This window comes from Halospina sp. K52047b (assembly GCF_008709855.1).
GTDB classification, from domain to species: domain Bacteria; phylum Pseudomonadota; class Gammaproteobacteria; order Pseudomonadales; family Oleiphilaceae; genus Halospina; species Halospina utahensis_B.
Genome location: NZ_VYJH01000006.1, coordinates 1 through 204,987, shown reverse-complemented (window position 1 = coordinate 204,987; position 204,987 = coordinate 1). Strand labels below are relative to the sequence as shown.

At 60.6% G+C, this 204,987-nt stretch carries 173 protein-coding genes, 4 tRNA genes, 1 other RNA gene and 5 pseudogenes; 135 read left to right on the top strand and 48 right to left on the bottom strand.

All coding sequences use genetic code 11. The features are described 5' to 3' along the window. From F3089_RS09810 to F3089_RS09800, 3 genes and pseudogenes are all read right to left on the bottom strand, one after another. Positions 1–831, bottom strand: a pseudogene (locus F3089_RS09810) (nucleotidyltransferase domain-containing protein); the annotation flags it as partial. A gap of 277 nt (positions 832–1,108) precedes the next feature. Continuing rightward, positions 1,109–1,795 carry a TSCPD domain-containing protein gene (locus tag F3089_RS09805; RefSeq protein WP_151440628.1) on the bottom strand — a complete coding sequence of 229 codons (687 nt, stop codon included), beginning with the start codon at positions 1,793–1,795 and terminating at the stop codon, positions 1,109–1,111. A 30-nt stretch (positions 1,796–1,825) separates the two neighbouring features. Then, positions 1,826–3,964 (bottom strand): adenosylcobalamin-dependent ribonucleoside-diphosphate reductase, encoded by a 2,139-nt coding sequence (locus F3089_RS09800; RefSeq protein ID WP_151440627.1) that lies wholly within the window; start codon positions 3,962–3,964, stop codon positions 1,826–1,828. Between the two features lie 449 nt (positions 3,965–4,413). Between F3089_RS09800 and F3089_RS09795 the strand changes: the two genes are divergently transcribed. Both F3089_RS09795 and F3089_RS09790 read left to right on the top strand, forming a co-directional pair. Then, positions 4,414–4,962, top strand: a complete 549-nt coding sequence (locus F3089_RS09795; RefSeq protein WP_151440626.1) for a hypothetical protein — start codon at positions 4,414–4,416, stop codon at positions 4,960–4,962. After that, complete coding sequence (locus F3089_RS09790) at positions 4,959–5,507, top strand: methylated-DNA--[protein]-cysteine S-methyltransferase (RefSeq protein ID WP_151440625.1); 549 nt, start codon at positions 4,959–4,961, stop codon at positions 5,505–5,507. Before F3089_RS09795 ends, F3089_RS09790 begins: the two co-directional genes overlap by 4 nt. A 4-nt stretch (positions 5,508–5,511) precedes the next feature. Here the strand turns inward: F3089_RS09790 and F3089_RS09785 are convergent, their stop codons facing one another. Continuing rightward, the gene (locus F3089_RS09785) at positions 5,512–5,886 is read right to left on the bottom strand and encodes a hypothetical protein (protein ID WP_151440624.1); all 375 of its coding nucleotides are present in this window, start codon (positions 5,884–5,886) and stop codon (positions 5,512–5,514) included. A 174-nt stretch (positions 5,887–6,060) separates the two neighbouring features. On the opposite strand from F3089_RS09785, the gene F3089_RS09780 reads away from it, so the two are divergent. The 3 genes from F3089_RS09780 to F3089_RS09770 all read left to right on the top strand — a co-directional run bounded on the left by F3089_RS09780 (position 6,061) and on the right by F3089_RS09770 (position 8,380). Beyond that, on the top strand, positions 6,061–6,348 hold the full coding sequence (locus tag F3089_RS09780) for a PilZ domain-containing protein (protein ID WP_151440623.1): 288 nt from the start codon (positions 6,061–6,063) through the stop codon (positions 6,346–6,348). Further along, a complete protein-coding gene (locus F3089_RS09775) occupies positions 6,345–6,929 on the top strand; it encodes a hypothetical protein (RefSeq protein ID WP_151440622.1) in 585 nt (194 codons plus the stop codon). Before F3089_RS09780 ends, F3089_RS09775 begins: the two co-directional genes overlap by 4 nt. A gap of 149 nt (positions 6,930–7,078) precedes the next feature. Next, the gene (locus tag F3089_RS09770) at positions 7,079–8,380 is read left to right on the top strand and encodes an HD-GYP domain-containing protein (protein WP_151440621.1); all 1,302 of its coding nucleotides are present in this window, start codon (positions 7,079–7,081) and stop codon (positions 8,378–8,380) included. Here F3089_RS09770 and F3089_RS09765 read toward each other — a convergent pair. Further along, positions 8,373–9,539, bottom strand: a complete 1,167-nt coding sequence (locus tag F3089_RS09765) for a hypothetical protein (protein WP_151440620.1) — start codon at positions 9,537–9,539, stop codon at positions 8,373–8,375. The two genes, F3089_RS09770 and F3089_RS09765, sit on opposite strands and share 8 nt — an antisense overlap. Before the next feature lie 151 nt (positions 9,540–9,690). Between F3089_RS09765 and F3089_RS09760 the strand changes: the two genes are divergently transcribed. From F3089_RS09760 to queF, 3 genes are read left to right on the top strand one after another with little or no spacing between them, the layout of a single operon-like run. After that, positions 9,691–10,635, top strand: a complete 945-nt coding sequence (locus F3089_RS09760; protein ID WP_151440619.1) for an ABC transporter ATP-binding protein — start codon at positions 9,691–9,693, stop codon at positions 10,633–10,635. Next, positions 10,632–11,405 carry an ABC transporter permease gene (locus F3089_RS09755; protein WP_151440618.1) on the top strand — a complete coding sequence of 258 codons (774 nt, stop codon included), beginning with the start codon at positions 10,632–10,634 and terminating at the stop codon, positions 11,403–11,405. Before F3089_RS09760 ends, F3089_RS09755 begins: the two co-directional genes overlap by 4 nt. Before the next feature lie 9 nt (positions 11,406–11,414). Continuing rightward, positions 11,415–12,233 carry an NADPH-dependent 7-cyano-7-deazaguanine reductase QueF gene (gene queF, locus F3089_RS09750; protein WP_151440617.1) on the top strand — a complete coding sequence of 273 codons (819 nt, stop codon included), beginning with the start codon at positions 11,415–11,417 and terminating at the stop codon, positions 12,231–12,233. 3 nt (positions 12,234–12,236) lie between these two features. Here the strand turns inward: queF and F3089_RS09745 are convergent, their stop codons facing one another. Next, positions 12,237–13,640, bottom strand: a complete 1,404-nt coding sequence (locus F3089_RS09745; RefSeq protein ID WP_225741728.1) for an adenylate/guanylate cyclase domain-containing protein — start codon at positions 13,638–13,640, stop codon at positions 12,237–12,239. 228 nt (positions 13,641–13,868) lie between these two features. Here F3089_RS09745 and flgB point away from each other — a divergent pair, with 228 nt between their 5' ends. The 12 genes from flgB (at position 13,869) to F3089_RS09685 (ending at position 26,005) form a co-directional block, all read left to right on the top strand. Then, the gene (gene flgB, locus F3089_RS09740) at positions 13,869–14,273 is read left to right on the top strand and encodes a flagellar basal body rod protein FlgB (protein ID WP_151440616.1); all 405 of its coding nucleotides are present in this window, start codon (positions 13,869–13,871) and stop codon (positions 14,271–14,273) included. Between the two features lie 3 nt (positions 14,274–14,276). Beyond that, the gene (flgC, locus tag F3089_RS09735) at positions 14,277–14,735 is read left to right on the top strand and encodes a flagellar basal body rod protein FlgC (RefSeq protein WP_151440615.1); all 459 of its coding nucleotides are present in this window, start codon (positions 14,277–14,279) and stop codon (positions 14,733–14,735) included. Positions 14,736–14,756: 21 nt separating this feature from the next. After that, positions 14,757–15,449 (top strand): flagellar hook assembly protein FlgD, encoded by a 693-nt coding sequence (locus tag F3089_RS09730; RefSeq protein WP_151440614.1) that lies wholly within the window; start codon positions 14,757–14,759, stop codon positions 15,447–15,449. A gap of 25 nt (positions 15,450–15,474) precedes the next feature. Further along, on the top strand, positions 15,475–17,421 hold the full coding sequence (locus F3089_RS09725) for a flagellar hook-basal body complex protein (protein WP_151440613.1): 1,947 nt from the start codon (positions 15,475–15,477) through the stop codon (positions 17,419–17,421). A 39-nt stretch (positions 17,422–17,460) separates the two neighbouring features. Then, positions 17,461–18,213 (top strand): flagellar basal-body rod protein FlgF, encoded by a 753-nt coding sequence (gene flgF / locus F3089_RS09720; RefSeq protein ID WP_151440612.1) that lies wholly within the window; start codon positions 17,461–17,463, stop codon positions 18,211–18,213. Between the two features lie 87 nt (positions 18,214–18,300). Further along, positions 18,301–19,086, top strand: a complete 786-nt coding sequence (gene flgG, locus F3089_RS09715; RefSeq protein ID WP_151440611.1) for a flagellar basal-body rod protein FlgG — start codon at positions 18,301–18,303, stop codon at positions 19,084–19,086. 25 nt (positions 19,087–19,111) lie between these two features. Further along, positions 19,112–19,798, top strand: a complete 687-nt coding sequence (gene flgH / locus F3089_RS09710) for a flagellar basal body L-ring protein FlgH (RefSeq protein ID WP_151440610.1) — start codon at positions 19,112–19,114, stop codon at positions 19,796–19,798. Positions 19,799–19,821: 23 nt separating this feature from the next. After that, complete coding sequence (locus F3089_RS09705) at positions 19,822–20,916, top strand: flagellar basal body P-ring protein FlgI (RefSeq protein ID WP_151440609.1); 1,095 nt, start codon at positions 19,822–19,824, stop codon at positions 20,914–20,916. Between the two features lie 10 nt (positions 20,917–20,926). Then, complete coding sequence (gene flgJ / locus F3089_RS09700) at positions 20,927–21,913, top strand: flagellar assembly peptidoglycan hydrolase FlgJ (protein WP_151440608.1); 987 nt, start codon at positions 20,927–20,929, stop codon at positions 21,911–21,913. Between the two features lie 6 nt (positions 21,914–21,919). Beyond that, positions 21,920–24,622: a flagellar hook-associated protein FlgK gene (gene flgK, locus F3089_RS09695; RefSeq protein WP_151440607.1), complete on the top strand. Its 2,703-nt coding sequence runs from the start codon at positions 21,920–21,922 to the stop codon at positions 24,620–24,622. A gap of 12 nt (positions 24,623–24,634) precedes the next feature. Continuing rightward, the gene (gene flgL / locus F3089_RS09690) at positions 24,635–25,855 is read left to right on the top strand and encodes a flagellar hook-associated protein FlgL (RefSeq protein ID WP_151440606.1); all 1,221 of its coding nucleotides are present in this window, start codon (positions 24,635–24,637) and stop codon (positions 25,853–25,855) included. Positions 25,856–25,919: 64 nt separating this feature from the next. Beyond that, positions 25,920–26,005, top strand: a tRNA-Leu gene (locus tag F3089_RS09685). Between the two features lie 18 nt (positions 26,006–26,023). On the opposite strand, the gene F3089_RS09680 is transcribed toward F3089_RS09685, so the two are convergent. Together F3089_RS09680 and F3089_RS09675 are read right to left on the bottom strand one after the other, a co-directional pair. Next, entirely contained in the window at positions 26,024–26,482 is a 459-nt protein-coding gene (locus F3089_RS09680) for an ATPase (protein ID WP_151440605.1), read from the bottom strand. A 16-nt stretch (positions 26,483–26,498) separates the two neighbouring features. Then, positions 26,499–27,842, bottom strand: a complete 1,344-nt coding sequence (locus tag F3089_RS09675) for an APC family permease (RefSeq protein ID WP_151440604.1) — start codon at positions 27,840–27,842, stop codon at positions 26,499–26,501. 170 nt (positions 27,843–28,012) lie between these two features. Here F3089_RS09675 and F3089_RS09670 point away from each other — a divergent pair, with 170 nt between their 5' ends. After that, complete coding sequence (locus F3089_RS09670) at positions 28,013–28,348, top strand: cation transporter (RefSeq protein WP_151440603.1); 336 nt, start codon at positions 28,013–28,015, stop codon at positions 28,346–28,348. Between the two features lie 56 nt (positions 28,349–28,404). Next, positions 28,405–28,851, top strand: a complete 447-nt coding sequence (locus F3089_RS09665) for a hypothetical protein (RefSeq protein WP_095618561.1) — start codon at positions 28,405–28,407, stop codon at positions 28,849–28,851. A 16-nt stretch (positions 28,852–28,867) separates the two neighbouring features. Here the strand turns inward: F3089_RS09665 and F3089_RS09660 are convergent, their stop codons facing one another. Beyond that, complete coding sequence (locus F3089_RS09660) at positions 28,868–30,130, bottom strand: ATP-grasp domain-containing protein (RefSeq protein ID WP_151440602.1); 1,263 nt, start codon at positions 30,128–30,130, stop codon at positions 28,868–28,870. Between the two features lie 218 nt (positions 30,131–30,348). On the opposite strand from F3089_RS09660, the gene F3089_RS09655 reads away from it, so the two are divergent. From F3089_RS09655 to F3089_RS09605, 11 genes and pseudogenes are all read left to right on the top strand, one after another. Further along, the gene (locus F3089_RS09655) at positions 30,349–30,711 is read left to right on the top strand and encodes an NADH-quinone oxidoreductase subunit A (protein WP_151440601.1); all 363 of its coding nucleotides are present in this window, start codon (positions 30,349–30,351) and stop codon (positions 30,709–30,711) included. After that, a pseudogene (locus F3089_RS16255) lies at positions 30,681–31,208 on the top strand (hypothetical protein); the annotation flags it as partial. The gene F3089_RS09655 and the pseudogene F3089_RS16255, both read left to right, overlap by 31 nt. 459 nt (positions 31,209–31,667) lie before the next feature. Then, positions 31,668–32,618 (top strand): Ni Fe-hydrogenase III large subunit, encoded by a 951-nt coding sequence (locus F3089_RS09645; protein ID WP_225741727.1) that lies wholly within the window; start codon positions 31,668–31,670, stop codon positions 32,616–32,618. After that, complete coding sequence (locus tag F3089_RS09640) at positions 32,615–33,511, top strand: complex I subunit 1/NuoH family protein (protein WP_151440599.1); 897 nt, start codon at positions 32,615–32,617, stop codon at positions 33,509–33,511. Before F3089_RS09645 ends, F3089_RS09640 begins: the two co-directional genes overlap by 4 nt. Next, positions 33,511–34,047, top strand: coding sequence for an NADH-quinone oxidoreductase subunit J family protein (locus F3089_RS09635; protein WP_151440598.1), 537 nt, complete (start codon positions 33,511–33,513; stop codon positions 34,045–34,047). The genes F3089_RS09640 and F3089_RS09635 overlap by 1 nt, the downstream gene beginning before the upstream one ends. Continuing rightward, positions 34,044–34,355, top strand: coding sequence for an NADH-quinone oxidoreductase subunit NuoK (gene nuoK, locus F3089_RS09630; protein WP_151440597.1), 312 nt, complete (start codon positions 34,044–34,046; stop codon positions 34,353–34,355). The genes F3089_RS09635 and nuoK overlap by 4 nt, the downstream gene beginning before the upstream one ends. Continuing rightward, positions 34,352–36,250, top strand: coding sequence for an NADH-quinone oxidoreductase subunit 5 family protein (locus tag F3089_RS09625; protein ID WP_151440596.1), 1,899 nt, complete (start codon positions 34,352–34,354; stop codon positions 36,248–36,250). The genes nuoK and F3089_RS09625 overlap by 4 nt, the downstream gene beginning before the upstream one ends. 15 nt (positions 36,251–36,265) lie before the next feature. After that, positions 36,266–37,735 (top strand): complex I subunit 4 family protein, encoded by a 1,470-nt coding sequence (locus F3089_RS09620; protein ID WP_151440595.1) that lies wholly within the window; start codon positions 36,266–36,268, stop codon positions 37,733–37,735. Next, the gene (locus F3089_RS09615; protein ID WP_151440594.1) at positions 37,735–39,099 is read left to right on the top strand and encodes an NADH-quinone oxidoreductase subunit N; all 1,365 of its coding nucleotides are present in this window, start codon (positions 37,735–37,737) and stop codon (positions 39,097–39,099) included. Before F3089_RS09620 ends, F3089_RS09615 begins: the two co-directional genes overlap by 1 nt. Before the next feature lie 137 nt (positions 39,100–39,236). Further along, positions 39,237–39,431 (top strand): DUF2933 domain-containing protein, encoded by a 195-nt coding sequence (locus tag F3089_RS09610; protein WP_151440593.1) that lies wholly within the window; start codon positions 39,237–39,239, stop codon positions 39,429–39,431. Between the two features lie 51 nt (positions 39,432–39,482). Continuing rightward, positions 39,483–40,388 carry a DMT family transporter gene (locus F3089_RS09605; protein ID WP_353623148.1) on the top strand — a complete coding sequence of 302 codons (906 nt, stop codon included), beginning with the start codon at positions 39,483–39,485 and terminating at the stop codon, positions 40,386–40,388. 77 nt (positions 40,389–40,465) lie between these two features. Here the strand turns inward: F3089_RS09605 and F3089_RS09600 are convergent, their stop codons facing one another. The 5 genes from F3089_RS09600 to F3089_RS09580 form a co-directional block, all read right to left on the bottom strand. Beyond that, a complete protein-coding gene (locus F3089_RS09600) occupies positions 40,466–41,539 on the bottom strand; it encodes a phospholipase D-like domain-containing protein (RefSeq protein WP_225741723.1) in 1,074 nt (357 codons plus the stop codon). A gap of 145 nt (positions 41,540–41,684) precedes the next feature. Next, positions 41,685–42,650 carry a DMT family transporter gene (locus F3089_RS09595; RefSeq protein WP_151440590.1) on the bottom strand — a complete coding sequence of 322 codons (966 nt, stop codon included), beginning with the start codon at positions 42,648–42,650 and terminating at the stop codon, positions 41,685–41,687. A 117-nt stretch (positions 42,651–42,767) separates the two neighbouring features. Next, entirely contained in the window at positions 42,768–43,043 is a 276-nt protein-coding gene (locus F3089_RS09590) for a DUF5676 family membrane protein (RefSeq protein WP_151440589.1), read from the bottom strand. Positions 43,044–43,248: 205 nt separating this feature from the next. After that, positions 43,249–44,163 carry a DMT family transporter gene (locus F3089_RS09585; protein WP_151440637.1) on the bottom strand — a complete coding sequence of 305 codons (915 nt, stop codon included), beginning with the start codon at positions 44,161–44,163 and terminating at the stop codon, positions 43,249–43,251. After that, positions 44,163–45,041 carry a cation diffusion facilitator family transporter gene (locus F3089_RS09580; protein ID WP_192497329.1) on the bottom strand — a complete coding sequence of 293 codons (879 nt, stop codon included), beginning with the start codon at positions 45,039–45,041 and terminating at the stop codon, positions 44,163–44,165. The genes F3089_RS09585 and F3089_RS09580 overlap by 1 nt, the downstream gene beginning before the upstream one ends. 293 nt (positions 45,042–45,334) lie before the next feature. On the opposite strand from F3089_RS09580, the gene F3089_RS09575 reads away from it, so the two are divergent. From F3089_RS09575 to F3089_RS09525, 11 genes are all read left to right on the top strand, one after another. Next, a complete protein-coding gene (locus F3089_RS09575; RefSeq protein ID WP_151440587.1) occupies positions 45,335–47,131 on the top strand; it encodes a copper resistance system multicopper oxidase in 1,797 nt (598 codons plus the stop codon). 23 nt (positions 47,132–47,154) lie between these two features. Further along, complete coding sequence (locus F3089_RS09570) at positions 47,155–47,928, top strand: copper resistance protein B (RefSeq protein WP_192497328.1); 774 nt, start codon at positions 47,155–47,157, stop codon at positions 47,926–47,928. A 9-nt stretch (positions 47,929–47,937) separates the two neighbouring features. Further along, positions 47,938–48,603 carry a response regulator gene (locus F3089_RS09565; RefSeq protein WP_151440585.1) on the top strand — a complete coding sequence of 222 codons (666 nt, stop codon included), beginning with the start codon at positions 47,938–47,940 and terminating at the stop codon, positions 48,601–48,603. Next, positions 48,590–49,930 carry an ATP-binding protein gene (locus F3089_RS09560; protein WP_151440584.1) on the top strand — a complete coding sequence of 447 codons (1,341 nt, stop codon included), beginning with the start codon at positions 48,590–48,592 and terminating at the stop codon, positions 49,928–49,930. The genes F3089_RS09565 and F3089_RS09560 overlap by 14 nt, the downstream gene beginning before the upstream one ends. 221 nt (positions 49,931–50,151) lie before the next feature. After that, complete coding sequence (locus F3089_RS09555) at positions 50,152–50,472, top strand: hypothetical protein (protein WP_151440583.1); 321 nt, start codon at positions 50,152–50,154, stop codon at positions 50,470–50,472. Between the two features lie 22 nt (positions 50,473–50,494). Further along, positions 50,495–51,094 carry a DUF2231 domain-containing protein gene (locus F3089_RS09550; RefSeq protein WP_192497327.1) on the top strand — a complete coding sequence of 200 codons (600 nt, stop codon included), beginning with the start codon at positions 50,495–50,497 and terminating at the stop codon, positions 51,092–51,094. A 526-nt stretch (positions 51,095–51,620) separates the two neighbouring features. Further along, positions 51,621–52,955 carry a TolC family protein gene (locus tag F3089_RS09545; RefSeq protein WP_151440581.1) on the top strand — a complete coding sequence of 445 codons (1,335 nt, stop codon included), beginning with the start codon at positions 51,621–51,623 and terminating at the stop codon, positions 52,953–52,955. Further along, on the top strand, positions 52,948–54,249 hold the full coding sequence (locus F3089_RS09540) for an efflux RND transporter periplasmic adaptor subunit (protein ID WP_151440580.1): 1,302 nt from the start codon (positions 52,948–52,950) through the stop codon (positions 54,247–54,249). The genes F3089_RS09545 and F3089_RS09540 overlap by 8 nt, the downstream gene beginning before the upstream one ends. Then, complete coding sequence (locus F3089_RS09535) at positions 54,242–57,364, top strand: efflux RND transporter permease subunit (protein WP_151440579.1); 3,123 nt, start codon at positions 54,242–54,244, stop codon at positions 57,362–57,364. The genes F3089_RS09540 and F3089_RS09535 overlap by 8 nt, the downstream gene beginning before the upstream one ends. Positions 57,365–57,574: 210 nt before the next feature. After that, positions 57,575–57,733: a hypothetical protein gene (locus tag F3089_RS09530; protein WP_353623147.1), complete on the top strand. Its 159-nt coding sequence runs from the start codon at positions 57,575–57,577 to the stop codon at positions 57,731–57,733. Positions 57,734–57,773: 40 nt separating this feature from the next. Continuing rightward, positions 57,774–60,119 carry a heavy metal translocating P-type ATPase gene (locus F3089_RS09525; protein ID WP_151440577.1) on the top strand — a complete coding sequence of 782 codons (2,346 nt, stop codon included), beginning with the start codon at positions 57,774–57,776 and terminating at the stop codon, positions 60,117–60,119. Positions 60,120–60,127: 8 nt separating this feature from the next. Here F3089_RS09525 and F3089_RS09520 read toward each other — a convergent pair whose 3' ends face one another. Then, the gene (locus F3089_RS09520) at positions 60,128–61,660 is read right to left on the bottom strand and encodes a BCCT family transporter (RefSeq protein ID WP_192497326.1); all 1,533 of its coding nucleotides are present in this window, start codon (positions 61,658–61,660) and stop codon (positions 60,128–60,130) included. Positions 61,661–61,824: 164 nt separating this feature from the next. Between F3089_RS09520 and F3089_RS09515 the strand changes: the two genes are divergently transcribed. From F3089_RS09515 to secF, 6 genes are all read left to right on the top strand, one after another. Further along, positions 61,825–62,826 carry an HDOD domain-containing protein gene (locus F3089_RS09515; RefSeq protein ID WP_151440575.1) on the top strand — a complete coding sequence of 334 codons (1,002 nt, stop codon included), beginning with the start codon at positions 61,825–61,827 and terminating at the stop codon, positions 62,824–62,826. Between the two features lie 155 nt (positions 62,827–62,981). Continuing rightward, on the top strand, positions 62,982–64,037 hold the full coding sequence (queA, locus tag F3089_RS09510) for a tRNA preQ1(34) S-adenosylmethionine ribosyltransferase-isomerase QueA (protein WP_151440574.1): 1,056 nt from the start codon (positions 62,982–62,984) through the stop codon (positions 64,035–64,037). Between the two features lie 14 nt (positions 64,038–64,051). Further along, positions 64,052–65,155, top strand: coding sequence for a tRNA guanosine(34) transglycosylase Tgt (tgt, locus tag F3089_RS09505; protein WP_151440636.1), 1,104 nt, complete (start codon positions 64,052–64,054; stop codon positions 65,153–65,155). Further along, positions 65,155–65,511 carry a preprotein translocase subunit YajC gene (gene yajC / locus F3089_RS09500; protein ID WP_151440635.1) on the top strand — a complete coding sequence of 119 codons (357 nt, stop codon included), beginning with the start codon at positions 65,155–65,157 and terminating at the stop codon, positions 65,509–65,511. Before tgt ends, yajC begins: the two co-directional genes overlap by 1 nt. A gap of 27 nt (positions 65,512–65,538) precedes the next feature. After that, positions 65,539–67,392, top strand: a complete 1,854-nt coding sequence (gene secD / locus F3089_RS09495) for a protein translocase subunit SecD (protein ID WP_151440573.1) — start codon at positions 65,539–65,541, stop codon at positions 67,390–67,392. Between the two features lie 10 nt (positions 67,393–67,402). Beyond that, positions 67,403–68,359, top strand: coding sequence for a protein translocase subunit SecF (secF, locus tag F3089_RS09490; protein ID WP_151440572.1), 957 nt, complete (start codon positions 67,403–67,405; stop codon positions 68,357–68,359). Between the two features lie 13 nt (positions 68,360–68,372). Here the strand turns inward: secF and F3089_RS09485 are convergent, their stop codons facing one another. Continuing rightward, a complete protein-coding gene (locus F3089_RS09485) occupies positions 68,373–69,176 on the bottom strand; it encodes an inositol monophosphatase family protein (protein WP_192497325.1) in 804 nt (267 codons plus the stop codon). A 184-nt stretch (positions 69,177–69,360) separates the two neighbouring features. Here F3089_RS09485 and trmJ point away from each other — a divergent pair, with 184 nt between their 5' ends. From trmJ to der, 13 genes are all read left to right on the top strand, one after another. After that, positions 69,361–70,155: a tRNA (cytosine(32)/uridine(32)-2'-O)-methyltransferase TrmJ gene (trmJ, locus tag F3089_RS09480; protein ID WP_151440570.1), complete on the top strand. Its 795-nt coding sequence runs from the start codon at positions 69,361–69,363 to the stop codon at positions 70,153–70,155. After that, positions 70,148–70,954, top strand: a complete 807-nt coding sequence (gene cysE / locus F3089_RS09475; RefSeq protein WP_151440569.1) for a serine O-acetyltransferase — start codon at positions 70,148–70,150, stop codon at positions 70,952–70,954. The genes trmJ and cysE overlap by 8 nt, the downstream gene beginning before the upstream one ends. 60 nt (positions 70,955–71,014) lie before the next feature. Next, entirely contained in the window at positions 71,015–71,500 is a 486-nt protein-coding gene (locus F3089_RS09470) for an Rrf2 family transcriptional regulator (protein WP_151440568.1), read from the top strand. Between the two features lie 41 nt (positions 71,501–71,541). Next, a complete protein-coding gene (locus tag F3089_RS09465) occupies positions 71,542–72,717 on the top strand; it encodes an aminotransferase class V-fold PLP-dependent enzyme (protein WP_151440567.1) in 1,176 nt (391 codons plus the stop codon). A 68-nt stretch (positions 72,718–72,785) separates the two neighbouring features. After that, the gene (ndk, locus tag F3089_RS09460; RefSeq protein ID WP_151440566.1) at positions 72,786–73,217 is read left to right on the top strand and encodes a nucleoside-diphosphate kinase; all 432 of its coding nucleotides are present in this window, start codon (positions 72,786–72,788) and stop codon (positions 73,215–73,217) included. A gap of 30 nt (positions 73,218–73,247) precedes the next feature. Next, complete coding sequence (rlmN, locus tag F3089_RS09455) at positions 73,248–74,375, top strand: dual-specificity RNA methyltransferase RlmN (RefSeq protein WP_151440565.1); 1,128 nt, start codon at positions 73,248–73,250, stop codon at positions 74,373–74,375. Positions 74,376–74,405: 30 nt separating this feature from the next. Then, on the top strand, positions 74,406–75,206 hold the full coding sequence (gene pilW, locus F3089_RS09450) for a type IV pilus biogenesis/stability protein PilW (protein ID WP_192497324.1): 801 nt from the start codon (positions 74,406–74,408) through the stop codon (positions 75,204–75,206). Further along, positions 75,199–76,149, top strand: a complete 951-nt coding sequence (locus F3089_RS09445) for a RodZ domain-containing protein (protein WP_151440563.1) — start codon at positions 75,199–75,201, stop codon at positions 76,147–76,149. Before pilW ends, F3089_RS09445 begins: the two co-directional genes overlap by 8 nt. Before the next feature lie 41 nt (positions 76,150–76,190). Continuing rightward, positions 76,191–77,309: a flavodoxin-dependent (E)-4-hydroxy-3-methylbut-2-enyl-diphosphate synthase gene (ispG, locus tag F3089_RS09440; protein ID WP_151440562.1), complete on the top strand. Its 1,119-nt coding sequence runs from the start codon at positions 76,191–76,193 to the stop codon at positions 77,307–77,309. A 66-nt stretch (positions 77,310–77,375) separates the two neighbouring features. Beyond that, entirely contained in the window at positions 77,376–78,647 is a 1,272-nt protein-coding gene (gene hisS / locus F3089_RS09435) for a histidine--tRNA ligase (protein ID WP_225741722.1), read from the top strand. Positions 78,648–78,651: 4 nt separating this feature from the next. Continuing rightward, on the top strand, positions 78,652–79,299 hold the full coding sequence (locus tag F3089_RS09430) for a YfgM family protein (protein WP_151440560.1): 648 nt from the start codon (positions 78,652–78,654) through the stop codon (positions 79,297–79,299). Then, on the top strand, positions 79,299–80,462 hold the full coding sequence (gene bamB, locus F3089_RS09425; protein ID WP_151440559.1) for an outer membrane protein assembly factor BamB: 1,164 nt from the start codon (positions 79,299–79,301) through the stop codon (positions 80,460–80,462). The genes F3089_RS09430 and bamB overlap by 1 nt, the downstream gene beginning before the upstream one ends. A 5-nt stretch (positions 80,463–80,467) precedes the next feature. Continuing rightward, the gene (der, locus tag F3089_RS09420; protein WP_151440558.1) at positions 80,468–81,895 is read left to right on the top strand and encodes a ribosome biogenesis GTPase Der; all 1,428 of its coding nucleotides are present in this window, start codon (positions 80,468–80,470) and stop codon (positions 81,893–81,895) included. 6 nt (positions 81,896–81,901) lie between these two features. Here the strand turns inward: der and pta are convergent, their stop codons facing one another. From pta to F3089_RS09390, 6 genes are all read right to left on the bottom strand, one after another. After that, positions 81,902–84,037, bottom strand: a complete 2,136-nt coding sequence (pta, locus tag F3089_RS09415; protein WP_151440557.1) for a phosphate acetyltransferase — start codon at positions 84,035–84,037, stop codon at positions 81,902–81,904. After that, complete coding sequence (locus tag F3089_RS09410; RefSeq protein WP_151440556.1) at positions 84,037–85,239, bottom strand: acetate/propionate family kinase; 1,203 nt, start codon at positions 85,237–85,239, stop codon at positions 84,037–84,039. Before F3089_RS09410 ends, pta begins: the two co-directional genes overlap by 1 nt. A gap of 9 nt (positions 85,240–85,248) precedes the next feature. Continuing rightward, positions 85,249–87,651 (bottom strand): bifunctional diguanylate cyclase/phosphodiesterase, encoded by a 2,403-nt coding sequence (locus tag F3089_RS09405; protein WP_151440555.1) that lies wholly within the window; start codon positions 87,649–87,651, stop codon positions 85,249–85,251. A gap of 143 nt (positions 87,652–87,794) precedes the next feature. Then, positions 87,795–87,869: transfer RNA gene (locus F3089_RS09400), tRNA-Glu, on the bottom strand. 52 nt (positions 87,870–87,921) lie between these two features. Next, complete coding sequence (locus F3089_RS09395) at positions 87,922–88,524, bottom strand: hypothetical protein (RefSeq protein WP_151440554.1); 603 nt, start codon at positions 88,522–88,524, stop codon at positions 87,922–87,924. Continuing rightward, positions 88,521–89,420 carry a TIGR01777 family oxidoreductase gene (locus F3089_RS09390; protein ID WP_151440553.1) on the bottom strand — a complete coding sequence of 300 codons (900 nt, stop codon included), beginning with the start codon at positions 89,418–89,420 and terminating at the stop codon, positions 88,521–88,523. Before F3089_RS09390 ends, F3089_RS09395 begins: the two co-directional genes overlap by 4 nt. A gap of 129 nt (positions 89,421–89,549) precedes the next feature. Here F3089_RS09390 and F3089_RS09385 point away from each other — a divergent pair, with 129 nt between their 5' ends. The 5 genes from F3089_RS09385 (at position 89,550) to F3089_RS09365 (ending at position 94,180) form a co-directional block, all read left to right on the top strand. After that, positions 89,550–90,152 carry a DUF924 family protein gene (locus tag F3089_RS09385; protein ID WP_151440552.1) on the top strand — a complete coding sequence of 201 codons (603 nt, stop codon included), beginning with the start codon at positions 89,550–89,552 and terminating at the stop codon, positions 90,150–90,152. Between the two features lie 167 nt (positions 90,153–90,319). Beyond that, positions 90,320–91,351, top strand: coding sequence for a thiosulfate ABC transporter substrate-binding protein CysP (cysP, locus tag F3089_RS09380; RefSeq protein ID WP_151440551.1), 1,032 nt, complete (start codon positions 90,320–90,322; stop codon positions 91,349–91,351). A 17-nt stretch (positions 91,352–91,368) separates the two neighbouring features. Beyond that, positions 91,369–92,244 (top strand): sulfate/thiosulfate ABC transporter permease CysT, encoded by an 876-nt coding sequence (gene cysT, locus F3089_RS09375; protein ID WP_151440550.1) that lies wholly within the window; start codon positions 91,369–91,371, stop codon positions 92,242–92,244. Beyond that, positions 92,241–93,077 (top strand): sulfate ABC transporter permease subunit CysW, encoded by an 837-nt coding sequence (cysW, locus tag F3089_RS09370; RefSeq protein WP_151440549.1) that lies wholly within the window; start codon positions 92,241–92,243, stop codon positions 93,075–93,077. The genes cysT and cysW overlap by 4 nt, the downstream gene beginning before the upstream one ends. Beyond that, positions 93,077–94,180 (top strand): sulfate/molybdate ABC transporter ATP-binding protein, encoded by a 1,104-nt coding sequence (locus tag F3089_RS09365; RefSeq protein WP_151440548.1) that lies wholly within the window; start codon positions 93,077–93,079, stop codon positions 94,178–94,180. Before cysW ends, F3089_RS09365 begins: the two co-directional genes overlap by 1 nt. Before the next feature lies 1 nt (position 94,181). Here F3089_RS09365 and F3089_RS09360 read toward each other — a convergent pair whose 3' ends face one another. From F3089_RS09360 to F3089_RS09350, 3 genes are all read right to left on the bottom strand, one after another. Further along, the gene (locus F3089_RS09360; RefSeq protein WP_151440547.1) at positions 94,182–94,514 is read right to left on the bottom strand and encodes a zinc-binding dehydrogenase; all 333 of its coding nucleotides are present in this window, start codon (positions 94,512–94,514) and stop codon (positions 94,182–94,184) included. 126 nt (positions 94,515–94,640) lie between these two features. Continuing rightward, entirely contained in the window at positions 94,641–96,023 is a 1,383-nt protein-coding gene (locus F3089_RS09355; protein WP_192497323.1) for a M48 family metallopeptidase, read from the bottom strand. Next, positions 96,001–97,098 (bottom strand): CHASE2 domain-containing protein, encoded by a 1,098-nt coding sequence (locus F3089_RS09350; protein WP_192497322.1) that lies wholly within the window; start codon positions 97,096–97,098, stop codon positions 96,001–96,003. Before F3089_RS09350 ends, F3089_RS09355 begins: the two co-directional genes overlap by 23 nt. 381 nt (positions 97,099–97,479) lie before the next feature. On the opposite strand from F3089_RS09350, the gene F3089_RS09345 reads away from it, so the two are divergent. From F3089_RS09345 to F3089_RS16250, 18 genes are all read left to right on the top strand, one after another. Then, on the top strand, positions 97,480–100,008 hold the full coding sequence (locus tag F3089_RS09345) for an SLBB domain-containing protein (RefSeq protein ID WP_151440544.1): 2,529 nt from the start codon (positions 97,480–97,482) through the stop codon (positions 100,006–100,008). A gap of 117 nt (positions 100,009–100,125) precedes the next feature. Then, complete coding sequence (locus F3089_RS09340; RefSeq protein ID WP_151440543.1) at positions 100,126–101,052, top strand: Wzz/FepE/Etk N-terminal domain-containing protein; 927 nt, start codon at positions 100,126–100,128, stop codon at positions 101,050–101,052. A gap of 236 nt (positions 101,053–101,288) precedes the next feature. Then, complete coding sequence (locus F3089_RS09335; protein WP_151440542.1) at positions 101,289–102,353, top strand: glycosyltransferase family 4 protein; 1,065 nt, start codon at positions 101,289–101,291, stop codon at positions 102,351–102,353. Positions 102,354–102,588: 235 nt separating this feature from the next. Continuing rightward, positions 102,589–103,581, top strand: a complete 993-nt coding sequence (locus tag F3089_RS09330; protein ID WP_151440541.1) for an IS30 family transposase — start codon at positions 102,589–102,591, stop codon at positions 103,579–103,581. 259 nt (positions 103,582–103,840) lie between these two features. After that, entirely contained in the window at positions 103,841–105,265 is a 1,425-nt protein-coding gene (locus F3089_RS09325; RefSeq protein WP_225741725.1) for a lipopolysaccharide biosynthesis protein, read from the top strand. Between the two features lie 44 nt (positions 105,266–105,309). After that, positions 105,310–106,026 carry a class I SAM-dependent methyltransferase gene (locus F3089_RS09320; RefSeq protein WP_151440539.1) on the top strand — a complete coding sequence of 239 codons (717 nt, stop codon included), beginning with the start codon at positions 105,310–105,312 and terminating at the stop codon, positions 106,024–106,026. Continuing rightward, positions 106,016–106,927, top strand: coding sequence for a hypothetical protein (locus F3089_RS09315; RefSeq protein WP_151440538.1), 912 nt, complete (start codon positions 106,016–106,018; stop codon positions 106,925–106,927). Before F3089_RS09320 ends, F3089_RS09315 begins: the two co-directional genes overlap by 11 nt. 779 nt (positions 106,928–107,706) lie before the next feature. Further along, positions 107,707–109,011, top strand: a complete 1,305-nt coding sequence (locus F3089_RS09310) for an O-antigen ligase family protein (protein ID WP_192497320.1) — start codon at positions 107,707–107,709, stop codon at positions 109,009–109,011. A gap of 787 nt (positions 109,012–109,798) precedes the next feature. After that, the gene (locus F3089_RS15870) at positions 109,799–110,470 is read left to right on the top strand and encodes a glycosyltransferase (RefSeq protein ID WP_192497319.1); all 672 of its coding nucleotides are present in this window, start codon (positions 109,799–109,801) and stop codon (positions 110,468–110,470) included. Then, on the top strand, positions 110,457–111,746 hold the full coding sequence (locus tag F3089_RS09300) for a glycosyltransferase (RefSeq protein ID WP_192497318.1): 1,290 nt from the start codon (positions 110,457–110,459) through the stop codon (positions 111,744–111,746). The genes F3089_RS15870 and F3089_RS09300 overlap by 14 nt, the downstream gene beginning before the upstream one ends. A gap of 659 nt (positions 111,747–112,405) precedes the next feature. Then, a complete protein-coding gene (locus F3089_RS09290) occupies positions 112,406–113,596 on the top strand; it encodes an NAD-dependent epimerase/dehydratase family protein (protein ID WP_151440534.1) in 1,191 nt (396 codons plus the stop codon). After that, positions 113,593–114,567 (top strand): NAD-dependent epimerase/dehydratase family protein, encoded by a 975-nt coding sequence (locus F3089_RS09285; protein ID WP_151440533.1) that lies wholly within the window; start codon positions 113,593–113,595, stop codon positions 114,565–114,567. Before F3089_RS09290 ends, F3089_RS09285 begins: the two co-directional genes overlap by 4 nt. 34 nt (positions 114,568–114,601) lie before the next feature. After that, positions 114,602–115,699: a polysaccharide biosynthesis protein gene (locus F3089_RS09280; protein ID WP_225741721.1), complete on the top strand. Its 1,098-nt coding sequence runs from the start codon at positions 114,602–114,604 to the stop codon at positions 115,697–115,699. A gap of 258 nt (positions 115,700–115,957) precedes the next feature. After that, entirely contained in the window at positions 115,958–117,067 is a 1,110-nt protein-coding gene (locus tag F3089_RS09275; protein ID WP_151440532.1) for a glycosyltransferase family 4 protein, read from the top strand. Between the two features lie 129 nt (positions 117,068–117,196). Further along, positions 117,197–118,285 carry a UDP-N-acetylglucosamine--undecaprenyl-phosphate N-acetylglucosaminephosphotransferase gene (gene wecA / locus F3089_RS09270; protein ID WP_151440531.1) on the top strand — a complete coding sequence of 363 codons (1,089 nt, stop codon included), beginning with the start codon at positions 117,197–117,199 and terminating at the stop codon, positions 118,283–118,285. A 102-nt stretch (positions 118,286–118,387) separates the two neighbouring features. Continuing rightward, the gene (locus F3089_RS09265; RefSeq protein WP_151440530.1) at positions 118,388–119,467 is read left to right on the top strand and encodes a helix-turn-helix domain-containing protein; all 1,080 of its coding nucleotides are present in this window, start codon (positions 118,388–118,390) and stop codon (positions 119,465–119,467) included. Continuing rightward, positions 119,448–119,642, top strand: a complete 195-nt coding sequence (locus F3089_RS16195; protein WP_353623146.1) for a PIN domain-containing protein — start codon at positions 119,448–119,450, stop codon at positions 119,640–119,642. Before F3089_RS09265 ends, F3089_RS16195 begins: the two co-directional genes overlap by 20 nt. Then, positions 119,636–119,851 carry a PIN domain-containing protein gene (locus F3089_RS16250; RefSeq protein WP_502707333.1) on the top strand — a complete coding sequence of 72 codons (216 nt, stop codon included), beginning with the start codon at positions 119,636–119,638 and terminating at the stop codon, positions 119,849–119,851. Before F3089_RS16195 ends, F3089_RS16250 begins: the two co-directional genes overlap by 7 nt. 106 nt (positions 119,852–119,957) lie before the next feature. Here F3089_RS16250 and fic read toward each other — a convergent pair whose 3' ends face one another. The 5 genes from fic to F3089_RS09235 form a co-directional block, all read right to left on the bottom strand. Beyond that, entirely contained in the window at positions 119,958–121,061 is a 1,104-nt protein-coding gene (gene fic / locus F3089_RS09255) for a protein adenylyltransferase Fic (protein ID WP_151440529.1), read from the bottom strand. Between the two features lie 206 nt (positions 121,062–121,267). Further along, on the bottom strand, positions 121,268–122,740 hold the full coding sequence (locus F3089_RS09250; protein ID WP_225741720.1) for a capsule assembly Wzi family protein: 1,473 nt from the start codon (positions 122,738–122,740) through the stop codon (positions 121,268–121,270). A gap of 48 nt (positions 122,741–122,788) precedes the next feature. Then, entirely contained in the window at positions 122,789–123,475 is a 687-nt protein-coding gene (locus F3089_RS09245) for an RNA ligase family protein (protein ID WP_151440528.1), read from the bottom strand. Next, entirely contained in the window at positions 123,472–124,002 is a 531-nt protein-coding gene (locus F3089_RS09240) for a hypothetical protein (RefSeq protein WP_151440527.1), read from the bottom strand. The genes F3089_RS09245 and F3089_RS09240 overlap by 4 nt, the downstream gene beginning before the upstream one ends. After that, positions 123,999–125,378 carry an AAA family ATPase gene (locus tag F3089_RS09235; RefSeq protein WP_151440526.1) on the bottom strand — a complete coding sequence of 460 codons (1,380 nt, stop codon included), beginning with the start codon at positions 125,376–125,378 and terminating at the stop codon, positions 123,999–124,001. Before F3089_RS09235 ends, F3089_RS09240 begins: the two co-directional genes overlap by 4 nt. A gap of 116 nt (positions 125,379–125,494) precedes the next feature. On the opposite strand from F3089_RS09235, the gene waaA reads away from it, so the two are divergent. Continuing rightward, positions 125,495–126,766, top strand: a complete 1,272-nt coding sequence (gene waaA, locus F3089_RS09230; RefSeq protein ID WP_151440525.1) for a lipid IV(A) 3-deoxy-D-manno-octulosonic acid transferase — start codon at positions 125,495–125,497, stop codon at positions 126,764–126,766. 75 nt (positions 126,767–126,841) lie between these two features. Next, a tRNA-Gly gene (locus F3089_RS09225) sits at positions 126,842–126,917 on the top strand. Between the two features lie 42 nt (positions 126,918–126,959). Here F3089_RS09225 and F3089_RS15865 read toward each other — a convergent pair. Continuing rightward, a complete protein-coding gene (locus tag F3089_RS15865) occupies positions 126,960–127,103 on the bottom strand; it encodes a hypothetical protein (protein ID WP_192497317.1) in 144 nt (47 codons plus the stop codon). A gap of 79 nt (positions 127,104–127,182) precedes the next feature. Between F3089_RS15865 and F3089_RS09220 the strand changes: the two are divergent. The 4 genes and pseudogenes from F3089_RS09220 to F3089_RS16235 form a co-directional block, all read left to right on the top strand. Continuing rightward, a pseudogene (locus F3089_RS09220) lies at positions 127,183–127,332 on the top strand (chemotaxis protein CheV); the annotation flags it as partial. Continuing rightward, a pseudogene (locus F3089_RS16245) lies at positions 127,329–128,207 on the top strand (ATP-binding cassette domain-containing protein); the annotation flags it as partial. The pseudogenes F3089_RS09220 and F3089_RS16245, both read left to right, overlap by 4 nt. Continuing rightward, positions 128,193–128,720 (top strand): annotated as a pseudogene (locus F3089_RS16240) (ATP-binding cassette domain-containing protein); the annotation flags it as partial. The pseudogenes F3089_RS16245 and F3089_RS16240, both read left to right, overlap by 15 nt. After that, the gene (locus F3089_RS16235) at positions 128,712–129,278 is read left to right on the top strand and encodes a hypothetical protein (protein ID WP_502707332.1); all 567 of its coding nucleotides are present in this window, start codon (positions 128,712–128,714) and stop codon (positions 129,276–129,278) included. The pseudogene F3089_RS16240 and the gene F3089_RS16235, both read left to right, overlap by 9 nt. Here the strand turns inward: F3089_RS16235 and F3089_RS09210 are convergent, their stop codons facing one another. Together F3089_RS09210 and F3089_RS09205 are read right to left on the bottom strand one after the other, a co-directional pair. Beyond that, entirely contained in the window at positions 129,279–129,713 is a 435-nt protein-coding gene (locus F3089_RS09210) for a universal stress protein (protein ID WP_151440524.1), read from the bottom strand. Between the two features lie 23 nt (positions 129,714–129,736). Then, positions 129,737–130,600 carry a hypothetical protein gene (locus F3089_RS09205; protein WP_151440523.1) on the bottom strand — a complete coding sequence of 288 codons (864 nt, stop codon included), beginning with the start codon at positions 130,598–130,600 and terminating at the stop codon, positions 129,737–129,739. A gap of 241 nt (positions 130,601–130,841) precedes the next feature. Here F3089_RS09205 and fadB point away from each other — a divergent pair, with 241 nt between their 5' ends. From fadB to topA, 3 genes are all read left to right on the top strand, one after another. After that, positions 130,842–132,989: a fatty acid oxidation complex subunit alpha FadB gene (gene fadB, locus F3089_RS09200; protein ID WP_151440522.1), complete on the top strand. Its 2,148-nt coding sequence runs from the start codon at positions 130,842–130,844 to the stop codon at positions 132,987–132,989. 32 nt (positions 132,990–133,021) lie between these two features. After that, positions 133,022–134,197 (top strand): acetyl-CoA C-acyltransferase FadA, encoded by a 1,176-nt coding sequence (fadA, locus tag F3089_RS09195; RefSeq protein WP_151440521.1) that lies wholly within the window; start codon positions 133,022–133,024, stop codon positions 134,195–134,197. 149 nt (positions 134,198–134,346) lie between these two features. Continuing rightward, complete coding sequence (topA, locus tag F3089_RS09190) at positions 134,347–137,040, top strand: type I DNA topoisomerase (protein ID WP_151440520.1); 2,694 nt, start codon at positions 134,347–134,349, stop codon at positions 137,038–137,040. A 109-nt stretch (positions 137,041–137,149) separates the two neighbouring features. Here the strand turns inward: topA and F3089_RS09185 are convergent, their stop codons facing one another. Then, complete coding sequence (locus F3089_RS09185) at positions 137,150–138,022, bottom strand: NAD(P)-dependent oxidoreductase (RefSeq protein ID WP_151440519.1); 873 nt, start codon at positions 138,020–138,022, stop codon at positions 137,150–137,152. Positions 138,023–138,089: 67 nt separating this feature from the next. Then, positions 138,090–139,364 carry a citrate synthase gene (gltA, locus tag F3089_RS09180; RefSeq protein WP_151440518.1) on the bottom strand — a complete coding sequence of 425 codons (1,275 nt, stop codon included), beginning with the start codon at positions 139,362–139,364 and terminating at the stop codon, positions 138,090–138,092. A gap of 387 nt (positions 139,365–139,751) precedes the next feature. On the opposite strand from gltA, the gene sdhC reads away from it, so the two are divergent. The 13 genes from sdhC (at position 139,752) to rluB (ending at position 154,551) form a co-directional block, all read left to right on the top strand. Continuing rightward, complete coding sequence (sdhC, locus tag F3089_RS09175) at positions 139,752–140,126, top strand: succinate dehydrogenase, cytochrome b556 subunit (RefSeq protein ID WP_151440517.1); 375 nt, start codon at positions 139,752–139,754, stop codon at positions 140,124–140,126. After that, the gene (gene sdhD, locus F3089_RS09170) at positions 140,120–140,467 is read left to right on the top strand and encodes a succinate dehydrogenase, hydrophobic membrane anchor protein (protein ID WP_151440516.1); all 348 of its coding nucleotides are present in this window, start codon (positions 140,120–140,122) and stop codon (positions 140,465–140,467) included. The genes sdhC and sdhD overlap by 7 nt, the downstream gene beginning before the upstream one ends. 3 nt (positions 140,468–140,470) lie before the next feature. Continuing rightward, positions 140,471–142,243: a succinate dehydrogenase flavoprotein subunit gene (gene sdhA / locus F3089_RS09165; RefSeq protein WP_095616667.1), complete on the top strand. Its 1,773-nt coding sequence runs from the start codon at positions 140,471–140,473 to the stop codon at positions 142,241–142,243. Between the two features lie 15 nt (positions 142,244–142,258). Then, complete coding sequence (locus tag F3089_RS09160) at positions 142,259–142,963, top strand: succinate dehydrogenase iron-sulfur subunit (protein WP_095616668.1); 705 nt, start codon at positions 142,259–142,261, stop codon at positions 142,961–142,963. Between the two features lie 167 nt (positions 142,964–143,130). Then, positions 143,131–145,968 (top strand): 2-oxoglutarate dehydrogenase E1 component, encoded by a 2,838-nt coding sequence (locus tag F3089_RS09155; RefSeq protein WP_151440515.1) that lies wholly within the window; start codon positions 143,131–143,133, stop codon positions 145,966–145,968. Between the two features lie 26 nt (positions 145,969–145,994). Then, a complete protein-coding gene (gene odhB / locus F3089_RS09150; protein WP_151440514.1) occupies positions 145,995–147,287 on the top strand; it encodes a 2-oxoglutarate dehydrogenase complex dihydrolipoyllysine-residue succinyltransferase in 1,293 nt (430 codons plus the stop codon). Positions 147,288–147,316: 29 nt separating this feature from the next. Further along, positions 147,317–148,759 (top strand): dihydrolipoyl dehydrogenase, encoded by a 1,443-nt coding sequence (gene lpdA, locus F3089_RS09145; protein WP_151440513.1) that lies wholly within the window; start codon positions 147,317–147,319, stop codon positions 148,757–148,759. Between the two features lie 34 nt (positions 148,760–148,793). Beyond that, on the top strand, positions 148,794–149,963 hold the full coding sequence (sucC, locus tag F3089_RS09140; RefSeq protein ID WP_095616672.1) for an ADP-forming succinate--CoA ligase subunit beta: 1,170 nt from the start codon (positions 148,794–148,796) through the stop codon (positions 149,961–149,963). Continuing rightward, positions 149,960–150,832 carry a succinate--CoA ligase subunit alpha gene (gene sucD, locus F3089_RS09135; RefSeq protein WP_151440512.1) on the top strand — a complete coding sequence of 291 codons (873 nt, stop codon included), beginning with the start codon at positions 149,960–149,962 and terminating at the stop codon, positions 150,830–150,832. Before sucC ends, sucD begins: the two co-directional genes overlap by 4 nt. Before the next feature lie 119 nt (positions 150,833–150,951). Continuing rightward, positions 150,952–152,169, top strand: a complete 1,218-nt coding sequence (locus F3089_RS09130) for a tryptophan--tRNA ligase (RefSeq protein WP_192497315.1) — start codon at positions 150,952–150,954, stop codon at positions 152,167–152,169. Next, positions 152,166–152,993 carry a segregation and condensation protein A gene (locus tag F3089_RS09125; RefSeq protein WP_151440511.1) on the top strand — a complete coding sequence of 276 codons (828 nt, stop codon included), beginning with the start codon at positions 152,166–152,168 and terminating at the stop codon, positions 152,991–152,993. Before F3089_RS09130 ends, F3089_RS09125 begins: the two co-directional genes overlap by 4 nt. Further along, entirely contained in the window at positions 152,993–153,625 is a 633-nt protein-coding gene (gene scpB / locus F3089_RS09120; RefSeq protein WP_151440510.1) for an SMC-Scp complex subunit ScpB, read from the top strand. The genes F3089_RS09125 and scpB overlap by 1 nt, the downstream gene beginning before the upstream one ends. Next, entirely contained in the window at positions 153,622–154,551 is a 930-nt protein-coding gene (gene rluB / locus F3089_RS09115) for a 23S rRNA pseudouridine(2605) synthase RluB (RefSeq protein WP_151440509.1), read from the top strand. The genes scpB and rluB overlap by 4 nt, the downstream gene beginning before the upstream one ends. On the opposite strand, the gene F3089_RS09110 is transcribed toward rluB, so the two are convergent. Beyond that, positions 154,541–155,500, bottom strand: coding sequence for a GGDEF domain-containing protein (locus tag F3089_RS09110; protein ID WP_151440508.1), 960 nt, complete (start codon positions 155,498–155,500; stop codon positions 154,541–154,543). The genes rluB and F3089_RS09110 overlap by 11 nt on opposite strands. Positions 155,501–155,726: 226 nt before the next feature. Here F3089_RS09110 and F3089_RS09105 point away from each other — a divergent pair, with 226 nt between their 5' ends. From F3089_RS09105 to F3089_RS09085, 5 genes are all read left to right on the top strand, one after another. Beyond that, positions 155,727–156,416 (top strand): GntR family transcriptional regulator, encoded by a 690-nt coding sequence (locus F3089_RS09105; protein WP_151440507.1) that lies wholly within the window; start codon positions 155,727–155,729, stop codon positions 156,414–156,416. A gap of 11 nt (positions 156,417–156,427) precedes the next feature. Next, on the top strand, positions 156,428–159,925 hold the full coding sequence (smc, locus tag F3089_RS09100) for a chromosome segregation protein SMC (RefSeq protein WP_151440506.1): 3,498 nt from the start codon (positions 156,428–156,430) through the stop codon (positions 159,923–159,925). Positions 159,926–160,042: 117 nt separating this feature from the next. Continuing rightward, entirely contained in the window at positions 160,043–161,131 is a 1,089-nt protein-coding gene (gene zipA, locus F3089_RS09095) for a cell division protein ZipA (protein WP_151440505.1), read from the top strand. 14 nt (positions 161,132–161,145) lie between these two features. Beyond that, the gene (ligA, locus tag F3089_RS09090) at positions 161,146–163,167 is read left to right on the top strand and encodes an NAD-dependent DNA ligase LigA (RefSeq protein WP_151440504.1); all 2,022 of its coding nucleotides are present in this window, start codon (positions 161,146–161,148) and stop codon (positions 163,165–163,167) included. A 126-nt stretch (positions 163,168–163,293) separates the two neighbouring features. Next, a complete protein-coding gene (locus F3089_RS09085) occupies positions 163,294–166,020 on the top strand; it encodes a hypothetical protein (protein ID WP_151440503.1) in 2,727 nt (908 codons plus the stop codon). Here the strand turns inward: F3089_RS09085 and F3089_RS09080 are convergent, their stop codons facing one another. Both F3089_RS09080 and mnmC1 read right to left on the bottom strand, forming a co-directional pair. After that, positions 166,021–166,647: a CBS domain-containing protein gene (locus F3089_RS09080; protein ID WP_151440502.1), complete on the bottom strand. Its 627-nt coding sequence runs from the start codon at positions 166,645–166,647 to the stop codon at positions 166,021–166,023. Positions 166,648–166,715: 68 nt separating this feature from the next. Continuing rightward, the gene (gene mnmC1, locus F3089_RS09075; protein ID WP_151440501.1) at positions 166,716–167,831 is read right to left on the bottom strand and encodes an FAD-dependent 5-carboxymethylaminomethyl-2-thiouridine(34) oxidoreductase MnmC1; all 1,116 of its coding nucleotides are present in this window, start codon (positions 167,829–167,831) and stop codon (positions 166,716–166,718) included. Between the two features lie 105 nt (positions 167,832–167,936). Here mnmC1 and F3089_RS09070 point away from each other — a divergent pair, with 105 nt between their 5' ends. Beyond that, positions 167,937–168,677, top strand: coding sequence for a cyclic di-GMP-binding domain-containing protein, MshE-related (locus F3089_RS09070; protein ID WP_151440500.1), 741 nt, complete (start codon positions 167,937–167,939; stop codon positions 168,675–168,677). A gap of 13 nt (positions 168,678–168,690) precedes the next feature. Here F3089_RS09070 and F3089_RS09065 read toward each other — a convergent pair whose 3' ends face one another. The 3 genes from F3089_RS09065 to flgA form a co-directional block, all read right to left on the bottom strand. Continuing rightward, positions 168,691–169,182: a flagella synthesis protein FlgN gene (locus F3089_RS09065; RefSeq protein WP_151440499.1), complete on the bottom strand. Its 492-nt coding sequence runs from the start codon at positions 169,180–169,182 to the stop codon at positions 168,691–168,693. Between the two features lie 6 nt (positions 169,183–169,188). Further along, positions 169,189–169,512 carry a flagellar biosynthesis anti-sigma factor FlgM gene (gene flgM / locus F3089_RS09060; protein ID WP_151440498.1) on the bottom strand — a complete coding sequence of 108 codons (324 nt, stop codon included), beginning with the start codon at positions 169,510–169,512 and terminating at the stop codon, positions 169,189–169,191. Positions 169,513–169,648: 136 nt separating this feature from the next. Continuing rightward, entirely contained in the window at positions 169,649–170,380 is a 732-nt protein-coding gene (gene flgA, locus F3089_RS09055; protein WP_225741724.1) for a flagellar basal body P-ring formation chaperone FlgA, read from the bottom strand. A gap of 165 nt (positions 170,381–170,545) precedes the next feature. On the opposite strand from flgA, the gene F3089_RS09050 reads away from it, so the two are divergent. From F3089_RS09050 to F3089_RS09040, 3 genes are all read left to right on the top strand, one after another. Then, positions 170,546–171,487: a chemotaxis protein CheV gene (locus F3089_RS09050; RefSeq protein ID WP_151440496.1), complete on the top strand. Its 942-nt coding sequence runs from the start codon at positions 170,546–170,548 to the stop codon at positions 171,485–171,487. A gap of 17 nt (positions 171,488–171,504) precedes the next feature. Beyond that, complete coding sequence (locus F3089_RS09045; protein WP_151440495.1) at positions 171,505–172,335, top strand: CheR family methyltransferase; 831 nt, start codon at positions 171,505–171,507, stop codon at positions 172,333–172,335. Between the two features lie 85 nt (positions 172,336–172,420). Next, positions 172,421–172,509: transfer RNA gene (locus F3089_RS09040), tRNA-Ser, on the top strand. 30 nt (positions 172,510–172,539) lie between these two features. Here F3089_RS09040 and F3089_RS09035 read toward each other — a convergent pair. Genes F3089_RS09035 through F3089_RS09025 form a run of 3 tightly spaced genes read right to left on the bottom strand, consistent with a single transcriptional unit; the run spans position 172,540 to position 175,828 of the window. Continuing rightward, the gene (locus tag F3089_RS09035) at positions 172,540–173,493 is read right to left on the bottom strand and encodes an alpha-L-glutamate ligase-like protein (RefSeq protein WP_151440494.1); all 954 of its coding nucleotides are present in this window, start codon (positions 173,491–173,493) and stop codon (positions 172,540–172,542) included. Next, a complete protein-coding gene (locus F3089_RS09030) occupies positions 173,493–175,016 on the bottom strand; it encodes an inactive transglutaminase family protein (protein ID WP_151440493.1) in 1,524 nt (507 codons plus the stop codon). The genes F3089_RS09035 and F3089_RS09030 overlap by 1 nt, the downstream gene beginning before the upstream one ends. Beyond that, positions 175,013–175,828, bottom strand: a complete 816-nt coding sequence (locus F3089_RS09025) for an ATP-dependent zinc protease family protein (protein WP_151440492.1) — start codon at positions 175,826–175,828, stop codon at positions 175,013–175,015. The genes F3089_RS09030 and F3089_RS09025 overlap by 4 nt, the downstream gene beginning before the upstream one ends. Before the next feature lie 164 nt (positions 175,829–175,992). Between F3089_RS09025 and ffs the strand changes: the two genes are divergently transcribed. The 13 genes from ffs to F3089_RS08960 all read left to right on the top strand — a co-directional run bounded on the left by ffs (position 175,993) and on the right by F3089_RS08960 (position 192,693). Then, positions 175,993–176,089: signal recognition particle sRNA small type (ffs, locus tag F3089_RS09020), an RNA gene on the top strand. Between the two features lie 108 nt (positions 176,090–176,197). Then, on the top strand, positions 176,198–177,970 hold the full coding sequence (gene dnaX / locus F3089_RS09015; protein ID WP_151440491.1) for a DNA polymerase III subunit gamma/tau: 1,773 nt from the start codon (positions 176,198–176,200) through the stop codon (positions 177,968–177,970). Further along, positions 177,967–178,290: a YbaB/EbfC family nucleoid-associated protein gene (locus F3089_RS09010; protein WP_151440490.1), complete on the top strand. Its 324-nt coding sequence runs from the start codon at positions 177,967–177,969 to the stop codon at positions 178,288–178,290. The genes dnaX and F3089_RS09010 overlap by 4 nt, the downstream gene beginning before the upstream one ends. A 12-nt stretch (positions 178,291–178,302) precedes the next feature. Beyond that, a complete protein-coding gene (gene recR / locus F3089_RS09005; protein WP_151440489.1) occupies positions 178,303–178,905 on the top strand; it encodes a recombination mediator RecR in 603 nt (200 codons plus the stop codon). Between the two features lie 11 nt (positions 178,906–178,916). After that, on the top strand, positions 178,917–180,053 hold the full coding sequence (locus F3089_RS09000; RefSeq protein ID WP_151440488.1) for a ribonuclease D: 1,137 nt from the start codon (positions 178,917–178,919) through the stop codon (positions 180,051–180,053). Beyond that, positions 180,046–180,306 carry a YcgL domain-containing protein gene (locus F3089_RS08995; protein ID WP_095616698.1) on the top strand — a complete coding sequence of 87 codons (261 nt, stop codon included), beginning with the start codon at positions 180,046–180,048 and terminating at the stop codon, positions 180,304–180,306. Before F3089_RS09000 ends, F3089_RS08995 begins: the two co-directional genes overlap by 8 nt. Before the next feature lie 10 nt (positions 180,307–180,316). Further along, on the top strand, positions 180,317–180,655 hold the full coding sequence (locus F3089_RS08990) for a hypothetical protein (protein ID WP_151440487.1): 339 nt from the start codon (positions 180,317–180,319) through the stop codon (positions 180,653–180,655). Positions 180,656–180,736: 81 nt separating this feature from the next. Beyond that, positions 180,737–183,271: a VWA domain-containing protein gene (locus F3089_RS08985; RefSeq protein ID WP_151440486.1), complete on the top strand. Its 2,535-nt coding sequence runs from the start codon at positions 180,737–180,739 to the stop codon at positions 183,269–183,271. A 160-nt stretch (positions 183,272–183,431) separates the two neighbouring features. Next, positions 183,432–184,274, top strand: a complete 843-nt coding sequence (locus F3089_RS08980; protein WP_077531241.1) for an AAA family ATPase — start codon at positions 183,432–183,434, stop codon at positions 184,272–184,274. Positions 184,275–184,315: 41 nt separating this feature from the next. Further along, positions 184,316–185,494, top strand: coding sequence for a vWA domain-containing protein (locus F3089_RS08975; protein ID WP_151440485.1), 1,179 nt, complete (start codon positions 184,316–184,318; stop codon positions 185,492–185,494). Positions 185,495–185,590: 96 nt separating this feature from the next. Beyond that, complete coding sequence (locus F3089_RS08970; RefSeq protein ID WP_151440484.1) at positions 185,591–187,255, top strand: AMP-binding protein; 1,665 nt, start codon at positions 185,591–185,593, stop codon at positions 187,253–187,255. A gap of 417 nt (positions 187,256–187,672) precedes the next feature. Beyond that, positions 187,673–191,476, top strand: coding sequence for an ATP-dependent RNA helicase HrpA (gene hrpA / locus F3089_RS08965; RefSeq protein ID WP_151440630.1), 3,804 nt, complete (start codon positions 187,673–187,675; stop codon positions 191,474–191,476). Between the two features lie 95 nt (positions 191,477–191,571). Next, entirely contained in the window at positions 191,572–192,693 is a 1,122-nt protein-coding gene (locus F3089_RS08960) for a beta-ketoacyl-ACP synthase III (protein ID WP_151440483.1), read from the top strand. 7 nt (positions 192,694–192,700) lie between these two features. Here the strand turns inward: F3089_RS08960 and F3089_RS08955 are convergent, their stop codons facing one another. Beyond that, positions 192,701–193,126, bottom strand: a complete 426-nt coding sequence (locus tag F3089_RS08955; protein WP_151440482.1) for an acyl-CoA thioesterase — start codon at positions 193,124–193,126, stop codon at positions 192,701–192,703. An 83-nt stretch (positions 193,127–193,209) separates the two neighbouring features. Here F3089_RS08955 and F3089_RS08950 point away from each other — a divergent pair, with 83 nt between their 5' ends. From F3089_RS08950 to dinG, 3 genes are all read left to right on the top strand, one after another. After that, the gene (locus F3089_RS08950) at positions 193,210–194,001 is read left to right on the top strand and encodes an MlaA family lipoprotein (RefSeq protein ID WP_202405698.1); all 792 of its coding nucleotides are present in this window, start codon (positions 193,210–193,212) and stop codon (positions 193,999–194,001) included. A 54-nt stretch (positions 194,002–194,055) separates the two neighbouring features. Continuing rightward, positions 194,056–195,519, top strand: a complete 1,464-nt coding sequence (locus F3089_RS08945) for a DUF3336 domain-containing protein (protein ID WP_151440481.1) — start codon at positions 194,056–194,058, stop codon at positions 195,517–195,519. A 67-nt stretch (positions 195,520–195,586) separates the two neighbouring features. Continuing rightward, complete coding sequence (gene dinG, locus F3089_RS08940) at positions 195,587–197,743, top strand: ATP-dependent DNA helicase DinG (protein WP_151440480.1); 2,157 nt, start codon at positions 195,587–195,589, stop codon at positions 197,741–197,743. An 8-nt stretch (positions 197,744–197,751) separates the two neighbouring features. Here dinG and F3089_RS08935 read toward each other — a convergent pair whose 3' ends face one another. Continuing rightward, positions 197,752–199,341: a BCCT family transporter gene (locus tag F3089_RS08935; RefSeq protein ID WP_151440479.1), complete on the bottom strand. Its 1,590-nt coding sequence runs from the start codon at positions 199,339–199,341 to the stop codon at positions 197,752–197,754. Positions 199,342–199,641: 300 nt separating this feature from the next. After that, complete coding sequence (locus F3089_RS08930; RefSeq protein ID WP_151440478.1) at positions 199,642–202,344, bottom strand: winged helix-turn-helix domain-containing protein; 2,703 nt, start codon at positions 202,342–202,344, stop codon at positions 199,642–199,644. Positions 202,345–202,507: 163 nt separating this feature from the next. On the opposite strand from F3089_RS08930, the gene cysB reads away from it, so the two are divergent. Further along, positions 202,508–203,482: an HTH-type transcriptional regulator CysB gene (cysB, locus tag F3089_RS08925; RefSeq protein ID WP_151440477.1), complete on the top strand. Its 975-nt coding sequence runs from the start codon at positions 202,508–202,510 to the stop codon at positions 203,480–203,482. Positions 203,483–203,489: 7 nt separating this feature from the next. Here the strand turns inward: cysB and F3089_RS08920 are convergent, their stop codons facing one another. Further along, positions 203,490–204,218, bottom strand: a complete 729-nt coding sequence (locus F3089_RS08920) for a phosphoadenylyl-sulfate reductase (RefSeq protein WP_192497314.1) — start codon at positions 204,216–204,218, stop codon at positions 203,490–203,492. 149 nt (positions 204,219–204,367) lie between these two features. Here F3089_RS08920 and thrH point away from each other — a divergent pair, with 149 nt between their 5' ends. Continuing rightward, positions 204,368–204,982, top strand: coding sequence for a bifunctional phosphoserine phosphatase/homoserine phosphotransferase ThrH (gene thrH / locus F3089_RS08915; protein ID WP_151440475.1), 615 nt, complete (start codon positions 204,368–204,370; stop codon positions 204,980–204,982). Positions 204,983–204,987 lie beyond the last annotated feature (5 nt).

Here is a 204,987-nt window from a genome sequence, read left to right as displayed (position 1 = left end):
ATTTAGCTCTTCCATCTCCGAAATAAAGTCATGGTTTGCTAAAAAGCGATCAATAAATGTGGATACTTGATTGCGTCGGAATTCAAGCTCCTCTTCTTTTCTGATCTCTATAGGGGGGACCTGTACCCCAAGCCTTGTTTTAACGAAATGATCGAACTCTACCGGGAACAATTTATAATCATTAACTTTCTGTCCCAGCAGACAGTTATCCTCAAAGGCTTCAACATGAAGCTTATAACCTAGCATTTCCCTATAAACATCCCATGGATAGGTAAAATTTCTTTTGTTCTTTTCTATTAGATTAACTATTCTTCGATTGTTTGGAAGAATCGTATCCAAGCACCTGCGACGCCATATTTTTAGCGTGTCTCCAGAGTCACCTTCTAGAGCATTTTGGGAGTAAGGACCATACTCTCGAAATATTGATTCATTTTGATCAAGCAGTTCGCTCACTTCGATCAAGAGCTCTCGTTCATCAGTCAACTTGGGGATGTCAAAAAATTGAGCAACCTTCTTCTCATGCTCAGATTTCCATTGCTGCATGGCCTCAACGCTGAATTCTTTCTCCAGTTCATCCACAATTTTGTGGCAGTCAAGGCATAGCATAATAAGGTTTGCGAGACCGTCTCGGTCTATTGTCTCGGCTAGTTCGTGATCACTTCTGGGGCCATTTGAGCCGTGGCCAATAATATGGGCGACATTGGCAAGGCTAACGCTGTTTTCGCCGACAGACGCAAACAGGAAACGATTACAATTTGGATTCTGGCAATACCCACCACAGCTCGCCCACAATTGTCTAGCGGCGTTAACGGGTATGGTTTTTCTGGTCATCTAATCTATCCCTGTTTTGGTCTATGCAGAATACGAATTGCGGCCTTCAGGCGCCCAACAGGTAATGATAGGAATTCTGCGTTATCGATATCCCTGAATTCGGTATAGCGCCGCTACAGGGTACGCTGCGCACTGTGTTTTTATCTTTTGAATCAGAGGCGTACCGCTCTAGCTTAGACGGCGATGTACTATCCTGAATTCCTGCTTACCCACATCCAATCACCCCCAACCAAAAAGCCCCCTGGGGCGCGAACCGCAGGGGGCTTGGTTTCCGGCGTTAGCCGCACTTACTTTCGCCGCAGGCAAGGCAGGTTTCGCACCCGTCCATCATCACCATGGCCTTGGTGTGGCATTTGCCGCAGACCGTGGCGTTGGGCGGGTAGCTGCCCTCGGCGTTGGTGGCTGGTTCGCCGTTGCTCTCGAAGGCGGCTTTCTTCTCGGCGATCATCCGCTGGGTGAGCTCGCTCATCTCTTCGGTCTCGATCAGGCCGATGGCCTTCATGTGCTTCTCGATCACGTAGCCGATCTCGGCCACCAGCGAGGGCATGAAGACGCCGCCTTTCTTGAAGTAGCCGCCGCTCGGGTCGTGCACGGAGCGCAGCTCTTCCACCAGGAAGGTCACGTCGCCGCCCTTGCGGAACACGGCGGAGAGCACGCGGGTGAGGGCGATCACCCACTGGAAGTGCTCCATGTTCTTGGAGTTGATGAACACCTCGTAGGGGCGGCGGGTCTCGTGGTCCGTGCCCTCGTTGAGGATGATGTCGTTGATGGTGATGTACATCGCGTGGTCATCGATCGGCGGCTTGATCTTGTAGGTGGTGCCGAGCAGGAACTCGGGCCGCTCGATGTGCTCGTTCATCACCAGCGGCTGGTTCTCGGTGGTGGCCTGCTGCGCCTCATTGGCGGCGTTCTCTTCCTTGAGAACGCGCTGGTCGACGATTTTCTTCTCGATTCGGACGGTCATTTTCTCGGGTCTCCGTAGTCTGGATTCGGTTCAGTACTTGCCGTAGGTACCTTCCTTGAGGGCATCGAAGAGGTTGGCGGCGTTGTGGAATTCGCCGTCGTATTCGATTTCCTCGTCGCCACTGACCTGGACGGTACTGCCATCCTCCAGCGTGAACTCGTATTGGGTGCCTTCAAGGTCCTTCTGCTTCACCAGCACGCCCTGGAAGGCCTCGGGGTTGAAGCGGAAGGTGGTGCAGCCCTTCAGCCCCTGCTCGTAGGCGTACATGTAGATGTCCTTGAAGTCCTCGTAGGCGAAGTCCGTGGGCACGTTCGCGGTCTTGGAGATGGAGGAGTCCACCCACTTCTGGGCCGCGCCCTGGATGTCCACGTGCTGCTTCGGGCTCACGTCGTCCGCCACGGTGAAGTAGCTCGGCAGCTGCTCCTCCGGGTTCTCGGAGTCGGGCATGGCCTTCTCGTTCACCAGCTCGCGGTAGGCGAGCAGTTCGAAGGAGAACACGTCCACTTTTTCCTTGGACTTGCGCCCCTCGCGGATCACGTTGCGCGAGTAGTGGTGCGAGAAGCTGGGCTCGATGCCGTTGCTGGCGTTGTTGGCCAGCGACAGCGAGATGGTGCCCGTGGGTGCAATGGAGGTGTGGTGCGTGAAGCGCACGCCTTTCTCGGCGATCTGCTGCACGACCTCCGGCTCCGCCTCGGCGATCTTCTGCATGTAGCGGCTGTAGCGCGCGTGCAGGATGCGCCCGGGCACCTTGTCGCCGGCGGTGTAGCCGTCTTCACGCATCTCGGGGCGCAGTTCGAGCATTTCCTCGGTCACTTCGAACTCGTCGTTCATGATCGGGGCGGGGCCTTTTTCTTCGGCGAGGCGGACGCCTTCGCGCCAGCCTTCCAGCGCCATCTCCTTGGTCACTTCCTCGGTGAAGGCGACGGAGTCCGCGGAGCCGTAGGGCATGCGCAGCATGGCGAGCGTGGAGCCCAGCCCCAGGATGCCCATGCCGTGGCGGCGCTTGTATTCGATCTCGTGGCGCTGCTTGTCCAGCGGCAGGCCGTTGAGCTCGACCACGTTGTCCAGCATGCGGGTGAAGATGCCCACGACCTTGCGGTACTTCTCGTAGTTGAAGCGCGCCTTCTCGGTGAAGGGGAACTCCACAAAGCGGGTCAGGTTGATCGAGCCCAGCAGGCAGCTGCCGTAGGGCGGCAGGGGCTGCTCACCGCAGGGGTTGGTGGCGCGGATGTTCTCGCAGAACCAGTTGTTGTTCATCCGGTTGACCTTGTCGATCAGGATGAAGCCAGGCTCGGCGTAGTCGTAGGTGGAGGACATGATCTTGTCCCAGATCGCGCGCGCCTTGAGCGTGCGGTAGATCCGGCAGGCGACATTGCCCTTGCCGTCGGTCACGTAGCCGTCCTTGACCGGGAAGTCACGGTAGACGAACTGTTCCGGGTCGTTCAGGTCCAGGCCTTCCTTCTCGGCTTCCTCGCTGGAGACGGGGAAGGAGAGTTGCCAGTCCGCGTCGTTCTTCACTGCCTCGATGAAGTCTTCGGTGATCAGCAGTGAGAGGTTGAACTGGCGCAGGCGGGCGTCTTCGCGCTTGGCTTCGATGAAGTCGATGATGTCCGGGTGGTGCACATCGAAGGTTGCCATCTGCGCGCCACGGCGCCCGCCCGCTGAGGAGACGGTGAAGCACATGCGGTCGAAGATATCCATGAAGGACAGGGGGCCGGAGGTGGTGGCGCCGGCGCCCGCCACATAGGCGCCCTTGGGCCGCAGGGTGGAGAACTCGTAGCCGATGCCGCAGCCGGCCTTGAGGGTGAGGCCCGCTTCGTGGTTCTTCACCAGGATGTTGTCCATGGAGTCATAGACGGTGCCGGAGACGGTGCAGTTGATGGTGGAGGTGGCCGGCTTGTGCGCTTCCGCGCCCGCGTTGGAGGTGATGCGCCCGGCCGGTATCGCGCCGTTGCGCAGGGCCCAGACGAAGTCTTCGTGCACGGCCTTGCGCTTCTTGGCGGTCTCCACGGAGGCCAGGGACTCCGCGACGCGCTTGTAGGTGTCCTCGATTTCACGGTCGACAGGCTCGCCGGCCTTGGTCTTGAGCTGGTACTTGCTGGCCCAGATGTCGACCGAGGTTTCCTGGAAGGGAATGTTGTTGGTCAGATCCTGAGTCTTGGCGTTCATGAGTGGCGTTGTCCCTGGTTGTTACTTGGATACCGGTTGCGCAATGCAACCACCATATCTTGTGTTTAGGTTTTGAGCAGCCCGTGGCTCAGCCGGACCCCGCGGAGAGGGTAAAGCGGGGAATCTTCCCGGCTGCAGGGCTTAACAGGAGAGCAGGCCGAGCCAATGCCTCTGGCCTGTTGACATGCACTGTCATTTTTGATTAACCCCCAATATATCGACTTTTTCTTGTTGTTGATGCCCGTATCTTGTGGTTTTGGCCTCTGGGGTGTCAAGTGAACATGGCGGCCAGATGGGGTGGGTGCGGCAGAATCCGCCCATGGCAGGGATTTAGGAAGGGGGCGGTCGCTGCGGTCCCAAAACTGTAGTATGCGATATACTAGATATAGTATTGGGTGAAGACTCCGGAGCAATGGGTTATCCTGCGGTTTTCGGAGATGGATGCCCTCATGCGGATCAGGCTTCTGCTATTGCTCGTTCTGGCCGCTGCTGCACTGCTTGCGGCCGGTTGCACAACCACGGACGTGGCGATGGAGCAGCAGGTTGCTCCCGAGCCAGTCACTGACGACAGACCCCTGCCGAGCTGGAACCGGTTGATGCGGGAGACGCTGCCGGTGGTGAAGACGGAACTGGCTGCCGAAGGCGATCGTTTCCGCCCGCGGGCGTTTGTGCTGTCCCGCCGCGGTGGGGTCCGGGGGGTGCATATTGATCCCGCTTCGGGGGCGGATGACACTGAGCGTATTGAGCTGATCTTCGAGAGTCTGAAAGCCATTCTGCGGGGAGACGACGTTGTGGCACTGGTGGTCTATGCCACCGGTAAGGGCGAGCTCCTCGACAGCCGCGACCGCAGCAACATGGTGGTGGCTCACCTTGAGCATTTTTCCGGCCGGGCATTGCTGCGGCGCCTGAGTTACCAGCGGGAAGGCGATGAACTGACTTTCGGGCCCGAGGATGTGAACCGCACCGACGCTCTGGTAATGGGGAAGGGGAACCAATGAATGTGATCTGGCTGCAGCGCCCGGAGCCCGCAGGGGATCTGGTGTATGGCGAGGTTGATTCGCCCTGGGGGCGGGTCTGGTCTCTGTGGCATGAGGATGCGCTGACCCAGCTTGCGTTTGTGGACAGCCCTTCTGATGTGGAAGCGCGTTTCCGCCGGGCGGCGAAGGTCTGGCGCCGGGAACCGGAACCAATACCGGAGGACGACGATCGGCTCTCCGGCCTCGCCGCCATCCTCCACGCCTGGCCCAACCAGGCGGCGGTCTCCATGCCGACGCTTGAGATGGTGGGGTCCGCGTTCCAGCAACGGGTCTGGCGTTATCTGTTGCGGCTCGACCCGGGGCAGTGCCTCACCTATGGCGAAGTCGCCCGTCACATCGGCCAGCCCGGGGCCGCCCGGGCGGTGGGCGCTGCGGTGGGCGCCAACCCGGTGCCTGTTCTGGTTCCATGCCATCGTGTGCTGCCGGCTTCCGGCGGAACCGGCAACTACGGCGGGGGTGAACGGCGCAAGCGGTGGCTGTTGAGCGGCGAGGGCGTGGGCCTGTGAAGGCCTACTGGGCGTTCTGCGGCGGCAGACGGTAGCGCATGCGCTTGCTGATGCCACGGAACGAAAGGTAGAGCAGGTAGATAAAGGCGAGTACCAGGGTCAGCGCGCCCAGTGCCAGCCCGCCTTCCCGCAGCAGCAGGTTGCTGTTCCCTTCCGAAACCAGGAGCGCAAACGCCCGAACCCCGTGGTGCTGGAGCAGATAGAACGTGATCCCGCCCCCGAGTATCGCGGAGATGAACTGGCTGAAGATGATCAGTAGCGAGGGAATGGTCGCTGCGTGACCGCAGTGGCCGCACTGGTAGCGGTCCGTGTACTCCGGCTCGTCTTCGTTCCGGATGGGATCCATAAGCCCCTGTCGGCAGTTCGTGCACACCAGCATGCGGCTTGGTCTCCGGCAGATTGCATGAGTGACTGACTGTATAGCCTTTCAGGCGCAACAGCACAACCCCGGTGGCTGCATCATCAGTACAAGCGGCACTAGCAGCTTTCAGGCTGCATGCATGGCGGAAGCTGCTATGCTTGCTCCGGACAGTATCAAGGGTGGACAGGGAGCATGCCTGAGCAGCGGCGTTACATCCGGACCAGCATGAGTGTACGCATCATGGTGCGCCACAGTGAGATTGGCGAGCATGTATTCACAATGCGTGATCTGTCCGACGGCGGTATCTTCGTTCTTGTGGATAATGAGCCTTTCCCCGGGATTGGCAGTGAGGTGGAGGTCCAGGTCCAGGGGTTGCCCGTACCCGCGCCTGTGCGCCGGATGCGGGTCGTGCGCGAGGCCAGTGATGGTTACGGCCTGGCGTTCATGGATACGCAGACCGAGCAGGGAGAAGGCCATTGAGAACTGTGACTGTGACAGGCGTTGTGCTGGTTCTGCTGCTGGCCATGGGCCTTTCAGGCTGTAGCACACAGCGGACCCACTATTCCGCCATGACCGCCGAAAACTCCGCTGGTGAGGAACGGCGTGTGCTGCTGAGATGGAAAACCGCACGCTACCCGGCCTGGCACTGGCGCCAGGACAGCGCCACACCGGTCACCGTGAAAACCCAGTGCAGCCGGCGCGAGTGGCAACTGCGCGATCCCGGAATGGATGGCGCCTGCTCGGAAGACGCGATTGCTGCCTGTGGTGACCCGCGGCTGGATGCCACGAACAGCGGTAAGCCGGTCGAGGCGGGGCAGGTGTGCATGCAGCTGACCGATGCTGACGGCAGCACGCGGGTACGGGATCTGGGTAGCCGCCTCGAGCTCCGCGTCAGCTGTTCCCCCCGCCAGACGGGTGTGGACATGGGAGACAAGGTGGTCAACGTTGACTATCTGCGCGCTTCCTCCGTGCCCTATACCTTCCGGGTGCGCACTGTACCCACCGGCAGCCTTACTCAACGGCCGCCGCAGCTGGGTGACCATGTCTGCGATGACGGTTGATCCTCCGCCGGGAAAACTCCTGTAACATTTCGCCGCATTTGCGGAACGAATCGTCACAGTCGGCGCGTTGCTTCTTCTTTCAATTTTGAAACAATGCAAAAAAGAAGAAGTAGAACGAAGAAGTCATATCGGGCGTCGAGGATGAATCCATGGGTGTACAGCGGCGAAAGATCTCCGTAAAGGAACTTGAAATCGGCATGTTCGTTGCGGATCTGGATCGGCCGTGGCATGAGACGCCGTTCCCCATCCAGGGGTTCTACATCCGCAACCAGAAGGAAGTGGATGAGCTGATCCGGCACTGCCGCCATGTTCACGTGGATGTCGCGGAAAAGCGCGAGAGTAGGGCTGCCGAGTCCACGGGTACCACGGCCCGCCGTGACGGTGGTGATGGCAAGGTGATCAAACTGCCAGCCGTCAAGGTGCGCAATCCCCACCATTACGAGACCACACGCCCGTTGCGCAAGGAAATCCGGAACGTTCAGCCGGTTCTGGATAACGTTGAAAAAGCCCTGGGTCGGGTTAATGAGATGCTGGCTGCCGGCCATAATGAGGTCGACGTTGAGGAGGTTTCCTCCGTTGCCCGCACGATGGCGGAGAGCGTGGCACGCAACCCCGATGCGCTGCTGTGGCTCAGTCGCGTCCAGAGCCGCGATGATTATACCTATCGTCATTCCCTCAACATCAGCATCTGGGCCCTTCTCCTGGGGCGCCAGCTTGGGTTGGATCCGGATGTGCTGCACAAGCTTTCAATGGGGGCGCTGCTTTCCCACATTGGTACAGCGCGTCTGCCCGAGGGCATGCAGATAGCCGAGAGTGAGCTGACCACCGAGCAGTGGCAGACCTACTCCCGCTATCCGGAGATTGGGGCCCGCCTTGCGGCGGCCTCCGGTCTGCCGCGTGTGGTGGTGAACGTGATCCGTTACCACCGGGAGCGCCATAACGGCACGGGTTTCCCGCAGCGGGCCAACGGTGAGCATATTCCCCTGCTGGCGAAGCTGGTAGGACTGGTGGATTACTATGAATACCTGATCGAGCCCAGGGAAAGGCGCAGCCAGCTGACGCCGGCCCAGGCGGTTTCGCGGCTCTTTGAATGCCGCAACAGCCAGTTCCAGGAGGATCTGGTTGAGCAGTTCATTCAGGCGGTGGGTGTCTACCCGACGGGCACGATCGTGGAGCTGGCGACCCGTGAGGTGGCCGTGGTGGTGTCACACACGCCGAAACGCCGCCTCTGGCCCAGCGTTATGGTGCTGACCGATACCGACAAGAAGCCCCTCCAGCAGGGCCACATCGTGGATCTGGCCAAACAGAATGAGGAGGCGGCGGACGCCAACGCCCGCATTGTGGACTGCAAACCCTTCGGTTACGGGGGCATTGATCCCTCGCAGTACGAGGTGACCGGCGCGGCGGCACGCCAGCGCGCCCGCTGGAGTCTCAAGGGGCTGTTCAGTTGACTTCCACCAGCAGGTTCTTGCGGACCCAGCGGTAGTTGTCGAACCCCGGGTAATCCACCTTGAAATTGACGAGTATCGTGCCGCTTTCCGCGGGCCTGCTGGTATTCCGGTAGAATTCCACTGTGCCTTCCTGACGATCCACGCTGTGGATCCCCCAGCCCGAGCCTTTTGCTTCCGCTTCAAGCCGTTTCAGTGAGAAGCCGGATGAACCGGTGCGTTTTATGGCCACTGTTCTGATGCTGCCGTCTGAAGGGCCAATGGTTAGGGTGCCGGGCTCCAGGTAGAAGGCGGTCGCCAGGTCGTTCCTGAAATCCAGCGTCTCCTGGGAAAGAAACTCAATGGTATTGCCGGTGGGGGCTCGATCCAGGGTACGGCGGGCATTGAGGATATTACGCCGTTCATCCTCCAGTTCTTCCACGCGGTCACCGGTCGCATTCTCGATCTCGGATTCAGTGGGCGGGGCTTCACAGAGCTCATCGCCCTCGGGAGCGAAGCAGATACTGTCCAGCAGGCGGTTGGCTGGTGACGGGTCGATCAGGTCACCCGTGTCATCCTCCCGGCTGTCCTCCGAGATGTTGTCAGGTCTTGAGAACGACTCCGTGGAGACACTGAAATCAATGCGGGGATTCCTGTCATCGGCCAGGTAGCTGTTCAGTTGATCGATGGTCCGCTGCGTGATTTCAAGCGTTTCCTCCGATGAGGCCGGACTGTCCTGTTCAGCCAGGGCGCTCAGCAAACGGGTGATGTTGATGGCGATCGCGTTATTCTCGGCCAGATCCTCCTCGATGCCGCGGTGGGTCTCCAGGCCTTCCCCATCGGTGCCGCCACTGTGCAGCTGCTTGCGGGCCTCCGCCGTGAAATCGATGGGCGTGAGGAAGGGGGCAGCAGGGACGTTTTCGGCGAGAACGAGGTTACCCAGCCGGAAGGTCAGTGTTTCGCCGGGGTGGTAACGGAATTCACCGTTCTCACCGGTAGTCCCGGACTGGCTGCGCGTTTCATAATGGATGTTTTCGACGCCCTCAGTGAAAAGGGTGCCCGTGCGCAGGTCGCCGTCCCCGTCGCCATCACTGCCGCCGCAGCCGGCAAGTGCCAACAGGCACCCCGTGGTGAGGAAAGCGGTTACCATCCGTACTGCGTTTCGCGGGGTCTGGGTGGTCATTGCTCGTCCATAGGCCCTGAACTGTTGCGTTTCGGCATTGTAGGAAGCTGCAGCCGATTCTGATCTGACACAGGTCGCAGATTGGGCAATGCCCTTGCATCAGGGCACGTGATCCCCATAATCAGCGACGTTGATTCGATAAGAGATCTCTATGGAATACGCACTGGATATTCGCGGATTGCGCAAGACCTTTCCCGGTGGCCTTGAGGCGCTGAAGGGGATTGATATGCAGGTCGAAGCTGGTGATTTCTTTGCCCTGCTGGGGCCGAACGGGGCCGGTAAATCCACCACGCTCGGTGTGCTTGCCTCACTGGTGCGCAAGACGGCCGGGCAGGTGCGGGTTTTCGATGCCGATCTGGATACCGATCCCGCCCGCCTCAAGACATGGCTCGGCTTTGTGCCCCAGGAGTTCAACTTCAATCAGTTCGAGAAAGTGGGCGACATCGTGCGCACCCAGGCCGGTTATTACGGTATGGCGCCGGCCCGAGCGGCGCTCAATGCCGAGCGTTACCTGCGTGAGCTGGGCCTGTGGGATAAGCGCAACTCACCGGCGCGTATGCTGTCGGGAGGCATGAAGCGCCGGCTGCTCATCGCCCGGGCGCTGGTGCATGAGCCCCGGGTGCTGATCCTGGACGAACCCACGGCGGGCGTGGACATTGAGCTGCGGCGTTCCATGTGGGGCTTTCTTGAGCGCATCAACCGCGAGGGGGTCACGATCATCCTGACCACTCACTATCTGGAGGAGGCGGAAGCGCTGTGCCGCAACATCGCGATCATCGACGGTGGCCGCATTCTTCAGCACACCTCCAAGCAGGCACTGCTGCAGCAGCTGAGCATGGAGCATTTCATTCTCGATATCCGCAACGATCCCGGAACCCTGCCGCAGCTGGAGGGCTACCACTGCTTCCGCAATGATGAGGGGGCACTGGTCGTCGAGGTTGAAAAGGAAGACGGGCTGAACGACGTCTTCCGCCAGCTCGGTGAACAGGGCTGGGAGGTGACCAGCATGCGCAACCGTTCCAACCGGCTGGAGGAGCTGTTCATGAGCCTGGTGGGGCGCTCGCTGCCGGCATCCGAAGAGGAGGAGAGCGCATGACGCCGTACCAGATCTGGATCGCCTTCATGACCATTGTCGTGCGCGAGGTGCGGCGCTTCACCCGCATCTGGCCGCAGACCCTGCTGCCGCCGGCGGTGACCATGACGCTGTACTTCGTGATCTTCGGCAACCTGATCGGAAGCCGCATCGGGCCCATGGAAGGCTATGACTACATGGAGTTCATTGTGCCGGGGCTGATCATGATGTCGGTGATCACCAGCTCCTACGCCAATGTGGTGTCCTCGTTCTTCAGCATGAAGTTCCAGCGCAGCATTGAGGAACTGCTGGTCTCGCCCACGCCCAACTGGGTGATCCTGACCGGCTACCTTGCGGGTGGCATGGCGCGCGGACTGATCGTGGGTTTCGTGGTCATGCTGGTGTCGCTGGCGTTCACCACCCTGGAGTTCTACAGCCCGGTCCTGGTGGTTACCACGGCGCTGCTCACCTCACTGGTGTTCTCTCTGGGCGGATTCATCAACGCGATGTTCGCCACCAAGTTCGATGACATCTCGATTGTGCCGACCTTTGTGCTGACGCCACTGACCTACCTTGGGGGCGTGTTCTATTCCATCAACCTGCTGGATCCGTTCTGGCAGGGGCTCTCCATGGCCAATCCCATTCTCTATATGGTGAACGCCTTCCGCTATGGTGTCCTGGGCGCCTCGGATGTGGGGCCGGTGTGGGCGATCGCCATGCTGGTGGTGTTTGCAGTGGTGCTGTTCACGGTGAGCCTGCGCCTGCTTGACCGGGGCAAGGGCATCCGCAGCTGAGGAGGCGACATGGAACTGGATGATGCACCACTGGGCCGGACCAGCGCCTACCCTGAGCACTATGATCCGGCGCTCCTGTATCCTGTGGCCCGGGCACAGGCACGGGAGTCCCTGGGGCTGGCTGACGGCTGGCCCTGGCAGGGCGAGGACCGCTGGCAGGCCTGGGAATTGAGCTGGCTGCGCCCGGACGGGGTGCCCCGGGTGGCCACCGCCGAGTTCCGGGTGCCCGCGGATTCGCCCAATCTGATCGAATCAAAGTCGCTCAAGCTGTATCTCAATGCCTTCAACAGCACAGTGTTCGAAGGCGTGGAGTCGGTGCGCACCACCATCGAGCGGGATCTGTCCGAAGCCGCGGGCGCTGCAGTGTCGGTGGTGCTGGGGGATGTGGACGCGGATGCCGGACTGGTGGCACGGCCGGAAGGGGCACACCTGATTGATGACGTGGAAGGTGTGATCATGCCCGCCGATGGCCCTCTGGCCTCACTGCGTTCGCTGGACGGCGACGTGGTCACCGAGAGCCTGTGTTCGCACCTGCTGCGCAGCCTCTGCCCGGTGACGGGCCAGCCGGACTGGGCCACGCTTGTGGTCCACTATACGGGGGCCCGCATGCGGCCGGAGGCGCTGCTGGGCTATGTCATCAGCTACCGTGAGGCACGGGATTTCCACGAGGCCTGTGTGGAGCGGATTTTCACGGATCTGAGGGATGCCCTGACGCCGGAGCGGCTGAGTGTGGGGGCGTTCTATACACGCCGTGGCGGGCTCGACATCAACCCCTGGCGCTCGACCCACCAGGGCGATGCGCCAGCACCAAGGTTGCTGCGCCAGTAGGCGCTATTCGTCACGCAGGCGTCGGGCCGCCCGGTCCAGCGCCTGTATGATGTGTTCGCGTTCACGCTCGTCGACTTTCTCGGAATCCAGATACATCGCGAAGCCGTCCCCCTCATGCTCCAGGAAGCTGCGCTGGTCGCCCACGTCCTGGCGGAAGTCGATCACCTGGTAGATGGGTACCGGCCGTGCGAACCCTTTTACGGTGATTTCGCCCTTGTCCCGGCACAGGATGCTGTCCTTGATCAGTGAGAAGGTCTCGTAGGAAACCAGGATCTCGCCCGGATCCGCCAGTTCCTCCAGACGGCTTGCCAGGTTCACTTCCTTGCCGATGATGGTGTAATCCATACGGTTGTCCGCGCCGAAGTTGCCGACGGTGCAGAACCCGGTGCTTATGCCCATCCGTATCTCCAGGGGCGTGCGGATGCCCTGGCTCTTCCATTTCTGGCGCAGCACCGTCATGTGCTTGCGCATCTCGATGGCCATCGAGACACAGGCCTGTGTGTCCTTCTTCGCGCCCTGGCTGGTGGGGTCGCCGAAGAAGATCATGATGCTGTCACCCACGAACTTGTCGATGGTGCCGCCGTACTTCAGCGCGATCTGGGACATCTCGGTGAAGTAGGTGTTGAGCAGCTCCGTCAGCCCTTCCGGTTCCATCTCCTCGGAAAGCTCGGTGAAACCCTGGATGTCGGAGAAGAAGACGGCCAGCTTCTTGCGCTGGGTTTCCAGCCGCACGTCGCGTTCACCGGTGAAGATGGACTGCCACACCTGTGGCGAGAGGTATTTGGCCAGCTTGTGGGATAGGGCGATGGACTGTTCACGCTGGTACTGGATCTGGGACTTGGCCGCCACCAGCGCGCGAGCCTGGAGATAGGTGTAGAAGGCCATGACGCATACATAGAGCGTGGTCACCACGCCGCTCACCACGGTGAGGGTGGGCGGAGCCCAGGGCTCGAAGCTGACGCCGGCAATCGGCAGTGACGTAGTCACCCCAACCGCCAGTGCGGCAACGTTCAGCGCCCAGGCTCTCAGCCCCCCGACAATGATGCCGCTGAAGCTGATCATCAGCAGCAGCATCAGCGAGGGGATGACGCTGAACTCGATATAGACCGTCAGGGAGCCGATCAGGAAGCCGTCGAGCAGCAGTATGCGCTCGCGGATCTGTGGCGTGCGCCTGGGGAATATCGCCCGGGACAGGAAGTAGAGAACGTGCGGCCAGATCAGAGCCAGCGGCACGAACCAGATCAGGTAGTCATGGAAGTGATCGAGAAACACCCCTGTGCCGAGAATGGCAGCACCGGCCATGTAGCCGAGCACCCGCGCATGGTAATCCGGCATGGGCGGGATGGCGTTCGGTTTCTGCTTGGGGTCCATGGCCGTCAGGCTCGAAGGCATGAGGGGTACGTTCATCATTGTCCAACGATCGCATCCATGTTGAGGGAACGTTACCAGCAAACTCCTGGGCTCACAATTGACCCCGAAGACAGCGGTTTCCGGCACTGGCACAGGTTTGCCGCTATGGCACCCGTATTTTTGCCGTTGCGGCGTTAATGCCTGAATACAAAGGAGTGTAGCACTTTGGCACCGCTATTGCTTAATACCGACAAAGCCCGATTACCCGGCAAAAAGGGGCCAGTCATGACCACGATCAGCTTTGACAACGCATTCGGCATTCACGATGACGCTCTGCGGTTGCGCTCCCAGCGCTCCGAAGTGCTCGCCAACAACCTCGCCAATGCCGATACGCCCGGCTACAAGGCGCGTGACATCGACTTCCAGGCGGCCCTTCAGCAGGCCCAGGGCCAGCAGGAAGGCCTGGCGATGACGGCCTCGGACTCCGGGCATATGACCGGCGAGGGTGGCGGTGGCGGCAATCCGGAGCTGATGTACCGCAACCCGATCCAGCCGTCGATCGATGGTAATACCGTGGATACCCAGACGGAGATGTCCAAGTACATGCGCAACTCCATGGAGTTCCAGTCCAGTTTCCAGTTCCTGAACAGCAGTATTAAGGGACTCAAAGACGCACTCGCGGGGCAGTAAACCATGTCACTCAATCAGGTCTTTGATATTGCCGGCTCTGCCATGTCGGCCCAGTCGATCCGGCTGAACACAACCTCCAGCAACCTGGCGAACGCCGAGACGGCCAGTTCCAGTACGGATGACGTTTACCGTGCGCGCAAGCCCGTTTTTTCCGCCATCCAGGCGGACATGATGGGCCAGGGCGGCGGCGTGCAGGACGCGGGTTTTTCGCGCAACGAACTGGAATCCGCCGGGGTTCAGGTGGATGCCATCGTGGAAAGCGATGTTGAGCTGGAGCAGCGTTATCAGCCGGATCATCCCAAGGCGGATGACAACGGCTATGTGTATTACCCGAACGTCAGCGTGGTGGAGGAGATGGCGGACATGATGTCGGCGTCGCGCTCCTTCCAGACCAACGTTGAGGTGATGAACACGGCCAAGAGCATGATGCAGCGCGTCATGACGCTGGGTCAGGGCCAGTAAGCGGGAACGGGGGTAGCGACGATGGACGGCGTTAACAGCTCAACCAATTCGGCTTCGGACATCCTCAAGGAGTACCGGAACCAGAATCAGGGCGGCAAGAGCGAGGGCGGCAACAACGCCTCGGATATGGGCCGCAATGAGTTCATGGATCTCATGATGGCCCAGATGCAGAACCAGAACCCACTGGACCCGCAGAAGAACGAGGATTTTGTGGCGCAGCTGGCCCAGTTCTCCTCCCTAGAGGAGATGCAGAGCCTGAATACCTCGGTTGAGGATGCCATGGGTCAGTTCCGCTCGACCCAGGCGCTGCAGGCCTCCGCCATGGTAGGGCAGCAGGTTCAGGTGGAGGGCAACATCGCCAACCTTGGCCCTGAGGGCGAGGTGAAAGGAGCGGTGGAAGTGCCTTCGGCTACCTCGAATCTGCGGGTCAACGTGTACAACCCTGCCGGGGAACTGGTTCGCCAGATGGACATGGGCCAGCAGGGCAGCGGCACAGTGGATTTCAGCTGGGACGGTGAGAATGGCGACGGTGACCTGATGGAGCCGGGCGATTACCGGGTCCAGGCGGAAGCCCAGTACGACGGCGAGACCCAGGAGCTGGCTACCCGGCTCAATGCGAATGTGGACAGCGTCAACCTGGAGAACGGGGGCGTGACGCTGAATCTGGCAGGGCGTGGCTCGGTGCCGCTTGACCAGGTCAAACAGATTAACTGATAACAAGTAATGGGCGAGGTTTACCATGGCGTTCAATATCGCACTCAGCGGACTCAATGCAGCCCAGACGGATCTGGACGTGAAAGGCAACAACATCGCCAACGCCAGCACCACGGGCTTCAAGCGTTCGCGGACGGAGTTTGGTGACCTCTACAGCTCCGGCCTTCAGAACCTGGGCGATACGTCCGCGGGTGACGGGGTCAGCGTTCAGAACACCCGGCAGCTTTTCCAGCAGGGCAACATCACCGCCACCAGTAATGGCCTGGACATGGCCATTGATGGGGAAGGGTTCTTCGTTCTGGAGGGCGCCAACGGTGAACGCCAGTTCTCGCGGGCCGGTCAGTTCGGTGTGGACCAGAACGGTTTTGTCACCAATAACCAGGGGGCCCGGGTTCAGGGGTTCCAGGCCAATGAAAGCGGGCAGGTTGGTGATGTTCGTGGCGATCTTGAGGTGAACACTGAGAACCTGGCGCCCAAGTCCACCACCAATGTTGCGGCGAATCTGAACCTGGACTCGAGGGAAACGGTTCTAAGGGTTGATCAAACCCTGATCGAAGCCAATGGTGACCAGATCAATGAGCTTTTCTCTGGAGCCATTGGCAATGCAGGATTTGATCAGACTGATTGGTCGATTACTGACCCGGAGGGAACAACGTCCACCTTCTCGACCGCGGACAACAACTCCGCAGCCGGCATTGCTGCGAGTTTTGCAAGTCAGTCAGGGGTAACAGCCACGGCCAGTTCCCAGGCGACGATTTCTGGGCTCTCCAATCCGGACTCCGCGGATACGCTGCGGTTCGCTCTGTCTGATGGGGGTGGCGGTTTCAACTATGACATTGGTGGAAGCTCCACACTTCAGGACATTGCTGATGGCATCAACGCCGATGGTTCGATTGACCTCAACGCGGCGATAAACGGTGGTGATCTGGAACTGACCGATAATGAAGGCCGGAATATTGAAGTTGAGTTGACAGGCGGAGGTAGCACTGAGCTGCAGCTTGATTCACAGGGGTCTAGTGGTCCGGAAACGCTCAGTGACACCAATACCGGTCCCTTTACGGTCGTCGGCAACCTCGAGTTCACGGTTCAGGATGGTTACGGCCTTTCAGCCAGTAATTCACAGATTCTGAGCGGCAGTGAAACCGGCACGTCTGACGTTCAGAACGCATTCGCTCCCAATGATCCGAATACGTACAACCATTCAACGTCCACAACGATTTACGACAGCCTGGGCAACCCTCATGAAATGACCCAGTACTTTGTTAAGCAGTCACAGGTAGGGAACCCGGATAATTCCTGGAAAAGTTATGTGGAAATTGACGGTGAACTGGTGGGTAACAGTGCCGAAAATCCGGGAGGAACTGAGGGATTTGATCTGGTGTTCCAGACCAACGGTAGTCTGGACACAGCTCAGTCCGATGAGGTTTTGATCAACGACTGGGAACCAAAAGACGAGAACGGTAACCCGAATGGTGCGGCAGGACCTGATGGCAGTGTCACAGAGCCTCCGCTGCCCCAGGGTAACGACAGCTCCAACTTCGTGCTTGATTACACCAACACCACTCAGGTCGGCTCCGGGTTTGCCGTCAATGACCTCCAGCAGAATGGCTTCGCAACCGGCCGGCTGACGGGCCTGGATGTGAGCGAAGAAGGCGTGATCCAGGCGCGTTTCAGCAATGGCGAGTCCGAGGCGCTGGGCCAGATCGCTCTGGCCAATTTCCGGAACAACGAAGGGCTTGCTCCGGTTGGGGATACCGCCTGGGTTGAAACCATCGACTCCGGCGATGCGGTGATCAGCCGCCCCAATACCGGTCCTCTGGGCGCAATCCAGTCCAGCTCCGTTGAGGAATCCAACGTCGATCTCTCCGAGCAGCTCGTGGGTCTGATTACCGCCCAGCGGAACTTCCAGGCCAACTCCAAGACCATTGAGACCTCGGACCAGATCACCCAGACCATCATCAATCTGCGGTAATTCCGCGGGTTGAGGACTGAATGAGCACAGGAGGGTTCCATGGACCGCTCGCTCTATATTTCGATGACCGGCGCCAAGCAGAACATGTACGCGCAGCAGGTCAACGCCAACAACCTGGCGAACGCGGACACTACCGGGTTCAAGCAGGACTTCGCCAATGCCCGCAGCATGCCGGTATACGGCGAGCATCATCCGTCCCGGGCCTATGCCATGACGGAGAACCCCGGGGCGGATCTGAGTCATGGCCCCATGAAGCAGACCGGTCGCTCCCTGGATATCGCCATCAAGGGTGACGGTTGGCTGGCGGTGGAGCCGGAACCGGGTGATGAGGCCTATACCCGTGCGGGAAGCCTTCAGGTTGATGCCAATGGCATCCTGCGTAACGGCGAAGGGCTGCCGGTCATGGGTAACGGAGGCCCGGTGGCCGTTCCGCCGGCGGATAAGATCGAGATCGGCTCGGATGGCACGCTTTCAGTCGTTCCAGCCGGGGCGCCCAGTGACCAGCTGGTGGAAGTGGACCGGCTCAAGCTGGTGGACCCGGGGGAGGACCAGGTCCAGAAGGGGGATGACGGTCTTTTCCGTCTTAAACCGGATGCCGACCAGCAGGGCCCCCTGCAGCCGGACGGCGATGTCCGGGTGGTCAGCGGGTTTCTGGAGGGCTCCAACGTCTCCGCCGTGGAATCCATGATCCAGAACCTGCAGCTTTCCCGCCAGTACGAGATGCAGGTCAAGGCCATGCAGACCGCCGACGAGAACAGCCAGAGCGTGGCACGCTTGTTGCAAGACCTCTGATGGAAACGTCATGGGTGACGGAAAAGCGGCAACCCGATGCCGCCCGCCCGGAAGGGCGCCTCACCCACGCGATCGGAGGACAGAACAATGCATCCAGCACTTTGGGTCAGCAAGACCGGCCTCGCCGCTCAGGACAAGCAGCTGAGCACCATCTCCAACAACCTGGCGAACGTCAATACCACCGGATTCAAGCGTGACCGGGCCAATTTCCAGGATCTGATGTACCAGACGGAGCGCCAGCCCGGCGGCCTGTCTTCCCAGAATACGGAATTGCCTTCCGGGCTGCAGCTGGGTACTGGTGTACGCGTTGCGGCCACCAGCAAGGAGCATACCCAGGGGGACATGAAGGTCACGGACCAGTCCCTGGACCTGGCCATTGACGGCGATGGCTTCTTCCAGGTGCTCAAGCCGGATGGTGAGATCGCCTACACCCGCAATGGTGAATTCCAGCTCAATTCCGAGGGCGATATTGTCACGCCCAACGGCAACCCGCTGGAACCCAACATCAACGTTCCCGAAGATGCCACTTCCGTGACCATCGGACGTGACGGCACTGTCAGCGCCAAGATTGCCAACGAGCCGGAACCGCAGCAGCTGGGCCAGATCGAGCTGGCGGATTTCGTGAACCCCCAGGGGCTTCAGGCCATAGGCAGCAACCTCTATCAGGAGACCGCGGCCAGCGGGGACCCGTTGATCGGGGAGGCCGGCATTGACGGCATCGGCACCATCGAGCAGGGCATGCTGGAGGGCTCCAATGTGGAGGTGGTCGAGGAAATGGTGAACATGATCACCACCCAGCGGGCCTACGAGATGAACTCCAAGGTCGTCTCCTCCTCGGATCAGATGCTCCAGTTCATTACCCAGAACCTGTAACGCCTCGGGTAGGGGGAGAACCGTTATGACCAAGCCGTCCATACTGCTCAAAAGGGCCGCGTTGCTGATCCTGATGGTGACGCTGGTGGGCTGCCAGGCGATGACCCGTGAGCGGGCCAAGCCAGGTGATCCCGCGTTCGCGCCGGTGGAGCCAGAGGCCATGATGGCGGATCAGCCGGTCAACGGCTCCATCTACCAGAATTCCCGCCGGCATAATCTGTTCAGCGACAGCAAGGCGCTCAATGTGGGGGATGTTGTGACCGTGCAGCTTCAGGAGTCCACGGCGGCATCCAAGACGTCCAATACCAGTATTACCAAGGACAGTGAGACGGATATTGAGGCGCCGTCGGTTCTGGGCCAGGACGGTCTGGGGATCGGGACCGATGTGAGCCAGGACCGGGAGTTTGACGGTGAGGCCGAGGCGGATCAGAGCAACCAGATCAGCGGCAGCATCACGGTTACTGTGGTGGAAGTGATGCCCAATGGTGTGTTGCGGGTGCGCGGCGAGAAATGGCTGGAGCTGACCCAGGGCAAGGAATACGTCCGGGTGTCTGGCTTGATCCGGCAGCAGGACATTGGTTCGGATAACCGTGTGAGTTCCCGCCGGATCGCGGATGCGCGCATCTCCTATGGTGGCACCGGCGACTTTGACCAGGCCAATCGCATGGGCTGGCTGACCCGCTTCTTCAACAGTGAATGGTGGCCGCTTTGAGGTTTCGTACAGGAGGGTTTGCCATGTGGAACCGGATTGCCGCGGTATTGATGCTGGCAGTGATGGTCGCCACACCGGTCCAGGCCGACCGGCTCAAGGACCTGACCTCGGTCAAGGGTGTGCGTGACAACCAGCTGGTCGGTTACGGCCTGGTGGTGGGACTTGATGGCAGCGGGGATGGTGCCCCGTTCACGAACCAGAGTCTGCGCAATATGATGGACCAGTTTGGCATCACCATTCCTCCTGGTGTTGACCCCGGTGCGGACAACGTTGCGGCCGTGATGGTTACGGCGAATCTGCAGCCCTTTGCCAGCCCCGGCCAGGAAATTGACGTTACCGTGTCTTCCGTGGGTGATGCTGACAGCCTGCGCGGCGGGACACTGCTGATGACGCCACTGCAGGGGGCGGACGGAAAGACCTATGCCATGGCCCAGGGAAGTCTCGTAGTCGGTGGCTTCGGTGCTCAAGGCCAGGACGGCTCCTCCATCTCCGTGAACGTACCGAGTGTTGGGCGTATTCCCCAGGGCGCAACCGTTGAGCGCAAGGTGCCCACCGCCTTCTCCGAGGGGGACACCATCACCCTGAATCTGCGCAATCCGGATTTCACCACCGCACGCCGGGTGGTTGAGGCGATCAACAACAAGCTGGGCTCGGAGACGGCTTATGCGAAGAATGCCTCGTCCGTGCGGGTGCGTGCACCAAGGGACGCGTCACAGCGGGTCAGTTTCCTGTCAATCCTTGAGAACATCGAGATTACGCCGGCGGAAGAGTCCGCGAAAGTGGTGATCAACTCGCGCACCGGCACCATCGTGGTCGGGGAGAACGTCAGGGTCAGCCCGGCGGCGGTCACCCATGGCAACCTGAGCGTGACCATTACCGAGAATCCGGAGGCTGTGGCTCCTGGTCTTTTCGGCGAGGGCGACCCTGTTGTGGTGCCGCAGACCGATGTGGCCATCGAGCAGGAGGAAGCTCGCATGTTCAAGTTCGGGCCAGCGGTCACCCTGAACGAGATTGTGCAGTCCGTGAATCAGGTGGGCGCGGCACCGGGCGACATCATGGCCGTGCTGGAAGCTCTGAAGCAGGCCGGCGCACTGCGCGCGGAACTGATCGTCATCTGAGGTTGAAACCATGATCCAGTCATCCCCGGGCGGTACCAGCGACGCGCACATCTATACCGACATGAGCGCCATGAGCGATCTCAAGCATATGGCCGGCACGGACCGGGACAAGGCGCTGGAGAAGGTCGCCAAACAGTTCGAGGCGCTGTTCCTGCAGCAGATGATGAAGTCCATGCGCTCCGCCAACGAGGTCTTCAGCGAGGGCAACTACCTGAACAGCCAGGAGACCGAGCAGTACCAGGACATGTTCGACAAGCAGCTGACCCTGAGCCTGACCCAGGAGCGCAGCATCGGCATCGCCGATCAGTTGGTGCGCCAGCTGGGCGGAGGAGAGCAGGGCGCTGACCGCCCGGACGCAAGGACGAGCATAACTGATTACAGCCGCCAGATGCCGGCTCCGGATCCGCAGCTGGCGGAGCGTGTGGACGAGGTCCGTCAGATGATGCCGGAAGAGGGTAATGCCAGCTCTGACTCTGCTGCGGGCAGCCGCAACGAGCTGCCGGAACAGTTTAAGGGGCCGGAGCACTTTGTTCAGGAGCTCAGCCCCATTGCCCGTGATGTCAGTGAGCAGACCGGTGTGCCGGCGCAGGTGATGATTGCGCAGGCCGCGCTGGAAACCGGCTGGGGGCGCAACATGATCGGTGGTGAGCAGGAACCCAGTCGCAACCTGTTCGGCATCAAGGCGGATGAGCGCTGGAACGGGGATAAGGTCGAGATCACCACCACCGAATACCGGGATGGGCTGCCGCTGAAGGAGAAGGCGGATTTCCGCGCCTACCCGGATTACGCCAGCAGCTTCGAGGACTACGCCAGCTTCCTGAACGAGAACCCGCGCTACCAGAAGGTACTGCAGCAGGCGGATGACCCGCAGGCCTTCGCCCAGGCGCTCCAGGATGCCGGTTACGCCACGGACCCGGCCTATGCCGACAAGATCCAGAACATCATGGAGCGGCCCACGCTGGGCGCCGTGATCGATGACGGGACGGAAGGGGAGTAAGCTGCCATGAGTCTGCTGAATACGGGCCTGACCGGGATCCTGTCCAACCAGAAGGCACTGGAGACCACCAGTAACAACATCACCAACGCCAATACGCCCGGCTACAGCCGGCAGCGGGCGGATTTCGTCTCCAATCCCTCCCAGGCTACGGGGAGTGGTTACATTGGACAGGGGGTTAACGTTGCCGACATACAGCGCCTCAACGATGAATTCATCAATACCCAGCTGCGTTCAGACACCACCCTTCACTCGGAACAGACCGCCCTGGTCGAGAACCTGAATGGCATGGACGATCTCCTGGGGAACGAGAAAACCGGTCTTAACCAGGCCCTGACCCAGTTCTTCGGCACCCTCCAGGATGCAGCAGAGAGCCCGGCCTCCAGCTCGCTGCGGGAGCAGGTGCTGAACCAGGCGGATAACCTGGTAGCACGGTTCAAGTCCGTGGACTCTCAACTGCGTTCACGGGAACAGACGGTGGATGATCGCATCTCCGCCAATTTGAGCGAGATCAATTCATTGGCCGACGGCATAGCGGAACTCAACGTCAAGATTGCCGAGTCGCCGGGTCGCGCCAGCGGGCGTGAAGCGAATGACCTTCTGGACAAGCGCGACGAGAAACTGCGCCAGCTTTCGGAGCTGGTGCAGGTCCAGACCAATGAGAACAACGACGGCACCGTTGATGTGAGCATCGGCAAGGGCCAGGGCATTGTCAGCAAGGGCAACAGCGCCACGCTGCGTCTGTCAGGCAGCACCGAGCAGGCGGGCCGTCGGGAAGTGCTGCTGGAGGGCGTTGGTCGCGATCGGGCCATCACCCATGAGATCACGGGTGGTGCCTTGGGTGGCAACCTGACCTTCCGGGACGAGATCCTGGAGCCGACCCTGAATGGGATCGGGCGGATCGCCATTGGGCTATCCGAGCGCATGAACGAGCAGCACCAGCTGGGCCAGGATCTTAATGGCAACCTGGGGGGCAACTTCTTTCGCGATATCAACTCGGAAAGCCTGGCCCGTGGGCGGATCACGCCCTCCGCTGAAACCGCCGAAAGCGGTAACCGGCAGGCCCGTGTAAACATCACCGACAGCAGCAAGCTGGATACCCGCTCCTACACACTGGAATTCACCGGCCCGGACGATCAGCAGTACCGCATCCGCGACGCCACCAGCGGGGAACTGGTGAAAACCGGCAGCATCAGTGACAGCCGGCCCTCGACCATCTCCATGGAAGGCTTTGAGATCGAACTGGAGTCCGGCGATTTCCAGCAGGGCGATGAGTTCACCATCCGGCCCACCTTCAACGGTGCGCGGGATATGGCGACAGAAATTGTCGCCGGAGAAGAGATTGCTCTGGCTGCTCCCATCCGCGCCGAAGCCAGCAGCGGCAACCAGGGAACCGGGCAGATCACCCAGGGCACCATGCTCGACATTCGTAACCCACAGACTGGCCGCCGCCTGGATGCTCTGGACGAGAACGGCAACCTTGATCCGCCCATGGAGATCCGGTTCCTCTCTGAGAACCGCTATGAGGTGGTAGACGTTTCTGACCCTGCCGATCCCAAGCCACTGGATCCGCCCATGAACAATGTGCGGTTTGAGCCGGGTAGGACGAACACCGTGTTCAGTGGGGATCCGGGTAATCGGACCTTAACGGCTTCAGGGCCAGCGGAAAATGGCCCTATCGCTGATCCTGATTCTGTTTACGGCGAGCAAAACATCACCATACGGACCCGCGATCCGGAAACAGGAGTAGTGTCAACCCAGCCACCAATCACTATCAATGAGAACGGTGATAAAGAATCAGCTCGCTCGATTGCCGACAAGCTCAATAACCAGCGTGGCGTAGAGGCGACGGCTTACACGGAAGCAACGCTGACTCCAGATCCTTCAAATCAGGGGAATAACCCTGATATCGAGGTTGCTCTTGTGGAAGGTGGGGATGTCAAAGACGTAACTCTGAATGTCAATGGACCGCTGACGGCGGATAGCCTTAACCAAGCTATTCAAGAGAACTCAGACTTCCAGTCGCTGGGGCTCTCGGTTACAAACGATGGAGACAGTGTGAAGCTGCGGTCGGACCGTGGTGAAGATATCCGCATCTCGCTCGACGCAACCAATGGCGCTGAGCTCGGTGTTGGGAAACCGAATCCCTATGGGGATGGGGGGACTACTGGATCGGAGACGCTCAGCGATGGTGAACAGGCAACCGTTGGCGGCTATGTGGATACCACGCTTGCCGATGGCGTGCGTCTAACGGCGACTGATAATCCATCTCCGGAGAATTTCTTTGATCCTGCTCCCAGCAGCGACCCGGCCTACAAAGGCTTCCAGTTCGAACTCAGCGGTAACCCAAAGGCCGGCGACAGCTTCCGCCTTGAAACCAACGAGGGTGGCACCTCGGATAACCGTAACGGCCTGGCGCTGGGCGACCTGAACGCCAAGAACTACCTCGATAACGGCAATTTCAGCTTCACGGACGCCTATGGTTCCGTGGTCGAGGATGTGGGCTCGCGCACCCAGACTGCCCAGGTGGACAAGGAAGCAGCGGGGACGCTCATGGAGCAGTCCCAGAAACAGTGGGAGGAGCAGTCCGGCGTTAATCTGGACGAAGAAGCCGGCAGGCTCATCCAGTTCCAGAACGCCTACAGCGCCTCATCGCAGGTGGTCTCGGTAGCCCGGGACCTGTTCAATACCCTGCTCGGCACCTTCAACTAAGGGAGGCGGATCATGCGTGTTTCCACCAGCCAGATCTTCAACCAGGGGATCCAGCAGTTCCAGAACCTTAACGCCCAGCAGGCGCGTACCCAGGAGCAGGTGGCCACTGGCAAGGAGGTGCTCAGCCCCTCTGATGACCCGGTGGCGTCCACCCGTATCGTTCAGCTCAAGGATGACCTGGCGCGCAGCGAGCAGTACCAGGATACTCTGGACATGACACAGACCCGGCTGGAACGGGAGGACGGGACGCTCTCCAGCTATACGGATGCGCTGGCGCGCACCCGCGAACTGATGGTCCAGGCGGGCAGTGGTTCTCTGAGTGAGTCGGATCGTGAGTCCATCGCCCAGGAGCTGCGGCAGGTGAAGGGGCAGATGGTCAGCCTGGCCAACACCCAGGGCCCGGAAGGCGAGTTCCTGTTTGCCGGTTTCCAGGGCGGGGAAAAGCCGTTTGGCGAGGATGTGTCCGGCAACATTGAGTACCGGGGCGATTCCGGCGAGCGTTCAGTGCAGATCGATGACGGGGTCACGATCAAGGTGAACGACAATGGCCGGGAGACGTTCGAGGCCATTCCCAGCGACCGGCCCACGTTCAATACCCGTGCGGCCCAGAATAACGAGGGCAGCGGCCGGATCAGCAGCGGCGTTGTAACCAACCGGGAGGAGTTCGAGCAATTCTACCCAGACGACCTGGTGGTTACTTTCGACGAGGTTAGCGGGAACACCGAATACACCGTCAAATCCCAGAGAACGGGTGAGGAGTTCATTTCGGGTGAGGATTATGTGAGCGGCAATCCCATCGAAGTGAATGGAATGCGGTTTGAGGTCAGCGGTGAGCCGAAAAAGGATGATAGCTTTACGGTGACCAGTGGCGACCAGCAGAGCATCTTCGGCACCATGGAGAAGATGATCGAGGGGCTTGAGACACACCCCAATACCCCGGAAGGGCGCGAAGCGCTTGAGGATACCATCGACCAGGGTCTGGCCAACCTGCAGAACGCCGAGGACCGGGCCACGGAAATCCAGGCCGGCGTGGGTACACGCCTGAATACCGTGGAAAGCACCAAAGAGTTCCTGAAGGACAGCGATCTTCTGGCTCAGGAGACTTTGTCAGACCTGGAAGATGTGGATTATGCCGAGGCCATCAGCCGTCTGACCCAGCAGAACTTCACGCTCCAGGCGGCCCAGCAGTCGTTCGCCCGGATCTCACGTCTGTCGCTGTTCGACGCTCTGTGATTGACGCGGCACTGGCCGCGCGTATAATCCGGCGGTCACTGCCCATTGCAGTGAGCCAGCCTGACCGGGAGTGGCGGAACTGGTAGACGCGCTCGACTCAAAATCGAGTGGCCTTGTGCCTTGTGGGTTCGAGTCCCACCTCCCGGACCATCTTCTGAAACACGCCTCTCACACGTCCTGCATGCGTCCGATTTCCCGGGCGATCCGCATGGCTTCGTGACGTTCCAGGTTCAGCAGGTTTTCCACCATTTCCCGGGCTTCCGGAATTTCGGCGCGATCCTGAAGGTTCTGGTAGAGATCGATGATCTGGTCGTGGAAGTCAAAGATCTTGCGGCAGATGTCATCGAACCCCATGTGGGTGTAGGGGAGATCACAGGTCCGGTGGGTTTCAATCGGCTTGTGGGACAGGAAGTCATAGATCCAGGTCTTCAGGGCTTTGGCGTCGCTTTCGCGCTCAAAGGCCGTGACCAGCTTCTCCAGCTCCGCCTCGTGGGTTGCCAGGTAGTCGAGCAGTATTCGAGCGCGTTCTTCCTGGTGCTCGCTCGCGCAGTGGGCCAGACAGGTGGCCATGTGGTGGTGGAGTGTGCGGGTCCAGTCGATAAGGTCCTTGAAGGTCTTGAGTTCCATGAAGGTTGCTCCTTGATCATGCCCCGTGATGGTGGTGGTCGTCATCCGGGGTAGCGGGGTTGTTGGCGAGGAAGACGCTTTCCACGAACAGAATGACCGCCATGGCCAGCGCTGCCACGCCAATGACAACAGGATCGGTGACAAGCTTCACCCAGATAAACCCACCCAGCACCAGGAGATCAAGCAGGATTGCCGTCACCAGGATGGCGCCATTGGCGCCGACCTCCTGCTTCAGGTACCTCAGCACACCCCAGTGAATGGCGATGTCCATGATCAGGTAGAAGATGATGCCCAGGGCGGCGATCCGCGTGAGGTCGAAGAAGGCGGTCAGGATCAGGCCCAGAACCACGGTGTAGACCAGGGTGTGCTTCTGGATGTCGCCGGGCATTCCGAAATGGCTGTGGGGAACCAGCTTCATCTGGGTCAGCATGGCCAGCATCCGCGAGACGGCAAAAATACTGGCGATGATGCCGCCGGCGGTGGCGGTCATGGCCAGGATGACGGTAAACCAGAGGCCGTAATCACCGAGCGCGGGCCGAGATGCGGCTGCCAGTGAGTAGTTGCGCGTTTCAATGATTTCGCCCAGGGACAGGTTGCTGGCTACCGCAAAGCCTACCAGTGTGTAGATCACCACGCAGAGGGCAATGGAGATGATGATGGCGCGGCCGACATTACGGTGCGGGTCATTCACCTCAGAGCCACTGTTGGTAATGGTGGTGAAGCCCTTGAAAGCGAGTATGCCCAGCGCGGTGGCACCGAGGAAGCCGGTGATCGTTGGCTCGGGTTCGGAGCGGGTGAAGTCAACCGCAATACTGTCGGCAATCGCCACACCGACCAGACCGAAGATAATGATCCCGACGATTTTCACGATGCCAATGAGCGAGGCCGTGCCCTCGATCAGGCGGTTGCCCGAGAGGTTGATCAGGAAGGCCACCAGCAGCAGGCCCACACCGAGCACCGGAACCAGTCGGCTCTGGTCACTGACATCAAACAGCTGGAGCGTGTAGGAGCCGAAGGTCCGGGCCAGAAAACTCTGGGCAATGACCATCGAGAAATACATCAGAAGCGCATGGAAGGCGGTCGGCAGAGTGTTCCCGTAGGCCTTGTGAAGGTACATGCCGATGCCGCCCGCCGAGGGGTAGGTATTGGACATCTTCACATAGGAATAGGCGCTGAAGGCCACGATCACGGCGGCTGACAGGAAGGCCAGGGGGAAAAGCGTGCCTGTCATCTCCGCCATCTGGCCGGTAAGTGCGAATATGCCGGCGCCGATCATGACGCCGGTTCCCAGCATCACGGCTCCCGGCAGCGTCAGGCTGTTTTCCGCGTAGCGCGGGGTTCGATCATCCTGTTCAGTCATGGTTTGTCCGTCTTTGTCCAGGTGAGCCGCGTTTTGGAGTCAGCCAAGCTTAACCCTGGAAACTGAATCAGAGCTGATTCGCCAGCGTCACAATTATCAGCCCTGATTCAGCTTCGCGTGCCATTATTATTGAAGTGGAGAAAGTTCACAAATTGCCAGGAGACTCGAGTATGGCTAAACCTCATCGGGCTATTGTCAACGAATGCTGCCTCGTGATCCGGCACCTGAAGCTGGACAATCTGGATCATGAAAAAGCGGAAGCCATCGGGCAGGCAATCGACCAGATCACAGGAATCGATATGGTCTCGCTGGACGACGACAGGTCCATCCTTAATGTTGCCTACGATGCCGGTAAGGTAAATATCGAGGACATCGAGACGGTAGTGCGCGAGTATGGGGCCGACATCGCGCAGGGATGGTGGACGCGGTTCAAGGAGAGCTGGTACCGGTTCAGCGACAGCAATGTCCGGGAAAACAAGGAACGCACTCCGTGGAGTTGCCACTGAAAGTGGGCCGTGTCAGGGTTTGAGCTCGCGAAAACAGGAACTTGGAGTCCCGACACATGAGGAACTGGTGCAGGTGGCTCTATTCTCCCGAGTTCAACGTTGTCCTGTTCGGCTTCCTGCTCAACTACCCATGGGAGTTCCTGCAGGTTCCTTTTTACCGGGACATGCCCCAGGCCGCGCACTGGGATGCCATTCTTTTCTGCTCCCGAGCTACCGCCGGGGATGCGCTGATCGCTCTGGTCAGCTTCTGGGGAGTTGCTCTTGTATCGCGGAACCGGCGCTGGATTGTGCAGGCCACTCCCTGGCAGGTCATTAAATTCTCGGCGTTTGCGGTGATGATTACCATCGGGCTTGAGTGGCACGCGACGGTGGTTGCCGAGCGCTGGGCCTATGCAGAACAGATGCCGGTGATTCCGGTTATAGGAACCGGGCTGCTGCCGCTCCTGCAGTGGATCGTCCTTCCGCCCCTGATTGTCTGGCTTGTGCACCGACAGATTCGTTGACCAGTACCCCTCCACCTTACACCTGAAAGACGGGTGCGAATCCACCTCCGGGGGTGCGGAAGTTGGTTGTCTGCCCCTTGTAGACGCGTGCGGCTGCAAGCAGCCGTTTTCCGGCGTACGTGTAGAGGCGGATGTCGACTTTTCTGCTCGTTATGGTGTCATCAATCCGGACGTTTCGTTCCCCGGCGGGAACCAGCTCCTGAGCGATGTAATCGTCCTCCAGAATGTTTTCAAATACGCGCCGGGTCATTTTGTCACCCCGGTAGACACCTTTGCTGCCGTGGCTTGCCACCGGCTTGAAGAACAGTTTGCGCCGAGCCTCCCACAACGCCGTTGCGTCTTCCCTGGAAACCAGTCGAGTTCTCGGAACAGCTTTCTCCAGATAGCGCGCATCCGCTTCATTCAGACCCCAGTCCCGCAGGCATTGGGGGGCTGACAGGAGGGTCAGGTTCCGCTTGTCGGCGAGCAGGGCGTGCACCCGGGGATTGGGTGTCACTACTGCCGCGCCGTCGAGATACGCCTGCCTCAACAGTGCGTGGGCAGGGGCTTCCAGGGCAAAATCCACCAGCCGGTTGTATACCATGTCGATGGGCTTCCCATCCGCTGTCAGCCTGCCATTGGTATACTCGAGCTCGGAGGGATCGAGGATCAATGTATCCAGTCCCCGATCCAGGAGCAGCCTTTGAGCGAGCTGAAACTCGGGAAACATGAACTGGCTTTTCGGGTCGTTATCCACGATGGCCAGGCGGCCGGGTGTTGAATCGCCACATTGCGTCTGCCATTCGTGTTTGAACATGGCGAACACCGCATCCTCGAAGCCGTCAAGGGCCGGATTGCTCGAGCCGCTCTGCTGGGATGGGTTGCAGCATTGATGCTGAGCCCGGGCAAGCTCAGCGTTCAGAAAGGCGCCCCCCGCATTGGTATTGATCTCGATCAACTGAGGGCCGTCGGGGCCCAGGTGAAAGTCATAGCCCATGAACGCCCCTATCGGTCCTGGATCGAAACCCGCAATGTTCGGTGCCCAGGACAGGACCTGTTCCTGATACCCCGGAAGTCCTGTAGCTGACTCGATAGCCTGGACGATTCGCTCCATCGTCGACATGTCAGCTTCCGGGACGAAAACTGCTGTGTTTGAGAAGAGGTGCTGAAGTTCGGGGATCCCTGACGATTCATGGTCAGCGTCCGGAAATTGATCCCGGAGACTTTTTTCGAGGGCTTTCTGGTCAAGAGTGATGCAGAAGCATTCCCGATTGAGCCGAGCTGCTTTGGTATTGGTCATACAGGAGGGGATCCCGATTCTGAGGTCGATTAACGTTAAAAAAAGCCAGTTCTGGTGGCAATTGTCAGCTCTGTTTCAGCCTCGCGTGTTGAAGTTTATGCAGTAGCATGCTTGCACGAGCGCACGACTCATTGGGCGGAAAAGTATCCTTGAAAGTTATGATTATTTCTGGTGTATAGCAAGGGAGGCACATGGTTGTGCGAGCTGGAGGATAATTGATGAGCGCTCTGGAGCAATACAGCCTGCTGCTGGCCCTGGCGGTCGGCATCGTGGGAACCGTAATCGGGCTGTACGGGCTTGCCCGCGCAATGGGCCTGACGCGCCGGGAGCAGGGCAAGGATGTGCCCGCGAGTTCCGGAGTGCTGTCACGGGATCCGGTATGGGGGCGCTATCACGCGCGGTACTACGGTTACGCGCTGCTGTTCCTGGCTTTCGACATGGAGATGGCTTTTATGTATCCGTGGGCTGTCGTGTACAAGGAAGTAGGGCTGGTTGCTTTGCTTGATATGGGCGTGTTCCTCGCCATCCTCTTTCTCGGCCTGCTCTACGGATGGAGCCAGGGGGCTCTGAGACGGCAATGACATCTGATTCACCACTGCCCCTTGTGGGCGCCCGCCAACAAAAGTGGCCCTCGCTACTGCAGAAGCTGATCTCATGGGCTCTGGCGCGCGACCTGAGCTGTCTGGTCGTCCCGGGACCGGAAGTGGCTCTGGCGCACGGTCTGGACGTGACCTCGGCAGGCATGCGCATCGCTGCTACGCCTCGGGATGCTGGTGTACTCCTGATTATCGGGGAGCTGCCACAGAAAATGGACGAAGCGGTGGCGGTGCTCTACGCGCAGATGCCCCGGCCGCGCGCCGTACTCGTGCTGGGCGGACCGGCACCGTCATCCTTACCTCACGCCGATGTTTCCGCGGGCCTCTCACAGGAGGAACTGACCGAAGCCGTTGGCCGGCTGCGGAGGGCGATGGCTGAAGGCGCTTTTGCAGCCTCCCCCGAGGACTTCGACGCCTCTGTCCTGCATGTCAGGATTGAGTACGTCTGCCCCATGCACCCGGAAGTTGTCCAGGACGAGCCGGGCAGCTGCCCGAAATGCGGCATGGACCTGGTGGCTCATGAGGCCGGGGATGACACGGGTACTGCGGAAGCCGGCGCAGGGCACGGCCACCACCATGATCACGAGCACCACGAGCACCACGAGCACCACGAGCACCACGAGCACCACGAGCACCACGAGCACCATGGGCATGATCACGAACATCAGCATGGGCATGATGACGAACAGCATCAGGACCATGGGCACGAACACTGCCATGATCATGAGTCCCAGGACCAGGACCAGGACCAGGACCAGGACCAGGACCAGGACCAGGACCAGGACCACCATAAACATCATCAGGACCATGAGCATCATCATGGCGGCGATCATGAACACCACCATGATCATGAACACCACCATGGTGAAGCCCAGGGGCAGTCAGAACATGACCATTCCGGTCACGATCATTCCGGCCACGATCATAGTGCTGGCGGGTTTATGTCCATGATCGAAGTGACCAAGGACCTGCCCCGCAGCGCCGACGGGCTGCAGATGGACTGGCTTGAGGTGCCGTTCGGTCCTGTTTTCCCCGGTCTGCCCGGTGGATTGAAGTTGACGTTCACGCTTGATGGTGACGGCGTGACGGCAGGGCAGGCGACCTCCCTGGTGGGCATGGCTACCGAAGGCGAAGACTTTGAAGAGGTGGAGGCTGGTACCTTCATCGAGCACCTGGCATCGGCAATGCCGCTGGCGCCGGTGAGCTATCGCCTCCTGGCCTGTCTTGCCATTGAGCAAGCCGCCGGTGTGAATGACGATCCGGCGACCACGCAGGCCCGGAACGGTGCACTTGAACGTGAACGCATCGCGAGCCATCTGGGCTGGCTGGCCCAGATGGGGCGTCAGTTCGGCTTCGCCTGGCTGACGAACCGTGCTTCGACCCTGCAACTGCAAGTCAGAGAAGCTAACCGGAACAGGCTTATTGAGCTGGCGCCGGCACTGCGGGCACTGGGTGCCCGTCTCGGTCGGACACCTTTGTTAAAGGCACGGCTGAAGGGTATCGGCGTACTGCCCACGGAATCTTCTGATCTGCGCGGCCCCGTGGCGCGTGCTGCCAACGAAGGCGGAGATGCCTGGGCCCGCCTGTGGCAACGCCTGGCCGAGATATCGTCGAGCCTCGACCTTATCAAGGGGGCCGGGGAGCCTGAGCTGCCATCCCTGCGCGACATTGGCGATGTGTCAGGAACCGGTGAAGCAACCGTTGATACTCCGCGCGGTGAGGCCAGGCTAAGCCTGAAGCTGGAACGCGGCCGGGTGACGTCATACAAGCTGGATACTGCCTGCAGCCACCATATCGAGCTGGTCGCGAAACTGGTCGAGGGCAGGGAACTGGGTGACGCACTGGTGACGGTCGGCTCACTGGACCTTTCGCCCTGGGAGGTGATCCCGTGACTGTCGCCATTGTTCTGCTCACGCTGCTTGGCAGCGCCTGGCTGCTCGCCGTGATCGAGGGCTGGACGGTAACTGGACGCCTGCGGCCGGCCGCACCTCTGCTCAGTGGCCTGGCGCACCTAGGTCGTGAATCCATTGTGCCGCGCTCCCCGGACCGGGTCTTTTTCGAGGCGGCGCCGGTGCTGCTGTTGGTTGTCGCGGTGCTTGGCGCGGCGGTCCTGCCGCTGGCGCCGGACCTGGTCATCGCGGATCTGGGCACCGGCGCGCTGTTTATCAATGCCGCTCTGGCCTATGTGCTGGTCGCGCTGATCATGGCGGGCTGGGGGCCAAACGGCGCCTACGCGATGATCGGCGGCTGGCGCTTTCTCGGTCAGCTTATTGCCTATTCCATGCTGATTGTCATGCCGATCACGGCCGTGGCCATGCGTGCGGAGTCCCTGGTGAACACCGAGATCGTTGGCTCCCAGGCTGCCTTGTGGAACATCGTCTACCAGCCGCTGGGATTCGTGCTGTTTTACATTGCCGCCATGGCGCTGGCGTTCCGCTCGCCATTTGATCTGCCCACCGCCGAGGGGGAGCTGGCGGGTGGCGTGGATGCCGAATACACCGGCGTGCGCCTGGCGGTACTGCGCCTGGCGCGCCTGACACTGGTGCTAACGCTGGCTGCCGCGACCACGGTCTTCTACCTGGGCGGCTGGCACGGGCCGCTGCTGCCGCCCTGGGCCTGGAGCCTGATCAAGACACTGGCCGTGGCCGTGTCGATGCTGTTGGCCGGTGGCTATCTGCCGCGCATTCGTGAGGCGGATCTGATGAGGTGGTGCTGGACGCTGGGGATTCCCCTGGCACTGCTCAATATTGTCATTGTCGGTTTGCTGATTCTGGTGGTGCCGTAATGGGTGCTCAGGCTTTTTTCCTTGCCGTTTTCGGGCTGGCTGCAGTTGGGTTCGGCGTGGCGGTGTTCCGCACCTCGTCCATGGTGCGTTCCGCGCTGGCGCTTTTGTTTTCGCAGACTGCCGTAGGCTTTATGTTCCTGGTTATGCAGACCGAGTTCCTGGGGGTGCTGCAGATCATGATGATGGCCACGGAGATGAGCATCATGGCCATCTTCATGGTGATGTTCATGATGGATCCCGGTGGGCTTGGCGGCATGGACATGACCCACCAGAAGCGCTTTTCAATTGGCGCCGGGGTGGTTGCCGCCGGCGCCGCAATCGCCGTTGCGCTGCTGGCCGACTGGGGGCCGGTGACGGTCCAGGCGCCGGACGCGGCCATGCAGACACGGGAACTGGGTCATGAGCTGCTTGGGCGCTCGATGCTGATTTTTGAAACCGCGGGCGTCACGATCCTGACCGCAATGATCGCGGCCACGGCGGTGGCGATCCCGGTGCAGAACCTGGCGAGTAAAGACGACAAGGAGGTTTCGGAATGACCGCAGTCCTGATCGTAGCGCTCGTCACCGGCGCCATCCTGTTCGGAATCGGTGTCTATGGCGCGCTATCCCAGACCAATCTGGTCATGATCATGATGGGTGTGGAACTCATCCTGGCCGGCGCGCTGGTGAACCTGGCTGCTTTCTGGCGTTTCCTGCATCCCGAGAGCTATTCCGGCCAGATGTTTGTGCTGGTGGTGATGACGGTGATGGCCGTGGAGATGGCGGTCGGCTTTGGTGTCGCGATTGCCCGCTTCCGGGCCAAGGGTTCGGTAGAGATGGAAGAAGCGGAGGACCTTAAAGGATGAGTGCCGTGCTGCTGCCGGTATTGCCGCCACTGCTCGCTACCCTGGCTGTATTGGTCCTGCGCCGGGGCGGAGCTGTTCTGGCCCTGGCCGGAGTAATGTCCAGCCTGGCGGGAAGTCTCTGGCTTCTGGCCCGGGTCGCCGACGGACAGGCTGAAACGCTGCTTCTGCCCGGTCTGCCGGACATGCCGCTGCGACTGGTTGCCGGGCCGCTGACCGCGCTGCTCACCGTAGCGGTGGCCACGGTGGGTACTTTCGTGCTGATTTACGCGGTCGGGTACATGAAACGGGAGTCCGGTCTGGCCCGTTTCTACGCCGTGATGTCCCTGTTCCTCGCCGCGATGCAGGCACTGGTACTGGCCGGCGACTGGGTCCTGCTGCTGGCGGCCTGGGAGCTGATCGGGCTGTGCAGCTACCTGCTGATCGGCTTCTGGTTCCAGCGACCCAAAGCCGCGAATGCCGCCGGCCGCGCCTTCCTCTATACCCGCAGCGCCGATCTTGGGTTGTATGTCGCGGTATTCATGCTGATCGGGTCGACAGGTACCAGCGAGATTGCCGCCTCCCTGGAGTCTGGTGGTAGCGCATCGACGGTTGCTGGGCTTTTGCTGCTGCTGGCGGCCATGGGCAAGTCGGCGCAGGTTCCCTTGCAGGACTGGCTCATGCGCGCCATGGCGGGTCCGACTCCGGTCTCGGCGCTGCTTCACTCGGCTACGCTGGTGGCGGCAGGCGCGATCCTGCTGATTCGTGCCTTCCCGCTGCTGACACCCGAGGCCCTGCTTGCCGTCGGAGTTGTCGGTGGCGTTACCACGGTGGCAGCCGGGGTGATTGCCCTTGCGGAAAGTGATCTTAAACGCCTGCTTGCGGCTTCGACCGCCAGTCAATACGGCCTGATGCTGATCGCGGTTGGCGCCGGGGTTCCGCTGGTGGCCCTCTTGCATTTGCTCGCCCATGCCGCCATCAAAAGCACCCTCTTTCTCGCTGCCGGCGACTTCCAGCATGCCCGTGAGGGGACCGGCTTTGACCGGCTGGAGGGCGTTGGCCGCGCGAGGCCCTGGGCCTTTGCCGGCTTTGCGTTGGCGGCGCTGGCACTGGCGGGCATCCCGCCGCTGAGTGGGTTTTTCTCCAAGGACGCGGTCATCGCCGCTGCCCTGTCCGCGCAGGGCGCGGCCTGGCTCGGCCCTCTGGCGCTGGCCGGCACGCTGCTGACCGGCACCTATATGGCCCGGGCCCTGCGCCTGCTGTGGCAAGGCTCCGGGAAAACCGGGGCTGTCGCCGGTAGTGCCTGGATGCGGGCGGGCATCTGGGGTTTGGTGATCCCGGCCGCTGCCCTTGGGCTGGCTTTTGGGCCCATCGAGGGAATTCTTGATCTGCCCACCCGGGAAGCTGAAGGCACTGGCGCCGTGCTGCTCGGACTGCTTGCCGCAGTGGTCGGCCTGGCGCTGGGCTGGCTTGTCTCGGCGCCCCGACTGCTTGGACCGGTTTATCCGTGGGCTCAACGGGGACTTGCCGTCGGCGGTGGGCTGACGGCCTGGGTAGGTCGGCCTGCAATGGCCATGGCCAGGGGGTGTGAACATTTGGAGGGCCGCCTGTATGCGGCCGTGCTTGGTGTCGGCCGTGGCGGTCTCATTATTGCCCGTGGGGGTGAGCGCCTTGAACAGTCCCTGTATCGGGCCGTGCTTGGCGTCGGTCATACGAACCTGGCTGTGGCTCACCTGGTGCGGGTCGGGGATGAGCGCCGTATTGATGGCCTGATCTTCGCCCTGGTGTCCGGGGTGCGCGCCCTGGGCGCGCGGGCGCGAACCCTGCAGAGCGGCCTGATCCACCACAGCCTGGCCATCAGCGCCGTAGCCACCGCTGTGACACTTGTCATCCTGTTTCTAGCTTCATTGAGTTTCTAGAGGGAACCCGTACTCATGCTACCACTCGTATCTCTTACCCTGTTCCTGCCTCTCGCCGGCGCCCTGTTGATTCTGTGTTTGCCGAAACCGGCGGCGCGGACGGTGCACGGCATAGCGATTGCCAGTGCCGCCCTGACCCTGGTCGGCGCTCTCGCCATGTGGCTGCAGGGTGTGAGTGGGGCTGGCTTTTCCCAGGTCGAAGAGCTGGAATGGATGCCGGCCATCGGCGCCGCCTACCGGGTCGGGGTTGATGGCATCAGCCTGCCGTTAGTGCTGCTGAGTGCCGTGCTGTTCCTGGTTTCGTTCATCTACGCGTCGTCGCTTCGCGATCGCCCGCGCGCCTACCTGGCCCTGGCCCTGCTTCTGGAGACCACGGCAATCGGAACCTTTACCGCCCTCGACGGGATTCTGTTTTATGTCTTCTTCGAAGTCTCACTGGTATCAATGTATTTCATGATCGCCGGGTGGGGGCATGAGGATCGGCAACGCGCGGCACTCATGTTCTTTATTTACACGCTGCTGGGCAGCCTGCCGTTGTTACTCGCCATCCTTGGGCTTTACCTGGGCAGCCCCGAGCCCAGCTTTGATATGCGAGCCTGGATTGCCAACCCACCACTGGAAGGGGCGGCTGCCATGTGGGCGCTGGTCGCCATGCTGATCACCTTCGCGGTCAAGATTCCTGCTGTGCCGCTGCACACCTGGCTGCCCGCCGCCCATGTTCAGGCGCCGACCGTCGGCAGCGTCATCCTGGCGGGCATCATGCTGAAGTTTGGCACTTACGGCCTCGTCCGCTTCGCCCTGCAGATGACCCCCGAGGCTTTCCACCAGGCGGGCCTGGTTGTGCTGGTCATTGGTGTCGTCAGCGCGCTTTACGGCGCCTTTGCCGCCCTGGCGCAAACGGATCTCAAGCGCCTGGTTGCCTATACCTCGGTCAACCACATGGGCTACGTGATCGTCGCTGTCGCCGCAGCCGCGCTGACTCTGGACCCCTCGGTGCGTGCTGTTGCTCTGGACGGCGCCGTGCTGCAGATGTTCAGTCACGGCCTGGTCACCGGCGCCCTGTTCCTGCTGGTGGGCATGATTCAGGATCGTGCCCATACCCGTGAAATGGGCGAGTTCGGGGGGCTGCTCAAAACGGTCCCGCTGCTTGGCTGGTCCTTTGCCCTGGCCGCTTTTGCGTCCCTGGGCCTGCCGGGGCTGGCGCACTTCCCCGCTGAATTCCAGATATTTCTCGCTACCCTGGGTACCGTTCCCGTCGCGGTGGTCGTGATTCTGGGAATTGCCATTATCGCCGGGACCTTTCTCAAGGCACTCCGTGAAACCTTTCTGGGTGAGCCCCGGGAGCGCTGGCATGCCATGCCGGATCTGAGTGGGCGGGAACTGCTTGCCGTGGCGCCGCTGCTGGTGCTCGCTGTCGCCACTGGTGTGGTGCCGTCCTGGGTGCTGGCCATCATTCACCGGACCACATCGGCGCTGGTGCTGTAATGGCTCGTGACCTCGCATTACTGATTCCGGAGATCGCCGTCCTGTTGACGGCGGTCGGCGCGCTGATTGCGGAAATGCTGCGTCGGCCCCGGGCGGCAATGGCCGTCGCCGTCATCGGTCTGCTCGTTGCCACGGGGCTGACCCTGCGCCTGGTAGGCACGGACACAACCGTTTTCGGCGGCAGCTTCCGGATCGATGGGCTCAGTGTCTGGGCCAAGCTTGTTCTGCTGCCCGCTACAGCCCTTTCCATACTGCTGGCACGTGTGGATGTAGCGGGCTCCGCGCGAGAGGGCACGGTCTACAGCCTGTTGTGCTTTGCCACCCTGGGCGCCCTGGCGCTGGCGGGGGCAGGGGACACCATGTTCCTGGTGCTGGGTACACTGCTGACCGGTCTAGCCACCTTTGCCCTGGTTGCCTATCCGGACACCGACCCGGCTACCGAAGCGGCAATGAAATTCTTCGTGTTCGCTTCGGTCACCACGGCGATCATGATTTTCGGCCTGACGTACTGGTTTGGCGCGTCCGGCTCCACGCTGCTTGCGGATCTTCCGGGCATGGACACCATGCCGATGGCCGTCATTCTCGGGTTCGTGGCTGTTGTTGTTGGCCTGGGCTACAAGGCATCGCTGGTTCCGTTTCATTTCTGGGCACCCGACGCCTACGAGGGGGCGCCCCTATCGATAGCAGCCTACCTGTCCGTGGTCCCAAAGGTTGGTGCGCTGTTCGCGTTAACGCAGGTGGTTCGTGCCATGCCCCCGGAAAGTGGCTGGACCGTCGTCATCGCGGGCCTGGCGGTGTTGAGCATGACCTATGGCTATCTCGCGGCGCTGGTGCAGGATAACGTCATCCGGCTGCTGGCCTATTCGTCGATTGCCCAGTCCGGCTATTTCCTTCTGGGCATTGTGGCGGTGGGCTCCAGTGAGCTTGCATTACCATCGCTCATTCTCTTCGCCGCTGCCTATGCGGCTATGAACCTCGGCGCTTTCGCCGTTGCCGCCGCAACCGGGCGCACTCTGAGCGATTTTGGCGGGCTGGGGCGCGCGCGGCCTTTGATGGGAATCGCAATGGTGATCTTCCTGCTGTCGCTGGTCGGCATTCCGCCACTGGCTGGCTTCGTCGGCAAGTTCCTGCTCTTTGCTGCCGCCATCGATGTCCAGCTCACCTGGCTGGCAGTGGTGGCGATCATTAACAGCGTGCTGGCGCTCGCGGTGTACCTGCGCATCATTGTGCCGATGTACAGGCCGGCCGAGACAGCGCCCTCTGCACCAGGCACATGGCCCGTCATCGTAGTGGTGATCACACTTTCCGCCACGCTGATCATTGGGCTGTTCGCCCAGTCCCTTCTTGGGCAGCCAATGGTGTAGGCGCCCCGAAGGAACTGCGGTAACACCCCCCAGTCCATTGTCGCAAATCCGGTGGGTTTCAGCCCTGTCTCAGCTTTGTGTGTTCAACTCACAAAGAGGTTACGCCTGACGAAAAATACCCCACTAAAGGAACGGTTATGGATGGGCGTTTGAAGGTTGCACTGGCGATATTTGCGGTTATTGCGCTGTTTTTCCTTTGGGGTGAGTACAAGGTTCATCTTCCTGGTGCCTTACCCTGGCTCATACTTCTGGCCTGCCCTCTAATACATCTATTCATGCATGGCGGACACGGTGGCCATGGCAACAACGAGGGAGATCAGCGAAATGACTGATGAGGTACCAGATCATCGTTCCAGGGCAGAAAGCGTGGGTTTGAGCAGTTGGTGAGCCAGTCACTATCAATACGTACAGTGGTGGGGATGGTGCTCGTCGCGTTTCTCTGGGCGATCTGTTTCCCCTTTATCGTCGTGGGCTTGCCAGACGCACCACCGCTGCTTTTTGCTGCTCTGCGGGCCTTCCTGGCGGGCACTTGTCTGATTCTCATCGCAATATATACAGGCGCTCGCGTCAACTATTCACCTCGGCAGTTACTGGTATTGGCGGTTATAGGGTTCAGTTATACCGGCATGGGACTTGGAGGTATGTTTCTGGGAGCTGGCAAGTTGGGGCCTGGTGTTGCGACAGTTCTGGCTAATGCACAACCCTTATTTGCGGCAGTTCTGGCGGTCTTTATGATCAACGAGGTTATCACCGGGCGTGTGTTTGCAGGGTTGCTCGTCGGCTTTGTCGGGGTCGTGGTGCTCGCCATGCCTGAAATGGACTTTGGTGGCTCCCGATTCATAGGAGCGCTCTATGTTCTTGGCGGTGCGATAGGAACAGCAGTAGGGAACGTCTTGCTGAAATATCAGGCAAGTGCTGATGACGTGTATTGGGCGATGGGTATTCAGCTTCTTATCGGGTCAGTCTTTCTGGCTATTGCGTCTGTGAGTTTTGGCGAGAGCGTTGATATTGACTGGACCTGGTCCTTCGCGACAGCGCTGTTTGTACTGGCCGTTCCAGCTACGGCGTTGATGGTCGTACTCTGGAATATTCTGCTGGCCAGTGCCCCTTTGAATCAACTCAATTCTTTCACCTTTCTGACCCCTGCGTTTGGCCTCCTTGTTGGCATACTTGCTTTTGATGAGACATTCAGCCTGGTCGAGATGGTTGGGATAGCGGTCACGATTGTCGGGTTGTTTATCGTTGTAAAAGCCCCTGAACCGATGCGATATGCGGGGCCGCCTTCCTGATTCACTGAAGCAGGGTTTGTTCAGGCACGACCCAGGAAAAGACAGAGTGTTCCATTTCTTATGTCCTCCTTTCAGGATTAGAGCCAACGGCGAGCTGCCCAGGCCAGGAGCGCAAGCAGCCGGTCAGTCAGGGGGAGTCGCAGGCCTGAGCTGGCGTCGAGTTCCTCAGCTTCTGCGAGATCTGTCTCGAATTGTCTTTCAAGGGCCGCTGCCAGTGAAGGTGCCCTCGCGCAAAGATTGAGCTCGTGGTTCAGGAACAGGCTGCGATAGTCCATGTTGGCGGTACCTATGCTGGCCCATTCGCTGTCGATGGTCAGGGTCTTGGCGTGCAGCAGGCGCGAACGATAGCCGAACACACGAATGCCCTTGCGCTGCAGGCGCGCCTGGATCCTTTGCGCGATCCAGCGTATGGGAGCAATGTCGCTCTTGAGCGGAACCAGTACGCGCACCGCCACGCCGCGCCGTGCAGCCTTTTCAAGAGCCTTGATGGTCCATTCGTCGGGAACGAGATAGGGAGTGGTCATTTCGATACGGTGCCTGGCGGAGCCAAACATGGAGGCGAAGACACAGTGCAGTCGGTGCTGGCAGTCGGGTGACTTGTTGGGCAGTACAACCGCGCTGGGCGGTTCCGCGTTGAGATCGCTGTGGAAAGGCTGGCCTTCCCAAAGCGCCTGGTAGGCATTTCGGGCCTGCCGGACCAGCGGGCCCGTCATGGCGACGTGAGTGTCGCGCCAGCGGCGTTCGCCGTATAGTTTCCTCGAGTTTTCCCGATGAATGTTGAAACCGCCGAGAAAGGCTTTTCGTCCATCCACGACCAGCAGTTTGCGGTGATTGCGCTGGTTGTATTGAAAAGGGCGTGACCAGTGCCAACGGTGGAACCAGCGCAGCTCAATGTCACTGGTACGCAGAAAATGGTCGAGCCTGCGTGACACCCAGAACAGCGAGCCGGCAGCATCAAGGTGGAGCCGAACCCGCACACCGGCTCGCGCCCGCGCAGCCAATGCCTCGGCGAATTGCCAGCCGATTTCGTCCTCGGCAAAGATATAGCTTTCCATGGCGACCTCATTCCGGGCCTCGGCGATAGCCCGGATCATGGCGTCGTACAATGGGTCGCCCTCGGTGAAGAGCTGGAACGGCTCATCGCCCGGCATCAGCACAGGTGTGCAGAGTCGACGCCGCTCAGGTTGTATTTTTTGGGAGCGCGCGGCCGGCCTTACGGTGGTCATGGGAGTGACAACCATTCAGATTGGATGCCCCATAGGGCATCCATTGGTACTGCGGCAGACACTGCGGGGGTCAGGAGGGCAGGGCACAGTTGCAGCTATCCACTGCGCGTTCTACCTGCTCCTGATCCGCCTCCTTGATGCGATGCGCCCAGGTTACAAGTCCGATACTTGTGAAGACCAACGCAAAACCCACCAAGTGAACGGGGTGGAACGCATCACCGAGCCAAAAATAGGAAAGTGTTAAAGCACTCGCAGGCATGGCACTCATGTAACCCGATGCTGTGCTTGCCGACACCTGGCTTAGCCCGCGGAACCAGATCAAAGTGCCGACCGCGAGCGGGCCCATGCCCCAGACGACCAGCCCGAGCCACTCGTTTGGAGAAGGCGTGGAGAAGTCAAAACTTGTGGCTTGATACAGTCCAGGGCCGGCGAACAGCAATGTCGCGACCCATACGATGAGCGGCAGGGCCACAGTGGGGCGCAGGTCCTTGATAAGCTGCTTGCCGAGTATCGAGTATAGTGTCTGGCTGGCCACGGCACAGAATACCAGCACGCTACCCACGATCAGAGCCCAGCCGGAAGACTGAATGGCCTGGCCCGATACGTTGATCACGAGCACGCCGGCGACGGCCAGGGCAACGGCAAGAGTCTTGCGCCATCCCATGCGGTCATGCATGAAAAGCACGGCCGCTGTGGCCATTGTGGCGGGGCTCAGGCTCATTACGACCGAGCCTACCACCCCGTTCACCTGTTGCATGCCGGTGAGCAGGAAGAACGTGAACGCAACGATCCCGATGCCGCCGATGATGACAATCTTGATCCAGTCTGAACCGGAGATCCGTGGCAGACGGTGCCGATAGACAACCAGGAAAGGCGTCAGAGCCAAGGCTGCTATTGTCAGGCGGAGAAATGGCCCAAGAAAAATTGGAAAGGCATCCGATACCACCTTGGCGGCAGGAGTGCCGGTGCCGAACAGCGCCATGCCAACAAAAAGCTGGGCGTAGGCTTTCAGTTGTTGTTTGAGCTTTCCGTCCAATTCGCAAACCCTTAGGGAAATGGAAGTTTTTGCACTATTGCAGAGGCGATCCCGTGGAATCGACCAAACGATTCGTGCCGCGGTCCGTATTGGTCACGTCCTGGCCCGGCCTGTCCTTCATTCACTTTTCGAGAACCAGCGGTACAACGGGACAAACACCACGGCCAGATACCAGCCGTAGAGATAAGCCTCTACCAGGCCAATGAAAAAGCCGGACCAGGTGAGCCATTCAAACCCGGGTAACAGCGGTGCCCATGCCTCATACATGCGCAGAGCCTCCGGAGCGAGCATGCCGAAGCCCACGCACAGTAGATAGGTGATCGCCAGCAGGAGTGAGAGGCTATTGCCCAAGGCGGCGATGCGTAATGATGTGGTGCTGTTTACGTGTTCCATATTCGCTATCCTCCTTTTCCAGAATCCGACAGCCGGATCCTCCAGCTAGCCGGGGTGAACCAGTTTGCGTTGTAACAGCCTTTTGGGCGCACTGCCTGGTGCGCCGAACGTTGGAAAACGCCTTTGGCCAATCGCCATTGGAGTCCGTGGCGAGTTGCCTGTGTTGTTGCCGTGAGCCGCCGCAGGGCCACGCCAGTGGGCGGATTCATGCACACTGACAGGGATGGACGGCTCGCTGGCCCATTCCGCGTGACATCTCCCGGGTCAGCCAGAAACCTGCTCCCAATAGTAACGCGCCACCATAGATCATGCCCTGCGCCGGCACTTCACTGAAGATCAGATAGCCCAGGGTCGTGGCCACTACGGGCGAGACGATGATGTCCACCAGCGCATAGGTATTGGCGTTCAGCGTTTTCAACACGATCGAGATACCGAAGTAGGCAAATCCTGTGGATACCACCCCCAGGCACAGAGCCCAGAGCATGATCGGCAGGTCCAATCCCAGCGATTCGTAATGGATGGACCCAGTGATATCACCGGGGCCGAACAGGACCAGAAAAGGCGACAGAATGACGGCGCCGGCCAGCATGGACCAGGCGATATCGTTGCCTGTTTCGCTTTTCCCCTCATAACGCATATAGGTCACCATGGCCGCATATACGGCGCCATCCGCCAGTGCCACCAGGTTGCCCAGTATGTGGCCGCCTTCCAGCGGTTTGGCCAGCACGATGCCAATGATGGCCAGGGCAAAGATCAGGATGTAGTTCCTTTTGGCCTTCTCGCCCAGAAACAGCCAGGAAAAGATAAAGGTGAAAAAAGGAGCAATACTCCAGAAAATCACCACGTTCGCGATGGGCGCGACGGTCATGGCGAAGTTGAAGACGCTGATCTGAAGCGCGATCAGCAGGCCGATGATCGCGGTGTCCTTCATGTTTCCCCTGGGAAAACGCAGGCGGGCGCCTGTCGCCAGGGGCATGGCCACCATCAGAAAGATGGCGGCGAATGTCAGCGCATAGAAGTTCAGTGTCTGGATCGGGATTCGGTCATCCGTAAGCTTCACGAAGACACCAATGGTTGCTTCGGAAAGCGTGATCACAAACAGTAGAAGCGCGGTTCTCATCATGAGTTCCGATGTCCGTCGATCCGGGTCACATCAATGTCTTCGGCACCCGATTCGTCCAGGCAGGCGGTTTCGACCTGAAGGGTGACGAAAAAGAATCCGAACTGGGATTTCAGGAGCTCGTGGGCCTCTTTGAGCACCGACTGTGAATCCGCTCCGTTGCTCGTGCGCAAATGCCCGGAGAATACATAGCGCCCACTGGTGAGTGCCCAGGCATGGACATGGTGTGCATTGCTAACGCCTTCGAGTTCTTCCAGTTTGCGAACCACTTGGGCGAGGCTGATATCCGCAGGGGTGCCCTCCATGAGCAGGTGCATAGCCTCCCCGAGGATGCCCCAGCTGGCCCAGAGCAGGACAAAGCCGAAGGCCATCCCAAGAAGCGGGTCAATCAACAGGAACCCGGTGAAATGAATGACCAGGGCGGCCACGATGATGATCAGACTGCCGACAAAGGTTTGGATGATGTGCCACAGAGCGCCCTTGACGTTTATGTCAGTACGGCTCTGCTTCCAGATGAGGCCAAGCGAGATGAACTCCGTCACCAGGCCACCCGCAGCAGCCCAGAGCATGGGGCCTGGTGGCAGCTCAATCGGGTCGGCCAGGCGGAATCCTCCCATGACGATCACAATCAGCGCCATGCCCAGCAGAAAGCCACCGTTCACCAGCGCCCCTATGATCTCCGCGCGGTACCAACCGAAACTCCGGTCTTCGTCCGAGGGACGGCGTGCCAGTCGGGCGGCCAGAATGGCTACCAGAACACCGCCCACCGCCGAGAAGGTATGAAAGGCGTCGGAAATAACGGCAACGGAACCGGTCCAGAGTCCGATTCCCATTTCCATGACAAAATAGATGCCGGTAAGCCAGGCCGAAATGGCCATGCCCCGCCCGCTGGTGGGCATGTGCCCTGCGTGGCCAGCGTGACCCGCATGATCTGCGCTCATATCCAATATCCTCTTCCGACGTCCTTCGATCATCAACGCAACCAGTTGTCATCGGGGGTACTGGTTGGCTGTAAGGTGTTGAGCGACTGTCGAGCCTAACGTCGGAAACTGAACTCACGCTGACAGGGATCGAAAAAAGCTCGTCAGTTTGATGTCAGCTTGGTGTGCAATGATGCCGACTTCAACATCAACAGCATGTTTCAGATTCAGGGGAATTTAGGGAGTTGATCATGACCAATCATCCGTATCCCAACCGGCGCTCACTCTCGCGCCGGGACATAATCAGGGCCGGGACTTCCATGGGCCTGATGGTCGGACTTGGCAGCCTGTTGCCTGGTTATGCCTTGGGCTTGACCGGCAACCAGGAGCTTACACGCCGAACCGAGGGCAATTCGGACATTTACGAGCTGACTATTGACCGCACCCCGCTGACGATCGACGGGCGCGCAAGTGCTCAGCCGATTACGGTCAATGGCTCGCTGCCCGCCCCATTGATCCGTCTTCGCGAGGGTCGTGAAGCGGTGCTTAGGGTAACCAATAAGCTTGATGAGCCCACCTCCATCCACTGGCACGGCATCCTGCTTCCCTTTGAAATGGATGGCGTGCCGGGGGTGAGCTTTGCGGGCATCGCGCCGGGCGAGACCTTCGAATACCGTTATCCGGTTCGCCAGAGTGGCACTTACTGGTATCACAGCCACTCCGGTCTCCAGGAACAGCTGGGGCATTACGGTCCCCTGATCGTGGATCCGGCGGAGCCCGAGCCATTCGAGTATGACCGTGAATACGTGATCGTCCTTTCTGACTGGACTTTCAATGATCCGTCGGAGGTCATGCGTAACCTCAAGGTGGCGGAAGGCTACTACAACTACAACCGGCGGACGGTGGCCGACTTCTTTGAGGATGTGGCCAATCTCGGCTGGAGTGGCGCCTGGGAGAAGGCCGGTATGTGGGGCCGCATGCGCATGACCCCGAGGGACATTCTGGATGTGACGGGCGCCGAGTACACTTACCTGATGAATGGCATGTCGCCGAATGACAACTGGACCGGCCTGTTTGAGCCGGGCGAGAAGGTGCGCCTGCGCGTGATCAATGCCTCGGCCATGTCCATCTTTGATGTGCGTATTCCCGGACTCCCGATGACGGTCGTAGAGGCTGATGGCCAGAAGGTAGAGCCGGTGGAGACCGATGAGTTCCGTATCGGTGTGGCTGAGACCTATGACGTTATCGTCGAGCCGCGGGACGAGGCCTATACCCTCTTTGCCCAGTCCCAGGATCGCTCAGGATTTACCCGTGGCACCCTGGCCGTGCGCGAGGGCATGGAAGCGCCCGTACCGGAGCTCTATCCGCGTACCGAGCGGGGCATGGCCGCCATGGGCATGTCGGGTCACGGTGATGGCGGAATGGATCATGGCTCCATGAACGGAATGGATGGTATGCACCAGGACGGTGGTCGTATGGACGGGGCCATGCACGGCAACGGCGGGGAGCCCCCGGTGGCGGATCGCCAGATCTCCCACGGCCCGGATAATCACGGCGCCGGTGCTGCCATGGTGGCAATGGACCCGAGGCCGAGACTGGATGACCCCGGCGTGGGCTTCGAGCATGTGGATCATCGGGTACTGACCTATGACCAGCTACGCGGCCTGCATGCCTGGCCGGATGAACGCGCTCCACAGCGCGAGGTGGAGCTGCACCTCACGGGGAACATGGAGCGTTACATGTGGTCCTTCGACGGGCAGAAATTCTCGGAGGTGGATGGCCCCATTCCATTCGGCTACGGCGAGCGTCTGCGCCTGATCCTGGTCAATGACACCATGATGGATCACCCCATCCATCTCCATGGCATGTGGATGGAACTGGAGACGGGCAATGACGGTTACCGGCCCCGCAAGCACACGCTGCTGGTTAAGCCGGGGGAGATGATCTCGGCACAGATTACGCCGCAACATAAAGGTGACTGGGCCTTCCACTGCCACCTGCTCTATCACATGAAAGCGGGTATGTTCCGCGTGGTGTCCGTTCAATGAGTGCTCAGAACAGGAGGAAAAACATGGCTGTTAAACATGGTTCCACGGCCCTGGTGATCCTGGGCCTGATGATGCCGGCCATCGGTGCGTTCGCTCAGGGCGTGGGTCCGCGGGCGCAATCGGACTGGTCGCTCCCCGTTCACGACGATGTTGCCTATGGTCAGCTTCTGATGGACCGTTTTGAATACCAGAACGGCGATGACGAGGATGTTTTCGCCTGGGAGGGCCAGGCCTGGTGGGGCGGTGACACCCACCGGCTGGTGGTCGACTCCGAGGGTGAGGCCCTGGTTTCGGGGGGCGATGGTGGTGAAGTGGAAAGCTTTGATGTCCAGTACGGCTATGGCTTCAGCGCTTACTGGCAGGCTAAGGCCGGGCTTGGCTACCAGAGCACCTTCGGACCGGGACCGGACAGAGACCGGGCTTCCGCCGTGGTCGGTTTCCAGGGACTGGCCCCTTACTGGTTTGAGGTGGACACGGGGCTTCGCGTCAGTGAGGATGGCGACGCAGTGGCCGAATTCGAGGGCGAGTACGATTGGCTGTTCACGCAGCGCCTGATTCTCCAGGGCCGCGCGGAAACCAGCTATGCCTTTGACGAGGTGCCGGAGTTCGGTGTCGGTGAAGGGCTCAATGGCCTCACCCTGGGACTGCGTCTTCGCTATGAACTGACCCGTGAATTCGCCCCTTACGTCGGCGTGCGGTGGCAGGATCAGTACGGTGATACGGCGGATCTGACCCGTGCGGAAGGCGAGGACACGGAGAAGACATCACTGGTGGCTGGTGTGCGTTGGTGGTTCTGAAGGAAGGCGATGAGACTGCTGCTGGTTGAAGATGACAGCCTGCTTGCCGACAGCCTGCAACGACAGCTGTCGGCGGCGGGCTTCAGTGTGGATGCTATTGCCACGGCATCGGGCGCGGCCCAGCTTGGCCGGCAGGAAGACTATCGCGTTGTGGTGCTGGATCTGGGCCTGCCGGACGGCAATGGCCTGGACGTGCTCAGGGAATGGCGCTCGCGCGGACTGACCATGCCGGTACTGATCCTCACCGCCCGAGGTGATTGGCAGGATAAGGTGAGTGGTCTCAAGGCGGGCGCCGACGATTACCTGGCCAAACCCTTTCAGAACGAGGAACTGCTGGCGCGCCTTGATGCGCTGATCCGTCGAAGCGAGGGACGGGTTGATTCAGTCCTCTCGGCCGGCAGATTCAGGCTGGATGAGAACCGCCAGTTCCTGGTGACGCCGGATGGGGAAGAACACGCACTGACGGGAACGGAATTCCGCCTGCTGCGGTGTCTGATGAGCCGGCCGGGCCAGCTGTTTTCCAAGGAAAAGCTTCTGGAACAGGTCTACAATTTGGATGAAAGTCCGAGCCATAACGCGATTGAGGCCTATGTCCGCCGGCTCCGTAAGCTGGCGGGCCAGGATGCCATTGTGACGCGTCGTGGCCAGGGATATATGTTCAATGCCGTGGATTGACCTCAACCGCTCCATCCGGCGCACGCTCCTGATCGTGCTGCTCCCCGCGGCCATCGCGCTGATGGGGGCCGCATGGATTATCCATGGAGCGCTTCTGGAGCGCATGGCGCGAAGCTTTGTGGAGGATCGCCTCAGGGAAGAGGCCAACTTTCTGGCACACCGCATCAATCAAGCAGATGGCCGTGTTGATGCACTGAGTACCGGCGATTATTTCGAGGAGGTTTTTCACCACGCCTTCGCTGTCCGCGTAGGATCCCGACGATACGTCAGTCTCGCCCCCTGGAGGCCACTGCTTTCCCCTCATCTCGATGAAAACCGGACAGGGTTTATCCGCCAGACCGCCTCCTCGGAGACGATTTCTGACTATCTCGCTTACCGTCAGACGGTCGATCTGGGGGATCGGGAAGGCATCATTGTCGTTGCTGAAGAACTCTCCCGCGTCAACGCGAGTCAGCGTGAACTGCATATCTGGACAGGCGCGGTTTCCGCAGTCCTGCTGGGTCTGCTTGTTCTGGTGATATGGGTGGCTATTCGTCTGTCCCTGGCCTCTGTTGCGACATTGAAGACGGCGTTGAAGGAATTGCAGCAGGGCACCCGGGAGCGTCTCGATATTGAGACGCCGGAGGAGTTCCGGCCGCTTGTGCGGCAGCTGAATCAACTTCTGGACACCCTTGATCAGCGTCTGATCCGTTCTCGAGAGGCGCTGGCCAACCTGTCCCACAGTATCAAGACGCCGATTACCGCAGTCCGGCAGGTACTTGAGGAGCGCGAACAGCACCTGGATTGGAGCATGCGACAGCAACTGGCCCGGCGCCTTTCGGAACTGGACGGGCAGCTTGAGACCGAAATGCGCCGCAGCCGGTTTGCCGGCGCCCAGGCCGGCAAAGGGGGAACCCCCGTCAGTCAGGCACGGGAGTTGATCTGGATGCTGGGTCAGCTCTATCCGGATAAGGACTTCGAACTCGAAACCGTCCTGGCTGACGAGCGCCAGTGGCCGGTCGAGGAATATGACCTGAACGAGGTGCTCGGCAGCCTACTGGATAACGCAGGGAAATGGGCAAAGGAGCGTGTAACGCTCTCGTTGCGGGAGGATGAAGCGGGGCTGGTCATTGAGGTTAGCGACGATGGTCCGGGGGTATCGCCGGATCGGGTACCGGCACTCGGGCAGCGTGGTCAGCGGCTGGATGAGCAGGCGCCCGGTCACGGTTTGGGGCTTGCCATTGTGCAGGATGTTATTCGTCGATATGGCGGCTGGATGGCGTTTGATGTCAGTGAGGCAGGAGGGCTTCTGGTTCGAGTCGAGTTGCCGGAACGGATTTCGTTGTAATGCTATTAACTGTTCACAGTAATCAGTTTCAGCTCAGTTTCATATGGTTAGATAAGGATTGTCGGGGTGAGATGTCTGATCCCGGTTTTGCAATCAATCAGAGAAAGAGAGGATTAGGGATGAGAAAGCTATTCGCTTTGATGCTTCTGACGGTCGTTGCTGTTAGTCCAGCAATCGCCGAACAGGGCCATACACATGACGGAGTCGAAAAGGATGGCCGGATGGGCCAGGGTCAGGGTTCCAGCATGGGTATGATGAGTGGTGAACACATGCCGGAGCGCATGCAGCGAATGCACGAGAAAATGCAGCAGGCGAGGGAGACGAAGGATCCCGAGAAACGTCGTGAACTCATGCAGGAACACATGAAGACGATGCGTGGCGCGATGCAGGAGATGCATGGTGGCATGGCACACCGGAAGGAAGGCGGTTCCAAGCAATCCGACATGCCCATGGAACAACGCATGCAGCGCATGGAACAGCACATGCAGATGATGCAGGGCATGATGCAACAGATGATGGAGCGTGAGTCGCTCGAGAAATAACACGCTTTAAAGGGATTGGATGATGATTGAGGTCGTACCCAACTGGCACCCGATATGGGTTCATTTTCCGATAGCGTTGCTCAGTATGGCCACGGCCTTTTTCCTGCTCGGCTTTGTTCTTCCGGACAGGGCAGGGGAGCGTGTAACGTCGGCGGCCCGCTGGAATCTGGGCCTGGGTGCCCTGTTGCTGATCCCAACCCTGGCGACGGGGTACCTGGCCTACAATTCCGTCGCCCATGATGGGGCGGGCCATGCGGCGATGCAGCGCCATATGACGGCAGCCTGGGTGGTTGCCGCCCTGGTCGCGGTTGCCGTCCTGGTCGCCTGGCTGGATCGATTCCGTGCCCGTGGGGCGGGAGTGATTCTTACCATTGCTCTGTTGCTCACCACGGTGGCGGTTGGGGTTACCGCATACCTCGGCGCGGAAAACGTGTACCGGCACGGTCTTGGTGTTGAGCGCCTTCCAGAGGGGGTGCAGGGCGAAGGATCGGGATCCTCTGATACGTCTGACAGTGGCCGAAGTGACGGTTCTGGACCTGATGGATCGGCACAGGATTCGGCGCAGGACGACAGTGAGGATACCGCACCTGAAGGCCACGGAGGGCATGATCATGCGCACTGAGCCAAGTTGGGAAAGTGATTGGGGCTCCCGCTCCGTGGGTGGTAACTCCCACCTATGAAACCTTACGGGCAATGCCTCTACATCTTCCTTATGGCCCTCATCGTACTGGCTCCTGCTGTTGGGGGAGCGGCGACGATGGGGGCTGTTTCAATGGGGGGCATGCAGTCTGACCTGCACCAGCAGATGGATTGTGGGGGCTCTGACACCCGGGACGAGCTTCGCGACGGCTCTTCAGCGCAGCCCGATTGCCATGAGATGCAGGACTCGGGCGAGTGTTGCATGAGCTGCGTGGCCTGTGCCCTGTCAATGACCTTCCCGCTTGCCCCTCAATCCAACCTCGTCGCCATTGAACGGTACTCCGTTAATCAGGTCCACGTTGACCTCGGTTCTGAACTCCGACCTCCCAAAGCACACTCCTTTTAATCGGTAGGGCCACCGCACGGATTGTCCGTGGGCACGGCAGACATCGGTTGTCGCCAGGGCTGACACAGGGTCAGGGCTGGCGCCCAGTGGAGTGACACCAATCATGAAAGTTCGATTATACCAGGCGCTAACGATAACCTTCCTCGTCTCGGTTTCGTTGGCTTCCCTCGCGGCCGCGGACGAAGGCCTGCCGTTGAAGGAAGCAATCAAAAAGGCACAGGGCGGTGACCCCTGGCTCGACGCCAGTAGAGACCGTGAAAGAGCCTATCAGGCTGAAAGCATATCGGCCGGCACCCTGCCTGATCCGCGAGTTTCCGTAACCGCGCGCAATCTGCCGGTGGATTCCTTCGATTTCAATCAGGAGGCCATGACGCAGTTCAGTGTCGGTGTCACGCAGATGTTCCCGCGGGGCGATACACTCGAGCTCAAGCGGCATGGAAAAAAACTGCAGGCTGATGAGCAGGCGATACAGCGCAGTGAGCGCCGCGCACGGGTCAGGCTGATTGTAAGCAGACTATGGCTGACCGCCTACGAGGCGCAGAACAGTATCGAATTGATTGAACGTGACCGGAATCTTTTCGAACAGCTGGTGGATGTTGCCGAATCCAACTATGGCTCGGCCCTGCGCCAGGCCAGGCAACAGGACGTGGTGCGGGCGCAGCTGGAGTTGACCCGGCTGGAAGACCGGTTAAGTACCCTCCGTCGTCGTGAGGCAGCCGCGCGGCGCCGATTAGGCGAGTGGATTGGACAGCAGGCCGCCGAACGCAGCCTGATTGGTGCGCTGCCGGAGTCTTCAGCGATATACCCGGGTCCTCAGGTGGTTCTGTCAAATGCATCGAATCGGGCGGTAACCGATACGCTGTTGAACCATCCAAAGATACGTGTATTGGATAAGCGCGTTTCTGTGGCCTCCAACGAAGCCGATCTGGCCCGCCAGAAATACTGGCCGGAATGGGGCGTAACCGCCAGCTACGGCTACCGCGATCGCGCCCCTGGTGGCGCCGACCGCGCCGACCTTTTCTCGGTGGGCGTGACCTTCGATCTTCCCATTTTCACCAGCAAACGTCAGGACTCGCAACTGAACGCCGCCATTGCCCGCAAGGGGGCGGTGAAAACCGACAAAACACTGCGGCTGCGCTCATTGAGAGCCAAGCTCGACACGGCCAGCGCTGAACTGAAACAGCTCAACCACCGCGTCGAACTCTACGGCCAACGCCTGCTGCCGCAGATGCAGGAGCAGGCCGAAGCGGCCCTCACCGCCTACAACAATGATGATGGCGATTTCGCCGAGGCGGTCCGGGCCCGCATCGACGAACTCAACGCCAAGATCGAAGCCCTTGCCATCGACGTGGCACGGGGAAAAGTCAGGGCCCAGATCAATTATCTGCTCAGTGGTGCCGAAGCATCACAAGTGGCGCAGGGAGGTCATCATGAATAAGTCATTTTCCATCATTGCATTGCTTGTCCTCGGTGGCGTTTTCGGCGCCGGTGGTTATGCCTGGTTCGGGGCGGGGGCGGCGAGCGATGACGACGCCCCGAATGCGGGCAAGGGTGAACCCCTCTACTGGGTAGCGCCCATGGACGCCAACTACAAGCGTGATAAACCCGGCAAGTCCCCCATGGGCATGGACCTGGTGCCGGTCTACGAGGAGGGGGAAGGCTCAGAGGCAAGCCCGGGGACCGTTAGAATCTCTCCGGATGTCGTCAACAACCTCGGGGTACGCACCGGCAAGGCGGAAAGAGGCCGTTTCCGTCGCGAAATCAATACGGTGGGCTATGTGCAGTACGACGAAGACCAGGCTGTGCATATCCATTCCAGGGTTGAGGGCTGGATCGAGCGGCTGATGGTCAAGGCGGAAGGTGACCCGGTAACCCGGGGTGCCCCCTTGTACGAGATTTACTCGCCGACCCTGGTTAACGCCCAGGAGGAATTCCTTTTGGCGTTGAAGCGGGGTAACGACAATATGGTTCAGGCTTCTGCCCGGCGCCTGCGCGCGCTGAACGTGCCGGAAGAAACGATCGAGACCATCCGCGATAAGCGCAGGGTGTTCCAGACCATCACCATCAATGCGCCGCAATCCGGCGTGGTTGATAACCTGAATGTGCGTGAGGGTTTCTTCATCCAGCCATCCAGAACCGTCATGTCCATCGGCGTCCTCGACGAGGTGTGGGTCGTGGGCGAGGTATTTCAAAGCGATGGCGCACGCATCGAGGTGGGCGATCCGGTCACCATGACCTCCAACTACCTTCCCGGCCAAAGCTGGGAGGGGCGCGTCGACTACATCTACCCGAGCCTGGACGAGACCACCAACACCCTGCGGTTTCGCACCCGGATAGATAACCCGGGGCAACGCCTGAAAGTCAATATGTTCGCGCAACTGGCCATCCACCAGCAGAGCGCGGAACAGACTCTCCTGATCCCCCGGGAGGCGCTGATCCGCACCGGTCATCAGAACCGCGCAGTCCTTGCGATGGGAGAAGGGCGATTCAAATCTGTTGAAGTCAAGTTGGGGCGTGTTGGCACTCACAAAGCGGAAATCCTGAACGGACTGAAGGCGGGCGATCGCATTGTAACCTCCGCGCAATTCCTGCTGGATTCCGAGTCCAGCAAGACCTCGGACTTCCAGCGGATGCATCACGGCCCTAAGGCGACTCCCGATCAGGGCAAGGGCAAGAGCGACGGTGCGATGAAGTCCATGGACCACTCGGAGAACGGGGGCGGACATGATTGAGTCGATTATCCGATGGTCCGTCTATAACCGTTTCCTGGTCCTGCTGGCGACCCTCTTGCTGGTTGCCGGGGGGCTGTTCTCCCTGAAAAACACCCCGGTGGATGCTCTGCCGGATCTGTCCGATGTCCAGGTCATCATCAAGACAAACTATGCAGGCCAGGCGCCGCAGGTGGTCGAGGATCAGGTCACGTACCCCCTGACCACCGCCATGCTGTCCGTGCCGGGCGCCAAGACCGTTCGTGGCTATTCGTTCTTTGGGGACTCGTACGTCTATGTGATCTTTGATGACGATACGGAGATGTACTGGGCCCGCTCCAGGGTCCTTGAGTACCTCAGCCAGGTGGCCCCGGAGTTGCCGGATGCCGCCAAACCGCAGTTGGGGCCGGATGCCACCGGCGTGGGCTGGGTCTACATGTATGCACTGGTGGATCGCAGTGGCGAGCATGACCTCAGCGACTTGCGCTCCCTGCAGGATTGGTTCCTCAAGTATGAACTGCAGACTGTCCCAGGCGTTTCGGAGGTGGCCACAGTTGGGGGCATGGTCAAGCAGTACCAGGTCGAGGTGGAGCCGGACAAACTGCGTGCCTACGACATACCGCTGCAACACGTACAGAACGCCATTCAGCAGGGCAACCAGGAAATCGGCGCCTCCGTGGTGGAAATGGCCGAGGCTGAATACATGGTTCGCGCCACCGGCTATATCCAGAGTGTGGGCGATCTGGCCAGCGTGCCACTGGGGATGAACGACAACGGGACGCCGGTCCGTCTCAGGGATATTGCCAATATTCGCGAAGGCCCACAGATGCGCCGTGGGGTGGCAGAGTTGAATGGCAATGGCGAGACGGTGGGCGGCATTGCGGTCATGCGCTACGGCGAAAACGCCCAGAAGACCATAGACGGCGTCAAGGCGAAGCTCAATCAGCTGGAAAAGGGGTTGCCCGAGGGGGTTGAGGTGGTGCCCGTCTACGACCGCTCGGGGTTGATCGAGCGTGCCGTCAACACGCTCTGGCATAAACTTGGCGAGGAGTTTCTCGTCGTCGCGCTGGTCTGCATGGTTTTCCTGTTCCATGTGCGCTCGTCACTGGTCGCAATCATCAGCTTACCAGTGGGCATCCTGACCGCGTTCATCGTCATGTATCTCCAGGGCATCAACGCAAACATCATGTCGCTGGGCGGCATTGCCATTGCCATTGGGGCCATGATCGATGGTGCCATTGTGATGATTGAGAACATGCACAAGCACATGGAGCGAACGCCGCTCACCCGGGAAAACCGATGGCGGGTCGTTGCTGATGCGGCCAGCGAAGTCGGTCCGGCGCTGTTCTTCAGCCTGCTGATCATCACCGTGAGCTTCATGCCGGTATTCACCCTGGAGGCCCAGGAGGGGCGCATGTTCGCGCCCCTGGCTTTCACCAAGACATACGCCATGGCCGCCTCCGCTGCCCTGGCGGTTACGCTGGTGCCGGTTCTCATGGGCTATTTCATCCGCGGCAGGGTTATGCCTGAGCACCGTAACCCGGTGAACCGGCTGTTGGTCGCCGGTTATATGCCTTTGCTGAAAACGGTGCTGCGCTATCCCAAAAGCACCATTCTCGCCACCCTGCTGGTAACCGTTGTCGGCTTCTGGCCGGTCAGCCAGATTGGCAGCGAGTTCATGCCACCGCTGGACGAGGGTGATTTCATGTACATGCCCACCACCCACCCGGGCATCTCGATCGGCAAGGCGCGGGAGCTGTTGCAGCAAACGAACAAACTCATCCGAACCATACCCGAAGTCGATACCGTCTTCGGTAAGGTGGGCCGCGCGGATACGGCGACAGATCCCGCCCCCCTGACCATGATTGAGACCTCTATCAGCCTCAAGCCCCGCTCAGAGTGGCGGCCTGGAATGACGAAAGAGAAACTCAAGGAGGCGTTGGACAATCGTGTTCAGGTTCCGGGGGTCACCAACGCCTGGGTTATGCCGATCTCGACACGGATTGATATGCTCGCGACGGGCATCAAGACGCCGGTGGGGATTAAGGTCTCGGGCCCGGAATTGTCGCAGATCCAGTCCATTGGCTCTGATCTGGAGACCATCCTGGAGGACGTCTCCGGCACGGAATCAGTCTATGCGGAACGGGTCGCCGGTGGACGTTATATCACCGCTGACATCCGCCGTGACGATGCGTCCCGTTACGGGCTCAATATCGACGACATCCAGCAGGTGGTGGCCACGGCCGTTGGCGGCCGCAACATCGGTGAGACCGTGGAGGGGCGGCAACGGTATCCGATCAATCTGCGTTACCCGCAGGACTACAGGAACACGCCGGAGCAGTTGGCGCAACTGCCGATTGTCACTCCAGCCGGTGAGCGTATCGCCCTTGGGGCCGTCGCCGATGTCCGTGTCGAGGATGGCCCGCCGGTCATCAAGACCGAGAATGCGCGCCTGAACGGATGGGTCTACGTTGATATTGCCGACGTGGACGTGGGCACCTATGTGAAGCGCGCGCAACAGGCAGTCCGCGAGGAACTGGACCTGCCTGCTGGCTATTCCATCAGCTGGTCCGGCCAATACGAGTACATGCAGAGAGCCAAGGCCAAGCTCACCTATGTTGTGCCCCTGACGCTCGTGCTCATTATGCTGCTGCTGTACCTGAGTTTTCAGCGCCTTCAGGAGGTGGTCATCATCATGGTCACGCTGCCCCTGGCGATGGTTGGAAGCTTCTGGCTGCTGTTTCTTCTGGGATATAACTTCTCGGTCGCCGTGGGCGTCGGTGTCATTGCCCTGGCCGGTGTGGCCGTGGAGATTGGCGTGATCATGCTCACGTACCTGAACCAGGCTCATGAACGCATGCTTGAACAATGCCGCGATCACGATGTCGCCCCTCGAGAAGAGACGCTGCGCCACGCCGTTCTCCATGGCGCCGGGCTCCGCGTGCGGCCGGTGATGATGACGGCTGCAGCTGTTATCGGTGGCCTGCTGCCCATTCTTTATGGAACGGGTACAGGGTCGGCAATAATGAGTCGTATAGCAGCACCCATGGTTGGCGGCATGCTCAGTGCGGTCGTGCTTACGTTACTGGTGCTGCCGGTGGTTTACTTCCTTTGGAAGAAACGTTCTCTCCGGGATTAAGAAGCAAGCAACGGGTCCGGGCCGGCATGGCCGGCCCGGAACAATTTAAAGCACCAACTTAGCTGCGGTTCAGCTGGTCGTGTTTAAATGGCTGCAGATCGAGAGCGATGATCGCATCACTCTGACACCATGTCTGAGTATACTTTTAAAAGGAGTACGAAAATGATGTATGGCGGTATGCACACAGGAGGAATAATTTGGATGCTCGTTGTGGGCATCATTCTTGTTGTCCCGTTCTGGAAGCTGACCACCCGGGCCGGTTATCCCGGCCCGCTGGCGCTGCTTATCCTGGTACCGCTGGTGAACCTGGCGTTCATCTATTTCCTGGCCTTTTCCAGTTGGCCGGAGTCAGGGGAAAAGCGTGGGTAAATGCGCTTAGGCTGCCATCGAAAGAATCCTGGGAGGGAAGATGACTTCACACGAATCCGGTCATGACCACGAGTGTGAGCACGATGCAGGCGTTAAGGATCCAGTCTGTGGGATGACCGTGGATCCGCACACGGCCGAACACCGCAGCCAGCACGCGGGGCGGACCTGGTATTTCTGTTCGGGGCGCTGTCAGTCGAAATTTGAAGCCAGCCCGGATCACTACCTTTCCGGTGAGGAAAAGGCTGCTGAATCGGTTCCGCCCGGAACCATGTACACCTGCCCGATGCACCCTGAGATCCGCCAGGAAGGGCCGGGTGACTGCCCGATCTGTGGCATGGCTCTGGAACCGGAGCAGGTGACGGCGGACACGGGGCCCTCGGAAGAACTCACGGACATGACCCGCCGGTTCTGGATCGGTGCGGTGCTGGCGCTTCCGGTGTTCCTGCTGGAAATGGGTGGTCACCTGATCGGCCTCAAGGGAATGATTGCCCCCCAGACCTCGAACTGGGTCCAGCTGGTGTTGGCCACGCCCGTAGTACTCTGGTGTGGGCTGCCGTTTTTCCAGAGGGGCTGGAAATCGGTGGTCAATCGCAGCCTCAATATGTTCACGCTCATTGCCATCGGTACGGGCGTCGCCTGGGTCTACAGCATTGTCGCGACGCTGGCGCCGTCGGTGTTCCCGGACGCCTTCCGTCAGCCTGGGGGCTCGGTCGCCGTCTATTTTGAAGCTGCGGCTGTCATCATCGTGCTGGTGTTGCTGGGGCAGGTGCTTGAACTCCGCGCCCGGGAGAAGACCTCCGGTGCCATCAAGGCATTGCTGGAGCTGGCACCGGCAACGGCACGCCGGCTGGACGATGAAGGGAACGAATCCGAGGTGTCGCTGGATCAGGTGCAGGTGGGCGAACGGCTCCGGGTCAAACCGGGCGATAAGGTGCCTCTGGACGGTGAAGTGCTGGAGGGCGGCTCCAGTGTGGATGAGTCCATGGTTACCGGCGAGCCCCTTGCTGTCAGCAAGGGCCAGGGTGACTCGGTGATTGGTGGCAGCATCAACGAGCAGGGCAGTTTCGTCATGCGTGCCGACCGCGTAGGGCAGGACACCATGCTGTCCCAAGTGGTCCAGATGGTGGCGAGTGCCCAGCGCAGTCGAGCGCCCATCCAGGGGCTGGCGGATCGGGTGGCGGCCTGGTTCGTGCCGGCCGTTATCGCCATTGCGGTGGCGGCCTTCGTGGTCTGGTCGCTGGTGGGACCGGAGCCGCCCATGGCGTTCGGCCTTCTGGCCGGGGTGAGCGTTCTGATCATCGCCTGCCCCTGTGCCCTGGGGCTGGCGACGCCCATGTCCATCATGGTCGGCGTCGGCCGGGGCGCCCAGAGCGGGGTCCTGATCCGGGATGCGGAATCCCTGGAGCGCCTGGAGAAGGTGGATACGGCCGTAGTGGACAAGACCGGCACCCTGACGGAAGGCAGACCCCAGGTTACCGGGCTGGTTCCGGCTGAAGGCGATACCGAGGAAACCCTGATGCGGTTTGCGGCCGCTCTGGAGAAGGGCAGTGAGCACCCCCTGGCCCGCGCCATACTTGAGAAGGCGCAATCCATGGAGTTGGATCTCCCGGAAGTGTCGGCGTTTGATTCGCCCAACGGCAAGGGGGTGACCGGCCTGGTTGAAGGGCAACGGGTCCTGCTTGGCAATCGGTTGCTGATGGAAGCCGAAGGAGTCTCACTGGACGCGTTCGAGGACGAGGCGGACCAGCTCCGGCGGGATGGTGCAACGGTTATCTTTGCGGCCGTTGATGGACGCGTCCGGGGGCTGGTGGCCATTTCGGATCCCGTGAAGGAAACGACGGAAGCCGCCATCCAGGCGTTGCAGAGCGACGGTATCCGGGTCGTGATGCTCACTGGTGATAACCGGACCTCGGCCGAGGCGGTGGCGAGGCGTCTGAATATCGACGAAGTGGAAGCCGAAGTGCTGCCAGAGGACAAGGGTCGGGTGGTGAAACGCCTGCAGGATGAAGGACGGGTTGTGGTTATGGCCGGCGATGGTGTTAACGACGCACCGGCACTGGCGACCGCCGATGTGGGTGTGGCCATGGATTCCGGCACGGATGTGGCCATCGAGAGTGCCGGGGTTACGCTGCTGCGTGGTGATCTCATGGGCATTGTCGAAGCGCGGCGGCTGTCGCGCGCGACCATGCGCAATATCCGGCAGAACCTTTTTTTTGCGTTTGTCTACAACTCGGCTGGTGTACCGATCGCAGCCGGTGTGCTCTATCCGTTCGCCGGGATTCTGCTGTCCCCCATCTTTGCGGCAGCGGCCATGTCCCTGTCGTCGGTCAGTGTGATCGCCAATGCGCTCAGGCTGAGGATTGTCCGGCTCTCAGAATCCCAGTGAACGCCGGCTTATGCGCGGTCCTCCCGGGAAGGTTCCCGGGGAATCCGCACATGCACCCGCTGGTGCTCGTAGGGCCGGCGCAGGGCGATCAGCAGGGCCGGAATGAACGCCAGCAGCAGAAGTCCAAACGGCAGGCCACTGGCGATAGTGGCCGACTGCAGGGCATTCAGTCCGCCGGCCCGGAGCAGCACCGCCGTAACCAGCCCGATGGCCGTCATCCAGAACAGGCGCTGCTGCCAGCTGGGGTCGCGGCCGTTCGAGGTCAGCGTGGCCACCACCAGCGATCCGGAATCCGCTGAGGTCACAAAGAAAACCAGAACCACGAGGATCGCGATGCCGATGGTGGCGGTACTCAGCGGCAGAAACTCCAGGAAGTTGTACAGGCTGGAGTTGGGTGCCTCCATTACTGTCTGCACAAAATCCGCGTTCTGGAACAGTTCCAGGTGCAGGGCATTGGCGCCGAACACCGTCATCCAGATGAAGTTGAAGAATGACGGAACCAGCAGTACACCCAGCAGATACTCCCTGATCGTCCGGCCCCGTGAGACACGCGCGATGAACATGCCGACGAAGGGCGACCAGGAGATCCACCAGCTCCAGTAGAACACTGTCCAGGAAGACTGCCAGTCCGTGCCCTGGTAGGTCTCATTCCAGGTCGACAGTGTCAGCAGATCGTTGAAGTAACCGCCAATGTGCTGCCCGAGCGCCTTGAGGACGAACACAGTCTCGCCGGTAACCAGGACAAACAGCATCAGGCCCCCGGCCAGAAGCAGGTTGATTTTGCTCAGTCGCCGCACGCCACTGCTGAGGCCGGTGAGTACCGAGACGAGCGCGACAGCACACACCACGCCAATGAGTAGCATCTGCAGCCAGAGCCCGGACTCATGGCCGGTGAGCTGGGCGATACCCGCGGCCGCCTGGCTGGTGCCGAGCCCCAGCGAGGTGCAGACGCCGAACACGGTACCGATCACTGCGGCGAAGTTGGCGAACCCCCCGATTCGCCGGGCGCGCTTGCGGCTGACCAGTTCCTTGAGTGGCGCTTCGAAGCACAATGGGTGATTGGCGTTGAAGTGGAAGTAACCCAGTGTCAGGCCGACCAGCGCATAGATGGCCCAGGGATGCAGCCCCCAGTGCAGGAAGGTGGTTTCCATGGCCAGTTGAGCGGTGTCCGCGTTGTTTCCAACAAAAGGGCCGAATGTATCGTAGTGCTGGAGTGGCTCCGAGACACTGTAGAACAGCAGCCCGATGCCCATGCCGGCGGCAAAGAGCATCCCGAACCAGTCCAGTCGGCTGAACTCCGGCCTGGCGTCTTTACCGCCAAGACGGATGTGCGCCAGGGGGCTGAAGATCAGGTAGACCGCGAACAGCAGCGCGGCATTCATGATCAGGATCAGCAGCCAGCCCGTGTTATGGGAGAACCAGTCCTGGAGCCCCGAGAACACGCTCCGGGCCAGCTCCTGCTGCAGGGTCGCAAACGCCAGCAGCGCGATGATGGCCGTGGCGGACACAATGAAGAGGCGGAAGCGGCGGAGTCGGTTCAAGAGTCGGTCTCCGTTGTCGGTCAGTAGCGCTGGCTGCGTATCCTAGCATCTGAGCTGTGCTGCGCGGGATCCGCCGGTCTGGTCTGGATGCTTATAAGCAGTGTCGTGCCACAGCTGGTACACTGCCGTGATAGGAAGCCCACCAGTATGGACAGGGGTGGTTCATGGAGCGGTTGATTCAGTCACTGCTGTCGTTCCTTTCGGGCAATGGCAGTAAGGGAAAAGCCCGGGGAGATACCAGTCGTCGGGAAGGTAATGATGAAATACAGGCTACTGAGGCGGATACCGCCGGGGAAGTGGCTCGGTTGCATGCGTGGCTGGTAGGGCGTTCCACAACCCCGGATTCCGGACCCACGGTTCCGGAACAGGCCATGCTGTCGGAGCTGAGGCTCCGGGTCCGTGAGCGGAGGCTGTCGCGGATTCCCCGCCAGCCCCGGGTCCTGCCGAAACTGATCCGCGCACTTGGCGATGAACGCCAGACCCACCGGGATATTGCCACCATCATTGAGGATGAGCCGGCACTGACCGATGAACTGCTGCGTGTGGTGAACCTCACCGCCACCAACAGTGGCCAGCGACCCATTGAATCGGTCGAACAGGCGGTTCTTCTTGTAGGGTTCGAGGGGGTGCGGCGGGCGATTTCAGAGGCGGTCATGCGCCCGGTCATGCAGGCAGCCTCCCGGGCTGAAGCCGGCTTTGCGCGTAATGTCTGGCAGTGGGGCCTGCTCTGCGCCAATGCCTGTGATCGCCTCGCGCATCAGAAGCCCGGGGGTGGTCCGGATCTGTTCATGCTCGGCCTTATCCCGGGGCTTGCCTATCTGACACTGTACCGGGAACTGGAATCCATCGCGGGAGCCCAGTCCGGTGATCACGCCGTCAGCGCGGGACTTCTTGTCAGCGTGCTTGAGGAGCAAAGGGGCGCCATGCTGGAGCGTCTGGTGTCGGCCTGGGAGTTGCCCGCCTCCTATCGCGACGAGCTCAGGGAGCTGCATGACTCGCCGCTGGGCCTGCAGGCCTCAACCCTGTCCCGGGGGATGGTTCTGGGCACCCATGAAACGCTCCGCCAGGCCGGGTGCGGGACACTGCTCCAGAAGGAGCTGGAGGCAGTGACCGGGCTGGATCAGCCCCGGCTGGAACATGTCCTGACCGATCTTCGGCGCGCCTAGCCTCGGGGGATCCAGCCCCAGAGGGCCCAGGGTGCCGGGGGTCAGGAACCTGCACCGAGTAGATCCTGTTGCCCAGCTGAAAGCCTGAGCTTCCCCACCGACCATGGCTCCGGTACCATTCGCGCCCAGAACTAACCGCTTGGACCCTCCGCGCGATGAAACGCTCCGATTTCCACTTTGAACTGCCTGATGAACTCATTGCCCGCTACCCGCTTGCCGAGCGTGAGGCCAGCCGGCTGCTGCGTCTGGATGGAACGGATGGGGCGGTCTCCCATCACGGCTTCCGGGAACTGCCGGATCTTCTGGAGCCCGGCGACCTGCTGGTGTTCAACGATACCCGCGTGATTCCGGCGCGGGTCTACGGGCAGAAGGCCTCTGGCGGAAAAGTGGAGATGCTGGTGGAACGGGTGCTGGATTCGGACCGGGCTCTGGTTCACCTGAAGGTATCGCGAACACCATCCCCCGGGGGTGAGATAACCCTGGATGGCGGGCACCGGGTCGTGGTGGACGAGCACACGCCGGAGGGGCTTTTCCGGGTGCATTTCCCGGATGCGGATGTGATGACGGTGCTGGAAGCCGTAGGGCATATGCCGCTGCCGCCCTACATCGACCGGCCGGACGAGATGACGGATGAGGAGCGCTATCAGACCGTCTTCGGCGAAAAGCCCGGGGCCGTGGCGGCCCCCACAGCCGGCCTGCATTTCACCGATGCCATCATGGATGAGCTCGCGGCCAGGGGCATCGAACGCACCTTCGTGACGCTCCATGTGGGCGCGGGCACTTTCCAGCCGGTGCGCAGCGAGGACATCCGTGAGCACCACATGCACCAGGAGTGGCTGTCCGTGGGGCAGGAGGCTGTGGATGCGGTGACGCGCACCCGGCAACGGGGTGGGCGTGTGGTTGCCGTGGGCACCACGGCGGTCCGGGCCCTGGAGTCCGCCTCGGGGGAGGGCCATCTCGCCCCGTTCGCCGGCGAGACGCGGATCTTCATCTACCCGGGTTACCGTTTCCGCAGCGTCGACGCCATGGTCACCAACTTCCACCTGCCGGAGTCGACCCTGATCATGCTGGTCAGTGCCTTTGCCGGGCGTGACAACGTGCTGGATGCCTATCAGGCGGCGATTGGCGAACGTTACCGCTTCTTCAGCTACGGCGATGCCATGCTGGTTTTCCCGCATTCCGAGGCGGTTGCACCGGAGGTTTCCGAATGAAGGGCAACTCTTTCATGGAGTTCGAACATCTGGCCAGTGACGGCACGGCGCGGCGCGGCAGGCTGACCTTTCCGCGTGGCACCGTTGAGACGCCCGCCTTCATGCCCGTGGGTACCTACGGCACGGTCAAGGGCATGCTGCCGCGGGACCTGGAGGCCACCGGTGCTCAGATCATTCTGGGCAACACCTTCCACCTTATGCTGCGCCCGGGGACCGAGGTGATCCAGGCGCATGGCGACCTGCATGATTTTGCCGGGTGGGAGCGCCCGATGCTCACGGACTCCGGCGGTTTCCAGGTATTCAGCCTCTCGGAGATGACCAAGACCACGGAAGCGGGCGTGACTTTCAAGTCGCCGATCAACGGCTCGCCGGTGGAGCTGACACCTGAGAAGTCGATGCAGGTGCAGCGGGCGCTGGGTTCGGATATCGTCATGATTTTCGACGAATGTACGCCTTACCCGGCGACGGAGGAAGAAGCCCGGCGCTCGATGAATCTGTCGCTCCGGTGGGCGGAGCGCAGCCGGGAGGCTCATGGTGACAGTCCTTCAGCGCTGTTCGGCATTGTACAGGGTGGGATGTATGAAAGTCTGCGCCGGGAGTCCCTGGAAGGACTGAAAAACATCGGGTTCGAGGGCTACGCCATAGGTGGGCTGTCCGTGGGTGAACCGCGCGGGGAGATGCACCGGATCCTGGAGGCACTGGAGCCGGCCATGCCCGCCGGTGCTCCGCGCTACCTGATGGGGGTTGGGCGCCCGGAAGACATCGTGGAGGCGGTCAGCCGTGGCGTGGATATGTTCGACTGCGTGATGCCCACGCGCAACGCACGCAACGGCCACCTGTTCACCCATGAGGGCGTGGTGCGCATCCGCAACGCCCGTCACCGGTATGATACCGGGCCGGTGGACCCGATGTGCGACTGCTACACATGCCGCCATTTCTCCCGGGGGTATCTGCATCATCTGGACCGCTGCGGGGAGATGCTGGGCGCCCAGCTCGCCTCCATCCACAACCTCCATTACTACCAGGCGCTTATGGCTGGATTGCGTGAGGCTATCCAAGCAGGTACATTGGCGACCTTCATTGACAGGTTCTATCAGTTACGCGGAGTAGCCCGATGATGTTCAGCGTTCGTTCGCTCATGGTTCTTCTGCTGGCCCTTATGCCGGCGGTCGCCGTTGCCGCGCCCCAGGCCGGGCCGGGTATGATTTCCCAGGTCGTCCTCTTCGGCGGCTTTATCCTGATCTTCTATTTCCTGATCTGGCGCCCCCAGTCCAAGCGTGCCAAGGAGCACAAGGCTCTGGTTGAAGGCCTCGACAAAGGTGATGAAGTGGTGACCGGTGGTGGTCTGGCAGGCCGGATCTCACGCCTGACCGACGACTACATGGTGGTGGAGATTGCCGACGGTGTTGAGGTGAAGGTCCAGCGCCAGTCTGTGACCCAGGCTCTGCCCAAGGGCACGCTCAAGGACATCTGATCTTCCGGTTCCGCACAAGGATCACCGATGCTTAACAAGTATCCTCTCTGGAAGAACCTGCTGGTATCGGCCGTGGTTCTTCTCGGTATCATTTACGCGCTTCCGAACCTGTTTCCGGACGATTACGCTGTCCAGATCAGTGGCTCAAGTGCCTCCGTCAGCGTTGACGAAACGCTGCTGGACAGGGCTCAGGAAGTCCTGGACGAGGCAGACATCGACTACCGGGATCCCTCGGTGGATGACGGCGCGGTCATGCTGCGTTTTGATTCCAGTGATGCGCAGCTGCGCGCCCGCTCCGAGCTCCAGGAGGCGCTCGGTTCCGAATACGTCGCTGCGCTGAGCCTGGCGGCAACCACGCCGGACTGGCTGCGATCCATCGGCGCGACGCCGATGAATCTGGGGCTGGATCTGCGCGGCGGTGTCCACTTCCTGATGCAGGTGGACATGGAGGCGGCAGTGGAACGTCGGCTGGATGTCTACGCCAGCGAGATCAAGCGCCAGCTGCGCGAGGAACGGATCCGCTACCGCGGTGGTGATGCCGAAGAGGGGCAGCTGGAATTTGTCTTCCCCAGCGAATCCGCGCGGGATGACGCCGCCTCGCTGGTGAGCTCGGAATACGATCAGTTCCGCAGCAATACCCGCTCCGACGGTGAGGATTATATCCTGGAGTTGACGCTCAACCAGCAGTCGGCATCGGAGATCCGGGACTACGCCCTCAACCAGAACCTGACCACGCTGCGCAACCGGGTGAACGAGCTGGGCGTGGCCGAGCCGCTGATCCAGCAGCAGGGCAGTGACCGGATCGTGGTGCAGCTTCCGGGTGTGCAGGACACTGCTGAAGCCAAGCGGGTTCTGGGCTCCACTGCCAATCTGGAATTCCGGCTTGAAGCACGCTCGGACGCCTCCTCCGCACGAACGGAAACCTTCCCGTTCCGCAACAATCCTAACCGCACGGCGGAGCTTGAGCGTGATGTCATCATCACCGGTGACAATGTGGCGGATGCTAACCAGTCGTTCGACGAGAACGGTCAGCCCCAGGTCAACATCACCCTGGACGGGCCCGGCGGCAGCATGATGCAGGATGTAACCCGGGATGCCGTGGGGCGCCAGCTGGGCGTGCTCTTCATTGAGCACAGCAGTGAGGAGGTTGAGCGTCAGGTGGATGGTAAGACGGTCACCGAGCGCGTACGTGAGACCGAGCGCAGCATCATCAGTCTGGCGACCATCCGCAGCACTCTGGGCAGCAACTTCCGGGTGACTGGCCTGGAGAATGTGGCGGAAGCCTCGGAGCTGGCGTTGCTGCTGCGCGCGGGTGCGCTGGCAGCGCCCATCTACTTCGTCGAAGAGCGCACCATCGGCCCGAGCCTGGGCCAGCAGAACATCGAGTCGGGCATCAACTCCGTGATCCTCGGTTTCGTCCTGGTCGCGCTGACGATGCTGGTGATCTACAAGGCCTTCGGGTTGCTTGCGAATGTCGCGCTGATGGTGAACCTGACGCTGCTCGTGGGCGCCATGTCAGTGCTCGGGGCAACGCTCACGCTGCCGGGTATCGCGGGCATTGTGCTGACGGTCGGCATGGCGGTGGACGCCAACGTGCTGATCTTCGAGCGCATCAAGGAGGAACTGCGGGAAGGGCTGCCAGTCCAGTCCGCCATCAACGCGGGCTTCAGCCGGGCTTTCGTGTCCATCTTTGATGCCAACGTCACCACCTTCCTGGTCGCCGGCATTCTGTTTGCCGTGGGGACCGGGCCGGTGAAAGGTTTTGCCGTTACCCTTCTGATCGGCATCCTGACATCCATGTTCACGGCCCTCATGGTCAGCCGCGCCATCGTCAATGCCACCATTGGCGGGCGCAGTGACCTCAAGGCACTGTCAATCTGAGGGTGATCGAATGAGTGAAAGCAGTAAACGTACTATCGACTTCATGGGCTTCCGGCGGGTCGCCGCCGCGCTCTCGATCATTCTCGTTCTGGGCTCGGCTGTCAGCCTCGGGCTCAAGGGGCTGGAGCTGGGCCTGGACTTCACCGGGGGCAGCCTGGTTGAGCTAGAGTACGCCGAGGCGCCGGCTCTTCCGGAGGTGCGCGGCCAGTTGGAATCCGCGGGCTTTGAGAATGCCATGGTGCAGAACTTTGGCTCGGATACTGCGGTCCTCATCCGGCTTCCGGCCGAGTTCGACGACTCCGTGGGGGATCAGGTGGTGTCCGCGCTCAGCCAGGGTGCGGAGCTGACCCTGGAGCGCTCCGAATACGTTGGCGGCCAGGTGGGCGAAGAGCTGCGAGAGCAGGGCGGCATCGCGCTGCTTCTGGCGTTCTTCGTGGTGCTGATCTATGTCGCCATGCGCTTCCAGCTCAAGTTTGGTTTCGCTTCCGTGGTGCCGCTGGTCCACGACGTTCTGATTGTGCTCGGGATCTTTTCGGTCTTCCAGCTCACCTTTGATCTGACGGTGCTGGCGGCCCTTCTGGCGGTGATCGGTTACTCGCTCAACGACACCATCATCGTGTCCGACCGTATCCGGGAGAATTTCCGTCGCATCCTCAAGGGCGGCCCTGAAGAGATCATCAATACCTCTCTCAATCAGGTGCTGCTGAGGACCATTGTCACGTCCGCTACCACACTGGTGGTGCTCCTGTCACTGCTGGTCTTTGGCGGCGAAATGATCCGGAACTTCGCGCTGGCCCTGTTCATCGGTGTTCTGGTGGGTACCTATTCGTCCATCTATGTGGCGGCGAACATGCTGGTGGCCCTGAACGTGAACCGGGATGATCTCTACGTGCCGAAAAAGGAAGGTGCGGAGGGGAGCCAGCCGGAAGAGGAGGAACCGCCGGACTGGCTCAAGCGCATGGAGTGAATGCGGGCGCCTTTCAGGCGCCTGTCATGCGCTGCCGGTAGGGCTGGGCCTGCTGCAGGATTTCCCGGAACAGCAGGTTGTTGGCAATCACCAGCTCGCCGGCCTTGCGGCCGAGGGGGTTGCCACGGAGGTCACCGCCCACAGCTCCGGCTTCCTGGCTGATGAGGCTGGCCATCACCTGCTCGTGTCGCTGGTCGGTGGCCAGAACGGCCGCGTCCAGATAACCACCCGCAACCCTTGCCATGTCCAGAACACTGCAGCCGTTGTAGTGCAGGTCCGCGCCCTCGCGCACCAGCGATCCCGCCACGTCCAGCCAGACGCCACTGTCCTCGCCACTGCTGCGGCGGTTGAACAGGTTGCAGCTGATCAGGGTCTGTGCGAGTTGCTGGGTGGCGCGGGCCCGGATGCGCTGGCTGTTGAGGACTGCTCCGTAGCCCCTGCTGAACGCGTACTCCTCGCCGGTAAGCGGGCACAGGATCACGAGGTTCTCGGGCCGGTCGTTGATCTTCTGGAGCAGGGCTGTTGCGAATTCCGGCAGCCCGCGCGCGAAATTGCGCTCCCCCAGGATGGGGAAAACGTGCCAGCTCTGGGCCCAGTCGCCCGCCTCCACATTGCCCGCGGGGGCAATCCAGTGGTCCTTGTAGGAACGGCGCAACAGTTCTTCGGTGCGTTCATGGATGCGGTGCTCAATGGCATGCACAGTGCGCACCACCGCCTCCGGCGCCTTGCTGTCGGCGTCCAGGCGGGCCTGCTGGTCCTTGAGGAAATCGCTGTTCTGCCTTGCCGCGCGCAAGGCCATCTTGATTGCTGGCTGCATCAGGTTACCAATGGGGTCCGATTCGGATGGGCGGCGAACTATACCAGAAAACGCCGGCCAAGACGATTGCCGGGCGGCGTCTGGCGTCAGGGAAACCCGCGAGCCGTCTGCCGCAGCTCTGTCGTGCATGCTAGTATGCGCCCATCATTGGTAACAGGCGCCCGCCCGGCGGGTGGAAAGCGGAATGTCGGACTATCCTTCCCTTGAAGGCCTCCGGGTGGTGCTGGTTGAACCTTCCCATCCGGGGAACATAGGTGCCGTGGCCCGGGCCATGAAGAACATGGGTGTCTCCGAGCTGGCCCTGGTGTCGCCGGTTTCCTTCCCGGATGAAAAGGCCAGCGCCAGGGCCTCCGGGGCGGATGATGTGCTGGCGAACGCCCGTGTTGTATCGGACCTTGGGGAGGCCGTTGCAGACTGTGTGGAAGTGATTGGTGCCAGTGCGCGCTCCCGTAGCGTGACCTGGCCGATTCTCAATCCGCGTGACTGCGGTAGCCGGGTGCTGGAGCAGCGCCTGCAGGGTCCTGTGGCCCTGGTTTTCGGCCGGGAGGATAATGGGCTTTCGAATGAGGAGCTCAGGCGCTGCCATTACCATGTGCAGGTGCCTGCGAATCCGGACTTCAGTTCCCTGAATCTGGCCATGGCGGTGCAGGTGATGCTCTATGAGGTGCGTATGCAGAGCCTGTTCGATGTGTCGGAGTCTCCAGCGCCGCAATGGCAGAGCACTCATAGCCCGGTCGATGACGGCTGGGATGAGCTGCCGGCCACCGCTGCGGACATGGAGCGCCTGCTGGCCCACCTGGAGCAGACGCTGACGACCACCGGTTTTCACGACCCGGAGCGTCCGCGACAATTGATGGTCAGGATGCGTCGGCTGTTCCAGCGGGCTCATCCTGACCGCATGGAAATGAACATTCTCAGGGGAATCCTGACCAGCGTTGATAAGCTGGCCCGTTCCCGGAACAGGGGCAATCATGTTTGACCATCTGCGCGAGGACATCCAGAGCGTCTTTCACCGTGATCCCGCGGCCCGTAATGCGTTCGAGGTGCTGACCAACTATCCCGGCCTGCATGCACTGCTTTTCCACCGGATGAATCATCGGCTCTGGCAGTGGGGCTTCAAGTGGCTGGCACGTACCATCTCCACCTTTGCCCGCTGGCTTACCGGGGTTGAGATCCACCCCGGGGCTACCATCGGCAGGCGCTTCTTTATTGATCACGGGATGGGGGTGGTCATCGGTGAGACGACGATCATTGGTGATGATGTCACCCTTTACCAGGGCGTGACCCTGGGGGGAACCAGCTGGAACCACGGTAAACGCCACCCGACCCTGGGGGATGGCGTGGTCGTGGGGGCTGGTGCCAAGATTCTGGGTCCCTTCACCATCGGCCGTCACGCCAAGGTGGGCTCAAACGCTGTGGTCACCAAGGAGGTCCCCGAGGAGGCGACAGTGGTGGGCATCCCCGGGCGTATCGTGACCAAGAAGGAAGAGCCCGAGGAGGGGCGCCGCAAGGCTATGGAGGAGAAGATCGGTTTCGATGCCTACGGGCTCAGCGAGGACATGCCGGATCCGATCGCCCGCTCTATTCGCAGCATGCTCGACCACATGCATGTGGTGGACGAGCGTATCGAATCCATGTGCAGGGCGCTGCAACAGATGGACAGCTATCGTGGTTCCACGGAAATGCCACCGCTGCCGCTTGACTTCGACTGTGGCGACGTGCCGGCTGAAGGTCGGGACAAGGCGGCTGACGAGGGTGAGTCGGGGGCAAATACTTGACTGTTTTACTTGGTTAATTGATAATCAAGGCCTATCTGTCAGCGCAACCGGATTCCGATCATGAAGCTGACCACCAAAGGGCGCTACGCTGTTACCGCGATGCTTGATCTGGCCATCCATTCCGGGAGTGGGCCGGTTTCCCTTGCGGACATCTCGCAGCGCCAGGGCATATCGCTGTCCTATCTCGAGCAGCTTTTCGCGAGATTGCGCCGCAGCCACCTGGTCACCAGTGTACGTGGGCCGGGAGGTGGTTACCGGCTGACGCAGGCGGAAGATGCGATATTCGTGGCGGATGTGGTGGACGCGGTCAATGAGTCGCTGGACACCACCCGTTGTAATCGTGCCGGCGACTGCCAGAATGGCGAGATGTGCCTGACCCATCACCTCTGGGCGGATCTCGGCGATGAGATCCATCGCTTTCTAAGCCGGATCAGTCTGGCGGAACTCCGGGATAAACCGGAGGTTCAGGCGGTGGCTCAGCGTCAGGATCAGCGCCAGCGCGAAACCGCGCTTATTGCGGGCGACACCCGCCACGCAAGTGCCTGAGCGGTTGCCGCGCGGACGGTTCCCAACAGCGAAACAATCCCATGACACAGACCATCTATCTTGACTATGCCGCCACCACGCCCGTTGACCCGCGTGTGGCGGAGACCCTTCAGCAGTACCTGACGCCGGACGGCATCTTCGGCAACCCGGCTTCCCGTTCCCATGCCGTGGGCTGGCAGGCCGAAGCAGCGGTTGAGCAGGCGCGCGCCCGGGTGGCTGGGCTTATCGGTGCGGACAGCCGGGAGATCGTCTGGACCTCGGGCGCCACCGAATCCGACAACCTGGCCATCAAGGGCGCGGCGCTGGCCAATCAGGCCAGGGGCGGCCATGTGGTGACGTCCATCATTGAGCACAAAGCGGTGGTGGACTGTTTCCAGTGGTTGGAGGAAAAGGGGTTTGAGGTCACCTGGCTGGAGCCGGATGAGTACGGCTGTATTGCAGCGGAGCAGGTCGAAGCGGCGCTCAGGGAAGACACCATCCTTGTGTCGCTGATGGCGGTGAATAACGAGCTGGGCAGCATCAACCCGATCGCGGCCATCGGGAGCCTGCTGCGTGATCGGGGTGTCCTGTTCCATGTGGACGCGGCCCAGGCGTCAGGCAAGATGGGTCTGGATGTCACCCGTATGCCGGTGGACCTGATGGCCCTGTCCGCGCACAAGGTCTACGGGCCCAAGGGTATTGGAGCGCTCTACGTGCGGCGGTCACCGGATGTCACCATCGAGGCTCAGATGCATGGTGGCGGTCATGAACGTGGTCTGCGGTCAGGAACCCTGGCAACCCATCAGATCGCGGCCATGGGTCATGCTTTCAGCCTGGCGCTTGAGGAGGGTGATGCCGAGGCGGAAAGGTTTGAAGCGCTGCGTGCGCGCTTCATTATGGGCCTCGAAGGGCTGGCGGGCGTCCAGGTGCATGGTCCGGAAACCGAGCGCGTTCCCGGCATCATCAATATCGGCTTTGAGGGCGTGGATGGCGAATCCCTGCTGCTGGCCCTGAGGGGTATTGCTGTCTCCTCTGGTTCGGCCTGCGCTTCAGCCACTACTGAGCCTTCCTATGTGCTTCAGGGTATCGGCCTTCCGCCGGAAAAGGCTCAGGGGTCGCTGCGTTTCTCCCTGGGGCGTTTCAGCACGGAAGCTGAAATCGACGCTGCCGCCGAACGCATCACAGAGGCGGTGCAGAGGCTGCGCGAACGCAGTGCCGCGCGGCGTGCGACGGTGTGACTTTACGCCTGAGGTGCGTATAATTCCGCCCGGATTCCACAGATTACTGATAACAGGAGTTTCATCCCATGGCTATTGAGCGCACCCTGTCGATCATCAAGCCGGATGCGGTATCCCGCAACCTGATCGGCGAAATTGAGAGCCGTTTCGAGAAAGCCGGTCTGCAGGTTGTGGCAGCCCGCATGATCCACATGACCCAGGAGCAGGCGGAGGGTTTCTACGCCGAGCACCGTGAGCGCTCGTTCTTTCCGGATCTGGTGGGCTTCATGACCTCCGGCCCGGTTATTGTCCAGGTACTGGAAGGCGAGAACGCCATTGCCCGGAACCGTGAACTGATGGGCGCGACCAACCCCAAGGAAGCGGAAGCAGGCACCATCCGGGCGGATTACGCCGATTCGATCGACGCCAACGCGGTTCACGGCTCTGATTCGCCGGAATCCGCCGAGCGCGAGATCGCCTATTTCTTCAACGACAGCGAGATCTGCCCGCGCACCCTGTAAGACCAGCGCGGACAGAGAAGGTATCCAAGCATGAGCAACACCGGCACCCAGAGTTCAGCTGAGAAGGTTAATCTTCTTGGCCTGCCGCGGCACAAGATGGAGCAGTTCTTCGTCGATATCGGCGAGAAGAAGTTCCGTGCCGGGCAGGTCATGAAGTGGATTCACCATTATGGGGTGGATGACTTCGAGGCCATGACCAACGTCAGCAAGACGCTCCGTGCACGACTGGCGGAGATCGCCGAGATCCGGGGGCCGGAGGTTCTTCTTGATGAAACCTCGAGCGACGGCACACGCAAGTGGGTCATGCGCATGGCCGAGGGCAACAGCATCGAGACGGTGCTGATTCCCGATGGCGAGCGCGGCACCCTGTGTGTCTCCTCCCAGGTCGGGTGCAGCCTTGACTGCAGTTTCTGTTCCACCGGCAAGCGTGGCTTCAACCGCAATCTCTCCGCGGCGGAGATCATCGGTCAGGTCTGGGCGGCGCTGCGAACCTTCATGCCCTTCGATCGCACGAAGGAGCGGCCCATCACCAATGTGGTCATGATGGGCATGGGTGAGCCGCTGCTGAATTTCGACAACGTTGTCGATGCCATGGACCTGATGATGGATGACTGGGCGTACGGCATTTCCAAACGCCGGGTGACCGTCAGCACTTCCGGGGTGATTCCGGCGCTGGAGAAACTGGGCGAGGTTTCCGATGTGTCACTTGCCATTTCGCTCCATGCCCCTAATGATGAGCTGCGGAACGAACTGGTGCCGCTGAATCGCAAGTACCCGATTGAACGTCTGCTTTCGGCGACGAAGCAGTACCTGTCGGGACTCGGGGATCGGCGCAGGGCAACCATCGAGTACACGCTGATTGAGGGCGTCAACGACCAGCCGGAGCATGCATCGCAGCTTGCGGATCTGCTGGTGGACGTGCCGTGCAAGGTCAACCTGATCCCGTTCAATCCCTTCCCCGAGAGCGATTACCGTCGCCCGAGCGGGAATGCGGTGAAGCGGTTTCAGGACATAATGAACCAGGCCGGCTATATTACAACGGTGCGTACAACACGCGGCGACGATATTGATGCCGCCTGCGGCCAGCTGGTCGGCCAGTTCGAGGACCGTACCCGCCGCAGTGAGCGTTATATTCCGGTTCACCAGGAGGTGGGCTGAAGGCAAACGATTCGGAGGATGACTGACTCCATGCCAGTGCGATCAAAGGCTGACGCGATGCGGATCACCGCGATTCTGATGCTTTGCATTGTCGCGGCGGGTTGTGTCTCGCAGCGGCAGGGAACCTTCGCCTCAGGCAATCCTGAGCAGGCGGAGGAGGATTACGTGCGTCTGGGGTTGGCCTATATCCAGAATGAGCGCTATGACCGGGCCCGCCAGCATCTGGATCGTGCGCTTGAGATCAATGATGAAAGCGCCCCCGCCATCGCCGCCAAAGCGTTGATCAATGAAAAGCAGGGTGAATACGACCTGGCCGAGCAGCGCTTCCGGCGGGCACTGGATCTGGAACCGGAGTATACCCGTGGCCGTTCCCATTTCGGGGTTTTCCTCTATAACCGTGGCCGGTATGAGGAGGCTCTGGAACAGTTCCGGAAGGCATCCGAGGATACCGATTACGACAGTCGCGCCGGGGTTTTTGTGAACCTGGCACGTACCGCGAGCCAGCTTGACCGCCATGATGAGGCGGCGGACGCCTATAAGCGCGCCATGAAGCTTCGGCGTGGCACTACGACAGCCCACATCGGTGCGGTGACGGCCCTGATCGATGCCGGGCGTTATGCGGAAGCCCGGCCCCTTTACCGTCGACTGACCATGCGCATCGAACGCTCCCGGGAGCTCTCCCATACGCCTGCGTCCCTGCTGGCGGGGATCCGGCTGGCAAGAGAGGCAGGCGAGGAGCGAAAGGCGTCCGGGCTGGTGGAGCAGTTGCGTGAGCGCTTCCCGGATTCCGAGGAATACCAGCAATACAGGACCATGGTCACCGATGAGTGAAGAGGGTAGCGCCGAGAACAGTAACGGGCCGACAACCCGGCTCGTGGGCGAACAGCTGCGAACCGCCCGCGAACACCACGGAATGGATCGGCAGGATGTCGCGGATCAGCTGCATCTGAGGCCATCGATCATCCAGGCCATTGAGGAAAGTGATTACGAGGCCATGCCCGCGGATCTTTTCCTCAAGGGGTATGTCCGGACCTATGCGCGTCTCACGGAACAGGACGGGGATGATCTGATTGCCCGCCTGGACCGGGAACTCGAACCGTACCGTGAGAGTCAGGAGGCGCAGAAGGAACCCAGCCCGACAGAAGTCATACGTCAGAAGAAGATTCGCAGGCGTCGTATCGGGGGCATGACCATCGCGGTTGTGGCAGTGCTGCTCCTTGGCTGGGTGGTCTACGAGTACGGACCCTGGGTGGTGGATTCTGCGGTGGAAGCGGCTGGTGAAGTGGAATTCGAAGTGCCGGATCCAGGTTCTGGTGCGGGGGCAGAGGCCGACTCCGAGCCCGAGCCTGAGCCTGCCACCGCAACGGATGAGGACGACACCACTGGCGCGGGGAGCTCCGAGGCTGGCGCGGATACCGAACCGGCATTCTCGACGCCTGTTGCCCAGGTTGATGACTCTGGTGGCGCGGCGTCCAACGGTGCAACACAGACGGCTACCGGCGAACAGCCGGGTGGCAGCCAGCCATCGCTGACCATTACGTTTGATGGTGCCTGCTGGGTCGAGGTGGTCAACGGCAACGGAGAGCGGGTTGTGGTCACCCTTGCCCAGGAAGGTGAGACAGTTGAATATGAGGGTCCCGTGCCCTTCGAAGTGCTGCTCGGCAACGTTGACGCGGTAGCCTCGGTGCGCTTTATGGGCGAAGCGGTGGAACTCGAACAGTACCCCGTCAATGCCGGGCGTACACAGTTTGTACTTGATACAGCCAATGGCTGAACCCCGCAGGGGCAGCCGCAGAGAATGGCAGGTTCAGAACGATGCTTAAGAACGAAGAGTCTCCCATCAAGCGCAGGCCATCCCGCCAGATCCATGTGGGGTCGGTTCCCGTGGGGGGCGATGCGCCCATAGCCGTTCAGAGCATGACCAATACCGATACCCTCGACGTTGAGGGCACGGTGGCGCAGATCCAGGGCCTGGAGGAAGCCGGTGCCGACATTGTCCGGGTATCGGTTCCGGACATGGATTCCGCTGAGGCCTTTGCTACGATCCGCGCTGCCGTGAATGTGCCGCTGGTGGCGGACATCCACTTCGACTACAAAATCGCGCTGCGTGTGGCGGAGCTGGGCGTGGACTGCCTGCGCATCAATCCCGGCAACATCGGGAAGGAAGAGCGGGTAAGGGCCGTTATCAACGCCGCCAAGGATCACGGCATCCCGATCCGTATCGGCGTCAACGCCGGCTCCCTGGAAAAGGATCTGCAGCGCAAGTACGGCGAGCCCACCTCCGAGGCGATGGTGGAATCCGCCATGCGCCACATTGAGATCCTCGACCGGTATGATTTCAAGGACTTCAAGGTCAGCCTCAAGGCCTCCGATGTGATCATGGCGGTCCAGGCCTATCGACTCATCGCGGATAAGATCGAGCAGCCCCTGCATCTGGGGATTACCGAGGCTGGCGGCCTGCGTTCCGGCGCTGTGAAATCGTCTGTGGGTCTGGGGATGCTGCTGGCGGAAGGGATCGGTGATACCATCCGCATCTCGCTGGCGGCGGACCCGGTAGAGGAGATCAAGGTTGGCTTTGATATCCTCAAGAGTCTGCGCCTGCGCACGCGCGGGATCAACTTCATCGCCTGCCCGAGTTGCTCGCGCCAGAACTTTGATGTGATCGGCACCATGAATGAGCTGGAATCCCGTCTGGAGGATGTGAACACCTCCATGGATGTGGCCGTGATTGGCTGCATCGTGAACGGGCCAGGTGAGGCAAAGGAAGCGGACATCGGCATCACCGGCGGTACCCCCCAGCACCTGATGTATCAGGACGGGGACAAGGATCGCAAGATCGACAAGGCCTCCCTGGTGGATGACCTGGAGCGCGAGATCCGTGAGCGGGCGGCGCGCAAGAAGGCGGAAGAAGACGCCATCATCGCCAAGGGCTGATCGCGGGCGGGCAACCACGCGACCGAACAGGGGAGAACCTTGGCCAGAATACAGGCAATTCGTGGAATGAATGACATACTGCCGGACCAGTCACCGGTCTGGCAGTATGTGGAGCGCACTCTGGGTGATGTGCTCAGCGCCTATGGGTATCGCGAGATCCGAATGCCCATCGTGGAGAAAACCGAGCTGTTCAGCCGGTCCATCGGCGAGGTCACTGACATCGTCGAAAAGGAGATGTACACCTTTGAGGACCGCAATGGCGACAGCCTGACCCTGAGACCAGAGGGGACCGCCGGCTGTGTCCGGGCAGCGGAGCAGCACGGTCTGCTGTTCAACCAGCAGCAGCGCCTCTGGTACACCGGCCCCATGTTCCGCCACGAGCGGCCCCAGAAGGGACGTTACCGCCAGTTCCACCAGATCGGCGTGGAAGCCTTCGGGATGGAAGGGCCGGATATTGACGCCGAGCTGCTTCTGATGACCGCCCGCATCTGGCGGGCACTGGGCCTGGCGGATCAGGTGCGCCTGGAGATCAACTCCCTGGGCACCGCTGAGGATCGGCAGCGCTACCGCGAGGCGCTCACCGCCTATCTTGAGGGCCATCGTGAGCGGCTGGACGACGACAGCCAGCGGCGTCTCGCCACAAACCCGTTACGGATTCTCGACTCGAAAGTGGCTGAAACCCAGCGCATCCTCGAGGACGCCCCGGTATTGGCCGACTATATCGGGGAAGAAAGCCGGGAGCATTTCCGGGTGCTGTGTGAGCGTCTGGATGCAGCCGGCCTTGCCTACAGCGTGAATTCCGGTCTGGTCCGGGGGCTGGACTACTATGGTAAAACCGTGTTCGAGTGGGTCACCGACGCGCTGGGGGCCCAGGGCACGGTCTGTGCCGGGGGCCGGTACGATGGTCTGGTGGAGCAGCTCGGTGGGCGCTCGACGCCCGCGATCGGGTTTGCCATGGGAATGGAACGGCTGATCCTGCTGCTCGAGACCGAAGGGCTGATCCCGGAATGGGTCAACGCCAATGCGGATATCTATGTCATGGGCATGGATGACAGCCTCTCCGGCCAGGCATTCGGCCTTGCGGAGCGCCTGCGGGATGCACTGCCGGCGCACCGGGTGGTCAGCCACTGCGGTGGTGGCGGTTTCAAGAGCCGTATGAAGAAAGCCGACGCCTCCGGTGCACAGCTGGCCGTGATCCTGGGTGCGGATGAAGCCGCGGCCGGTGAGGTCAGCGTGAAGAACCTGGCAAACACCGAGCAGCAGCGGATTGCGCAGTCCGAGCTGGTAGCCGCCTGTCAGGCCCACCTCGGTGACAAAGCGAACGAACAGGGAGAATAAGAAAGTGGCCGAAGAAGACGAACAGTGGGAAGCGTTCAAGCGCTGGTGGAAGCAGAACGGTTCCAGCGTGCTGATGGGCATTGCCATCGTGGTTCTGGGGATAGCCGGCTGGCAGTACTGGGAGGCGCGTGAAGCCTCGGCCCGCGCGGAGGCCCGCCAGGGTTTTGACAGCGTGATCAGCACACTGCAGTCGGATAAGGAGACTGAGGAGCGGCTTTCCACCATGGAGTACGCTCTGGACAATCTTAAGGACAGCCAGCCGGACAGCCCCTATACGGTGTTCTCTGCCATGGTTGCGGCCAGCGTCTATATGGAGGAATCCCGCGCGGAGGACGCTGTTGAGGAACTGGAATGGGCGCTGGAGCAGGCAGGGGGTCAACCGCTGCCGCGGGTGATCCGTCTGCGCCTGGCCAGGGCTCAGCTGGCCAGCGGCGAGGCTGAGGGCGCGATCGCGACACTGGAAGGCCTTGAGGATGCCGGGGAATTCGCTCCCCTGTTCCATGAACTCAGAGGCGATGCTCACCATGCTGCGGGGAATGAGGACGCGGCGCGTGAGGCCTATCAGGCAGCGCGCGAGTCGCATGGTGAGGATGTGAATGATCGCCTGCTTGAAATCAAGCTCAGTGACCTTGCCGTAATGGAGGAGGGTTGATGCGGGCACCTTCCGCAGCGTGGCGCTGCCTGACGACCTGCATTCTGGCCGGCGCGGTGCTTGCCGGGTGCAGCAGTTCCGAACCCCGGGAACAGCCAGCTCCCGTCCCCGGGGTCAGTGGCGACGCTGAGATCCGCGAGATCTGGAGCCGGCGTGTCGGGGAGGGAATGGACGGCCAGTACCTTTTCCTGTCCCCCGGGATTCACGAGGAAACGGTCTATGCCGCCACCCAGAACGGCTACATAACGGCCTATAACGCCCGCAACGGCCGTCGTGACTGGTGGGAAAAGCTGGATGAGCGCCTTCTTGGCGGTGTGGGCGTGGACGCGGATCATCTCTATGTCGTGACCCGCAATGGTGAGCTGATCGCTCTCTCCCATGAAGGGAAGGAGCAGTGGCGCACCTCGCTGCCCAACGAAGCCCTGGTGCCGCCGCAGAGTAACGGGCGCTATGTGGTCGTGCAGACCATCGACGGCGAGCTTCTGGCGTTCAGCCAGTCGAATGGCAACCGGCGCTGGCAGTACGACAGCAACATGCCGGTGCTCAGCTTCCGCGGCAATGCCACGCCCTGGATCGATGGCAGCCGTGTCATCGCCGGCTTTGACAACGGTCGGGTGGTGGCGCTGGATGTGAACAGTGGCGCCGTCCAATGGGAGCAGAGACTGGCTCAGCCGGCAGGCAGAACCGAGCTGGAGCGGTTGGTGGACGTGGATTCCTCGCCCCATGTGGTTGACGATACGGTCTATGTGAGCGCCTATCAGGGCAGTGTCACGGCACTTGAGCTGCGCTCCGGCGAGGAACGCTGGAGCCGTGAGCTGTCCAGTCTCGAGGCGCCCGCCGTCACGGAGGAGCAGGTTGTGGCTGCCGGTGCCGACGGGACCCTGGTGGGTTTTGAACGTGCTTCCCGCAGTGAACTCTGGCGCCACCGTGAGCTGGCCTGGCGTCAGCCGACGGCACCCGTGGCGCTCGGCAACCATGCCGTAGTCGGGGATTTCGAAGGCTATCTCTATGCGGTTGATGCCACCGACGGCACCATTGATAGCCGTGTTCTCGTGGACGACGAAGGCCTGCGTTCGGATCCCATCCGCTTCCGTGACCGTGTGATCGTGTTCGGTAACGGGGGCTGGCTGGCCTCCTACCACGTACGGGAAGGTGACCGCTGAAGTCCATGACGCCCGTAATCGCCGTTGTCGGCCGCCCCAATGTGGGCAAGTCCACGCTGTTCAACCAGCTTACACGCAGTCGGGATGCGCTGGTGGCCGACTTCTCGGGCCTGACCCGGGATCGCCAGTACGGCGAGGGCCGCCACCATGGGCACCGCTTCATCGCCATTGATACCGGTGGCCTTGCCGGTGACGACGAGGGCGTGGACCAGCTCATGGCGGACCAGGCCGAGGCGGCCATTGAGGAGGCCGACGAGGTCCTGCTGGTGGTCGATGGCCGTGCCGGGCTCACTCCCGGTGACGAGTACATCATCGACCGGCTCCGCCGGCAGGGCGTGGCGGCGCACCTGGTCGTCAACAAGACCGACGGCCAGGATGAGGATCAGGCCGCCGCCGAGTTCCATGGCCTTGGCTTTGATCCCCTCCATCGGATTTCCGCCGCCCATAACCGGGGCATCCGCCGTCTCCTGGACGATGTGCTTGGCGATGCCGAAGCCCTGGAAGAGGAGGCCGAAGAGGCGGAAGAGGACGGGCGCATCCAGGTTGGGATCATCGGCCGGCCGAACGTGGGCAAGTCCACGCTGGTCAATCGCATCCTCGGCGAGGATCGGGTTGTGGTCTATGACGAACCCGGCACCACACGGGACAGCATCCGGGTCCCCTTCAGCCGCCGGGATCGCGACTACACCCTGATCGATACCGCTGGTGTGCGCCGCCGGCGCCAGGTCAAGGAGAAGGTCGAGAAGTTCTCGGTGGTGAAAACACTCCAGTCCATCGAGCAAGCCCATGTGGTGATCGCGATGATCGATGCCCGTGAAGGACTCGTGGACCAGGACATGCACCTGATCGGCTTTGCCCTGGATGCCGGTCGTGCCGTGGTGGTGGCGGTCAACAAGTGGGATGGCATGGATCCCGAGGACCGACGCTGGCTGAAGGAGCACCTGAAGTGGCGGCTGGGTTTTCTGGACTACGCCCGGATGCACTTCATCTCGGCCCTGCACGGCACAGGTGTGGGGGATCTCTACGACTCCATCGATGCGGGCTACGACTCCGCCATGGCCAAGTGGTCCACCAATCATCTGACCCGCATTCTGCAGGATGCCGTTACCCAGCATCCGCCGCCCATTGTGCGGGGCCACCGCATCAAGCTGCGCTATGCCCACCAGGGTGGGTCCTGTCCGCCGCGGATCGTGGTCCACGGGACCCAGGCGGATGCCGTGCCCAGGGATTACCAGCGGTACCTGGAGAATACCTACCGTCGGGTTCTGAAGGTCGAGGCTACGCCCATCCGCTTTGAGTTCCGTGCGCCGGATAACCCCTTCGAGGGCCGCAAGAACACGCTCAACAAGCGCCAGAAGCAGAAGAAAGCGCGCCTGATGCAGCACGTCAAGAAGAACGAGAAGCAGAGCAAGCGCCGCAAGAAACGGGGCTGACGCGCTTCAGGCCAGCCCCTGATCCTCCACCTGTTTCGCCTGTATCGCCGTCAATGCGATGGTGAAGACGATGTCCTCCACCATGGCTCCCCGTGAGAGATCGTTCACCGGCTTACGCAGGCCCTGCAGCATGGGGCCGATACTCACCACGTTGGCGCTGCGCTGTACCGCCTTGTAGGTGGTGTTGCCGGTGTTCAGGTCCGGGAATACGAAGACGGTGGCGCGGCCCGCCACTGGGCTGTCCGGGGCCTTGCTGCGGGCGACACTTTCAATAGCGGCGGCGTCGTACTGCAGTGGGCCGTCGATCAGCAGTTCCGGGCGGCGCTCGCTGGCGAGGGTGGTGGCCTGACGCACCTTCTCCACATCATCCCCGCTGCCGGAACTGCCCGTGCTGTAGCTGATCATGGCCGCCCGGGGGGTGATCCCGAACGTTGTTGCGGAGTCGGCACTCTGGATGGCGATGTCCGCCAGCTCCTCAGCGTCGGGGTCCGGATTCACGGCACAGTCGCCGTAGACCCGCACCTGGTCGGGCAGGCACATGAAGAACACCGAGGAGACGATCCGCGCCGCCTGGTGGGTCTTGATCAGCTGCAGGGCAGGGCGGATGGTGTTGGCGGTTGTGTGCACCGCACCGGATACGAGCCCGTCCATCTCGTCCAGGGCCACCATCAGGGTGGCCAGCATCACGTTGTCCTCCAGCAGCGCGCGGGCCATGTCGGGCTTCATGCCCTTGTGCCGGCGCAGCTCGACCATGCTGTCCACATAGCTGTCACGGACCTCGTCCGGGTCGATGATGCGGATGCTGTCGGGCAGGGTGATGTCCCGGGAATGGGCCACTGAATGGATGTGGTCGGGCTTGCCCACCAGCACACATTCGGCAATGCCCTTTTCCTGGCAGCGCGCGGCGGCCTGCAGCGTTCTCGGTTCATCGCCCTCTGGCAGGATGATGCGCTTGCCGGCCTCGCGGGCACGACGGGTCAGAAGATAGCGGAACGCTGGTGGTGACAGACGGGGCTCACGGTCCACCGCCAACTGGTCGCGCAGCCACTCGGCATCGATGGCCTCGGCTGTTGTCTCCATGACCTTTTCAATGCGCTCGGTGTCATCCACGGGAACGGCAATACTCATGGACGCCAGGCAGTGGGTGGTGTGATAGGTATCCATGGTGGAGGTCATGATCGGCAGGCCGGTTTCCAGCGCCGAACGGCAGAAAGTCAGGGTCTGGTCACTGGGCCTGAGTCCGCCCGTCAGGACCATCCCTGCCAGGGGAATGCCTGAGAGTGCCGCCAGAGCGGCCGCGACGATGATGTCTTCACGGTCACCGGGGGTGACCAGCAGCGTGCCCGGCCTGAGTGTGTTCACCATGTTGGGAATGGTGCGGGAAGCGATGCTGACGCGGCGCACCCGGCGCTGGTCCATGTCGCCACCGTGCAGGCGGGCGGCGTCCAGTTCCCGGGCTATGTCGCTGACCCGGGGTTCCACCAGTTGCGGGCGCCAGGGAATGGCACCAATGAGTCTCAGGTGGCCGTCCCGGAGTGGCGGGCATTCGCTGGCCCAGTCGGGCACCGGATCCGGTTCCGTGTCGTCGGTGGCCAGCGGCAGTCTGTGACCGGTGGGCTCGCCCAGTCGGTTCAGGATGGCGCCAATCACCGGCGTCGATCCGGATTCAGAGAAGATGCGGCTGGTAAAGGTCAGGCGTTCGCCCAGTTCCCCGGGCCCACGTTCGCCCGGGGCGCTTACCAGGATCACCTGTGCGTCCAGGTTGCGGGCCATTTCCACATTCAGCCGCTGGGTGTAGCTCTCCTGGCTGTCCGGCACCAGCCCCTCAACGATCACTACGTCGCAGTCCTCGCAGGATTCGTGATAGCGGCTGACGATGTCCTCCATGAGTTCGCCGGAACGGCCCTGATTGATCCGTTCCTGGGCGTGGCGCAGGGACACCGGCGTGGAGGGCTCAAGGTTGGTGCGGGCACGGATGAAATGGACGGAGGCGTCGGAATCCTCGCCCATGGCGCTCTGGGCTACCGGTTTGAAGAAGCCCACGCGCAGCCCCAGGCGGTCCAGTGACCGCACCAGGCCCAGGCATACGGAAGTGAGCCCGGAGTGGAGGTCGGTCGGGGCAATGAACAGGTTCTGGGCCATCAGGCGCTCCTTTTCCCGGTGGTCAGGCGATGTGTGTCGAGGGCGATCATCTGTTCCTCGTCCGTGGGAATCACCAGTACCGGCGGCGTACCAGAAGCGTGGATGCCGGCGGCCTCAGCCGGCCCCGGGTGGCGATTGGATTCCTCATCCAGTGTCAGTCCGAAAATGCCGAGGTGTGCCAGTGTCCGTTGCCGCACCAGGGGGCTGTTTTCGCCGATGCCCCCGGTGAAGACCACCGCGTCCAGCCGTTCCAGTGAGGCCATCATGGCACCGATGTAGCGTGCCAGCCGGAAGCAGAAAACGTTGACGGCCAGATCGGCCTGTTCATGGCCGTCTTCGGCTGCCTCTGTGAGGGTTCGCATGTCGTGGCTGACGCCGGAAAGTCCGAGCAGACCACTCTCACGGTTGAGCATGTCGTGTATGGCCTCGGCGCCGTAACCTCGACGCAGCAGGAAGTCGAACAGGCCGGGATCAACGTCGCCGCTGCGGGTTCCCATGACCAGACCCTCCAGGGGCGTCAGGCCCATGCTGGTGTCCACGCTCAGGCCATCCCGGACAGCGGTGACACTGCAGCCATTGCCCAGGTGGGCCGAGATTATGGACGTGCGCTCAGGCGGCTGCTCCAGCCAGCCCGCGGCCTGTTGCAGGATCCAGCGGTGGCTGGTGCCGTGGAAACCGTAGCGGCGCACCCCGTGATCCCGGTAGAGGGCCCTTGGCAGGGCGTAATGATACGCCGCCTCCGGCAGTGACTGGTGGAAGGCGGTGTCGAACACAGCCACCTGGAGGCAGTCGGGATACAGGGCCTGCGTGGCGCGGATGCCGGCAAGATTGGCCGGATTGTGAAGCGGTGCGAGTGTGCTGCACGCATCAATGGCCGCGGTGACCTGATCGTCGATCAATGCCGAATCCGTGAAGGCCTCGCCGCCATGCACCACACGGTGGCCCACAGCGTCCGGTTCCCGGGTGAGCAGGCCCTGTCCATTCAGGCGTCCCAGGCAGGCCTCCAGCGCCTCATGGTGGCCGCTGCCGGTGGCGAGGGACTCACTGGCGCTCTGTGGTGCCTTCTGGTTCAGGGTTGGGTTGTCCGTTCCCAGCCGCTCCGCCAGGAAGGCGGCCAGGATGCGGTAGTCGGGCGCGGTTGCCAGTGTCAGTTTCAGAGACGAACTGCCGGCATTGATAATGAGCAGGTGCTGTTGATCCATGCCGGCATCCTAACCGTCCATGTGGTCGCTGCACCAGAGCAGGAACTCGCGCTCATTGAGCGGGTGGGTGAACAGGAAGCCCTGGGCGTAGTCGCAGCGTTCCGTACTGAGGAATTCCAGCTGGTCCTGGTATTCAACGCCTTCGGCGACCACCTTCAGCCCCAGGCTGTGGGCCATGTTGATGATGGCGCTCACCAGCGCGGTATCGTCGGAGTCACGGTTCAGGTCGCCCACGAAGGATTTGTCGATCTTGAGCGTATCGAAGGGGTAATTCTTGAGATAGCCCAGGGCGGAGTAACCGGTTCCGAAGTCATCCACCGACAGGCGCACCCCCATTTCGTCGAGGTCGCGGAGCACGCGGTCCGTTTCCAGGTTGTTGTCCAGGATCAGCCGCTCGGTGATCTCCAGTTCAAGATACTGGCCTTCCAGGCCGGTTTCCTGCAACGCGGCACTGACCGTTTCCACGAAATGCGGATCCCGGAACTGGCGGGGCGACACGTTCACCGCCATGATCACGGGGTCCCCCGTCTGCTTTTGCCAGCGGCTGACCGTCCGGCATGCCTCACGGATCACCCAGCGGCCGATGGTGATGATGAGCCCGGTTTCCTCGGCCAGCGGAATGAAACGGTCCGGGGGCACCATGCCGAGGGTGGGGTTATTCCAGCGCAACAGGGCCTCAGCGCCCATGATGCGGCTGTCCCCGAGCCGCAGTATGGGCTGGAAGCGCAGCTCGAATTCCTGCATTTCCAGTGCCCGCCGGAGCAGGCTCTCCGTCTGGAGTCGTTCCTGGGAGACTTCCTTCATCTCCGGCGCGAAGCGCTGGAAGGCGCTCTTGCCCCGGTTCTTGGCCTCGTACATCGCCGCATCCGCGTTCTGCAGCAGGTTGGTACTGTTCTCCCCGTCACCGGGATAGATGGCGATACCAATGCTGGTACTTACAAACACTTCCTGACCGGCGATATGGAACGGTGGCACGAAGGTCTGGAGGATACGTTCAGCTACCTGTTCAGTGGCCCCGGGGGAGGCCAGGGTGGGCAGGATGATCAGGAACTCGTCGCCACCGAGACGGGCAACGGTGCTGGTGCCGCGCAGACAGGCGGAGATCCGGCGCGAGGCCTCAATGAGCATGTTGTCGCCGGCATCGTGGCCCATGGTGTCATTGACGTGTTTGAAGTTGTCCAGGTCCAGGAACATGACGCCCACCATGGTCTGGTCACGCCGCGCCTGTGCCAGGGCCAGCTTGAGGCGGTCGAGCGCCAGCATCCGGTTGGGCAGGCCTGTGAGGATGTCGTAGTTGGCCTGGCGCAGGAGCTGCTGTTCGTAGCGTTTGCGGATGCTGATGTCCTCGCCGAGGATCAGGTAATGGGACGGGTGCTCGTCGGTATTGCGGATGGGGGTCACCACCACCTGTTCCCAGAAACGTTCGCCGTTGTCCCGCGTGCGCTGCATCTCGCCCTGCCAGACGCCTACCCGCTGGACCTGCAGGCGGACGTTGTTCCACAGCTCACGGTTTTCCTCCTCACTGAGGGTATCCGCGGTGAGGAAGGCCGGATGGTGGTCGATAACCTCCTCCATACGCAGGCCGGTGAGCTGCAGGAACTTGTTGTTGGCGTATTCAATCTGCCAGGCGCGGTCGCAGATGATCACCGATGACGGGCTCTGTTCCAGGGCCAGGGAGAGCTTGCGGATTTCCGCCTCGTCCGCTTTCTGGCGCTTTAGGTCCTCGCGCATGCGTTCGCGCATGCTGTTGATGGCTTCGGTGACATGGTCAAGCTCGTCCTGGCGCCGGGAGGGTCGGGAATGCCGGTCCAGTAACAGGGGTTCGTCCAGATTCTGCAGCGTGAAACGGCGAGCGTAGTTCGCCATGGTGGTGAGGTGGCGTGCCACAAAATAGTGGAAGATCCAAAGCAGGAGCAGTGACAGGAAAAAGGTGCGCAGCGACTGGGTGGCAAGGATGACACGAACGTTGCGCCTGAGGTTCGCCCAGGCCCCTTTGAGGCTGGCGGTGACGGTCACATGCCCGAGGTTTTCACCGTCATGATCGAGCTCGAATTCGTGGGTCGCCGTGCTGTTGTTCTCCGGAAGGCTCCCTGCGCGGATGACACCGTCAGGCTCCATTTCAACCTTTGCATGGGCAATGTCCGGCAGGCTGGTAATGCCTTCCAGCTGCACCTTGATCAGTTCCTGGTCGATGGCCCAGGCACTGCTCGCAAGGCTGTTGCGATAGCCTGTTTCGATTACGCTGAGACGCTGTTCGATGCTGGCGACATCCGAGCGATAGCTGACCCAGATCTGTACCGCCGCGGCAACCAGCGTGAAAATCGAGCTGCACAGCACGATCAGCCCCAACAGTCGCAGAGACAGGGGCGAACGGATAATGGGACTCCGGGACCAGGACAGGGGATTATGCATGGGGCGGCGGCTCGACTCCGGTTTGGTCGGGGTTGGGTTGCCGGACGTTAACACTATAGCAGTAAGGGCATGGGTCGTCGCCTGAGCCGGTTTGGCTGCGGACGGTGTGGCTGAGAAGGGAGTAACAAAAAGGAGGGAAAAAATGGCGTCCCGTAGGGGACTCGAACCCCTGTTACTGCCGTGAAAGGGCAGTGTCCTAACCACTAGACGAACGGGACGTGACGCCAATGCGTTACAGGAAGCGCACTTTAGGGAAGCCGGCGCGGGCTGTCAACCGTTATCTGAGTCGGATTGGGTAGCCGGGCCCCGCAGGCAGGCCTTGAAGGTTGTTCCGATCCCGCGTAGTACCGTTGCGGCATCCGTCTCCCGGTAGCGCTGGAACAGGGCCTCCGCGACCGGCTTGTGGCGGGGTGCAAGCTGCCCGCGCACCTCCTCCAGCGTGCCGCCCGCAAAGGCGGCCAGGGCGATTTCATAACGGATCTTGTTCTCACCGGCACAGCGGTAGAACAGGTCTTCCCGTGTTCCGGGCTCGGGCGCCCCGCGTGCCTCATGCACCTGGCGGGCGCAGCGGGCAAAGCGGGCATGGATGTTGGAGTAGGTGCCGGCCGGGCCGTCCTCATCCAGGGCCCTGTGCAGCCGGTCCATACGCCGGGCACCGGCATCGCTCAGACCGGGCAGGGTATCCCTCAGAATGGAAGGGGACAGGCCCTGCTCCATGAGCTGCACGGAGGTGATGTACTGGCTGGCGATCAGGCCACAGGCCTGATAGCTGGCTCCGTCGAAGGCCGTTCCGCTGTTCGCGCGCTCCGCAGTGGCCGGCAGGGCGAGGGCGACCAGCAGCCCCACCAGTATGAGCCGGCCCGCACGGGTCATCCCACGGCCTCGGTCAGCGCCTGTTCCACACTGGGATACTGGAACACGAACCCGGCTTCCAGCAGCCGCGCCGGCCGTGCTTTCTGGCCAGTAAGCAACAGGCGCGCCATCTCCCCGAGTGCCAGCCTGAGCGCCACCGGTGGTGCCGGAAGGCAGGCGGGGCGATTCAGGACCTGTGCCAGCGCCCGGGTGAACCCGGCATTGGTTACGGGTTCCGGCGCGGTCAGGTTGAAGGCGCCACTGAGCTCGGGCGAATCAAGCAGGTGGATCAGCCCCTGAACCATGTCCTGCCGGTGGATCCACGGCATGTACTGGCGGCCATTGCCAAGGCGCCCGCCCAGTCCAAGGCGGAACAGGGGCAGCATCTGCTGCAGGAAGCCACCGTCACGGCCGATGACAAGCCCGGTACGCGACAGACAGACCCGGGTATCACCGCCCAGGCGGGTGGCGGATGCTTCCCATGCAGCACAGAGGCGGTGAGTGAACTCGTTACGGGGTTCCGTGGCCTCGGTGACATCCGCTTCGCCCTGGTCCCCGTAGTAGCCCACGGCAGACCCTGAAATCATGGCTTCCGGGAGGGCAGCGCGGCGCTGCAGCTGTGCCACCAGCTCATCCGTAAAGGTGATGCGGCTGTCCCAGAGGGTCTGTTTGCGCTTCTGCGTCCAGCGTTTCTCGGCGATGCCTTCACCCGCGAGATTGATCACGGCATCAAGGGTTGGGATGGTCGGCACGTCGTCCAGGCTGTGTATCACCTGGACGCGGCCGCAAAGGCGCTGGACTTCGGCGTCATCGCGCCGGCTCAGTACCGTCAGGCTGCGGCCTTCGTAGTGGAGCTGATGGCAGAGAAGCTGGCCGATAAAGCCGGTGCCGCCGGTAATCAGGATGTGCTGGTTCATAGGGTTCTCCCGCTGGGTTCGATCCATGCTGAACCGGTCTCAATAGTGGCATCGGCAGGGGCGGCAGGCCAGGAAAAGGTTCACGATTCCCGCATAGCCGCGCCTGCTGTACGTTGATATCCTCCTGTTATGTTCGAATGGCCCTATATTCTGGATTTCTGGTTCGGTCCCCTGGATGACGAAGGGGTGCCCGGCAAAGCGTACCGTGAACAGTGGTTCACCGAGAGCCGGCGTTTCGACCGGGCCATGCGGCGGCGTTTCTCCTCCATGGTCCTGCTGGCTTCCGAGGAAGGGCTCGATCACTGGCGTAACGAGCCCGGTGGCGCCCTTGCCGAGATCCTGCTCCTGGATCAGTTCTCCCGCAACATCTACCGCCGTACCGCCATGGCGTTCCGTAATGACCCCCTCGCTCAGCGCCTGGCGCGTGAAGGCGTGGCGCAGGGGCGTGAACTGGCGCTTCCCGCAATCCAGCGGGCCTTCTTCTATATGCCCTACCAGCATGCCGAGAACCGTGAGATCCAGCGCGAGGGGCTTACCCTCTATGAGCAGCTGGAGAAAACCGCCTCGGGGCGCCTGCGGGATGTGCTGAGCGCGTTCCATCGCAGTGCGCGTGAACACGCGCAGATCGTCGAGCGTTTCGGGCGTTTCCCGCACCGCAACCAGGTACTGGGGCGCCGGAGCACGGCTGCCGAAGTGGCGTTCCTGGAAGAGGGCGCCACTTTTGGTCAGTAGGCGCCGCAGACGGCGCTATAACCGCCGGTTTCAATGACAATCAAAAATCGTCTATGCAGCCCATTGTTGATTGATGCGCTGTCACTTATTCTTAGCGCGCCGATTCAGGCTGCTCTATATACCTTTTGTGAATATCCTTTTCAGGACTAACCGGGAGTTTTCCGACGATGCCCAATGATTCCGTAGTGACCCTGAAGCCCCGTGTGGGATTCTGGTTCAGTGTGCTGGCGATGGCGCTTCTGCTGGCTGGTCCAGCCTCCGCTCAGGACCGGGAGCTCCTGAACTCCTCCTATGACATCGCCCGTGAACTCTTCGCTGAGTACAACAAGCTCTTTGCCGAGCACTGGGAAGAGAAAACCGGCGAGACGGTCAGCATCAAGCAGTCGCATTCCGGTTCGTCCAAGCAGGCCCGTTCGATTCTGCAGGGCATGGATGCGGATGTGGTGACCTACAATCAGGTCACCGACGTGAACATTCTCGCTGAGCGCGGCAATCTGATCCCGGAAGACTGGGCATCACGGCTGCCCAACAACAGCTCGCCCTACTACTCGACCATGGCGTTCGTGGTGCGCGAGGGGAATCCGAAGAACATTGAGAACTGGGATGATCTGGTGCGTGAGGACGTGGAACTGATCATGCCGAACCCCAAGACTTCCGGCAACGGCCGCTACTCCTATCTGGCCGCCCTGGGGTATGCCCAGAATGAATTCGGGGATGATCAGGAGCGGATCGATGGCTTCATGAGTGATCTTCTGGGCCATGTGAAGGTGTTTGACTCCGGTGGCCGCAGCGCCACCACCACTTTCGTCGAGCGTGGTCTGGGGGATGTGCTGATGACGTTCGAGTCCGAGGCAATGAACATCCCGGAGCTCAACCCGGAGGAGAACCTTCAGGTAGTGGTTCCCGAGGTGAGCTTCCTGGCCGAGTTCCCGGTTGCCTGGATCGATGAGAACATTGAGAAGAAGGGCAATGAGAAAGTCGCCAAAGCCTATCTGGAACATCTCTATTCCGAAGAGGCCCAGCGCATGCTTGCAGGCTTCAACTACCGGGTGCACAACGAGACCGTGAAAGAGGAAGTGGCGGATCAGTTCCCGGACGTGAAGCTGATGCCCATTCAGGAGATTGCCGGCGACTGGCAGAACGCCATGGAGACGCATTTCTCCAGTGGCGGCAAGCTGGATCAGCTTCAGCGCCGCTAGGAGTACCCGTCTGATCCATGGCTGACACCGACCAATCGGTACGTCCGCGGCGCGCGGGCGTGCCTGTTTCCAGACGTGTGCTGCCGGGGTTCGGCCTGAGCCTCGGCGTTACGCTGTTCTTCATCAGTCTTGTGCTGCTGCTGCCGATCTCCGGGCTGGTGATCCACACCGCGGGCATGGGCTGGGAGCAGTTCTGGTTTGTCGTGACCGACCCACGGGTGGTGGCCTCCTTCAAGGTCACTGTTCTGGCGGCACTTGCGGCCTCGCTGTTCAACTGCGTGTTTGGTCTGCTGATGGCCTGGGTGCTGGTGCGCTATGAGTTCCCGGGCAAGCGCCTTCTGGATGCCATCATGGACCTGCCGTTCGCTCTGCCGACGGCGGTGGCGGGTATTACCCTGGCGACCCTTTTCGCAGAGAGCGGCTGGTACGGGCGCGTCCTGGCGGAGTTCGGCATCGAGGTTGCCTACACGCCGCTGGGGATTGTGGTGGCCATGGCCTTTACCAGCGTGCCCTTTGTGGTCCGCACGGTTCAGCCGGTGCTGGAGGAACTGCCGCCTGAGGACGAGGAGGCGGCGGTCAGCCTGGGTGCCTCCGACTGGACCGTCTTCCGCCGCATTCTGTTCCCGGTGCTGTGGCCGGCGCTGGTGACCGGAGGTGGTCTGTCATTCGCGCGCAGCCTTGGCGAGTATGGCGCCGTTGTGTTCATTGCCGGCAACTCCCCCTATGTGAGCGAGGTGATCAGTCTGATGATCTTCGTGCGCCTTGAGGAATATGACTTCGCGGCGGCCAGCGCCATTGCGTCGGTTGTCATGGGCGTGTCGCTGCTGTTGCTGCTGGCCATCAACGTCTGGCAGGGGCGTTACCTGAAGCGTCTGCACGGAGGTCGGGGATGAGTGCGAAGCATCACCGCGTCGGTGATGGACCTGTGATTCGCCGGATCCTGATCGGGCTGGCCGTGGTCCTGACTGCCCTGTTTCTGTTCATGCCGCTGGTGGTGATCTTTACCCAGGCTCTCGCCCAGGGGTGGGCCGGCTACATTGGCAACATCCTGGATGAGTACACGCTTCATGCCATCGGTCTGACCCTGTTTGTGGCGCTGCTGACCGTGCCGCTGAATACCGTGTTCGGGGTGTTTCTGGCATGGCTGGTGACGCGCTTCAGCTTTCCCGGGCGCCGGCTGCTTGCAACCCTGATCGACATTCCCTTTGCGGTGTCGCCGGTGGTCGCCGGGCTGCTGTATCTGCTGCTTTACGGCAGCAACGGCTGGGCAGGGCAGTGGCTCGGGCAGTATGACGTAGAGCTGATGTTCGCCTGGCCCGGCATCGTGATGGTGACGGTTTTCGTGACCTGCCCCTTCGTAGCCCGGGAACTGATTCCCCTGATGCAGCAGCAGGGCCGGGATGAGGAGGAGGCTGCAGTGGTGCTGGGCGCCAGCGGCTGGCAGCTGTTCCAGCGTGTCACGCTGCCCAACATCCGCTGGGCGCTGCTCTACGGGGTGATTCTCACCAATGCCCGGGCCGTTGGTGAGTTTGGGGCAGTGTCTGTGGTTTCCGGCAGCATTCGTGGCGAGACCAACACGCTGCCATTGCACGTTGAGCTGCTGTACCAGGATTACAACATTGTGGGGGCATTCACCGCGGCTTCCCTGCTGGCTGGCATTGCACTGATCACGCTGGCCGTCAAAACCATTGTGGAATGGCGTCAGAGTCGGTCTGAGGAGTTCTGATGACGATCGAAATCGACGGGGTCAACAAGTCTTTCGGACAGTTCCAGGCGCTGCGCGACATCGACCTGGCGATTCCGGACGGTCAGCTCACGGCGCTGCTGGGGCCTTCGGGCTCCGGCAAGACCACGCTGCTGCGCAGCATTGCCGGGCTTGAGAACCCGGACCGCGGGCGCATCCTGTTCAGCGGCGAGGATGTGACAGGCCTGCATGTGCGTGAGCGGCGTGTTGGCTTCGTGTTCCAGCACTATGCGCTCTTCCGCCATATGACCGTATCCGAGAATGTGGCCTTCGGGCTGAAAGTGATGCCGCGCCGCGAGCGCCCTTCGAAACGGGAAATCCGCAGGCGGGTACGTGAGCTGCTGGAAATGGTCCAGCTCGATCACCTGGCCGGGCGCTATCCCGCCCAGCTCTCGGGTGGCCAGAAACAGCGTATTGCTTTGGCAAGGGCCATGGCCAAGCGCCCCGAGATCCTGCTGCTGGATGAGCCTTTTGGCGCCCTCGATGCGAAGGTCCGCAAGGAGCTCCGGCGGTGGCTGCGCTCGCTGCATGACGAGCTGCATTTCACCAGTGTGTTCGTCACCCATGACCAGGAGGAGGCGCTGGAGCTCTCCGACCAGGTCGTTGTGATGCGTCAGGGGAGGGTGGAGCAGGTGGATTCGCCGCTGGCGCTCTATTCGCAACCGGACAGCCGCTTTGTGTTCAATTTTCTGGGGCAGGTCAACGCGCTTTCCGGCGCGATCTCCGGGGGCGTGCTGCGTCAGGGAGAGGCCTGGGTGAGACTGCCCGAGAGCTGTGATGACGATGACGCTGAGCTCTACCTGCGCCCTCACGAAGTGAGGTTGACCCAGGAGCCGTCACGGGATGCCCATCTGCCATTCCGGATTGAGGCGATCAACGTCATCGGCGCCGAGGTGCGCGTCGAGCTCAGGCCGGATGGCTGGGAGTCCGAGGAACTCTGGGAAGTGGGCATCACCCACAGCGCGTTCAATGCCCGCCAGCCCAGGCGCGGCGACCGCTGCTACGCGGTGCCGGATGTGGGCCACCTGTTCTGCGATCACCTGAGTGAGCCGAAAACCCTGAGCTGGTATGAATCGGCCGGGTAGCTCACAGGTTCAGTACGATCTTGCCGACGTGTTGGGCGGAGGTCAGGTGGTTCAGGGCCTGCGTATACGCCATCCCGTCGAACTCACGGTCGATGACCGGTGTGACTGCGTTGTGCTCAATGGCGTTGCAGAGGTGCTCCAGTGTGCTGGTAGGCCCCGCCGCGATACCGCGCACCCTGGCGTGGGCCTGAAGGATCTGTAGCGGATTGATCTGCCCCTCTTTGCCGCCCACCTCGAGTATATGATCCACCCCATGGCCGGGCGCGGGGATGTCGCAGGTGTGGACTTCAAGGTTGTTCGTGCCGAATGATGACCCGAGGCGGATCTGTTTCATGGTGAGCCTTCTTTTTTCGCGACTGAATGGGACGGTTATACAGGTTGTGGTGCCGCCTGTATCGCGGATTGCTCAGAATTTTGAAGCAACGAGGGTAGGCCCCTCAGGGCGAGGGGCCCGGCAGGATTATCGACGCATGCACGCAGTCGTGATGGAAGGATCCATGAAGCAGCGTACTACCAGCCAGCCATGGGATATATCCGCCTCATCACGGGCCGCCAGCATCTGCGGCAGCAGTGTTCCGTCCACCTCGTCCGTCAGCGCCTCATCGGCAATGTCATAGGCCTGGAGGGCTTTCTCAGGGTTGTTGTCTTCGCGTTCGAGAGCCCCATAGATCACATAGTGATCAAGAAGCGCCTGGTTGCTTTGAATCATATGCGCGGCGGCGTTGCGGGCCCCTTCAGTCGCGTCATTGGTCAGACTGAGCTGCATCAAACTGTCGTAGATGAAGGCATCGCTCACGTGTTCCGCCTGCCTGAGTCGAGACACCAGTTCTTTCGTCTCATCCAGCTCGCCCTGGCGGCGTACCGCTTTGTTCATGATCTCAAAGCCCAGCTCATGCTCAGAAAGCCAAGCGGCCACATCGGGCGTTTCTTTCAGCTGTTGGTAGGGCGCTGCCTCAAATACGCCACGTTCCCGCTCCGGGAATTCCTCCATCAACAGGGTCCGGACCACACGCTCGCGCTCTGTGAATGAATAGTAGGCTTGGCCCCACTGGTTCTGGATATAGCCCCCAAGGTTGCTCACAGCAGCGTCCATATCGATTTTAAACGCAAACGCTTTGTCCTCTTCGTCGCCGGGTTTGAGAACCTCTTTGGCCACAAACTCCTTCTGATCGCCATAGTAGCGCCGCAGCTTGCTCAGCATAGTACGCAGCGCATCCGCGTTATAGCCAGACTCCGCCAGGGTGCGAGCGGCCTTGAGGTCGGCTTCCGTTTCCTGCTCCCGGGAGTAGGAAGGGAAGACCACGTTGTTGGAAGCCCAGCGGGCGCCAGCGGTCCCCAGATACAGCTCCATCGCGCTGCCAGCCCCACTGAACAGCGCCACCGTCTCACCCGCGCCCATCAGCGAGTCCGTGACTGAGGCGCTGAGGTCTGTTTCGTGATGCTTGCTGGTAAGGTGGCTGACCTCGTGGGCGATCAGGGCAGCAACCTCGTCCTCATTTTCCAGATGGTCGAAGGTCCCCACATGCCACACAAGAAGGCCATTCGGGAATACAGCGGCCTGCGGTGCCGGGTCGGATACCAGTGCCACACGGAAATCCAGTTCTTCCAGCTTCTTTTCACCGTAAAGTCGTTTCGCCACATCGTGGAGGTAGGCTTCCACCTCCTGTTGTTCCGCCCGGATCATATTGGTCTCGCGGAGCTTGATCCGGTCGTAGGCAGCCTGCTCCTCAGGCGAGCGCTGTTTCTCAAGGCCTAGCGACGCACAGCCGCCGAGCATCAGGGCACAGAGCGCAACAACGAACAGCCGGGCCAACCGGCCTTCATACTTTCCTGATAACGTCATTATTCTGGTTCTCCCTTGGCTGACGCAGGTAGTTGCTCCCATACGCCATCAGGTTGTCGAGCATCATGGCGTGCAGTGCCACGCCCGGGACCTGGCCCAGAACCGGCGTATCAACCCGATCGGGCAAGCCTTCAAACGACGTGCCGACGAGTACCAGCCTGTTCTCAAGGGCATCGCGCAGTGCCTGGCGTTCCCGTTCAGTGCCATCGTCAATGATATGGAAAATGGCCTGCAGTGGAATCGCCTGGTGGTAAAGGCAAGGGGCATCGCCCGTGCCCTTATCCTCCGGTATAACGCCGTTGAGGAGGCTTCTGTAAAAGAGCCGGAACGTAGCCATCACACCACCAGCGGCATTGGTGCAGAAGGTTTCCGGGGAAAACCCCTGGAGCTGCGCGGTCAGCCGCAACCGCGGTTCACTGCCCCAGCGCACGGAGAGCGGGTCCAAAGCGCTCTGCCGTTGCGTCCACTCAGCACTCTGAGTGCAGCCCAGAGCCCCGGCGTCCATGCAGGCATGCCGGTAGAGAGACAGTGCCGCCATAGGCTTATCCTCCTGGGTCAGAGGAATGCCGTCATAGCCACCCTGCCAGCCGGTGCCCACCAGCGAGGCGTTCGCTGCCAGCTTCTCCTGAAGTGGGGCTGAGTAGGGCGGTTGGCCCCCGGCAATGTAAAGGGGGCGGGTATTGGCGCTTCGCTCAAGGTAATTCAGAAGACTTGGCAGAGTGGGGTCCGTGGTTCGCTCGCGCTCAAACAGCACGTCCAGGAAGACGGCTTCTGGTTTAAAACCATCAATAGCCCTCAGCACCGTGCGCCAGTCGCTGTAGCGCAGGGGCCACTCGTTGGTCTGCAGGATCCCCAGACGATGCAGCTCCCGTACGTCCCGGCCATCGATGAGCACAAGGGTGATTGCCCCCTGGGCCTCAGACCGGTAGAACGGCGCTGTGATGCGGTAGATGACGTCCGCAGACGCCTTATCCGTGGCCGCACTCAGGCCGAAAGGGTCCGTGAACAGCGTTACGAGCCCCAGCACGCTGTAGAGCAGCCAGCGTGCCAGGAAAAGGGGGGCCGCTTTCAGCACGGCCCAGGCTCGTATTCCCATTCACCGGACATGGAGTCGTAATGAAGGGTGGACGTCGTCTGTCCCATGGATCGCTCCCTTGTAGACCGATGGTTTGTGATGCAGTTGAAAAGCTGCTTATCTGCCGTCGGGAAAGGGAGTCTAGTTACAGATCGGTAAGGATCAATGCGATGATGTTAAAACAGTGTCAAATCAGATGAACTTGTGTTCATTGCATCAGGGGCCCAAAATCCGCATTCCCAAAACCGTCGTGGCTGTTAGACTCCCTATCTGAAAATCGAATGCGCAACGGATGCGCCTCGGCACACCAGCAACTGGGGAATAACGCCCAGGGGCGGTAGCGTGCCTGGGCTCCCCAAACCAGAAGCCGTAACCCTCTTCATGACACGAACGCTGCAACGCCTCATACTCCTGTTCCTGCTTGGCTGTGCCCTTCCGGCCAGCGCCCAGTCCATTCCCGACAACCTTTCGCAATCCCAGATCGACCGCTTCATGTCGCTGCCGCAGGCGCAGCAGGAAGCACTGGCGGAGCAGTACGGGGTGGACATCAACAACCTGCGCCAGCAGGCCCGTGGCGACTCCCTGGAAGAGCCGGATGAACCGGTCGTTCGTCGCGTCAACCGCGAACCGGGCAGCAGCAACGGCCCTGGCCGCGAAACCGACGACCGGAATGGCGATGACTCAGAGAGTAGTGAGGGTGACGGGGAGCTTGAGCCCTACGGCTACGAGCTCTTCGAGGGCGCCCCCAGCACCTTCGCTCCCGTCACCGAGATCCCCATGCCCTCGGACTACACCATCGCCCCCGGCGACGTGGTCAGCCTCCAGCTCTACGGCAAGAAGAACGGCCAGTTCGAACTGCCCGTCAAGCGCAACGGCAACATCGACATCCCCGAGATCGGCCCGCACAACGTTGCCGGGCTGAGCTTCAGTGAGCTGCAGAGCAACCTCAAGAACCTCATCTCCGAGCGCTACATCGGCGTGCAGGCCAGCGTGAGCATGGGCGAGCTGCGCAGCATGCGCATCTTCGTGCTGGGCGAGGCGCGCACTCCCGGCGCCTACACCGTCAGCTCGCTCTCCACCATCACCAATGCCCTGTTCGTCTCCGGTGGCGTGAAGGAATCCGGTTCACTGCGCACCATCAAGCACAAGCGTGATGGCGAAGTGGTGGGCGAGCTGGACCTGTACGACCTGCTGCTCAACGGCAACACGGAAGACGACGCCCGCCTCAAGCCCGGCGACGTCATCTTCATTCCCCCGGTGGGCCCGCGCGTGGGCGTGAGCGGGGAAGTCTACCGCCCGGCGCTGTACGAGCTTGACGGCGAATCCAGCGTTCAGGGCGTGATCGACCTGGCCGGGGGCCTCACCCCCCAGGCCTACCCCCAGATCACGCGCATTGAGCGCACCAACGAGAACTTCCTGAGGGTGATCACGGAAGCCAACCTCACCAAGGCCAAGGGGCGGCAGAAAACCGTGGAGCCCGGCGACCGCATCGACGTGGCCTCCATCTCGGACATCACCGGCCAGTACGTGGAAGTGAAAGGCGCCGCCACCCGCACAGGGCGCTTTGCGTGGGTGCCGGGCATGCGCGTGTCCTCGCTGATCACCGGGCTGGACTCCTCGCTCATGCCCGTGGCCGACCAGCGCTACGCCGCCATCGTGCGCACGGACCCGGAGACCGACCAGGTCTCCGTGATCAACGTGCGCCTGCGCCAGGCCGTTGAGAACCCCGGCAGCGAGGCGGACGTGCAGCTGCAGGAAGAAGACCAGCTCCTGATTTTCTCGGATGCCGGGAAGGCTGAGGGTGGGGAAGAAGGCCGCGAGTACACCCGCGAGGATCTCTTCGCCCCCGTGCTCCGCCGCCTCAAGAGCCAGGCCGGGCCAGAGAGCCCGCAGCAGACCGTCACCATCTCCGGCCCCGTGCGCTACCCCGGTGAATACCCCATGCCCGCCTCCCACTCCGTGCGGGACGCCATCTGGGTCGCCGGCGGGCTCGAGGATTCCGCCTCCCTGCACGCCGCCGAGGTGGCCCGCTACGAGACCCCGGAGCAGGGCAGCACCGACACCCGCATTATCGACGTCAACCTTAAACCCATCATGAACGGCGAGGCGGATTTCCGCCTCCAGAGCCGGGACCGCCTGCTGGTCAAGCGCATTCCGGACTACGCCCGCACCCGCACCGTGAGCCTGGAAGGCGAGGTGCAGTACCCCGGCGACTACACCTTCCGCAAGGGCGAGTCCCTGGCCAGTGTGCTCAAGCGCGCCGGCGGCCTTACGGATAACGCCTTCCCCAGGGGCGCCGTCTTCACCCGGGAGAGCCTGAAAGAGCGCGAGGCCGAGCGCCTGCGCGACGCGGAAAAACGCCTCAAGGGCAACCTCCTGGGGCAGCAGCTGGAAGGAGAGGACTTCGGCCAGTCCCAGTCACAGGGCAATAACCAGGGCACCGTCCGGGACCTTCTGGACGACGTGCAGGACGCCGAACCCGTGGGCCGGATGGTCATCGACCTCCAGGCCGCGATCAATGGCACCAGCCACCAGCCCATCCGCCTGCAGGACGGCGACAGCCTTACGGTGCCTGAGCAGCCCCAGTCCGTCTCCGTGTTCGGCGAGGTGCAGTTCCCCACCAGCCACCTGCACAAGCCCGGCCTCAGTGCCCAGGAGTACATCGAACGCAGCGGCGGCCCGACCGCCCAGGCGGACGAGAGCCGCATGTACGTGGTCAAGGCGGACGGCTCCGTGGTCATGCCCAGCGAGAGCCACTGGTTCGGGGGCCGGGAGACGGAACTGCGCCCCGGCGACACCGTGGTCATGCCCATCGACGTGGACCGCATCAGCCAGCTCCAGCTCTGGACGGACGTGAGCCAGATTATCTATCAGATGTCGCTGGGTGCAGCCGCGGTGAATGGCCTTTAGGTAGGTCTTTCAGCAATGCTTGAGCTGTTTGCCGGTCAAGCATTGGTTCCATGCGCAGAGTCCTTGTCAAATAAAGGGCCCGTAACTGTTTGCCACTCTTAAGCTTTAATGACTGCAATGACTCAAAATCAGGAACAACCGCAGAATCCGGATGATCAAATCGATCTTCTGGACCTTTTTCTAGCGCTCTGGGCAGGAAAATGGCTCATTGTGACTATGACATTGGTTTTTGCCGTTGGCAGCGTTGCCTATGCGCTCTCGCTGCCTAACATATACACGGCCGAGGCACTGCTGTCGCCGGCCAATAGTGAGCAGTCCACTCAAGTACCTGCGCAGCTGGGGAGCCTGGCCAGCCTTGCCGGTGTCAATATCGGTGGCGGTTCCTCCAATGAGGCGGTGTTGGCGATGGAAGTGCTCAAATCCCGTGCCTTTATCTCGGATTTCATACGTCGCCATGACCTGGAAGTGCCACTTATGGCGACGGATGGTTGGAACTCCGAGGACGGGGAATGGGTGATAAATCCGGAGGTGTACAACGCCAAGACACAGACATGGTTGAAGGATGAAGAGGGGAAAAGCCTTGAGCCCACCGATTGGGACCTTGTGAAGGCGTTTCGGGGAAACCACTTCAGTCTCAGCCAGTCGAGCGAAAACGGCATGATTACCCTCAGCATCAAGAGCCAGTCTCCGAAAGCCGCACAGCAATGGGTAACGTGGTTGGTCGAGGATATCAATGAACACATACGTGAGCAGGATGTGCGAGAGGCTAATAAGCGAATTGATTATCTTCGCAATAAGCTTGAAGAAACCAGCATCACTGGCATGCAAAAGGTGTTTTACCAGCTTATTGAAAGTGAAACACGCACTGTGATGCTTGCCAGCGCCAGTGATGAGTATGTCTTTGAAACTATTGATCCTGCCGTCGTCCCGGAAGAAAAGAGTGAACCTGCACGAGCTTTGATTTGCGTTATCATAACGGTGCTAGGTGGCATGCTGGGAGTTTTCACCGTTTTAGCAAGAGCCTTCATGCACACGGGTAATTAAAAGTAGGTACAGAAACAAAGCTCATCGAATTTTTAATCAGTTTGTGGGGGCCTTGAGCGTCAATGATGATGCAGATTGCGCTCAAACATCGATTTCAGACTGTTCGAGAAGACGAGATCCTCCACGGTGTAAAATGGAATTGATTGAATGCGCTCAGACGCGGTAACAAACGGACAAATGTGGAGCTGGCATTGAGAGTTGCGCTAGTGGGATCCCAATATGCGGATCGCCGTAACATGGAGCATCTTGTATACCGTATTGGCGAGATTCTTGCCGAGTTCCACTCAGTTGAAGTAATTGGCCCACAGCGGGTTTCTTCTCGGATCGCGGAGAGGTTCCACTGCACCGCATGGGGCGAGCTCCACCCTGCACTGATCTGGAGATTGCTTTGTCGGGATCCCGTCACCAGACGTATCGTCCGTCTCGTCTTACACGGAAAGCATTCTAAACCGGATGTGCTGCTGGCACTCGGCAGCATTGGTGTTAACGGTCTCGCTGTAGCCATAGCTGGGCGTATTCTTGGTATACCGAGCGTCGTGCGCCTGACGAGCGACATCTTTAATGTCTACAAGACAAAGGTTGGGCTCCGGGCCAAGCTCAAGTTATTCCTGCAAAATAACTTGCTTGGGCGCCTTTCGATGAGACTAGCCGATCGAATCCTTTTGCTACACGAAGCCCAACGCTCCGGGTTAACCGCAATTGGACTTGATTCCAACCGGATGCAGGTAGTTCCACAGCCCGTATCGTTTGCTACTGACGGTGTCCAAAACGAGGCATCCATTCGAGAAGGACTAAATATCCACTCCAATGACCGGATAGTTCTTTCCACAATGCGGTTAGACACCGATAAGCACATCGACAAACTAGTTGAGGTTATCAACTGCGTATTGGAAAATTCTGCTGAAGCGAACTGCCACTTTGTGCTCGTTGGTGACGGACAGTGCCGTGACTATATCGCTGAAAAAATTCGCCACCATAGTAGACATGTCCATATGGTCGGCGAACAGCCAAGCACCCAGCTTCCCAACTATTATCGTGTCGCGGATATGTTTCTACACCTATCCAAAGGCGAAGGTCTTTCCAATTGTCTGTTGGAAGCCCTCTACTTCCAACTTCCTGTTGTTGCCACCGACTCGGGAACGATAACTCGCGGAATGATAAGTACGATCATCAATGACCCTCAGGATATTGCTAACGCGATCCTCCACAAGAAAATACCAACTGATTCTTTTCCCGAAACGTTAGATCCGGAAATAAATCGATCCGCTTGGCTAAAAGCTATTGATGCAATAGACTCTTAAAAATTCTCAAAGGATAAAATCCTACACTCAAGATAATTTTACTGTCCTTAAAAGATACATGACTAATTAGAACTGTCAGAACCTCAGAGCAGAGAAAGCAAGCACATTGCGGCCACTGAGCACTCGTATTTTCCTGAATTCAGATAATAACTGCAGCACTTTGGTGTAGCCGGGTAGAGGTAGGAGGGCCGCCGCCGGTACCCTCATCGCCTTTACCGACCAAAGTGAAGAGCAGATGGGATACCGACAACTGACCCAGCGTCAACGATACCAGATTGAAGCCGGTTTGCAGCACCAGTGCAGCCTTCGTTCGATAGCCCAGACGATTGGGTGCAGCAGTAGCACGGTCTCGCGGGAAATCCGACGCAACAGCGGTGCCAACGGCTACTGCCCGGAACAGGCTCAGGAGTTCTGCGCGGACCGACGCCAGCAGGCGCATAAGGCGAGCAAACGGGCGTGGTCTTTGATGATCTGGGTGAGCCGTCGCCTGCCGGAATACTGGAGTCCAGAGCAGATCATTGGCTTCATGCGCCGGGCGGGAAGCAGACTCATTTCCCATCAGTGGATCTATGAACTGATCTACCGGGACAAGGCAACTGGCGGCGATCTGTGGCGCTACTGTCGCCAGCCGGGGCGAAGGCGCTATAAGCGCCACCTGGCCAAACGTGCCGGGCTCGGGCGCATTCCCAATCGGGCTGGAATCGAGCAGCGTCCCAGCGATGTTGAGACTCGCGGAACACTTGGACATTGGGAAGGCGATACGGTGCTTCACGGGCATAAGCAATCAGGCCTTGTCACCCTGGTGGAGCGACGCAGCGGTTACCTTCTGGCGGAACGGCTCCCGCAGCTCAAAGCCAGGCCGACGGCCGAGGCGATCATCCGCCAGTTCCGCCCTATAAGAGGCGCTGTGCGCACGCTGACATTGGATAACGGATTTGAGTTCGCGGACCATGAAAGGATCTCTCAAACGCTCAGTGCCGGGACCTATTTCTGCGACCCATACCGCTCCAGTCAGCGGGGCACAAACGAGAATACAAATGGGCTGCTGCGCCAGTACTTCCCGAAGGGTACGAACTTCCGGAAGATCTCTGAGAAAGCGTTCCGGGCAACCGTCAAGCAACTGAATAACCGACCCAGGAAACGGCTCGGTTATCGCACACCGGCGGAAGTGTTCTGGGGTGAATACTCAGGAGCACTGGGTACGGGTGGTGCTGCAGTTATTAGTTGAATCCAGGTTTCTAAACATAAATTAACCAATGCAAGTCTTTGATTGGTGGGAATGTCAAAACTCGCACCCAAAGGAAAGCGATTTAATACTTGCCACGCTTCCAAGCTCAGGAACTCATTTACTCCGAACAATGCTTGCCCATGGAACGATAAAGCTACAAACGACCGGAAAACGTGGATACTATAAGACAGGAAGACCTTATATCTACCCTGCTTAACTTGTCTGAGCGTAAAACGTGATAGCACGCTATGCCGCCTCAATGGGATCTGCCGGTGCCGGCGGAATTCTAGCGATGATTACAAGCTTACTTCTTGGACGCCTGATGGGGCCGTCAGGGTTTGGGACAGTCGCTTTAAGTCAGGCTGTCGTCTTGTTTGCATTAGTGGTCGCTCAACTAGGCTTGGTAGCTACCGGGGCCCGTTATATCGCCGCAGCGATGGGCGAAGAGCACCTGGATGAATGTTGGCGTCTGGCAATATTTTTGTTCCTGGTGATGCTTGGCTCCTCCATTTTAATGAGCGTAGCCTTGTGGTACCTCTCACCCCTTATCGGTAGCCAGATGGCATCTGAGGGTATTGCAAGCGCTCTTTACCACTTTACACCATTCGGCCCTTTTATAGGCCTTCTTTACTGGAGCTCAATGGTATTAAAAGGGATGGGTTGGAACGTCGTGCAGGCGTTCTATGAGTCCTTCCTCCTACCGGCATCAACCTTGGCTCTAGCCGTTCCCAGCTGGTGTTACTATGAAAGCGTGGACGCCGTTATCCTCGCATATGGAGCAGCATACGCATCTACAGCCTTAATCTCAGCAGTGACAGCCAAATCCTGCCTCCCAGGCCAGGATAAAACTCGCAGTGCCAAGCCCGCTACTTCCCGTCGAGAACTGCTTTGGCAAAGCACGCCCCTCGCCCTTTCAGGTATTGGAAACAGACTGCTTCGAAGAGGCGATATTTTAGTTGTAGGAAGCATACTCGGGGATTCCGCAGCTGGGCTGTACAGAGCTGGCAATACGGTCGCGACTGTAGTTCGCCCGCTCCTCAGGGCAGCCAGCGCTTTCGCACTTCATCATCTTGCCCGCAGCCATGGAATGAAACGAAGTGGTTTTATGCGATCGCACTTCGGGCTAAACCTGCATATTAGTTTGCTGGTTACACTTCCAATCGCATTTGTTGCGATCATTATGGCCACGGAACTCCTCACCCTACTCTTCGGTCCGCAATATACCGATGCCGCTCCCGTTGTACAGATTCTCGCAGTTGCAGAGATCATAATGGTTGGGATCGGTCCTCTGCAGACAATGTATGGAGTTTATAAAGCAAACTGGATGCGCCTAACCATAACGCTCCTGGCAGCACCAACAGCAGTCTTAACATCCGCCGCGCTAGCCCCCCTCTTTGGCGTCGCTGGGGCGGCAGTAGGTTCTTTGATCGGGCTTATCATATTAGCCGTCGGTCTCCTAGTGTATGGATTACAAAAACTCCATATCGGTTCAATACTGGATAGCGTCCGCGTCAAAAATAGCTTTTTCTGCATTATTACGGCGTTTGGTATTGCCAATATCGAGATTGAAACCCTGGCATTAAAAGCCTGTATTGCCCTTGCTGGAGCTATAATCTGGGCGGCATCAGAGTATGCGCATTGCTGCAAGTGGGCCGATCAGCTAAGGAAAACAGACCATCGCTAAAAAAGCACCATCTAATACTGACTAAAACTCAAGAGCACACATATATGAACAAGGAAACCATACCCTCTAATACATTTAGCGACCTCAAATATAAATATGTATACCGCACCCCGGCGATTGAAGCCATCTGCGAAGACAAATCGGTGCTGAACCTCGGTTGCCTATGCCATTCAAACTGGGAGCAACAGATCCAAAACAGAACCTGGCTTCACGGAAACCTCTGTAATGTTGCCTCCTCAATTGTGGGAATCGATTACCTCACAGAGGACATTGGGCGTCTTCAAACCAAGTATGGCTATGAGGTCTTGTTAGGTGACGTAATGAACCTCGATAATGTAAATACCGATAAAACATTTGACGTTATCGTATGCGGAGAGCTCATCGAACATATAGAAAATCCAGGGCTAATGCTTTCTGGAATAAAACGCTTTTGCCACTCAAAATCCATTGTCGTCTTTACCACGCCAAACCCATGGTGGCTACGCCGCTGCAATCTCTTTTTTGCTCAGCGCGAACAATATAAATTAAACCCAGAGCATGTAATGTATTATTCATATTGGACACTAAAAGCATTAATGGAGAGAATGGGGTACCAAGAAACAATTTATGGTTACTATGGTGCCGAACTTGAACCCTATCAAGCAAGCAAGTTACGGCAACTATTTTCCAAAGCGCTAATCCATATCACACCTCAATCAATGCAGCGCGGACTATTTTTTGTAGCGACTCCAACCTTGAATAATACACAAGATGATGGATAAAGATATTTCAATCCGCAATCGCCCTCACATTATATTTGTACTTGGGGCGGGTGGATCCGGTTCGTCTCTATTAGCAGCATTACTCCATCAGCAGAATGGCATTTTTTCGGTTGGAGAGTTGTCCGCGCTCGATGTATACATCGCACTCGATCGAAAATGCTCCTGCGGAGAGCCAATCTCTGAATGCTCATTTTGGAAAAAGGTATATCTTGACTCGAACCTTCAAGCTTATGGAGCACCTTTAACGCCGAGCTTCGGAGAAAGCCAACTATTGATATACAGGCGCTCTGTTTTAAGAAAAGACCCTCTATTTCTTCCAGTTTCTAGAAAAAATCTTGATGTGTATAATCAAATACATGAGGTATCCGGGCAACAGGCAATTGTAGATGCTAGCAAGGACCTTGCCAGATTCTATTATCTATTAAGATCCGGGAGCGCACGAATTACCCCCATTCACCTGGTTCGAGACGGACGCTCCTATATCGTTTCCATGAGAGAGAGACAAAAGATGGGGCCCGTGCGTGCTACCGTACGGTGGGCAAGAAAGAATCTTCTAGCGCGGATCATCCTTCGGAAGACTGTCGGAAGAAATGGTTATCTTTTGATTGACTTCAATGAGTTTGTTCTGAATGCTGAGTCGAAAATTAACGAAATCGTCGAGCATGCGGGTTTAAATGTCTCAGAATACTCAGAAACAGAAATTACGATTCCTCATCATGGATTGGCCGGAACTGGCGTAAGAGAAGGCGTATTAATAAATAACTTGCAACCCAAAACGTTAGACAAAACTGTCATAAAAAACAAAAGGCTATCGCTCTATGAAAGGATAATATTTTTCATGCTTGGCGGCTATCTATTAAATCGCTTTTTTCAACCTAAAAATATTTCGCGTGATAAATGAGCTAAAATTACGCTGGTTTTCTCTTTGACCTTCGGAAACAGTTTTCTAGTCCAGCATTAAAATCCCACATTGTAAATGTTGACCTTTATTAAGGCGATGAAGTTATTCATTCTAGATTAGGCGGTTAAAAATCCTTTGATCTGAACCTGAATAAATCAGATAAGTGTTGGGGTTGCAAAAAAAACCACGCATTGAATTCTAACAGCGATAAAAAAAGACCTAAGGTGCTCGAAGGAAACTAAAGCTAAACAAAAATATAACTGTATTCTTATTAACAATAAAGAAAACGCTAGAACCAATACTTGATTCCGCCGACTGCAAACTGGATCCGTAAAGCCTTAAAAAATTGCAGACTCAAGCAGCTCTACTACTCCGAGATGGCGAAAGCCTAGGACCGGTTATTTAAGTGCATTGAATGAGCCACCTGGATATCTACGAATGGTTGGTTGGCGGCCGGCTATTGCGGAGGCGGTTTTGATGCCCTTCCACCCCGGACTAGCCTTTTTCTGGTCGCACCCCCACGACGATTACTGGCTAGCAGATTTGGCGGCCCTACGCGCTGGTTACCAGCTTCACCCATGCAGCTGAGATTGTAATTTACCTTTCATTTCAAAACTATAATGAATCGGTCCGATTCAACTGTCAGACGTTATGTTGGTCGCAAAATCTACCCTAGCTTTTGAGATTATTTTTTTTGTATCTTGAGCTGTGTTATATATTGGCCAATGTTATTTTGTTCTTTCGTATTAGTATAGCTCCCGAGGGCCATGATAACTCTTATGGAAAAATCGAATGGCTTGTCAAACTTTCGTAACTTGTACAAAATTTTAGCTTTTATTTGTGGGGTTCTTCTAGGTATCACTTCGCTAGGCCTCTCAATCGCCAATAATTATAGCGTTACGTGGTTGGTTTTTTGTGTACTAATATCGGCTTATTTTCCTTTAGTTTATATAAAAAAAGAGCGCCCAAAAATTTCTTACGGATTTTTTTCTGTATTTATTTGTTATTTTCTGTTTTGCCTCTGGGTTTTTGCTTTCCCTATTATTACAAATAGCTACTGGCCATTAAGCTTTCGAAGTCTTGTGGCAAACTTAATTTTTCTTCTGGTTGCATATCTAGTCATTAAAAATCTTAGAAATCAAAATGCCATCTTTTTTGGGTTTATTTTTGTTTGTGGAGTTGAGGCAGTCCTGACAATCCTAGACCATTTTGAGGTTAATACCTTAGTTGGAGGTTATTATTCATTTCGTTCAGCCGGGCTTTCAGGAAATCCCAATGTAACTGCATACATGCTTTCATTAGGTATTGTTGTTTTGATTGCTGTGCGCTCAACTTTGGATATAAAACCCACAAAAAACGCAATTTTTTTGTTCGTTGTCTCTTTGTTTGCTATTGGCATATTATTAACGTCATCCAGGTCGGGCTTGTTGGTCTTAGTAACACTTGTATTATTCTTTTTTAAGAATATCAAGTTATGGTTTTCAGTTATTTTTTTAACTTCTGGTGCCGCTCTATCAATAAATATTATGCCGCGTCCCCCCGAAACTTTTTTAAGACTTCAAGACTTTGTTCTGAACTTATTTTCATTAGCAGTCAGAAACGAAAGCCAGCTGACAATAGTTGGGATTGGCGCAAAATCTTTAAAGACGAGAATGGAAACGTCTTACGCGTCATTGCAAATTTTCTTGGACCACCCAATAACCGGGGTTGGCAGCCAAGCATTTCGCCCGATTTTGGTGAATGAGTACGGTGTCATTGCCGGTCCTCATAACGTGTATACGATGATTGCAGCGCAGTTCGGTGCAGTTGGGCTAATCACCTTTTTTTTCTTTATGGCTGGTCTTTTCAGTATAGCTTGGAAGAGCCGTAAAATAAGTTTGGCAAAAGGAATAAATACCTCGGGAAGCATGTCTATGTTGGCATTTTTAGTGAGCCTGTTATTTATAGGTATAGCTTGGAATTTCTTGCATAAAGAGCTTTTCTGGGTTTTTGTAATATTATTAATAACGTATTCTGAGTTTTTAACTAGATTGCCATCCAAGAAACCTGAAGTTGTTCGACAGACATCGCGCGTTTTGGGATAATGAAATTGTTTTAACTTTGTCGCGAATAAAATATTTAATTTTTGAGTTTCATGTTACTCTTCCTGGCGTGAGATCTGGGTTCGTCCCATGTTAGTTTGCGTTTTCATGTGGTCGATCGGACATTCTGGAAAATCGGCTCGGAATTATGCGAATATAATCATGGTGAGAATAGCGATTTAAGGATTTCGCAACTGTCCAATATTTATTAATAAATGTTCTGGCCTCAAGAGTTTTATTGTTTTTTTAAATATTTTCTCGGTGTCGTTGACTTCCTTATGCATTCAGATGGTCTTTCCTCACGTTATATCCGATTCCGGATCAATCATAGATGAATATTACGCTAATTAACCCTTTGCTAAATTATACTCGCGGAGGCGCTGAGGTTAACGACCTGAACCTGGGCAGGTCGCTACATGATCTTGGCCACAACGTTACGTACCTTATTTCTCTCAGGGGTGACGAAGCTGATAGCCAGCTGCCTGATTGGGCGAATGTATCAGGAGTTCAGCTATCTCGATTTAGCTGGAAACTATTTTCAAGGCGTAACGTTTTAGGAAAACTGTATCGTTTTCTTTTTTTTTATGAGTTCGCGAATCGCATTAACACAGAGGAACCAAAGTGCCTTGAGACCGCAGACCTAATTCTCCTTACGGGAAGGCCGAGCCTGGCTCGTGTCCGAAAAGTTTCGAACGCACCCGTTATTTATTCGGCTCGTGGCCGAATAGGTAACTTCAATGAGTGGTTCGCCAGGCGGGCAGACGGTTTAATCTTTTGGGGTGGATGCGAAATGGATAATCCATCACGATTTGCTTCAAGAGGCCCGTTCCTCAAGGTCGACCCAGGGGTAGACGAAACGGTTTTTTATCCTGGTACGTCCAATATGAACCTTGAACGTTCGTTGAGGTGTGGAGAGGCCGAAACCGCACATGTCGTTTTTGCTGGGAGGCTTGACCCGGTTAAAAGGGTTGAACACATCATTCGGGCTGTAGGTTCCGTGGTGAATCAGGGTTGGTCTGTATACCTTTCCATCGTGGGTGATGGTTCTGTTCGACCTGAGCTTGAACACTTGGCGGGAACGAATTTGCCTGGGCGCGTGACCTTCCATGGCCGCCAGGAACCCTCGGCTCTTGCGGATATACTTCGGGCGTCGGATGTTTTTATGCTTACCTCGCGCACGGAAAATCATCCTATTTGCATTAAGGAAGCGCTTGCGTGTGGCCTGGATGTGATTGCCTATGGGGTTGGTCGCGTTCCACAGCTCCTTGCCGGACAGAATAACAGCACTGTTGTACCAGTTGGTGACGAGGCAGCGCTCGCAGAGGCTTTACGTCAGCGCGTAGATAAAGGACGAATTCCTCCCGAACAACGAGTGGCCAGTAATGCGGTCACTTGGCGTGACGTGGCTGAGAAGATTGTTTCGTGGAGCGAAAAGGAGTTTAAGCACCGTGGACCAAGGTGATCCCAAGAGCGCGGGTAACGAGTATCCAGAGCGCGGGTTCCGCATTGTTTTTCTTTGTGACCAGACTGTTGATCTTCATTTTCCACCGCACTTCGGTCAAGTATATCTCTACCTTTTGCCAAAACTGGGTTGCGACGTTTCGCTCGGAGCGTTTTCAAGGAACCAGGAGTCAAGCGTGGCGCGGGAAGTGCTTGCCAGTGGCCGGGCGCGCTTATTTCGTAAGCGTGCAAACACCTTGTTTGGGCGCATCCTGCTAGCTTGCGCGACACCGTTTCTGGTCGGTCGTTGGTTTCGTAAAACCGGGCTCGCACACTCTGACATCATTGTTGTTCACAATGATCCGGTTCTTGCGTGGACAGCATGGTTCCTTACTCGCCGCACGGGTGCAGCGTTTGTCTACCGAATTACCCATCTGGTCCCTGAGAGCATTATTGCCTCTGGGGGATTGGGCCAACGTACTGTGGCTAAACTTGCCATGATCGCTCGTAACCTACTGCTGCGCCGCAGTGATGCCGTCATCCCGATGAGTAAGGCAATGGCAGATTATTTTGCTGATAAGGTTGGTCTCTCCGGCGATGCTATGAAACCTGTCGAGTCCATGGTCCGCGTCGACGAATTACCCACTGCCACTGAGCCACAATGCAGCGGGTCGTATGAGCGAGTGAAACAGGAGCTGGAGAGCCGTACCTGTACGCGGTGGCTGGTGTATATTGGCACTCTTGACCCCCAGCGTCGCCCATCGTTCCTGCTTGATACATTAGGGGAGCTAAGGCGCAATGATCCTTCGGTGGGGTTGCTCGTTCTGGGCGTCACGCGTTCCGCGTGGCAGCTCGACGTACTTCGGCGCTATGCTCGGGAACAAAAGTTGGAGGATTACGTTGTTTGGTCCGAACCGGTTCCGGATGATTGCCTTCCCGCGGTTCTAACGCTAACGGACATTGGTTTAAGCCCTTTGCCTATCGACGAGATCCTGCGGACCAACTCCCCAGTGAAAACGATGGACTACATCAGGGGCCACATTCCCGTCGTCGCCAGTGCGATTCCTGACAATCAGTACGTTCTTGAGGAGAGTGGCGGAGGCGTCATTGCGGAGTACAACCCCACCGCATTCGCTTCTGCTGCTTACAAACTGCTATCAGAAAGTAAAGAACAACGTGATGAGCGAGTAGCTCGTTCCGTAATATGGCTACGTGATAACCGGGATCTTAACGTAGCCGCAGAGAAGTTACTGGAAGTCTTTCAACTAGCCCTGAAACGTCGAGCATCTGAAGAATAATTCCTCAGCATCTGCTGTTGCTGACTTTGAACTCCTCCTGATACCTCTATAACTTCCGTCGTAGCACGATCCTTGCGTTGACCGAGGCAGGTATAGGGTGCTTTGTCTGGCCCCCGGGATGAGTTCAGTGCCAAACTTAGCGAGCTAGAGGCGGAGTATCAGTCCTTGCCAGTGGAGGGCAAGGGTGTTGTGCCAGTAGGTGAGGTTTGCAGTCTGAAAAATATCTGGCGCGTGGTACGCCGGTCGCCTCCGGTGTTTGTTTTCAATTTCATGGATGACACCCGCGAGGTGAGCGAATAGGAGTTGGCGGCCGCCTTTCAGCTGTCTTTTACTGCCAGACTTTTCGGCCTTTACCCGCGCCATTGCGGGTCAGGTTGATACCTTGTACGCGGAGGTGATCACGGCGAGCACCTATAAAGGCAGCTCGTGAGCAAGTTTGGCCAGACGATTGCCGGCACGCATGTGCTGGTACAGGGGACGTTTAAGGAGAACTGCCCGGACCTTCGCAAGACCCGCGATTGATGTGATCTGGGAGCTGGAGGACTCTGGCTGCAATGTTGATGTGGCCGATGCCTGGGCTGCTTGTTAGGTTTGAGGCCCAATATGGTCGTGCGCCCTAGAAAGGCAACAAAAGTCAGCAATAGACTATGGAGGTTTACTTGTCTCATATCGTTATTTTAGGCGGTGATGGCTACCTGGGCTGGCCAACCGCCATGCATTTTTCCAGCCGCGGCTACGACGTCACCGTCGTTGATAATTATTTCCGGCGCAATGCCTGTACGGAGCTGGATACGGGCATGCTTTACGCAGTGCCCACGCTTATTGAGCGCGCCAAGGTCTGGTACAAGAAGACGGGGCGTGAGATCAAGGTCGTGATCGGCGATCTTACCAGCCCTGAAAACATGCGCAGTCTTTTTGACGGACGGGTTCGATATCAGTGGGCGGTGAATCAACAGTTTACGGGGCTGCCGGACACGGTCGTGCATTACGCGGAACAGCCTTCCGCCCCTTACTCCCTAATGGATTACGAGCACGCGGACATCACCCTGATGAACAACCTCAGGGTCACCAACAATCTGCTCTGGGCGGTTCGTGATTTTGCGCGGGATACCCATATCATCAAGCTGGGCACCATGGGCGAGTACGGCACGCCGAACATCGATATCGAGGAGGGGTGGCTTGACGTTGAGCACAAGGGCCGCAAGGATACGTTCCTTTTCCCTCGCCAGGCCGGCAGCCTGTACCACACCACCAAGGTGATGGACACGGACCTGATCTGGTTTGCCGTGCGGATGTGGGATCTGCGGGTGACTGACCTGATGCAGGGGCCGGTTTATGGCTTTGAAACGGAAGAGTCGAATATTGATGATCGCCTGAAGACGATTTTCAATTACGACGAAATCTTCGGAACCATTGTTAACCGGTTCGTGACCCAGGCGGTCGTGGGTTATCCGCTGACAGTCTACGGTGGTGGTGGTCAGACACGCGGTTATCTCAACATCAAGGACACGCTCCAGTGCATTCAGAAAGCGGCAGAGACACCCGCCGGTAAACATGAACTCCGGATCTTCAACCAGATCATGGAAACGCTGAGCGTCAATGACATTGCGACCATCACTCAGCGGGTGGGCCAGCGGCGCGGTCACGAGGTCCCGATCGAGTCGATCACGAACCCGCGCAAGGAAGCTGAGGAGCACTATTACAATCCCACCTACCAGGGTCTCCAGAACATTGGTGTTGAGCCCCATTATTTGACGGATGACGTGATGGACCGCATGTTTGAGCTGGTAGAAACTTACAGGGATAACATCCGCAAGGACGTTATCTTTAAGGGAATCAAGTGGACATGAAGTGGCTGATTACCGGCGGATGTGGGTTCATCGGCACGGGCCTGATCCGTTTTCTGTTAGCGGAGGGAGGCCACGGGATTCGGGTTTTCGATAACCTCAGCACGGGTACTCGAGACGACCTTGGGCAGGTTGCGCCGTTTACGGAGGGCAGCGGTGCTGAAGCGCCTTTCCCGGAAGCGGGAGAGGTGGAACTCATTGTGGGTGACATCCTTGATGAGGCGGCGCTCTCCCAGGCGGCGGATAAGGCGGATGTGGTGGTTCATCTGGCCGCGAATACGGGCGTTGGCCCATCTGTGGAGGATCCCCGCCATGACTGCCTGACGAATGTCCTTGGAACCTTCAACGCGCTTGAGGCGGCACGGCACAACGGGGTGGGGCGTTTCGTGTTTGCCTCAAGCGGGGCTCCGGCAGGCGAGGTAGAGCCGCCCATCCATGAGGAGCTGCCACCACACCCGGTTGCACCCTATGGGGCGAGTAAGCTGGCGGGCGAAGGGTATTGCTCGGCGTACTTCCGAAGTTTTGGTGTTGAGACCGTCGCGCTTCGGTTCGGTAATGTGTATGGGCCTGGTTCCATACACAAGGGCAGTGTCGTGGCCAAGTTCATCAAGGAGGCGCTCAGCGGTGAGCGGCTCGAGATCTATGGCGATGGCTCCCAGACAAGGGATTTCATCTTCATTGATGACCTGGTCCGTGCGATACGGCTTGCGGCAGCGCAGCCGCATGTGGGCGGAGAAACCTTCCAGATTGCCACCAGCCAGGAGACCACGGTTGGGGAGATAGCCGCGCTGCTTGTAAGCCTTCTGGCGGCACATGGCGTGCGGGACGTGGAAGTCTTTAACGGTGAGAAACGCGTTGGCGATGTAATGCGGAATTACTCGGATACCCGGAAGGCCCGGGAGTGGCTTGGGTGGCAGCCCGAATATGGCCTTGAGCAGGGACTGGACCGAACCGTCCATTACTTTCTCTCTTGAGTACGGCACTGTCTTTCATTCTATGGAGTCTGCAATGAAGCAATTTTCAGGGAAGCGCGTTCTGGTGACAGGCGCATGTGGCACCGTTGGGTCTGAACTGATCAGACAGCTGCTCTCCAACGGTAACTACGACCCAGCCGAGGTGGTTGGCATTGATAATCAGGAAACCGCCCTTTTTTTCGAAGATCAGACGTATTTACATGACTCCCGGGCGCGCTTTTTCATTGCGGACATTCGGGACAGGGACGAACTCGCTCGCCGAATGCAGGGCATTGATGTGGTGTTTCACACGGCGGCGCTCAAGCACGTCGTGCTGTGTGAGCGCTCACCGGATCAGGCACTCCAGACGAATATCTCGGGGATTCAGAATGTGATCGCTGCATCCATCGAGGCCGGGGTGGAGAAAGTGATCTTCACGAGCTCGGATAAGGCGGTGAACCCAACCAATGTGATGGGCACCTCCAAGCTGATGGGCGAGCGGCTGATGACGGCTGCCAACAGCAGCAAGCGCAATGAATCCGCTCCGGTTTTTGCGTCAACCCGCTTTGGCAATGTGCTGGGTTCGAGCGGCTCCGTTATCCCCATTTTCCATAATCAGATCGCCAAGGGGGGGCCGGTTACCGTAACGGCAACCGAGATGACCCGGTTCATCATGAGCATTGAAGAAGCGGTTCGCCTGGTTCTGGATTCCGCGCTTCAGGCTCGTGGCGGTGAGGTGTTCATCACCAAGATGCCGGTGATCCGGATCTGGGATCTGGCGCTCGCGATGATTGATGAGCTGGCGACACGATATGGCTTTGAGCCGGATCAGATCGAGATTAACGTGATTGGCCCCAAGCCCGGCGAGAAGCTCTATGAGGAACTCATGAGCGAGGAAGAGACGCGTCGTTCCGTGGAGCTGAAAAATTACTTCTCGGTGCTGCCAGCTTTTCGCGGAATCTATCATGATATTGACTACTCCTATGACACCCTGGTCACGGAGGAAGTGGATAAGGCTTACGTCTCGTCGACTGAGCTAGCCAAAAGTGTTGAGGCAATCAAGGGTATTCTCTACGAGTACCAACTGCTTGAGGAGCCGGATGATGAGAGTGATACGCGGTATTGGCCTGGCGACAAGGAGTCGGTGGAGTGATCGTCACTTGTTGAATCTTTTTCGTGCGGGATCTTATCCGGGATATGCATGGCTCACGTAAAACTATGCGGTAAGTGTTATCTGGTGTTGACGCCCTATTGAAGATTTGTAGATCTGCCACAGGCTGGAATTATCCATTGACTATTCTGGGCTAATGGGCTTGCTGGCCGCGTTGGGCATGGGAGATTGGGAGGTATTATTAATCCGGTCTGCATTCGTTAAGCTGATTTTTCACTCTTGTGGAAGGCGCGCAACAACATGAGCTGCGGCTTAGTTCTGCTTACCTCTAATACCTCCTGGTACCTCTATAACTTTCGCCGCAGTACGATCCGCGCTTTGAACGAGGCGGGGTACCGGGTGCTGTGTCTGGCACCCCGGGATGAGTTCAGTGCCAGGCTTGCTGAGCTTGGCGCTGAGTATGAGCCTTTGCCTCTGGACGGTAAGGCCGTTGGGCCGGTGGGTGAGGTTCGCAGTCTGATGGCGATCCGGCGCGTGGTGCGTCGGTTCCAGCCGGTGTTCGTTTTCAATTTCACGGTCAAGATGAACATCTACGCCGGGCTGGTGTGTGCTTGGGCGGGTATTCCGTTTGCCAACAACATCTCCGGCCTCGGCACGGCCTTTATTCACGACAACTGGCTGTTCCGCCGGGTACGACAGGTGTACGGCATGGTGAACCGCAGGGCTGAGCGGCTGTTCTTCCAGAACAGTGAGGATCAGGCGGTTTTCCGGCGCTACGGCCTTATGGGCGATGTGCCGACCACGCTGCTTCCGGGCTCCGGTGTGGATCTGGCGCATTTTGAACAGGCGCCCATGTCGGAATCCGGGCCTCTGGCCTTTCTGCTTATAGGGCGTTTGCTGGGGGATAAGGGCATTCGCGAGTACGCGGATGCCTGCCGCCAGCTTAAGGGTGAAGGCGTTCCCGCCCGCTGCCTGTTGTTGGGGCAGCTTGGGGTCAGTAACCGCACGGCGATTGAGCGTGCGGAGGTCGAGGCCTGGGAGCGCGAGGGCATCCTGGAATACCTGGGCGAGACCGATGATGTGCGCCCCATTCTGCGTGAGGCGCATGTGCTGGTACTGCCTTCCTACCGCGAGGGTATGCCGCGGACGGTTCTGGAAGCCGCTGCTATGGGCCGCCCTGCCATCGTGACGGATGTGCCGGGTTGCCGGGAGGCCATTGAGCCGGGCGTGACCGGGTGGCTTTGTGAGGTGCGGGATTCGGCCTCACTGGCGGCGCGGATGCGTGAGTGTTGTGAGCGGCCTGCCTCGGAGCTTGCGGATTTCGGGGTGCTGGCGCGGGAGCGGATGGAGGCCCGGTTTTCGGAATCCATCGTTGTAAATGCTTACCTTGAATGTCTTGGCGTGTCATAGACGCCTGTCATCCGCGCTTAACCTCTTGCGGATAATCTACCGCTGGAGCAGAATCACTTCCTGCAATCATTACCAACCCTTCAGGCGTCGGTAAGGTTGCGCCAACCAGTTACCGGATGGAATTAGCCCATGGAGTATGCCGGGTCAACGGGCCTTTTGGCGGGTCTGATCGCGCTTGTGTCTCTCTTCCCCCTTCGCCCCTTCGCTCACCGCGCCGGGTTGCTGGACGTAGCGGACCACCGCAAGACGCACCGGGGGTCGGTGCCGTTGACCGGTGGCTTGAGTGTGTTCATCGGGCTCTTTGTGGCCTGGTGGATTGCGGCGCCCTATGCGGGGGGCTACGGGGTCTTCCTGCTGTGCTCGCTGCTGCTGGTGGTGATGGGCGCGGTGGACGATGCGCGCCACCTGCCGGCGACCTTCCGGTTGTGGTCCCAGGTGGCGCTGGGGGCGGTTCTGGTGCTGGGCTCCGGGGTTTGGCTGGACCAGTTCGGCAACCTCCTGGGCTTTGGGGTGATTGAGCTGGGCTGGTTCCTGGGGCCGGTGGTCACCATATGCGCGGTGATCGCGGCGACCAACATGTTCAACATGATCGACGGCATTGATGGGCTGGCGGGCAGTGTCTCCCTGGTGGCGTTGCTGGGCCTGCTGGTGCTGCTGGTACCGGCTCAGGGGTTCCACTCGGAGACCACGCTGGCGCTGGCGCTGCTTTTCGCGCTGGTGCCGTACTGGCTGGCCAACCTGCGGGTGCCGCCGTTCCGCTGCCGGGTGTTCATGGGGGATGCGGGCTCGCTGTTCATTGGGTTCTCGCTGGTGTGGCTCCTGATTAACAGCACCCAGCAGGGGGAGGCGGCCTTCCGCCCGGTAACGGCGCTGTGGCTGGTGGCGGTACCGCTGATGGACATGGTGGCGATCATGGTGCGCCGGGCGAAGAAGGGCGAGTCCGTGATGCGCCCGGACCGCGAGCACCTGCACCACATCTTCCTGCGCGCGGGCTTCACGGACCGCCAGGCGCTGGTGATCATTTCCGTTGTCGCGGTGCTGATGGCGGCCCTTGGTATTGCGGGGGAATGGCTGGCGGTGCCGGCCTGGATCATGTGCGCCGCGTTCGTGCTGCTGTTCATCGGGTATATGTGGGTGCTGGGGCACGTATGGCGGCTGCTGGTTCTGTTCCGCGCCTACCGCATCGCCGCCCTCCGGCGGGCGGCTCAGAAGCGGTAGCGCCACTCTGCCAGAATCCAACTTTTTGAAGCTCGATTTTGTCAACAAAATGGTTTACTTTTTCTGTATAATGCTAATAAAAGTAAACCAGAGGGCGCCATCATGATGGGGGAGCGCATTCATCAGGCGCGTCTCGCTGCTGGCCTTACGCTTGATGCGTTGGGTGAGAGGCTGGGCGTCACCAAGGCGGCAATCCAGAAGTATGAAAAGGGTAGGGCTACGCCCGATTCGGCAAAGCTGCTGGCGATTGCCAGGGCTTGTGGGGTGCGGACTGAGTATTTCTTCCGCAACCGCACGGTGTCGCTGGCTGACGTTGAGTTCCGCAGAAACAATGACTTTGGCGTAAAGCGGGCAGAGGCCGTTCAGATCCGCGTGGCGGAAATGGTGGAAAAGCGTATTGAACTGCTGAACGCTTTTCCCGAGTCCCCAATTGATGATTTCTCGGTGCCTCATTGCATTCCAGAGCGGATTGACGACATGGAGGCGGTCGAGGCGATCGCGGATGATGTTCGCCATGCCTGGGCGCTTGGCCGGAATCCGATTGGTGACCTGATCGATACCCTCGAGACGCTTGGCCTGCTCATACTGACTGTCGATGAGGCGCATCCTGCGTTTTCCGGCATGACGGCCACAGCGGTCGCTGGGGACGGGCATGAATTCCCGGTGATCGCGGTGTCTTCACGCTGGCCGGGCGATCGTCAGCGTTTCACGCTGGCACATGAGCTGGCACATGTGTTGTTTGCTGGGCGTATTGCGGATGGCCTTGACCCTGAGAAAGTCTGTGATCGTTTCGCGGGGGCCTTTCTGGCGCCTTGGGGGGCGGTCATACAGGAGCTTGGCGAGCAGCGTAAGCGCCTGGAGCCACGAGAGCTGTATCACCTGAAACATGAGTATGGCCTTTCCATGCGCGGTTGGGTAATTCGCGCCCTGCAATGCGGTGTTATCCAGCACGGTGCCTACCAGGCGTTGATGAAGCTGTTTTCGGCTCGTGGGTGGCAGAGGAGTGAGCCCGGAGAGTCGTTGGCGACAGAGACCCCCCAGGTCTTCGAGCAACTGGTTTACCGCGCGCTGGCGGAACAGTTGATGTCTGAGGCCAAAGCCGCTGAGCTGCTCGGCATCCCACGCATGCAGTTCTATCGTGAACGCTGGATGGAATCGCTGGATGCTGCTGCTGATCAGTGATGCCAACATCATCATTGACCTGGAGGCTGGGGAGATACTGCGGACGCTTTTCCAACTTCCGTACCGGTTTGCGATGCCGGATACCCTCTATGAGGAAGAGATCGTGGAGGGGAGCCCTTACTTAAGGGAAATGGGGTTGGAGACAATGGTCGTCAGGAGTCCTGCCCTCTGCTGACAGGAGACAGCAACCTCCGGGCGCTTGCAGCAAAAGAGGATGCCGAAGTACGTGGAACCCTGTGGGTTTTCGTGGAACTGATTGAGTTCGGCTTTTTGACTCACGATGAAGCACTGACCGCTCTGAATCGAATGAAGCAAAGAGGGCGGCGGCTCCCTTGGAAGGATGCCAGGCGCCATATTTCTGGCGCCACTTACAATGGGAGGTAGGCTCCATCCTGAACCTTGTTGGTTCGGCCCTGGAGCTAGAAGCGGTAGCGCCATTCGCCTGAGACCTGCCATTGGCTCGGTTCGGTGCCGTCCGTAAGTGCTACCGTTACTGAAAAGGGCTGTAGGTGTTGTCTGGGTTCAGCATGACGCTTATCAGTCTGGGGTTAAGGAACAGATTGTCCCTTCCCTCTGAGCGTTTTTCCAGTACGCCGATGCGGGTAAGCTCATTCAGGTATACGGAAGCCGTTTGCCGTTTCGCAATCCCTGCATCCACGAGGTTTTGGATCCGGCAGTAAGGCTGGGCGAACAGGGTTTGCACCAGTTCGTGGCTGTAGATTTTGGGAAGTTGGGACTGGATATGTTGGCGGGTTTGCTCAATCAGGGTCTGAACGGCGTCAATTTTGGCGATAGTCTGTTTTGCGGTTTCTTCAATGCCCTGGATCATGAACAATACCCAGGAGTGCCAGTCTCCATCCCGGGTCACGCCCAGTAACAGGCGATAGTAAACTTCCTTCCGGGCGAGGATATACTGGCTGTAGTAGAGCACCGGTGTTGGCAACAGCCCCTGATCAATCAGGTAGAGCAGGTTCAGAATACGCCCGGTGCGGCCATTGCCGTCTGTGAATGGGTGGATAGCCTCAAACTGGTAATGGGCAACGGCCATTTTGATGAGCGGGTCCGTGCCATCGTCATTATTCAGATAGCTTTCCCAGTTAGCGAGCAGATCACGCAGGCGTTGCTCATTGTCCGGCGGTGTATAGATGACCTGGCCGGTGGCTTCGTTGCCAAGCGCTGTGCCAGGTACTTGGCGGATGTTCATGCGCGTATTCTTGATGGTGCTGCAGAGTTCTACAGCCAGATTGGTGCACAGTGGTCTTTGCTGAAGCCGCTCCAGGCCCTCGCGTACCGCCGTTCGGTAGCGTAAAGCCTCCTTGGTTGCCGGGTCGGCCCGTTCTGGGGAGTCAGCGAACTGAAAGAGTCGATCCGTTGTGGTCACGATGTTTTCAATTTCTGAGCTGTCTTTCGCTTCCATCAGTGGTAACAGGTTAATCAATAGCCCCTGATGGGGCAGCAACTCGCTGGCTCTTGCTAACCCTGATAGTGCTGCATGGGCTGGAATGCAGGCTTTCAGTATTGATTTTGTTTCGAGCTCCTCCTGTGGAGGAAGTGGGGGAATATCGTTGAAAGGGTGTTCTGGTGACCAGCTCATGTCGATAATCGGCCTTTTTGATCGACATGGGCTGAGGACATGTCGATGAGATCGACATGTCTCTACCACGTGTCGATTTAGCGTGAAAATATAAACATATCACCTGTGGTTTGCTGAAGCGAGTAATGTGCCATACTTTGCGCTTGGGACTTACGGACCGCCAAGAGCTGGAGCATGTATGGCGGCAAGGCCCCGAGACCGGAGGCTCAGAAGCGGTAGCGCCACTCGCCTGAAACCTGCCATTGGCTCAGCTCGGTGCCGTCCCGGAGTCTGAGGGCCTCGTCCGTATACTGGGCTTCCACGTCGAGCCAGCCGCTCAGGATCTGGGTGCCGTAGCTCAGGGTGGCCTGGGTCAGGCTCTGGTCCGGGGCGCGGGTGAGGTAATCCACGCGGTTGTCCGGCACCTGGTTGCCGATGGCGCCGAACTGGTTGAGCTTGGCATGGGTGAGGCTGGCGCCGAACTGTGAGCCGCCGGGCAGGAAGTGCCAGCCGCCCAGGGTGGCGACTTCGGCATCGCCGCCCTGGCTGGCGGCCATGCTGCGCCCGCGATAGCGGTAGCCGGTCTGGTAGATGCTGTGCTCGTAGGTCACGCCCGGCAGGGGCTCGCCGAAGAGGTCATCGGTAATGGTGTTGGTGTACTCCAGGTACCATTGCTGTTCCCCGCCGGCGAGCGCCGAGGTGGCGTCCACCCCGAAGAGCCAGGATTTCTTGCCGGGCAGGCGCCCGGCCTCGTCCTCGCCCACCATCTGGGTGTACACGCCCAGGGTGGTGGTCTCGCTTGCCTGGAACCCGTAGCGGATGTCGATGGCGCCGAGCTGGTTGCCGGGGTCGTTGGCTTTGCCTTCCTGCCGGTTGTCCCTGCCCACCAGCGCGTCCCAGTAGGTGCCAGCGCCGCCGGGGCGGCCTTCGCCGTCGAGCTGCATAATGCGCGAGAAGCCGATGTCCAGGCCCTGGATGGGGCGCATTGTGAAGCGCATGCCGATCAGTCGCGCCTCGGGGATGGTGCGGGCGCTTTCCATCTCGCCGGCGAACAGGGTGAAGTCCCAGGGACCGATCCAGCTGAGCCATTCGTGTTGTGGCGCGTGCGCGTTGCGGCGGTTGAGCCAGATGGCGGGCAGGGGGCGGGCATTGTTGGAGAGGATCAGGCTGGATTGCCAGCCGGGGCCCCACCAGCGGTCCAGGTTGCCGGCGCCGATGACCCAGTTGCCGGCGGTGGCGGCGAGGTAGGAGCCGTCCATGCGCCAGTCCCTGTTATCCTGCGGGTTCTGGGTATGCGAGGGCGAGAGACCGGCGGCCCAGTGTTCACCCTGCCATTGCAGGGTTACGCCCAGCTGGCCGCTTTCATCCGGGCCAGTGCTGAAGCCACGCACCACACGCCGCTCTGTGGCGCCGCTCAGGGTTACGGTGCCGCGCAAGCCCTGCTGGGCCTGTTCCCGCCGCTCAAAGTCAAGGTAGGCGTGGGCGGTGCCGGTGGCGTCTTTCGGTGCCTCGCGGCGCTCTTCCAGGTTGTCCCACATCAGGGGCCAGGTGGAGGTGGTGCGGTTGAGGCTGCCGGTGTCCGCCAGTGCCTGGGCGGCGTAGCGCGCCCGGGCGTCTCCCGGGGCCAGCCAGGGCGCGGCCAGGGTGGGCGCGGGCAGGCTGACGACGGTGGCGAGCATCAGGAGCGGGGCAGTGCGCATACGGCATCATCCTTGGTACTGACGGAATAAAGGCCGGATAATAGCATGTCAGCCCTCATCACACAGGCGGTTCCACTCGATCGGGCGCGCACGCCAGTGTTCATCCATCGCCTGGGTGAAAGCAGGGTGGACCAGCTTGGCTCGGCGTGTGTTCAGGTTGCCCTGATCCTGTCGAATAATGACGCCCTCCAATGGCCCTTCCCGAAAGGCGCTTGAGGTCGTTTTTACAAGGCTTTCAAGTTGTCTCAGGGTGAAGCGATCTTCACTGATCAGGGGAACGGTGTACAGGCCCATCTGGCGGGCCAGCTCGTCACGCCGCTCACTGTTCCAGAATTGCCATACGTCCCGGTCAAAGACGTCGAATACCAGAAACCAGTCGGGTAGGGCTGTATAGTCAAGCGAGTGTCGGGCGGCGCACCATTCACCGAACAGGATCAGGTTGGTGGGCAGGTGGTGCTGAAAAATCGCCCAATGCCGCATCGTCCACTCATTGAGACGGGAGAACTGGTCCCGGTAGGGCGGCTCCAGAAACCCACCCCGGTTCTGGGCTCTTAACTGACCTTCCTCGCCCCATGACAGGCCGACATTGGCGCCGTCCAGCTTTTCCTCGACCCTCACAGTTTCTGCCAGTAATGAATCAGCTTCTGTGGGATCAAGAAGTTTATCGTTGCGTGGTGCGCCGTCGCCCAGCCAGGCGAGATGAGGTGTGTGGGGGTAACGCAGGAAATCGGTCATGGCTCAGGCAGGTGTGGTGGTGAGATGTTGAACTTGTTGCGGTAGTAGCGACAGACGTCATCCGGGCAGAGGAAATGAACCGTTACGCCCCCCTGAGAAAGCTGTTGCCACCAATCAAGCCATTTACAGTCCACTGCCTGTTTGATCACCGCGTTGCCGTCCGCTGCGGCTACGGCGACGAATTTCCGGTCCGGTGGATCGAAGTGGGGCTCCAGGTCTTTGTCCGGGAATTCCTCAAAACGATCCGGGCTGTTTTCCGTAAGCGCAACCTCCACCACCTGGCTTGCTGTGGCACGACGCTGCAGAAGCCACTTCAGGAACACTTGGCCGGGGCCCGGTTGGCCCTTGGTGGGGATGTTGTCCTGATACTCCCGGATGATCCGCCAGTCACTGTCAATGACGGCAATGCCCTGTGTTCGGATGGTTTCCAGCGTCTCGAGGCAGTTGATGGCGCAATCCTCGGAGGCATCCTCGTGATCCCCATTGGCGACCAGCAGTACATTCGTGTCGATCACGGCACGTGTCATGAGTTCCGTTCCTTCCGACGGCGCGCGGCAGCCAGGGCGCGCTGGTTGATGTCTTCCATTTCATCGCCGAAGAAGTCGTCGGGCCAGTTCTCGATGTCACCAAAGTCATTGAGTTCCAGTGGCTGAAGAGTGGCCCGACCGTTTTTGTTCTCCACGAAGTAGATCGCCACATCATTGGGGTCGAGCGTTTTCTCGGCTACGCGGCGTTGTAACCGGTTGAGAAAGTGCTCTGAATGACTTTCGATAATAAGTTGGGCATTCCGCTTTTTACCGTTTTCCCCTGCCTGGGTAGCACTGATGAATGCATCGGCAAGGTTGGCCTGAACCCGTGGATGGAGGTGAATTTCAGGTTGTTCCATCCAGAGGACGGACCCTGGTGGCGTATAGAAAGCCTGAACCAGTGCGGGCAGGACCTGGGAAATACCAAAACCCACATCGGTGAGTTTGACGCCGGGCGCGCCTTTCTGGATCTGGATGATGACCTCGTATTCCTTTCGGCCCTTGGCAATAGGCCGCACCTTGAATGTTTCAATGATTCCCAGATCCTTTAGCCAACCCGCGATGAACGCATCAAAACGCTGGCGTTTCATGTTTGGGGCTCGGTTGAGCATCCGCTCCTGCTGGCTGGCCGCGAGGATGGCGGGGATTGTGGATTCCCCCAGTGAGCCGACATCCGGTGGGGCATCACCGGACCAGGAATAGACCCGCTCCGGTGGACTGCGGAGTGGGCCGAGGTGGTAGAAGTTCTCCAGAAGCTGTTCGGTTTCCAGTACGAATTCCGCCAGGAAATCCGCGTTCTGGTAGCGGGAAAGGGTGCGATCCGAGAAGCGGTAGAACTTTTCCGGAGGCTCGATGGCCCACTTTCGACCCTGGGCACGCACCAGTCTTAGAGGCTCGCATTCCAGGTAGGGATCGTGTTTGCCCCTGCCATGGGATGCGTGCAGTTGCTTTTGGCCGCCCTTCCGGAGAGTGTAGGAAAATGACTGTGTTTCAGGTTGATTCGTCTGGCTGGCGCCAATCTCAGCCTTGAGAGCGAGTTCGTCGCCCGTATAACGCTCTGTGCGGTTTAGAGCGTTTTTGACGGTTAAAGGCTCCTGGCGCTTCCACTGTAATTCAAACCCCAAATGGGCATTGATGTCGTGGCCATGCAGGCAGTCGGCATAGGTACCGAGATCGACCAGCGAGTTTTCATCTCCAAGATGGAGAGAGCGCCGACGGTCTGGCAGCAGCATGGTCTGTTTCAGGGCCATGAGCAGGTGTCCAAGGCTGGATTTCCCGGAGCTATTGGCGCCAAAGAGAATGGTGAGTGGCGCCATGCGCATTGGGCCGGTGTCTTGCCATGCCTTGAAGTTTTGCAGCCTGAATTCCGTTAGCATGTCATGGCCCTCCAGCTGAATTGGGTTTCATGGTGCCTCATCCTTGGTACTGACGGAATAAAGGCCGGATAATAGCATGTTGGCGGTGCGGTGTAGGAATGGGAGTTAGCACAAGCATGGGACGTTGGCTGTATTCACTGTGCCTTTATCTGGCCCTGCCGGGGGTACTGGCGTTTCTGGGGTACCGGAGCCTGAGGGAGCCGGGTTACCGCGCGAAACTGCGCCAGCGCTTTGGGCATGTGGAACCGGATGGGAAGAACCCCATCTGGGTGCATGCAGTGTCCGTGGGCGAGGTGCTGGCGGCGGTGCCCATGGTGCGGCGGCTGATGGCGCAGTTCCCCGAGCAACCGGTGCTGATCACGACCATGACGCCCACCGGCGCGGACCGGGTGCGGGATGTGTTTGGCGACCAGGTGGCGCACCGGTACGTGCCCTACGATCTGCCGCACATGGTGAAGCGGTTCCTCTCGCGGGTGGCGCCGGCGATTCTGGTGATCATGGAGACGGAGGTCTGGCCGAATATGGTCTATGGCTGTTACCGGCGGGGCGTTCCGGTGGTTCTGGCCAATGCACGGCTTTCCGAGAATTCGGCGGCTGGCTATCGGCGCGTGGGGGCGCTGATCCGGCCGATCTTCCGCTCCATGGACTGGATTGCAGCCCAGTCCGAGGCGGATGCGCGCCGGTTCGAGCATCTGGGGGCGTGGCCGGCGTCGGTGACGGTAACCGGTTCCATCAAGTACGACCTGGCCATTGGCGACGAGGTACAGGCGGCCGCGGCCGCCCTGAAACAGCGCATGGGGGCGCAGCGGCCGGTGTGGATTGCGGCGAGCACCCATGAGGGCGAGGACGCACCGGTGCTGGCCGCCCACCGGCGGCTTCTGGAGCAGCACCCCGAGGCATTGCTGATCCTGGTCCCCCGGCACCCGGAGCGGTTTGAGGCGGTGGCGCGGCTGGTGCAGGAGCAGGGGTTCGACCTGGCTCGGCGCTCCGGCGGCGATGATCCGGCGGCCGCACAGGTCTATCTGGCGGACAGCATGGGTGAGCTCCTGATGCTGTTCGGGTGTGCGGATGTGGCGTTCATCGGCGGCTCCCTGATCGAGCGCGGGGGGCACAACCCGCTGGAGGCGGCGGCGTGGTCGTTGCCGGTGATCACGGGGCGGCAGGTATTCAACTTTATAAGCGTTTTTGACCACCTCGCGGGCAAGGAGGCGGTGAGGTTCGTTGCCGATGGGGATGAGCTGGCTCAGGCGCTGATGGCACTGCTCGAGGAGGCGCGGGTGCGCCATGAGGTTGGCCAGCGGGCCCGGGCGGTGGTGGATGCCAACCAGGGGGCTGTTGCGCGGTTGGTGGAGGGGGTGAGTGGACGGATGCCGCAAAGACTTTCTTGATGAACTATTGACGCTCGCCCGCGCATGAGTAAAATACACACCCGTTGTTGAGGGCAGCACAGCCCGAACCACAAGGCGGGAATAGCTCAGCTGGTAGAGCACCACCTTGCCAAGGTGGATGTCGCGAGTTCGAATCTCGTTTCCCGCTCCAGATTCCATGCAAAAGCCCGGCCCAGTGCCGGGCTTTTGCACTTCAGGTCCCTTCTCCCTGCTGCTCAGCTACCTGGGCGGAGAACTCCATGCCTTCCGGGAGACGGCGGGACTGCTTGATAATGTGGATCAGCGCATGCGCCTTGTCGGGCGCAACCGACTGGAACTGCTGCTGTTCCGGCTTCATGGGCGACATACCACCTCGCTGACCGAAGGCTTGGTGGTGGATGACTCCTCGGTGGCGCTGGATCAGGCTCGTGATACCATTGGCATTGCATACCTCGCTGAGCGGGGATTTCAACCAGGCCATGGTGGACCGGGTCGGCTGTGACGACTTTCTTTCCAAGTTCCGCCCGGACGAACTGGCGGAGCTTATCCAGAACTATCTGCGCAAGGTGTCCGATACCGATTCATGAGTACCGTTCTCACACTGGATTCCATCCAGCTCGCCTTTGGCATGCAACCCCTTCTGGACGGCGCGAATCTGCGCATTGAGCGTGGCGAACGCGTGGCGCTGCTCGGGCGCAACGGTGAAGGGAAATCCACACTGCTGCGCCTGGTGACCGGCGAGCTGGAGCCGGACGCCGGCCAGGTTGTCGTGCCCGAGGGCATGCGGGTGGCCGAGCTGCCCCAGGAACTGCCCGAGAAGCGGGATCTGACCGCCTACCAGGTGGTGGCCCAGGCATTTCCGGAGACAGGGCGGCTTCTGGAGCGGTTCAATGAGCTTTCCATGACCGCCAGCAACGAGGATGACCTGCAGCAGATGCAGCAGGTCCAGGAACGGCTCGAGGCACTGGATGGCTGGCTCTACGATCAACGCATCCGCACGGTCCTGGAGCAGTACCGGATCAACCCGGAGGCGCGGCTGGATACGCTCTCGGGCGGCTGGCAGCGCCGTGTGCTGCTGGCAAAGGCCATGGTTACCGATCCCGATCTGCTGCTGCTTGATGAGCCCACCAACCATCTGGATGTGCCCGCCATCCAGTGGCTTGAAGGCGCGCTGGCCCAGTTCCAGGGCGCGGTTCTGTTCGTGAGTCACGACCGTGCCTTCATCCGTGCCATGGCCACCCGTATCATCGAGCTGGACCGCGGGGCACTGACGTCATGGCCGGGGAACTATGACCAGTACCTGGACGCCAAGGATAAGGCACTGGCGGATGAAGAGCGCCAGCGTGCGGAGTTTGACCGCAAACTGGCTCAGGAGGAGCGCTGGATCCGTCAGGGGGTGAAGGCCCGCCGTACCCGTAACCAGGGCCGGGTGAAAGAGCTGGAGGCGATGCGGGCCGAGCGCCGCCAGCGCCGTGAACGCTCCGGTAAGGCGAAGATCGAGGTGGAGGATGCCGGTCGTTCCGGTAAGCTGATCGCCGAGGCCCAGCAGGCCGGCTTTGCCTGGAACTCGGAACAGCCGCTGATCCACAACCTGGATTTCATGCTGCTGCGGGGGGACAAGATCGGCGTGATCGGCGAGAACGGCTCGGGCAAGACAACGCTGCTCAAGCTCCTTCTCGGCGATCTCGAGCCCACCGAAGGCCAGATCCGCCGCGGCACGCGTCAGGAAGTGGCCTACTTCGACCAGCTGCGCGGCAAACTGGATCCGCAAAAGACCGCCTTCGAGAACCTCAGTGAGGGGCGTGAGACCGTTGAGGTGAATGGGCGCAGCCGTCATGTCATGGGCTATCTGCAGGATTTCCTGTTCACACCGGAGCGGGCACGCACCCAGGTGCGGATGCTGTCGGGTGGTGAGCGGGCGCGTCTGCTGCTGGCGAAGCTGTTCAGCCAGCCCGCCAATATCCTGGTGCTCGACGAGCCGACCAACGACCTGGACGTGGATACACTCGAGCTTCTCGAAGCCCAGCTGGTGGAGTTCAAGGGGACCGTGATCGTGATCAGCCACGACCGGGAATTCCTCGACCATGTCGCCGGGAGCGTACTGTTTCTGGACGGCCTTGGTGGTGTGCACGAGACCATTGGTGGCTTCAGTGACTGGCGCCGTGAGGGCGGTCAGTTCCCGGCGGAACAGCCGGCAGTATCCGGAAGTGGAAGCGGGCGCCGCAGCGACTCCGGTGCAGGGGGCAACCAGTCCTCGGGCAGTCGCGCGGCGCCGACCTCGGGCTCAGGTTCAGGGTCTGGAGGGAATAAGCTCAGCTACAAATACAAGCTGGAACTGGAGCAGCTGCCACAGCGTATCCGGGACCTGGAGGCACGTATCGCGGAGCTGCACGAGCAGGTCTCGGAGCCGGATTTCTATCAGCAGGACAATGATACGGTCCAGAAGGCGCTTGGCGAACTCTCGGAGCAGGAGTCCGAACTTGAGTCCGCCATGGAGCGCTGGGTGGAACTGGAGGAGATGGCCAGCGGCTGATCAGCCGCCGATGCGCACCGCCAGCACGTCGCAGGGCGAGCCGTGCAGTACGGAGTTGGCGGTGGAGCCCAGCAACAGCTGGATACCGTGACGGCCATGGCTGCCGATCACGATCAGGTCGGAACCCCGTTCCTCTGCCTGCCGGCGTACTTCCGAGCCGGGCCGGCCAACCACCACGTGCCGGTTGTCGGGGCCAACTCCGTGCTCATCACCATAAGCATCCAGCTTGCTGCGTGCATTGTCTTCAAGCTGCTGCTGCAGGTCACTGAGATCCAGGGGCAGATCGCCGCCATAGGCGTAGCCCACGGGTTCCACCACATGCAGCAGATCCAGGGTTGCGGCGTTGCTCTCCGCCAGCCGTTTCGCCTTGCCCAGCACTTCCGGTGCCTCTTCGGTAAGGTCGATGGCAACCAGGATGCGTTGATAGTCACTCATGGTGGGTGTTCCTCCGTGGGTCTTCAGGCTGATTTGAGGCGTTCAATGGTCTGCTCCAGGCTCTCGATGATGCTGGTGGAATAGCGGTTGATCACGAACGCCACGTTCTGTTCATCATATTCGATGTAGGAGCCACGGATGAAGCGCCATTTGCTGTTGACGTCCGACAGGGTGGCATCGATCTGCTGGTTGTCTCCTACACGCTCGCGGAGCTTCTCCAGGCTGCCCTCAAACTCCCTGGCCAGTTCGTCCAGTGGCTGCTCTGAATCGGCACCCTGGAAAACCTGGGCGACGGATGAGGAAGAGCGCGCTGAGTAGCGGGTGACCATCAGGGCCATGGTGATGGAGGCTTCCCGGGCGAGCTCCAGATCGGTGACGGTAGGGGTGGCCTCCTGGCCGGCCACCTGGTCATAGAGCTTTTCGGACAGCACGCTCAGGTTCTGCGCCTGGTTGGCCATGTCCGACAGCAGCCGCAGGTCCGGGTAACCGGAACCACGCACGTCCTCGATGTTGGTGTCCATCTGGTCCTCGAAGCTCGCATAGGCGCCGCGCAGGTCCTCGAGCTCGGAGCCGGTGAGCGATTCGCCGGCCAGTTCGCCGATCTCGCCGAGCAGGGCGTCCGAGCGTTCCATGTTATCGTTGATCTCGGAAACCAGTTCCTCCTCAGGGTCCATGCTGTAGTTGTAGTAGTCGTTCAGGGCCATGAAGTTGCGCAGACGGAAGCGGTGAATCCGGTCAAGCAGCTGCTCCGCCATGGCTTCGGTTTCGTTTTCCGCCTCGCTGCTGCCGTCCGCCTGCTGACTGTGGGCGGGCAGAGCGCCCAGCGCAAGAAGCGCCAGAGCAAGGAAGCTGGTCAGCAGACGTGTTCGAAGGGTGCCTGTCATCATGTCGGGTTGGTCTCCGCCTTTGTTGTCTGTGTTCTGGATTCTGGCCACAGTGTAGCAAGCTTTCACATTCTTCCAATCCGCAGGGCGGCGCATCTGGGGGCCATGTCGCAGGATGGCGGTGAATAAACAAATTGACAAACGCTCGGTTTTTTTTCATCGTTGGCGCCGGATTCAAACGACTGTATGAATTTGGATCGCGCTACGGCCAGCGACGTACCAATCACAACCTGGAGAACAGTTGATGATTTACGAAGGTAAAGCCATCACGGTTAAAGAGATCGAAGGCGGTTTTGCACAGCTCGACTTCGATCTGACGGGTGAGTCTGTCAATAAGTTCAATCAGCTCACCATCGGGGAACTCGGCGAAGCGGCCGAGGCCCTCGAAAAGCAGAAGAAGCTCAAGGGTCTGGTGGTTACCAGTTCCAAGGACACCTTCATTGTGGGCGCGGACATCACGGAATTCACCGAGTTGTTCGCGGGCCCGGAAGAGGACCTCGTCAACAACAGCCTCAAGGCCAACCGGATCTTCAACAGCATTGAGGATCTTCCTTTCCCGACCGTGACCGCGATCAACGGTCAGGCACTGGGCGGCGGTTTTGAGATGTGCCTGTCCACGGACTTCCGTGTTATGGACGAGAAGGCGAAAGTCGGCCTTCCGGAAGTCAAGCTCGGCATTTTCCCCGGTTTCGGCGGGACGGTGCGCCTCAGTCGCCTCATTGGTGCGGACAACGCCATCGAGTGGATCTGCATGGGTGGCGAGCAGAAAGCGGACAAGGCGCTCAAGGCGCACGCTGTGGATGCGGTGGTTAAGTCCGATCAGCTGGTGGATGCCGCCGTCGATATCCTGAAGGAAGCCAACAGCGGCAAGCTGGACTACCAGGCGCGCCGTGAGGAGAAGACCGGCAAGCTCAAGCTCAACTCCATGGAAAGCATGATGGTGTTTGAGACGTCCAAGGGCTACGTTGCCGGCCAGTCGGGTCCGAACTACCCGTCGCCGGTGGAAGCGGTCAAGGTGATGCAGAAGCACGCCGGCATGACCCGCGACAAGGCGGTCGAGGTGGAAGCCAACGGCTTCGCCAAGATGGCCAAGACCGGGACCGCTGCCTCGCTGGTCCAGATCTTCCTGAACGACCAGGACCTCAAGAAGAAGGGCAAGGACTACGAGAAGCAGGCCAACCAGGTGAAAATGGCGGCCGTGCTCGGTGCCGGCATCATGGGCGGTGGCATTGCCTACCAGAGCGCGCTCAAGGGCACGCCCATTATGATGAAGGACATCAACCGCGACGGCATCAAGCTGGGCCTGGACGAGGCCAAGAAGCAGCTGAGCAAGCGCGTGGACAAGGGCAAGATGAGTGCCGACCAGATGGGCGATGTGCTCAACAACATCCATCCGACGCTGAACTACGGCGACTTCGGCGACGTGGACCTGGTAGTTGAAGCCGTGGTCGAGAACCCCAAGGTCAAGGACGCCGTGCTGCGTGAAACCGAGGACGTGATCGGCGAGGACAGGATCCTCACCTCCAACACCTCCACCATCTCCATCGACCGCCTGGCGAAGAACCTCAAGCGCCCGGAGAACTTCTGCGGCATGCACTTCTTCAACCCAGTACACATGATGCCGCTGGTTGAGGTGATCCGTGGCGAGAAGACCAGCGACAAGGCCGTCGCGACCACTGTTGCCTACGCCCGTGCCATGGGCAAGAGTCCGATCGTGGTCAACGACTGCCCCGGCTTCCTGGTCAACCGTATCCTGTTCCCGTACTTCGGTGGCTTTGCACGCCTGGTCCGTGACGGTGCCGACTTCCAGAAGGTCGACAAGGTGATGGAGAAGTTCGGCTGGCCCATGGGCCCGGCCTACCTGCTGGACGTGGTCGGCATGGACACCGCCAAGCACGCCAATGAGGTGATGGCTGAAGGCTTCCCGGACCGCATGAAGGATGAGCACAAGAGTGCCATCGATGTGATGTTCGAAAAGGACCGCCTGGGGCAGAAGTCCGACGTTGGTTTCTATCAGTACAAGCTGGACAAGAAGGGCAAGCAGCAGAAGGTTGTGGACGAGTCCACCTATGACCTGCTCAAGCCGGTTGTCCACAACAGCCAGGAGTTCACCGACGACGAGATCATCGAGCGCATGATGATCCCGCTGTGCATCGAGACCGTGCGGTGCCTGGAAGACAACATCGTGGGTACGGCCGCCGAGGCGGACATGGGGCTGGTCTATGGCATCGGCTTCCCGCCCTTCCGTGGTGGTGCGCTGCGCTATATCGACGACATTGGCCTGGATGCTTTCTGCCAGATGGCAGACAAGTACAAGGACCTGGGTCCGCTCTATCATCCGACCGAAGGCATGCGTGAAATGGCCAAGGCCGGCAAGAAGTTCCATGGCTGATCGTTGAACAGATTTCCGAACGGAGAAGATCTATGAGCCTTAATCCAAGAGACGTTGTCATAGTCGATTGCGTGCGGACACCGATGGGCCGTGCCAAGAATGGCTGTTTCCGCAATGTGCGCGCCGAGGACCTGTCCGCGGCGCTGGTTGAAGCGCTGTTTGACCGCAACCCCAAGCTGGACCCGAAGGAAGTTGAGGATGTCATCTGGGGCTGCGTGAACCAGACCAAAGAGCAGGGCCTGAACATCGCGCGCCAGATGTCACTGATGACCCGCATTCCCCACGAGGCGGCGGCACAGACCGTGAACCGCCTGTGTGGCTCCTCCATGAGTGCGCTGCATACCGCCAGCCAGGCGGTCCAGACCGGGAACGGGGAAGTGTTCGTGATCGGTGGTGTTGAGCACATGGGTCACATTCCCATGGAGTCCGGCTTTGATCACAACCCAGCGTCATCCAAGTATTCCGCCAAGGCGTCCAACATGATGGGCCTGACTGCGGAAATGCTGGCCAAGATGCATGGCATTACCCGGGAGCAGCAGGACCAGTTTGGTGCACGGTCCCATCAGCGTGCCTCGCAGGCCCGTGAAAACGGCGGGTTTGATAATGAAATCGTGCCCGTCGAAGGTCACGATGAGAACGGTTACCGTAAGCTGATCGAGCAGGACGAAACCATCCGGCCGGAAACCACGGCGGAAGGCCTGTCCGAGCTCAAGCCGGCGTTTGATCCGAAGGATGGCACAGTCACCGCGGGCACCTCGTCCCAGTTGACCGACGGTGCTTCCAGCATGCTGGTAATGTCCTACGAGAAGGCCAAGGCACTGGGCCTCAAGCCCATCGCCAAGGTCCGTGCGACCGCTGTGGCGGGCGTGGATCCGGCCATCATGGGCTATGGCCCGGTTCCGGCGACCAAGAAGGCCCTGAAGCGGGCTGGTCTGAAGGTCGAGGACATCGACTTCTGGGAGCTGAACGAAGCCTTCGCTGGGCAGTCACTGCCGGTACTGAAGGATCTCAAGCTGCTGGACGAGATGGACCAGAAGGTGAACCTGCACGGCGGCGCCATCGCGCTAGGCCACCCGCTGGGCTGCTCCGGTTCCCGCATCTCCACCACGCTGCTGAACGTCATGCAGCAGAACGAGGGTACCCTGGGTGTCGCCACCATGTGTGTCGGCCTGGGGCAGGGGACGGCCACCGTCTTCGAGCGGCTCTGATCCGCTTCCAAGCCCTCTTGAGCCCGGCCACGCGCCGGGCTTTTTGTTTGGGGTCACTTGACCCGCCATGACCCAATCCCTATATATTGTCGCCACGTCCATGGTCGGCGCCATGGTCACCACACTGTTCTGAGGAAGATTTCGCTGTTATGGGTAAAAGTCTGGTAATCGTGGAGTCCCCCGCCAAGGCCAAGACCATCAATAAGTACCTTGGTGATGACTACATCGTGAAGTCCAGCGTGGGACATATCCGCGATCTTCCAGTGAGTGGTTCCGGCAACCGTAAAACGGACCCCAAGGAGCGTGCCCGCCAGGCTGCGGAGACACGCAAGATGGATCCCGAGACCAAAGCCCGCTACAAGCAGCAGAAGGCCCATGATCAGCTGATCCGGCGCATGGGCGTGGACCCGGAGAACGACTGGGAAGCCCATTACGAGATACTCCCCGGTAAGGAGAAGGTCGTCAGCGAACTGCAGCGGCTGGCGAACAACGCCGATGCGGTCTATCTGGCCACGGACCTTGACCGCGAAGGGGAGGCCATTGCCTGGCACCTGAAGGAGGCCATTGGCGGTGACGACGACAAGTACCGTCGCGTGGTGTTCAATGAGATCACCAAGCGTGCCATCCAGGGGGCCTTTTCCGAACCCACGGACGTGGACACTCACCGGGTTGAGGCACAGCAGGCACGCCGGTTCCTGGACCGTGTGGTGGGCTATATGGTCTCGCCGCTGCTGTGGAGCAAGATTGCCCGTGGTCTTTCCGCGGGGCGCGTCCAGTCCGTGGCAGTTCGGCTCATCGTTGAGCGCGAGCGTGAGATCCGCGCCTTTGTACCCGAGGAATACTGGGAGCTGGATACACTGCTGACACCGCCTGAGCAGAAGAGTGTGGGCATTCCGTTCGAGGTGGCAAAGTATGGCGACAAGCCCTACAGGCCCACGAACGAGCAGCAGAGCAATGAGCATGTTGAGCGCCTGAGGGCACTGGCGGAGGATGAGCAGGCCTTCCGCGTGGCCAAGCGCGAGGACAAGCCCACCAAATCCCGGCCCTCGGCCCCGTTCATTACGTCCACGCTGCAGCAGGCGGCAAGTAACCGCCTTGGTTTCAGCGTGAAGAAAACCATGACGCTGGCCCAGCGCCTGTATGAGGCCGGCTACATTACCTACATGCGGACGGATTCGACCAACCTGAGTCAGGATGCGATCCAGTCCGCGCGCGGTTATATCCAGGCCAGTTTCGGTGATGATTACCTGCCCGAGAAGCCGCGCTATTACACGTCCCGTGAAGGGGCCCAGGAAGCGCACGAAGCGATTCGACCGTCGGACGTCAAACACCGGGCCCAGGACATCAGCGGTCTGGAGAAGGACGCCGAACGGCTCTACGACCTGATCTGGCGCCAATTCGTGGCCTGCCAGATGACTGACGCCGAGTTCCTGAGCACATCCGTGACCGTGGTCGCAGGGGATTATCAGCTGAAGACCCGGGGCCGGATCATCCGGTTTGATGGTTTCCAGAAGGTGGCGCCGTCCTCCGGGAAGAAGGATCAGGATGTGGTGCTTCCGGATATTGCCGAAGGCGACCGCCTGATCCTGAGCGAGCTGACTCCGAGCCAGCACTTTACCAAGCCAACGCCACGCTACACCGAGGCGTCGCTGGTCAAGGAACTTGAAAAGCGCGGGATCGGACGGCCCTCAACCTATGCCTCCATCATCTCGACGATCCAGGAGCGCGGCTATGTGCGCCTGGAGAACCGGCGTTTCTATGCGGAAAAGCTGGGGGACATTGTTACGGACCGGCTGAACGAATCCTTCTCCAACCTGCTGGATTACGATTTCACGGCACGCATGGAGGAGGAACTCGACGAGGTTGCCGAGGGCCGGGAGGACTGGAAGCAGGTTCTCAATGAATTCTACGAGCGCTTCTCGAAGCAGCTCCAGCAGGCGGAGTCCACGGACGGTGGCATGCGCACCAACGCGCCCACGGACACGGACATCGAGTGCCCGGACTGCGGCCGGCACATGCAGATCCGTGTTGCCAGCACCGGGGTCTTTCTGGGGTGCTCCGGCTACTCGCTGCCGCCCAAGGAGCGCTGCAAGAAGACCATCAACCTGATTCCCGGTGACGAGGCGGTCAGCGCGGATGAGGATGACGACGGCGAGGGTGAATCCCGCCTGCTGCGCGAGAAACACCGCTGCCCGAAATGTGGCACGGCCATGGACAGCTACCTCATCGATGAGACCCGCAAGCTGCACGTGTGCGGCAACAGCCCGGACTGTGATGGCCAGGAGCTGGAGTACGGCAGCTTCCGCATCAAGGGCTATGAGGGCCCGACGCTGGAGTGCGACAAGTGTGGCAGTGAGATGCAGCTCAAGAGTGGGCGTTTCGGGAAGTATTTCGACTGCACCAATTCGGAATGCAAGAACACCCGGAAACTGCTGCGCAATGGGGAACCGGCGCCCCCCAAGATGGACCCGATCCCGATGCCGGAACTTCAGTGCCAGAAGGTGGACGACACCTATGTACTGAGGGATGGCGCCTCAGGCCTGTTCCTGGCCGCCAGCCAGTTTCCCAAGAACCGCGAGACGCGGCCGCCGCTGGTGAGCGAGATCAAGCCACATGCCGCGGAGCTGGATCCCAAGTACGCCTACATACTGGATGCGCCCGAGCGTGATCCGGAGGGGAACCCGACAACGGTGCGCTACAGCCGTAAGACCAGGGAGCAGTATGTGGCATCTGAAAAGGAGGGTAAGGCGACCGGGTGGCAGGCCTACTACCGCAACGGCCGGTGGGAGCCCCAGGAGAAGAAGAAATCCGGAGGCCAGGGCGGCAAGCGCAAGGCCAGCTGAAGGTGCCGTAGGAGCCTGCCTTGCAGGCGATCAAAGGTATCGCGAGCGAGGCTCGCTCCTACGGTGTATGTGGTAGGAGCCCGCCCCGCGGGCGATCCGTGGTACGGGGTCAGGAGTTTGCCCGCAGCCGCTCCAGAAGTGCCGAGGTGTCCCAGCGCCCACCGCCCAGGTTCTGCACGTCGGAGTAGAACTGGTCGACCAGTGCGGCAACGGGCAGGCTGGCGCCGTTGTTCCGGGCCTCCGCGATGCAGATCCCCAGATCCTTGCGCATCCAGTCCACCGCGAAACCGTGGTCATATTCGCCTTCAATCATGGTCTGCGCGCGGTTATCCATCTGCCAGGACTGGGCCGCACCGCCACTGATGGCCTGCACAACCGATGCCGGGTCAAGTCCCGCCTCCTCGGCGAAATGGAGCCCTTCCGAAAGCCCCTGCAGAAGACCCGCGACGGTGATCTGGTTCACCATCTTGGTGAGCTGGCCATGACCCACGCCACCCATGTAATGCACGGCCTTACCGTAACAGTTGAGCACGGGCAGGGCCCGGTCGAAGGCGCTACGCTCGCCACCGCACATGATGGTCAGTTTACCGTTTTCGGCACCCTGCTGGCCCCCGGAGACCGGCGCGTCCACCCAGCTGTGACCGGCCTCGGCCGCCAGTTCCGCCAACTCCCGGGTAACACTGGCTGACGCCGTGGTGTGGTCGATCAGAAGTGTGCCCTCAGGGGCATTGGCGATGATGCCGTGCTCGCCCGTGTAGAGCGCTCTCAGATCCGGATCCGCTCCCACGCAGGTAACGACGACATCCGCATCCATCACGACCTGCGCAATACCTTCTGCGGTCTCGCCGGGGTAGCCGCGGGCCCACTCCTGTGCCTTTTCCCCCGTGCGGTTGTAGACCTGCACGCTGAATCCGTCATGCCGGGCCAGGTGCCCGGCCATGGGAAAACCCATGACCCCGAGTCCGATGAAAGCAATCTGCATGGGACGCTGCCTCCTCCTGTCTCCTGAAACGAGAAAACCCGCTCGGGAGCGGGTTTTCGGGGTGTTGTTACTCGCTGGGATAGTCGCGCTTGGTATAGCCACTGTAGAGCTGGCGCGGCCGACCAATGCGGTAGTTGCCGCTGACCATCTCGTTCCAGTGGGAGAACCAGCCAATTGTGCGCGAGAGCGCGAAGATCACTGTGAACATCGAGGTCGGGATACCAATGGCCTTGAGGATGATCCCGGAGTAGAAGTCGACGTTCGGGTAGAGTTTACGCTCAATGAAGTACTCGTCTTCCAGGGCGATCTGCTCGAGACGCTGGGCAATCCGCAGCAGCGGGTCATTCTCAAGCCCCAGCTCCTGAAGTACCTCGTGGGCGGTGTCGCGCATAACCCGGGCGCGCGGATCGAAGTTCTTGTAGACCCTGTGGCCGAAGCCCATCAGGCGGAAGGGGTCGTCTTTGTCCTTGGCTCGCTCAACACAGCGTTCGACGTTGGATTCATCACCAATCTCGTTGAGCATGTTCAGGACCGCCTCATTGGCGCCGCCGTGTGCCGGACCCCAGAGGGCCGCGATGCCCGCCGCGATGACCGCGAAGGGGTTGGCGCCGGTGGAGCCGGCCAGGCGCACGGTGGAGGTGGAGGCGTTCTGTTCGTGGTCCGCGTGCAGGATGAAGATCTTGTCCATGGCCTTGGCCAGGACCGGATTCACTTTGTATTCCTCACAGGGTACGCCGAACATCATGTACAGGAAGTTCTCGGCATAGCCCAGATCGTTGCGCGGATACATGAAGGGCTGGCCGATCGAGTACTTGTAGCACATGGCCGCGATGGTCGGCATCTTGGCGATCAGACGGTGGGCCGCAACTTCGCGCTCGTGCACGTCGGTAAGGTCCATGGTGTCGTGATAGAAGGCGGAGAGTGCCCCGACCACGCCGACCATGATGGCCATCGGGTGCGCGTCGCGGCGGAACCCGTTGAAGAAATGGCTCATCTGGTCGTGGATCATGGTGTGATTGTTGACGGTGCGGCGGAAGCGTTCATTTTCTTCGGCGGTGGGGAGTTCGCCGTGGAGCAGCAGGTAACAGACTTCGAGGTAATCGGCGTTGTTGGCCAGCTGCTCGATGGGGTAGCCGCGATGCAGGAGAACCCCGTTCGCCCCGTCGATGAAGGTGATCTTCGATTCGCACGCGGCGGTGGAAACAAAACCGGGGTCGTAGGTGAACCAGCCTTCCGTGACCAGATTTCTCACATCAATCACATCAGGGCCCTGTGTACCGGAATAGACCGGAAGTTCCAGGGTTCGGCCTCCGACCGAAAGCGTTGCTTTCTCGTTGGACATGGTGTTCTCCTGTCAGTTCAGCAAACCAGTGCTGGAGATGACGCACAGCGAACCCAAGTATCGCAGAAGATTGACCCGGACGTCACGGATCAGGCGTCGGGGTGGGCCAGTCGGCGGGATCGCTTCTAACGCCTTCGCGGTTCGCGAAAATATAGGGCGGTGTTACCAATTGTCAATCTGTCTGTTACCTGCGGGCCGCTGGAGGTCCTCTTGCCGGTTTGTAATCACCGGGGGCAGTCTCTATAATTCCAAGCCCGTAGACGGGAGCCCGCCAGAGACGGCGGTTCTAACCCGCCCGCTGATCAGAACGATGATCCACCAACACACTGTGCCCGGCTGTCGGGGCCGACCGACACCGCCCGGCGCACCAGACAGGGGTCAGGAGCCGTGACGACCAAACGACCGGTTAACCTAGAAATCAGCACCATCCATTTTCCCATTCCCGCCATTGCCTCAATCCTGCATCGAATTAGCGGTATTGCGGCATTCGTCGGGATCGCATTCCTTCTCTATGGTCTCGACCAGTCACTGGCCGGTCAGGCCGGGTTCGCGGCCGTGGCGGAGCTCATGACACACCCGCTGAGCAAGCTGGTGGTCTGGGGCACGCTATCGGCGCTTGCCTACCATCTGGTGGCGGGTATCCGTCACCTGGTCATGGACATGGGCGTTGGGGAGACGCTTGAGGGCGGTCGACTCAGCACCAAGATCACCTTTGTGGTCTCTGCCGTACTGATTGTTCTGCTGGGAGTCTGGATATGGTAAAGAGTGTCACCAACCTCGGGCGCACCGGTGCCTATGACTGGCTGATGCAGCGTGTGTCAGCCGTGGTGCTGGCGCTGTATACCCTGTTTCTGACGGGGTTTGTGCTGGGGTCGTCCGATCTCGATTACGCGCAGTGGGCTGGCCTGTTCGACCAGCTCTGGATGCGCATCTTCAGCCTGCTGGCGCTGATCTCTCTGGGTATCCATTCGTGGGTCGGTCTCTGGACGGTTACCACTGATTACATCAAGCCGACAGCGCTGCGGTTTGTCATCCAGGCCGGCTGCGGGCTGATCATGTTCATCTACCTCGTATGGGGTGTCGAGATTCTCTGGGGGCTCTGAATCATGTCCAATCTTAGAACCATGTCGTTTGATGCACTCGTGATCGGTGGCGGCGGTTCCGGTCTGCGGGCCGCGCAGCAGCTGACCCAGTCCGGCATCAATACAGCATGCATCTCCAAGGTCTTTCCGACCCGCTCGCACACCGTCTCCGCGCAGGGTGGCATCACCTGTGCCATCGCCAGTGCGGATCCGAACGATGACTGGCGCTGGCACATGTATGACACCGTCAAGGGCTCGGACTACATCGGCGACCAGGAAGCGATCGAATACATGTGCTCCGTGGGCCCGCGTGCCGTCTATGAGCTGGAGCACATGGGGCTGCCGTTCTCCCGTTTCGAGAATGGCCGTATCTATCAGCGGCCCTTCGGCGGTCAGTCCAAGGAATACGGCAAGGGCGGTCAGGCGGCGCGCACCTGCGCGGCAGCGGACCGTACCGGCCACGCACTGCTTCACACCCTCTACCAGGCGAACCTGCAGGGCGGCACCACCTTCCTGAATGAGTGGTATGCCGTCGATCTGGTGAAGAACCAGGATGGGCAGGTGGTGGGTGTCATCGCCATCGAGATGGAGACTGGCGAAGTCGTCTACATCAAGTCCAAGGCCACGGTACTGGCAACCGGCGGTGCTGGCCGCATCTACGCCTCCACCACCAACGCCCTGATCAACACCGGTGACGGCGTGGGCATGGCCCTGCGGGCCGGTATTCCGGTTCAGGATATGGAGATGTGGCAGTTCCACCCCACTGGTATCCATGGTGCGGGCACTCTGGTGACCGAGGGTTGCCGTGGCGAGGGCGGTTATCTGGTGAATTCGGAGGGCGAGCGCTTCATGGAACGCTATGCCCCGAACGCCAAGGATCTGGCCGGCCGCGACGTTGTGGCCCGGTCCATGGTTCTGGAGATTCTGGAAGGCCGTGGTTGTGGCCCCAACAAGGACCATGTCTACCTCAAGCTCGACCACCTTGGCGAGGAGACACTGAATCTGCGCCTGCCGGGTATCCTGGAGCTTTCCCGGACCTTCGCGCATGCGGATCCGGTGAAGGAGCCGATTCCGGTGGTGCCGACCTGCCACTACATGATGGGCGGCCTGCCGACCAACATCGGCGGTCAGGTGATGACCCAGGACGCCAGTGGCAATGACCAGCCCATTGAAGGGCTCTTTGCCTGCGGTGAGGCGGCCTCGGTATCCGTACACGGTGCCAACCGCCTGGGCGGCAACTCCCTGCTGGATCTGGTGGTGTTCGGCCGTGCCGCGGGCCTGCAGATCGAAAAGCAGCTGCGCGAGGGCGGCGACGCTATGGAGGCGAGTGAAAGCGACATCGAGCGCGCCATGGCGCGTCTGGATCGCCTCAACAGTGGTGAGGGCACCGAGCGTGTCTACGATGTCAAGAAGGAACTCCAGGACACCATGCAGCTTTACTTCGGGGTTTTCCGCGATGGCGAACCCATGGAGAAAGGCCTCAGAATTCTGGATGAGATCGGCGAAAAGATCCGCAACACGAAACTCGAGGACACCAGCAACGCCTTCAACACCGCCCGTGTCGAAGCGCTGGAACTGGAAAACCTCTACGAGGTTGCGTACGCAACGGCGGTGTCAGCCATTGAGCGGCGTGAAAGCCGTGGCGCCCACGCGCGGAACGACTACACCGAGCGTGACGATGAACAGTGGCTGAAGCACTCCATCTACTTCCCGCTTGAAAAGCGGTTGGGGCAGCGTGAGGTCAACTTTGCGCCGCGCTCGATGGATGCATTCCCGCCGACAGTCCGGAAGTACTAATAAAGAGGTGTTGTGATGCTGGTCAGTCTCTATCGATACAATCCTGAAACGGACAATGTGCCGTACATGCAGGACGTCGAAGTTGAGCTTCCGGAAGGCAAGGATCTGATGGTGCTCGACGTCCTGCACATGATCAAGGAGGATGATGTCAGTGTGGCATTCCGTCGTTCCTGCCGTGAGGGCGTCTGCGGCTCGGACGGGATGAATATCAACGGCATGAACCGGCTGGCGTGCGTCACGCCGGTGTCGGAAGTTGTTAAGAATAACAAGCTGGTACTGCGCCCGCTGCCGGGGCTGCCCGTGGTACGGGACCTGGTGGTGGACATGTCGATCTTCTACCAGCAGTACGAGAGGATCCAGCCGTACCTGATCAATGATAATCCGGAGCCCGCCATCGAGCGTCTCCAGTCCCCCGAGGACCGGGAGAAACTCGACGGGCTCTATGAGTGTATTCTATGCGCCTGCTGCTCAACGGCCTGCCCGTCGTTCTGGTGGAACCCGGACAAGTTCGTTGGCCCTGCTGGGCTGCTGCAGGCGTATCGTTTTCTGGCGGACAGCCGTGATACGGCGACCGCGGAACGTCTCGATAATCTGGATGACCCGTTCAGTGTATTCCGCTGCCGCGGAATCATGAACTGTGTGAGTGTCTGCCCCAAAGGACTGAACCCGACACGTGCAATCGGCCATATCCGTACTATGCTGATGCAGCGCACAACCTGATTATTGCGACACAGTTCACGCCAGAAGACGCTCAGGGCGGCCCGCAGGCCGCCCTTGGTTAATGCGCGTCACGGCAACACCGTGTCGCGCAAGGGCACGCGGCCGGAGCTCAAAAGGCCAGGGCCGCGTTTGCTGACACGAAGTCCAGTCAGAGGCGAGCGAGTGCCATGCATGAAAGCATAATGGAGCAGCTGTGGCGGACGTCCCACCTGCAGGGTGGGAATCTGGCTTACGTTGAGGATCTGTTCGAAACCTACCTCAAGGATCCCAACGGCGTTCCGGAAGAATGGCGGCGTTATTTTGACCAGCTTCCGGGAATACCAGGCGACCACAGACCCGATGTTCCACACCGAGAAATCCGAGACCAGTTCCGATACATTGCCCAGAACCAGCGCCGTTACTCTCCCGCCCAGGGCGCTCCCTCTTCCATCTCCAAGGCCGAAGAAAAGCAGGTCCGCGTTCTCCAGCTGATCAATGCCTATCGTTTCCGTGGCCATCAGAATGCGGACCTGGATCCCCTTGGGCTGCTGAACCGGCCCAAAGTGAAGGATCTCGATTTCCGCTATCACGAGCTGGATGATGACGATCTGGATGTGGAATACCAGACCGGGTCGCTGTTCTTCGGCTCTGAGCGGATGAAGCTGCGGGATATCATCGATGGGCTGGAGCGCACCTACTGCAGCACCGTGGGCGCCGAGTACATGCACATTGTGGATACCACGGTGAAGCGTTGGTTCCAGCATCGGCTGGAGAGCGTGAAGTCGCACCCCAACTATGAAACGAAGACCCAACTGAGCCTGCTTGAGCGGCTCAATGCCTCCGAGGGGCTGGAGAAGTATCTTGGTTCCAAGTATCCCGGGACTAAGCGCTTTGGTCTTGAGGGCGCGGAATCGCTCACACCCTGTGTCAGCGAGCTCATCCAGCGTGCCGGCTCCTATGGGGCGCGCGAGATTGTCATTGGCATGGCCCACCGGGGCCGGCTCAACATCCTGGTCAATACCCTCGGGAAGAACCCCAGGGAGCTGTTTGATGAGTTTGACGGCAAGGTGACCATGGACGAGGGCTCAGGGGACGTGAAATACCATCAGGGCTTCTCCTCCAACGTGATGACCCCCGGTGGCGAGGTCCACCTGGCGTTGGCCTTCAACCCGTCGCACCTGGAGATCGTGACCCCGGTAGTGAGCGGCTCAGTCCGTGCACGCCAGGCACGCCGTGAGGATGAGACGGGGCAGCAGGTGCTGCCGATCGCGATCCATGGTGATGCGGCCTTTGCCGGCCAGGGCGTGGTCATGGAGAGCCTCCAGATGTCCCTGACACGGGGCTTCGGCATTGGCGGCACCGTTCACATCGTGGTCAATAACCAGATCGGGTTCACTACCAGCCATCGCCTGGACGCGCGCTCAACGGAGTACTGCACCGATGTGGCGAAGATGGTCCAGGCGCCGATCCTGCATGTGAATGGCGATGATCCCGAGGCGGTGCTCTATGTGACCCAGCTCGCCATGGATTACCGCAACGAGTTCGGCCAGGACGTGGTCATTGACCTGGTGTGCTACCGCCGGCGCGGCCATAACGAGGCGGATGAGCCTTCCGCCACGCAGCCGCGGATGTACGAGAAGATCCGGAATCACCCCACGACCCGTGACCTGTATGTGAAGCAGCTCGTCAATGACGGGACCATCCAGGAGCAGGACGCCAAGAAGCTGTTCGAGGAGTACCGCGATAAGCTGGACAACGGCGACCATGTGGTGGACGCTCTGGTCAAGGAACCCAATACCGATCTCTACGTGGACTGGACACCCTACCTGGGTCATGAATGGACGGCGCGGTGCAAGACCAGCGTACCCATGAAGACCCTGCAGGCGCTGGGCCGCCGGATCTCGACGGTACCGGAAGGATTCACGGTGCAACGCCAGGTCAAGAAGATCATGGAGGACCGCGGCAAGATGACGCAGGGCGCGTTACCGTTGAACTGGGGTTACGCGGAAACGATGGCGTACGCCACGCTGCTGAACGAGGGGCATCCGATCCGCTTCACCGGCCAGGATTCACGCCGCGGCACCTTCTCGCACCGTCATGCGGTTCTGCACAACCAGAAGGACGGCAGCGAATACGTGCCGCTTGAGCACGTCCGGGATGACCAGCCGCGCTTCGAGATCTACGACTCTCTGCTCTCCGAGGCGGCAGCAGTGGGCTTTGAATACGGTTATGCCACGACCACGCCCACAACGCTGACCATCTGGGAAGCGCAGTTCGGTGACTTCGTCAATGGCGCGCAGGTGGTGGTTGACCAGTTTATCACCAGTGGTGAGCACAAGTGGGGGCGGCTCTGCGGGCTGACCCTGCTTCTTCCCCATGGCTATGAGGGCCAGGGGCCCGAGCATTCTTCCGCGCGGCTTGAGCGGTTCCTGCAGCTTTCAGCGGAGCACAACATCCAGGTCTGCGTTCCGACCACGCCGTCCCAGGTGTTCCACATGCTCCGCCGTCAGGTGAAACGGCCTCTGCGCAAGCCGTTGATCGCGCTGACGCCTAAGAGCCTGCTGCGTCACAAGGAGGCGGTGTCCTCGCTGGACGACCTGTGTGAGGGCACTTTCCGCACAGTCCTGCCTCCGAAGGAAATGCCGGACCCGCGGAAAGTTAACCGTTTGATCATGTGCAGCGGCAAGGTCTATTACGACCTGCTTGAGAAGCAGCGTTCCGACGGGCGGGAAGACACGCTGATCGTGCGGATCGAACAGCTCTATCCGTTCCCGCACGATGATCTGGACGCGGTGCTGGCACCCTATACCGGCATCGAGACCGCGGTCTGGTGCCAGGAGGAGCCCATGAACCAGGGCGCCTGGTATTCCAGTCAGCACCACATGCGGCATGCACTGGATCGCACCAGGAAGAAGCCGAGACTGCAGTACGCGGGGCGCAAGGCGTCGGCAGCGCCAGCCTCTGGTTATCCAAGCGTACACGCCCAGGAACAGAAACAACTCGTTGAAGACGCATTCTCCGTCTGACGGGTACTGACAAGTAAGGAAGAGCAATGACAACAGATATCCAAGCTCCGGTTTTTCCCGAATCAGTTGCGGAAGGCACGATCGCTACCTGGCACAAGAAACCCGGCGAACAGTGCGAGCGGGATGAGCTGATCGTCGATATCGAGACCGACAAGGTGGTGCTCGAGGTCGTGGCTCCCGGCGACGGTGTCATCAAGGAGATCGTCAAGGACGAGGGCGATACCGTTGAGAGTGGCGAAGTGATCGGGAAGTTCGCGGAAGGCGAGTCCGGTTCCGCCGGCAGCGGTGACGCGAAGGAGGAGTCTGAGGGCGGCGCCAGCGACGAATCCGCCGCCAGGGAAGAGCCAGCCCCCGAACAACCGGCCGCGGCCGATGACAAGGGCGAGGACAGTGGCGAGGAGCCGTTGGTCAGCCCGGCCGCGAAGAAGATGGCGGAAGAAAAGGGCGTTGATCTGTCGAAGGTCGAGGCCACCGGTAAGGGCGGCCGCGTGCTGAAGGAAGACGTTCAGCGCGCTTCGGATCAGAAAGGCAGTGAACCGGCGCCCGCCGCGAAAAGCAGTGGCGGCGCAGGCCAGTCGGCCGCTCCCGAGGCACCGGCCGGCAGCATGCCGCAGGGTGAACGCCCCGAGAAGCGCGTGCCCATGACCCGCATGCGCGCCAGCATCGCCAAGCGACTGGTGGATGTGCAGCAGACCACGGCCATGCTCACCACGTTCAACGAGGTGAACATGCAGCCGATCATGGACATCCGTCAGCAGTACAAGGAGTCCTTTGAGAAGCGCCATGGCGTTAAGCTCGGTTTCATGGGCTTTTTCGTGAAGGCGGCGACTGAAGCCCTCAAACGTTTCCCCGCGGTCAACGCCTCCATCGACGGCAATGAAATGGTCTATCACGGCTATCAGGATGTGGGTATCGCCGTTTCCACGGACCGGGGCCTGGTGGTGCCGGTGCTGCGTGACGCGGATGCACTCTCGGTCGCCGACGTGGAGCAGGGCATCAACACATTCGGCCAGAAGGCGCGGGACGGCAAGCTCACCATCGAGGAGATGACCGGTGGTACCTTCTCGATCACCAATGGCGGTATCTTCGGGTCGCTGATTTCGACGCCGATCCTGAACCCGCCACAGACGGCGATCCTTGGCATGCACAAGATCCAGGAGCGCCCCATGGCCGTCAACGGCGAGGTTAAGGTGCTGCCGATGATGTATCTGGCACTGTCCTACGACCATCGTATGATTGACGGTAAGGAAGCTGTGCAGTTTCTTGTGACGATCAAGGAGCTGCTCGAGGATCCGGCGCGGATTCTTCTGGACGTCTGACAACGAATCACTGGAAAGCAGGAAATACTATGTCCCAAGACTATGACGTCATCGTTATCGGCTCCGGCCCCGGCGGCTATGTGGCAGCGATCCGCGCCGGGCAGCAGGGAATGAACGTCGCCTGTGTCGAAGGCTGGAAGGACGACAAGGGCGACCAGGTGCTGGGCGGCACCTGCCTGAACGTGGGCTGTATCCCGTCCAAGTCGCTGCTTGAAACCTCCCATAAGTACGAGGAGGCGAAGCACGGCTTCGAGAAGCAGGGCCTGAAGATCAAGGAGCTCGATGTCGATATCGAGCAGATGATGAAGAACAAGAACGAGATCGTCGGTAATCTCACCGGCGGTATCGCGGGGCTGTTCAAGTCCAACGGGGTTACCTCCATTCATGGCTGGGGCCGCGTGCTCAACAGCAAACAGGTGGAAGTAACCGACCTCAAGGGCAACAAGAGCACCTATGGGGCCAAGAACATCATCATCGCCACCGGTTCGCGCCCGATCGAGATTCCGCCGGCGCCGATGAAGGAAGGCAAGATCGTCGACAGCGAAGGCGCGCTGGAGTTTGACGAAGTGCCCAAGCGTGTCGGCGTGATTGGTGCCGGCGTCATCGGTCTCGAACTCGGCAGCGTCTGGAACCGTCTCGGGTCTGAGGTCACCATGCTGGAAGCTCAGGATACCTTCCTGGCCGGCGTGGATCAGGCCATCGCCAAGGATGCCCATAAGAGCTTCAAGAAGCAGGGCCTGGATATCCGCCTCAAGTGCCGCGTGACCAAGACCGAGGTGAAGCGCAACCTGGTCTATGTCACCTATGAGGACGGTGATGGTAACGAGCAGCAGATCAAGTGCGACAAGCTCATCGTTGCTGTCGGCCGCACCCCGAACACGGAAAAGCTGTTCTCGTCCGACTCCGGTGTGGATCTGGACGAGCGTGGCTTCGTGGCCGTGGACGACGAGTGCCAGACCAACGTGCCCGGCATCTATGCCATTGGCGACGTGGTGCGCGGCCCGATGCTGGCTCACAAGGCCTCGGAAGAGGGCTTGATGGTGGTTGACCGGATCGCGGGCTACGCGACCGAAGTCAACTATGACTGCATTCCCAACGTGGTCTACACCCATCCGGAGCTGGCCTGGGTCGGCAAGACCGAGGAAGAGCTCAAGGCCGAGGGTGAGCCCTATAAGATCGGTGCTTTCCCCTTTGCGGCGAACGGCCGGGCCATGGCTGCCAACGCAACCGAAGGCCAGGTGCGGATCATCGCCCACGAGGAGACCGACCGGATACTGGGTATGCACGTTGTCGGACCCCAGGCCTCCGAGATCATTGCCCAGGGCGTGATCGCGATGGAGTTCGGCTCCAGCGCCGAGGACCTGGCCCTGACCTGCTTTGCGCATCCGACGCTGTCCGAATCCGTCCATGAGGCGGCACTGGGTGTGGACGGCATGGCGATTCACAAGGCAAATCGGCGCCGGAAGAAATGACCGGCGCAATCTCCAACACAACAGGTTGTGATCTATGAATCTGCACGAATATCAGAGCAAACAGCTCTTTGGGGAGTACGGCCTGCCCGTCTCCGAGGGCGTGGCCTGTTCCAACGCTGATGAAGCGGTGGCAGCTGCCGACAAGATCGGCGGTGACGGCTGGGTCGTCAAGGCCCAGGTGCACGCGGGTGGCCGCGGCAAAGCCGGCGGGGTGAAGCTGGCCAAGTCAAAGGACGAGATCCGTGCCTTTGCCGACCAGTGGCTGGGTGAACGCCTGGTGACCTTCCAGACGGATGAGAAGGGCCAGCCGGTCAACCGGATCCTGGTCGAGTCCCTGACCGACATCAACCAGGAACTCTATCTGGGCGCGGTCGTGGATCGCGGCTCTCGCCGGATCGTCTTCATGGCCTCCACCGAGGGTGGTGTCGAGATCGAGAAGGTCGCCGAGGAAACCCCGGAAAAGATCCTCAAGGCAACGGTTGACCCGCTGGTGGGCGCGCAGCCCTATCAGGCGCGTGAGCTGGCTTTCGGACTGGGCCTTCAGGGTGACCAGATCAAGCAGTTCACGAAGATCTTCCTGGGGCTGGCTAAGCTGTTCGAGGACAAGGATCTGGCGCTGATCGAGATCAACCCGCTGGTGATCACCGATCAGGGCAACCTGCACTGCCTGGACGCCAAGGTGGGCGCGGACGACAACGCCATGTACCGCCAGAAGCAGCTTGCCGAGATGCGCGACCTCTCTCAGGAGGACGAGCGCGAAGCGCATGCGGCCGAGTGGGACCTCAACTATGTGGCGCTTGATGGCAACATCGGCTGCATGGTTAACGGCGCCGGTCTCGCCATGGGCACCATGGACATCATCAAGCACCACGGTGGCCAGCCGGCCAACTTCCTGGACGTCGGCGGTGGCGCGACCAAGGAGCGCGTGGCCGAGGCGTTCAAGATCATCCTTTCCGATGACACCGTGAAGGCCGTTCTGGTCAATATCTTCGGTGGTATCGTGCGGTGCGACATGATCGCCGAGGGCATCATGGGTGCGGTTGAAGAGGTGGGCGTTACGGTTCCCGTGGTGGTCCGCCTTGAGGGCAACAACGCCGAGAACGGACGCCAGAAGCTGGCGGACAGCGGCCTCAACATCATCGCGGCAAGCAGTCTGACCCAAGCCGCCGAAAAAGTCGTTGCCGCAGCCGGAGGTGAAGCATGAGTGTACTGGTGAACAAGGAAACAAAGGTGATCTGCCAGGGCTTCACCGGGGCCCAGGGGACCTTTCACAGCGAGCAGGCGCTGGAGTACGGTACCAATCTGGTCGGCGGCGTGAGCCCGGGCAAGGGCGGCACCGAGCATCTGGGGCTGCCCGTTTTCAATACGGTGCGCGAGGCGGTTCAGCAGACCGGCGCGACCGCGAGCGTGATCTACGTGCCCGCCCCCTTCTGTAAGGATGCGGTGGTCGAGGCAGCGGATGCCGGCATTGAGCTGGTGGTCTGCATCACTGAGGGCATCCCGACGCTGGATATGCTCTACGTGAAGGAATACGTGGATCGCAAGGGTGTGCGCATGATCGGCCCGAACTGCCCCGGCGTCATCACTCCGGAGCAGTCCAAGATCGGCATCATGCCCGGCTACATCCACAAGCCCGGCAAGGTTGGCATCATCTCGCGCTCCGGTACGCTGACCTACGAGGCGGTCAAGCAGACCACTGACTACGGCTTTGGCCAGTCCACCTGTGTGGGCATCGGCGGCGATCCGATTCCCGGTTCCAACTTCATCGACATGCTCGAGCTGTTTGAGAAGGATCCGGAGACCGAGGCCATCGTCATGATCGGTGAGATCGGTGGTACCGCTGAGGAAGAGGCGGCTGCCTACATCAAGGAGAACGTGAGCAAGCCGGTGGTTTCCTACATCGCGGGCGTGACCGCGCCTCCCGGTAAGCGCATGGGCCACGCCGGTGCCATCATTGCCGGTGGCAAGGGCACGGCGGACGAGAAGTTCAGTGCCCTGCATGATGCGGGCGTGTACACGGTGCGCAGCCTCGCCGACATTGGCAAGGCCATCAAGGAGGCGACGGGCTGGTAAGACTGCCGGTTCATACGCCACAGAAAAGCCGACCTCCGGGTCGGCTTTTTTGATTGATTAACCCATACCCATTTCGTGCGTATAATCGCACTAGACCCTGAACCAATGAGGAGACCGGATTGACTTCCGTTGAACCCCAGCAACGCATCCTTTCAGGGATGCGGCCCACAGGCCGGCTTCATCTGGGCCATTATCACGGTGTACTGGCCAACTGGGCCCAGCTCCAGCACGAGTATGAGTGTTTCTTCTTCGTCGCGGACTGGCATGCGCTGACCACCATGTACGAGGACCCGTTCACCATTGAGGAGAGCATCTGGGACATGGTGATCGATTGGCTGGCGGCGGGCGTCAATCCGGGGTCCTCGACCCTGTTCATCCAGTCCCATGTGCCGGAGCATGCGGAGCTGCACCTGCTGCTGTCGATGATCACGCCCCTGGGCTGGCTGGAGCGGGTGCCGTCCTTCAAGGACCAGCAGGAGAAGCTCAAGGAAAAGGATCTGGCGACCTATGGGTTCCTCGGGTATCCATTGCTCCAGAGCGCGGATATCCTGATGTACCGGGCGGGGCAGGTGCCCGTGGGCGCCGACCAGGTTTCCCACGTGGAGATCACGCGGGAAGTGGCGCGGCGGTTCAACCACCTGTATGGCCGTGATCCGGGCTTTGAGGAACAGGCCGAGGCGGCGATTGCCAAGATGGGCAAGAAGAACGCCAAACTCTACCGCAGCCTGCGCCGTCGCTTCCTGGAGCAGGGCGATGAGGAGGCGCTGGAAACGGCCCGGGCGCTGCTCAAGGAGCAGCAGAATATCTCGATCGGGGATCGCGAGCGGCTCTACGGCTACATCGAGGGTGGCGGCAAGGTGATCCTGCCGGAACCCCAGGAGTTGCTGACCCCTGAGGCTCGGCTGCCGGGAACGGACGGGCAGAAGATGTCCAAGTCCTACGGCAACACCATCTTCATGCGTGAGGAGCCGGATTCGGTCAGCCAGAAGATCCGGACCATGCAGACAGACCCGGCACGGGTGCGGCGCAGCGATCCGGGGGACCCGGAAAAGTGCCCGGTTTGGGACCTGCACAAGATCTATTCCGACGACAGTACCCGAGAATGGGTCTGGAACGGCTGTCGCAACGCGGGCATCGGCTGTATCGATTGCAAGAAACCGCTCGAGGAGAAGGTGATCGAGGAGCAGAAGGACTTCCGGGAACGCGGCCGTGAATACGAGAATAACCCGGACCTGGTGCGCTCAATCCTGGACGAGGGCCGTGAGCGGGCTCGCGATGCCGCACGGGATACCCTGCAGGAAGTGCGGCGCGTTATGGGGCTGGAATACCGTCGATGACCACGGAAGCGGAAACCGGCACCGAGGGCGAGCAGGTCTCGCCCGATCGGGAGGCGCTGGCAAGGGTGGCCGGCGAACCGGTCCATGATCTGCCCCAGGACCTCTACATCCCGCCGGATGCATTGGAGGTCTTCCTGGATGCCTTTGAGGGTCCTCTGGACCTTCTGCTGTATCTGATCCGGCGGCAGAATATGGACATTCTGGACGTGGATGTCAGCGCGATCACCGATCAGTACATCGATTACATCGCGCTCATGGAGGCGATGCGGTTTGAGCTGGCGGCGGAGTACCTGGTGATGGCGGCCACCCTGGCCGAGATCAAATCCCGCATGCTGCTGCCACGTCAGACCGAGGAAGAGGAAGAGGAGCACGACCCGAGAGCCGAGCTCATCCGTCGTCTTCAGGAGTACGAGCGCTACAAGATGGCGGCTGAAGACATTGACGCGCTGCCGCGGCGGGACCGGGACTTCCATCTGGCGGGAGCGAAACCCCCGGAAATGCCCGAACGCCAGGTCCATCCGGATGTAAGCCTGCGGGAGATGCTGCTGGCGCTGAGGGGGGTGCTGGAGCGCGCGGATCTGTACGAGCACCATCAGGTCGAGCGCGAGCAGCTATCCACCCGGGAACGGATGGCCAGTATTCTGGATCAGCTGTCCGGCGACAGCTTTGTGCGTTTTGAGACGCTGTTTTCACCGGAAGAGGGCCGCCTCGGTGTGGTCGTGAGCTTTATTGCCACCCTGGAGCTGATTCGTGAGCAGCTGGTGGAGGTGGTGCAGTCGGAGCCGCTGGCGCCGTTGCATATCCGTGCGAGAGGGAGTGCCTGATGGACGAGGAGAGCATCGACCAGGTTCAGCGCATTGTCGAAGGCGCCCTTATGGCGGCCGGAAAGCCGCTCAGTGTGGATCAGCTGCAGGCTCTGTTCGACGAACATGAGCAACCCACACGCACGGTTCTGGAACACGTGCTTTCACTGATTGAGCACGCCTGTGAGGGGCGGGGGTTTGAGCTCAGGAAAGTGGCCTCCGGGTGGCGCTTCCAGGTGCGGGAATCGCTTTCGCCCTGGGTGAGCCGTCTCTGGGAGGAGAAACCCCAGCGCTATTCGCGCGCCCTGCTGGAGACGCTGGCACTGATCGCCTATCGCCAGCCCGTCACTCGGGGCGAGATCGAGGAGGTGCGCGGGGTCACGGTGAATACCAACATCATCCGGACCCTGCTGGACCGTGAATGGATCCGGGTGGTGGGCCAGCGTGATGTGCCGGGCCGCCCCTCGATGTACGCGACTACGAAACAGTTCCTGGACTACTTCAACCTGCAGTCACTGGACGAACTGCCCAGCCTTGCGGAGGTCCGTGATCTCGAGACCATCAGCCGCGAGGTGGAAGACCGGCTTCAGGAAGAGCTGGCACTGGACGAATCCAACGGCAATTCCCAAGAGGATGCGGAGACGAATGAATGAGTGATTCCGGTCACACCCCCAACGAGACCGGCGAGCGTCTCCAGAAGCTGCTGGCGCGTGCCGGCCTGGGGTCAAGGCGGGCCATTGAAGGCTGGATCAGCCAGGGGCGCGTGCAGATCAATGGCGAGGTGGCCCAGCTGGGCGCCCGGGTTACCGCACAGGATGAGGTACTTGTGGACGGGCGCAGCGTGGACCTTGGCGCGGCGGCCTCACCCACCAGGCGGGTCATCGTCTACAACAAGCCCGAAGGCGAGGTGACCACCCGGGATGACCCGGAGGGGCGGCCCACGGTCTTCGATCGCCTGCCGCGGCTCACCGGGGAACGCTGGATTGCTGTGGGACGTCTGGACATTTCCACCAGCGGGCTTCTGCTGTTCACAACAGACGGGGAGCTGGCCAACCGTCTGATGCATCCCTCCTGGCAGGTGGACCGTGAGTACGCCGTGCGTATTTTCGGTCAAGTGGACGATGATATGGCCGAACGTCTGGTCAACGGCGTGACGCTTGAGGATGGCGAGGCCCGTTTCACGGATCTCGTGTACTGGGGCGGCACCGGTCACAACCACTGGTACTACGTGGCCATCATGGAAGGGCGTAACCGTGAGGTGCGGCGGCTCTGGGAGTCCCAGGGGGTGCAGGTGTCACGGCTCAAGCGCGTCCGTCATGGTCCGATCTTTCTGCCCAGCCGGCTGAGTGCCGGGCGCTGGGAGGAGCTTGAGCAGGCGGATGTGGATACGCTCAGTGATTCCGTCGGGCTTGATCGGGTGCCCGTCAAATCTCCGACACCCACGGAAAAGCACCGGCTGCGCCGCCTCAAGCGCAAGCGGCCGTCCAGGCCCGATGATCGGAGGTCCGCCAAGCCTGCAGAGAAAGGGCGTGGCGGCACCAAAGGTCGCCAGGGAAAGGGGCGCCGCTCTAGAGGCTGACGGCGTTATCCACGCCCTCAGTGCCCTCGCCGGCAATCCGGACCCTGTCGCGACCGCTGTTCTTGGCGGCGTACAGGGCGCTGTCCGCCGCCTTCAGGAGATCATCCACGCTGTCATCACCGCCCAGCGTGGCAACTCCGATGGATGCGGTGATCGAAAGGGCCCGCTCAGCGTACTGCATGGGCTTTTCCCGAAACGCTCGCCGCAGCCGCTCCGCTACCAGATGGGCGGCTTCCTGGGCCGTATGGGGCAGTACAACGGCGAATTCCTCGCCACCATAACGGAACCCCTGGTCGCAGGAGCGGATCTGGGTTTCGATCCGTTCGCCGACCAGTCCGAGGATCTCATCGCCGGCCGCGTGGCCGAGGGTGTCATTGATCTGCTTGAAGTGGTCCAGGTCCACCAGCAGCAGGCTCAGTGGCTGGTCGTAGCGGCGGGCCTGCTCCACGTGGTTGTCCAGTGTCTCGTCCAGGGCGCGGCGGTTGCCCATGCCGGTGAGGCCGTCGGTCATGGCGGATTCCAGGGCCTCCTGGTAGCGCCATCCGTTGCGCAGGGGCTGGATGAGCACGCCGATGGCCTGCTCAATGAACATCAGTTCGTCATCCCGGAAGCGATCACGACGGTCCAGCCGCAGGGAGCCCAGTTCCTGGCCGCGCAGGGACAGATTGTAGCAGCAGTGATGGGGGCCGCCTGAGCCCAGCAGATAACCGAAGTCGCCGCCGCTGCGCGAGCGCCGGTAGGCCAGGGCAGCGAAGGGAACCACCTGGTTGAGCTCCTCGGCGAATATATCCAGCATGGCATTGAGGTCCAGTGTCTGATGCAGACGGCTGCACAGGACGGTAAGCCGATTGCTGTTGTCCTGCCATTCATCGATGATCCGCACGTTCTCAGCGGCATCACGGGCCTGCTTCAGGTCAATGGGGCGGGCGTTGCCGGTTACCTTTTTCATGCCTTACTCCGGTTCCAGATCTCTGACAGGTGGTCGTAAGCGAAATCCGTGCCGATATCCCATAAAGCTTTAAAAACAGTAATCTGTAGCTCTTCCGATGAGCGTCAGGTAGTGGCGCTGGCCGTTGTGGCAAAAAAATGACGGCAGGCTGTGGCCGCGTGTCCCATTGTCGGGCTGTTGTGATATGATCCTCACGCTCACACAGGGAAGGGGTAGGTAGCCCACTATGCAATTCCAGGCGCCGGAAAGTCTCTCCGAACAGATTGCCCAGCATATCGGGCGCCAGATCATCACGGGTGCTCTGCGACCAGGTGAACGCATCCAGGAGCTCAAGGTGGCCGGGGAGCTGGACGTCAGCCGCGGATCGGTGCGCGAGGCGCTTCTGATTCTGGAGCGCCGACACCTCATCCGCATCTACCCGCGCAAAGGGGCTGTGGTCTCCGGCATGACACCGGAACTGGTGAACAGCCTCTATGACATCTACCTGAATCTGCTCGAGATGCTGGCCGACCGTTTCATGGCCCGGCGGACGGAAAACGATGAGCAGCCGCTGCTCCAGGCCATCCATCAGCTCTGTCGCCGTCTCAGTGGTGATCCGTCTGAGGTGGGCGAGGTGATTGATGGTGGACTGGAAGTGATGCGCCGGTGCTACCCTGTGGTGGCCAATCCCTATCTGGAGGAAACACTGGAGAACTTCCGGCCCGCGATCAGTCGCACCTATTATCTTGTGCTGGCGAATGATCCGGGGGAAATGCAGGTCTCGAGAACCTATTTCCAGCGCATCGCGGATCGCGTCGAGGCGGATGACCATCAGGGTGTGACCGAGGTGATCCGGGCCTTCGGGGAACACCAGCGTGAAGTGGCTCTCCAGGCGCTGGCCCGGGATGAATCGCTCACCGTCGAACCCGCCAGCTGAGCCGGTCGACCATGCGCCTGAAGTCCATCAAGCTCGCCGGCTTCAAATCCTTTGTTGAGCCCACCACGGTTCCCTTCCCCTCGAACATGACGGCGGTTGTGGGGCCGAACGGCTGCGGTAAGTCCAATATCATCGACGCTGTCCGCTGGGTCATGGGCGAGAGCTCGGCCAAGTACCTCCGTGGCGAGGCCATGAGTGACGTCATCTTCAACGGCTCAACCAGCCGCAAGCCCGTGGGCCAGGCCTCCATCGAGCTGGTGTTCGACAACAGCGATGGCACCGCCCCCGGCGAATACGGCCGCTTCAACGAGATCTCCGTCAAGCGCCGGGTCACGCGCGAAGGCCAGTCCGACTATTTCATGAACGGCGCCAAGTGCCGGCGCAGGGACATTACCGACCTGTTCCTGGGGACCGGCCTGGGGCCGCGCAGCTACGCCATCATCGAGCAGGGCATGATCTCGCGCCTGATCGAGGCCAAGCCCGAGGAACTGCGCCACTACATTGAGGAAGCGGCGGGCATCTCGCGTTACAAGGAGCGCCGGCGCGAGACCGAGAACCGCATGCGCCGGACCCAGGAGAATATCGACCGCCTGACCGACCTGCGGGATGAGCTTGACCGCCAGCTCCAGCACCTCGAGAAGCAGGCTGAAGCCGCCGAGAAATACCGGGCCCTGAAGCAGGAGGAGCGCCAGAAGCAGGCCGAGCTGGCGGTGCTGCGCTGGCGTGATCTGGATTCGTCCCTGCAGGAGCATCGCAGGGCGATCAGCGAGGCTGAAACCGCTCAGGAAAAGGTGGTTACGGAACGCACCTCGCTGGAATCCGAACTGGAATCCCTGCGCCAGGAACACAGTGACCGCAGTGAGCGTTTCAACCAGGCTCAGGGCCGTTACTACGAGGCCGGTGCCGAGATCGCGCGTGTCGAGCAGAACCTGGAGAACCAGAAACGCAATGCCCGCCAGGCAGCTGATGATCTGGAACAGGCCCTGGCCAGCCGCAAGGAAGTAGCCCGGGAACTGGAGCAGGACCAGGAGCGGCTGGATTCGGTGGCCACGGAACTGTTGAACGTTGAGCCGGAACTGGAAACCGCCGAGGCTAAGGCCGAAGAGTACGGTGAACGGCTGGCCGAGGCGGAGAGCCGGATGCAGGACTGGCAGCAGCGCTGGGAGGACTTCAGCCAGCGTTCGGCGGATGACCGCCAGCAGGCGGAAGTGGGCCAGTCCCGGATCAAGGCCAGCGAGGACGCGCTGCTGAAACTCCGTGAGCGCCGCCAGCGGCTGGAGGAAGAGCGCGCAGCCCTGGATCACGACGACCGCTCTGGCGAGGAAGCCACGCTCGAGAACGAACGTGAGGAACAACAGGCGCGGGTTGAAGAGGCCCGGGAGCGGGTGGAAACCCATACCGAGCAGCTGGAGCGGGATCGCGAGGCGATTGAGCAGCTGGAGCCGGAGCTCAACGAGAAGCGCGGCCGCCTGCAGACACTGAACGGGCGTCTGGCCTCCGAGCAGGCGCTTCTGGAAGGGCAGCTGGGCGACAGTGATGAACGGCGCAGGGAGTGGATCAGCCAGCAGGGCTGGGACCAGGCCCGGCGGCTGGCCCAGACACTGGAAGTGAGCGAGGGCTGGGAAAAAGCGGTGGAAGCCGTACTTGGTCCACTGGCGCAGGCGCTGGTTCTGAACCCGGATGATTACGATGACGCTGTGCTCACGCAGGCCCCATCGGGACTGACCATTGTGCACACTTCCAGCACAGGTGCGGATGCAGGGCCGGGGACGCTGTTGGCGGAGGTCGGCCTTGGCGGGAGTGTTGCCGGTTGGCTGGATCGCGTCTGGTGCGCAAACGATCTCAATGATGCGCTTGCCCGTCGCGGCGCCCTGGCGGATGGCGAATCCCTGGTCACCCCGGGCGGGATCTGGATGGGCCCTGAATGGCTGCGCCTCCCGGATGACGGTGACGATGACACCGGTATCATCGAGCGCCAGAAGCGGGTTGAGGCGCTCGAAGAGGAATCCGCCTCACTGCAGGAAGCGGTGACCGAGGGGGAAGAACAGCTGCAGCAGTTGCGGGCCTCGCGTGATGAGACCGAGGCGGCGCTGGAGGAGGCCCGTGCGGCGCTGAGCGATGCGCGCGAATCCCTGTCCGCCACGGAATCCCGGCTCGAGGCCTTCCGCGCCCGCATGGAGCAGGTGCGTGAGCGGGCACGGCGGATCAGCGAGGATCTGGCGGATCTGGATGCCCAGGAAGCGGATGAGAACGAGCGGCTGGAAGAGGCTCGCGCCAGCTGGCAGGAAGCCATGGACCGCATGAACGAGAATGCGGACTGGAAGGAGTCGCTTCTCAGCGAACGTGATGACCTGCGCGCGAAGCTTGATGACGAGCGCCAGCAGGCCCGTCATGCCCGGGATCACCATCACCAGCTCCAGCTGCAGGTGCAGGACCTGAAAAACCGTAAGGAAGCCCTGGAGCAGACCCTGGAACGGATGAAGAGCCAGCAGGGGCGGCTGGACGAACGTATTGAGGTTCAGCGCGAGACCCGGGAGAACGCCGAGGCCCCGATCCAGGACCTGGAGATGGAACTGGAAGGGCTGCTGGAGCGTCGCGTGCAGGAGGAAGAGAAGCTCAACGAGGCGCGTGAGGCTCTGGATGCCATCGATGAGCAGGTCCGGGACCGGGAGCAGCGCCGCGGCCAGGTGGAGCAGGATGTCCAGCAGGCGCGGGAGAAGCTCGAGAAGCTGCGCATGGATACTCAGGCTATTGAACTGCAGGCCCGCCAGTACCTGGAGCAGCTTGAGGAACTGGAGGTCAGCCGGGAGACCGTGCAGGAAGGGCTTCCCGAGGACGCCACCGCCGAGGCATGGCAGCAGGAGCTCACCCGCATCGGCAACCGCATCCAGCGCCTGGGCGCCATCAACCTGGCCGCGATCGACGAATACCGGGTGGCGAGCGAGCGCAAGACCTACCTGGATGAGCAGGATCAGGATCTGCAGGAGGCTCTGGAATCACTGGAGTCCGCCATCCGACGGATCGACCGCGAGACCCGCGCCCGCTTCCGTGAGACCTTTGACGCCATCAACCAGGGGCTGCAGAACCTGTTCCCGCGGGTCTTCGGTGGCGGCAGCGCGCACCTGGAGATGACCGGGGATGATCTTCTGGAAACCGGTGTGGCGATCATGGCGCGGCCCCCGGGCAAGAAGAACACCACCATCCATCTGCTTTCCGGCGGCGAGAAGGCACTGACCGCGATCGCGTTGGTGTTCTCCATCTTCCAGCTCAACCCGGCTCCCTTCTGCATGCTCGACGAGGTGGATGCGCCGTTGGACGATGCCAACGTCGGCCGCTACGCGAAGATGGTGAAGGAGATGAGCGAGCACGTTCAGTTCATCTACATCACCCACAACAAGATCTCCATGGAGCTCTCCAATCAGCTCATGGGTGTGACCATGCATGAACCCGGGGTTTCCCGGCTGGTCTCCGTGGATGTTGAGGAAGCGGCGGTCCTGGCTGACAGCTGATGAACAAGCCGCAATGCCCCGGCATTGTCTTGACCGGGGTCATTGCCTAAAGTGGCAGTCAAAACGGGCGCACCGGGATGCGCCGGGGGCACAACCCTTGAGGACAGATAGAGGATCATGAGTCTCAGAGAATGGCTGATCATCATTGGGGCGCTGCTGATCATCGGCGTGGTCGTTGACGGACTGCGGCGCATGCGCCGTGCCCGCCAGGACTCGCTGGAAATCCAGCGCGGCATGGGCGGAGACGGTATCGGGCAGACCCCGATTGACGATGGGTACAACCCGGAACTCCCCACCGGGGGCGCAAGGCCCGTCAGAAGCGCTGAGCCGAAAGCCGCAGAGCCCGACCCGGCACCGGAGCCGGACACCACGCCGGAGCCGGAACCGGCCCCCGAGCCTGAGCCCGAACCGGAGCCCGCATGGGAGTCCGAACCCGCAGCGCACCAGGAGCCGGAGCAGCCCTCGGGCCCGGAGCGGGAAGATGAGCCCCTGGCCGCCGTGGATGACGACGGCATTGTAGGCCCGGCCCGGGTCCGGGGTGAATCCGCCATCCGTGAACGCGCGGCGGAGGCGACCGATGTTGCCGGTGAAGCCGCCAGCCGCATCAGTGCCGGGGCCCGGGAGATCTGGAGCCGCATCCGTGATGGGGTGGCCCCGGAGGAGACGGAAAGCGGGGAAACGGATTCCGGCCACGCGACCTCGCAGCAGGAAGCGCCGGGGCCCGGCGAAACCTCCGGGGAACCGCCTGTTGCCGGAGCCAATCGGCCGGAAGCCGAAGAGGTGATCGTGGTCCATGCCCACTGCCGCGATGACGGGCAATACAGTGGCGCGACGATCAAGCGTATCCTGGAAGCCTGCGGCATGGAGTACGGGGATCTCGGCATCTATCATCGGCACGAGGAATCGGATACCCGCACACCGGTCCAGTTCAGCGTGGCCAGCGCGGTATCGCCCGGCACCCTGACACCGGAGGAGATCGAGACCCTCGAAACCCCCGGGCTCAGCTTCTTCATGAGCCTGCCCGGCCCCAGCCAGCCGGTACAGGCGTTTGATTTCATGCTGGAGACCGCCAACACAGTCGTGCGTAACCTGGGTGGTGAGCTGCGTGATGAGCACCGCAGTGTCATGACCAGCCAGACGATTGAACACTGCCGCCAGCGCATTCGCGAGTTCGAACGCAAGCGCCGTTCCCCGGCCAGAGCCTGAGAGGATTGCCGCCCGTGACCCGGGAAGACAGCCCTGAACAGCGTATCGACGCCCTGCGTCGGGAAATCGATCATCATAACTACCGCTATTACGCGCTCGACGACCCCGAGGTCTCGGATGAGCACTATGACCGGCTCCTGCGGCAACTGCAGGAGCTGGAAACGCAGCATCCCGAGCTGGTAACCCCCGAGTCCCCGACACAGCGGGTGGGCGTGGCCCCGGAGTCCCTGTTCGCGGAAGCCCCCCATGAAACGCCCATGCTGTCCCTGGACAATGCCTTTGACGAGGACGAGCTCAGGGATTTTGACCGCAGGGTCCGGGAACGGCTGGGCCGGGATGAGCCAGTCGACTACGCCTGCGAGCCCAAGCTCGATGGCCTGGCAATCAGCCTTCTGTATCGCAATGGTGTGCTTCACCGTGCCGCCACCCGGGGCGATGGCTACACCGGGGAGGACATCACCGCCAATGTCCGCACCATCCGGGCCATCCCCCTGCAACTCTATGGCGATGACTACCCGGATGCCTTTGAGGTGCGGGGCGAGGCCTACATGCCCCTTGATGGGTTCGAACGCCTGAACCAGCAGCTGGCGGAGGCCGGGGAGAAGACCTTTGTTAACCCGCGCAATGCGGCTGCAGGCAGTCTTCGCAACAAGGATCCACGGGTGCCGGCACGGCGACCCCTGTCGTTCAGCGGCTACAGCGTGGACGTACCTGAGGAGGCCGGTCTTCCTGCCAGTCATTACGATCAGCTGCTCAAGCTGCGGGACTGGGGGTTTCGGATCGATCCTGGGATCCGTCTGGTCACTGGGATCGAGAACTGCATCACCTATTACCGGGAGATGCTCGAGAAGCGCGAATCACTGAACTACGAGATCGACGGCATCGTCTACAAGGTCAATGATCTGGCGCTGCAGGACCGGCTTGGCTTTGTCTCCCGGGCGCCACGCTGGGCCATCGCCACCAAGTTCCCTGCACACGAGGTCATGACCCGGGTGCGCGAAGTTGCCTTCCAGGTGGGGCGCACCGGTGCCATAACGCCGGTGGCGCGACTGGATCCGGTGTTTGTGGGAGGCGTGACCGTCAGCAACACCACCCTCCACAACATGGATGAGATTGAGCGCCTTGGGCTGCGAGAGGGTGACTGGGTGATGATCCGCCGGGCCGGCGATGTGATTCCCCAGGTAGTGCGTGTTCTTACCGAGAAACGGCCTGATGACACCCATGTGATTGAACTGCCGGAGGCCTGCCCGGAATGCGGTTCCGCCATTGAGCAGCCAGAGGATGAAGCTGTGGCGCGCTGCACGGGCGGTCTGTTCTGTCCGGCCCAGCGCAAGGAGGCCATCCGGCACTACGCCTCCCGCCGCGCCCTGGACATCGAGGGGCTGGGGGAGCAGTGGGTCAACGTGCTGGTGGACGAAGGCATGGTTGAAACCGTGGCGGATCTCTATCACCTGAAGACCCAGGATCTGACCCGGCTCGAGCGCATGGGTGAAAAATCCGCCTCCAATCTGGTGAATGCCATTGCCGACAGTCGCGAGCCTGATCTGGACCGGCTGATCTATGCCCTGGGTATCCGGGAGGTGGGTGAGGCCACCGCACGGGGGCTGGCCCGGTATTTCGGTGAGCTGGACGCCCTCATGGAAGCCGATGAGGAACAGCTCCAGGAGATCGAGGATGTGGGGCCGGTGGTGGCCGGCCATATCCGCAGCTTCTTTGCCGAGCCCCATAACCGCGAAATCATCCAGCGGCTGCGTGAGGCGGGCGTGAGCTATCGGGCACCGGCACGGGTGGACGATTCGGAATCGCCCTTTTCCGGCACAACTGTGGTGGTGACCGGAACACTGGAACGGTACTCCCGGGACCAGGCGCGTGTCGCGCTGGAGGCCCGGGGCGCGAAGGTGGCCGGCAGCGTCTCCAGCAACACCGACTACCTGGTGGCGGGCGAGGGCGGTGGCTCCAAGCTCAGCAAGGCCCGCCAGCAGGGCGTGACCATCCTTGATGAAGCAACCTTCCTGGAGTGGCTCGGCGAAGCGTGACTGTGTCACAGAATCGTCAGCCGCCCCCTGAATCTGAGAACCAGTACGGATCCGCCTTATGGCGGATCCCCTACCATGGACGACGTTTCGAGACCCGACGGCCCCCGACCCGGGAGAATGTCATCCGTGAGTTTGAGCACGAACGCTGTTCCAGTGCGCCGTTCCCTTCAGGCGCTGCTTCTGGCCCTGCCACTGCTTCTGATGGGGTGTGGGGATACCAGTAATTCCCCGGAGGATCCGCGGATTCTCGGCTTTCCGCCCCAGGTGGCCTACCTGGGCGTGGACTACAATTACAACTTCGGCGCCGTGGGCGGCGACAATCTCCTCAACTATTCGTTGGTCAACAACCCCTCCTGGCTGGCTCTGGAAGCGACCACCAACAAGGCCCGCAAGGGCATCGTCCTGAGAGGCGTTCCCGGTATTACTGGTGGGCGTGAAGGCGAGGACGACCTGGGGCAGTACGACAGCATCCGTATCGCCACCAATGACGGCAACCTGATCGGGGACAGCGAGTTCAGCGTCGAGGTCCGGCACAATCCGCTCGAAGTGGTTTCCGGTACGGTGACCGAAGGGGAGCCCTATGAGCCTGAGGTGAGTAAGGATTCGGATGAGGTCTGTGAGATTCCGGACATGAGTGTGAGTCCGGGTGTGATGGTGGAGCACGACAATCTTGTTTCAGGAGATTCTGGCCCCTATGGCAAGGCTTCCGGAGACTATCAGACTTATCGCTCGCTGATTCGTGTGGACCTTGGGCAGCCATCGGTGGAGCCAGTTTCGGTACGTTTCCGGATTTCAGATGGGCAGGCGGACTGCGACGAATCCGGAGAGCTGCCCTGCGAGTATCGGGACGGTAACCAGGGGCGCGTCATATTTGGTGAGGATCTTCTGCTCAATGGAAATGATCCGATCTATTCCCATCCCGGGCACTTCCCAGAGCCACCCAAATATATTGAGTACCTGAATGAGGGCGAGTCGAGCGCCAGTGGCCTTCTGCATTTTGAGGCCGGGCAGACCACCTGCTTCATCCCGGTCTGGGTGCATGATGATAATTTTGCCGAGAACACTGAATCCTTTGAGGTTGAGCTTCAGGAGGTCACAGAAGGCATTGCCGCCCTGGATCAGGACGGCGCAGTGCGTACCCGGAGCATTCCGGTCGAGGATGAGACGCCAACGGTGGATTTTGAGGCGGAGAGTATCACCGTCAGTGAAAACGGGGGCCGGAAGGTAACGGCTACGCTGAATCGCCCCAATGATACCGGGGAAGCACTTTACGCGGCAGTTGAAGTAGTGGAGGTCACTGATGGTCCTTCCTGGCAGGTGGATCTCTGCCCTGAGCAGGGGAGTACCGACTGCGTCACGGCTAGTAAGACCACCAACAATGGCTCGCTGGTTATTGCGTTTGATCCGGGAAGTGATGAGACGACTTTCTACGTGCAGGCGTCGACCAGTTCTGATGCCCCTCTCAAAGAGGAAATCATGCGGGAGCTTCAGTTTGACCAGAGCTTCCAGTACGGCCGCGAATTCGCGGCGGCGACCACGGACAGCACTGTGGAGACCTATATCAACGAATGGCCCGATGATGTGACACAGAGTCAGCTTGGGTTCCCTGTTGATAGCTTGGTTGCCGGAGCCTTGGGGGAGGTCTATGTCGCGGGCGTTGACAGCTCCAGCGCGATCCGTCTTCAGAGCATCAACCGGCTTGGGAATCCCGATGTGAGCGCGGGTGCGCAGAGTGATGTGGTGGCCCTTGGGGAAAACAGTGGTGTGGACAGTGGTGACTGGCCCCAGACGTCGGACGCAATCCAGCTGGCCTTTGCGGGCGAGAATACTGGCACAACAGGTTCCCCTCAGGTTACCCGTTACCTTGGCGTGGCTTATCCAGCGGCCTCCAACCAGGGATTGGTGAAGCTTTTCAGCTCTAACATCTCCACAGAGGAAGTTAGTGGTAATGATCAGACAGTTCGCTCTGACCGCGGTGACGAGTGCCTTTGGCAGAGTACAATTGCTGCAGACGGGGTGTGGGATCAGAAAGCATTGGATGTAAATTTGGACGGGTCCCTCTACTCAGGCGCTCTTGGTGAAGGTTCTGTGCGCGTGACGCGCATTGATACCGGTGAGGACAGTGACACCTGCGTGGCTGCTGCTGACCAAGCTTGGATGGAAAGATTGGACGCCACTGGTCCGGCGCTCAACGGGGTCTTTTCCACCGCCACAGCCGGCATCGTGGCCCTGGGCAGCGACAGAGGGGCGGTTGATCCCGGTTCCTTTATCGGTGGTGAGGATTTCTATCTGTTCTCCCGCAATGCGGATACTGGCAATGTGAGTGAACGGGGCCAATTCGGCACGGACGAAGAGGATAATGCCAAGCTTTCTGATGCGGACGGAAACCGCTTCTGGCTCGCCGGTGATGACGGCGGCCCCTATGAAGTGGATGGATCCGGTGGCTTTGAGGAGGATGCAGAGGGTTCCGCCGGGCCCTTTCTGATTACCGTGAACAGCAACGGTGCCCTACAGGGGGCCATTCATCCCGGCGATCTGGAAGATCAGGATGGACAGGTCAGTAATATCCAGGCTCTTGCCGTTTCCGGCGATAACGCCTTCATCGCCGGGCAGACCGATGATGGCAGGGTCTATCTGATGGAGCTTCGCTACACAGGGTCCGAGTCCGGGGATGAGCCATCCATTGAGCAGCGCTGGAGCGCCATTGTTGATGGTGCGGAGTCGATAGTGGATATGGATAGCTACCGTGACCGCAAGCTCTATCTTGTGGCTGATGGAGGTTCTGACTCCGGCCAGTGGATTCGTCTTTACGATCAAAGCGGGAACGCGCTCACGCAGTCACCCACACCCTGATCAGATGGTTGTATGCAGGTGGTGCCCGTCTGCGTACAGGCGCAGGAAATCCGTGCCGGTGATGATGCCCGCTGGCTGGTTGTGGTGATTGATGACCAGTGCGGCACTGAGTTCATGGCTGAGCATCTGCTGGGCCAGGTGATGGGCGTCCGTTTCCGGGGTGACGGTTATGAAGGAGGGAAGCTCGCAACCGGACAGGGGCGCATTATCGTCCATGCCTTGCCGGACCTGTCGCAGCACCCATGTTTCATCGATCAGGCCCGCCACTTCCCCGGCATCCGTGGTCACCACCAGGTGATGGACCAGATGCTGGGCCATGGCATCCAGAGCCATTCGCAGAGGTGCTTTGGCACTGATGGTGTGGAGCGCCTGGGATGCAAGCCGGCTTGAAGGGAGGTAGGGAGACTCCGCATCCCCTTCACCGCTGGACTCCTCCTGGTACTCCTGCAGGGCGCGACGGACCTCGGGTTTACCCTGGAATCGGGCCGGTTCCTCGGGCTGCTCCGTATTCGATGCCGTCCGGCGGATGGCATCGGTTTCGTCTGTGCCCTGGACACGCCTCGCCCGCAGCGCCTCGGGCAGGCGGGTGCCGACCGGGCGGCCGGGTTCTGCGATGTGAATGGCCATTGAGTCGCCCCCATTGATCCGTTTCCAAAGGTTATCGGTCGGTTCACGGAAAATTCAAGGAACCAGCGCTAACTCCTGGCGAATCGTTGAGGGCTCACACGTTGTGCCGTGTCCGCTGGAAGGGAGGATGGGGTGCCTGAAACAAGGGCCGCGAGATGCGCCGCGAGCAGGGGGGCGTACATCAGGCCCTTGCCGCCCAGGCCGGCAAGTACAAACCGGCCATTGAGCTGACCTGCCACAGGCATATGGTCCGGGGTGGTGCTCCGGAAGCCAACCCAGTGTCCGGAGCCCCGGTTCCCTTCCAGCTGGTTTGCAAGTGTCGGAAGCCAGTGGCCCAGGTTCTCAAGGTTGGCCTGATCGCTGAGGGGATCCGGTGTTTCCAGGCCGGAATCCCGGTCGAAGGTGGCACCCACACACAGCCGGCCACCGAATGGAGGCAGCGCATAGCCTGCCCCGGCCAAGGCTACACGGGGAGTGGATAAGAGGGTGGGCAGGGTGGTGAGCTGCCCTCTGATACGGCCCAGAGGCAGATCCGGTACCCACTCGGTGGTTTGGGCGCCCGTGGCGACAATCAGGGTCGACGCCTGAAGGGTCTCTCCTTCCGGAAGGGCTACCTGCCAGGAATCCGCGCTGGCCTGAATCCGGTTCCCGTCCGCGGTTGCGGTGATCGTGCGTATCATCGGATGGCCGAGTGCGGCCTGGCGGAGCGCATCCACGCGTATATGCCCTCCGCCAGGGAACCAGAGCCCGGGTACCTCGAGCTCAAGCCCGCTCAGCAGCGAGGCCCGGTCACTGTCGACCGGTTCCAGGAAGTCCGGATCCCACTGGTTGCGGGCCAGGAGTTTCTGTTGCCGTTGCTGCTCCCTTTGGTTCCAGGCCAGGCTCAGTGTCCCGGTTGGCGACCAGAAATCGATCTCCGGATGCTGTGTCTGGAGGTGGGTGTAGAATTTCGAGGCGACCAGAAAGGCCTGATGGGCAAACCGGGTTTCCGGGTTGTAGTCCACTGCCGGCTTCATGTAGAGCGCGCCCCGGCGTTCCGGGTCGGGCGGGAAAGGAGGGGCGGGATCCAGTACGGTCACCGGTGATCCGCTCTCCGCTAGCCGGCGTGCCGCAAGGCTTCCGGCTACCCCGCCGCCGGCGATGATCACGCCCGGTCGTGGATCCGATGCATCATGAGAGGCCATTTGACGTTCCGTTACCTTTCATAAAGTTTAATTTCTGTACACGGATCACAGGCCGCGCCACTATGATCCCGGATTTTCGGATTGCACAACAAGAGGGTGGCATCCATGGCAACGCCCAGCTCCCAGCAGCTTGAGAAAAGCCGTCTCGGTCGGATCCTGGTCAATCGGGGCTACATCACCGACTATCAGCTCCAGGTGGCGCTGGAGGAACAGCGCGAATCCGGCGACAAGCTGGGTGCGATTCTCCTGCGGGCGGGCTGGCTTTCCGAGCGGGAGCTGCAGCGCACGCTGCGTCACCAGAACCGGTACCGTTATGCGGCAGCATTGACCGCCATGGTGATTACGCCACTTCAGCCGGTGGCTGCACTGGCATCGCCTACTCCGGCGCTGCCTGCCAAGGGGCCCCAGACCAGCAGCCAGCAGGTGCGCATCGACAGCGCCAGCATGCAGCCTCTGAGTGAGAGTGAAATGGGGGGCGTTGTGGCCCAGGGGAGGGATACCTTCCCCGCGGGTGCGGTTCAGCTGTCCGCCATTCCGGCCTCCGATGCAGAAGCCGAAGACCAGGCTCTGGATGCCCTTGAGTTTACCGCCCGCACTTTCCTGCCTGCCATGAATTTTCTGGATGCGGACGTGACGGTGACAGGCGTGGAGTTCGGGCCGGATGGTCCCGGATTTGCCGTTGGCGAACAGGGTGGTGTGAGTCTGGCCATGCCGACTCATATCCATGAGATCCGTATGGAAGGCATCCGGGTGGAGGGTGCGCCCGCTTCCCATTCCATGGGGAACATCACCATGAGGAACATCCGCTTCTCCAGTGCCTCCAGCCTGACCATCAGGTCCCGCTGAGCCGGTTGCGGCATCAGGCGCTGGCGAATACCTGGCTGTGGGTAAGGCTCTGGGATTCGCCGGTGCTTCCGTAAAGCGCCTGCTGTTGGTCCACTCCGCGGATGATATCCGAGATGCGGGATATGCGGCGCTGAAGGTGACCGAGGATTCGGCCATTGACGGCATTGCGGTGCTGGCATTCGCTGAGCTGCTTCTGGGCAGCTTCCCAGCGCTGCATCAGGAGTGAATCAGCGCCTGCCTGGTCACGGAGGTAATCGCTGACGGCCTGACCACTGTCCGGCCTGTATCCGAGCTGGGCAAGCAGGCGGATTTTCTGTTTCGCCCGTTCCCTGAGTGCATCAAGCAGTTCGTTTTTTTCACTGGTCGCCTGTTCCAGCTGCTGCATATCGTTGCCGGCCAGGGACCGGTGTTCCTGCTCCAGTACTTCGGCCAGCCGGGTGAGGTTGGCCTCGTCCTTTCTCAGCAGTTGATCCAGCGTTTCGAACGTTGTCTTGCGGTCAGTCATGGCGTTTTACCCGAAAATGCTGTCATCCACATCAAGCATTTTCTGGGCCAGTTTTTCGGCATCGACTGAGTAGGAACCGTCCTCAAGCGCTTCACGGATGCGGGACACCTTGGCGTCGTCCACTTCCGGCTGCTGCTGGAGCGTCTGCTCTGCAGCCTTGATGTTGCGTGCGTCCGGGCTCAGGTCCACGCGGGTGCTCTCGCGCGCCTGAGAGCCGCCTTCCGCGGGCTGCTGTGGCGTTTTCTGCCCCTGGGCGTCGTCACGCTGCCGCAGGGTCTGTTTCTGGGTGTTGAGGGCGTTGTTGTTGGCCCCATTGAAATCGATTGCCATGGCTTTCACCCCGTTCGGATCCGGATTCTCTGTGAATTGTAACGGCAGCGTGGCCGCAGACTTTAGCCTTGCGCGGCATTTTTTTCATCACCAGGCATGGAACTGCCGCTTTTCGGCATGATCCTGCCGCTTCCGTTCAGTTGATCGCGACCCGCCCGGGCTCGGTGATCCGGCCGCGGACCCGGCGCCCCGAGTTTTCGTTGATCACTGGAATCTGTTCGCCCACGCGACCACTGCGCTCGGCCTTGCCTCGGGTTGTGATGGAGAATGCATCGCTTCCTGCAGAGATGACTACGCGGTCGCCGCGCTCCACTGCCAGTGGTTTCTCGACCATGTGCGGCGTGATCGGGGTGCCTGCGCGGATGGTGCGTGTGGCCTGCATGCCGAGCATGTGCTCGGGATCCCGGAACCCGTTGCGGCGCTGTTCGTTGAGGACCACCGGGCTTGAGCGCAACATGTCCGGGCTGAGCCGTTCGCCACGGCCAATGGGCCGGTCCGCGACCCAGCCGTCCACCTGGATACGCACTGTCGCACTGAGAAAGATCCGCCAGGGTTGATCCCCCTGACAGCTGACCAGCAGCGTGGTGCGCGTGGAGCGTTCCGGGTCACCCGCGAATTCGACCCCCAGCGCCTGCGGGCAGCGGTTGAGCGAGAGTCGGTTGTCCACGCTGCCAATGTCGTATTCAACCTCGCGCCCCTTTGCAGCCTGTTCCTTTGCAAAGGATTCCAGGAAACCGTCCGCCGCGTCCGTGATGCGTTCAGCGGTGGTCTGCTCCGGTTCCGAAGCCGTTGCCACCCCCGGAAGCAGCATGGCAGCCAGGAGGAGATAGCGGAAAACCGGCATTGGATTGGCGTTGGCGATGCGCATGGCGGTCAAAATGTCCTATCCTTGCGGGTAATCGGTGCCACGTTCGACCCGTGTCGGGGGTGGCACAACCCATACCGGCGAAAATCCGGCACAAGCCGGACGTTGTTCGCATTCTTCCGTTATGAAATGCAACAACCATGCCGGCTCATTATGACGGGCAGGACTATGGCGGGACTACTCGACAACGTGAATCAACGTACCCAGATGGTGGGGCAGAACCGGCTCGAACTGCTGCTGTTCCAGCTCAAGGGGGAGCAGTTCTACGGCATCAATGTGTTCAAGGTCCGGGAAGTGCTTCCCTGCCCGGCATTGACGGCAATCCCGCACAGCCACCCTGTGGTCCGGGGGGTTTCCTACGTGCGGGGTGAGACGGTGCCGATCATTGATACCGGTATGGCCATCGGCAGACAGCCGATTCCGGATGAGGAACTGTCAGAGTCGCTGGTGATCGTGTCGGAATACAACCGCAAGACCCAGGGGTTTCTTGTGCGCCGGGTGGAACGGATCGTTAACCTCAACTGGGAAGATGTGCACCCGCCACCCAAACGGGCCCGGGCGGAGTACCTCACGGCGGTCACCGAGCTTGAGGGAAAGCTCGTGGAGATCCTGGACGTGGAGAAGATCCTGGCGGAGGTGTCGCCCATTGATGACAGCGTGAGTGAATCCTTCCAGTCGACGCTGGATACCAGCGGTGATGCGGCAATGCGTGTGCTGGTCGCGGACGATTCCTCCGTGGCGAGAGGGCAGATCAGGCGCTGCATGGAAGCGGTCGGGCTTGAGGTCGTCATCTGCAATGATGGCCGCGAAGCGCTGGAATACCTGGAGTCACTGGTTGCGGATGGCAGCCCAATCCACGATCATCTGGCACTGATGATTTCCGATGTGGAGATGCCGGAAATGGACGGTTATACGCTGGTGACACACTGCAAGGACAATCCAGCTCTGGCTCCCCTGTATATCATGCTGCATTCGTCGCTCAGCGGTGTGTTCAATCAGGCCATGGTCCAGAAGGTCGGTGCTGATGAATTCATGGCCAAGTTCAATCCCAACGAGCTTGCGGAGCGGGTTATGGCAGTCATGGACAAGCAACAGCACATGCCGTCCTGACGGAGACGCCGACACCGATGAGTTCCGAGATCAGCCAGGAGGACTATCGCGCCTTCAAGGAGTTCCTGCAGGATGCCTCCGGCATTCTGTTGGGGGACAACAAGCAGTATCTGGTGAAAAGCCGTCTGCGGCGGATCATGACGGAGAACCGGTTCAACAGTCTTGGCGAGCTGGTTCAGCGCCTGCGTAAGCAGCCGCGCAGCGAACTGCGCGAGACCGTGATTGACGCCATGACCACCAACGAGACGCTCTGGTTCCGGGATACCCACCCGTTCCGCATTCTCGAGGAGCGGCTTCTGGGGGAGATGGCTGCGGAGAGCTCCAGCCAGCCCCTGCGGATCTGGTCAGCTGCCTGCTCGACCGGGCAGGAGCCGTACTCCATTGCGATGGTGATTGACGAGTACCGGCGCCGTAACCCCGGCCGCCTGCGCCGCCCCGTGGAGATCATCGCCACGGACGTGTCCAAGCCCGTGGTGGACGCGGCAAAGGACGGTATCTATGAACTGCTGGCCCTCGGAAGAGGTCTGTCGGCGGATCGTCAGAAGCATTACTTCACCCAGCTTCCGTCCGGGAGCTGGCAGGTCCGCAAAGAAATCCGTGACATGGTGACCTTCCGCGAACACAACCTGCTGGAGCGGTTCGGTTCCGGCAGGTTCGACATTGTCTTCTGCCGGAATGTGCTGATCTATTTCTCCAGTGATCTCAAGCACGACATCCTGGTACGCACCCACGGCATACTGAACCGCGGTGGCTACCTGATCCTGGGTGCCTCCGAGTCGCTCAACGGGCTCAACCAGTACTACGAAATGGTCCAGTGCCGGCCGGGAATCATTTACCGCGCCAAGTGAGTGTTGCGTTCGGGCCACGTTTTGCGTACAGTCTGCGCCCATCAAACGCGGCGGGCCTTACAGCCCCCCACGCGAACCGATCAAAGGAGAGGTGTCCGAGTGGTCGAAGGAGCGCGCCTGGAAAGCGCGTGTACGTACTGCGTACCGAGGGTTCGAATCCCTCCCTCTCCGCCAATACAGAACCCGGCCATGTGCCGGGTTTTTTTATGTCGGGATCTTCTCCCCGAACTCCGCCATGGCCATCCCCGCCCGTGCCTCAGCGCTGTCCGGGATGTTCTCCTGGGCCTCAATCCACTGAAGCCGGGGCAGAAGTCCCTTGCCATTGGCAATCTGGATGGCCAGGCCGGGCCGGGCGTTGAGCTCCAGCATCAACGGCCCCCGGTTGCGGTCGACCACGATGTCGGCGCCCAGATACCCGAGTCCGGTCAGGTCATGGCAGCGGGCGGCGAGGGTGAGGAGGTTCTGCCAGTCCGGGATGGCGATACGGTTCAGGTCAACGCCGGTGTCCGGATGGCTGTGTACGCGCCTGGAGTGCTGTACCGCGTGTATGCAGCGGCCACTGGCCAGGTCCAGCCCGACGCCGATCGCGCCCTGGTGCAGGTTGGCTTTGCCGTCGCTGGCATGGGTTGAGAGCCGGAGCATGGCCATTACCGGTATCCCGCGGAAAATAATGACGCGGATGTCCGGGACGCCCTCGACGGACAGGGACTCGAAGTAGGGGTCCGCCTCGATAAGGTCCTCGATGATGACCGAGTCGGGGGCGCCGGCAAGGGAGTGCAGGCCTGCAAGAATGTTGGAGCAGTGACGCTGCAGGCTACCCAGCGTGAGGGCCTGTCCGGATGCCTTCAGGAACTGCTCGCCGTCGCGCTCCCGGATGACCATAATGCCTTTGCCGCCGGCCCCACGGGAGGGTTTGATGGCGAAACGCTCGAGTCCCCCGAGGCGCTTACCCAGATCGCGGACGCCATGCTGGGTATCGATGACATCGCGCAGGGTGGGTGTAGCCACCCCGTGCAGCATGGCCCGCTCCTTGGTGAGCTTCTTGTCGTCCACCAGCGGATAGAGGCGGCGCTCGTTATACCTGGAGATATAGGACACGTTCCGGCGGTTCATGCCCAGCAGGCCATGGCTCCGGAGTGTGGCGGGAGACACCAGCATCAGTCCTTCTCCACCATCGAACGGAAACGGTAAAGCTCGGACAGCTTGTAGCCCGTGTACTGCCCGACGAGCAGGATCAGCGCGAGAATGATCAGGTGGACCTCAGGGAAGTTGAAGGTAAGGTGTCGGACTGTCGCCAGCTGCATGAGCCCATAGGCGGCAATGGCCACCAGCAGGCTGCCACCGCCCTGTATGGCGACTTCCCGGGCCCCCTGTTCCTCCCAGATCACCGACATCCGCTCGATGGTCCAGGCAATGATGATCATCGGGAAGAAGGTGATGGTCATCCCAAGGTTGATCCCCATTTCATGGCCAAAGACACTCAGCAGACCTGTCAGCAGCACCACAAGTACGATCATTGCGGCGATCCGGGCCACCAGCAGGAGGTTGAGGCGTGACAGATACCCTCTCAGGAGCAGTCCCAGCCCGACAATGGTCAGGAAGGCGGTGAGGCCCGGCAGCAGCGTTGTCTGGATGAAGGCCAGGGCAATCAGAACCGGCATGAAGGTGCCGGATGTGCGGATGCCGATCACGATCCGCATGAAGGCCACAACCAGGGCGCCCAGGGGCAGCAGCAGGAGGAGCTTCAGCATGCCCTGTTCCTCAATCGGCAGCTGGTAGAGGCTGATATAACCCAGAGGCTGGTCGGCCGAGGTCTGGCTCTGGGCGAGGTCGAGGGCGGGAATGCTCTGGCGCATCATCGAGAAGCGCACCTGGGAGTTCTGCCCGCCCATGACATCCAGAACGGGCCCGCTGGTGCGGTGCCAGACCAGGGTATTGGGCGTGATGCCCTGCTGGCCACCGCGCTCCAGGTCATAGAGGTGCCAGGAATCCTCGATGTAGACGTCCACCAGCGGCTGGAGGCTCTGGTTGCGGCGGGCATCCTCCAGCTTCAGGCCCATGGCGAGACGGGCTGGGACACCGGACTGGTTGAGAAGGCGGACAACCAGCTGCTGGGGTGAGTGCTGGTCCAGCAGCAGTGCCGCGTTCTGGTCGTTGGGGCTCTGGACTGCCTTGATCAGTTCCCGGGTCAGGCTCGCCGGTGTACTGGAGCGCCGCCGGGCTGTTTCCAGCAGGTCGGCGGCGGCTGTGGCCTGGGGCTCCTCCCAGATGATCCGTTGGGGGTCAGAGGGAGCCTCGGTGTTGCCGCTGGGGCGGGGCGTTCCGTTCTTGCCCGGAGCGAACTGAACCTTGTAATAGAGGGTCTGGGGGCCCGTCGCTTGCCGCTTGGACCATTCGCCACGACGCCCCGTGGATTCAATGATGCGCGAGAACCCGTAACCCGGAGAGGCGGCCTGTTCGGAAATGATACGGTAACCCGGTGGGTCATTCGGGAGGCTCAGGCTTGCCAGTGTCTCGTCTCCCAGGGCGACGAAATCGATGCGTGCCTCCACCAGCCAGACTGGCGTGTCGTTTGCCGGCAGCAGGGGAATCCCCAGGCGGTCATGCCGCAGCCACATCATTGACACACCAATGATGATCAGCACCGATACAGCGAGGAAGAAAAGTGGCTGTTGCCTCATTCTTCACCCTCGATGCTGCCGGCGGCCTCTTTCAGTTTATCGGGGTCACTGAGTATGAACTGTCGTGATACATCCACCGTAAACAGATCCCTGAGGATGTTGCGCCCGATCAGGGCAGGGTAGGTCAGGCGTTCCCGGTTGCTCAGGGTGAACTCCGCAACCCGCTCAATCGAGCCGATGCGGTACTGGAGTTCAATCACTGCGCGCCTTTCATTCTCATCAGTGGATGCCTGGATGATCTCCACGAACCGTGACACCGGGCGTTCCAGTTCCATGGCGCCGCGGTCTGCGAAATGCTCGCCCGCCAGTGTGAAGCGGACATAGTCATCACCGTCGCGCTCAAAGAACTCGATATCCCTGGCGTCCAGGGATGAGGTATTGGCACCGGTGTCGATCCTCGCCTCAAAAAGATGATCCGGCGGCAGCAGGCGGATGCCCTCCACCGAACCGATGGTCGTGAGTCCGGAGCACTGTTCGTTCCCGTTGGCCGGGCCGGTGTTCAGGATCGGGCAGGTGTCGCCATCGTTGTTGGTGCTGCGGGATGCAAGATGACGGTTGGTGACGCTGCGCAGCCGCTCCATCTGGTCCTGGACATTGGCGAACCCCTGCTGCTGCTGTTCCGCCACGTTCCTGTTTCCGCTCAGCAGGGCGTTGAGCAATACCTGCTGGGAGGCCAGTTGATCCTGCTGTTGCGCCAGCTGCGTCTTGAGCACCCTGAGGTCACTTTCCGCTGTGGAGGAGGAAGTAAAGTGGGTACAGCCGGCGCTTATCAGCGCCGCCAGTAAAATCAGGATGCGTGGCGCAGCTGGCATGGGGGTCCTCTATGCTGTGGTAATGTCCGTTAGACATGGGGAGTATAGAGGCTGCACCTCTGTTTGACGATGGTTACCGCTTGAAGCGCGGGTTACGGCGGTGATAGACTCCGCGGTCTCAGCGCAGGCGGGATCAGCCGCCGGACTGAGCGCGATGGTGGTCCTGCTGGTGCCTTCGCAACGATAAACCGTGAACCCGGTCAGGCCCGGAAGGGAGCAGCCGTAGCGGTGGATTCGTGTGCCGGAGTGTCGCTGGCAGGCCACCCCCAGTTTTTCCTTTCCCGAGCTTTGCTCCCCGGCCAGCCCTCTGCTTGCCAGCCCAAGATAAGGCCGTGATAAGGTATCCCATCAGATAATGGATGGTCCGGCATGACGTATCAGGTACTTGCGCGCAAATGGCGCCCTTCCCGGTTTCAGGATCTTGTTGGTCAGGAGCACGTGCTCAGGGCGCTCGTGCACGGGCTGGATCAGGATCGGCTGCATCAGGCGTTTCTGTTCACCGGTACCCGGGGCGTGGGCAAGACCACGATCGGCCGGATTCTGGCGCGGTGCCTGAGCTGCGAGCAGGGCGTCAGCTCCAATCCCTGTGGCGAATGCGACAGCTGCCGTGAAATCCAGGATGGGCGGTTCGTCGACCTGATCGAGATCGACGCCGCCTCCCAGACCCGCGTGGAGGACATGCGTGAGCTGCTGGACAACGTCCAGTACGCGCCAACCCGCGGTCGCTTCCGCATATACCTCATTGACGAGGTCCACATGCTCTCCAGCCACAGCTTCAACGCGCTGCTGAAGACACTGGAGGAGCCGCCGGACCACGTTAAGTTCCTGCTCGCCACTACTGACCCCCAGAAGCTGCCGGTCACGATCCTGTCGCGTTGCCTGCAGTTCAATCTCAAGCGCCTGGGGCCGGAACTGATCGTATCCCATCTGGAGCACATCCTGGCCCAGGAAGGTATTGAGTATGAGAACAGTGCCCTCTGGCTTCTGGGGCGTGCCGCCGATGGCAGTATGCGCGATGCCCTGAGCCTGACCGACCAGGCGGTGGCATTCAGTGGCGGACGTCTGGAATCCGAGAGCGTCAGCCGGATGCTGGGCACCCTCGACCGGGCGGACATCTTCAGTATGCTGGATGCCCTGGTCCAGCGAGATGGCCAGACGCTGCTCAGGGAGGTAAACCGGATCGCGGAGTACGCACCGGATTACAGCGCGGTACTGGCGGACATGCTGGATGTGTTCCATCGAATCTCCCTGGAGCAGGCGATTCCCGGGAGCAATGACAACAGCCAGGGAGACCGGGAGCAGGTCCGGACCCTGGCAGGTCAGTTGAGCGCGGAAGATGCCCAGCTGTTCTACCAGACGGCGTTGACCGCCCGGCGGGATCTGGCGATCACGCCGGATGCGCGCATGGGCTTTGAGATGGCACTGCTGCGCATGCTCGCTTTCCGGCCGGAGCCGGTTGCGACCCCACCGCAGGGTGGCCGCTCGGAGCCGGCGGCGGAGGCATCGGGCGCTCCCGCCGGGGAACCGGTATCCCCGCCGGAGCCCGAACCAGAACCCCAGCCCCAGCCTGAACCCGCTCCCGAGCCCGAACCAGCGCCGGATCCGGTGCCTGAACCAGAGCCGCCCATTCCTGAGGACGAGGCGGACCGGAATGCCGGGGAGGCATCACCAGCCACGGAGGCGCCCGAGACGTTGGCTGTCACCCCGGAGCCCGGTGTGGCGTCCGGTTTCGACTGGTGCCGTGACTTCGATCAGCTCCCCCTTCAGGGCATGCCGGCGACGCTGGCCGCGAACGCGGCCTGCCATGAGGAAGAAGGGGCCTGGGTTCTGACGCTGGCCGCCGGGCATTACCAGCTGCTGCATGAGCGTCACCAGCAACGGATCCGTGAGGCTGTTGGGGCTGTGGTCGGCAGTACCATTACCCTGGTCTTCCGTGAGGGTGAGCCGGGCCAGGCAACCCCGGAAACCCACCGGCAGGCGCAGATGGAAGAGGCGCAGGCGAATGCCGTCAGCGCCATTCACGGGGATCCCGTGGTGCAGCAGATTGTGGAGCGTTTCGGCGGCCAGGTTATTGAAGACAGTATAAAGCCTCCGCAGGCTTCGCCAGCGGCGGCATCAAACAGCAGAGAGGTGGCACGATGAAGGGTGGCATGAACGACATCATGAAGCAGGCGCAGCAGATGCAGGAGGACCTGCAGAAGGCGCAGGAAGAGATTGCCAAGGCTGAGGTTACTGGGGAGTCCGGTGCCGGCATGGTGAAGGTGACCATGAACGGGCGCCATGATGTGCGTAACGTGGACATTGATCCATCCCTGATGGACGAGGACCGCGAGGTTCTGGAGGACCTGATGGCGGCGGCGGTGAACGATGCCGTACGCCGTGTCGAGGAATACCAGAAGGAGAAGATGGGCAACATGACCCAGGGCATGGGCATGCCCCCCGGTTTCAACATGCCGTTCTGAGCCGGAGGGCCCATGAGTCTGAGTCCGCGTCTTGAGGCGCTGATTGATGCATTACAGTGCCTGCCCGGTGTGGGACGCAAGTCCGCCCAGCGCATGGCCTTCCAGCTCCTGGAGCGCGATCGTGCTGGGGCTGGCGCCCTGGCACGCCAGCTTGACGACGCCCTGGCCAACATCGGTCGCTGTGAGCGCTGCCAGACCTTTGCCGAGGACGCCCTGTGCCCGGTCTGTGCCGATGACAGGCGGGACAGTTCGCTGATGTGCGTGGTGGAATCGCCCGCCGATCTCGCCGCTATTGAGCAATCAGGGGATTACAGGGGCTACTACTTTGTACTGCTGGGGCATCTGTCTCCCATTGATGGCATAGGCCCCGAGGATATTGGGGTGGATCAGCTGCTGGCCCAGATCCATGAACGGGGGGTGACGGAACTCATCATGGCCACCAACGCTACCGTTGAGGGCGATGCCACCGCCCATTACATCGCGGACCGTGTGGATCCGGAAACAGTCACGATCACCCGGCCTGCCCAGGGTCTTCCCGTGGGAGGTGAGCTGGGCGGTGTCGATGGCGGTACGCTCAGTCATGCCCTGCGGGGCCGCCGGCCTTTCGCCGGGTAGTGGAGTCACTCATGGATCAACCCAACCCGGATCAGGCCGCCTGGCTGGACACCCCGCAACAGTTGGATGACTGGCTGGCTGATCTGCCGCCGGAGCATCCGGTTGGCATGGACTCCGAGTTCGAACGGGTGACCACCTTCCATGCGATCCCGGGTCTGATGCAGCTGGCCGCAGCAGGGGAGGTTGCGCTGGTTGAACCCGGGGCTGCCGAGGGCTCCGGGGTGCTGCGCAAGCTGTTGGAGGATGCGGACCGCTCGAAACACCTTTATGCCATGAGTGAGGACATCGAACTGTTCCGGGACTGGCTCGGTGTGCGTGTTCGTGGCGCACTGGATCTGCAGCTGGCGGCGGCTTTTGCCGGCCATGGTATGTCCGTGGGCTATGCCAGGCTTGTCGAATCCTGTCTCGGGGTGGCCCTAGGCAAGGGCGAAACCCGGTCGGACTGGCTGGCACGCCCGCTGTCCGATGCCCAGCTGTACTATGCCGTGGCCGATGTTCACTACCTGCGCCCGCTCCATGAGCAGCTTATGGAGCAGGTTGCGGCCAGAGGCTTCCAGGAGGCGCTGGCCGAGGAGAGCCGGACCTGGTGCGAACGTCAGAGCGTTGCTGATGCGCCTGAATCCTACTATCTGAGACTTACCGGGGCCTGGCGGCTGCGCCCGGGCAATCAGGCCGTACTGCGGGCGTTGTGCACCTGGCGTGAGCACCGGTGCCGGGAACTGGACCGTCCGCGTGGCCGGGTCATTGAGGACCGGCTTCTGATCCGCCTGGCCGAAGCGGTGCCGCGCAGCCGTAAGGCGCTCGCGGCCATAGAGGATATGCCCAGCGGGGTCGTGCGGCGTGAGGGTGATGCGCTTCTGGCGGTCATCTCAGAGGTGGTTGAGGGCCCGGAGCAGTCCCTAGAGCCCATACCGGCCCCTTTGACCCGCAGTGAGAAGAATCATTACCGAAACGTAAAGCGGATTCTGGCCGAGCAGGCGGAAAGCCTGGATCTGCCGCTGGAACTCATCGCTTCGAGGCGTTATCTTGAGCCAGCCGTCCGCACCGGCCTTCGTGAGGGCCGCCTGCCCGATCTTCTGACGCAGGGCTGGCGCGGCCGGGCACTGGCACCCCGCAGAGAGGAACTGGAAGCCTGTTTCCATGAGTGACAAGCACCTGATCAGCATTTACCGCAGCAGCAAGCGTGAAGGCATGTACGTGTTCGTGCCAAGGGAGACAGATCCGGCCACGCTCCCGTCATCACTGATGACCTATTTTGGCCATCCGATTCATGCCATGGATCTGGTGCTGACCCCGGACCGGAAGCTGGCACGGGCCAGTGCCAGTGATGTGATTGCGGCGATCGGGGACCAGGGCTTCTATCTCCAGATGCCCCCGAAGGAGACGGAGGTTACCGGTTAGGTCCATGGACATGCTGCTGACTGAATACAATATTGCCTGGGCGGTCTATCTGCTTGGCTTCCTGGTCGTCTACCGCTTCTGGGCTGTGATCGTGTGGTGGTTGCCTCTGCGCATCCTCCGCCAGTTTCTCAAGGGTCTTTTCGCCGTGGTTCTGCTGACCCCGGTGGCCTCGGAGCGGGCCGCGGAATGGCTGGTGCCCGCGTGGTTGAATTTCTTCTATGCCGTGGTGCTTGAGCAGCCGGACGTGATGGGGCGCACCCTGTTTGTCTACGCACTCGCCGCCATTGTCATGGTGCTCGTGCTGGCCCTGGATTCCGGCTGGGCTCGCTACCGGCGCCGGAAAAGCTGAGACACCCGCTTTACCGGTGCTTTCATTCCACGGGATTCCTGCTATAGGTTGAGTGTAATCAACCGCTTTAATAAGGCCACCATGGGAAAGTCAGCGTCCAGATCGTTCCGCGCCCTCCTGACCATTCTGCTGTTCACGGTGACCGGGCTGGTGACTGTCCAGGCCCAGGAGCAGGCGTCCCAGACCCAGGCACCGGAGCTGCCCGATAATATCGATGTGCGGTTTGTGGTGGATGTTTCCGGGAGCATGAAGCGCACTGACCCCGACAATCTGCGGGGAGAGGCAGTGCCCATGCTCGCGGAACTCATGCCTGAAGGGGCCCGTAGCGGTCTGTGGACCTTTGCGCGTTATGTCAACATGCTGGTACCTCTGGAAGAGGTTGATGACCAGTGGCGCCAGGAGATGCGCGATGCCCGCTCCCGTATCGGTTCCCCCGGCCAGTACACCCAAATAGGGCGGGCGCTGGAGACCGCCACTGAGGATTTCTGGCCTGGTGGGGGCTACGACAATACCCATGTGGTCCTGCTGACCGACGGTATGGTGGATGTGCCGGAAGGGGAGGAAGCCAGCCGGGAAGAGCGCCAGCGCATCCTTGACGACGTGCTCGGGCACTTCCGCGAGCACGGCGCGCGTCTGCATACGATCGCGCTCTCCGACGAAGCCGATCGGCCGCTGCTGGAGCAGCTCGCCGCCGAGACCGGGGGCCATCACGCCATTGCACGCTCCGATTCGGAGCTGATCAGCGCCTTTCTCTCCGCCTTTGGGGCAGCCTCTCCAACGGAAGAGGTGCCGCTTGAGAACAACGGCTTCTCGATCGATGACAGCGTGGATGAATTCACTGCCCTGATCTTCCGGGATGAGGGCAGTGAGTCCGCGGAGCTCGTTGATCCCTCGGGTAGCCGGGTGACGCGCAATAGCCTGCCGGAAGGGGCCCGCTGGCACCGCGCAGAGACCTATGACCTGGTGACCATTCCAGAGCCCGCTACCGGGCGCTGGGAAGTGGACGCCATGGTGGGCCCGGATAGCCGGATCAAGGTGGTGAGTGAGCTGCGCATGGCGGCGGGGGACCTGCCCTCGCGCTTCTTTGCTTCGGATATTCTGGATCTGGAAGTGGCTTTCTATGAAGACGGCGACAGGCTGACGGATGAGGATTTCCTCGGCGTCATGGATGTCCGTGCCGAGATCCGGAATGCGGAGGGTGACCGCCAGGGCACCGTCCGGCTTTCCGGCGACCGCGTTCCCTCAAATGGCGTCTTCAATGGCGAAATCCGAACCCTGACCGAACCCGGGCAATACGAGGTCCGCCTCATCGGTGAAGGCGAAACCTTCCAGCGCAGCCAGCGCCAGAAGGTAACACTGGCGCCGCCTTTTGACACGGAGATCCAGGGCCTTGGTACCGGCGATGACAGCCGATGGACCTTCCGGGTAATGCCACGGGATCCAGGTCTGGAGGCGGACAGTATCCAGGTTGAGGCTTCAGTGACAGGCCCGGATGGTGAAACACGGAAGCGTTCACTGGAGCCGGCCTCAGGCACCAGTGAGCGCATACTGACCCTCCATGGTGAGCGGGGTAACGGCACCTATCAGGTACGGCTCCGTATGCAGGCGGAAACCCAGGACGGGCGGGTGGTCTCCTTGGACACGCCGCCGTTCGCGGCGGAATTCCCGCGAACGGCGGATACGGCGGACTACCGGGCGCTCGAGCCTGAGCCTCGGCAGCCTGAACCGGCACCCGAGCCGGAGCCTGCGCCCGAGCCCGCGACCCCGTCCCAACCTGAACAGAAAGAGCCACTGTTTGATCCCGAGCCGGTTGAAGTGCCGGAAGAGACTCCCGAGCCGGAACAGCGGTCTGAGCCGGATGCCGGCATCAACTGGCTGCTCTGGGGCAGCGTTGGTGGCGGTCTGATCATCGGGCTTGGCGCCATCGCGGGCGGGTTCTGGTGGTGGCTGCGCCGGCGTGGTAATGGCGATGAACAGGAGACGGAGAAGCCCGAGTCGCCTGTTGGTCCTGGAACTGAACCGGCGGATGTGGTGGCCGAGCAGGAAGAGCCGGCTATGGAAGCGGATCTGGAGCCGGAGCAGCCGGAGGAGTTGGAGGGCGAGCCTGACAAGGATGAGGGAACCTCGCTTGCTGAAGCGGCGGCTGCGTACCAGGCCCAGCAGACGGGCCCCGGCGATGAAACAGCTTCCGAGCCGGAGACGGCGGTCCCCGAGGACTCGGCCGACACCGGCGCGGCTGAGGAGGCCATCCCCACAGTGGACGACATGGACACCATGGGCGCATCCGCAGAACCGGAGTCGGAACCTGACCCGGCGCCAGGAATGGACGCAGAATCAGTGCAACAGGAACAGGAACAGGAAACGGAAGAAGCGTCGGATTCAGAGGCATCGCAGGCAACCGGTGAGGAGGATGAGGCCATCCCGACCCTTGGCGATGATGACGCCTCCGAGGAGCCGGAGGCCCTGGCTGACCAGATCCTGGAGGAGAATCAGCAGAGTGCTGATGAGGATGAGTTCTCGCTGGAGGACTTTGATATATCCGAATTTGACGACCTTCCGGACCAGGAGGACGAGGCGGATTCGGGAGAAGACGACGACGGCAATCGTAACCGCTGACGGTCACTGACCATTGCTGAACAGTGTTTCCGCCTTTGGGGCCAACCGCTTACTTGTTGGCCCCGACGCCCTGCCTATATACTTCGCACCTCGTAGAAGGCCGGACCCTGATTGAGCAGGGCTCCATGGCCGCAGGTTTCCTGACTGAGGTGTTGCTGACATGAAATTTGAGGGTACCGAGAATTACGTTGCCACGGATGAGCTCCAGATGGCGGTCAATGCGGCCATCACGCTGGAGCGCCCGCTCCTGATCAAGGGCGAGCCCGGTACCGGCAAGACCATGCTGGCCGAGGAGATGGCGCGGGGCGTCGGCGCCGAGCTGATCACCTGGCACATCAAGTCCACCACCAAGGCGCAGCAGGGGCTCTATGAGTACGACGCGGTGTCGCGCCTGCGTGATTCCCAGCTGGGTTCCGACAAGGTTCACGACATCGGTAACTACATCGTCAAGGGCAAGCTCTGGGAAGCGTTCGAGGCGGACCAGCGGGCTGTGCTGCTGATCGACGAGATCGACAAGGCGGATATCGAATTTCCCAACGACCTGCTGCAGGAACTCGACCGCATGGAGTTCTATGTGTACGAGACGCAGCAGCAGGTGGTGGCCAAGCAACGCCCCATCGTGGTCATCACCAGTAACAACGAGAAAGAGCTGCCGGATGCCTTCCTCCGCCGCTGCTTCTTCCACTACATCGATTTCCCCGACCACGACACCATGAAGGAGATCGTGGACGTTCACTTCCCGGGCATCCAGCAACAGCTGGTGCAGGATGCGCTGGAGATCTTCTTCGATGTGCGCCGTGTTCCCGGCCTCAAGAAGAAGCCCTCCACCTCCGAGCTGATTGACTGGCTCAAGCTTCTGATGGCGGATGATCTGGCCCAGAAGGTGATCCAGGACAAAGACACCTCCAATGCACTGCCGCCGCTCTACGGTGCGCTGGTCAAGAACGAACAGGATGTGCACCTGCTTCAGAAACTGGCATTCATGGCGCGCCGGCGTCGCTGATACGCTGACCGAAGCGCGGATCCACTGACAGCGGGGGCCCTATGCTCATCGACTTTTTCCTGGAAGTGCGCCGTGCCGGAGTGCCGGCCAGCCTGAGGGAGTTTCTGGACCTGACCGAGGCGCTCCAGAAGCGCCTGGCATTTGCGGATCTGGAGGATTTCTACTTCCTGAGCCGCCTGTGCCTGGTGAAGGACGAGCGTCATTACGACAAGTTCGACCGGGCATTCGATGCCTATTTCAAGGGCATCGAGAACCTGGATGAACTGCTTGAGGCGCTGATTCCCGATGACTGGCTGCGCTCCGAGTTCGAGAAACACCTTTCCGAAGAGGAGAAGGCGCAGATCGACTCCCTTGGAGGCCTCGAGGAGCTGATCGAGACCTTCAAGAAGCGCATGGACGAGCAGACCGACCGCCACGAGGGCGGCAACAAGTGGATCGGTACCGGTGGTACGTCGCCCTTCGGCGCCAATGGCTATAACCCTGAAGGCTATCGCATTGGCCAGGAGAAAGGTCGACACGGGCGCGCGGTCAAGGTCTGGGAGAAGCGCGAATACCGGGATCTGGATGACAGCGTCACCATCGGCTCACGCAACATCAAGGTGGCGCTCAAGCGCCTGCGCAAGTTCGCGCGCGAGGGGGCCCCCGAGCACCTGGACATGGATGACACCATCCGCAACACCGCCCGCAACGGGGGGTACCTGGATCTGAAGATGGTCCCGGAACGCCACAACGCGGTGAAGGTGTTGCTGTTCTTTGATGTGGGCGGTTCCATGGACCCGCACGTGAAGGTCTGCGAGGAGCTGTTTTCGGCCTGCCGGGAGGAGTTCAAGCACCTGGAGTACTACTACTTCCACAACTTCGTCTACGAGGGTGTCTGGAAGGACAGCAGCCGACGTACCACCGAGATTACCCCCACCTGGGAGGTGATCAACACCTATCCGTCGGATTACAAGGTGATCTTTGTGGGCGACGCCACCATGGCGCCCTATGAGGTCAGCCATCCAGGCGGGTCGATCGAGCACTGGAACGAGGAGGCGGGCTCGACCTGGTTCCAGCGCCTTACGGACCACTTCAGCAAGGTGGTCTGGCTCAACCCGTTGCCCGAGGATTACTGGGGGCAGGGTGGTTCCCTGGGGATGATCCAGAAGCTGGTGGGCTTCCAGATGTACCCGATGACCCTGGAGGGGCTGGAGTCCGCGATGCGCTATCTCAGCCGCTGAGCCACATTGCACACGGATGACGTGACCGTAAAAAGGCTTTAAGATCCCGAGCCACAAAAACACTAATCAAACGACAGGTTACTCAGGAGATCCGTCATGGATATGGAGCAGTTTTTCAAAGAGAAGTACCCGTCAGATCTCTCCCGGGACGTGGACACGAACCAGTACAGCACCATGCTGGATGTGTTTGAGAAATCCGTGGCGCGGTTTGCGGACCGGCCCGCGTTCAGTGGTGTGGGCGTGACACTGACGTACCGGGATCTGGACCACTACAGCCGCGCTTTCGCAGCCTGGCTCCAGAATGAGACGGATCTCCAGCAGGGCGATCGCATCGCGATCCAGATGCCCAATATTCCCCAGTACCCGATCGCCATCTTTGGTGCCATGCGGGCCGGTCTGGTGGTCGTGAACACCAACCCGCTCTACACCACGCGCGAGATGGAGCACCAGTTCAATGATTCCGGCGCCCGTGCCCTGATCGTGCTGGCCAACATGGCGAGCAATGTCGAGAAGGTGCTGCCGAACACGGGTCTTGAGCACGTCATCGTCACCGAGCTTGCGGACCTGCACAAGCCGCTCAAGCGCAAACTGATGAACAGCGTGGTCAAACACGTGAAGAAGATGGTGCCGGCCTACAATCTGCCGAAGGCCCACGCCTTCCCGAAAGTGCTCAGGACCGGCGCCGGCCTGACCTATCGGCCGGTCAGCATCCAGCGCGAGGACATTGCGGTGCTGCAGTACACCGGTGGCACCACGGGTGTGGCCAAGGGTGCCATGCTGACCCACGCCAACCTCGTTTCGAACCTGCTGCAGGTCAAGCCGATGGTTGAGACTCAGATGGATGAGGGTAAGGAGGTGGTGGTTGCACCGCTGCCGCTCTACCACATCTACTCGTTCACCATGAATTGCGGTGTCATGCTGGAGAGTGGCAGTCACAGCATCCTGATCCCGAACCCGCGTGACATCCCGGGCTTCGTCAAGGAGCTGAAGAAGTGGCAGTTCACGGTGTTCATGGGCCTGAACACGCTGTTCGTGGCGCTGGCGAACAACGAGGAGTTCCGCAATCTGGATTTCAGTAACCTGAAGATCACGGTTGCCGGGGGCATGGCACTGACCAAGCCAACGGCGGATCAGTGGCAGCAGGTCACCGGGTGCGAGATCACTGAGGGCTATGGCCTGACCGAGACCTCGCCGGTGGTGAGCCTGAACCCGCTTGGAAACGCGCAGGTCGGCACTATTGGTATCCCGATCCCGGGTACTCTGATCAAGACCGTTGACGATGAGGGTAATGATCAGCCGGTCGGGGAGGCCGGCGAGCTCTGCGTTCATGGGCCACAGGTTATGAAGGGCTACTGGCAGCGCCCTGAGGAGACCAGCAAGTCCATTGACTCGGAAGGCTGGTTCCGTACTGGTGACGTGGCCATGATCCAGGAGGATGGTTTTGTTCGGATCGTGGACCGTAAGAAGGACATGATTCTGGTATCCGGTTTCAACGTCTATCCGAATGAGATTGAGGACGTTGTGATGGGGAATCCGAAAGTTCTGGAGTGTGCCGCCGTGGGCATTCAGGATGACAAGAGCGGTGAGGCGGTGAAGATCTTTGTGGTCGCGAAGGAGCAGGATGTGACCAAGGAGGAGATCATCAAGTACTGCCGTGAGAACCTGACGGCCTATAAGGTGCCGAAGCATGTTGAATTCCGGGATGAGCTGCCCAAGAGTAACGTGGGCAAGATTCTGCGGAAGGAACTTCGGGACAGCTGATTGGGTTCAGCTGCCGTTACTTGGAAACCCCGTCTGGTTCAGGCGGGGTTTTTTGGTCTATGGATGCTCAAGATACAAGCCTGACGAGGGGCTGCCGGGCGGAGTGAGGAGGGGACTGTTGATCGGGAAACGCTGTAAATATCTTTTAGCTGCGCTATCCTGCTCCGCTAAAAGATCCTGGGCTTGCCTCCTGCAAGCCCGTTTGCGCTTAGTCGCGCAAACCCCATTACGCTGCTCTTCCGCCATCCATGGCTCCAGAGCTTCCCGATTAACAGTCCCCTCCTCACTCCACCTTTGAGATCCTTGCATTCCGGAGCGCATCTTTCATTGACTGAGCAAAGTACTGATTGGCGAACACAGATCAAGCAATCCCTGGCTGACTGCCGGCAGTGGGAGACTGCGCGCATCCTTCGGCTGATGGGCAAGGGGGATCCGGATCCGAAAAACCGGGATCGGATTGAGGCCCTTCTGCAGGAGGGGCAGGAGGCGCTGGCGCGGCGGCGCTCGCTGGTCCCCTCCATTTCGTACCCCGAGTCGTTGCCGGTTTCGGAGCGGGTAGAGGATATCCGCTCGCTGCTGGAGCAGCATCAGGTAGTGATCGTTGCCGGTGAGACGGGGTCGGGCAAGACGACGCAGTTGCCGAAGATGGCGCTTGAGGCCGGGCGTGGCCGGCGCGGGCTGGTGGGGCATACCCAGCCGCGGCGGATTGCGGCGCGCACGGTGGCGCAGCGTCTGGCGGAAGAAATGGAGACCCGGGTCGGCGAGACGGTGGGTTACCAGGTGCGGTTCAGTGACCAGACCAGTGATGATTCACTGGTGAAGGTGATGACGGACGGCATCCTGCTGAATGAGCTGACCCATGACCGCTTTCTGGACCGCTACGACACCATCATTGTGGATGAGGCCCATGAGCGCAGTCTGAACATCGATTTCCTGTTGGGGGCGCTCAAACGGATTCTTCCGAAACGGCCTGACCTGAAGGTGATCATTACTTCGGCGACCATCGAGCTGGACCGCTTCAGTGCCTATTTTGACGATGCGCCGGTGCTGGAGGTTTCGGGGCGGACGCATCCGGTGGAGGTGCGGTATCGGCCGCTGGCGGACTCTGAGGATCCGGAGTCGGGCTGGCCAGGGGCGATCGAATCGGTCGTTCATGAGATCGAGGATTACGAGAAGGATCAGGGCAAGGGGCCCGGGGATATCCTGGTGTTCCTGCCGGGGGAGCGGGACATCCGGCAGGTGAGCAAGGAGCTGCGCCATGCGGATCTTCAGCACACCGAGGTGCTGCCGCTGTATGCGCGGCTGTCGAATCGCGAGCAGAACCGGGTGTTCCAGCCCCATGGCGGGCGACGGATCGTGCTGGCCACCAATGTGGCCGAGACCTCGCTGACGGTGCCGGGCATCCATTACGTGATCGATACGGGTGTGGCGCGGCTGAGCCGTTACAGCGTGCGCTCGAAGATGCAGCGCCTGCCGGTTGAGCCCATCGCCCAGGCCAGCGCGGAGCAGCGCAAGGGGCGCTGTGGGCGTGTGGCCCCCGGGATCTGTTTTCGACTCTATGACGAGTCGGATTTCCTGAATCGGCCCGAGTTCACGGACCCGGAGATCCGCCGGACCAACCTGGCGTCTGTGATCCTGCAGATGACGAACATGGGACTGGGCGACGTCAAGCGCTTCCCCTTCATCGACCCACCGGATAAGCGCCTGGTCAACGACGGCTACAAGCTGCTGGAAGAGCTGGGGGCCGTGGATCGGGGACGCAAAGTAACCAAGGCTGGGCGGCGCATGGCGCGGCTGCCGGTGGACCCAAGGCTGGCGCGCATGCTGCTGGCGGCTGAGTGGGAGGGCAGTCTGGCCGAGGTGGCGGTGATCGCGGCCGGACTCAGTATCCAGGACCCGCGCGAGCGCCCGGGCGACAAACAGACCCAGGCGGACCAGGCGCACGCGCTGTTCCGCGACAACCATTCGGACTTCAACAGTCTGCTCAATCTATGGAACGCCTGGGAAGAGCAACGCCAGACGCTGTCCGGCAATCAGCTCCAGAAGTGGTGCCGGAAGCATTTCGTGGCCTTTCTGCGCATGCGGGAGTGGCGCGACATTCACCGTCAGATCCTGCTGCTGGCAAAGGAGCAGGGCATGCGGGTGAATCAGCGGCCGGCAGACTATGCTTCCGTGCACCGGGCGCTTCTGGCCGGCCTGCTGGGCAACGTGGCGCTGAAGGAGGAGAAGGGCTGGTTCCACGGGACGCGTAACCGCAAATTCCGGATCTTTCCGGGCTCCGCACTGGCGAAGAAGCCACCGAAGTGGATCATGGCCGCCGAGATTGTGGAGACCAGCCAGGTGTTCGCGCGCATGGTGGCGGGGATCGAGGTGGAGTGGATCGAGCCACTCGCCGAACACGTGGTCCGGCGCAACCACGCGGAGCCGCACTGGGAGAAGAAGCGGGCCCAGGTCATGGCCATGGAGTCGGTCACACTCTATGGGCTGACCATCGTGGCCAATCGCCGCGTGGGGTACGCCCGGATCGACCCGGAGCTGTCTCGGGAGATCTTCATCCGCCGGGCCCTGGTGGAAGGCGAGTACAGGACCAGGGCCCCCTTCGTGCTGGCCAATCAGGAGTTGATCGAAGAGGTCACTTCGCTGGAGGACAAGGTTCGCCGGCGGGATCTGCTGGTGGATGAGGAGACCCTGTTCCAGTTCTACCATGAGCGCCTGCCCGCCGACATTGTCAGCGGCAAGGGTTTTGAGCGCTGGTGGAAGCAGCTTAACGACGAGCAACTCAGTCGCTTCTACCTGACCGAGTCCGATGTCTTCCAGAAAGAGCCCGGGACGGACACGCAGAGCCTGTATCCCGATACGCTGCAATGGCACGGCCTCACCTTTGAACTGCGCTATCATTTCGAACCGGGTACGGCCGAGGACGGCGTGAGCATCCGGGTGCCGATAATGGCGCTCAAGCAGCTGCCGGTGGAGCGGCTGGGGTGGCTGGTGCCGGGGCTGCTGCGCGATCGCGCCATTGCCCTGGTGAAAAGCCTGCCCAAATCACTGCGCCGCAACTTTGTGCCGGTGCCGGACTTCGTGGACGCCGCCCTCGCCAATCTCACCCCCTGCAATGAACCACTGCCCCGTAGACTGGGGGAACAGCTCCAGCGCATGACCGGCGTGCGGATACCCGAGGATGCGTGGGACCCGGATCACCTGCCTGACCATCTACGCATGAACGTGCAGGTGATTGATGACAAGGGCAACATCCTGGATCAGGGGCGGGATGTGGAGGGGCTGATCGCACGCCACGAGGATGAGGCTCACCAGGCGCTGGAAAGTGCCATGCAGGAGGCCCCGGAGGAATCCGAAGTTGAGACGGTTGTCTCCGACTGGCCGGGCGGCGACCTGCCGGAGAGTGTCGAGACCGAGCAGGGTGGCATGCAGGTTCGTGTCTATCCGGTTCTGGAAGATGAGGGGCAGGGGGTACGTCAGACGCAGGTGCTGGACCCGGTGCGGGCCTGGTACCTGAACCGTCGGGGGATTGCGCGCATCCTGGTCAACCGGCTCGGCAATACCCTGCGGGATCTGGATCGAAGACTGCCCGGCTTCCATGAAGCATCGCTGCTGTTTGCCCCGGTCGGGCGCAAGACAGAGCTTCTGGACGATATGCTCATTGCGACGGCCCAGTCCCACTTCCTGGCGGAGCAGGCGCTGCCACGCAGCGAGCGGGATCTGGAGAGCTGCCTTGAAAGCGGCCGAAGTGACTTCATACCCGCGCTGGAAGCCAACAGCCGGCTCCTGCTCCAGATCATGGAGCGCCATCACCAGGTGATGAAGGGGCTGAAGGGCAAGATCCCGCTGAATGTTGCCCAGAGCATGGCGGACCTGAAGTTTCAGATGAGCCAGCTGATTTACCCGGGGTTCATGGCGGCAACGCCGCCGGAGTGGCTGAAGCATTTTCCACGTTACATGGACGCGGCGCTGATCCGGCTGGACAAGATGCCCCGGGAGGCAGGCCGTGAGCGTGCCTTTCTCTCGGAGTTCCAGCCCTTCTGGGACCGCTACGTCGAGAGGCGCGAGGCACTGGCCGTGCAGGGGATCGAGGACGAGGCCCTGATCACCTACCGGTGGATGCTGGAGGAATACCGCGTGTCGTATTTCGCACAGCAGCTGGGAACCGCTGTAACGGTTTCCCCTCAGCGCCTGGAGCGCCAGTGGCAGCAGGTCCGCCGCTGACGCCGTCCACCTGACACCCGGTGCCGATGTGTTAATATCCTGAGTCAGGAACTATTTCACAGGTTCTCCATTCAACAACAACCGGAGTCTATCCCGTGTCCTCAGCAGTCATCAGCGCTACCGGTCTTTTCTCGCCGCCCAGCGTCATCGACAACGACGAACTGGTGGAAGCCTTCAACGCCTACGTCGAACGCCACAACGAACGCAACGCGGCCGCGATTGAGCGTGGCGAGGTGGAAGCGCTGCAGCCTTCATCCTCGGCGTTCATCGAGAAAGCCTCAGGCATCAAGCGCCGGCATGTGATGGACAAGCAGGGCATACTGGATCCCGAACGCATGAAGCCGTCGATTCCGCAGCGCCCGAACTCGAACTATGGCATCCAGTGTGAAATGGCGGTCAAGGCCACGAATCAGGCGCTGGAGCGGGCCGGGATCAGGGCGCAGGATCTGGACGCGGTCGTTGTCGCCTGTTCGAATCTGGAACGCCCCTATCCGGCCGTGGCCGTTGAAGTACAGGATGCGCTGGGCGTGGAAGGCTTTGCGTACGACATGAACGTCGCCTGTAGTTCGGCGACCTTCGGCATCCAGAATGCCGTTGATGCCATCAATAACGGGCACGCCCGCACGGTGCTGGTTGTGAACCCGGAGATCTGCAGTGCCCACCTGAATTTCTGCGATCGGGACAGCCATTTCATTTTCGGCGACGCCTGCACCGCCATCATCGTCCAGCATCCGGATGATGTGCCGGCAGGGCGTGGCTTCGATGTTCTGGGCACACGGCTCAAGACGCGTTTTTCCAACAACATCCGGAACAACTTCGGGTTCCTGAACCGTGCGGATGAATCCGGCATGGGGCAGGCGGACAAGCTGTTCGTTCAGGAAGGCCGCAAGGTGTTCAAGGAGGTTTCTCCGCTGGTGGCGGAGCTGATTGGCGAGCACCTGGGGTCGCTTGGTCTCGGCACCGATCAGTTGCGGCGCATGTGGCTGCACCAGGCGAACCTCAATATGAACGAGCTGATTGCCAAGCGGGTCCTTGGGCGTGATGCCGAGGTTGGCGAGGCGCCGGTGATACTGGATGAGTACGCCAATACCAGCTCCGCAGGCTCCATCATCGCCTTTGACCAGTACCAGGCCGACCTGAACAGTGGCGATTACGGCATCATCTGTTCCTTCGGAGCTGGCTACTCCATCGGTAACGTCGTGGTCCGCAAGCGCTGAAGCGGCCCTATTGGCCGCTTTCCGCGCTCAATGCCCGCAGGCGGTCGGGCAGGGGTGTGGGGCGGCCAGTGTCATGATTGATCCACACCACCTTGGCGCTGCCTGATGCATAGAGAGCATCATCATCAGCGCCAAGTACCCGATAGAAGTTCTCCAGGCTGCTGTTGCCGGCCCTGCCGGTGCGCACTTCAACCCTGATCCTGGTGGGATAGACCAGTTCCTGGTGGAAGGTTGCGCTCGTGGTTACGATCACCGGGCCCTCGCCCTGGCCGTCCGCTGTCAGTGTGAGACTGTCGAACCAGCGGATTCGCGCCTCTTCAAAAAACCTGAAATACACCGTATTGTTCACATGGCCGTAGGCATCCTGGTCGCCCCAGCGGACAGGGAAGGTTTCCTCATGGACCAGTCGGCCTTCGGGTTGGTTTTCGGACATGATGACTCCTGTTCTATGGATGGCGCTGATTCTAGGGCCGGAATAGATGATTTCAATCCCCCTGCAGACAGGTTTACAGGTTGATGATGCAACGAACCCTGCTCGCGTTCAGTCTCACCCTGGCACTGGCTACCGGTGCCAGTGCACAGCAGCCGGAAGACGGCTCCGCCAGCATGCTGCCCGACGATGCGGATCCACAGAAGGTGGCGGATACGTCCGCCTTTGACGACCGTGATCCCTGGGAGTCGTTCAACCGCAGCATCTTCACCTTCAACGAAGTGGTGGACCGCAACCTGCTCAAGCCTGTGGCGCGCGGCTACAACCGTGTCACGCCGGAGCCGGTGAATGATGGGGTCAGCAATTTCTTCAGCAACCTGAGCGAGCCGGGTAACATTCTCAACAGCCTGCTCCAGGGCAAAGGCGAGGATGCGCTGGTCAGCACTGGCCGCTTTATCTTCAACACCACTTTCGGGTTGCTTGGGCTGGTGGATGTGGCCAGCTACATGGAATTGCCGGAAAAGGAAGAAGACTTCGGCCAGACCTTTGGGTACTGGGGGGCCGACAGCGGCCCCTTCCTGATGCTGCCGTTCCTGGGCCCCTCAACGGTCCGGGATACAGCGGGCAGGGGAGTGGATTACGCCGTTCCGGATCTCATGGACGAGGTGGACTCTCCCGAGGTCTATTTCCTTTATGCCCTCTACGGAGTGGATCTCAGGGCCTCACTGCTGAGCTACGAGGAGCAGATCACAGGTGATCGTTACACGTTCATACGCAATGCCTACCTGCAGCGTCGTGAATATCAGGTCAATGATGGCAGGGTGGAAAGTGACCCCTTTGCCAGGGACGATGAGGACATAATGCTCGAGGATTTCTGATCGGAGGCTATACTCCGGTCAGGTAGTCCCGGGCAGTGGCCAGTGGAGTCCATTATGAACCGCAGGATCGCGCATTACCGCAAGCTGCTCAGCCAGGCCCGCACCTATGAACAGTGGAAGGCGGCGGCACTGGAGCTGGATTACCTGGAAGGCAATGTGGAATGGAAGGAGGCGTTCGCCTCCGAGTTCTACAACTACAACCTCATCCATGACCGCCTGAGGGAGCTGCGCCACTACCACCAGACCGGCGACTATGCCCGGCTCAAGCGCGCGATCCGGGAAGGGCTCCATCACGATCTCGGCAACATCTCGAACCCCGCGCTCTACCACAACAGCTATGTGGGCACCAAGCACCTGATCGAGGAATACGTGAACCAGGTGTGCGAGTCCATCAACCTGCTGTGTGACACCCCCATGCAGGAGCTGCCCGAAAGCGAAAAGCTGGGCTTCTTCAAGGATACCCTGCTGAGCTATGGCCGCCCGGCATTGCTGCTCAGCGGCGGCGCCACGCTTGGCCTGTTCCACCTGGGGGTGATCCGCACCCTCTGGGAACGGGATCTGCTCCCGCAGGTCATCTCCGGGTCCAGCGCCGGGGCTGTGATGGCGGCGATGGTTGGAACCACACCGGACGATGAGCTGGACCAGCTTCTGGAGCCGGAACGCCACAACCTCAAGGCCTGGCGCTGGAAGGGGGTGATCAATGGCCTTCGCGGGGCCGGGTTCATGGACCAGGGCGTACTGGAGCAGTGCCTGAGAGAGAATATCGGGGAGTTCACCTTCGAGGAGGCGTTCCAGCACACTGGCCGCTCCACCAACATCAGTGTGTCATCGGACCAGGGCCAGTATGGGGCGCGGCTGCTCAGTGGCTATACCTCGCCCTATATGCTGGTATGGAGCGCCGCTCTGGCCTCCTCCGCGGTTCCCGGGGTCTTTCCGCCCGTGCAGTTGCAGAAGAAGGATCACCAGGGGGCCACGGTGCCCTACATGCCACGCCTGCGCTTCGTGGACGGTTCGGTGGTGAGTGACCTGCCGCGCGAACGCCTGATGCACCTGTACGATGTGAATTTCACGCTGGTCAGCCAGACCAACCCGCATGTGGTTCCGTTTCTGCGCCGGGATCATGGACAGTCCCGGGAGAGCCTCGCCAGTCTGCCCCTGTCACTGCTGAAAGCGGAGATGCAGTTCCATGGCAAGGGGCTGTTCGATGTGCTGAGGCGGCGCATGCGGCCGGAACTTGCCCGCCAGGCCTGCGGCCAGATCTATACCATCATGGCGCAGCAGTACCAGGGGGACGTGACCCTGGCACCGCGCTACCGGATGCGGCACTTCCGGCGCATGATGTCGAACCCGTCGCCGGAATTCGTGCGCGAGATGATGCTGGAGGGGGAACGTGCCACCTGGCCGCTGATCTCCCAGATCCGAACCCATGCCAAGATCTCGCGCACTCTGGAAGGCTGCATCCGGCGCCTGCGCCAGCACAACCGCAAGGGCGCCGAGCTGCACGTAATCGCGAGCTGAGCCTGTACGCTCCGGGAGCCGCCCGCTATCATGAGCGGTCTCTTAACCGACCTTTGGACAGGAGCGCATGCTCAACGAGGATACGAAGGCTGAGATCCAGGCAGCCTATCGGGCCGTGCTGGCCGGCAAGGACCTGCGCGCGCGCTACGGCCAGCGGCTGATGATCGCCGAGATTGCCCGCTACCTCGGTGAGATCACGGAAAACGACGGTCAGCGAACGTCCGCCCACAAGGCCTGTGTTCTGGAAGCCGGAACCGGCACGGGCAAGACCCTCGCCTACCTCCTGGCCGCCATCCCGGTGGCACGGCAGCTTGGCAAGCAACTGGTGGTTTCCACCGCCACGGTGGCGCTCCAGGATCAGATCGTGAACAAGGATCTGCCGGACCTGAAAGCCCATTCAGGGCTGGATGTGAGCTGGTCCCTGGCGAAGGGGCGTGGCCGCTATCTGTGCCTGTCCAAGGTGGAGCAGCGCCTGCATGGCCACGGTAACCAGGACAGCGACACCATTCCTCTGTTCATGCTCCAGGAGGAGCCGGGCGAACCGGCGGAAACCCGCGCTTTCCACGAAAAGCTTTTCTCCAGCTACGCGGCCCGCGAGTGGGACGGCGACCGTGACCACTGGCCGGACCACATCCCCGATGACATCTGGCAGGGCGTGACCACCGATCACCGCCAGTGCACCAACCGCCGTTGCAGCTATTTTGACAGCTGTCCCTTTTTCTCGGCGCGTGCGGAGCTGGAACACGCGGACGTGATCGTCGCCAACCATGACCTGGTGCTGGCGGATCTGGCCCTGGGGGGTGGCGCCATACTGCCCAAGCCCGAGGACACCATCTATGTGATGGACGAGGCCCATCACCTGCCGGACAAGGCCCTGAACCACTTTGCCGCCTCCCTGGGGCTGGAAGGCACACGTCAGTGGCTGCGCAGCCTGAGCCAGGCTCTGGCCCAGCTTCTGCCGCATCTGCCGGCGGACGCCGAGGCGGCCCGGACGGTACAGAAACTGACGGATCTGGCACGGGAAATTGACCCGATGCTGGCGGACGTCCATGAGTGGCTGGAAGAAAACACGCCCTGGGAAGGGGCCGAAGACGGTGGTAACAGCCAGTACCGTTTCCCGGGCGCACGGTTGCCGGACGAGTTGAGCACCCGGGTGACCGCACTGCAGCAGCAACAGGTTCAGCTGACGCGGCGTCTGGACCAGTTGGCCGACTTTCTGGATGAAGGGATGGATGAACGCCGGGAAGGCGATATTGATCGCGAGACCGCCGAAGCCTGGTACCCCGTGGTCGGCCAGTTCCATGCCCGGGCAGAGGATCAGTTGCGGCTGTGGCAGGCCTGGTCCGAGGCCGTGCCGGAAGCCGAGGAAGGGGAGGACAGCACGCGTACGCCCGCGCCGGCGCGGTGGCTCAACCGCCGTGGTGGCGAGAATGGCGACATCACGCTCTACAGCAGTCCAGTGCTGGCGGATAATGTCCTGTTCAGTCGGCTCTGGAGCCGGTGTTTCGGCGCCATCCTGACTTCCGCCACCCTGACAGCGCTTGGTCGCTTCGACCGCCTCAGCATGCGTGCCGGGCTGCCGGCGGACAGCCGCTGCCTGGTGATTCCCTCGAACTTCCGCTACCAGGAGAACGCCACCGTGGAGGTGCCGGCCTCAAGTATGGAACCCGGGGATCCGGCCAGCTACGCGGAGCGGCTGGTGGATCGTCTGCCCGGGGTGCTTGAAGGGGATACGGCGGCGCTGGTCCTGTTCACCGCGCGTCGGGACATGCAGAGGGTGCGTGACATGCTGCCGGAGACCTGGCGGGACTGCGTCATCACGCAGGATGACCATACCCGGGCGGAGGTCCTGGACCGCCATCGCCAGCGCGTGGACAACGGCCAGACTTCAATTCTCTTCGGAGTGGCCAGTTTCGCGGAAGGGATCGATCTGCCGGGAACCTATCTGGAGCACGTGGTCATCACGCGACTGCCGTTTTCGGTGCCGGATGATCCGATTGAGGCCAGTCTGGCTGAATGGATCGAGGAAAGGGGCGGCAACCCCTTCATGGAGATCAGCGTGCCGGACGCCTCCATAAGGCTTGTGCAGGCCGCTGGGCGGCTGCTTCGCAGTGAGTCCGACACGGGTCGTGTGACGATCCTGGACCGTCGCATCATCTCCCGGCGTTACGGCAGCATGCTGCTGGATGCGCTGCCGCCGTTCCGCCGTGTGATTGCCGCCTGAGCCCTACCTCAGTCCGTCTGGCGGGCGGGGTGCGGCTCGTAGCTGATGAGACCCTGCTGGCGGGCCATGGCGTAGGCGGCCTTGGGCCCCGTCCAGAGTGACGGCAACAGGATCAGTGATACCGGAATTGCGGTGATCACGATGAACTGTTGCAGCGCGCTGATCTGGCCTTCGCCCATGTACAGCAGAATCGCTGCCATCAGTGCCATGGCCACACCCCAGAAGACGCGAACTGCGCGGTTCGGTTCATCATGGCCGGTGCCCACGACAGAGATCGCGTAGCTCATGGAATCCCCGGTGGTTGCCACGAAGATGGTGGTCAGCAGCAGTATCGCCAGTGCCATGAGCATACCGCCGGGCAGCGCCTGGGCAACGGTGAGGGTGGCCACATCGAACTGGAAGTTCTGCAGCGGCTCGGCCAGCTCGATCACGTCCTGCATCTGGTAGAAGATGCCGGAACCGCCCAGCAGGGTGAACCAGACGGTGGTGGCGACCGGCGCCATGACGGCGACTGCCAGAATCATCTCCCGGATGGTGCGGCCGCGGGAAATACGTGCCACGAAGATTGCCATCAGCGGCCCGTAGCCGATAAACCAGGCAAAGAAGAACACCGTCCACCATTTCATCCACCACGCAGGCGCGGTCTCGGAGGTCATGGTGCCCATGCGGAAGAATGAGGAGATGTATTCACCGAAGCCCTGTGTGTAGGCGTTGGTGAGGAAAAGCGTGGGCCCGAAGACAAAGATGACCGCCGCGATCGCGAGTGCCAGCATCACGTTGAACCGGCTCAGCAGCTGTATGCCTTTGTGGATGCCGGTTACCGCCGAGGTTACATAGATTGCACCCAGGGCGATGACGATCATCAATTGAGTGGAGTAACGGTCCTCGATGCCGAACAGAACCTCGAAGCCATAGCTGACCTGCGTAGCAAGGAAGCCGATGGGGCCAACAGTGCCGGCGACCACGGCCACCACGCAGCAGGCGTCCACCACGCCGCCGATCCAGCTGCTCATAATGCGCTGCCCGAAGACAGGGTAGAGCAGGGTGCGGGGCCGCAGCGGGTGCCCGAGATCATAATGGTTGTGCGCCAGGATGATCGCGGTCAGTGAGCCGAGGATGGCCCAGGCCAGAAAGCCCCAGTGCATGAATGACTGGGCAAGGGCGCCGGCCACGGCTTCGGCGGTGCCTGCCTCGGTGTTGAACGCCGGAGGTGTGACCACGAAGTGATAGACCGGCTCGCCGGCGGCAAAGAACACGCCGCCTCCGGCGAGCAGGGTACACATGATCATGGAAAGCCAGCGGAAGGTGCTGATTTCCGGTGTCGTACGGTTCCCCACAAGGGCGCCAGCCGCGGGCGAAATGGCAACCCCCAGGGCAATGAAGAAGGTTGCCAGCAGCAGCAACTGGAAGTATGAGCCCAGGCCCGCCGCTGTCGCGGTGAACCATTCACCGATGCTGTCGGAGACGAGCGTTATGTCGTACAGAGAGAACAGGATGAAGAGAACGATGAACCCGGCGCTGAGGCCGAGAACCACTGGATCACCAAGCCGCCGGTGATCGCTGGGCGACGTGCCCGGAGTCTGTTCGGATGGAGTCATGGGAGCCTCACGACCATATAAAGTGAAGCGCGGGATGATGACAGCTTGTTACAGGAAATCAATGGTTGACAGTCCGAATGGACAGAAAAAAGCCACCAGGGAAAAAACCGCTGGTGGCTGAACAAGGAGTTACGTGAGGAGAAATCCGAAAGGCCTGAAATCGAATTCCTGTTGACTCTTCTCACGGTGCCCAATGTAGGGCGTAAGGGGGCGTAGAGGGATCGTCCATAGGGCGTAAAAGGGGAGGAAAAAGGGCGTAAGGCGCTCAAAGTGTGAATTGAGTCACATTGTGAGTCCTGACTAATCGACCAGCCCCAGTTCCCGGGCACGGGCCAGTGCGCCGGTGCGGCTGCTGGCACCCAGTTTACCGTACAGGTTGCGTATATGGGCCTTGACCGTCGTCTGCGCCACGGACATGCGCTGTGCGATCTCCTTGTTGGCATGACCGGCATGGATCAGGGTCAGCACCTCGATCTCGCGCTGGCTCAGGGGCTCCAGGAGTGCTTCGGTGCTGCCCATGGCCGGTGCAGGTTCTGTCTGGGCGGGCGCGGATTCCGCTTCCAGCAGTGGGTCCAGTTCGCGCAGGAAAGCCAGCGGCAGGCCATGGTGGGGCATACGCCGGAACAGCGCGGCCAGCGCAGGCCCTTCCTCGACAAAGAGTCGCAGGAAACGTTCCCGGGAGGCCAGCTCAAGTGCGCGGTGCAGCATGACGGCGGCCTGTTCCCCGCGGTCGAGGTGATCCAGGCAGACCGCGTATACCGCGAGCAGTTCAATCAGATGTTTGATATGGCGCCCTTTCTCGGTGGACAGCCGCAGCGGCGCCAGGATGTTGATCGCCTCCTCGGCCTGACCGTCCGCGAGCAGCAGCCGCGCCAGCCCGATGCGGGCCTGTTCCCTGTTGATGGGGTTACGGTAGTTGTGCTCCTCAAGCCGTTCCCGCCAGGTCTGTGCGCCAGTGCGGTCGCCCAGCGCCAGGTGGCAGCGCACGTGCAGTGCTTCCAGGCATGGGGGCTCGAACAGGATGGCATCGCGTTTCTGGTCCTGAACACGCTCCGCGTCCTCCAGGTATTCCATGGCGTCCTGGTACTGGCCCCGGGAGAAGGCCAGGTGTGCGCGGGTGTACTGGATCACCACGTGCTGGCCCGGCTCGCTGCCCGAATCCAGGTGCGGCAGCAGGGGGTTCATGTGGGTATCCGCCAGGGTCAGGTCGTTCTTCTTCCGGTGGATCTGGACCATGGCGCTGTTCTGCCAGCAGGAGACCAGGCGGGGCTGTTGGGGGTCCGTGTGATGGGAATTTACCCATTCGCGCACGCTGGTCCCCACGTCCAGTGCCCGGTCCATCTCACCCTGGTAGAACAGGATCCACGCCAGAAGGCCGCCGCTGGAGAGGGTGGTGGCGTGTTTCTTTTCCCGGCGCCCGTGCTCCACAGCGGATTCCAGTGCGTGGGTGGCACTGGCCAGATCCCCGTTGGCGTAGCAGTCCAGCCCGATGCCGTAGTAGGTCACGGACTTGAGGGGGATATTGGTGTGGTCGATATCCTTCAGGACCTGCTGGGTCAGGTGCTGGGCACTGGAGTGGTCGCTGCGGGTGCGCGCCATGTAGGAACGGATCAGCGCGATCTCGTTGTGCAGTGCCAGCGCCACGTCGGCGTTATCGTCTGAATTGGCAACACGGATGTCCAGCGCGTCTTCAAGCTGCTCCAGCAGGGGCTCGATGTTGTTGAGCCGGTTCAGGAAGAACAGTGCCCAGATCTGGAGCATCATCAGGCGTGGATTGCGGGTGGTCCGCTCCTCCGGCAGGTACTGCAGCCACTTATGGACCAGCTCATGGAAGCCGGTGTGGATCAGGTTGTTACCGTACTGTTCCAGCACCTGTTCCAGCCAGTCCCAATCCTCCAGCTGAAGCAGCTGTACGATGGCCTCCTGCAGGTAGTCCTCGTTCAGCAGCCAGCGGATGGCCCGCGCCTGCAGTTCCCGGTAGGCCTCTGGCTCGGTCTGGCTGAAACGCTGGGTCAGGGCTTCGCGGAACAGATCGTGGTAGCGGAACCACTGGTCGCGGGTGTCCAGGGGAATGATGAAAAGGTTCGCGTGAACCAGCTGCTCCAGAACGGTCTGGCTGTCGTCGCGTTCCAGGATACTGTTGCACAGCTCCGCGCTCAGGCGCCGGCAGACGCTGGTGCGCAGCAGGAAGTCCCGCACATCCGGTCTCTGCTGATCCAGTATTTCGGTCAGTATGTAATCACTGATCTGGCGGCTGTGATCGCCCTCGCTGAGTACAGCACGGGACAGGCTGCTGGAGTTCATGCTCTTGCCAGACAGGGCTGTGAGCTGCATGGCGGCCGCCCAGCCCTCGGTCCGCTGCCATATGGCGCGGACCTTCTCGTCGTCCAGCGCAAGCCCCATGTAGTTGTTGAAGAAGGCGCTGCACTCGGATTCGGAAAAGGCAAGGTCACTGGCGTGCAGGCCCTCCATCCAGCCCTTGACCCGCCACCGGGAGAGCGGCAGGGCCGGCTCCGTGCGTGACAGCAGAACCAGGTGCAGCGCGGGCGGGGCATGATCTACAAGGAAGGTGATCTGGCGCTGGATGTCGGGATCCTGGATCAGGTGATAGTCGTCCAGTATCAGGTTGGCGTGCTCGACTGACTGGTCGATGAGCGTGTTGATGAACGCGGTCAGGGCGCCCTCTATGTGCTCCGCACCGGGCGTGTCCAGATAATGGTGGATGGACTCCTGGTGCCCCAGGATGGTGTTTTCCAGAGCGCCGATGACGTAGGACCAGAAACGGCGAGGCTCGTCGTCCTGTTCATCTAGGGACAGCCAGGCAACCGGCTGGTCATGGGCCGCGCACCACTGGTTCACCAGTGTGGTCTTACCATACCCGGCCGGGGCCGTGATGGCGGTCAGGCGCCGTGCCGCATCGGGCTGAAGCCGTTCCAGGAGACGGGGACGGGCGATGGCACGGGGGTCCGCTGCCGGGCGCATGAATTTTGTGGCCAGTAACATCGGCAAATCCCTGATCCCGTTCCTGTGCTCAGTGTCGCATTGTCGGGGCTGGAGGTTGCATGTTCAAGATGCTTCGTGATTAGGAGAGCGGGACAGGCTGCGAAAAAAATGGAATAATACGCTATATTCTTAGATCAACGTAAAAGCATTGGAGTCGCCGGGCATGAAGCTGCAGCAACTGCGCTATATCTGGGAAGTGGCACACCATGACCTGAACGTTTCCGCCACGGCTGCCGAGCTGTTCACCTCGCAGCCCGGGATCTCCAAGCAGATCCGGATGCTGGAGGATGAACTCGGGGTCGAGATCTTTGCCCGCTCGGGCAAGCACCTGACCCGGATTACGCCCGCGGGTGAGAGCATCATCCGCGAGGCGGGCGAGATCCTGCGCCGTGCCGATGGTATCAAGCGTATTGCCCAGGAGTTCAGTGACCAGAACCGGGGTGAGCTGCGGATCGCGACAACCCACACCCAGGCCCGCTATGCGCTCCCGAAGCTGATCCGCGAGTTCATGGCTGAATACCCGGAAGTGACGCTGCACATGAACCAGGGCACGCCCTGGCAGATCTCCGAGATGGCGGCGAACGGGGTGGTGGACTTCGCGATCTGCACCGAGGCCCTGGACCAGTTCCATGACCTGATCATGATGCCGGGTTATCGCTGGAACCGCTGCGCCGTGGTGCCGAAGGACCATCCACTGGCCGAGTTGAAGACCCTGACACTGGAGGAGCTGGCCAAGTACCCGCTGGTGACTTACGTGCAGGGATTCACCGGTCGGTCACGGTTGGATCAGGCCTTTGAGAGCGTGGGGCTGACACCCAAGGTGGTGTTCACGGCTTCGGATGCGGACGTGATCAAGACCTATGTGCGCCTGGGCCTGGGCGTGGGGATTGTAGCCCACATGGCCCACGACCCGGAGGTGGACACGGATCTGGTGGCGCTGGACGCCCAGCACCTGTTTGAGCCCAGCATCACCCGCATCGCCTTCCGCAAGGGCACCTTCCTGCGCGCCTACATGGTTGATTTCATCCAGAGGTTCGCGCCCCACCTGAGTCGGGATCTCATTGAGGCCGCTGCCCAGAGGACCTCCCAGGTCGAGCTGGATGAACTCTTTGAGGATGTGGTGCTGCCCAGCTACTGAGTGGGGGTCACTCAGCGCTGGAACTGGCGATCACGTTGCCGGCGTGCAGACCGCATTCCTTCTTGGTGGCCTCTTCCCACCACCAGCGGCCCTCGCGTTCGTGCTGGCCCGGGAGGATCGCCCGGGTGCAGGGCTCACAGCCAATGCTTACAAAGCCACGGTCGTGCAGCTCGTTATAGGGCACTTCCATGGCACGGATGTAGTCCCAGACGTCCTTTGAAGACCAGTTGGCCATGGGGTTGAACTTCACCAGCGGCCCATTGCGCCCCTCGAAGGATGTATCCTGCTGGACCACGGGTACATCGTTGCGGGTATCCGGGCTCTGGTCCTTGCGCTGCCCGGTGATCCAGGCATCGAGGCCCGACAGCTTGCGCCGAAGTGGCTCGACCTTGCGGATGCCGCAGCACTCCTCGTGGCCGTCCTCGTAGAAGCTGAACAGACCCTTCCTGTTGACCAGGTCCTGAACCGCCTGTGCATCCGGGAACAGGATCTCCAGGTCGAGTTCGTACGCCTGCCGCACCTTTTCCACGAACCGGTACGTTTCCGGGTGCAGGCGGCCGGTGTCCAGAGTGAAGACACTGAAGGGTTTTTTAAGGCTGTGCGCCATGGCGATCAGGGCCACGTCCTCGGCGCCGCTGAAGGAGATCGCGATATTGTCGAACTGCTCCAGTGCGGTTTTGATGATTTTCCGGGGCGAGGCGTCCGCCAGCTCGCTGTTGAGACTGTCGATGTCCATCAATGGAGTTCCGTGATCGGCGGTGAATTCAGCACCATCAATTCTAACATCCGGGACGCCTTATTACCCGTGCATTCGGTTCAGGCTTTATTTATGATGACGCTCCCAAAAAACAATACTGGCAAGGGCACAGGGTAAAAGGAGGCGTTGTGGAGCTGGCCTGTCTGGATCTGGAAGGGGTTCTGATCCCGGAAATATGGATTGCGTTTGCCGAGAAAACCGGGATACCGGAACTCAAGGCCACGACGCGGGACGTGCCGGACTATGACCAGTTGATGCAGCAGCGGCTGGCGCTGCTGGACCAGCACGGCTACGGACTCCCGGAGATCCGGGAAGTCATCGGGGAGCTGGAACCCCTCCCTGGTGCCCGGGAATTCCTGGAATGGCTGCGCCGGCATTTCCAGGTGGTGATTCTTTCGGACACCTTCTATGAGTTCGCCATGCCCCTGATGGAGAAACTCAGCTATCCGACGCTGCTCTGCCACCAGCTGAGTGTGGGCGAAGACGGCACTATTCTGGATTACCATCTGCGCCAGCCGGATCCCAAGCGCCAGGCGGTGCGTGCCTTCCAGCTGCTCAACATGAAGTGCATCGCAACGGGCGATTCCTACAACGACACCACCATGCTGGCCCAGGCTGAAGCAGGGATCCTGTTCCACGCGCCGGAGAATGTCATCCGGGAATTCCCCCAGTTCCCGGCCGTGCATGACTACGAGAGCCTGAAACAGGCCTTTCTCAACGCCAGTGCCGCCCAGCACGATTGAGCTCC

What these genes read in the sequence shown, in the direction of transcription:
- flgM (WP_151440498.1), bottom strand. Translation starts at nt 169,512, where the DNA reads ATGGCAATCGATTTCAATGGGGCCAACAACAACGCCCTCAACACCCAG.
- F3089_RS08955 (WP_151440482.1), bottom strand. Translation starts at nt 193,126, where the DNA reads ATGTCCGAAAACCAACCCGAAGGCCGACTGGTCCATGAGGAAACCTTC.
- F3089_RS09065 (WP_151440499.1), bottom strand. Translation starts at nt 169,182, where the DNA reads ATGACTGACCGCAAGACAACGTTCGAAACGCTGGATCAACTGCTGAGA.
- F3089_RS09315 (WP_151440538.1), top strand. Translation starts at nt 106,016, where the DNA reads ATGATGGATAAAGATATTTCAATCCGCAATCGCCCTCACATTATATTT.
- F3089_RS16195 (WP_353623146.1), top strand. Translation starts at nt 119,448, where the DNA reads ATGCTGCTGCTGATCAGTGATGCCAACATCATCATTGACCTGGAGGCT.
- F3089_RS09010 (WP_151440490.1), top strand. Translation starts at nt 177,967, where the DNA reads ATGAAGGGTGGCATGAACGACATCATGAAGCAGGCGCAGCAGATGCAG.
- F3089_RS09545 (WP_151440581.1), top strand. Translation starts at nt 51,621, where the DNA reads ATGAAAGTTCGATTATACCAGGCGCTAACGATAACCTTCCTCGTCTCG.
- cysB (WP_151440477.1), top strand. Translation starts at nt 202,508, where the DNA reads ATGAAGCTGCAGCAACTGCGCTATATCTGGGAAGTGGCACACCATGAC.
- F3089_RS09575 (WP_151440587.1), top strand. Translation starts at nt 45,335, where the DNA reads ATGACCAATCATCCGTATCCCAACCGGCGCTCACTCTCGCGCCGGGAC.
- secF (WP_151440572.1), top strand. Translation starts at nt 67,403, where the DNA reads ATGAGTGAAAGCAGTAAACGTACTATCGACTTCATGGGCTTCCGGCGG.
- smc (WP_151440506.1), top strand. Translation starts at nt 156,428, where the DNA reads ATGCGCCTGAAGTCCATCAAGCTCGCCGGCTTCAAATCCTTTGTTGAG.
- F3089_RS09445 (WP_151440563.1), top strand. Translation starts at nt 75,199, where the DNA reads ATGAGTGAAGAGGGTAGCGCCGAGAACAGTAACGGGCCGACAACCCGG.
- F3089_RS09625 (WP_151440596.1), top strand. Translation starts at nt 34,352, where the DNA reads ATGAGTGCCGTGCTGCTGCCGGTATTGCCGCCACTGCTCGCTACCCTG.
- dinG (WP_151440480.1), top strand. Translation starts at nt 195,587, where the DNA reads ATGCTCAACGAGGATACGAAGGCTGAGATCCAGGCAGCCTATCGGGCC.
- fadA (WP_151440521.1), top strand. Translation starts at nt 133,022, where the DNA reads ATGAGCCTTAATCCAAGAGACGTTGTCATAGTCGATTGCGTGCGGACA.
- F3089_RS09610 (WP_151440593.1), top strand. Translation starts at nt 39,237, where the DNA reads ATGGATGGGCGTTTGAAGGTTGCACTGGCGATATTTGCGGTTATTGCG.
- flgB (WP_151440616.1), top strand. Translation starts at nt 13,869, where the DNA reads ATGACCACGATCAGCTTTGACAACGCATTCGGCATTCACGATGACGCT.
- F3089_RS08920 (WP_192497314.1), bottom strand. Translation starts at nt 204,218, where the DNA reads ATGGACATCGACAGTCTCAACAGCGAGCTGGCGGACGCCTCGCCCCGG.
- recR (WP_151440489.1), top strand. Translation starts at nt 178,303, where the DNA reads ATGAGTCTGAGTCCGCGTCTTGAGGCGCTGATTGATGCATTACAGTGC.
- pilW (WP_192497324.1), top strand. Translation starts at nt 74,406, where the DNA reads ATGCCAGTGCGATCAAAGGCTGACGCGATGCGGATCACCGCGATTCTG.
- F3089_RS09485 (WP_192497325.1), bottom strand. Translation starts at nt 69,176, where the DNA reads ATGCAGCCAGCAATCAAGATGGCCTTGCGCGCGGCAAGGCAGAACAGC.
- F3089_RS09705 (WP_151440609.1), top strand. Translation starts at nt 19,822, where the DNA reads ATGTGGAACCGGATTGCCGCGGTATTGATGCTGGCAGTGATGGTCGCC.
- F3089_RS09560 (WP_151440584.1), top strand. Translation starts at nt 48,590, where the DNA reads ATGCCGTGGATTGACCTCAACCGCTCCATCCGGCGCACGCTCCTGATC.
- F3089_RS09205 (WP_151440523.1), bottom strand. Translation starts at nt 130,600, where the DNA reads ATGATGACAGGCACCCTTCGAACACGTCTGCTGACCAGCTTCCTTGCT.
- F3089_RS09155 (WP_151440515.1), top strand. Translation starts at nt 143,131, where the DNA reads ATGCATGAAAGCATAATGGAGCAGCTGTGGCGGACGTCCCACCTGCAG.
- F3089_RS09365 (WP_151440548.1), top strand. Translation starts at nt 93,077, where the DNA reads ATGACGATCGAAATCGACGGGGTCAACAAGTCTTTCGGACAGTTCCAG.
- lpdA (WP_151440513.1), top strand. Translation starts at nt 147,317, where the DNA reads ATGTCCCAAGACTATGACGTCATCGTTATCGGCTCCGGCCCCGGCGGC.
- F3089_RS08980 (WP_077531241.1), top strand. Translation starts at nt 183,432, where the DNA reads ATGAAATTTGAGGGTACCGAGAATTACGTTGCCACGGATGAGCTCCAG.
- F3089_RS09555 (WP_151440583.1), top strand. Translation starts at nt 50,152, where the DNA reads ATGGGCCAGGGTCAGGGTTCCAGCATGGGTATGATGAGTGGTGAACAC.
- F3089_RS09280 (WP_225741721.1), top strand. Translation starts at nt 114,602, where the DNA reads ATGAAGCAATTTTCAGGGAAGCGCGTTCTGGTGACAGGCGCATGTGGC.
- F3089_RS09345 (WP_151440544.1), top strand. Translation starts at nt 97,480, where the DNA reads ATGACACGAACGCTGCAACGCCTCATACTCCTGTTCCTGCTTGGCTGT.
- F3089_RS09780 (WP_151440623.1), top strand. Translation starts at nt 6,061, where the DNA reads ATGCCTGAGCAGCGGCGTTACATCCGGACCAGCATGAGTGTACGCATC.
- flgL (WP_151440606.1), top strand. Translation starts at nt 24,635, where the DNA reads ATGCGTGTTTCCACCAGCCAGATCTTCAACCAGGGGATCCAGCAGTTC.
- F3089_RS09240 (WP_151440527.1), bottom strand. Translation starts at nt 124,002, where the DNA reads ATGACACGTGCCGTGATCGACACGAATGTACTGCTGGTCGCCAATGGG.
- flgG (WP_151440611.1), top strand. Translation starts at nt 18,301, where the DNA reads ATGCATCCAGCACTTTGGGTCAGCAAGACCGGCCTCGCCGCTCAGGAC.
- queA (WP_151440574.1), top strand. Translation starts at nt 62,982, where the DNA reads ATGAAACGCTCCGATTTCCACTTTGAACTGCCTGATGAACTCATTGCC.
- F3089_RS09515 (WP_151440575.1), top strand. Translation starts at nt 61,825, where the DNA reads ATGGAGCGGTTGATTCAGTCACTGCTGTCGTTCCTTTCGGGCAATGGC.
- F3089_RS09360 (WP_151440547.1), bottom strand. Translation starts at nt 94,514, where the DNA reads ATGAAACAGATCCGCCTCGGGTCATCATTCGGCACGAACAACCTTGAA.
- hisS (WP_225741722.1), top strand. Translation starts at nt 77,376, where the DNA reads ATGAATGACATACTGCCGGACCAGTCACCGGTCTGGCAGTATGTGGAG.
- F3089_RS09550 (WP_192497327.1), top strand. Translation starts at nt 50,495, where the DNA reads ATGATTGAGGTCGTACCCAACTGGCACCCGATATGGGTTCATTTTCCG.
- F3089_RS09525 (WP_151440577.1), top strand. Translation starts at nt 57,774, where the DNA reads ATGACTTCACACGAATCCGGTCATGACCACGAGTGTGAGCACGATGCA.
- nuoK (WP_151440597.1), top strand. Translation starts at nt 34,044, where the DNA reads ATGACCGCAGTCCTGATCGTAGCGCTCGTCACCGGCGCCATCCTGTTC.
- F3089_RS08945 (WP_151440481.1), top strand. Translation starts at nt 194,056, where the DNA reads ATGAACCGCAGGATCGCGCATTACCGCAAGCTGCTCAGCCAGGCCCGC.
- F3089_RS09565 (WP_151440585.1), top strand. Translation starts at nt 47,938, where the DNA reads ATGAGACTGCTGCTGGTTGAAGATGACAGCCTGCTTGCCGACAGCCTG.
- F3089_RS09590 (WP_151440589.1), bottom strand. Translation starts at nt 43,043, where the DNA reads ATGGAACACGTAAACAGCACCACATCATTACGCATCGCCGCCTTGGGC.
- F3089_RS09110 (WP_151440508.1), bottom strand. Translation starts at nt 155,500, where the DNA reads ATGAAAAAGGTAACCGGCAACGCCCGCCCCATTGACCTGAAGCAGGCC.
- F3089_RS09210 (WP_151440524.1), bottom strand. Translation starts at nt 129,713, where the DNA reads ATGAGTGACTATCAACGCATCCTGGTTGCCATCGACCTTACCGAAGAG.
- F3089_RS09025 (WP_151440492.1), bottom strand. Translation starts at nt 175,828, where the DNA reads ATGCCAGCTGCGCCACGCATCCTGATTTTACTGGCGGCGCTGATAAGC.
- F3089_RS09615 (WP_151440594.1), top strand. Translation starts at nt 37,735, where the DNA reads ATGGCTCGTGACCTCGCATTACTGATTCCGGAGATCGCCGTCCTGTTG.
- F3089_RS09000 (WP_151440488.1), top strand. Translation starts at nt 178,917, where the DNA reads ATGGATCAACCCAACCCGGATCAGGCCGCCTGGCTGGACACCCCGCAA.
- der (WP_151440558.1), top strand. Translation starts at nt 80,468, where the DNA reads ATGACGCCCGTAATCGCCGTTGTCGGCCGCCCCAATGTGGGCAAGTCC.
- cysE (WP_151440569.1), top strand. Translation starts at nt 70,148, where the DNA reads ATGTTTGACCATCTGCGCGAGGACATCCAGAGCGTCTTTCACCGTGAT.
- hrpA (WP_151440630.1), top strand. Translation starts at nt 187,673, where the DNA reads ATGGGCAAGGGGGATCCGGATCCGAAAAACCGGGATCGGATTGAGGCC.
- F3089_RS09585 (WP_151440637.1), bottom strand. Translation starts at nt 44,163, where the DNA reads ATGAGAACCGCGCTTCTACTGTTTGTGATCACGCTTTCCGAAGCAACC.
- F3089_RS09730 (WP_151440614.1), top strand. Translation starts at nt 14,757, where the DNA reads ATGGACGGCGTTAACAGCTCAACCAATTCGGCTTCGGACATCCTCAAG.
- flgH (WP_151440610.1), top strand. Translation starts at nt 19,112, where the DNA reads ATGACCAAGCCGTCCATACTGCTCAAAAGGGCCGCGTTGCTGATCCTG.
- flgC (WP_151440615.1), top strand. Translation starts at nt 14,277, where the DNA reads ATGTCACTCAATCAGGTCTTTGATATTGCCGGCTCTGCCATGTCGGCC.
- F3089_RS09675 (WP_151440604.1), bottom strand. Translation starts at nt 27,842, where the DNA reads ATGACTGAACAGGATGATCGAACCCCGCGCTACGCGGAAAACAGCCTG.
- F3089_RS08995 (WP_095616698.1), top strand. Translation starts at nt 180,046, where the DNA reads ATGAGTGACAAGCACCTGATCAGCATTTACCGCAGCAGCAAGCGTGAA.
- F3089_RS09725 (WP_151440613.1), top strand. Translation starts at nt 15,475, where the DNA reads ATGGCGTTCAATATCGCACTCAGCGGACTCAATGCAGCCCAGACGGAT.
- F3089_RS09405 (WP_151440555.1), bottom strand. Translation starts at nt 87,651, where the DNA reads ATGCATAATCCCCTGTCCTGGTCCCGGAGTCCCATTATCCGTTCGCCC.
- F3089_RS09105 (WP_151440507.1), top strand. Translation starts at nt 155,727, where the DNA reads ATGCAATTCCAGGCGCCGGAAAGTCTCTCCGAACAGATTGCCCAGCAT.
- rlmN (WP_151440565.1), top strand. Translation starts at nt 73,248, where the DNA reads ATGAGCAACACCGGCACCCAGAGTTCAGCTGAGAAGGTTAATCTTCTT.
- F3089_RS09250 (WP_225741720.1), bottom strand. Translation starts at nt 122,740, where the DNA reads ATGCGCACTGCCCCGCTCCTGATGCTCGCCACCGTCGTCAGCCTGCCC.
- F3089_RS09580 (WP_192497329.1), bottom strand. Translation starts at nt 45,041, where the DNA reads ATGGCCATTTCGGCCTGGCTTACCGGCATCTATTTTGTCATGGAAATG.
- F3089_RS09275 (WP_151440532.1), top strand. Translation starts at nt 115,958, where the DNA reads ATGAGCTGCGGCTTAGTTCTGCTTACCTCTAATACCTCCTGGTACCTC.
- F3089_RS09635 (WP_151440598.1), top strand. Translation starts at nt 33,511, where the DNA reads ATGGGTGCTCAGGCTTTTTTCCTTGCCGTTTTCGGGCTGGCTGCAGTT.
- F3089_RS08935 (WP_151440479.1), bottom strand. Translation starts at nt 199,341, where the DNA reads ATGACTCCATCCGAACAGACTCCGGGCACGTCGCCCAGCGATCACCGG.
- cysT (WP_151440550.1), top strand. Translation starts at nt 91,369, where the DNA reads ATGGCTGACACCGACCAATCGGTACGTCCGCGGCGCGCGGGCGTGCCT.
- mnmC1 (WP_151440501.1), bottom strand. Translation starts at nt 167,831, where the DNA reads ATGGCCTCTCATGATGCATCGGATCCACGACCGGGCGTGATCATCGCC.
- F3089_RS09600 (WP_225741723.1), bottom strand. Translation starts at nt 41,539, where the DNA reads ATGCCGGGCGATGAGCCGTTCCAGCTCTTCACCGAGGGCGACCCATTG.
- F3089_RS09160 (WP_095616668.1), top strand. Translation starts at nt 142,259, where the DNA reads ATGCTGGTCAGTCTCTATCGATACAATCCTGAAACGGACAATGTGCCG.
- flgK (WP_151440607.1), top strand. Translation starts at nt 21,920, where the DNA reads ATGAGTCTGCTGAATACGGGCCTGACCGGGATCCTGTCCAACCAGAAG.
- F3089_RS09805 (WP_151440628.1), bottom strand. Translation starts at nt 1,795, where the DNA reads ATGACCGTCCGAATCGAGAAGAAAATCGTCGACCAGCGCGTTCTCAAG.
- zipA (WP_151440505.1), top strand. Translation starts at nt 160,043, where the DNA reads ATGAGTCTCAGAGAATGGCTGATCATCATTGGGGCGCTGCTGATCATC.
- waaA (WP_151440525.1), top strand. Translation starts at nt 125,495, where the DNA reads ATGGGACGTTGGCTGTATTCACTGTGCCTTTATCTGGCCCTGCCGGGG.
- F3089_RS09410 (WP_151440556.1), bottom strand. Translation starts at nt 85,239, where the DNA reads ATGGATCAACAGCACCTGCTCATTATCAATGCCGGCAGTTCGTCTCTG.
- F3089_RS09310 (WP_192497320.1), top strand. Translation starts at nt 107,707, where the DNA reads ATGGAAAAATCGAATGGCTTGTCAAACTTTCGTAACTTGTACAAAATT.
- F3089_RS09045 (WP_151440495.1), top strand. Translation starts at nt 171,505, where the DNA reads ATGAGTTCCGAGATCAGCCAGGAGGACTATCGCGCCTTCAAGGAGTTC.
- F3089_RS09320 (WP_151440539.1), top strand. Translation starts at nt 105,310, where the DNA reads ATGAACAAGGAAACCATACCCTCTAATACATTTAGCGACCTCAAATAT.
- ndk (WP_151440566.1), top strand. Translation starts at nt 72,786, where the DNA reads ATGGCTATTGAGCGCACCCTGTCGATCATCAAGCCGGATGCGGTATCC.
- F3089_RS09080 (WP_151440502.1), bottom strand. Translation starts at nt 166,647, where the DNA reads ATGGCCATTCACATCGCAGAACCCGGCCGCCCGGTCGGCACCCGCCTG.
- fic (WP_151440529.1), bottom strand. Translation starts at nt 121,061, where the DNA reads ATGAGCTGGTCACCAGAACACCCTTTCAACGATATTCCCCCACTTCCT.
- gltA (WP_151440518.1), bottom strand. Translation starts at nt 139,364, where the DNA reads ATGTCCAACGAGAAAGCAACGCTTTCGGTCGGAGGCCGAACCCTGGAA.
- F3089_RS08990 (WP_151440487.1), top strand. Translation starts at nt 180,317, where the DNA reads ATGCTGCTGACTGAATACAATATTGCCTGGGCGGTCTATCTGCTTGGC.
- F3089_RS09385 (WP_151440552.1), top strand. Translation starts at nt 89,550, where the DNA reads ATGTTCGAATGGCCCTATATTCTGGATTTCTGGTTCGGTCCCCTGGAT.
- F3089_RS15865 (WP_192497317.1), bottom strand. Translation starts at nt 127,103, where the DNA reads ATGAAGCCGGAACAGCAGCAGTTCCAGTCGGTTGCGCCCGACAAGGCG.
- F3089_RS09265 (WP_151440530.1), top strand. Translation starts at nt 118,388, where the DNA reads ATGATGGGGGAGCGCATTCATCAGGCGCGTCTCGCTGCTGGCCTTACG.
- pta (WP_151440557.1), bottom strand. Translation starts at nt 84,037, where the DNA reads ATGGCCCAGAACCTGTTCATTGCCCCGACCGACCTCCACTCCGGGCTC.
- F3089_RS09670 (WP_151440603.1), top strand. Translation starts at nt 28,013, where the DNA reads ATGGCTAAACCTCATCGGGCTATTGTCAACGAATGCTGCCTCGTGATC.
- sucC (WP_095616672.1), top strand. Translation starts at nt 148,794, where the DNA reads ATGAATCTGCACGAATATCAGAGCAAACAGCTCTTTGGGGAGTACGGC.
- F3089_RS09620 (WP_151440595.1), top strand. Translation starts at nt 36,266, where the DNA reads ATGCTACCACTCGTATCTCTTACCCTGTTCCTGCCTCTCGCCGGCGCC.
- F3089_RS08930 (WP_151440478.1), bottom strand. Translation starts at nt 202,344, where the DNA reads ATGTTACTGGCCACAAAATTCATGCGCCCGGCAGCGGACCCCCGTGCC.
- F3089_RS09340 (WP_151440543.1), top strand. Translation starts at nt 100,126, where the DNA reads ATGACTCAAAATCAGGAACAACCGCAGAATCCGGATGATCAAATCGAT.
- F3089_RS09185 (WP_151440519.1), bottom strand. Translation starts at nt 138,022, where the DNA reads ATGCAGATTGCTTTCATCGGACTCGGGGTCATGGGTTTTCCCATGGCC.
- F3089_RS15870 (WP_192497319.1), top strand. Translation starts at nt 109,799, where the DNA reads ATGGATAATCCATCACGATTTGCTTCAAGAGGCCCGTTCCTCAAGGTC.
- F3089_RS09680 (WP_151440605.1), bottom strand. Translation starts at nt 26,482, where the DNA reads ATGGAACTCAAGACCTTCAAGGACCTTATCGACTGGACCCGCACACTC.
- queF (WP_151440617.1), top strand. Translation starts at nt 11,415, where the DNA reads ATGGAACTGGATGATGCACCACTGGGCCGGACCAGCGCCTACCCTGAG.
- flgJ (WP_151440608.1), top strand. Translation starts at nt 20,927, where the DNA reads ATGATCCAGTCATCCCCGGGCGGTACCAGCGACGCGCACATCTATACC.
- secD (WP_151440573.1), top strand. Translation starts at nt 65,539, where the DNA reads ATGCTTAACAAGTATCCTCTCTGGAAGAACCTGCTGGTATCGGCCGTG.
- ispG (WP_151440562.1), top strand. Translation starts at nt 76,191, where the DNA reads ATGCTTAAGAACGAAGAGTCTCCCATCAAGCGCAGGCCATCCCGCCAG.
- F3089_RS09665 (WP_095618561.1), top strand. Translation starts at nt 28,405, where the DNA reads ATGAGGAACTGGTGCAGGTGGCTCTATTCTCCCGAGTTCAACGTTGTC.
- F3089_RS09795 (WP_151440626.1), top strand. Translation starts at nt 4,414, where the DNA reads ATGCGGATCAGGCTTCTGCTATTGCTCGTTCTGGCCGCTGCTGCACTG.
- wecA (WP_151440531.1), top strand. Translation starts at nt 117,197, where the DNA reads ATGGAGTATGCCGGGTCAACGGGCCTTTTGGCGGGTCTGATCGCGCTT.
- F3089_RS09235 (WP_151440526.1), bottom strand. Translation starts at nt 125,378, where the DNA reads ATGCTAACGGAATTCAGGCTGCAAAACTTCAAGGCATGGCAAGACACC.
- bamB (WP_151440559.1), top strand. Translation starts at nt 79,299, where the DNA reads ATGCGGGCACCTTCCGCAGCGTGGCGCTGCCTGACGACCTGCATTCTG.
- F3089_RS08975 (WP_151440485.1), top strand. Translation starts at nt 184,316, where the DNA reads ATGCTCATCGACTTTTTCCTGGAAGTGCGCCGTGCCGGAGTGCCGGCC.
- F3089_RS09760 (WP_151440619.1), top strand. Translation starts at nt 9,691, where the DNA reads ATGGAATACGCACTGGATATTCGCGGATTGCGCAAGACCTTTCCCGGT.
- F3089_RS09285 (WP_151440533.1), top strand. Translation starts at nt 113,593, where the DNA reads ATGAAGTGGCTGATTACCGGCGGATGTGGGTTCATCGGCACGGGCCTG.
- F3089_RS09470 (WP_151440568.1), top strand. Translation starts at nt 71,015, where the DNA reads ATGAAGCTGACCACCAAAGGGCGCTACGCTGTTACCGCGATGCTTGAT.
- odhB (WP_151440514.1), top strand. Translation starts at nt 145,995, where the DNA reads ATGACAACAGATATCCAAGCTCCGGTTTTTCCCGAATCAGTTGCGGAA.
- rluB (WP_151440509.1), top strand. Translation starts at nt 153,622, where the DNA reads ATGAGTGATTCCGGTCACACCCCCAACGAGACCGGCGAGCGTCTCCAG.
- F3089_RS09390 (WP_151440553.1), bottom strand. Translation starts at nt 89,420, where the DNA reads ATGAACCAGCACATCCTGATTACCGGCGGCACCGGCTTTATCGGCCAG.
- F3089_RS09395 (WP_151440554.1), bottom strand. Translation starts at nt 88,524, where the DNA reads ATGACCCGTGCGGGCCGGCTCATACTGGTGGGGCTGCTGGTCGCCCTC.
- F3089_RS08970 (WP_151440484.1), top strand. Translation starts at nt 185,591, where the DNA reads ATGGATATGGAGCAGTTTTTCAAAGAGAAGTACCCGTCAGATCTCTCC.
- F3089_RS09645 (WP_225741727.1), top strand. Translation starts at nt 31,668, where the DNA reads ATGTCCATGATCGAAGTGACCAAGGACCTGCCCCGCAGCGCCGACGGG.
- sucD (WP_151440512.1), top strand. Translation starts at nt 149,960, where the DNA reads ATGAGTGTACTGGTGAACAAGGAAACAAAGGTGATCTGCCAGGGCTTC.
- F3089_RS09800 (WP_151440627.1), bottom strand. Translation starts at nt 3,964, where the DNA reads ATGAACGCCAAGACTCAGGATCTGACCAACAACATTCCCTTCCAGGAA.
- F3089_RS09765 (WP_151440620.1), bottom strand. Translation starts at nt 9,539, where the DNA reads ATGACCACCCAGACCCCGCGAAACGCAGTACGGATGGTAACCGCTTTC.
- F3089_RS09330 (WP_151440541.1), top strand. Translation starts at nt 102,589, where the DNA reads ATGGGATACCGACAACTGACCCAGCGTCAACGATACCAGATTGAAGCC.
- F3089_RS09570 (WP_192497328.1), top strand. Translation starts at nt 47,155, where the DNA reads ATGGCTGTTAAACATGGTTCCACGGCCCTGGTGATCCTGGGCCTGATG.
- F3089_RS09790 (WP_151440625.1), top strand. Translation starts at nt 4,959, where the DNA reads ATGAATGTGATCTGGCTGCAGCGCCCGGAGCCCGCAGGGGATCTGGTG.
- scpB (WP_151440510.1), top strand. Translation starts at nt 152,993, where the DNA reads ATGGACGAGGAGAGCATCGACCAGGTTCAGCGCATTGTCGAAGGCGCC.
- F3089_RS09070 (WP_151440500.1), top strand. Translation starts at nt 167,937, where the DNA reads ATGGCAACGCCCAGCTCCCAGCAGCTTGAGAAAAGCCGTCTCGGTCGG.
- sdhA (WP_095616667.1), top strand. Translation starts at nt 140,471, where the DNA reads ATGTCCAATCTTAGAACCATGTCGTTTGATGCACTCGTGATCGGTGGC.
- dnaX (WP_151440491.1), top strand. Translation starts at nt 176,198, where the DNA reads ATGACGTATCAGGTACTTGCGCGCAAATGGCGCCCTTCCCGGTTTCAG.
- flgA (WP_225741724.1), bottom strand. Translation starts at nt 170,380, where the DNA reads ATGCGCATCGCCAACGCCAATCCAATGCCGGTTTTCCGCTATCTCCTC.
- yajC (WP_151440635.1), top strand. Translation starts at nt 65,155, where the DNA reads ATGTTCAGCGTTCGTTCGCTCATGGTTCTTCTGCTGGCCCTTATGCCG.
- F3089_RS09335 (WP_151440542.1), top strand. Translation starts at nt 101,289, where the DNA reads ATGGAGCATCTTGTATACCGTATTGGCGAGATTCTTGCCGAGTTCCAC.
- trmJ (WP_151440570.1), top strand. Translation starts at nt 69,361, where the DNA reads ATGTCGGACTATCCTTCCCTTGAAGGCCTCCGGGTGGTGCTGGTTGAA.
- F3089_RS09655 (WP_151440601.1), top strand. Translation starts at nt 30,349, where the DNA reads ATGAGCGCTCTGGAGCAATACAGCCTGCTGCTGGCCCTGGCGGTCGGC.
- F3089_RS09755 (WP_151440618.1), top strand. Translation starts at nt 10,632, where the DNA reads ATGACGCCGTACCAGATCTGGATCGCCTTCATGACCATTGTCGTGCGC.
- F3089_RS09325 (WP_225741725.1), top strand. Translation starts at nt 103,841, where the DNA reads ATGGGATCTGCCGGTGCCGGCGGAATTCTAGCGATGATTACAAGCTTA.
- F3089_RS09050 (WP_151440496.1), top strand. Translation starts at nt 170,546, where the DNA reads ATGGCGGGACTACTCGACAACGTGAATCAACGTACCCAGATGGTGGGG.
- F3089_RS09745 (WP_225741728.1), bottom strand. Translation starts at nt 13,640, where the DNA reads ATGAACGTACCCCTCATGCCTTCGAGCCTGACGGCCATGGACCCCAAG.
- F3089_RS09540 (WP_151440580.1), top strand. Translation starts at nt 52,948, where the DNA reads ATGAATAAGTCATTTTCCATCATTGCATTGCTTGTCCTCGGTGGCGTT.
- fadB (WP_151440522.1), top strand. Translation starts at nt 130,842, where the DNA reads ATGATTTACGAAGGTAAAGCCATCACGGTTAAAGAGATCGAAGGCGGT.
- F3089_RS08985 (WP_151440486.1), top strand. Translation starts at nt 180,737, where the DNA reads ATGGGAAAGTCAGCGTCCAGATCGTTCCGCGCCCTCCTGACCATTCTG.
- tgt (WP_151440636.1), top strand. Translation starts at nt 64,052, where the DNA reads ATGGAGTTCGAACATCTGGCCAGTGACGGCACGGCGCGGCGCGGCAGG.
- sdhD (WP_151440516.1), top strand. Translation starts at nt 140,120, where the DNA reads ATGGTAAAGAGTGTCACCAACCTCGGGCGCACCGGTGCCTATGACTGG.
- F3089_RS09245 (WP_151440528.1), bottom strand. Translation starts at nt 123,475, where the DNA reads ATGACCGATTTCCTGCGTTACCCCCACACACCTCATCTCGCCTGGCTG.
- flgF (WP_151440612.1), top strand. Translation starts at nt 17,461, where the DNA reads ATGGACCGCTCGCTCTATATTTCGATGACCGGCGCCAAGCAGAACATG.
- cysW (WP_151440549.1), top strand. Translation starts at nt 92,241, where the DNA reads ATGAGTGCGAAGCATCACCGCGTCGGTGATGGACCTGTGATTCGCCGG.
- F3089_RS09035 (WP_151440494.1), bottom strand. Translation starts at nt 173,493, where the DNA reads ATGCTGGTGTCTCCCGCCACACTCCGGAGCCATGGCCTGCTGGGCATG.
- F3089_RS09030 (WP_151440493.1), bottom strand. Translation starts at nt 175,016, where the DNA reads ATGAGGCAACAGCCACTTTTCTTCCTCGCTGTATCGGTGCTGATCATC.
- F3089_RS09785 (WP_151440624.1), bottom strand. Translation starts at nt 5,886, where the DNA reads ATGCTGGTGTGCACGAACTGCCGACAGGGGCTTATGGATCCCATCCGG.
- F3089_RS09125 (WP_151440511.1), top strand. Translation starts at nt 152,166, where the DNA reads ATGACCACGGAAGCGGAAACCGGCACCGAGGGCGAGCAGGTCTCGCCC.
- topA (WP_151440520.1), top strand. Translation starts at nt 134,347, where the DNA reads ATGGGTAAAAGTCTGGTAATCGTGGAGTCCCCCGCCAAGGCCAAGACC.
- cysP (WP_151440551.1), top strand. Translation starts at nt 90,320, where the DNA reads ATGCCCAATGATTCCGTAGTGACCCTGAAGCCCCGTGTGGGATTCTGG.
- F3089_RS09660 (WP_151440602.1), bottom strand. Translation starts at nt 30,130, where the DNA reads ATGACCAATACCAAAGCAGCTCGGCTCAATCGGGAATGCTTCTGCATC.
- F3089_RS08950 (WP_202405698.1), top strand. Translation starts at nt 193,210, where the DNA reads ATGATGCAACGAACCCTGCTCGCGTTCAGTCTCACCCTGGCACTGGCT.
- F3089_RS09770 (WP_151440621.1), top strand. Translation starts at nt 7,079, where the DNA reads ATGGGTGTACAGCGGCGAAAGATCTCCGTAAAGGAACTTGAAATCGGC.
- F3089_RS09535 (WP_151440579.1), top strand. Translation starts at nt 54,242, where the DNA reads ATGATTGAGTCGATTATCCGATGGTCCGTCTATAACCGTTTCCTGGTC.
- F3089_RS09355 (WP_192497323.1), bottom strand. Translation starts at nt 96,023, where the DNA reads ATGACGTTATCAGGAAAGTATGAAGGCCGGTTGGCCCGGCTGTTCGTT.
- F3089_RS09465 (WP_151440567.1), top strand. Translation starts at nt 71,542, where the DNA reads ATGACACAGACCATCTATCTTGACTATGCCGCCACCACGCCCGTTGAC.